This is a genomic window from Pseudomonas sp. GW101-3H06, assembly GCF_059424605.1.
The window spans coordinates 1-226,286 of sequence record NZ_JBWKZO010000002.1 but is presented as its reverse complement, the minus strand read 5'-3'; the positions used below and the strand labels follow the sequence as shown (position 1 = coordinate 226,286).

The 226,286-nt window shown below is 52.6% G+C and carries 223 protein-coding genes and 19 pseudogenes (1 of these 242 running past the window's edge); 115 read left to right on the top strand and 127 right to left on the bottom strand.

Annotation, left to right across the window (positions count from 1 at the left end; genetic code table 11):
* Positions 1-218 carry the final stretch of a conjugal transfer protein TraG N-terminal domain-containing protein gene (locus tag AC07ZE_RS30230; RefSeq protein WP_057978516.1) on the top strand. 2,815 nt of this gene lie to the left of the window's left edge, so the window shows 218 of its 3,033 coding nt (coding positions 2,816-3,033); the start codon falls outside the window, past its left edge; it ends in the stop codon at positions 216-218.
* 44 nt (positions 219-262) lie between these two features.
* Here AC07ZE_RS30230 and AC07ZE_RS30225 read toward each other — a convergent pair whose 3' ends face one another.
* Both AC07ZE_RS30225 and AC07ZE_RS30220 read right to left on the bottom strand, forming a co-directional pair.
* Positions 263-994 (bottom strand): hypothetical protein, encoded by a 732-nt coding sequence (locus AC07ZE_RS30225; RefSeq protein ID WP_057978514.1) that lies wholly within the window; start codon positions 992-994, stop codon positions 263-265.
* Between the two features lie 54 nt (positions 995-1,048).
* Complete coding sequence (locus AC07ZE_RS30220) at positions 1,049-2,020, bottom strand: DNA replication terminus site-binding protein (protein WP_057978511.1); 972 nt, start codon at positions 2,018-2,020, stop codon at positions 1,049-1,051.
* A 1,336-nt stretch (positions 2,021-3,356) separates the two neighbouring features.
* On the opposite strand from AC07ZE_RS30220, the gene AC07ZE_RS30215 reads away from it, so the two are divergent.
* On the top strand, positions 3,357-3,830 hold the full coding sequence (locus AC07ZE_RS30215) for a hypothetical protein (protein WP_082631625.1): 474 nt from the start codon (positions 3,357-3,359) through the stop codon (positions 3,828-3,830).
* Positions 3,831-4,601: 771 nt separating this feature from the next.
* Here AC07ZE_RS30215 and trfA read toward each other — a convergent pair.
* The 8 genes from trfA to AC07ZE_RS30175 form a co-directional block, all read right to left on the bottom strand.
* Complete coding sequence (trfA, locus tag AC07ZE_RS30210) at positions 4,602-5,549, bottom strand: plasmid replication initiator TrfA (protein WP_158004324.1); 948 nt, start codon at positions 5,547-5,549, stop codon at positions 4,602-4,604.
* Positions 5,550-5,560: 11 nt separating this feature from the next.
* Positions 5,561-6,556 carry a ParB/RepB/Spo0J family partition protein gene (locus tag AC07ZE_RS30205; protein WP_238347438.1) on the bottom strand — a complete coding sequence of 332 codons (996 nt, stop codon included), beginning with the start codon at positions 6,554-6,556 and terminating at the stop codon, positions 5,561-5,563.
* Complete coding sequence (locus AC07ZE_RS30200; protein WP_057978506.1) at positions 6,553-7,383, bottom strand: ParA family protein; 831 nt, start codon at positions 7,381-7,383, stop codon at positions 6,553-6,555. Before AC07ZE_RS30200 ends, AC07ZE_RS30205 begins: the two co-directional genes overlap by 4 nt.
* A gap of 2,257 nt (positions 7,384-9,640) precedes the next feature.
* Positions 9,641-11,071: a 3'-5' exonuclease gene (locus AC07ZE_RS30195; protein ID WP_057978504.1), complete on the bottom strand. Its 1,431-nt coding sequence runs from the start codon at positions 11,069-11,071 to the stop codon at positions 9,641-9,643.
* A 4-nt stretch (positions 11,072-11,075) separates the two neighbouring features.
* Complete coding sequence (locus AC07ZE_RS30190; RefSeq protein WP_057978502.1) at positions 11,076-11,849, bottom strand: FlhC family transcriptional regulator; 774 nt, start codon at positions 11,847-11,849, stop codon at positions 11,076-11,078.
* A gap of 1 nt (position 11,850) precedes the next feature.
* Entirely contained in the window at positions 11,851-12,288 is a 438-nt protein-coding gene (locus tag AC07ZE_RS30185; RefSeq protein WP_057978500.1) for a hypothetical protein, read from the bottom strand.
* The gene (locus AC07ZE_RS30180; protein WP_057978498.1) at positions 12,281-12,787 is read right to left on the bottom strand and encodes a hypothetical protein; all 507 of its coding nucleotides are present in this window, start codon (positions 12,785-12,787) and stop codon (positions 12,281-12,283) included. The genes AC07ZE_RS30185 and AC07ZE_RS30180 overlap by 8 nt, the downstream gene beginning before the upstream one ends.
* Positions 12,784-13,344 (bottom strand): transglycosylase SLT domain-containing protein, encoded by a 561-nt coding sequence (locus AC07ZE_RS30175; RefSeq protein ID WP_057978496.1) that lies wholly within the window; start codon positions 13,342-13,344, stop codon positions 12,784-12,786. Before AC07ZE_RS30175 ends, AC07ZE_RS30180 begins: the two co-directional genes overlap by 4 nt.
* Positions 13,345-13,798: 454 nt before the next feature.
* Between AC07ZE_RS30175 and AC07ZE_RS30170 the strand changes: the two genes are divergently transcribed.
* Positions 13,799-14,494, top strand: a complete 696-nt coding sequence (locus tag AC07ZE_RS30170; protein ID WP_125919911.1) for a LexA family transcriptional regulator — start codon at positions 13,799-13,801, stop codon at positions 14,492-14,494.
* A gap of 56 nt (positions 14,495-14,550) precedes the next feature.
* On the opposite strand, the gene AC07ZE_RS30165 is transcribed toward AC07ZE_RS30170, so the two are convergent.
* Both AC07ZE_RS30165 and AC07ZE_RS30160 read right to left on the bottom strand, forming a co-directional pair.
* Positions 14,551-15,078 carry a hypothetical protein gene (locus tag AC07ZE_RS30165; protein ID WP_057978494.1) on the bottom strand — a complete coding sequence of 176 codons (528 nt, stop codon included), beginning with the start codon at positions 15,076-15,078 and terminating at the stop codon, positions 14,551-14,553.
* A gap of 10 nt (positions 15,079-15,088) precedes the next feature.
* Complete coding sequence (locus AC07ZE_RS30160) at positions 15,089-16,108, bottom strand: ParM/StbA family protein (protein ID WP_057978492.1); 1,020 nt, start codon at positions 16,106-16,108, stop codon at positions 15,089-15,091.
* A gap of 508 nt (positions 16,109-16,616) precedes the next feature.
* Between AC07ZE_RS30160 and mobI the strand changes: the two genes are divergently transcribed.
* Both mobI and AC07ZE_RS30150 read left to right on the top strand, forming a co-directional pair.
* A complete protein-coding gene (mobI, locus tag AC07ZE_RS30155; protein WP_057978490.1) occupies positions 16,617-17,081 on the top strand; it encodes a conjugative transfer protein MobI(A/C) in 465 nt (154 codons plus the stop codon).
* Between the two features lie 58 nt (positions 17,082-17,139).
* Positions 17,140-17,445: a hypothetical protein gene (locus AC07ZE_RS30150; protein ID WP_057978488.1), complete on the top strand. Its 306-nt coding sequence runs from the start codon at positions 17,140-17,142 to the stop codon at positions 17,443-17,445.
* Positions 17,446-17,515: 70 nt separating this feature from the next.
* On the opposite strand, the gene AC07ZE_RS30145 is transcribed toward AC07ZE_RS30150, so the two are convergent.
* The 3 genes and pseudogenes from AC07ZE_RS30145 to AC07ZE_RS30135 all read right to left on the bottom strand — a co-directional run bounded on the left by AC07ZE_RS30145 (position 17,516) and on the right by AC07ZE_RS30135 (position 19,217).
* Entirely contained in the window at positions 17,516-18,046 is a 531-nt protein-coding gene (locus tag AC07ZE_RS30145) for a DinB/UmuC family translesion DNA polymerase (RefSeq protein ID WP_238347419.1), read from the bottom strand.
* Between the two features lie 291 nt (positions 18,047-18,337).
* Positions 18,338-18,780, bottom strand: a pseudogene (locus tag AC07ZE_RS30140) (Y-family DNA polymerase); the annotation flags it as partial.
* Positions 18,777-19,217 carry a LexA family protein gene (locus AC07ZE_RS30135; protein WP_057978020.1) on the bottom strand — a complete coding sequence of 147 codons (441 nt, stop codon included), beginning with the start codon at positions 19,215-19,217 and terminating at the stop codon, positions 18,777-18,779. The pseudogene AC07ZE_RS30140 and the gene AC07ZE_RS30135, both read right to left, overlap by 4 nt.
* Positions 19,218-19,656: 439 nt before the next feature.
* On the opposite strand from AC07ZE_RS30135, the gene AC07ZE_RS30130 reads away from it, so the two are divergent.
* The 3 genes and pseudogenes from AC07ZE_RS30130 to AC07ZE_RS30120 all read left to right on the top strand — a co-directional run bounded on the left by AC07ZE_RS30130 (position 19,657) and on the right by AC07ZE_RS30120 (position 23,217).
* Positions 19,657-20,694, top strand: coding sequence for a hypothetical protein (locus tag AC07ZE_RS30130; protein WP_125919905.1), 1,038 nt, complete (start codon positions 19,657-19,659; stop codon positions 20,692-20,694).
* A 1,099-nt stretch (positions 20,695-21,793) separates the two neighbouring features.
* Positions 21,794-22,426 (top strand): hypothetical protein, encoded by a 633-nt coding sequence (locus tag AC07ZE_RS30125; RefSeq protein WP_057978015.1) that lies wholly within the window; start codon positions 21,794-21,796, stop codon positions 22,424-22,426.
* 133 nt (positions 22,427-22,559) lie between these two features.
* Positions 22,560-23,217 (top strand): annotated as a pseudogene (locus AC07ZE_RS30120) (SOS response-associated peptidase).
* A 384-nt stretch (positions 23,218-23,601) separates the two neighbouring features.
* Here AC07ZE_RS30120 and AC07ZE_RS30115 read toward each other — a convergent pair.
* The 5 genes and pseudogenes from AC07ZE_RS30115 to AC07ZE_RS30095 form a co-directional block, all read right to left on the bottom strand.
* Positions 23,602-24,873, bottom strand: a complete 1,272-nt coding sequence (locus AC07ZE_RS30115) for a hypothetical protein (RefSeq protein WP_057978013.1) — start codon at positions 24,871-24,873, stop codon at positions 23,602-23,604.
* 192 nt (positions 24,874-25,065) lie between these two features.
* Positions 25,066-25,308, bottom strand: a pseudogene (locus AC07ZE_RS30110) (antirestriction protein ArdR); the annotation flags it as partial.
* 81 nt (positions 25,309-25,389) lie between these two features.
* A complete protein-coding gene (locus AC07ZE_RS30105) occupies positions 25,390-25,686 on the bottom strand; it encodes a hypothetical protein (protein WP_057978010.1) in 297 nt (98 codons plus the stop codon).
* Between the two features lie 248 nt (positions 25,687-25,934).
* A complete protein-coding gene (gene ligD, locus AC07ZE_RS30100) occupies positions 25,935-26,903 on the bottom strand; it encodes a non-homologous end-joining DNA ligase (protein ID WP_057978009.1) in 969 nt (322 codons plus the stop codon).
* Positions 26,904-27,002: 99 nt separating this feature from the next.
* Positions 27,003-27,296 carry a hypothetical protein gene (locus AC07ZE_RS30095; protein WP_057978006.1) on the bottom strand — a complete coding sequence of 98 codons (294 nt, stop codon included), beginning with the start codon at positions 27,294-27,296 and terminating at the stop codon, positions 27,003-27,005.
* 197 nt (positions 27,297-27,493) lie between these two features.
* Here AC07ZE_RS30095 and AC07ZE_RS30090 point away from each other — a divergent pair, with 197 nt between their 5' ends.
* From AC07ZE_RS30090 to AC07ZE_RS30065, 6 genes are all read left to right on the top strand, one after another.
* Positions 27,494-28,426 carry a restriction endonuclease gene (locus AC07ZE_RS30090; RefSeq protein WP_057978005.1) on the top strand — a complete coding sequence of 311 codons (933 nt, stop codon included), beginning with the start codon at positions 27,494-27,496 and terminating at the stop codon, positions 28,424-28,426.
* 1,160 nt (positions 28,427-29,586) lie between these two features.
* Positions 29,587-29,730, top strand: coding sequence for a hypothetical protein (locus AC07ZE_RS30085; RefSeq protein WP_238347420.1), 144 nt, complete (start codon positions 29,587-29,589; stop codon positions 29,728-29,730).
* A gap of 15 nt (positions 29,731-29,745) precedes the next feature.
* Positions 29,746-30,336, top strand: a complete 591-nt coding sequence (locus AC07ZE_RS30080) for a GIY-YIG nuclease family protein (RefSeq protein ID WP_238347421.1) — start codon at positions 29,746-29,748, stop codon at positions 30,334-30,336.
* Positions 30,337-30,352: 16 nt separating this feature from the next.
* Positions 30,353-30,859, top strand: coding sequence for a hypothetical protein (locus tag AC07ZE_RS30075; protein WP_057978001.1), 507 nt, complete (start codon positions 30,353-30,355; stop codon positions 30,857-30,859).
* A gap of 97 nt (positions 30,860-30,956) precedes the next feature.
* Complete coding sequence (locus AC07ZE_RS30070) at positions 30,957-31,235, top strand: hypothetical protein (protein WP_057977999.1); 279 nt, start codon at positions 30,957-30,959, stop codon at positions 31,233-31,235.
* 103 nt (positions 31,236-31,338) lie between these two features.
* Positions 31,339-31,974, top strand: coding sequence for a hypothetical protein (locus AC07ZE_RS30065; RefSeq protein WP_238547548.1), 636 nt, complete (start codon positions 31,339-31,341; stop codon positions 31,972-31,974).
* Positions 31,975-32,030: 56 nt separating this feature from the next.
* On the opposite strand, the gene AC07ZE_RS30060 is transcribed toward AC07ZE_RS30065, so the two are convergent.
* From AC07ZE_RS30060 to AC07ZE_RS30050, 3 genes are all read right to left on the bottom strand, one after another.
* Positions 32,031-32,570, bottom strand: a complete 540-nt coding sequence (locus AC07ZE_RS30060; protein WP_125919904.1) for a GIY-YIG nuclease family protein — start codon at positions 32,568-32,570, stop codon at positions 32,031-32,033.
* A 592-nt stretch (positions 32,571-33,162) separates the two neighbouring features.
* Entirely contained in the window at positions 33,163-33,330 is a 168-nt protein-coding gene (locus AC07ZE_RS30055) for a hypothetical protein (protein ID WP_158004322.1), read from the bottom strand.
* Between the two features lie 44 nt (positions 33,331-33,374).
* Positions 33,375-33,644, bottom strand: a complete 270-nt coding sequence (locus tag AC07ZE_RS30050; RefSeq protein WP_057977995.1) for a hypothetical protein — start codon at positions 33,642-33,644, stop codon at positions 33,375-33,377.
* A gap of 395 nt (positions 33,645-34,039) precedes the next feature.
* Here AC07ZE_RS30050 and AC07ZE_RS30045 point away from each other — a divergent pair, with 395 nt between their 5' ends.
* The 9 genes from AC07ZE_RS30045 (at position 34,040) to AC07ZE_RS30005 (ending at position 38,565) form a co-directional block, all read left to right on the top strand.
* A complete protein-coding gene (locus AC07ZE_RS30045) occupies positions 34,040-34,504 on the top strand; it encodes a hypothetical protein (protein ID WP_057977994.1) in 465 nt (154 codons plus the stop codon).
* 24 nt (positions 34,505-34,528) lie between these two features.
* Positions 34,529-35,323 carry a winged helix-turn-helix domain-containing protein gene (locus AC07ZE_RS30040; protein WP_206542460.1) on the top strand — a complete coding sequence of 265 codons (795 nt, stop codon included), beginning with the start codon at positions 34,529-34,531 and terminating at the stop codon, positions 35,321-35,323.
* Complete coding sequence (locus AC07ZE_RS30035; RefSeq protein WP_305955749.1) at positions 35,233-35,820, top strand: DNA methyltransferase; 588 nt, start codon at positions 35,233-35,235, stop codon at positions 35,818-35,820. Before AC07ZE_RS30040 ends, AC07ZE_RS30035 begins: the two co-directional genes overlap by 91 nt.
* A 110-nt stretch (positions 35,821-35,930) precedes the next feature.
* Positions 35,931-36,200, top strand: a complete 270-nt coding sequence (locus AC07ZE_RS30030) for a hypothetical protein (RefSeq protein WP_057977992.1) — start codon at positions 35,931-35,933, stop codon at positions 36,198-36,200.
* 1 nt (position 36,201) lies between these two features.
* A complete protein-coding gene (locus tag AC07ZE_RS30025) occupies positions 36,202-36,471 on the top strand; it encodes a hypothetical protein (protein ID WP_057977990.1) in 270 nt (89 codons plus the stop codon).
* A gap of 117 nt (positions 36,472-36,588) precedes the next feature.
* On the top strand, positions 36,589-36,981 hold the full coding sequence (locus AC07ZE_RS30020) for a hypothetical protein (protein WP_010466293.1): 393 nt from the start codon (positions 36,589-36,591) through the stop codon (positions 36,979-36,981).
* Between the two features lie 41 nt (positions 36,982-37,022).
* Positions 37,023-37,451 carry a hypothetical protein gene (locus tag AC07ZE_RS30015; protein WP_010466291.1) on the top strand — a complete coding sequence of 143 codons (429 nt, stop codon included), beginning with the start codon at positions 37,023-37,025 and terminating at the stop codon, positions 37,449-37,451.
* Between the two features lie 102 nt (positions 37,452-37,553).
* Positions 37,554-37,970: a hypothetical protein gene (locus AC07ZE_RS30010; protein WP_010466289.1), complete on the top strand. Its 417-nt coding sequence runs from the start codon at positions 37,554-37,556 to the stop codon at positions 37,968-37,970.
* 94 nt (positions 37,971-38,064) lie between these two features.
* Positions 38,065-38,565: a hypothetical protein gene (locus AC07ZE_RS30005; protein ID WP_057977988.1), complete on the top strand. Its 501-nt coding sequence runs from the start codon at positions 38,065-38,067 to the stop codon at positions 38,563-38,565.
* A 500-nt stretch (positions 38,566-39,065) separates the two neighbouring features.
* On the opposite strand, the gene AC07ZE_RS30000 is transcribed toward AC07ZE_RS30005, so the two are convergent.
* A complete protein-coding gene (locus tag AC07ZE_RS30000) occupies positions 39,066-39,866 on the bottom strand; it encodes a phosphoadenosine phosphosulfate reductase domain-containing protein (protein WP_082631590.1) in 801 nt (266 codons plus the stop codon).
* 418 nt (positions 39,867-40,284) lie between these two features.
* Here AC07ZE_RS30000 and AC07ZE_RS29995 point away from each other — a divergent pair, with 418 nt between their 5' ends.
* The 6 genes from AC07ZE_RS29995 (at position 40,285) to AC07ZE_RS29970 (ending at position 44,161) form a co-directional block, all read left to right on the top strand.
* The gene (locus AC07ZE_RS29995) at positions 40,285-40,578 is read left to right on the top strand and encodes a hypothetical protein (protein WP_125919903.1); all 294 of its coding nucleotides are present in this window, start codon (positions 40,285-40,287) and stop codon (positions 40,576-40,578) included.
* 3 nt (positions 40,579-40,581) lie between these two features.
* Positions 40,582-40,818 carry a hypothetical protein gene (locus tag AC07ZE_RS29990; protein ID WP_057977979.1) on the top strand — a complete coding sequence of 79 codons (237 nt, stop codon included), beginning with the start codon at positions 40,582-40,584 and terminating at the stop codon, positions 40,816-40,818.
* A gap of 15 nt (positions 40,819-40,833) precedes the next feature.
* On the top strand, positions 40,834-41,355 hold the full coding sequence (locus tag AC07ZE_RS29985) for a hypothetical protein (protein WP_125919902.1): 522 nt from the start codon (positions 40,834-40,836) through the stop codon (positions 41,353-41,355).
* A gap of 192 nt (positions 41,356-41,547) precedes the next feature.
* Positions 41,548-42,213, top strand: a complete 666-nt coding sequence (locus AC07ZE_RS29980; RefSeq protein WP_057977975.1) for a competence protein CoiA — start codon at positions 41,548-41,550, stop codon at positions 42,211-42,213.
* Between the two features lie 225 nt (positions 42,214-42,438).
* Positions 42,439-42,843 carry a helix-turn-helix transcriptional regulator gene (locus AC07ZE_RS29975; protein WP_010466280.1) on the top strand — a complete coding sequence of 135 codons (405 nt, stop codon included), beginning with the start codon at positions 42,439-42,441 and terminating at the stop codon, positions 42,841-42,843.
* Complete coding sequence (locus AC07ZE_RS29970; protein ID WP_082631589.1) at positions 42,836-44,161, top strand: type II toxin-antitoxin system HipA family toxin; 1,326 nt, start codon at positions 42,836-42,838, stop codon at positions 44,159-44,161. The genes AC07ZE_RS29975 and AC07ZE_RS29970 overlap by 8 nt, the downstream gene beginning before the upstream one ends.
* Positions 44,162-44,265: 104 nt before the next feature.
* On the opposite strand, the gene AC07ZE_RS29965 is transcribed toward AC07ZE_RS29970, so the two are convergent.
* A complete protein-coding gene (locus AC07ZE_RS29965; protein ID WP_057977973.1) occupies positions 44,266-47,079 on the bottom strand; it encodes an SEC-C metal-binding domain-containing protein in 2,814 nt (937 codons plus the stop codon).
* 26 nt (positions 47,080-47,105) lie between these two features.
* Positions 47,106-47,357 carry a hypothetical protein gene (locus tag AC07ZE_RS29960; protein WP_057977971.1) on the bottom strand — a complete coding sequence of 84 codons (252 nt, stop codon included), beginning with the start codon at positions 47,355-47,357 and terminating at the stop codon, positions 47,106-47,108.
* Positions 47,358-47,653: 296 nt separating this feature from the next.
* Between AC07ZE_RS29960 and AC07ZE_RS29955 the strand changes: the two genes are divergently transcribed.
* From AC07ZE_RS29955 to AC07ZE_RS29925, 7 genes are all read left to right on the top strand, one after another.
* Positions 47,654-48,193: a hypothetical protein gene (locus AC07ZE_RS29955; RefSeq protein WP_057977969.1), complete on the top strand. Its 540-nt coding sequence runs from the start codon at positions 47,654-47,656 to the stop codon at positions 48,191-48,193.
* 94 nt (positions 48,194-48,287) lie between these two features.
* The gene (locus AC07ZE_RS29950) at positions 48,288-48,830 is read left to right on the top strand and encodes a hypothetical protein (protein ID WP_137807263.1); all 543 of its coding nucleotides are present in this window, start codon (positions 48,288-48,290) and stop codon (positions 48,828-48,830) included.
* A gap of 57 nt (positions 48,831-48,887) precedes the next feature.
* Entirely contained in the window at positions 48,888-49,109 is a 222-nt protein-coding gene (locus tag AC07ZE_RS29945) for a hypothetical protein (RefSeq protein WP_010466270.1), read from the top strand.
* A 266-nt stretch (positions 49,110-49,375) separates the two neighbouring features.
* Positions 49,376-49,624 carry a hypothetical protein gene (locus AC07ZE_RS29940; protein ID WP_052959533.1) on the top strand — a complete coding sequence of 83 codons (249 nt, stop codon included), beginning with the start codon at positions 49,376-49,378 and terminating at the stop codon, positions 49,622-49,624.
* A 277-nt stretch (positions 49,625-49,901) separates the two neighbouring features.
* On the top strand, positions 49,902-50,054 hold the full coding sequence (locus AC07ZE_RS29935; protein WP_158004321.1) for a hypothetical protein: 153 nt from the start codon (positions 49,902-49,904) through the stop codon (positions 50,052-50,054).
* Between the two features lie 49 nt (positions 50,055-50,103).
* Entirely contained in the window at positions 50,104-50,481 is a 378-nt protein-coding gene (locus tag AC07ZE_RS29930; RefSeq protein WP_057977965.1) for a hypothetical protein, read from the top strand.
* A 218-nt stretch (positions 50,482-50,699) separates the two neighbouring features.
* Positions 50,700-51,122 carry a hypothetical protein gene (locus AC07ZE_RS29925; RefSeq protein WP_057977963.1) on the top strand — a complete coding sequence of 141 codons (423 nt, stop codon included), beginning with the start codon at positions 50,700-50,702 and terminating at the stop codon, positions 51,120-51,122.
* Positions 51,123-51,719: 597 nt separating this feature from the next.
* On the opposite strand, the gene AC07ZE_RS29920 is transcribed toward AC07ZE_RS29925, so the two are convergent.
* The 4 genes from AC07ZE_RS29920 to AC07ZE_RS29905 form a co-directional block, all read right to left on the bottom strand.
* Positions 51,720-52,106, bottom strand: coding sequence for a hypothetical protein (locus AC07ZE_RS29920; RefSeq protein WP_057977961.1), 387 nt, complete (start codon positions 52,104-52,106; stop codon positions 51,720-51,722).
* 307 nt (positions 52,107-52,413) lie between these two features.
* Positions 52,414-52,644 carry a hypothetical protein gene (locus AC07ZE_RS29915; protein ID WP_082631588.1) on the bottom strand — a complete coding sequence of 77 codons (231 nt, stop codon included), beginning with the start codon at positions 52,642-52,644 and terminating at the stop codon, positions 52,414-52,416.
* An 8-nt stretch (positions 52,645-52,652) separates the two neighbouring features.
* The gene (locus AC07ZE_RS29910; protein WP_047338295.1) at positions 52,653-52,886 is read right to left on the bottom strand and encodes a hypothetical protein; all 234 of its coding nucleotides are present in this window, start codon (positions 52,884-52,886) and stop codon (positions 52,653-52,655) included.
* A 20-nt stretch (positions 52,887-52,906) separates the two neighbouring features.
* Complete coding sequence (locus tag AC07ZE_RS29905; RefSeq protein WP_233081548.1) at positions 52,907-53,557, bottom strand: phage head-tail adapter protein; 651 nt, start codon at positions 53,555-53,557, stop codon at positions 52,907-52,909.
* Positions 53,558-54,579: 1,022 nt separating this feature from the next.
* On the opposite strand from AC07ZE_RS29905, the gene AC07ZE_RS29900 reads away from it, so the two are divergent.
* Genes AC07ZE_RS29900 through AC07ZE_RS29885 form a run of 4 tightly spaced genes read left to right on the top strand, consistent with a single transcriptional unit; the run spans position 54,580 to position 60,430 of the window.
* Entirely contained in the window at positions 54,580-56,304 is a 1,725-nt protein-coding gene (locus AC07ZE_RS29900) for a hypothetical protein (RefSeq protein ID WP_125919901.1), read from the top strand.
* 1 nt (position 56,305) lies between these two features.
* The gene (locus AC07ZE_RS29895; protein ID WP_125919900.1) at positions 56,306-58,507 is read left to right on the top strand and encodes a hypothetical protein; all 2,202 of its coding nucleotides are present in this window, start codon (positions 56,306-56,308) and stop codon (positions 58,505-58,507) included.
* Positions 58,491-59,033, top strand: a complete 543-nt coding sequence (locus tag AC07ZE_RS29890; protein ID WP_125919899.1) for a hypothetical protein — start codon at positions 58,491-58,493, stop codon at positions 59,031-59,033. The genes AC07ZE_RS29895 and AC07ZE_RS29890 overlap by 17 nt, the downstream gene beginning before the upstream one ends.
* Complete coding sequence (locus AC07ZE_RS29885) at positions 59,030-60,430, top strand: hypothetical protein (RefSeq protein WP_125919898.1); 1,401 nt, start codon at positions 59,030-59,032, stop codon at positions 60,428-60,430. Before AC07ZE_RS29890 ends, AC07ZE_RS29885 begins: the two co-directional genes overlap by 4 nt.
* 164 nt (positions 60,431-60,594) lie before the next feature.
* On the opposite strand, the gene AC07ZE_RS29880 is transcribed toward AC07ZE_RS29885, so the two are convergent.
* Positions 60,595-61,995, bottom strand: a complete 1,401-nt coding sequence (locus tag AC07ZE_RS29880; RefSeq protein ID WP_057977956.1) for a DEAD/DEAH box helicase — start codon at positions 61,993-61,995, stop codon at positions 60,595-60,597.
* Positions 61,992-62,201, bottom strand: a pseudogene (locus tag AC07ZE_RS29875) (VspR family transcription factor); the annotation flags it as partial. The gene AC07ZE_RS29880 and the pseudogene AC07ZE_RS29875, both read right to left, overlap by 4 nt.
* A gap of 357 nt (positions 62,202-62,558) precedes the next feature.
* On the opposite strand from AC07ZE_RS29875, the gene AC07ZE_RS29870 reads away from it, so the two are divergent.
* On the top strand, positions 62,559-62,792 hold the full coding sequence (locus AC07ZE_RS29870; protein WP_125919897.1) for a hypothetical protein: 234 nt from the start codon (positions 62,559-62,561) through the stop codon (positions 62,790-62,792).
* 31 nt (positions 62,793-62,823) lie between these two features.
* On the opposite strand, the pseudogene AC07ZE_RS29865 reads toward AC07ZE_RS29870, so the two are convergent.
* Positions 62,824-63,541, bottom strand: a pseudogene (locus tag AC07ZE_RS29865) (inositol monophosphatase family protein).
* A gap of 252 nt (positions 63,542-63,793) precedes the next feature.
* Positions 63,794-64,279, bottom strand: a pseudogene (locus AC07ZE_RS29860) (ATP-binding protein); the annotation flags it as partial.
* Between the two features lie 298 nt (positions 64,280-64,577).
* Here AC07ZE_RS29860 and AC07ZE_RS29855 point away from each other — a divergent pair.
* Positions 64,578-64,703, top strand: a complete 126-nt coding sequence (locus tag AC07ZE_RS29855) for a hypothetical protein (RefSeq protein WP_256660518.1) — start codon at positions 64,578-64,580, stop codon at positions 64,701-64,703.
* A 221-nt stretch (positions 64,704-64,924) separates the two neighbouring features.
* Here the strand turns inward: AC07ZE_RS29855 and AC07ZE_RS29850 are convergent, their stop codons facing one another.
* The 11 genes from AC07ZE_RS29850 to merT form a co-directional block, all read right to left on the bottom strand.
* Entirely contained in the window at positions 64,925-65,767 is an 843-nt protein-coding gene (locus AC07ZE_RS29850) for a patatin-like phospholipase family protein (RefSeq protein ID WP_082631587.1), read from the bottom strand.
* On the bottom strand, positions 65,764-65,931 hold the full coding sequence (locus tag AC07ZE_RS29845) for a hypothetical protein (protein WP_431306695.1): 168 nt from the start codon (positions 65,929-65,931) through the stop codon (positions 65,764-65,766). Before AC07ZE_RS29845 ends, AC07ZE_RS29850 begins: the two co-directional genes overlap by 4 nt.
* 58 nt (positions 65,932-65,989) lie before the next feature.
* Positions 65,990-66,349: a mercuric resistance transcriptional repressor MerD gene (gene merD / locus AC07ZE_RS29840; RefSeq protein WP_057977950.1), complete on the bottom strand. Its 360-nt coding sequence runs from the start codon at positions 66,347-66,349 to the stop codon at positions 65,990-65,992.
* Complete coding sequence (merB, locus tag AC07ZE_RS29835) at positions 66,346-66,987, bottom strand: organomercurial lyase MerB (protein ID WP_057977948.1); 642 nt, start codon at positions 66,985-66,987, stop codon at positions 66,346-66,348. Before merB ends, merD (AC07ZE_RS29840) begins: the two co-directional genes overlap by 4 nt.
* 288 nt (positions 66,988-67,275) lie before the next feature.
* Complete coding sequence (locus AC07ZE_RS29830) at positions 67,276-67,488, bottom strand: DUF3330 domain-containing protein (protein WP_057977946.1); 213 nt, start codon at positions 67,486-67,488, stop codon at positions 67,276-67,278.
* A 160-nt stretch (positions 67,489-67,648) separates the two neighbouring features.
* Complete coding sequence (gene merE, locus AC07ZE_RS29825) at positions 67,649-67,885, bottom strand: broad-spectrum mercury transporter MerE (RefSeq protein WP_057977945.1); 237 nt, start codon at positions 67,883-67,885, stop codon at positions 67,649-67,651.
* On the bottom strand, positions 67,878-68,240 hold the full coding sequence (gene merD / locus AC07ZE_RS29820) for a mercuric resistance transcriptional repressor MerD (protein WP_057977943.1): 363 nt from the start codon (positions 68,238-68,240) through the stop codon (positions 67,878-67,880). The genes merE and merD (AC07ZE_RS29820) overlap by 8 nt, the downstream gene beginning before the upstream one ends.
* A 226-nt stretch (positions 68,241-68,466) precedes the next feature.
* Entirely contained in the window at positions 68,467-70,149 is a 1,683-nt protein-coding gene (gene merA, locus AC07ZE_RS29815; RefSeq protein ID WP_057977941.1) for a mercury(II) reductase, read from the bottom strand.
* A 34-nt stretch (positions 70,150-70,183) separates the two neighbouring features.
* Entirely contained in the window at positions 70,184-70,618 is a 435-nt protein-coding gene (merC, locus tag AC07ZE_RS29810) for an organomercurial transporter MerC (RefSeq protein ID WP_057977939.1), read from the bottom strand.
* A gap of 12 nt (positions 70,619-70,630) precedes the next feature.
* A complete protein-coding gene (merP, locus tag AC07ZE_RS29805) occupies positions 70,631-70,909 on the bottom strand; it encodes a mercury resistance system periplasmic binding protein MerP (protein ID WP_029380721.1) in 279 nt (92 codons plus the stop codon).
* A gap of 13 nt (positions 70,910-70,922) precedes the next feature.
* The gene (gene merT / locus AC07ZE_RS29800) at positions 70,923-71,273 is read right to left on the bottom strand and encodes a mercuric ion transporter MerT (protein ID WP_057977937.1); all 351 of its coding nucleotides are present in this window, start codon (positions 71,271-71,273) and stop codon (positions 70,923-70,925) included.
* 71 nt (positions 71,274-71,344) lie between these two features.
* On the opposite strand from merT, the gene merR reads away from it, so the two are divergent.
* Entirely contained in the window at positions 71,345-71,764 is a 420-nt protein-coding gene (gene merR / locus AC07ZE_RS29795) for a mercury resistance transcriptional regulator MerR (protein ID WP_003160532.1), read from the top strand.
* A gap of 201 nt (positions 71,765-71,965) precedes the next feature.
* Here merR and AC07ZE_RS29790 read toward each other — a convergent pair whose 3' ends face one another.
* Positions 71,966-72,166 (bottom strand): co-regulatory protein PtrA N-terminal domain-containing protein, encoded by a 201-nt coding sequence (locus tag AC07ZE_RS29790; protein WP_137807262.1) that lies wholly within the window; start codon positions 72,164-72,166, stop codon positions 71,966-71,968.
* A 177-nt stretch (positions 72,167-72,343) separates the two neighbouring features.
* Between AC07ZE_RS29790 and AC07ZE_RS29785 the strand changes: the two genes are divergently transcribed.
* Positions 72,344-72,490, top strand: a complete 147-nt coding sequence (locus tag AC07ZE_RS29785) for a hypothetical protein (RefSeq protein ID WP_171017118.1) — start codon at positions 72,344-72,346, stop codon at positions 72,488-72,490.
* Positions 72,491-72,682: 192 nt separating this feature from the next.
* Here the strand turns inward: AC07ZE_RS29785 and AC07ZE_RS29780 are convergent, their stop codons facing one another.
* The gene (locus tag AC07ZE_RS29780; RefSeq protein WP_138739364.1) at positions 72,683-73,063 is read right to left on the bottom strand and encodes a VspR family transcription factor; all 381 of its coding nucleotides are present in this window, start codon (positions 73,061-73,063) and stop codon (positions 72,683-72,685) included.
* 101 nt (positions 73,064-73,164) lie between these two features.
* Between AC07ZE_RS29780 and AC07ZE_RS29775 the strand changes: the two genes are divergently transcribed.
* A complete protein-coding gene (locus AC07ZE_RS29775) occupies positions 73,165-73,389 on the top strand; it encodes a helix-turn-helix domain-containing protein (protein WP_137807261.1) in 225 nt (74 codons plus the stop codon).
* Positions 73,390-73,530: 141 nt separating this feature from the next.
* On the opposite strand, the gene AC07ZE_RS29770 is transcribed toward AC07ZE_RS29775, so the two are convergent.
* From AC07ZE_RS29770 to AC07ZE_RS29750, 5 genes are all read right to left on the bottom strand, one after another.
* Positions 73,531-73,830, bottom strand: coding sequence for a hypothetical protein (locus tag AC07ZE_RS29770; RefSeq protein WP_232620239.1), 300 nt, complete (start codon positions 73,828-73,830; stop codon positions 73,531-73,533).
* Between the two features lie 251 nt (positions 73,831-74,081).
* Positions 74,082-77,213: a type I restriction endonuclease subunit R gene (locus AC07ZE_RS29765; protein ID WP_137807259.1), complete on the bottom strand. Its 3,132-nt coding sequence runs from the start codon at positions 77,211-77,213 to the stop codon at positions 74,082-74,084.
* 86 nt (positions 77,214-77,299) lie between these two features.
* Positions 77,300-78,238: a COG2958 family protein gene (locus tag AC07ZE_RS29760; RefSeq protein WP_137807258.1), complete on the bottom strand. Its 939-nt coding sequence runs from the start codon at positions 78,236-78,238 to the stop codon at positions 77,300-77,302.
* A 1-nt stretch (position 78,239) separates the two neighbouring features.
* Positions 78,240-79,490 carry a restriction endonuclease subunit S gene (locus AC07ZE_RS29755; protein WP_238347423.1) on the bottom strand — a complete coding sequence of 417 codons (1,251 nt, stop codon included), beginning with the start codon at positions 79,488-79,490 and terminating at the stop codon, positions 78,240-78,242.
* On the bottom strand, positions 79,480-81,213 hold the full coding sequence (locus AC07ZE_RS29750; protein WP_137807257.1) for a class I SAM-dependent DNA methyltransferase: 1,734 nt from the start codon (positions 81,211-81,213) through the stop codon (positions 79,480-79,482). Before AC07ZE_RS29750 ends, AC07ZE_RS29755 begins: the two co-directional genes overlap by 11 nt.
* A gap of 602 nt (positions 81,214-81,815) precedes the next feature.
* Between AC07ZE_RS29750 and AC07ZE_RS29745 the strand changes: the two are divergent.
* The 4 genes and pseudogenes from AC07ZE_RS29745 to AC07ZE_RS29730 form a co-directional block, all read left to right on the top strand.
* Positions 81,816-81,982 (top strand): annotated as a pseudogene (locus AC07ZE_RS29745) (transposase domain-containing protein); the annotation flags it as partial.
* A 219-nt stretch (positions 81,983-82,201) separates the two neighbouring features.
* Entirely contained in the window at positions 82,202-85,102 is a 2,901-nt protein-coding gene (locus tag AC07ZE_RS29740; protein WP_137807256.1) for an ATP-binding protein, read from the top strand.
* Positions 85,103-85,766: 664 nt separating this feature from the next.
* Entirely contained in the window at positions 85,767-86,357 is a 591-nt protein-coding gene (locus AC07ZE_RS29735) for a hypothetical protein (RefSeq protein ID WP_137807255.1), read from the top strand.
* 65 nt (positions 86,358-86,422) lie between these two features.
* Positions 86,423-86,695 carry a hypothetical protein gene (locus AC07ZE_RS29730; protein WP_137807254.1) on the top strand — a complete coding sequence of 91 codons (273 nt, stop codon included), beginning with the start codon at positions 86,423-86,425 and terminating at the stop codon, positions 86,693-86,695.
* A 344-nt stretch (positions 86,696-87,039) separates the two neighbouring features.
* Here the strand turns inward: AC07ZE_RS29730 and AC07ZE_RS29725 are convergent, their stop codons facing one another.
* The 9 genes from AC07ZE_RS29725 to AC07ZE_RS29685 all read right to left on the bottom strand — a co-directional run bounded on the left by AC07ZE_RS29725 (position 87,040) and on the right by AC07ZE_RS29685 (position 95,482).
* Positions 87,040-87,366: an HNH endonuclease gene (locus AC07ZE_RS29725; protein WP_137807268.1), complete on the bottom strand. Its 327-nt coding sequence runs from the start codon at positions 87,364-87,366 to the stop codon at positions 87,040-87,042.
* A gap of 141 nt (positions 87,367-87,507) precedes the next feature.
* Positions 87,508-88,422: a hypothetical protein gene (locus AC07ZE_RS29720; protein WP_137807253.1), complete on the bottom strand. Its 915-nt coding sequence runs from the start codon at positions 88,420-88,422 to the stop codon at positions 87,508-87,510.
* 122 nt (positions 88,423-88,544) lie between these two features.
* Complete coding sequence (locus AC07ZE_RS29715) at positions 88,545-89,228, bottom strand: hypothetical protein (RefSeq protein ID WP_137807252.1); 684 nt, start codon at positions 89,226-89,228, stop codon at positions 88,545-88,547.
* A 908-nt stretch (positions 89,229-90,136) separates the two neighbouring features.
* A complete protein-coding gene (locus AC07ZE_RS29710; protein WP_137807251.1) occupies positions 90,137-90,469 on the bottom strand; it encodes a hypothetical protein in 333 nt (110 codons plus the stop codon).
* A gap of 346 nt (positions 90,470-90,815) precedes the next feature.
* A complete protein-coding gene (locus AC07ZE_RS29705; protein WP_372242181.1) occupies positions 90,816-91,013 on the bottom strand; it encodes a BPSL0761 family protein in 198 nt (65 codons plus the stop codon).
* A gap of 46 nt (positions 91,014-91,059) precedes the next feature.
* A complete protein-coding gene (locus AC07ZE_RS29700; protein ID WP_137807250.1) occupies positions 91,060-92,406 on the bottom strand; it encodes a nucleotide-binding domain-containing protein in 1,347 nt (448 codons plus the stop codon).
* Positions 92,403-93,056: a Pycsar system effector family protein gene (locus tag AC07ZE_RS29695; protein WP_137807249.1), complete on the bottom strand. Its 654-nt coding sequence runs from the start codon at positions 93,054-93,056 to the stop codon at positions 92,403-92,405. Before AC07ZE_RS29695 ends, AC07ZE_RS29700 begins: the two co-directional genes overlap by 4 nt.
* Positions 93,016-93,849, bottom strand: a complete 834-nt coding sequence (locus tag AC07ZE_RS29690) for a thymidylate synthase (protein ID WP_137807248.1) — start codon at positions 93,847-93,849, stop codon at positions 93,016-93,018. The genes AC07ZE_RS29695 and AC07ZE_RS29690 overlap by 41 nt, the downstream gene beginning before the upstream one ends.
* An 85-nt stretch (positions 93,850-93,934) precedes the next feature.
* Positions 93,935-95,482 (bottom strand): phosphoadenosine phosphosulfate reductase domain-containing protein, encoded by a 1,548-nt coding sequence (locus AC07ZE_RS29685; RefSeq protein WP_137807247.1) that lies wholly within the window; start codon positions 95,480-95,482, stop codon positions 93,935-93,937.
* 230 nt (positions 95,483-95,712) lie between these two features.
* On the opposite strand from AC07ZE_RS29685, the gene AC07ZE_RS29680 reads away from it, so the two are divergent.
* A complete protein-coding gene (locus tag AC07ZE_RS29680; RefSeq protein WP_137807246.1) occupies positions 95,713-96,378 on the top strand; it encodes a hypothetical protein in 666 nt (221 codons plus the stop codon).
* A gap of 197 nt (positions 96,379-96,575) precedes the next feature.
* Here AC07ZE_RS29680 and AC07ZE_RS29675 read toward each other — a convergent pair whose 3' ends face one another.
* The 4 genes from AC07ZE_RS29675 to AC07ZE_RS29660 all read right to left on the bottom strand — a co-directional run bounded on the left by AC07ZE_RS29675 (position 96,576) and on the right by AC07ZE_RS29660 (position 97,940).
* Positions 96,576-96,989 (bottom strand): hypothetical protein, encoded by a 414-nt coding sequence (locus tag AC07ZE_RS29675; RefSeq protein ID WP_137807245.1) that lies wholly within the window; start codon positions 96,987-96,989, stop codon positions 96,576-96,578.
* A 13-nt stretch (positions 96,990-97,002) separates the two neighbouring features.
* Positions 97,003-97,317: a hypothetical protein gene (locus tag AC07ZE_RS29670; RefSeq protein WP_238347424.1), complete on the bottom strand. Its 315-nt coding sequence runs from the start codon at positions 97,315-97,317 to the stop codon at positions 97,003-97,005.
* Positions 97,318-97,411: 94 nt separating this feature from the next.
* Positions 97,412-97,630: a hypothetical protein gene (locus AC07ZE_RS29665; protein WP_137807244.1), complete on the bottom strand. Its 219-nt coding sequence runs from the start codon at positions 97,628-97,630 to the stop codon at positions 97,412-97,414.
* Positions 97,631-97,703: 73 nt separating this feature from the next.
* Positions 97,704-97,940 (bottom strand): hypothetical protein, encoded by a 237-nt coding sequence (locus AC07ZE_RS29660; RefSeq protein WP_137807243.1) that lies wholly within the window; start codon positions 97,938-97,940, stop codon positions 97,704-97,706.
* A 773-nt stretch (positions 97,941-98,713) separates the two neighbouring features.
* Between AC07ZE_RS29660 and AC07ZE_RS29655 the strand changes: the two genes are divergently transcribed.
* Entirely contained in the window at positions 98,714-99,124 is a 411-nt protein-coding gene (locus AC07ZE_RS29655) for a hypothetical protein (RefSeq protein WP_137807242.1), read from the top strand.
* 117 nt (positions 99,125-99,241) lie between these two features.
* Here AC07ZE_RS29655 and AC07ZE_RS29650 read toward each other — a convergent pair whose 3' ends face one another.
* From AC07ZE_RS29650 to AC07ZE_RS29640, 3 genes are all read right to left on the bottom strand, one after another.
* Positions 99,242-99,856 carry a hypothetical protein gene (locus AC07ZE_RS29650; RefSeq protein WP_137807241.1) on the bottom strand — a complete coding sequence of 205 codons (615 nt, stop codon included), beginning with the start codon at positions 99,854-99,856 and terminating at the stop codon, positions 99,242-99,244.
* Positions 99,857-100,387: 531 nt separating this feature from the next.
* Positions 100,388-101,290: an ATP-binding protein gene (locus AC07ZE_RS29645; RefSeq protein ID WP_137807240.1), complete on the bottom strand. Its 903-nt coding sequence runs from the start codon at positions 101,288-101,290 to the stop codon at positions 100,388-100,390.
* Between the two features lie 1,683 nt (positions 101,291-102,973).
* Complete coding sequence (locus AC07ZE_RS29640; RefSeq protein WP_137807239.1) at positions 102,974-103,291, bottom strand: hypothetical protein; 318 nt, start codon at positions 103,289-103,291, stop codon at positions 102,974-102,976.
* Between the two features lie 206 nt (positions 103,292-103,497).
* Here AC07ZE_RS29640 and AC07ZE_RS29635 point away from each other — a divergent pair, with 206 nt between their 5' ends.
* Both AC07ZE_RS29635 and AC07ZE_RS29630 read left to right on the top strand, forming a co-directional pair.
* Positions 103,498-104,145 carry a hypothetical protein gene (locus AC07ZE_RS29635; RefSeq protein WP_202879040.1) on the top strand — a complete coding sequence of 216 codons (648 nt, stop codon included), beginning with the start codon at positions 103,498-103,500 and terminating at the stop codon, positions 104,143-104,145.
* A 471-nt stretch (positions 104,146-104,616) separates the two neighbouring features.
* A complete protein-coding gene (locus tag AC07ZE_RS29630) occupies positions 104,617-104,844 on the top strand; it encodes a hypothetical protein (RefSeq protein WP_137807238.1) in 228 nt (75 codons plus the stop codon).
* 375 nt (positions 104,845-105,219) lie between these two features.
* Here the strand turns inward: AC07ZE_RS29630 and AC07ZE_RS29625 are convergent, their stop codons facing one another.
* The 4 genes from AC07ZE_RS29625 to AC07ZE_RS29610 all read right to left on the bottom strand — a co-directional run bounded on the left by AC07ZE_RS29625 (position 105,220) and on the right by AC07ZE_RS29610 (position 109,145).
* Positions 105,220-105,897 carry a serine/threonine protein phosphatase gene (locus tag AC07ZE_RS29625; RefSeq protein ID WP_137807237.1) on the bottom strand — a complete coding sequence of 226 codons (678 nt, stop codon included), beginning with the start codon at positions 105,895-105,897 and terminating at the stop codon, positions 105,220-105,222.
* A complete protein-coding gene (locus tag AC07ZE_RS29620) occupies positions 105,894-106,598 on the bottom strand; it encodes a hypothetical protein (RefSeq protein WP_137807236.1) in 705 nt (234 codons plus the stop codon). Before AC07ZE_RS29620 ends, AC07ZE_RS29625 begins: the two co-directional genes overlap by 4 nt.
* Positions 106,595-107,314 (bottom strand): MarR family transcriptional regulator, encoded by a 720-nt coding sequence (locus tag AC07ZE_RS29615; protein ID WP_171017119.1) that lies wholly within the window; start codon positions 107,312-107,314, stop codon positions 106,595-106,597. Before AC07ZE_RS29615 ends, AC07ZE_RS29620 begins: the two co-directional genes overlap by 4 nt.
* A gap of 169 nt (positions 107,315-107,483) precedes the next feature.
* Entirely contained in the window at positions 107,484-109,145 is a 1,662-nt protein-coding gene (locus tag AC07ZE_RS29610) for a DUF4942 domain-containing protein (protein WP_137807234.1), read from the bottom strand.
* Between the two features lie 501 nt (positions 109,146-109,646).
* On the opposite strand from AC07ZE_RS29610, the gene AC07ZE_RS29605 reads away from it, so the two are divergent.
* Complete coding sequence (locus tag AC07ZE_RS29605; RefSeq protein ID WP_137808223.1) at positions 109,647-110,084, top strand: hypothetical protein; 438 nt, start codon at positions 109,647-109,649, stop codon at positions 110,082-110,084.
* Positions 110,085-110,270: 186 nt separating this feature from the next.
* On the opposite strand, the gene AC07ZE_RS29600 is transcribed toward AC07ZE_RS29605, so the two are convergent.
* On the bottom strand, positions 110,271-110,534 hold the full coding sequence (locus AC07ZE_RS29600) for a tyrosine-type recombinase/integrase (RefSeq protein WP_404940910.1): 264 nt from the start codon (positions 110,532-110,534) through the stop codon (positions 110,271-110,273).
* A gap of 208 nt (positions 110,535-110,742) precedes the next feature.
* Positions 110,743-111,336: a site-specific integrase gene (locus AC07ZE_RS29595; protein WP_238347426.1), complete on the bottom strand. Its 594-nt coding sequence runs from the start codon at positions 111,334-111,336 to the stop codon at positions 110,743-110,745.
* A gap of 22 nt (positions 111,337-111,358) precedes the next feature.
* On the opposite strand from AC07ZE_RS29595, the gene AC07ZE_RS29590 reads away from it, so the two are divergent.
* Positions 111,359-111,925 (top strand): PstA family ABC transporter permease, encoded by a 567-nt coding sequence (locus tag AC07ZE_RS29590; RefSeq protein ID WP_259332063.1) that lies wholly within the window; start codon positions 111,359-111,361, stop codon positions 111,923-111,925.
* Between the two features lie 4 nt (positions 111,926-111,929).
* Positions 111,930-112,703: a phosphate ABC transporter ATP-binding protein gene (locus AC07ZE_RS29585; protein WP_137808221.1), complete on the top strand. Its 774-nt coding sequence runs from the start codon at positions 111,930-111,932 to the stop codon at positions 112,701-112,703.
* A gap of 85 nt (positions 112,704-112,788) precedes the next feature.
* On the opposite strand, the gene AC07ZE_RS29580 is transcribed toward AC07ZE_RS29585, so the two are convergent.
* The 4 genes from AC07ZE_RS29580 to AC07ZE_RS29565 all read right to left on the bottom strand — a co-directional run bounded on the left by AC07ZE_RS29580 (position 112,789) and on the right by AC07ZE_RS29565 (position 115,378).
* Positions 112,789-113,244 carry a DoxX family protein gene (locus tag AC07ZE_RS29580; protein ID WP_202879038.1) on the bottom strand — a complete coding sequence of 152 codons (456 nt, stop codon included), beginning with the start codon at positions 113,242-113,244 and terminating at the stop codon, positions 112,789-112,791.
* A gap of 49 nt (positions 113,245-113,293) precedes the next feature.
* The gene (locus AC07ZE_RS29575; protein ID WP_137808219.1) at positions 113,294-114,082 is read right to left on the bottom strand and encodes an HvfC/BufC N-terminal domain-containing protein; all 789 of its coding nucleotides are present in this window, start codon (positions 114,080-114,082) and stop codon (positions 113,294-113,296) included.
* On the bottom strand, positions 114,063-114,959 hold the full coding sequence (gene bufB / locus AC07ZE_RS29570) for an MNIO family bufferin maturase (protein WP_137808218.1): 897 nt from the start codon (positions 114,957-114,959) through the stop codon (positions 114,063-114,065). Before bufB (AC07ZE_RS29570) ends, AC07ZE_RS29575 begins: the two co-directional genes overlap by 20 nt.
* A 71-nt stretch (positions 114,960-115,030) precedes the next feature.
* Positions 115,031-115,378 (bottom strand): BufA1 family periplasmic bufferin-type metallophore, encoded by a 348-nt coding sequence (locus AC07ZE_RS29565; RefSeq protein WP_137808217.1) that lies wholly within the window; start codon positions 115,376-115,378, stop codon positions 115,031-115,033.
* 545 nt (positions 115,379-115,923) lie between these two features.
* Between AC07ZE_RS29565 and AC07ZE_RS29560 the strand changes: the two are divergent.
* Positions 115,924-118,218: pseudogene (locus AC07ZE_RS29560) on the top strand (Ig-like domain-containing protein); the annotation flags it as partial.
* 379 nt (positions 118,219-118,597) lie between these two features.
* Here AC07ZE_RS29560 and nhaA read toward each other — a convergent pair.
* Positions 118,598-119,935, bottom strand: coding sequence for a Na+/H+ antiporter NhaA (gene nhaA, locus AC07ZE_RS29555; RefSeq protein ID WP_137808216.1), 1,338 nt, complete (start codon positions 119,933-119,935; stop codon positions 118,598-118,600).
* A gap of 240 nt (positions 119,936-120,175) precedes the next feature.
* On the opposite strand from nhaA, the pseudogene AC07ZE_RS29550 reads away from it, so the two are divergent.
* Positions 120,176-121,453 (top strand): annotated as a pseudogene (locus tag AC07ZE_RS29550) (DUF2254 domain-containing protein).
* Position 121,454: 1 nt separating this feature from the next.
* On the opposite strand, the gene AC07ZE_RS29545 reads toward AC07ZE_RS29550, so the two are convergent.
* Positions 121,455-122,774 (bottom strand): chloride channel protein, encoded by a 1,320-nt coding sequence (locus AC07ZE_RS29545; RefSeq protein ID WP_137808215.1) that lies wholly within the window; start codon positions 122,772-122,774, stop codon positions 121,455-121,457.
* 273 nt (positions 122,775-123,047) lie between these two features.
* Here AC07ZE_RS29545 and AC07ZE_RS29540 point away from each other — a divergent pair, with 273 nt between their 5' ends.
* Positions 123,048-123,413: a DUF6388 family protein gene (locus AC07ZE_RS29540; protein WP_372242193.1), complete on the top strand. Its 366-nt coding sequence runs from the start codon at positions 123,048-123,050 to the stop codon at positions 123,411-123,413.
* Positions 123,414-123,608: 195 nt separating this feature from the next.
* Here the strand turns inward: AC07ZE_RS29540 and AC07ZE_RS29535 are convergent, their stop codons facing one another.
* The 3 genes and pseudogenes from AC07ZE_RS29535 to AC07ZE_RS29525 form a co-directional block, all read right to left on the bottom strand.
* Positions 123,609-124,592 (bottom strand): tetratricopeptide repeat protein, encoded by a 984-nt coding sequence (locus AC07ZE_RS29535; protein WP_238347427.1) that lies wholly within the window; start codon positions 124,590-124,592, stop codon positions 123,609-123,611.
* Between the two features lie 370 nt (positions 124,593-124,962).
* Positions 124,963-125,328, bottom strand: coding sequence for a histone-like nucleoid-structuring protein, MvaT/MvaU family (locus AC07ZE_RS29530; RefSeq protein ID WP_137808214.1), 366 nt, complete (start codon positions 125,326-125,328; stop codon positions 124,963-124,965).
* Between the two features lie 140 nt (positions 125,329-125,468).
* Positions 125,469-126,916, bottom strand: a pseudogene (locus AC07ZE_RS29525) (TrkH family potassium uptake protein).
* 559 nt (positions 126,917-127,475) lie between these two features.
* Here AC07ZE_RS29525 and AC07ZE_RS29520 point away from each other — a divergent pair.
* The 3 genes from AC07ZE_RS29520 to AC07ZE_RS29510 all read left to right on the top strand — a co-directional run bounded on the left by AC07ZE_RS29520 (position 127,476) and on the right by AC07ZE_RS29510 (position 128,878).
* On the top strand, positions 127,476-127,676 hold the full coding sequence (locus tag AC07ZE_RS29520; RefSeq protein ID WP_137808213.1) for a hypothetical protein: 201 nt from the start codon (positions 127,476-127,478) through the stop codon (positions 127,674-127,676).
* Between the two features lie 630 nt (positions 127,677-128,306).
* On the top strand, positions 128,307-128,762 hold the full coding sequence (locus AC07ZE_RS29515) for an NAD(P)H-hydrate dehydratase (RefSeq protein WP_137808224.1): 456 nt from the start codon (positions 128,307-128,309) through the stop codon (positions 128,760-128,762).
* Positions 128,687-128,878 (top strand): hypothetical protein, encoded by a 192-nt coding sequence (locus tag AC07ZE_RS29510; RefSeq protein WP_171017158.1) that lies wholly within the window; start codon positions 128,687-128,689, stop codon positions 128,876-128,878. The genes AC07ZE_RS29515 and AC07ZE_RS29510 overlap by 76 nt, the downstream gene beginning before the upstream one ends.
* Before the next feature lie 231 nt (positions 128,879-129,109).
* Here AC07ZE_RS29510 and AC07ZE_RS29505 read toward each other — a convergent pair whose 3' ends face one another.
* Entirely contained in the window at positions 129,110-129,253 is a 144-nt protein-coding gene (locus tag AC07ZE_RS29505) for a hypothetical protein (RefSeq protein ID WP_171017159.1), read from the bottom strand.
* A gap of 122 nt (positions 129,254-129,375) precedes the next feature.
* Between AC07ZE_RS29505 and AC07ZE_RS29500 the strand changes: the two are divergent.
* Positions 129,376-132,084 (top strand): annotated as a pseudogene (locus AC07ZE_RS29500) (Tn3 family transposase); the annotation flags it as partial.
* A complete protein-coding gene (gene tnpC / locus AC07ZE_RS29495; RefSeq protein ID WP_137808211.1) occupies positions 132,084-132,446 on the top strand; it encodes a Tn3 family transposase post-transcriptional regulator TnpC in 363 nt (120 codons plus the stop codon). The pseudogene AC07ZE_RS29500 and the gene tnpC (AC07ZE_RS29495), both read left to right, overlap by 1 nt.
* Before the next feature lie 472 nt (positions 132,447-132,918).
* On the opposite strand, the pseudogene AC07ZE_RS29490 reads toward tnpC (AC07ZE_RS29495), so the two are convergent.
* A pseudogene (locus AC07ZE_RS29490) lies at positions 132,919-133,287 on the bottom strand (Tn3 family transposase); the annotation flags it as partial.
* Between the two features lie 3 nt (positions 133,288-133,290).
* On the opposite strand from AC07ZE_RS29490, the pseudogene AC07ZE_RS29485 reads away from it, so the two are divergent.
* Positions 133,291-133,509, top strand: a pseudogene (locus tag AC07ZE_RS29485) (IS630 family transposase); the annotation flags it as partial.
* Between the two features lie 55 nt (positions 133,510-133,564).
* On the opposite strand, the gene AC07ZE_RS29480 reads toward AC07ZE_RS29485, so the two are convergent.
* The 9 genes and pseudogenes from AC07ZE_RS29480 to AC07ZE_RS29440 form a co-directional block, all read right to left on the bottom strand.
* A complete protein-coding gene (locus AC07ZE_RS29480; RefSeq protein WP_494990435.1) occupies positions 133,565-135,670 on the bottom strand; it encodes a putative bifunctional diguanylate cyclase/phosphodiesterase in 2,106 nt (701 codons plus the stop codon).
* Positions 135,671-135,712: 42 nt separating this feature from the next.
* Entirely contained in the window at positions 135,713-136,576 is an 864-nt protein-coding gene (locus AC07ZE_RS29475) for a methyl-accepting chemotaxis protein (RefSeq protein ID WP_372242194.1), read from the bottom strand.
* Positions 136,568-137,323, bottom strand: a pseudogene (locus tag AC07ZE_RS29470) (MCP four helix bundle domain-containing protein); the annotation flags it as partial. The gene AC07ZE_RS29475 and the pseudogene AC07ZE_RS29470, both read right to left, overlap by 9 nt.
* 62 nt (positions 137,324-137,385) lie before the next feature.
* Entirely contained in the window at positions 137,386-137,877 is a 492-nt protein-coding gene (locus AC07ZE_RS29465; RefSeq protein WP_057978301.1) for a DoxX family protein, read from the bottom strand.
* A gap of 12 nt (positions 137,878-137,889) precedes the next feature.
* Positions 137,890-138,645: an HvfC/BufC N-terminal domain-containing protein gene (locus AC07ZE_RS29460; RefSeq protein WP_057978304.1), complete on the bottom strand. Its 756-nt coding sequence runs from the start codon at positions 138,643-138,645 to the stop codon at positions 137,890-137,892.
* On the bottom strand, positions 138,642-139,571 hold the full coding sequence (bufB, locus tag AC07ZE_RS29455) for an MNIO family bufferin maturase (protein ID WP_082631606.1): 930 nt from the start codon (positions 139,569-139,571) through the stop codon (positions 138,642-138,644). The genes AC07ZE_RS29460 and bufB (AC07ZE_RS29455) overlap by 4 nt, the downstream gene beginning before the upstream one ends.
* A gap of 30 nt (positions 139,572-139,601) precedes the next feature.
* A complete protein-coding gene (locus AC07ZE_RS29450) occupies positions 139,602-139,898 on the bottom strand; it encodes a BufA1 family periplasmic bufferin-type metallophore (protein WP_057978306.1) in 297 nt (98 codons plus the stop codon).
* A gap of 659 nt (positions 139,899-140,557) precedes the next feature.
* Positions 140,558-140,863 (bottom strand): hypothetical protein, encoded by a 306-nt coding sequence (locus tag AC07ZE_RS29445; RefSeq protein WP_202879051.1) that lies wholly within the window; start codon positions 140,861-140,863, stop codon positions 140,558-140,560.
* A gap of 411 nt (positions 140,864-141,274) precedes the next feature.
* Entirely contained in the window at positions 141,275-141,679 is a 405-nt protein-coding gene (locus AC07ZE_RS29440) for a phage infection protein (protein ID WP_138739451.1), read from the bottom strand.
* Between the two features lie 197 nt (positions 141,680-141,876).
* Between AC07ZE_RS29440 and AC07ZE_RS29435 the strand changes: the two genes are divergently transcribed.
* The 6 genes from AC07ZE_RS29435 to AC07ZE_RS29410 all read left to right on the top strand — a co-directional run bounded on the left by AC07ZE_RS29435 (position 141,877) and on the right by AC07ZE_RS29410 (position 146,517).
* Positions 141,877-142,482, top strand: coding sequence for an RNA polymerase sigma factor (locus AC07ZE_RS29435; protein WP_057978313.1), 606 nt, complete (start codon positions 141,877-141,879; stop codon positions 142,480-142,482).
* Positions 142,476-142,703 (top strand): zf-HC2 domain-containing protein, encoded by a 228-nt coding sequence (locus AC07ZE_RS29430; protein WP_404940907.1) that lies wholly within the window; start codon positions 142,476-142,478, stop codon positions 142,701-142,703. The genes AC07ZE_RS29435 and AC07ZE_RS29430 overlap by 7 nt, the downstream gene beginning before the upstream one ends.
* A gap of 709 nt (positions 142,704-143,412) precedes the next feature.
* Entirely contained in the window at positions 143,413-144,111 is a 699-nt protein-coding gene (locus tag AC07ZE_RS29425; protein WP_207267916.1) for a TIGR04282 family arsenosugar biosynthesis glycosyltransferase, read from the top strand.
* On the top strand, positions 144,104-144,805 hold the full coding sequence (locus AC07ZE_RS29420; protein ID WP_207267915.1) for a glycosyltransferase: 702 nt from the start codon (positions 144,104-144,106) through the stop codon (positions 144,803-144,805). Before AC07ZE_RS29425 ends, AC07ZE_RS29420 begins: the two co-directional genes overlap by 8 nt.
* 25 nt (positions 144,806-144,830) lie before the next feature.
* Positions 144,831-145,622 (top strand): DUF547 domain-containing protein, encoded by a 792-nt coding sequence (locus tag AC07ZE_RS29415; RefSeq protein WP_137808381.1) that lies wholly within the window; start codon positions 144,831-144,833, stop codon positions 145,620-145,622.
* Between the two features lie 19 nt (positions 145,623-145,641).
* On the top strand, positions 145,642-146,517 hold the full coding sequence (locus AC07ZE_RS29410) for a patatin-like phospholipase family protein (RefSeq protein WP_138739452.1): 876 nt from the start codon (positions 145,642-145,644) through the stop codon (positions 146,515-146,517).
* Between the two features lie 128 nt (positions 146,518-146,645).
* On the opposite strand, the gene AC07ZE_RS29405 is transcribed toward AC07ZE_RS29410, so the two are convergent.
* From AC07ZE_RS29405 to AC07ZE_RS29385, 5 genes are all read right to left on the bottom strand, one after another.
* Positions 146,646-148,172 carry an IS66-like element ISPpu19 family transposase gene (locus tag AC07ZE_RS29405; RefSeq protein ID WP_138739459.1) on the bottom strand — a complete coding sequence of 509 codons (1,527 nt, stop codon included), beginning with the start codon at positions 148,170-148,172 and terminating at the stop codon, positions 146,646-146,648.
* Positions 148,173-148,233: 61 nt separating this feature from the next.
* A complete protein-coding gene (gene tnpB / locus AC07ZE_RS29400) occupies positions 148,234-148,569 on the bottom strand; it encodes an IS66 family insertion sequence element accessory protein TnpB (RefSeq protein ID WP_011600736.1) in 336 nt (111 codons plus the stop codon).
* Entirely contained in the window at positions 148,566-148,889 is a 324-nt protein-coding gene (gene tnpA / locus AC07ZE_RS29395; protein ID WP_011600737.1) for an IS66-like element accessory protein TnpA, read from the bottom strand. The genes tnpB (AC07ZE_RS29400) and tnpA (AC07ZE_RS29395) overlap by 4 nt, the downstream gene beginning before the upstream one ends.
* A 399-nt stretch (positions 148,890-149,288) precedes the next feature.
* Entirely contained in the window at positions 149,289-151,646 is a 2,358-nt protein-coding gene (locus tag AC07ZE_RS29390) for a heavy metal translocating P-type ATPase (RefSeq protein WP_137808353.1), read from the bottom strand.
* Complete coding sequence (locus AC07ZE_RS29385) at positions 151,588-151,803, bottom strand: DUF2933 domain-containing protein (protein ID WP_305955759.1); 216 nt, start codon at positions 151,801-151,803, stop codon at positions 151,588-151,590. The genes AC07ZE_RS29390 and AC07ZE_RS29385 overlap by 59 nt, the downstream gene beginning before the upstream one ends.
* A gap of 224 nt (positions 151,804-152,027) precedes the next feature.
* On the opposite strand from AC07ZE_RS29385, the pseudogene AC07ZE_RS29380 reads away from it, so the two are divergent.
* The 11 genes and pseudogenes from AC07ZE_RS29380 to AC07ZE_RS29330 form a co-directional block, all read left to right on the top strand.
* Positions 152,028-152,668: pseudogene (locus tag AC07ZE_RS29380) on the top strand (Na+/H+ antiporter NhaA); the annotation flags it as partial.
* Positions 152,669-153,016: 348 nt separating this feature from the next.
* Positions 153,017-153,334, top strand: a complete 318-nt coding sequence (gene tnpA, locus AC07ZE_RS29375) for an IS66-like element accessory protein TnpA (RefSeq protein WP_137808351.1) — start codon at positions 153,017-153,019, stop codon at positions 153,332-153,334.
* Entirely contained in the window at positions 153,331-153,666 is a 336-nt protein-coding gene (tnpB, locus tag AC07ZE_RS29370) for an IS66 family insertion sequence element accessory protein TnpB (protein ID WP_137808350.1), read from the top strand. Before tnpA (AC07ZE_RS29375) ends, tnpB (AC07ZE_RS29370) begins: the two co-directional genes overlap by 4 nt.
* A gap of 61 nt (positions 153,667-153,727) precedes the next feature.
* Positions 153,728-154,681, top strand: a pseudogene (gene tnpC / locus AC07ZE_RS29365) (IS66 family transposase); the annotation flags it as partial.
* A gap of 109 nt (positions 154,682-154,790) precedes the next feature.
* Positions 154,791-156,014 (top strand): tyrosine-type recombinase/integrase, encoded by a 1,224-nt coding sequence (locus AC07ZE_RS29360; protein WP_137808349.1) that lies wholly within the window; start codon positions 154,791-154,793, stop codon positions 156,012-156,014.
* Positions 156,011-156,955 carry a tyrosine-type recombinase/integrase gene (locus AC07ZE_RS29355; RefSeq protein WP_137808348.1) on the top strand — a complete coding sequence of 315 codons (945 nt, stop codon included), beginning with the start codon at positions 156,011-156,013 and terminating at the stop codon, positions 156,953-156,955. The genes AC07ZE_RS29360 and AC07ZE_RS29355 overlap by 4 nt, the downstream gene beginning before the upstream one ends.
* Positions 156,948-157,946 (top strand): annotated as a pseudogene (locus AC07ZE_RS29350) (tyrosine-type recombinase/integrase). Before AC07ZE_RS29355 ends, AC07ZE_RS29350 begins: the two are co-directional and overlap by 8 nt.
* Before the next feature lie 118 nt (positions 157,947-158,064).
* Positions 158,065-158,433, top strand: a pseudogene (locus AC07ZE_RS29345) (IS66 family transposase); the annotation flags it as partial.
* A 576-nt stretch (positions 158,434-159,009) separates the two neighbouring features.
* Positions 159,010-160,113 carry a reverse transcriptase domain-containing protein gene (locus AC07ZE_RS29340; RefSeq protein WP_238347454.1) on the top strand — a complete coding sequence of 368 codons (1,104 nt, stop codon included), beginning with the start codon at positions 159,010-159,012 and terminating at the stop codon, positions 160,111-160,113.
* On the top strand, positions 160,035-160,226 hold the full coding sequence (locus AC07ZE_RS29335; RefSeq protein WP_137808354.1) for a group II intron maturase-specific domain-containing protein: 192 nt from the start codon (positions 160,035-160,037) through the stop codon (positions 160,224-160,226). The genes AC07ZE_RS29340 and AC07ZE_RS29335 overlap by 79 nt, the downstream gene beginning before the upstream one ends.
* Positions 160,223-161,126, top strand: a pseudogene (locus tag AC07ZE_RS29330) (IS5 family transposase). The gene AC07ZE_RS29335 and the pseudogene AC07ZE_RS29330 overlap by 4 nt, the downstream one beginning before the upstream one ends.
* Positions 161,127-161,341: 215 nt before the next feature.
* Here the strand turns inward: AC07ZE_RS29330 and nrtS are convergent.
* On the bottom strand, positions 161,342-161,572 hold the full coding sequence (nrtS, locus tag AC07ZE_RS29325) for a nitrate/nitrite transporter NrtS (protein WP_087149572.1): 231 nt from the start codon (positions 161,570-161,572) through the stop codon (positions 161,342-161,344).
* An 877-nt stretch (positions 161,573-162,449) separates the two neighbouring features.
* Here nrtS and AC07ZE_RS29320 point away from each other — a divergent pair.
* Complete coding sequence (locus AC07ZE_RS29320; RefSeq protein WP_372242182.1) at positions 162,450-162,638, top strand: hypothetical protein; 189 nt, start codon at positions 162,450-162,452, stop codon at positions 162,636-162,638.
* 463 nt (positions 162,639-163,101) lie between these two features.
* Here the strand turns inward: AC07ZE_RS29320 and AC07ZE_RS29315 are convergent, their stop codons facing one another.
* The gene (locus AC07ZE_RS29315) at positions 163,102-164,160 is read right to left on the bottom strand and encodes a DNA-binding protein (protein ID WP_137807265.1); all 1,059 of its coding nucleotides are present in this window, start codon (positions 164,158-164,160) and stop codon (positions 163,102-163,104) included.
* Positions 164,161-164,346: 186 nt separating this feature from the next.
* Here AC07ZE_RS29315 and AC07ZE_RS29310 point away from each other — a divergent pair, with 186 nt between their 5' ends.
* Positions 164,347-165,357, top strand: coding sequence for a site-specific integrase (locus AC07ZE_RS29310; protein WP_082631584.1), 1,011 nt, complete (start codon positions 164,347-164,349; stop codon positions 165,355-165,357).
* 70 nt (positions 165,358-165,427) lie between these two features.
* On the opposite strand, the gene AC07ZE_RS29305 is transcribed toward AC07ZE_RS29310, so the two are convergent.
* The 3 genes from AC07ZE_RS29305 to AC07ZE_RS29295 form a co-directional block, all read right to left on the bottom strand.
* On the bottom strand, positions 165,428-166,537 hold the full coding sequence (locus AC07ZE_RS29305) for a DUF1173 family protein (protein ID WP_057977935.1): 1,110 nt from the start codon (positions 166,535-166,537) through the stop codon (positions 165,428-165,430).
* Positions 166,538-166,666: 129 nt separating this feature from the next.
* The gene (locus tag AC07ZE_RS29300; RefSeq protein WP_057977933.1) at positions 166,667-166,909 is read right to left on the bottom strand and encodes a hypothetical protein; all 243 of its coding nucleotides are present in this window, start codon (positions 166,907-166,909) and stop codon (positions 166,667-166,669) included.
* Between the two features lie 310 nt (positions 166,910-167,219).
* Entirely contained in the window at positions 167,220-167,885 is a 666-nt protein-coding gene (locus tag AC07ZE_RS29295; protein ID WP_057977931.1) for a hypothetical protein, read from the bottom strand.
* A 352-nt stretch (positions 167,886-168,237) separates the two neighbouring features.
* On the opposite strand from AC07ZE_RS29295, the gene AC07ZE_RS29290 reads away from it, so the two are divergent.
* The 3 genes from AC07ZE_RS29290 to AC07ZE_RS29280 all read left to right on the top strand — a co-directional run bounded on the left by AC07ZE_RS29290 (position 168,238) and on the right by AC07ZE_RS29280 (position 170,497).
* Positions 168,238-169,254: a ParB/RepB/Spo0J family partition protein gene (locus AC07ZE_RS29290; RefSeq protein WP_057977929.1), complete on the top strand. Its 1,017-nt coding sequence runs from the start codon at positions 168,238-168,240 to the stop codon at positions 169,252-169,254.
* Positions 169,251-169,520, top strand: coding sequence for a hypothetical protein (locus tag AC07ZE_RS29285; protein ID WP_125919894.1), 270 nt, complete (start codon positions 169,251-169,253; stop codon positions 169,518-169,520). The genes AC07ZE_RS29290 and AC07ZE_RS29285 overlap by 4 nt, the downstream gene beginning before the upstream one ends.
* 269 nt (positions 169,521-169,789) lie before the next feature.
* A complete protein-coding gene (locus AC07ZE_RS29280) occupies positions 169,790-170,497 on the top strand; it encodes a hypothetical protein (RefSeq protein ID WP_057977926.1) in 708 nt (235 codons plus the stop codon).
* 685 nt (positions 170,498-171,182) lie between these two features.
* Here the strand turns inward: AC07ZE_RS29280 and AC07ZE_RS29275 are convergent.
* From AC07ZE_RS29275 to AC07ZE_RS29235, 9 genes are all read right to left on the bottom strand, one after another.
* Positions 171,183-172,883 carry a DNA cytosine methyltransferase gene (locus tag AC07ZE_RS29275; RefSeq protein WP_082631583.1) on the bottom strand — a complete coding sequence of 567 codons (1,701 nt, stop codon included), beginning with the start codon at positions 172,881-172,883 and terminating at the stop codon, positions 171,183-171,185.
* A 202-nt stretch (positions 172,884-173,085) separates the two neighbouring features.
* Positions 173,086-174,042, bottom strand: a complete 957-nt coding sequence (gene sppA, locus AC07ZE_RS29270) for a signal peptide peptidase SppA (protein ID WP_057977919.1) — start codon at positions 174,040-174,042, stop codon at positions 173,086-173,088.
* A gap of 169 nt (positions 174,043-174,211) precedes the next feature.
* Complete coding sequence (locus tag AC07ZE_RS29265) at positions 174,212-174,490, bottom strand: hypothetical protein (protein WP_057977917.1); 279 nt, start codon at positions 174,488-174,490, stop codon at positions 174,212-174,214.
* An 81-nt stretch (positions 174,491-174,571) separates the two neighbouring features.
* Positions 174,572-174,841, bottom strand: coding sequence for a hypothetical protein (locus AC07ZE_RS29260; protein WP_057977915.1), 270 nt, complete (start codon positions 174,839-174,841; stop codon positions 174,572-174,574).
* 80 nt (positions 174,842-174,921) lie between these two features.
* Positions 174,922-178,290, bottom strand: a complete 3,369-nt coding sequence (locus AC07ZE_RS29255; RefSeq protein WP_057977913.1) for a hypothetical protein — start codon at positions 178,288-178,290, stop codon at positions 174,922-174,924.
* Between the two features lie 150 nt (positions 178,291-178,440).
* Positions 178,441-179,418 (bottom strand): tandem-95 repeat protein, encoded by a 978-nt coding sequence (locus AC07ZE_RS29250; RefSeq protein ID WP_372242189.1) that lies wholly within the window; start codon positions 179,416-179,418, stop codon positions 178,441-178,443.
* 404 nt (positions 179,419-179,822) lie between these two features.
* Positions 179,823-180,830 (bottom strand): nucleoid-associated protein YejK, encoded by a 1,008-nt coding sequence (gene yejK / locus AC07ZE_RS29245; protein WP_057977911.1) that lies wholly within the window; start codon positions 180,828-180,830, stop codon positions 179,823-179,825.
* Between the two features lie 90 nt (positions 180,831-180,920).
* On the bottom strand, positions 180,921-181,250 hold the full coding sequence (locus tag AC07ZE_RS29240; protein WP_125919893.1) for a hypothetical protein: 330 nt from the start codon (positions 181,248-181,250) through the stop codon (positions 180,921-180,923).
* Positions 181,251-182,201: 951 nt separating this feature from the next.
* Complete coding sequence (locus AC07ZE_RS29235; protein WP_057977905.1) at positions 182,202-182,453, bottom strand: hypothetical protein; 252 nt, start codon at positions 182,451-182,453, stop codon at positions 182,202-182,204.
* A gap of 338 nt (positions 182,454-182,791) precedes the next feature.
* On the opposite strand from AC07ZE_RS29235, the gene AC07ZE_RS29230 reads away from it, so the two are divergent.
* The 8 genes from AC07ZE_RS29230 to AC07ZE_RS29195 all read left to right on the top strand — a co-directional run bounded on the left by AC07ZE_RS29230 (position 182,792) and on the right by AC07ZE_RS29195 (position 188,485).
* Positions 182,792-183,406 (top strand): hypothetical protein, encoded by a 615-nt coding sequence (locus AC07ZE_RS29230; protein ID WP_125919891.1) that lies wholly within the window; start codon positions 182,792-182,794, stop codon positions 183,404-183,406.
* A 144-nt stretch (positions 183,407-183,550) separates the two neighbouring features.
* Positions 183,551-183,958 (top strand): hypothetical protein, encoded by a 408-nt coding sequence (locus AC07ZE_RS29225; protein WP_057977901.1) that lies wholly within the window; start codon positions 183,551-183,553, stop codon positions 183,956-183,958.
* A 219-nt stretch (positions 183,959-184,177) separates the two neighbouring features.
* Positions 184,178-185,659, top strand: coding sequence for an AAA family ATPase (locus AC07ZE_RS29220; RefSeq protein ID WP_137807680.1), 1,482 nt, complete (start codon positions 184,178-184,180; stop codon positions 185,657-185,659).
* Positions 185,660-185,674: 15 nt separating this feature from the next.
* The gene (locus AC07ZE_RS29215; protein WP_171017137.1) at positions 185,675-186,067 is read left to right on the top strand and encodes a hypothetical protein; all 393 of its coding nucleotides are present in this window, start codon (positions 185,675-185,677) and stop codon (positions 186,065-186,067) included.
* Positions 186,064-186,252 (top strand): hypothetical protein, encoded by a 189-nt coding sequence (locus tag AC07ZE_RS29210; protein WP_057978950.1) that lies wholly within the window; start codon positions 186,064-186,066, stop codon positions 186,250-186,252. The genes AC07ZE_RS29215 and AC07ZE_RS29210 overlap by 4 nt, the downstream gene beginning before the upstream one ends.
* Positions 186,253-186,714: 462 nt before the next feature.
* Positions 186,715-187,524: a hypothetical protein gene (locus AC07ZE_RS29205; RefSeq protein ID WP_057978946.1), complete on the top strand. Its 810-nt coding sequence runs from the start codon at positions 186,715-186,717 to the stop codon at positions 187,522-187,524.
* Positions 187,525-187,645: 121 nt separating this feature from the next.
* Positions 187,646-188,077, top strand: a complete 432-nt coding sequence (locus AC07ZE_RS29200; RefSeq protein ID WP_057978944.1) for a hypothetical protein — start codon at positions 187,646-187,648, stop codon at positions 188,075-188,077.
* A gap of 51 nt (positions 188,078-188,128) precedes the next feature.
* Positions 188,129-188,485, top strand: a complete 357-nt coding sequence (locus tag AC07ZE_RS29195; protein WP_125919935.1) for a hypothetical protein — start codon at positions 188,129-188,131, stop codon at positions 188,483-188,485.
* 32 nt (positions 188,486-188,517) lie between these two features.
* Here the strand turns inward: AC07ZE_RS29195 and AC07ZE_RS29190 are convergent, their stop codons facing one another.
* Positions 188,518-189,327, bottom strand: coding sequence for a hypothetical protein (locus AC07ZE_RS29190; RefSeq protein WP_057978952.1), 810 nt, complete (start codon positions 189,325-189,327; stop codon positions 188,518-188,520).
* Positions 189,328-189,475: 148 nt separating this feature from the next.
* Here AC07ZE_RS29190 and AC07ZE_RS29185 point away from each other — a divergent pair, with 148 nt between their 5' ends.
* The 5 genes from AC07ZE_RS29185 to AC07ZE_RS29165 all read left to right on the top strand — a co-directional run bounded on the left by AC07ZE_RS29185 (position 189,476) and on the right by AC07ZE_RS29165 (position 194,371).
* The gene (locus tag AC07ZE_RS29185) at positions 189,476-190,177 is read left to right on the top strand and encodes a hypothetical protein (RefSeq protein ID WP_125919934.1); all 702 of its coding nucleotides are present in this window, start codon (positions 189,476-189,478) and stop codon (positions 190,175-190,177) included.
* Between the two features lie 160 nt (positions 190,178-190,337).
* A complete protein-coding gene (locus AC07ZE_RS29180) occupies positions 190,338-191,402 on the top strand; it encodes a helix-turn-helix domain-containing protein (protein ID WP_057978938.1) in 1,065 nt (354 codons plus the stop codon).
* A 76-nt stretch (positions 191,403-191,478) separates the two neighbouring features.
* Positions 191,479-191,955, top strand: a complete 477-nt coding sequence (locus AC07ZE_RS29175) for a hypothetical protein (RefSeq protein WP_057978788.1) — start codon at positions 191,479-191,481, stop codon at positions 191,953-191,955.
* A gap of 119 nt (positions 191,956-192,074) precedes the next feature.
* Positions 192,075-193,559 carry a DUF5710 domain-containing protein gene (locus tag AC07ZE_RS29170; RefSeq protein WP_057978786.1) on the top strand — a complete coding sequence of 495 codons (1,485 nt, stop codon included), beginning with the start codon at positions 192,075-192,077 and terminating at the stop codon, positions 193,557-193,559.
* Between the two features lie 416 nt (positions 193,560-193,975).
* Entirely contained in the window at positions 193,976-194,371 is a 396-nt protein-coding gene (locus tag AC07ZE_RS29165; RefSeq protein WP_057978782.1) for a hypothetical protein, read from the top strand.
* A gap of 428 nt (positions 194,372-194,799) precedes the next feature.
* On the opposite strand, the gene AC07ZE_RS29160 is transcribed toward AC07ZE_RS29165, so the two are convergent.
* Positions 194,800-195,318 carry a hypothetical protein gene (locus AC07ZE_RS29160; RefSeq protein ID WP_057978779.1) on the bottom strand — a complete coding sequence of 173 codons (519 nt, stop codon included), beginning with the start codon at positions 195,316-195,318 and terminating at the stop codon, positions 194,800-194,802.
* 196 nt (positions 195,319-195,514) lie between these two features.
* Between AC07ZE_RS29160 and AC07ZE_RS29155 the strand changes: the two genes are divergently transcribed.
* Complete coding sequence (locus AC07ZE_RS29155) at positions 195,515-196,342, top strand: hypothetical protein (protein WP_125919927.1); 828 nt, start codon at positions 195,515-195,517, stop codon at positions 196,340-196,342.
* A gap of 69 nt (positions 196,343-196,411) precedes the next feature.
* Here the strand turns inward: AC07ZE_RS29155 and AC07ZE_RS29150 are convergent, their stop codons facing one another.
* Positions 196,412-197,896 carry a hypothetical protein gene (locus AC07ZE_RS29150; protein ID WP_125919926.1) on the bottom strand — a complete coding sequence of 495 codons (1,485 nt, stop codon included), beginning with the start codon at positions 197,894-197,896 and terminating at the stop codon, positions 196,412-196,414.
* Positions 197,897-198,544: 648 nt separating this feature from the next.
* Positions 198,545-198,904, bottom strand: a complete 360-nt coding sequence (locus AC07ZE_RS29145) for a histone-like nucleoid-structuring protein, MvaT/MvaU family (RefSeq protein ID WP_057978773.1) — start codon at positions 198,902-198,904, stop codon at positions 198,545-198,547.
* 222 nt (positions 198,905-199,126) lie between these two features.
* On the opposite strand from AC07ZE_RS29145, the gene AC07ZE_RS29140 reads away from it, so the two are divergent.
* Entirely contained in the window at positions 199,127-199,666 is a 540-nt protein-coding gene (locus tag AC07ZE_RS29140) for a hypothetical protein (protein WP_057978771.1), read from the top strand.
* A complete protein-coding gene (locus tag AC07ZE_RS29135; protein WP_057978769.1) occupies positions 199,656-200,165 on the top strand; it encodes a hypothetical protein in 510 nt (169 codons plus the stop codon). The genes AC07ZE_RS29140 and AC07ZE_RS29135 overlap by 11 nt, the downstream gene beginning before the upstream one ends.
* A 411-nt stretch (positions 200,166-200,576) precedes the next feature.
* On the opposite strand, the gene AC07ZE_RS29130 is transcribed toward AC07ZE_RS29135, so the two are convergent.
* Positions 200,577-200,960 (bottom strand): DUF4870 family protein, encoded by a 384-nt coding sequence (locus AC07ZE_RS29130; RefSeq protein ID WP_125919925.1) that lies wholly within the window; start codon positions 200,958-200,960, stop codon positions 200,577-200,579.
* A gap of 157 nt (positions 200,961-201,117) precedes the next feature.
* Here AC07ZE_RS29130 and AC07ZE_RS29125 point away from each other — a divergent pair, with 157 nt between their 5' ends.
* The 6 genes from AC07ZE_RS29125 (at position 201,118) to AC07ZE_RS29100 (ending at position 205,104) form a co-directional block, all read left to right on the top strand.
* Complete coding sequence (locus AC07ZE_RS29125) at positions 201,118-202,017, top strand: hypothetical protein (RefSeq protein WP_057978764.1); 900 nt, start codon at positions 201,118-201,120, stop codon at positions 202,015-202,017.
* Positions 202,018-202,217: 200 nt separating this feature from the next.
* Entirely contained in the window at positions 202,218-202,376 is a 159-nt protein-coding gene (locus AC07ZE_RS29120) for a hypothetical protein (RefSeq protein ID WP_158004329.1), read from the top strand.
* A gap of 97 nt (positions 202,377-202,473) precedes the next feature.
* Positions 202,474-202,719, top strand: a complete 246-nt coding sequence (locus AC07ZE_RS29115; protein WP_057978762.1) for a hypothetical protein — start codon at positions 202,474-202,476, stop codon at positions 202,717-202,719.
* A 275-nt stretch (positions 202,720-202,994) separates the two neighbouring features.
* Positions 202,995-203,408 carry a TraR/DksA family transcriptional regulator gene (locus tag AC07ZE_RS29110; RefSeq protein ID WP_010466510.1) on the top strand — a complete coding sequence of 138 codons (414 nt, stop codon included), beginning with the start codon at positions 202,995-202,997 and terminating at the stop codon, positions 203,406-203,408.
* A 102-nt stretch (positions 203,409-203,510) separates the two neighbouring features.
* Positions 203,511-204,080: a hypothetical protein gene (locus tag AC07ZE_RS29105; protein WP_057978761.1), complete on the top strand. Its 570-nt coding sequence runs from the start codon at positions 203,511-203,513 to the stop codon at positions 204,078-204,080.
* Positions 204,081-204,168: 88 nt separating this feature from the next.
* On the top strand, positions 204,169-205,104 hold the full coding sequence (locus AC07ZE_RS29100; protein WP_057978759.1) for a DsbA family protein: 936 nt from the start codon (positions 204,169-204,171) through the stop codon (positions 205,102-205,104).
* Between the two features lie 625 nt (positions 205,105-205,729).
* Here AC07ZE_RS29100 and AC07ZE_RS29095 read toward each other — a convergent pair.
* The gene (locus tag AC07ZE_RS29095; protein ID WP_057978755.1) at positions 205,730-207,199 is read right to left on the bottom strand and encodes a 3'-5' exonuclease; all 1,470 of its coding nucleotides are present in this window, start codon (positions 207,197-207,199) and stop codon (positions 205,730-205,732) included.
* A gap of 1,166 nt (positions 207,200-208,365) precedes the next feature.
* On the opposite strand from AC07ZE_RS29095, the gene AC07ZE_RS29090 reads away from it, so the two are divergent.
* A complete protein-coding gene (locus tag AC07ZE_RS29090) occupies positions 208,366-208,914 on the top strand; it encodes an SEL1-like repeat protein (protein WP_125919924.1) in 549 nt (182 codons plus the stop codon).
* 1,099 nt (positions 208,915-210,013) lie between these two features.
* Positions 210,014-215,020, top strand: coding sequence for a hypothetical protein (locus tag AC07ZE_RS29085; protein ID WP_137807677.1), 5,007 nt, complete (start codon positions 210,014-210,016; stop codon positions 215,018-215,020).
* Here the strand turns inward: AC07ZE_RS29085 and AC07ZE_RS29080 are convergent.
* The 6 genes from AC07ZE_RS29080 to AC07ZE_RS29055 all read right to left on the bottom strand — a co-directional run bounded on the left by AC07ZE_RS29080 (position 215,006) and on the right by AC07ZE_RS29055 (position 219,724).
* On the bottom strand, positions 215,006-215,701 hold the full coding sequence (locus tag AC07ZE_RS29080) for a GNAT family N-acetyltransferase (protein WP_057978582.1): 696 nt from the start codon (positions 215,699-215,701) through the stop codon (positions 215,006-215,008). The genes AC07ZE_RS29085 and AC07ZE_RS29080 overlap by 15 nt on opposite strands.
* A gap of 98 nt (positions 215,702-215,799) precedes the next feature.
* Positions 215,800-216,123, bottom strand: a complete 324-nt coding sequence (locus AC07ZE_RS29075) for a hypothetical protein (protein WP_057978584.1) — start codon at positions 216,121-216,123, stop codon at positions 215,800-215,802.
* 150 nt (positions 216,124-216,273) lie between these two features.
* A complete protein-coding gene (gene csrA / locus AC07ZE_RS29070) occupies positions 216,274-216,465 on the bottom strand; it encodes a carbon storage regulator CsrA (RefSeq protein ID WP_010466533.1) in 192 nt (63 codons plus the stop codon).
* Positions 216,466-216,749: 284 nt separating this feature from the next.
* Positions 216,750-217,214: a hypothetical protein gene (locus AC07ZE_RS29065; RefSeq protein ID WP_010466537.1), complete on the bottom strand. Its 465-nt coding sequence runs from the start codon at positions 217,212-217,214 to the stop codon at positions 216,750-216,752.
* A gap of 95 nt (positions 217,215-217,309) precedes the next feature.
* On the bottom strand, positions 217,310-219,424 hold the full coding sequence (topA, locus tag AC07ZE_RS29060) for a type I DNA topoisomerase (protein WP_057978585.1): 2,115 nt from the start codon (positions 219,422-219,424) through the stop codon (positions 217,310-217,312).
* A 78-nt stretch (positions 219,425-219,502) separates the two neighbouring features.
* The gene (locus tag AC07ZE_RS29055) at positions 219,503-219,724 is read right to left on the bottom strand and encodes a hypothetical protein (protein WP_125919913.1); all 222 of its coding nucleotides are present in this window, start codon (positions 219,722-219,724) and stop codon (positions 219,503-219,505) included.
* 141 nt (positions 219,725-219,865) lie between these two features.
* On the opposite strand from AC07ZE_RS29055, the gene AC07ZE_RS29050 reads away from it, so the two are divergent.
* The 3 genes from AC07ZE_RS29050 to dnaB (AC07ZE_RS29040) all read left to right on the top strand — a co-directional run bounded on the left by AC07ZE_RS29050 (position 219,866) and on the right by dnaB (AC07ZE_RS29040) (position 223,480).
* A complete protein-coding gene (locus AC07ZE_RS29050; RefSeq protein ID WP_137807676.1) occupies positions 219,866-220,354 on the top strand; it encodes a hypothetical protein in 489 nt (162 codons plus the stop codon).
* A gap of 140 nt (positions 220,355-220,494) precedes the next feature.
* A complete protein-coding gene (gene dnaB, locus AC07ZE_RS29045; protein WP_010466541.1) occupies positions 220,495-222,018 on the top strand; it encodes a replicative DNA helicase in 1,524 nt (507 codons plus the stop codon).
* A 64-nt stretch (positions 222,019-222,082) separates the two neighbouring features.
* The gene (gene dnaB, locus AC07ZE_RS29040) at positions 222,083-223,480 is read left to right on the top strand and encodes a replicative DNA helicase (RefSeq protein WP_010466543.1); all 1,398 of its coding nucleotides are present in this window, start codon (positions 222,083-222,085) and stop codon (positions 223,478-223,480) included.
* A 71-nt stretch (positions 223,481-223,551) separates the two neighbouring features.
* Here dnaB (AC07ZE_RS29040) and AC07ZE_RS29035 read toward each other — a convergent pair whose 3' ends face one another.
* A complete protein-coding gene (locus AC07ZE_RS29035) occupies positions 223,552-224,685 on the bottom strand; it encodes a ParB/RepB/Spo0J family partition protein (RefSeq protein ID WP_057978587.1) in 1,134 nt (377 codons plus the stop codon).
* Positions 224,686-224,969: 284 nt separating this feature from the next.
* Here AC07ZE_RS29035 and AC07ZE_RS29030 point away from each other — a divergent pair, with 284 nt between their 5' ends.
* Positions 224,970-225,329 carry a hypothetical protein gene (locus AC07ZE_RS29030; protein ID WP_171017136.1) on the top strand — a complete coding sequence of 120 codons (360 nt, stop codon included), beginning with the start codon at positions 224,970-224,972 and terminating at the stop codon, positions 225,327-225,329.
* A 153-nt stretch (positions 225,330-225,482) separates the two neighbouring features.
* Here AC07ZE_RS29030 and istB read toward each other — a convergent pair.
* On the bottom strand, positions 225,483-226,286 hold an 804-nt coding region (gene istB / locus AC07ZE_RS29025), incomplete at its 5' end, for an IS21-like element helper ATPase IstB (RefSeq protein ID WP_086944292.1).

Below are 226,286 nucleotides of genomic sequence, written 5' to 3'. Positions count from 1 at the left end.
TTGGTGGCTTCGGTGACAACTCCAAAGATCACTGGGATGCTTACGCGGAGTCGGTTGGTATGGACCATGACTTGCGTGATGGCATGTACCAGCAGCTGATTCAAGCTGGCTTGCACGATAACGGATCAGGAGCACAGCTCGCGGATATTCGTACGTTAAACGATCGCGATTCGGTAACAGATCGCATGAGTTTAAATATCCCGCGCTCGGGTCAGTAAAGGCTCACATCGCAGCAAAAAAAACCGGCCAATGGCCGGTTTTTTTATTTGAGCTGTCTCATGGGCTCCGACATTTCGTTTCCCTCAGTGATTACATAAGGGTTGTAATCTACCTGCTGAGGCATTTGTGGTTCGTAAGTACTCGATTTGTTTGTCGCTCCACTCATGAGGCCAATCAGGCTCGACAGCATGAAAATTACCGAGACGGCTAGCAACGCAAGAAATCCTACAGCTGCGCTGAATTTAGCGGTCAGAAGGCAGAAACCAATCAAACTACCAACGACAAACAGTGGCACCTTTACCTCTGGGTCTCTTCCATGGGTCAGATGCAGGGCTCCCGACCCAACAGCGAAAATCAGTGCAAGGTATGCATAGGCCTGTGCATTCACCGACATATCCTGGCTGGCGCCGGCGATGAGGCCACCAAATGAAAGCGCTACTGCAAGCAGATGCCGGAGAGTCCAACCCATACCTGACTCACGCACCAGATGTTCAACTTTCCAAAGTGGTTCGATTGCAGGAGACATCTTAGGGCGCTGCGCATACTCGGACATCAAATCAACTACGTTGATGGCAAAGGCCGCATCACGCTGGCTTGGGGCAGCTTTTTCGGAGATCAGCTGTATTGCTTCGACTGCCTTAACGAATTCCTTCGGGGCCTGTTTGAGCATGGCGGCATTGAAGGTGGCCAAGTCCACAGTTTCCGGTGGAAGACCCATGAACCCTTCGATCAGTGATTCTGCTCGTTTCGTTTCGGCAGCGATGATTGCTTTCATGAAATTCTCCTTTCGACTTACTTAGATCCTACCCTAGCCCGCCTAACTGCAACCTTATTGTCGCTGGTAAATCACGCCGCTTAACCGATACGTTGAGGGCACCTGGTCGTCGACCTCATGCTTCTCCTGGACAGGGGGTTGGCCACCCGCTGTTGGCATGTAGATATCCCGCTGCGGCCATACCTCGTCTCTCGTTTTGACGTCGCGTCGCTTCTCGCCTCTTGCTGCCTTGTTGAATGATTTCAACTGGCTGAGCTTCATTTCAATTTCGCCGGCGAGAACGAATACTGGCAGATTCGCTTTAATGGTCGCATCCCACCGCTCGCCTTTTTCACCAAACCAGATAGTGCACCTAGGATGCGGAGCTACGTTTTTATGCTTGATCAGCACCTCGGTATCTGCAAGGTGATTTATCGCCCGCAGGTCGAGGTACTCTGGCGTTTCATGGACAGGAATTTCTTCACTCGCTGCTCGTGCTTCTGATTCGTTGATTAGCTGAAGCCGAATCTTTGCCACCGAAATCTTTTCGTTTCCGGTGGTGTGGCCAGCCCACGTGAATGATATCCGCCGCGGAGCTCCGTCAAATGCATGGAGTGTTCTCTGCAATTGCTTTGTGCTGAAACCAGGACCGAGCGCCCTACGCATAATTCGCGGTCGCATCTCGGGTGTTAGGTTTTGCGCGACTCGTACTGCCTCGATCGCGTCGAGCACTTTTTTCTTGGCAACGTTGATTTCCAGTGCGAACGGCAAAACCGATTCGCTCAGTTGGAAATAGCCTGGCAGTCGCATCACTGTTCCTGGTGCTTGGCCAAGATCACGTTCGAACGTGCCGATTGCTTCCAGTGTGACCTCGATGATTTCTTCATCAGCAACCTCCGACACGTCAATGATGTCGGGGGTTCGTTGCTCCTGCAGCACAGGTAGGCGCCATACCTTGCCTCGGACAACGAGAGATGGCCATGTCGCGTTGAAGCGTGTGACAGCTCTCACTAGCTGCTGGTAAGCCCGTTCGACGTCTTCGTACATACGGTTGCCTCCATGGTGTTTGCACAATTATACCACCCCTGCATAGCGGTGTGCCTTTTTCACCCCCTACTTTCCCTGTACACCCGCACTCCCCCACTGGGGCTGCCGGCTTTACCTTCCTTTCTTCATCCTTTTGACATTCCGTCTACCTTCCATCGCGCGCTACGCGGGCCGATCAGGCACGGGGGTAGGGTTACCCCGCGCATGCCTGCACTAACGTTGGTCTATGGGGCTCAGAGGAAGGGCTTGGCGGTCTTTCAGGGTTCGTAGGAGGGGAGGATGGGTATTTCTAGCGTTTTTATAGTGCAGGGGTGGTATAGATTAGAGGCATCCGGACGACTTTCGTCTTCTGAATGCGCTGATTTTCGATTGTCGACCGATTGTCGATTCTGAGGAGAACCTTGGGCTGGGCTGCTGCAACTGCATTTGCATTTGCATTTGCATTTGCAGCACCAAGGTTGGCGAGGTTCGAGGTTTGATCGCGTTTTTGCTTGCGTTCGTTACCTAGATGCAATTCGCCATAGCGGCGAAAGATAACGCCCGACGTCCAACTTCACACTGGAGTCGTCTTAACTTCAGGCGGATCTGCAGGTAGATCCAATTGAGATTGTGCTACCTGGTGAAATCATACATTTCTCTGTCCACGTTATTGCCCTTAATCGGTGCCCTACCAGGTATCTGTAGCAGCTTGCCCTAAATTCCTGGCCTTCATCATTGCTTCTCTTCCTAAGTTTTTTACCGGCATCGGTCGGCTTAATATGAGTTTTGAGACTGCTCTGCGATTGACTGCCCAGCGATCTTGCCGGCCGACCTGGTCTTTTTGTGCGGCCTAAGATTGGGTCCATGATTATTGCTGCCTGTCCCTTGTTGATCGGGTGTGCCAAATATATTTAAGCCAACGTTCCCATTGAGAACGGCTGCGTCGCTTTAACTGCGGTATTCAGAATTGTTGACGCATGAAAACTCCTTTGGTGTCTTTTGTCAGTACGTCCTGACATTGACCGACTGCGCATATGTAAACAAATGCTGCTTGTGGGCTTTCGCTCTTGCTTGTTCACGCTGTCATGTAAATTCGTTCATTAGGCACTGATGTCTCTGGTGACCATGTTGCACAGCTCTGCTTTCATCAGGTGCTGGTGCCGTAATGCTTCCTGGTTCATTGCTTGAGTGAGCCTTTGCTTCAAATCCTAGTGTCTGATGATCCGAGACACATGACGCTGTGGTCTTTTCAGATTTGGGCTAGGTCCAGCGCCTGACAGCAGGAAAGAATCTTTCAGTGTCTGCTGCGGCCCGTACCTGCCCTACCCTGCTTGCGTAAGAAATGTTGAGGTGTTCAGTGACTGAGAAACTTGTTGATGGCTTTCATGTTTATGGTGCTTCGGCGTCGGCAAAATTTGAGATCGTGGCCAACCGTGGTGGCGTCTTCGTTCTTGCCGTTGATATTGCTGGTCGTGTCCCCTCGAGGGATACGTTTGATTGGGAGAGTAAAATTTCTATCCAGGTGACTGACCGCGAGATGCCTCAGTTCATGTGCGCGGTGCTTGGTATCACTCCTACGTTTGATTTCAGAAATCATGGTTCGAAAAAAAACAAATCTCTCTCCCTGGCTAATCAGCCGGAGAAAGGAATCTTGTACCTTCGCGTGACTGAGGGTCAGGTTGGTCACAGCATTCCAATTTCTGCAGACAAAGTTTTTCACTTAGGAGTGATTGGGATGAAGGTCCTTTCTCGCCAGACGGGTGCTGACACTCAGACGTGTCTTCTGCTTCTACGTGGTACAACAGGTCGGCTGCTTCACGGTCTTCAATAGCTTTTGTTTTCAAAGCTTTATAAACAGAAAAACCACCTTTGGGGTTAAAAGCGGTTATAGAGCGGTTAAGAGCGGTTATAGGGCATAAGAATGTGGCTGAAGCCCTTGATTTATAAGGCTTTCAACAGTTTACCTCTTACCTCACTATGAGGTTTTGATACCTGATCATGAGGTATTCATACCTCACTATGAGGTAAATGTACCTGATCATGAGGTAAGCCTGCATTTCAGCCTTTTTATTACTTTAGATATGTCTCCTAAACCGTTGATTTATAAGGGAAAAAGCTAATACAGGTCTGTTTCTGATTATGGGGTAAGGCTAGCTGACTTAGAGGTATGGTTTCTGACTATGGAGTAATGGTTGTCAAGTTGTTGATTTATAAGGGTTTTATCCTAGCCTTTGTTGACGCGCGTATCAGCGGATCTTCAGGCTTTTCTACCCTGATTTTGGGGTAAAAAGTCCAAGATCATACTGATCCTCCCCTCCCCTATTATCCCTATCTGCACCCTCCTGTGGGCCGCGTAAAACGTGGCTTGCGTTCATTTTTGTGTGATTTTCAAACCTATGCCCTCCCCTGCCGTACCGTGTGTGGTGGCGTTTGCTTCTTTACCCCTTAATCAGTTTAATCGCCATGGCCTTCGTTTTTGTCACCGTTACCCCATAATTCGGTGTCTACGCTGTGGAATAGCGTCGTGCATCTCGTGTTTTCCTGAAGTCCGTCTTACGCCTTAATCAGTCATTTTCCATTTTGAGAGCAAAAAAAACCCCGCTTATGCGGGGTCTGATGTTGTGTTCTTTCGTCGCTTCACCACGACCTTATCCTTTGCGTCGATCGATCCTTCCAGAAGAAATCCTGATCTTTTGAGCTCATCGAGAGCTTCGCGAATCATTTGGCGTGCCTTACCGATCGATGAGACTCTCGAACCGGCACTCTTTATGAGCGTTTCTACCTTGAGATCGTATGGTTCTGAATGTGAGGCATAAAATCCGTGCATCCATTTGGCGAGGTTACCTTTTAGGGAAAGCCGTTGCTCCCATTCAATCCTGGTACTGTAAAAGCCACCGCCAAAAAGCTTTGCAATTTCAGGTTCAAGTTCGATCACCCAGCTTAGGTCCCTGCCGGTGTTGTCTTCTTCCAGGTCATCGCTGTATTCGAATTTCCTAATTAGAGAAAGAACCACCCCGCGCCCCAGTCGCTCAGAATGAATTGCAACCGCGGTTGCTTTGAGCCTGGTCAGGATATTTTTAAGCCGTTCGGTGTGTTTTTTACCGTATGGCATTTTCAGATCTTTTTTCATGGCCAGTGGGCTAAAGCAGATCGGGTGGCCGAGCTCTGCTTCCCTGGCCAAGTGAACTACTTGGAACCAAACGTCTAAATCATCTTGCCTAAGCTCTTCGCCGCTGTAGATCAGCCTTGAGTTGCCGTAGGACACGACCTCAATATTTTTCATCTGCTCTCGAGGAGTATTACGGTTCCTTGCCGTGAATAGCGCACTTCGTAAAGCCTCGTTAGGTGCTTCTCTGACCTCCTCTCCCCAGGCCTTCAGACGGATTTCTGCTGTTTTTTGAGCTTCTTTTTGAACTGCAGCAGCTCTTTCTTTTGCTGCACGAAGACCATCCCCAGGCTTTCTTTTGGAAGAAGCATTTTTTCCTTCGCTTGTTTCTTCGCTTTTGAAGAGATCAGGAGTTCTGGGCTCGTCTGGTTTCTCAGTGCTCACATTGGGACCTATTAGGCAGTTTTCAGATTTTTGACGAATTCTTCGATCTGCTTCAGTTGCTCTTCAGTAAAAGAGGTACGTTTTAATTTCAGTTCGAAGTGTGTCTTAGTGGTCTTAACCTGCCCCATAGTTACGCCGTTCGATTCAATTGCTTGTGGCGTGATTTTCAAAGCGCTTTGGTTAAATTTAGCTTCAAGTGTGCTTGCTAGGTTTTTTAGCGGAGTATTACTCGTGATTGCTTTTTGTACGATAGAGATCAGCGCTTTATGTATCTGATCAGCTTCAATACCTTCTTCAACACGCTTCTTTATTACCTTTACGGTGTTCTCAGCTGTCAACCCAGAAATCAGCTCTGGTTTTTTCTCCAGAAGTGTATTAACAGCTTCTGGCAAGTTTTCAAAAGCCATTAACCGATAATAGACAGTTTTAGTTAGGCCGAACTCAGCGTGTGTGCCAACACTACTGCCAAACTTACTCTTGTGTTTCAACAACGATCGAGCAAGCTCAAAGTCTGTTAAATCCTCTCGACCAAGGTTCTCTGCTAGCGCCAGAGCCGACATTTCTTCTTCTGTGATGTTCTTCACATGAGCAAGAATAACTGTCTTTCCAAGGTGCCTGTGGGCGCGTACACGGCGCTCCCCAGATACGATCTGATATCTATTGCCGTATGGACGAACGGTGATTGGCTGCTGAAGCCCCTGCTCATCAATCAGCTGCGCTAGCTCTTCAATTCCTATGAAGCGTATCCGTGGCTGGTATGGATTTGGGTCAATGCTCGTTAGATCAATTGGTCGGGCGGTCCATACCATTGTTTGGCTGTCCCCAGCTTCTTCAATTGCTGCTTGATGCTCTTGCATGCCTGCAACAAGTGATCCAGCCAACGTTGCACCGAGCCCTTGCCGTCTCCGAGGCGTTGTCGACTCAGTTTTGCCAGCGACTTTAGAGGCTGGTTTTGCTGGTGGTTTTGCAGCTGGTTTCGATGTGGGATTTTTTTGTGTCTGGCTCATGCTTTAAGCCCCTTCCCTTTTGTTTCTTTAGCAACATAAACGGCTAGCTCGGCATATTGCTTAGCTACCTTGTTGTTTTTGTCGAAATCACCAACCGTTTGTTTTCTTGCAATTGATTGGTTAACTCTTGTAGTTGGCGATATATAAACAGGTACTACGCTTCCAAATAGAATAACTGCATCATTTTCAGTCTCTTGGCAGAGAGTCATCCGCTTGTCGTGTTTAGCAAGAAGAGCTCCTAGAAAAGTCAAATCAGGGTTGATCTGTTTAACCTTTGTGATTCTGGACTGGAGGTCTGCAAGACCATACAAACCGTAACTCGCGCCGGACTCTACTGGAATAATGTAGTGAGTTGCCGCGGCCAGGGCGTTCATAGTTAGCAGCCCTAAATTAGGCGGGCAATCGAGAATGATGTAATTAGCTTTGCCAATCAGCGGTTTAATTCTTTCCTTCAAAACTTCATTTGGTCGTGCGGCTTCGTGTCGGATGATGTCTGGAACGTTTTCCAGACTCATCGATCCGTAGATGAGACTTACGCCCTCTACGTGAGTTTCATCAAAGATGAACGCTGCAATGTTTGCCGTTGGATTAAGCATTAACTCGGCCAAGTTATGTTGGACTTTTGCCGGGTGTGCAACGCCAATGTGTTGCGATGCGTTAGCCTGAGGATCCATATCAATAAGCACTACTGTGCAATTCTCGTCGAGCTTTGCCAGGTTATCGGCCAAATTGATTGCAGTCGTCGTTTTCGTTACCCCGCCTTTGTGGTTGGCGATTGCAATAATGACTGTTTCGATTTCTGCAGTTTTGGCTTTTGGTGCGGCCATGAGAGCTCCTAATAGGTCGATGTAGTACTCGGTATGTCTTACATCTTGTGTTGGATTATGCAACATCTCTAATTTTTTTACCGCCCTTTCGTCTGTTTTTGACCCCCATTATTTTTTCTAGTCGCAGCATCCTTTCTTCATTCCACGACCGGAAATCCTCACAAAATTCCCATAATGGGAATTTTTTAAATCAAGACGCCTGTGATTTAACTCTCATACGTCTGATGCTCGGGACAGGTTTCGTTCAAAGGAAAGTCCCATAGTGGGAATTAGGGGCTTGGCTATAGCGGTGTTGACCCCTGCTCACCCGTCTTTTGGGTTGGACGGAGAGTCAGACTCTGTGATTTCAGTTCTCTTAATGAAGGCATTGGTGTTGTCCGATCCGTCCAGATTAATAAGGCAAATCCTTTTAAGTCGAGAAAAGTCCCATAGTGGGAATGTGGGTGTAGGCCTGACTAGCCGGCATTACACGCGGCATTGTGTAACTTTTGGATTAGTGGAAAGGTGGTCTGGGATGTCTGCCCTGCTCTTTCTGTGCTGGTGTTGTGCCCAGACCAGAGCGCCGATTGGCCTCCTAGGGAGAAAATTCTCATGGTGGGAATGTGTGCCTATACGTGAGTCATTGGATCCCGCCGGGTTCGGTGCCACGTACTGGGCGCATGGTCTCACTCCAACTGAGACGGTCTTAGGTCCAGTCGGCAAATCTGGTGAGGTTCAATACTCGGGAAAAGTCCTATAGTGGGAATGTGTGCCTATGCGTGAGTCCTTGGATTCCGCCGGGGTTCGGTGCCACGTACTGGACGCAAGATCTCGCTCCAACTGAGGCGGTCCTAAGGTCCGGTCAGCGGGGAAAGTCCCATAGTGGAAATGTGTGCCTATGCGTGAGTCCTTGGATTCCGCCGGGGTTCGGTGCCACGTACTGGACGCAAGATCTCGCTCCAACTGAGGCGGTCCTAAGGTCCGGTCAGCGGGGAAAGTCCCATAGTGGGAATGTGTGCCTATGCGTGAGTCCTTGGATTCCGCCGGGGTTCGGTGCCACGTACTGGACGCAAGATCTCGCTCCAACTGAGGCGGTCCTAAGGTCCGGTCAGCGGGGAAAGTCCCATAGTGGGAATGTGTGCCTATGCGTGGGTGTTTGGATCCCGACGGGTGCGGTGCCACGAACTGGACGCATGGTCGCGCTCCAAATGAGGCGGTCCTAAGGTCCGGTAAGCGGGAAAAGTCCCATAGTGGGAATGTGTGCCTATGCGTGGGTGTTTGGATCCCGACGGGTGCGGTGCCACGAACTGGACGCATGGTCGCGCTCCAAATGAGACGGCATCAAGATCCGGCCGGACCGTCTGTTAAGTTCCTATCAGGAAAAGTCCCATAACGAAATACGCATCTAGAGCTGGCTGGGAAGCCGTGTCGCGGTTGAATGTTCCTGGTGGATCGATTGAGAATCCCAATTAGGAAATATCATAACTGACACTGACTGATGTAGGCCTGGTCGGGTCATCTCGTAATGCGAAAAGAGGCTAAGCCTAAGAGTGTGGAATCGAATCTCGAATGTGTATATACGATCACCAGTTCTGATTGCATCCAAGCGACCAGGAGCTAAATGTTGGGGGTTACCCGATGGTTGATGTGAAGCATTTAATGTAATCAGCAGGTGGGGGTGCAACGCATGGAAGACTGAAATTCTGCCGTTTGATTCTCGGCTGCGCGATCCGTTTGATTTGACTGTTCGCAATTTGATAGCAGCTTCAGATTCCGCATTAGAGATCCAACGGTGGTAGCTTACAACGCTCGATGGTCCTGGTACGTTTTGATGTGGCTTAACCAGTCATTATTCCCATAGTGGGAATTGTTAGTAGTCGCTCATTAAATGATAGGGTGAAGGTCGAGCGGGACGCTACTAAAGAACATCCACTCTAATACTGTAGCTGACTTTGGGGTAAGGCAGGGGCTGTCGCTAACACGCAGTCATCCGCTTACGTTGAAGGTTCGGCGCGATTATCAGGAATTAAGTCGGATCCGATTTAATTTGCTGATGTAGTTGGGAGGGCACAAGCGGACGACAAACGATCGACTATCGGTCGGCAATCGTGATGACGGATTTCATGCTCATGAAGCTCCGAAACAAAGGAGCTACTTTAGGTCGACAATCAGACTACAAATGTCCAACTCTAAAATTCCCATAGTGGGAATTACGAAAGAGCGCACTCTTGTATGCCCGCCAAAAAAAAGCCCCGGAGGGCTTTCTGTAAGATTCTGGTTAAAGCTCGGGCTGCAGCTCAACGCAGTACCTTGCTCGTGTGACAGCGACGTAGAGTAGATTAAGTTCATCATCCAGATGTGTGGGGGAGGGTGGTCTGAAAGCGCTGGCCGATCGTGTTCGGAAATCATCTCTGACGATGACGTTGTTGAACTCTCGCCCCTTTGCCCTTATGCAGGTCATTAACTGAATTCGAGGATTACTCGGGGGGTGCCGATTCGAAAGTATCTTGTCCAGGTCGCGCTCCCTTTCCGAGTAATCTCTAGCTAGATCATAAATCAGACCAATCTCAGATAGTGGGTTGCTCGCGGCCCACTGCGCTAGATCGTCATGTGTTTTGAAGAAGGCATAAGCAGGATGCCTTGCGTCCTTTGACGAGTTCCTCATCAGGGCATACGTCGAATTGATTTTCTCCCGTATGTCACTTGTGTCTCCCGTAATAGCGTAGGACTCGCTCATATCCCCAAGAGCCAGGGCGTCACGGATAACACCCGTATTAGTGCGAAACAACCGGGTATGTGGTTCCTTTGCGGGCACCGGTCCTACGCGGCCTGCTTTACCGGCCATTCCACGTAGCGTGATTGGGGGAGGGGTGGACTTTTTCGAGAGAATTTCATTTGCGAGATTCGCTATTTGTGGGCCGAACCTGAATGAGAGGGTTAGTGGGTATTGCCGACCTGGAACCTTGAGCATTGCATCTTTTGATCCTCGAAACGAAAAGATTTGTTGCCCTGCGTCACCCACATAGCAGGCACGGCGTGCGAATGCGAGACAGGAAAGCATGACGTCTGTGGCGTCGTTTGCTTCGTCCATGTAGACCTGATCGAATGCAGATAGCCCATTACATCCGTCGAGTTGCCAGGCTTTAACATACACGTCATGGGGGAGGTTTAAACGGGTTTTGGCGCCAGGCCTCAAGGCATTGAAAAGAACCTGAGCATATTTTGCGGCAAGCTCAACCACGACAGGATCCTGAACCCAGGAAGGGATGTGATGACGGCTGATCTCGCGGTTGCTGCTGTAACAGTAATTTGAAAGCACACCAATGATCACCTTTGCAAAGTGAACGTGATCAATTGGTAGCTTTTTACTTTTTAAATCAAAGGCTTCAATGACATGCGCAGGGTAAATCTGACCGACGTTACGCCCATTGATGCTATTGCGTGCCCATTCAAATGCCAGGCTATTGAATGTTCGCACCGACGCAACGTCACCGAATGTAGCCTGTAGGTCTGTGACCAGGTTTTTACTGAATGCCAAAACAAGAAGCCGGCTTGCGCCGGCTTTACGGCAGTCTAAAGCTGCCCCTTTTAATGCGGTGGTTTTTCCACAACCTGCGCCAGCGGTTGATTTGATAACACCTCGCGGAGCGTCTAGGAGCTCCACTGCGGCCTTCCTAAATGCTGCCTGCTCCTCAGTTGGCGCATGCATGGATTTACAGCACCTTAGAAGGCACAGGCCGCGAACGGGAGTCTTTCAATAGTGCCTTAACAAGAGAGTCACCGCTTGTGTACTTGTCGAGCACACCTTGAAGCTGCGGATCGGTTAAGCCTTGGAGTTTTAGGCAAGCATCAAATTCCTTTTGCGTGATTCCCAATTCCTTCTGAATTTCTGAAGGGGAGTACCCCCAATTTCCCCACTGGGTAACTTTCCGGGATAGCTCGATCAACTCCGCAACAGACCGCTTAGAGACAGCTCGATCAGCGTGATCGCAATGGAAGCGGTCACGTACCTGGACACCATCGCATAGGGGGCAGCAATGTTTAGGACGATTAATGCTGACCACAAATTCAATGTGGCAGGTGCTGCAAGACCGCATGGTTACTTCTTTGGAGCGATAGTCACGGGCAATAACCCACGCGTCATCGATCTCAAGAACGTTTTCTAAGTCGAGTTGGCCATTACGGAGTGCCGCATGGCAGTCGTAGTACTGTGAGTGAGCAGCCATAACAGCTTCGACGTCGATCGTTGTTCTCGGCGATTTGGCTGTGATCAAGTAGGCCAGCATGAAAAGGCTTGCCTCTAGTGTTGCCTCCTTTTTGGCGAGGAGACTCTCTGCATTAGGAAGGGGGCCGGATTCGGAGGGACCAACAATGCCTTCACGCTTACGTAGGCTTGTGACCTGCTTACGAGTCATGCCAGTGTTGATTCGGATGATTGCGGAACGGAACCCTACGTGAACGAGGGTTTTGGCAAGTGATTCGTCCATTTCAATGCCCTTTCATAATGCTGCAGATTAATTTGTTATGTAGAGATACTTCGCTGGTGGACCTGAGCTCTCGAGTGAGAATCCACGCCTCATCAAGTGAAAGAGGGGAGGGGGCGTTAGCCCCAACACTGGCCATGTACTCGCGAAGATAAGCCTCATGCGCGTTAACCAGGGCATCAATGTCGATCTGTATTTGCCAGTCGACAGCCTTCGATGTGTAGAGCAGGAGCAAGGCTGCGCCATCTGCAGCCTTAGTTGCATCGCTCAGGATCTCTTCAAGGTTAGGAAGCGATCCAGCTGTGCTTACATCTCGGATAGAGCGTATTTTTTGCGTAACAGGCATCAGAACCTGGTCAGGAGTGAGACCCGTTTGAATACTTACCAACACTGAACTCATGCCGGCTTTGAGAAGGCGTATCGCTAGGTGTTGTTTATTCACTTCGGCGGCCTCCTGACAAAATCCGCATGACATTGGCAATCCGCACATTGCTATCCGGAAAACCGACCTGAATTTTGCTGAATGGGGTTCGCGCCGAGAAGGTTACGCGCCCTTGATCTGCAAGCAGCATCCTGTCCTTCATGGTGCTTTTCGTCAGCCAGTCGGCTTTATCCTCGCTGTTGATCCCCCAATTGATTCGAGCCACTCGGCCCCGCGTCTTTAGATCATCCGCGATGGCACCTAGGATTTGGCTGATCGCTGTTACAGCAGGGGAGGGAGTGCGGAATACCGGGGCTTGAGCGCCTAAATCGCCGACGTTTACAAACAAGATCGAAGTGGGTATCGCTGATATTTCAGAAAGGTCTGAATCGGTGGCATTGACGATCCACAAGCGGTCGACCGGAGATAGATCGAAGTAACGGCTAAACGCTGGGTCGTTGGTGACAGCCCATTCCTTGGCAAGACGTAGGGTGAGGTCAAGAGCAAATGCGTCCATCATTTGGCACCTTCTTGTTCCAGGACTATCAGGTTGCGCCACACAGCAATTACGCTGCGGCCATAGTCACGGGCGACGGTTTCCAAGTCTTTATTAGGTGTGTGGTACCGACCCAGTACGAGTGGCAGATCACCGTGGGCATCTTTCAGAAATTCGCAGAGAATTTCGGTGCCGACACGAACGTTAGTGCGCAGATCTAGAAGCTCACTCGGATCTGCCACACGATGACCATTCCATCGAAGACTGACCTGCATCGCACCGACGGCAACGGATCGAGTCTTAGTCAAAGCATTTGTCAGAAGCGTTGCAGCTTCAGTTTTGGATGCTGGATGGTAGGGTTTTTCAGAAATGTTCAGGGCGTAAGGGTTCGGAGTGACCATGTCCTTGGCGTATTTCTTTGATTCAACGATTGCAAACGCATAGAGGAGCTTAGGGTCAACCTTGCATTGACGGTTGGCCTCCTGCTCCCAAACGGTCCCTTTCAGACTGAAAGCCGCGGCGTGCTGACAAACAATCCCGGTAAGGACAGCTGTTATCAGCTTTTTGTTGAACCATTCCATCGCAATCTGACCCCGTCCGCTGTGTAAATGTGACGCTGTTCATGCGGCGCATTCTACTCGTGGTTCAGGATGTTTCAAGATGGTTCATCACGATCTGACCCTGATTTAGTGTAAATGACGTCAATTTTTCGGACGGACGGTAGGAAAAACCTTATATTTCAGGGGAACTACTAAGGTTTTCCCTAAAAAAGGTACGGTTTTTGGATCCATAGCCCTTAAAGGCCACTATTGTGACGTCAAAATGATATTACTTAATCTGACACTGACATCAGGTAAATCTACCCCGGCTGAGATGAGAATTTCTGTTTTGATCTGAACCTATGAATAGGTGTAAATTGACCCGCCTATAAATGATAAATTTCCCTTTTGCGTACGCTGATCTACACCTAATCCTACGAAGTCTTACATCGTCGGAAGTGACACCAGGGTCGCAATAGTCGAGGACCGCTCACAAATGCAGTATTCACCTGAAGCCGTAACTCATGAGGCTTTCGTTAGTCGAGTGCAGGAGCTGATGAAGAGGAAGGATCTTTCAGCGACGAAGCTGGCTCATTTTATTGAGGAGGCGGAATCGACGGTGAAAAATATGCTCTATAAGGGAACATCTTGCCCTAGAGAACGATTGATCGTTCTTGCCCGAGCATTAGAAACAACAGTCGAGTATCTCAGCACTGGATCCGACGTACCTGAAACCGGAGATGCTGTATCTTTATTGGTACAAACCCCGGAAAACTTAGCTTATACGTTGAATTTCATACCACATGCTCCCGCTGAAGGTGGTGTGGATCCGGTGATGAAGACGCTGCCTATTCCACTTCGATTATTGTCTGAGTACGGTCTGACACCTGACAGAACGAGAGCGGTATCGGTAAATACTGACGCCATGGCAGGAGTAGTTGGCAGGAATGATATTGTGCTTGTAGACATAACAAGAAATTCACTTGACGAAGGTGTTTTTCTTATTGCAATGCGTAATTCAGTACTTATTCGTCAGGTTTCTCCTGTAATCACAGGTTTTGCACTTACCTCTACCAATCCAAATATCATGGGCACAACAGTATCGGTTACGCCGGAAACAGGCGACCTTAAGAGTCCCGATACAATTGTTATTGGGAAACTGGTTTGTAAAGTTTCGTTAAGCGCACTTTAATTCACAAATATTTCACATTTATAAAAAAAGGCCCGCAATAACTTGCGGGCCTTTTTTTATGTTGTTTTGGTCAAGTCGGCCGACCATCCGGGCGCTCGCCTTTTCCGAACAGCTCCCAGCGTTTCTGGCACGCTGGGCTGGGAAGGCTCTGCGTCAACGCTTACGACCCTTTCGGCAGGGAGGGCAGGGGCGTCAGGTCCGGCTGCGGTTTTACTGGATGCAGGTTGCAGATCGCTCTCTTGAGTCTGTGCTTCCACCAGCTTTTCTGGTGGGTTTGCGACAAGGTTGGGGACTCCTTCGTTAGAAATCATCCCCTTGTCGAGTGATGTAATGCCTGTATTAGCCGCGACCTTTTCAGGGGTTGTTACTGAAGGGCCAGCCTGAACCGAAGAACCTTGCCCTATGGGCGAATGCCCAGCCTCCATGCTTTTTTCAGCCATCAAGCCCATCTGAGCGAGATAGATGAGGCGTCGGGCCCTTCGCATTTTAGGTGTGGTCTGAAGGTCCTGGTACAGAAGCTTTGACTCCGCAGTGAGCTTCACAAGCGTTTTGAGGGTCGACTCGTCATCATCCATCTCACTCATCACCTACCCCTTACTGATGTTGCAGGAAGTAGCCATAGGCAACAGAGGCCACTGGGGCAACTGGCGCAGGAGGTGATAACACCTTAGAGCGTGGAAATACGTCCTTTGCAGCGTCAAGGTAGTACTCGCCGCCGCCCCCGCCGGACAGCACATAGTCAATTGCCTCGCCTTCGAGAAAGCGCATTTGCTGCTTCATGTTGAGAAGCGCTTTCGGTGCGACGACTGCGGATGCTCGCTGGATGTAGGGGGCAAGCTCAACGGCGTCACCATACAAGTAAACGTATTGCTTGCCGCTCTGCAGGGCGATTTCGATTTTGTCTCGCCCTGGACCGTTACCTCCGAAGTCTTTGGCAATTTCGGCGTTAACGGCATCAAGGAGTGCACTCATCGCATCCATAGAGGAGTCCGATGAATCCCGCACAATGTCCCCGCGGCGGAAAACTACCCAATCTACAGAGAAGAAGCCCGGATCGAGGACGAGAACGACAGACTCATCCAAAATTTCGGCGTCAGGATGGTATGCATAAATGTGGTTGAGAATGCCCACCGGTTGAGGCAGCACGGTGACTTTGTGCACGGTGATTTCGCGTTTAGGTGCGACCACGTGAGTTCCCGTGAGCTGCTTGGTCAGCCGCTCAACCAGGTCTGGGTTGCGTGATTGATTTACAGGTAGGCCAGTGATGAGGTGATCGATTTCAGTCCGGCCATCCTTGCAGGCGTCGCTGATGGATGCGTTAAACAGTGCTCTGTACAAGTCTGTCGCAGGGTAATCAGCATGAAGCTCTCGTTTTACCCCTGCCCGACCAGGGCTAACAAATCCAACCCATGGCACGTTATTGACGTGCACGAAGTGCTCACCTTCCTTAAGCGTCGAATTGCCATTGAGGCTGCTCATGGGGGCCGCTTGTGCTGGACGAACGACGACTTCGGGATCGTTATCGTCGGCATAGCCAGAAACGCGCTTGACGTTCGAGTATCCGATATCCAATCCCACGACAAATGGTTGGGTGCCTTTCTGTTTAGTGGCCATGGTGCTCCTTAGCGCCTTGCTTGGGTTAAATACTCTGAAAAGTCGTTATGGCAATCGGTCGACAATCGGTCGACGATCGACATCTCTCGATGGGTTTCAAAAAACGTTTACGCAATGACGTCGGCAATCCGGCAAACAACAAACGGTCTACAAACGTCCTACGTTCAAATCCTGCCATCGATTCCAGATATGCAACCCCCCAATTCGCCCCCATGGCTGGGAAGTCAAAAAATCGTTCGAAATGCACCGCCGACTTCTGAAAACCGGGTGGTTTGACCTTGGCCGCTTGGAATTCACGCACTGATCTGTATTTCCCTTATAAAAGAAATGACGATACGATTTGCTTACATTTTTATTTTATTCATTTGAATTTCCTTTATAAGGGAAATGTGATGAAGGAAATCGTAATAGTGCATGTACCTCCTTTCCCTTGTTGCTCGGCGCTGTTTGATGTCGACCCTAATAAGGGAAATGTGGGGAGCTGGATTTCTCTTATAAGGGTAGTGAAATGATCGAACCTATCACTGGCGCTGCTATTCGCGGTGAGCTGAGTGCCCGTTACCTGCCGATGATTAAGGAGTGCGATGCAATCCATGACCAGCTCAGAACCGAAGCGCTCCGGTTGAAAGATGCATTCATCCAGGACGCCAAGGACGAGGGCAAGCTTCTCTATCGGAGCGTTCAGGTGAAGACAAACAGGGAAGGCTCGGTGTCTATCGTATGGACGCGAATTATTTTTTCCGACAAGCCTGGAGGTGGTAAGAGGCAGCGGCAGGAGGTGATCAGAAAAGGGGATGGCTACACATACAATCCGAACGCGGTTATCAGAAAAGCGGACTATTGGCTTCAGCAGTTGTTTCACCAATACGAGCCAAAATTCGCAATGCTTCGGGAGGCTTTGGTCATGAACATGAAGGCGCGTAAGCAGCTGCTCGAGTTGCAGCGTAGGGTCAATGCCAACCCTCCTATCTAGGGTTGCATTTCGCTGACCTGTTGTAGGCTTTGGCCATCTCAAACCATAAGGAAACCATATGTCCAACGAAGGCGATGCTGGCACCCAAATCACCATAGGTCGTAACGAGTTAAACCTATGGGCAGACATTTACTGTGAAGCCAGGGTAAGCCGGATAACGAGCGTCCCTTTCGCGACGTTCATAGAAGAGCCGTACCGCTATCTGGAGGAGGCAGGTCAAGGCACCGCGCTAGAATGTCTGGAACACGGTCACCAGCCATTAATGCCGGCACAAGTCCACGCGAAGAAACGTATCGAGGAGGCGTGGGGTAAGACTGCACCTCAGCGGAACCACCTTGCTCTTGTGTTCAGCAAGAAGGACTGAGGTCGCAGCCCGAAGGGAAATGGACAGGGACAAGCAGCTTGCTGCTTGCAGTAGTGCGCAGCAGTTCCTGTCAGTAAACCAATTTCAAATCTGATATCCGGCACGAGAAAGCGGGGCTGATGTTTTTGCCGCGGCTTTCTGCTTCGGCCGACAGAATCGAACGTCCAAGCTTTACGGTACCTCGACCGTATTTGGCATTTATCAGATCCATTGCCCCCATTACTCTCTCCTCCGCGCCAGCGTCATATCCGAACATGTCCTGCTGGTGCATTTCCGTTGCTGACTGCAGCCCCATGAGCAGAATCCCCACCTTAGAAAAACGAACGCCAGGCCTGTAAATTGATCGTGCGGCTTGTCCGGCGCTGCGAGCGAAAACCCGAGCATCAGCCACCGGCTGAGAGAAAGGAACGGTCACCGTTTTAGCGTATGGTGCTTGCTTACTGTCAAAGGGGCTTGTTCGCGCATAGACCCGCATGGCGGATGCCACCGAACCTTGTTTCCTCAGTTTCGCCGAAGCCCGAGCGGCAAAATCCACCGTCGCAGCAACCAGCTCTTCCTCCGACTCAATTCTCGCAGTGAAGCTGCGGGAGACGTTGATCATGTCACGTACTCCGTCGTTTCCAGTCAGAGGGACGGCACAGATGCCATTGAGCTCTAGCTGGGTCCTCAGGACAGTGACAGGAAACTCTCGTTCAACAACGTGACGCGGGAGCTGAGCGAATTGCGCCGCGGTGTTTATCCCCATCAGACGGAGCTTCTCAGTTACGGATGGTCCAATTCCCCAAACCTCAGAGACGGGCGCAAGGTGGAGCATCATGAGCCGGTCTTCGGGTTGCATTAGGTTGACCAGCCCGGTTTTCGTCACACGCTTGGCAGCGTAGGAGGCGAGCTTTGCCAGGGTGGGAGTAGGACCAATTCCAGCGCCAGTACCAAGCCCGCACCATGCCAAGACCCTTGCGCGGATCTGCACAGCCACCTGGTGTAACTGGTCATCACTCATCCCATCGCATAAACAAAAAGCCTCGTCGAGTAGACGGTCAAGGCTGGCACAAGGGTCGCGATAGTGCGCATCATCCTTGAGGACAAGTCACCATAGAGGGGAAAGTTTGCGGAACAGATAACAAGTCCAGAGCGCCAATGTTCTTCCCGGACTAGATGTACTGGGGCGGACATCTTGATTCCGAGAGATTTGGCCTCAGGGCTACGAGCAATAACACAACCATCACCACTTCCAGCGACGACCACTGGTTTATTCCAGAGTTCTGGCCGCCAAACTCTTTCACAGGAGCAGTAAAAATTGTCGGCATCAATAAGTATGAACGCCTTCCGGTTCATATCGTGGATAGCTTATGCAGATTGAAAGTACAGACACCCCAGACCACTAAGCTTTCGATGTCTTTAATGACAATTGGAGAATAATTATTATTTTCAGGGCATAGGAGAACGCTACCGGCGCTAAAAATTAATCTCTTACAGATGAACTCACCCTCAAAGACAGCAACGATGATCGATCGGTTGACAGCCTTTTTGGATCTGTCGACGACAATGACGTCTCCCTCATAGATGCCCGCATCAATCATGGAGTCGCCGGCGCATCGCACCAGGTAGGTTGCCGGTGGGTTCGAGATGGCGAGTCCGTCTAGCGAGCTCATTTCCTCGATCAGATCCTCTGCAGGAGAGGGAAAGCCGCAACTCAGCGTCGACGTGAAGTAGGGGATTGTCGCGTCGGGAATTTCGAGGCGGACGCGCCCGAGGATGGCGATATCGTTCATATGGTGCCTGTATGAATGTACAGTATATAGGCGCAGCATACACTGAAGGGCACTCGCCACAAATTCCACGCGCCGAAAGGCGCTAGCGCAGGGAAAAAATGGCAAGGGAAACGACCCGCGAAGCGGTGCGAAGCCGATCGCTGAAAATCGGGATATCAACCTGATTAAGGGGTAAGTTACGTATGGTGATAGGTCGGACGACTATTGCCAGGCGCTAACCGTATTATTCGAACAGTGAACCTATAGCCTGCGGCAGCGTCACGAACAGACGCCAACGATCCCGAATCCGCGAGTCAAATTCGGACTACCAATCAAGGAGCCAAGGTGACAATCCGTTACGGACGCGGGACCAGTCCTGAAAGCGTTTTTCCTTCGACCCACCGAAAGGACTGCGTGCCCCGAGCTCGAAAGTCGGCATGGTATGTGAGGCGGCATGTGCGTGAAGAATGATGAACCGCTGAACTTGTTGCAATCGACGGTACCGGACGCCCTTGAGCGGGAAGTCCGAAATTTGTGTGATCTGAAAATCACGTTAGACAGGCTCTCCAAAGGTGGACCGAGCCAGGCTCTTCAGGATGACTGGATGGCCTCGGCACGCGGTAATACGTGTGCATATTGGCCAAGCGACTTTATGCGGCTGATTTTGCCTTTCTTGAATTGGGAGCAGGACCTGCAACAGCGGGCCTTGCGTGCTTACGTGGATCCTCGCTACGTCGTCGGCTCCAACATTGGGGGATTTCCTGAGGACGTCAGTGACAATGAGGTCTGGAAAAGGATCACCAAATACAAGAGTGACTTCTGCACACCGGATGATGTGCTGTATATCTGGTATCCCGCACTGGGGATTTTCTTTGCGCACGAAGGCAAGCACCGTGTCGCGTTGATGCGAAGGCACGAGCAGCCATCAATTGCTGCCTGGGTCAGTGAAGCAAAATACCCCGCCGCGGAGCGGATGATGATCGTCGCGCCCAGTGATGAAAGGGATGAGTGGGTCGTTGTGCTTGATCAGCGATATCTTCAAATACTAAAACGACCGCATGTCTCTACTCGATTTCTCAGCGCTTATGGCGTCAAAACATGCCAATGGAATTCCGTACCAGGACTGCCTAATGAGTTGATAGTCCGGAATGCAGTTTACGAGCGGCGCTTACACCGAGAGCAGAATACGACAGCGGAAGACGAGCGGACGCTAGACCTGATTGAGCTCAACGAGTCGATCAGACAACAGACCGCAGCCGGTGCGGAGGAAGTCGAGCGAGGAGTTGACGAGCTCACTCCTCTTCGGTTGAAGACCAAGCCGTTCTTCAGGTCTGTTGGTTGTGCTGCATTTGCAGGCGGGTTGGGTCTGCTCGCGGACAGCCCCGCAATCGCTCCTGGCGCTTGGCTGCTGCTCGGCAGTGCGGTTGGAATGCTTGCGAGTTTGGTGGTGATGCGTTTTGTGGGGCCGCGCAATTTGCGGGACGAAACCAAAGGTTGAAAGCCAACCGGCGCATCAGGTCGCCGGCGCCGATGCCTGGTGTGTTGTGGGTGCGTTCCAGTCAAGTCGCGAGGGTTGTAGCGCTCTGATACAGACATCTGTTCTTACCCCATAGTCAGTTAAGAGCGATAAGCGATCATAAACTGACTATGGGGTAAGCATGTCGTCCCGTTTGGACAAACATGGATCAACCGTGTGTGGCCGATTGTGGAAATGAGAGGCGGGTGCCAACGGCCAGCTTTGCAGCCTGTCCAATTACAGCTGATACACGGCCAAAATTTGAGCAGGCCTAGCTGGTGTACCGCGGGACTATGCAGACGTGTTTAGAAAGTTTTTATCGAACGCATCAACTGGTACCGCCAGTCCCCACCACTCAAGGGCCTTAGCACGAAACAGTTCCCAATCTTCTATTCTGGGCTGTCCGTGGGTGCAAAGGCGGCACTCGGAGGCGCCAGCCATCTGTTCGGTCACGGTGTTGTGAAGGTCGATGCCCATCCTCCCAAAGCGGCCAACCGTCGAACCATCGCTGGCATGTATCCACACGGCATTTCGAGAGGCGCTTAGCTGCAGTTCGTATTGGAGTTTCAAGTGCATGTCCAGGTTGAGCGTGGAAATTCCATTTGGTATCACGCGCGCATATTCGCAAGTCCCGCAGTGAACCGAAAGGTACAGTGCGTTTAGGCAATGGAGTCCTCGTGCTTACTCACCTGTGAGAGAGCTGGTTTGTCGCCCCCATTGCATATCCCAAATAGGGTGAGAGGATATTCTCAAGTTTGGTGAGCCCAGCTGACCGCCTACCCTGCGTTTCATGTAACCATTTGAAGGGGCGGTGCCAGCAAGCTGTAAAGGGAACCAAATTGTATCGGCGGCATTTGAGGCTGCCCTGGTGCGATAGGTACCGATTCCTCCAGCGTGAATGCGCAGGCAGAGGAGCTGCAGAACGTCGACGGCGAATACGCTGATCGGTTGCCGGTGCCTTAACACGTGCTTGTCCGAGATACCTAAGCTGCCACACCTCCCCAAGTTGTTTATGATCGTCCCCGTTACGCCTGGTCTATGAGTCGGGCATTCACATAGAGTGAGTCGGGGACGATTTTTCATGTTCAAGAAAAACCAAGGCCTTGGGCCCCTAATGAAGCTGATGCATTTGAGCTTCAATACAGACGTGCTCGACGAGTTCCGCGATCATTTCTACCGTTCCATTTCCGCCCAAGAGCAATCCCTCAGGGATTCCTATGGAGGTGTGTCCGCTAGTGATTTCGAGCACGAGCAGGATTTTGAGGGCTTTGTGTCATCTCTCGAGGATGACTACCACCAGGCTCAGGAGGTTAGAAGCCTCGGAGAGGAGCTTTCAATCGTCGGCCTTCACCGTTTGGTAGAAATCCAGATCAGCAAGGTTCTGAGGGGAACATTTCCAGGTCTAGCTCCCGCAAAAAAGCAGGACCTGATTGCAGGCAAGTCTGGGGTGATCGATTGCCCGAGTTTGGCTGGTTATGACGCAGCCAATGAGCTGCGGATGATTAACAACTGCGTCAAACACAACAGTTCAGTTGTCGATAAAAAATTGGCCACGGCCTTTCCTGCCTGGATCGAGCGCGAACCTCTTGAGGATCTCGGTACGCACTACTCACGACTCAAACCGCGGGTTATTGAGTACATCACGGCATTTGTGAACGAAGCTCATGCGAAAACGACTGCGTTCACCTCTGCGCCTGCAGCTGCATCTCCCTGAGGTGCCTAAGCGGGAGGGTAGGGCAGGAGGGGCGTGTCGTCCCGCGGGCAGAACCAATGTCCGGAAATGGATTCCAACACATGAAGGCGTCCCCAGTCGGTTATGGACGCCCAATTGAGAATGGGGGTTAGACATGTGCAGCCACTTTCACGCACCAGAACCACGGCAGTTGGCGATCGCATTCGGTGCGCAGCCTGAGGGCGACTACGTCACGGATCTCTGGCCTGGCTACACCAGGCGCGTTTGTACGACGTCACCCTCATGCCGACGCCCAGGATGACGCAGTGCCTCGCTACGAAGTATCGGCAGGCACTTTCGGTCTACTTCCTTTTTGGGCGAAGTCCGCATCGCTGGCTCGGTCCACGTATAACGCGCGCAGTGAGACCGCCGCGGAGAAACCATCGTTTAGAAACGCTTGGAAAAAAGGTCAGCGATGCATCATTCCAGCACAATGCATTTTCGAGACTGACTGGCGTACCGGAAAGGCTATCTCGACGCGGATCGCCCGCGCAGACGGCGAACTCATGGGGATTGCTGGACTCTGGGAGTGGAGGCGTCCGGAGGATCCAATGAAAGGAGAAGGCTGGAGTTGCTGGAGTTTCACGATGCTGACTGTGAACGCCTCCGGGCACCGGCTCATGGAAAATTTCCACAAACCAGGCGACGAAAAGCGGATGGTGACAATCCTTTCCCCCGCACAGTTTGACGAGTGGTTGGATGCGTCAGTCAGCAGCACGATGGGTTTTCTGAGTCAGTATCCGGCCGATCGATTGGTAGCAACCGCCGGCTAGGACACTCCTAATTGCGAACTTTGGGTGGAATGAACGGCTTGCCTGTTACTCGGGCTCGTTGGTGGTTAACTCTACGCCACCGTCCCACTCTGCCCGCACTTCGGCCCCGCAAGCGGAGCACGCTGTAGTCACCTCTGGCGAAGATTCAGGCAGGTGCAACTCCCCTGCATGGCCACATGCGGTGCAGCGGTACACGTACAGAACTAACGGGGTGTTGGAGGTCGGCATAATCGGAATGTCCTGCTTACTGCATCATGGTCAAAGATGTGCCCAGATTAATGGCGCAGCGGCCTTCCCTCAACGTGGGCGCGAAAACCGTCCCCCCAGATGTGACATAGCCCCGACTGGCGGGGCTAGTGCTGCAGTTGAATTTCGCCGGTGAGATCAGAGTGGCAGCTTTTGCTCTGCAACCATCACCGTGGCATTGAATTTCCTGCCGATCCGGAATGCGTCCCCCATTGTCGTGATGGCGTGCCCACGAAGATCAGTTGCCTTCTTGTCCTCAGCCAGGAATCGCATGGCTGAGGCTACGCGGTGCGCAAGCTTGCCAATTGCTTGGTTATACCGAGTGGCATCACGACCGAACCCCAGAGCCGCGTCCAGGGTGTCTCCGTGCAACAAGGCATCAGCAACCCATTCCCCGACGTCTTTCGCTGACTCGTGATCGTTCTCGCGATCCACTACCTTACCAAGCAGATAAAACAGAAAGTCATTGTCACGGTTTGCCGACCACCCATTGATGAACCGACACTCCATCTGGAATACATCGAATAATGAGTAGAGAGAGCCGTCCGACAGCATGGACAGCTCGGGGTAGTACGATCGCAGCTCTGCGAAGTCTTCCAGGCCGTACTCCGGAACCTCATCAGATGGGTCGTTCAGCGTTCCGATGCGCAGATCTGCCGTTTGAGTCCACATATCGTCAACTCGGTTTTGAGCGTGTGTAGCTGCACGGGCGATATCGTCACGCCAGTCCGTTTCCAATTCCTTCACACGATTGAACATCACCTCCGAGACCGGCTCAAATCCGGGCTCGTAGGTGATGCTACCCAACTCGGTGTAGAACCAGCTCGCCGGCTCCAAACCTTCACGGGTTACTGGTCGCGCCGGCAGCAGCGTCAGATCGAGGGGCTCACACAGCGTCATTGGCTGTCCACGATAGGTGAAATCACCGCTGCCAGGCTGAATGCCACCTACCAGAATATTGGCGAACGCAGCTTGCACGTCTTTTTCGTTCTGGTAAGACCCCGGCAGGTGGGCATTGAAAGGCCGATGACGGACCAGGAGACTATTCGCTGGCGCCCCCATCGGGGCAATGTCTCTACCAGCGACGGTTTTCATTTCGTAAGGAACTGGTACTACGCCCCAGGCCTCGACAGCCTCTTTGGCCGAAACGGTAGCCTCGTCGACCAAATTGCAGGCCAACTCGGCCACGGGCGTATCTGACTGATCGCTCTGGCGCTCTTTCACCAGCTGTACCAGTTTGTCGAATACGAAAACCAACCCATCTCTGACCAGGTATTTAGCGTTGGGTACGCCATCAATCACGCGCAGGGCTTCCTTCAGGTGATCGTTTTGGCCCCCAAAGTAGCTGCCCATCTCGTCGACGAACAATACCCGCGGTTGTTCAATTTTCGTGTTTTTGCCATCAGACATGATTTTTCCTTGTTACTTCAGGGCTTCGCCGGTGAGGTTGAAGTACTGGCTCGATAGCACCGCCATTTGTGTCCGCAACTCGGCAACTTCATCGTCGCTCAGATCGTTTCTGTATTCCGCCGCGACAGCCTGGTCACGGAGCGTTTCGAATTGTCCAGCGATGCGGTCGGCTTCGGTTTGTTGCTGATCGTTGTCCGGATCAGTTACGACCCAGCATTTAGCGCCGTTGTAGTCGTCGCCGCCTTCCGCAACAAAGACGTGGCCAGCGTCGTCAATGGCATACGCGCCAGGTCGTTCGTGACTCGCGTCACGCAATGAATTCTTCCAGCCGTAAACTGAACCTTGCCATACCAGTACTACGCCGCCATGGTGTTCTAGGTTGCCTGCTCGCCACCGGGTGGCTGTAGCGCGAAGCGCTTCGATAAGTTCGCTCATTGATCGTTTCCTGCTCGGTCCAGGGGAGCCCAAAGCACCCATCTTTAACGGGCTTAGCCCGCATTTGGTCCATTTCCTTGATTAATTGCGCGACTTGTCCTGGTCGGTGCGGCGACTCCAATTGGGGACAATGCCAGCGAGACGCCGAACAACGGTAAACGACGAATCAGAGTAACGCCGGCCGAGCTCAACAATTATGGCGGCCACGCCAACTTGAAGGATGCACAAGCCGGCCAGAAAGCTAATTGCACTTGCCGCGATGGTTTCAGCAAGAGAATCACCCTCATAGCCCAGCAGCCAATACAACACTAAGCCGGAGCCCAATGCCCCGCAGAATCCATACGACCAGAGAAACTCCTTGTGAGTCGGGCGCTTCATTGGAGATATGCTCCTTCTAACCTCTATGCCTGATCCTAGAGCTGACTCGGGTCTGTGAGGTCACCTCAAGCCGCTCGGTAGATGTAATCATCTCATGACGAGAAATGTTGCAAACCCGCAGTCTGTCCCCCCAAAAGGAGCAATTGGCAGTTCAAGAACAGTCCAGTTCTACAGCGTGCACAGGCATCTCGACTAGTAAAGGCGACTTCGTACACAGTGACCTCCTGATACGCACCGACTCACTGTATTCACGGCGAGTCGTGAGCATCCGTTTCAAGATTGATTTCAGACGCCGGTTTGTCCTCGCGCAACCCTAAAAAAACAGCGTGTCGAACCTTTCCCGCAGGGGTGATTTCGGTGTACTTCACCTCACAAACGAGCTGGGGTTGTACCCAAGCGACGGTAATTCCCTTGGCCAGTTTTGGCGGTACGGGTAGTGATGCGTCAGCTTGTTCAAGCGGCGTCAACGCTGTGCGCAGGTGTTTGAGCGTGCGGCTGTCAAAACCGGAGCGCACGCGACCGGCATAGACCAATTGCCCCCTGTCATTGTGCAGGCCGATCAGCAATGAGCCGATGCCACCCGCCGCACGGGTATAGCCAAGGATGATGAATTCCTGGCGTGGCGAACATTTTACTTTGACCCAATTTCCGTCGCGTTCGGAAGTGTAGGGACTACCCGCTCTTTTGCAGACGATACCCTCCATCTGCAAAGCACAAATGTTGTGCATCAGGTCGCGGGGGTCGACGTCCAAGGTGTGGGACAACCGCACACGTTCCAGGTCAACCCGGTTGAGTAATTTGCTCAGGCGCGACCGACGTTGCTCGATGGGCAATGAACGCAAGTCGCGGCCATTTTCAAACATCAGGTCAAAGGCAAACAGGCACAGCGAATCGGTTTTGCCGCTGCTGAACGCTGATTGCAAAGACGCAAACAGCGGTCGACCGTCTTCATCCTGAACGATGACTTCGCCATCGATCCACGCCGAGCGGACGGGCAACGCCAGCAGCTCCCTGGCAAGCAACGGCATACGTTCGGTCCAGTCAAAGCCATTTTTAGTGAACAGGGTGACGTGACCCTCATTGATACGCACCATCAGCCGGTAGCCATAAAATTTTATTTCATACAACCAGTCATCCCCAGATGGGGGACGGCTGGACATGGTTAGCAATTGCGGCTTGATACGCTCAGGGCAAGGCAAGACTTTGGATGAAGCCATCGCACTGACTCATTCGCGGGGGGGTATTAGTCTGTGGATTCCTAAGGTCGCCAAAAGGTCACGGAAATTTCAGCGGACGCTGAAAGGAGATCCCCTTTGCTACGGATGCGGCTTGGCCAGCTCCATGTCATCCCGTAGCGCTGTGTAGAGACATTCCAAGATCACCAACAGCTCCGGCTCCCTGCCGACCAACTCGCTGTTGAGTACCCGCACCCGAGCGGCCTCGTCTCCGGTCGGGCCGCGGTTTTCGGACAAGGTTTTCAAACAAATGTCGGATCGCTCACTGCGGAGTCGACCCACTTCCGCCCGAAGACTTTCCACCATGGCGATGTAGTGCAGCGTCGATACCCCAAGCGTGACCTGAAGGGATGGGTAGGTGTATGCGTCACTCATGATCCACTCCCGCGAATACGGTGTGGATCAAGTTTAGTACTGCCGAAGAGCACACGCAGAATTACAAGGCCGAAGGTCACGGAAATGCCAGTCGCAGCTAGACGATAAGTTTTATATGGGTACCTGGGCAGGGACCAATCGGCATTTCGGGCTCTCAGCGTTCCCCCAAAATGGAATTTTCAATCGCGGAGCACTATATGGCACGTCGGCGCAGGACCTCGACACTCGATGATCTTCTGAAGATAGCGATGAAGATCCCTCTTTGGGCGAATTTATTGATCGCTGGCGGCTCATTCGCAACGCTGCGTTACTACGGCGGATCTGAATTGCCGACCATGGGAGTCGTGCCAGTAGGCCATCTCGCTGAAGCAGTCGGCTTTTACATTCTTCGGCTAGCCGCATTTATAGGACAGTTTGTTATTCCGCCAATTTTTCTATTGGGCGGGATTTTGGGATGGATTCAAAGAACGATCCGCGCGCGAAAATTTAGAAGCATCTCCCGGTCCTCCCAACCTGGCGTTCTAATCCGCGATCTGACTTGGGATCAATTCGAGCGGATGGTAGGTGAAGCTCTCCGCAGGCAGGGATATTCGGTCAACGAAACGGCGAAGGGAGCTGATGGTGGTATCGATATTGAGTTGCGCCGCGGAGGCGAGTTGTTCCTGGTCCAATGCAAGCAATGGCGCGCAGAAAAGGTGAGCGTCCAGGTCGTGCGCGAACTCTATGGCGTTATGTCCGCTCGAGGGGCGGCAGGGGGGTACGTTGTTACCTCCGGTGTATTCACCAAGGATGCTTGGAAATTCGCAAAGGGAACAAGCGTTCGCCTAATCGACGGAAACCGCCTTATTGAGTGGTTCGGGCAAGTGCCTGCAGGTGAGCAGAACCCGCCAACCATTAGCGGTACGTCGGCTGCTGTATTAGGTGATGTCACTGCTGTACAAGGGGGAAATCAAGAGCTGGATGGGGATCAATCCATGCTAATGGAAAAGACCAAACAACTATGCCCACGCTGTGGCGGTGGAATGACGCCTCGTTTCTCTCGATCAAACAATCAGGGCATTTCTAACAATGTTTTCTTGGGCTGTCTTAACTTTCCTGCATGCCGTGGAACCCGGACGTTGGTCGATTGAACTTGCTCGTCGTGCCAATCCTCGGTGATCTTTTTTGCCCCCATTCATAGTGGGTGTGGGGCTTGCGCTTTGCGGTGATCTGAGAGACTTCCTGTATCGAGTTGGGATTCGGTGTCCGCCATTTCCCAAACCATAAGTCAGCGGAGCTACACCATCATGAGCGCATATTTCGTCCCCTTAATCTCACTAGAAGTGGTCATTGATGGTCCGGGGGAATATCTCACCCGCGGCGGAGAGCGCGTAGGTGTCGATCGTGCATCGACACGGAACGATTTTGAATGTGTTGGCTATTACGTGAGCTCCGGAACGACTGAGAGCTGGCACAGAAGCGGTCGAACTCACGCCACTTCTGAGACTTGCAACGATATCGTTAAACGCGCGTGATCGATGCCAGTATTCGCATCGGTTCTCCCTGTCCGTTTGCCCCTACTTGGGTGTTGATTGAAGGGTTGCGCTTTAGGGTAGGGTGAGAAAATTGGGCATCGTCCAGAGATTGATGCCTAAGAGAGCTCTCCAATGCCCCCTAGAACAACACCCAGTAAACTCAAACAGGCGCTGAGCCTTCTCAAGTGGCTGATCGTTATCCTCGGGTCAGCATGCGCCGTCTACATCATAGTGACCCCCAAGCCCCTGCCGCCTCGGCAACTCCCGACAGCATATGCAGACAGCAGACACAGCGTCAGCTGGACCTGTGTGAAGGGTGTTCGATATTTTTTCGAAATTTCATCGGTACCGACGTCAGCCGTAGTCGACCAATACGGCCTGGCGATGAGTTGCGATCAAGAAAACGATGATCTCGACAAGTTCGGCAGGCGGTACCGAATAGTTTGCTCGGACAACATTCAATTGGTTCGCTTCATCGAGCTACGCCATGAAGCGCTTTTCACCCTGTACGACAAGGACACTCGTCGACCTAAAACGTGCACGCGGCCGGTGAGGAGGGTGACCGACCATGAGACCGCGAAAGATTCATTTTTTCTGTCCTGATGCAGAGCGGGGTATGCCCGTTGATATCTCGCGAAATCACTACAGCCGTGGCGAGCGGGGGACCCTTTGCGGCTACATGCGGTTGGTGACGTTCAACAAGGCAGAGGTGACTTGCTACTACTGCTTGCGAAAGCTTGGTACCCATCATCAAAGCGCCATCGGAGGAACGTCGCATGCCTGATTATTACTACCAGATCAAAGCACGTAAGACGTCCGAATACGACGGTGAGTCGGAATGGGCATTTCCACCGGCCTTCAGCGGCCTTGTCACCGCCGCAGACAGGAAAAAGGCAAAGGAAATTATTGAGGAGGAGTAAGGCCGCCAGTTCCCGGTGCGGGTCCTGAAAAAAGACCTCGATGAGCATCACTATCTTTTACGGATATCGGAGATTGATCCTAGTGATGAATACATCCTCAGGCGGTTCCGGGAAACGCAGTGCAAAGAGTGCGGGGCTAAATTTCGACCGATCGACAAATACAACGATCCCTACTCAGACAACAGTGGTGCTGACTACTGCTCAGCAAGATGCGCCACCGCTGGAAAGGCGCGTGATATTCGTGACCTCAAGCTTGTCGTGGAGGGGAAAGTGCCGGCGGTCATCTACCAGGTGCGGCAAATTTCAACCGGGAGGGTGTACGTAGGTCAGACCACGCAACCGTTTACGCTGCGTTGGTGGCAGCACGTGACGTACCCTGGAGAAAGTAAATTTCACGAAATTATCAAGTCCACCCCGATCACTGACTTTGATTTTTCCGTGATTGAAGTAATCGATTTTCCAGAGAACTGCACGGACGCTGTCAGGTTTATCACCGAACGTGAGCGATTTTGGATTGAGGAAAAAAACGCTGTGACCTTGGGCTTTGACACGGTCCGACCGACCGGAGTAAGTCCCCAGCAAACACTCTCCCTAGACACAATCTGATCGACAGGAATAACCGATGTCCACCCTTACGCTGGCCCTAAAGGGCGAATATTTTGACGCGATCATGGCAGGCGAGAAACAGGAGGAGTACCGCCTCGTTACGCCTTACTGGCGTAAGCGCCTGGAAGGGCGTAGCTATGACGCCGTTGTGCTGACTAAGGGGTATCCCAAGCGTGAGGATCTTGCGCGGCGCCTATCGTTACCCTGGCAAGGGTATAGAGAGACCACCATTACCCATGCGCATTTTGGAGAAGAGCCTGTTGCGGTATTTGCGATTAGTGTTCAGCTTCCTTCAAAGCCGGTCGCGGATTGGTCTACTGCCCCTGAGGATGCATCACATGTGCTTTTGACTCCGGGAAGCCGCGTGTGTTGGCTTAAACTGGGTGCTCCTCGAGAAGTAGCCTATTGGCGTTGGCCCGAGCGTAAAGTCTGGCGGCGTGGTGTGGACGACAGCTATAAATGGCTTGGACATATGCATGTCGAGGCTCGGCCAACTGAACGCACTGTCATGGCTGGACGCTAAAGCGAAATGTCCGACGCGCTCGCCAGACATTTCTGATAGCGCTAAAACAATCTTTTTGGTGATCATGCGAACCCCCCATCCTCATAAGGAAGCTAGGATGACTCGACTAGAACACGCGATAATTCAAGAAACCCGCGTCCATTTGGCCACGTTGCAAAATTTGCTAGCTACTCCACCAGAGGAGCGAGTGACGGAGTGCGGTTGTGATTTGGAGTTCCTCAATGCTGATGCCAGGCTGTCTGCGCTTTTAAACTTGGGACACCTTCCGGAAAGTGGCATGAGCGAAGCCGGTGCACGTGCGTTGCTGGATATCGAGAGTGAAAGAGCGTTGCTGCTGACCCCCGAGCAAGCGAACGATGACGCTTCTGTTCCATAGTCGACAGGATGCTGATGAAAGGTACAATTTTCACGAACTGGACCCGGTCATAGACCGGGTTTTTTTTGCTGGAAATGCACCCCAGTTGGAATGAAATTGCTGATTGAGTCCGATATTTTGTTTTAGAGCGCTGGACATTCAGGGCAGCGCAGTAAATTTTTACGGGGTTTTCTCTATGCATGCAGTTGTTCGATGCGCGTCTTTGCTTGCTTTTGTAGTGGTTGCTGGTTGTGCCGGTGGAAAGTCCATCGAGAAGGAGTCAGCCGTTGTGACTGTGTCCGCGTACGGGCCTGACCTGTTCGGTCAGCAGTCGCGCGGTACAGGGGGTAGCTGGGATGTCCGAGAGACATCCAGAGGGGCAACCCCTCTCAGTTTTCCAGCCATGGAAGTGCGTGCTTGTAACCAATCGCGCACTGCCTGCTCATTGGGTTTTGGAGTCGTCGACGGCTCAGCTGAAATCATTTCTTCGAGTCCAACTGCAGCAACAGTGGCAATCAACCTGAACTACCAGGTTGGCCGCACCTACACGCACGTCGTAAACGGTCAGGAAATTAAGCAGGAGGTACCTGCTGACATACAGGCATTGCAGGTCAGCCAGCAGGTTACGAAGAGGATCGAGGTAGCTTTTGGTGACGTCGCACATATACAGCTTCCATACGGAGTGGATGTTGCTGTATGTGCCCAGAAGCAGAATATCGGTGAGATCGTGCCCGATCGTAGTGTATGCCAGGCGTTCTGACAGCTTGACCTCCGAGTTCGTTGGATAAGATTCCCTTCTTCACGGTGCATGATTGATTAGCCAGGGTCCCGAGTGGGCCCTGGCACACGACCCTCATTGGTCCATTTACCCGATGCGATGACAACCTCTGACTCATTGAAGGCATCGCGGCTATTCTCGAAGCGCGTTAGCTCGCTCTTGAGTCCGCGAAGATCTCCGGGCATCAGCTGCAGGTACTCTTGGTATCGTCCTATTGCTAGTAGCGAAGCGCGGTATTTCCAGAGGGTGTATTTCTCAATGTGGCCGGCGCCTTCAATCGCCTTGAGGATCTTTCCTTGGATGGGGACGTGGAGCATCAGCTTCATATCTCGACTCACCTCAGCCAATCTTTGCTCAACGTTTCTCAGTGTCCGGCCGATTTTATAAAACGTGGCTCCGTCTGCGGAGACCAGCTCGAATAGATAAAGGGTGGCAGATAGGATTTGCTCCTGCCTGGATGCTTCCACCTGATAATGCGCGGGATGGAGTTGCCCCGCAGCTACCAGCCCGCGTTTCTCGCAAAGTCGCTCCTGAAGGCGCTTGCGTAGCCACGGATCAAACTTACTCAGCGACAACATCCCTGTTACCACTTGAGCAGTATCAGTCAGCTGCCAGTGTCCCCTATACCCATGCTCGATCAGTCCATATCGCTCCATTCGCCCAAGCATGAGTGAAGGTTTTCGATCTAAGTAGGAGGGGAAATACGACTTGCTGGTTTGGTAAAACAATTCGTCAACGACGCTAGCCGGAAGCGAAAGGTTGAAATGATCCCATCCGGGTATCAAAGATAGGGGACGCTTGGATTCTCTGCAGGTACTGCCGTCATGCCGGAAATGGTGGATCCTCACTTGGCCGCGCACGGCGACCAGTGCCCTCGAACAGAAAGGGCAAACGAGGTCGCATAAACCACTGTTCTGAGTGTCGATGCTGACGAGCTCGCCGTCTCGAGCTTTCCCTACAGTCAAAAAAGGCTCTATGGCCATTCGTTTGTAAGTCCCACGTGAGAGTGGAAATAGTATAGATGGCGTGCCGTCGGTGGTGCGCGTGTGTGTCTTCGCGGCCCCCCCTTTTCAGTGATCGATATCCAATCTGTTCCCTTATGGACCCCATTCAGACGACGCTGAAGGCACTGAAACGGTGGTGCGGTTGCATCCCCTCCGCGGAAGGCATCTATTCATTGATGGGTGAAACCAGATCGGTCGGCCCGGTCCATTCAACGCCGTCTTCGTCGAGAACCTTAACTTCATCAGTGGTTGGATAAACGGCAATGACCCGACCGACGCCATAGGAAGTGAGATCGGTTTGAAACTCTACCTCTTCAAAAAAACGCAGTTGCATTCGTGGTTCTCCCTACGGACGCGGGCTTGTAGGTGCAGTGTCATTTACTGTGGCTGGCTGTCGCTCTCGGCCAGAAGCGCATAGTAAAAATGCGAAGCGTGAAATGCTTTAGACAAAAGCAGTGTGAGCACCAGTGCGATACCTACTGCCGGCCAAATGGTATCGCCGTAGACGAATCGGTAGGCTGATTTCCATTCAGTAAACAGGTTCAAGAGAAACAAACCTGTGTTGGTGATGTGAAGCGTCTGAGTAACACGAAAGGCCATGAGCCAGTTTTTGTAGCGTTTCTCTAGCTTTTCTGACAGTAACTGCATTGGTGATTCCTGGAGCAAATCGTTGTCGGTCGAGTGCTAGCTTCAACAGCTAGTCCTGGTTGAGTTTCGGCTGATAAGCGGACAAATAATCTCATCCCTAGCCTCAACCCATACCCAAGACTGCCCCCTGCAAGGGATCAGATATGCGTTCGGAGCTACTGACGTCGGAGCCTCATTGGTTGAGCCGTACGTGTGCGATGAACTGCCGTAATGCGCTGCTAGATGCGCTCCATCGCATCTTCTGCTGCAGTCTGTTTATTACCCCATAATCAGCTCTCGCCTTCAGGGCAAATGATCCCGGAATGAGTGGCCAATAGCCCACTTGCACTTCTTTAAACGCAGGTAGCCTGAGTCGTAACCGGTCGGTTGCGGCCAACTCCAGCCAGGATCGAAATATGTTCACCCAAATCCATACTCTTGCGGTTTCAGCGTTCCTTGTTTTCACTCTGGGCAGTGGATGGGCGTCGGCTGAACCTGCATCGAAAAATCAGTCAGTCGCCGTCGGTGCCCGCGTCGAGGTATCCGAGTTGTACGAGCACACCCATAGAGCGAGTGCTGAATTCGCGCAGAATGAAAATACAAAGATCGAAAATGAGACGGCGAGCAGGCCACAAGACATTTCGCGTATTGAGCTGGAACCTGGCATTTATCATCTGGAAACCAAACACTCAAATGATCTCCGCGGCGAGCAGGATTTGGTGCTCGTTGTTGGCGCCGGCGCCGGCGCCGTAAAGGTTTATGAGATCAGGTCGATTTCCCCGATCGTTGTAGCCCGCGAGGTCGAGGCGGTCCCGGCGAATGTCGAACGCCGGCTGCAGGTGAATACCAAGCAAGCCCAGCAGCCTACGTACCGATTCTGAGTGAGACGTTGAGAGATTTTTTCGATGAAACCAACTCGAGCAAAACGTCAGTTGTCACCTGGCCAGGGCGATCTGTTCGGTCTTGACCAGATCTTCAGCATTTACCAGACAACCCCGGATGCCGCTATCAGTAATGCCGAGCTTTACAAGCGTGTTTCGCAGAAAACCGGTGTGCCTCTTTCTGTGATTGATGAGCGCGTGCCAGTTGGCAAGAGTGGTGAAAAACATAGCGTTGCCCGACGGGCAATTCGGTTCAGGCAACAGGATCTTAAGCAACAAGGGATTCTGGAAAGGGTCAAGGGTGAACGTGGTGTATGGCGGCTGACTCAGGCGGCGAAGCGCGACCTCCATGCTGCAAAATCAGGGGTAAAGCTTCTGGGATTTCGTACCGATTTGGGCATAGCGGTATGGGGGCCATCAGGCGATATTTTCAAGAAATTACACGTGCCGGTAACGCTCGTGTATTCGTCTCCTCCGTATGCTTTGCGTCGGCCGCGGGCCTATGGAAACCCTGACGAAAGGGAAATTGTTGACTTCATTTGCGACACGCTGGAGCCTGTCATCGAAGCGATGGCAGAGGACGCGTCCCTAGTTCTGAACGTGAGCAACGACGTATTTCATGCAAACTCTCCTGCGCGCTCGACCTACGTTGAGCGATTGACACTGGAGATCTGCGATCGCTTCAATCCAATGTGGCTGATGGATCGTTATGGGAAAACCCATCAAAGATGCCTGGCCCCATGCAATGGTGCAGTCGTACGCGCCAGCAGCTTCAGGTCTCTTGGGAGCCGTTGCTGTGGTTCGCGCGAAATCCATTGAAGGTGAAATCCGATAACCGTCGCGTTCTCGAACCTCACTCGGAGCGCCATTTGAAGTTAATGCAGGCTGGCGGTGAGAACCGGGAAACCAATTACGGAGATGGCGCCTACCGCCTCAAGGTCGGCAGCTTTGGTACGCCGACACCTGGCCGTATTCCAAACAACATCATCACCAGGGGCCACCGTTGTGCTCATGGCTCCCGGTACCGCAAAGCAGCAATCGAGCTTGGGTTACCAACTCATGGTGCAGGTCAGCCGTACAGCGTGCCGGAGTTTCTGATCAAGTTTCTGACAGAGGAGGGAGATTTGGTCGTCGATCCGTTTTCTGGTCGGGGAATGACGTCGCTGGCTGCGGAGCTTAATAACCGTGCGTGGATGTCGGGGGAGATCAATCTTGAGTACATTCGCTCCGGCGCGGAGCTTTTTCGAGGCCGGCCGGGGTTCTGGCTCAACCCCCAGATCGAGCGTGCATTTAGAGCCGGCCGGGAAGAGTGTTGAAGATCGCCACTCTCTTGCATCTGGTCGAGTTATGCAAAAATGAATCTCCAGTTCGGGTAACAGGCCAGGCATGCAGTGAATGGCCAGACTGATTTCTGAGGAGCGTTAAAATGGATGTTTTGAATCAGATCAAGGACGCGGGTTTGGAGTTGCTGAATGGCCATAGCCGTGCAGTTGCTGCGTTGACTGTTGGTCACTCAGTGACGGCCATAGATACCGAGGGCCGAACTCTCGAAATCACCATGAAGGATGGTCGCGTCGTTGCAAACGCTGTTGCACCCTCTGATTGTGGCCAGCGGTCGGGGATTCTGGTTAGGAAAATACCAGCAACCGTTTTAACTAAAAATCCAGCAAACCCGCGCGCCTCGGCAGATCGCTAAAATGAATGACGCCACGGTGTGCCCGCAAGCCATTGCTCTATCGCCTGGTGAGCAGGGTTTATTTAACTCGATCATCGAGCATATTTATCCTGAGCCCAAAGCGGGTACCTCACTTCCCATTGAGCGAGGCGAGTCACGCGCCGCTAAGGGGCTGGAGCGTAAAGGCCTGGTCGTGATTAATCACGATGCCTCCGGCTCCCAGCTTATGACATTTACCGCCTTAGGCGGGGCGACGTATGACCAGTATCGGCGACTGCACTCACCGAATTGATCCATTGGTCCAATTCCCGACATTCAAAGTTCCCCGGCTACGCAAGTACGACAAGGCCGCTTTGATGGCTCGCGAACTTTGTTCCTCCACTTTCTATCCGTTATCGATGAGCTCCCAATGCGCAACACAGTAAAAGTTTTGTCTCTCATGATCTGCGGCTTTGCCGCGGGCTGCAGCTCTGAACCATCGACTAACCCTCTGGACTCGCCGGCGTACGTCGCGGCACTTGAAAAACAGAAGCACGCTGTTGAAACGGTCAAGGTTTACCAGGTTGTACCACCGAACTCCCTTGCCGTGAGAGCGGTAATGAGCGCCACATGCGGCAGCGATAGTGTGCTCACCGGCGCCGATGAAAATTACGTCCTCACAGGACTGAAGGTTAAGGCTTTCAGCAGCGGTGCCGATGGAATAGCAGAGGTGGTTATCAAGCAGCTTCCGGATCCGGGGCGGCACTGTGACGGGAATGTTGCTTTAGGCGGCACCGCAAAGGCATTCACCGTACAGCGCTAAGCGTTCAAATTTCCGCCGTTGCGTAAAATCAGGAAATTCAAATGTTCAATTTCATAATCTCCATCACTTGGCAGGTGCTTGTTTTTTGGGTCGCCACAAAGATTGGTTTTTCGATGCAGGTTATCGATAGCGCGACTGTGTTTGTGAAACAAACAGAGATTTGCCAGTACCTCCAAATTCCTGTGCAGGAGGGCCACTGTCGTGTTGTGGGTCGAGTTGAGGGAAATTTAGGTGGCACCTGGACCGTTACACCAAGGCCAGAGCTGCCAGTGACCTTTGAGCTACCTCCTGGTGAATGGCCCCTGATGTACAACTCAGATGATTGGCACATGGTTGGAGGAACCCCAGCTGTAGCAGGGTTGACCGTTGTGGCCATCTTCTTCGCCGGCATTGGTGTCTGGGGGAGCTTTTGGGTGAAACGTCGACAGCTTCGACGAAGTAATACGGATGTGCAGCAGGAAGGGGCATAGGGGCGCCAAGATTCGTCTCGGCAGATCTCTGATATCAAATCAAAAACTGGTCAATTTCTTAGCCTCACGGACCTGAGAATAACCACAAATCAAGGAATTTAAATGACATCGTCATCGGTTGCTTCTGATAAAAAACGTCCTGCGGATGCTAAACAGCTTTTTGTATGGTTCGCTGCGTTTATTGTCCTCATTCTCGTGTCAGTGTGGGGGTTGTGTATCGGAGTGCAGTGGAACTGGACGATCGCGGCGGTGCTGGCTTGCACCTGCGCGGGGCTACTGGTTATTGCACTCCCGATTGAAGATTGGCAGAAGTCAGTTATCGGCGTAGTTCTGGCAGGTATTGGCTATTTTGTGGGTCTTCCCGGAATGCTCAATCCTGTTGATGATGTTCAGATCACACCCTTTGCAGTTGGCGTTGGTGGCAAGGAAATTACTGTCTCGGTAGGAAAGGGCGATTGCCGATTTCAACCGAAGGGAAACATCCTCACTTGTAACGCCCAGGTCCGTCCTGCCGAGTAAGCGCCACCCTTCTCCAGGCGCACCACGCCAAGTTCGTTAAAGCCCAAGAACAGTTAGGGCGCGGCACTCGCGCCCTCGCCAAAAGGAACGTCAAATGCCTCTCAAAGCATTGCAGGCCATGTGGCCTATTGAATTGCCTCGTCTGAGTGATCGCGTCCAGACTAGCTGGTTCAGCCAGCTTAATCACATTCATGGAGAAAAAACCGAAGGCGGCGTGCGTGACGCAGTCCTTCTGGCCCAAGGCTTTGTTGTTGCGTTGCTCGAGGCGGAGCTTATCGAGGAGCCGGGTGCGCATTTGCTGGGAACCACGCTGCTTCGCGTTCAGAACGATGCTATTGCCCGCTTGCATGCGGCCAACATTGTTGGACAGACCGCTACTGAGGTGTTTTTAAACAAGGCGCAACCATCGCTTTCCGACCAGTTCACCATTATCCGCGGTGGGCTTGAAGGCAATCGTAAAGCGACATTGCAAGAGGTCCACGATTTTCTAGACGCATGTGGCCTAAGCCCGGAGTCTGCCCAATGGGAAGGCGCCATGGCCGGTGTACCAATTGAAGTTGATGGAACTACCATCCGATTTGTCCGGATGACGTAGGGTGAGCCATACGCCCGTTTGGCGCCGTCCGGTATTTCAGGTGGATATGGCCCTTAGAAAACCACTCAAAGGCAACCGGCATGGTTAGGGGCGCTGTAAAGCAAGTCGGTAAGGGGCTGGGCAGCATAGTCTTGGCAGTGGGGAGTGCAGTATTTGCAGCATACGCCCAGAAGCATTTCCCAGGCTGGGCCTTCGCCCTTGCTCTTCTCATAATAGTCAGTGCTTCGATACCCATGGTGCTCTTCTTCAACCTTTTCACGGGCAGAAGTGAGTCTGGGTTTAGCTACAAATTTCAGAAGCATGATGACGAGTGGGACGATCTGTTCAGTCCGTGGCATCGAAATGATGACGACTCCCGGCATGATTGAGACGGCTACAAGCTAGGTTTCCAAGCCCACCCACCCCTCTTTCGAACGAGTGATACGGTATGTCGAAATACGCGGCCAGCAACAGCGTATGAAACCGGCATTTGGTGGGCGGGAGCTTGGTAGTGGGGTGGGTTAAGCGGTTAGCTCAACAAGCGGTATGCGATTCATGTGCATGGTGTAACCCGTGCGGTGTTCCAGGTCCACGTACTGTTTAAACAGGTCAGGACGCTCAACGCGACCATTTCGTAAATCTGCCTTGGAAGCCATTATGCAAAACACGCAGCTCAGCCGGTCATTTCCTAAGGCATACGCGTAGTGCGGCTCCTGGCCAGCTTCCGCAATGGCATCAAAAACCTCGGTCGCTTTCATGTCGTGTATCGGCAGCCATTCAAACCACGTATGCACGGAATTGCTTATACCCATGCGGCTGAACGCTGCGCGTTTGGCCCGGCCAGGCGACTCCTGAGCACGCAGCCCTAGGCAGTTCACGATGGTCTTGAATCCGTTAGCTTTGGCGTAGCGCCGTACTTCACGCTGGATTGGGCCTCGCTTCAAGTCACTGGTGCATTGGCGGGTTGCGGCTGATGGCCAACTTGGAACTTCGGGGCGACTCTCAAACCGGCGCTCAACCATTTCAAGTAGCGTCTTGGCAGCCTTGGCCACGATAAAAGGCAGCTCAGCGCCGGCGGCTTGATCACGCGCCAACTCCATGGCTCCAGGCCACTCCATTGCACCAAGCGAAGCGTGAACTACGAGCAGCTGTGGCGCTGGAACGCGCTCCAGTAGGCGGATCAGTTGAACCTGTGAATCCTTGCCGCCTGAGTGGTTCGCCACAAACAGTGCACCGGCCTCAATCAGCTGGTCGACTTCATCTTCCCAGAAAGCTCGAGTACCCACTTCCTCGCCGAACAACATAGGTAATTGAACACTCATGGATTTTACTTCCTGGTTGCGAAGCGGCGGTTGAAGCGCTCAATCACTCGGTCTGCATAGCGACGATCGCGGTAGAAACGAACTGGCCCGTCTGGTTCAATCAATGCTGTCTGGGGAGCCATAGCGCTGATTTGACATTCGGTGAATTGAACGCTCACCGCGTACCCACGCTTAACGTTGTGACCCTCTAGATACAGCTTCATGACGAGTTCCTAGATTGAGAAGTGATGCCTGCAATCACTAGTGCAGTGGGAGTCGCCAATTGAATCGCGACGTTCAAAACGATCTTCTCATCAGTCAAGAAAACGCAAGGTCGGAGACAGACCCTTGATGGTGCTTGCATTCTGAATCGCTATGAAAAAATCCCCGTGGACATGGCAGCTCGCCGGTCCTGAAATTAGGCGACTACGGGGAAAACATGCGCCAGACAATGACTTTCAAGGAAGTGCTGGAGAAATATCGCCAGTTGCTCCAAGCCAATCCCGGCAAGGCCCTGATAATCGCTGATGGGAACGCCGCGGTCATGGAGGGAGGGGAGGTGTACGGCGCCCCGCTTAAGCTCGACGGTACTCTTGAATTCGATTCGCTCTACGACTTTGATGGCAATGCCTTCCTCGCCGACGAAGGGCGATGGGATGGTGAGTCATTTGAGCAGCTGCAGGCGCGGATTCTCTTCCCTACGTTCATTTCCATCGAATCGATCACGGAGTAGACCTTGGGCACATTCACCGGCACCATCATCATGACCTTAAGGCCTGCTCGGCGTCCTGGCGATCAACTCGGCGACTGCGAGGAGTGCGGTGGCGCAATGAAAGAGACTTTTATCGCGCAGTCCAGGCGCGTGTATAAGCGCGATAACGGTGAGTTGTATACCGGCGCTTACCTCGGTGGCGTATACGGTCATGAAAGCTGCTTGGAGCGCTTCGGGCCGTTCTCAAAAATACCCTCATGATTGAAGGATCTAACCTTGAAGAGAAGAGAAGTTGAGCGGCGCGTGCAGGAATCCATCCAGGAGCTTCTGGATGACGAGCTGAGCGTCAATCACACATTCCGATACACGCCGTCTTATGCAGATGATCGGCATCGCATGAAGCTGGAGCTCAATGCGCGGGAGAAGGATGTCGAGGAGGGGCGCAGGCCCCAGTCAATTTTGGTGTTGAGAATAGTGTTCCTCCACGACCTCAGGGAAATTCAAATACCGAATATCTTCATGCCTGACTGCATGAAACGTTCGCGGTTGGGGAAGCGGACTATCAAAGCGATCCACGACGTTGGTGCATCGTTCGATTACGAGCTTTTTATCACTGACCTCACACAGTCATTCTTTGATCGCTTGCTGAAGCGAGGTGCAGTTCAGATGAATGAGTCGTGCGTTCAGATCACAGCCGCAACCGACTTAACCAGCGATGTGGGTAGTCCCATACATGTTTTCGACGAAAGTCAGGAAATAACCACCGTTTCGATCTTTGACTTTTTGAAGGACAAGTAACCCATCGCGATACGGCGTTTCCCATCGCTGTTACCTGGTACCGCAAGGATGCCGAACAGGGATTTGCCACTGCCCATTCCAACCTTGGACTGTGCTACGAAACTGGCGCGGGACTACGCCGTGGAAAGCTGATATTTAGGGTTAAGTAGAGGGGCTGGCATTTCGGCTCCGCATTTACGAAGGATTGAGCTGATGCGATACGCAAACGTTCATGGCGTTAGGGCCGAGGCGCAGCCTAAGGTTCGCGGCGTCTGCCGTTCGTGTGGGGGGGAAGTAATCTCAAAATGTGGAGCACACGTGGTCTGGCACTGGTCTCACCGGTCTCTTACAAACTGTGATCACTGGTGGGAAGCCGAAACGGAATGGCACCGGCGTTGGAAGGATCGTTTTCACGAAAGCTGGCAAGAAGTGATCCTAAGAGATGAGCTTTCGGGCGAGAAGCACATAGCCGACGTTCGTACTGGTCACGGAGTAGTAGTTGAGTTTCAGCGATCGACTATTGAGCCCGCGGAGGTCGCCGCTCGCGAGCGGTTTTATCAGCGGATGGTGTGGGTTATCGACGGCTCGAAAAATGAATTCGACTGTGTGAATTTTTCGAACTCTCGAAGCGGGGTGAATGAGAATGCCATGGCGCGGTTCAGATGGTCCGGTAGGAGCAAGCTGTTTCAAAGATGGCATTCGACGAAGCCAGTATTTATCGATTTTGGTGAGGATCATGGGTTCTGGAGAATCTGCAGATTCGACCCAAAATCAAAAGAGGGGGTTGCACTGCTGGTAGACCGCGACATGTTCGCGGCAGCTTTGATCGGCGCCGAAACGGATTTCAGTAGTGGTGGTGGGCCGGCCTCCACTTTTTGAGTTAAGGGGGGGCATTACATCTGAAAGGACCTCTCGTCTCTTAAATTTGTGAGAGGATACCTAAGGAAAAGAAATTTTTGTCTAGTCTCCAGATTCACCGGGGTCATACAAAAAAATGTTTGCTTAGCGTGCGTATTGAGATTTTGCTGATATGGTTTCCGTTAAGAAAACAATTCTTTCTCTTCCAGCAGTTGGGAGAGGGTAAAGCAAAGAAAGGTTTACCTTATGCGAATTCAACGATTAAGCGACGAAGCGATTGCCGATCAGCTGGGTAATGCTATTCGAGAGCGTCGCCTGCGTAAGGATATCAAGCAGGACGATTTGGCCGAGGCTGTTGGTGTAAGTACCCCCACCATACAGAAGCTTGAGAAAGGGAAGGGGACTATCCAGGTCCTCATCGCCGTCCTTCGAGAGCTGAACTGCTTGGAGCTTCTGATGAACCTACTAGCGGCCCCACGAGTAAGCCCGCTGGCGGTTGCCAAAACCGGGAAAACAACGAGAGTTCGAGCGGTCGGCGCGTCGCAAGTCAAATCAAGAACCATCGCGACCAAAGTCAACGGTGGCGTAACGACAGGTAAGTTGGAAGGACAGACCCCTAACTTACTGATACCAAGGAGAAGCCGTGGCTAAGGTTGCTGAAGTTTGGATGTGGGAAACCCGCGTTGGCGTAGTGCTCTGGGACGAAAACCAAATCCCTGCCACAGGCACATTCGAGTTCGATCCCGAGTTTTGTGAAATCGGGTTGGAGATTGCCCCGCTGACGATGCGGGCTGAGCCTGATGAAGTCTATGCTTACCCAGGCCTCAACCCTGTAGCATTCAAGGGACTTCCCCCATGTCTGTCCGATTCTCTTCCCGATGCTTTCGGTAACGCTGTCATTGACGCGTGGCTAGCACAAAAGGGCCGCGATCCTCGTTCATTTTCACCTGTAGAACGTCTGTTGTATGTGGGGCAACGGGGAATGGGGGCACTGGAGTTTCGGCCGGCGCTGGACCGGGCAATCGACAAGGTCGAACAGCTGCAATTGGAGTCGCTTGTCGACCTCGCCGGGCGGATCCTTGAAGAGCGCCAAACGCAGTTCGATGATCTTCATTTGGAAATTAAATCTGAAGAAGAGGATCAAGCCCTCAAGCATTTGTTTCAGGTAGGTTCTTCCGCTGGTGGGCAGCGTCCGAAAGCAATCATAGCGATCAATGAAGAAACTGGAGCCATATGCTCTGGGCAAATTGAAGCGCCCGAGGGGTACACCTACTGGCTGTTCAAATTCGACGTCTCCAACGGGGCAAGCACGTTAGGGGATCCTGCAGGATTCGGACGTGTTGAATACGCCTACCACCTGATGACGCTGGCAGCCGGCGTAAAGATGACTGAGTGTCGTCTCCACATAGAAGGCCCTCGCGCCCATTTCATGACGAAACGGTTTGATCGTCTAGATGACGGAGACAAGGTTCATATTCAGACGCTATGTGCGATGGACAGTGCTGATTACACGCTGCCTGGTGCATACAGCTACGAGCAAGCTTTACAGGTCTGCAGAGATTTGGGTCTACCCCGAGAAGATCAAGTAGAGCTGTTCCGGCGTGCAGTTTTTAACATCGTGGCACGCAACCAGGACGATCACACAAAAAACATTGGGTTTCAGCTTTGGAGAGATGGTGTGTGGAGGCTCACTCCGGCATATGACATGTGCTGGTCCTACAGGCCCGACTCTCCTTGGGTATCGCAACATCAAATGTCTCTGAACGGGAAGCGAGACAACTTTGAGCTTAAGGATCTACTCGCCGTCGCGAAGCTGATTACAAACCTGGATGGCCGAAAGGTGGTTAAGGAGGTTGTTGAGGCAGTCCGTCGCTGGCGCGAATTCGCCGATGTCGCCGGTATGACGGATGACAATCTGATCGAACAGATAGAATCGACTCACCGTCTTTACCTTGGCGAAGGACTATAGAAGTCACACAGACCCGGTACGCCGGGTTATTCACCCACTCCTGCTCCGACACTCTTCCGTGGCAGAGGAAATGTGCCGCTCTCCTGGATCGTAAACAAATGCGGTCAAGAGAGGGCGCCATGACACTCCGAAAAGGTTTTTCCGGAGCCGCAAGGACAATCCGCCGATCCATCCTCCACAATGGTCGGAAGTACTCCCTCAAGTCGACATACGTATCGCACCTTGCAGTTATGGATGATCTTCAGTTGCTCCTGAATTTCCTCGCGTTGTCTTCTGGTGAATCCGGCCGAATAGGGCATTAGCCTGGCCATCTCCGCATCAGCGGCATCAAACTCTTCGCAATATGCCAAGAACACGGCGTATTGGCTCCTGACGCCGATAGCTTGATCTACCATGCCGTGCTCAGCCAGTAAGGGTAGGAGTAGTCTCTCGATCACTTGCTTTGCTTCATCGAAACGGCCTCGTGCCGACATGTCGTCAGCTAAGTCTTGGCCCACTCGAATCTGTGAGTCGATAGCGCCAACCATTTCATACAAATTCAAGGCGCTAAACCTGTAAATCAATTGATCCGGTTCCAGATCGGTACAGAGCTTTGCGCGCAGCTCTAACGCATCAGCGAGGCGTTTGATGTTGTCGCCAGCATGGCGGTGCCCGGAGGTTCGCTCCCAGATCTGCTCTGGAGGGAGGGCGGCAATATCCGGGAGGTTGAAGCCCAACACTGCGAAATATTCCTCAATGACTGGCTCCAGCATTTGAAGCGAGTCCTCGAGGTTGCCCAGCTGACAAAATGAGGTTGCGGCGTTGTACTGAAGGACTCGCCGTTGAATTGGCTTGTCAGGGAGCAGATCTCTCACCTGGGAAAGGGCTTCATGGGCCAAGTCAGCACGACCAAACTGAGCATGATGCAGCATCAGCTTCATGTAGTAAGTCGCTTGGATTTCACTATCTAGAGCGTAATCTTCGATTAGTCGGCGCATCTGATCGAAGCGCTCAGTCAGCTTATCGTGTCGTCCGTTTTTTACATCGGAGAAAATCAAGCCATCTAGTGCCCAAAATCGCTGGGTAGGTTCTACCTGAGGTGAGATCGCGATTTGGTCCAGGTACGACATAAACTCCATGCTGGGCCCCATCTCGTGAAATAACTCTTCTCCAGCAAAGCCTATGATGGCTTCCACATCCTCCAACTGAAGCAAGACTGAAATTAGGGTAGCTAAACGCGATGGATTGCGTCGAACAGCCAGGTACCTAAACAACATGGTCCTGAGATGTTGCAAAGCATCCTGTGTGACTGCTCGGGCAAGCGTATGCAAATGTCTACGGCCTAAGAGTCTCAGTGAGTCATGTATCTTCAGCTGATCGGCATCAATAGCTTGGACGATCCCCTGAGCACGCAACAATCTAAGCAGTACCAACGATTGCTGGTTGGTCATGCCGACGCTTGCTTGCAGCAGATTGCAGACCTCACCTTTGGTCATCCCCACGTCTACCAGACTCCAAACAGATAGCGCGTTGCGTGAAGGATCTGAAAGTGAGTTGAATACCTTCGAGAGGATGATCTCTTGAGCTGTCTCGGCGACGTTGCTTTGTTCTGACACCTCTAAGCAAAGCTTCGCAAGGTCACCTCTGTAATGCGTCTTGGAGAGCCTGAGGGCGCTTTGTACATAGAGGGGTAAACCAGCCGTCAGCGCGTTGAGGTTTTTGAACGTGCCGGCGCTACCCTGAACGCCAAGGTGCTGAGCCTCTGCAGCGATCGAATCAACATCCCACCCCAAGAGGGTTTCTTGAGTTAACCCAAGTAAAGCGGCTATCTCATGCATGGTTGGGCCGGGATGGGAGAGCAGGACTAGTTTCAAATTCCTGGTACTTTCTATCAAAGTGCGAAGACTTTCCGAAGGCACACGGTGAGCGTTATCCAACACCACCAAAGCCGGTATGTTGTGACGACCAATGTACTCATCTAGCACCTGTAGGGATTCGTTTCCTGTACTGCCTAAGGCAAGCACCTTTCTGATTTCAGGACTCTCAGCATCTAGCACAAGTGGCGCAAGCTCTCGGACGAGTGAAGAGGCAATTGCAGGTCCGGGCAGATCCCCTACATCGTAGTAGGCACAAGTGCTTGTGGAGTGCATGGCCGACTCTGAAGCCCAAGATGTTTTCCCGGAGCCCGAAAAGGCACAGATGATTCTGACCCTTTCAGGTTGGTCTAATGACGGCTCATTTCGTTGCGGGCGATACACTGCTGGTGGGGCAGGAAACGCCTGCATTTTAACTATCAGCTGCTCGAACAAAGCCTTCAGATCATCGCTTTTGAAGGTATGGTTCAAATAGGGTGTTGAGCCGCTGGACGCCAGTTGCACGCAACCTGCCAGCTTCCACACAAGTGATTCGGGCGAGATTAAGGAGTAGGGTAATTTTGCTGCGAGTTGGGCGCACCACTCAGCTGCTTGATCAATGCCGCTCCATGCTGGAGGTAATGCCGGCATTACGTGAGCATCAAAGCCAGGCCAAATGAAATTCACATCCTCAGACATTTGGCCGGAGTTGATAGCTTGAAGCAGCACGGGGCCAGGGGGTTGGTTCATCACAACGAAAAACTGGGCTTTACCACGCCTAAGGCCGCATTCATGGTCTGTGCGCAACGTATCGAAGCGCTCAAGTGCTCCAACAATGTCACTTGGTATGATCGGTTTGATCCGCGTCTTAACCTGGATGTACGTCCGCCCCGCATGCTGAAGCTCGATATCTTCGTCGCGCTCCACAGAAACAGAGGTGACCTCGTACTTTTCTGCAAGCAGAAGGCAGCCAACGGCGTATAGGTGCTGATAGAGGAAGCCCCGATGGACAGCCTCAATTCGCGTAGTCTGCCTCGGGTCAAGGGCAGCAGGCTGGTCATCGATCAAATCCGTTTGAGGTGACATGGCATTTTCCTAGATGGCGGCAGACATTAAGAACGAGCCGCACTCAACTCGGCCAGCGCTTCACCCAGTGAGCCCAATCCCGCTGCGGGCAACGTTTTGAGCAAAGCTTGGGTTACCGCCACAGCAGCCTGGGCTCCCTGGCCTGCGAGCTTACGGCCCTCATGTTCATGTAAGGCTGATTGAGGCAATCCCATGTACGCCGCTTGGGTTCGTACAAAGGCTTCCAGGCTGTCGAGGAGCATCGGGTCGAGAGTGACGGTAAGGGGGGGATTGCTCATGTTCAGACTCCTTTGCAGGTGGGCGATTTGCCAAGACCGAAACAACACTTGTGGCGGTTCAATGTCTGAACATGATTCTGGCTGGATCGGGCTGGGGTTGCCAGTTTCCATCACCAGGATATACTCCGGCCATCGCCCTATGGCACCACTCAAAAGTTTCTTTCAGATCGGATGTTCCGGCCTGTTTGAATGGCAGTAATTCTGCCACCAAAGCTGCTCCAGCAGCACCTCACTAACCCTTGCGGGATGCCATTCCGCTTGGGGTAGCTCCGCAGGTTTCACACAGGAGCTACACCATGCTTACTCCAGACCAAAAATTCACCGCAATGCGTGGCGACGTGGAACTGACTGCCGAAGTCAGCCCATGCTGTTTTATGTACGGCAGTGGTTTACAAATCACGGTTTACTTGCCTGATCGCGGTAGAACGTACGTCCTGAAAAAAGAGATTCCGATCAAAGATGCTACAGAAGAGGATTGCCATGCTCTTCTGGAAACGGTCGGAGTTGTGCCGTGCAAAAATTGCCAAAAACCTGCGTTTGATCCGGCTACATGCGGTACCACTCGTGATGGTGAATGCGAAACGTGCTTTCTCGACAAGGCCATGGCCAAGTTCAACAAGTCGGAAAAGGATTTTCAGGAAAAGCTGGTCAAGGATGATGCTAAGCACAAAGCAAAGGGTTTCACTCATCGCGTAATGGCCTGGGTACACCCTGCTAGCGGCGATGATTACCAGATGATCATTTGGATGGTGAATCCGTCTGATGCGGACATCGTCGCTCAGTTGAAGAAGAAGAAAAGCACGGTTACAAACGACTACAAGTTGATTGTTCTCTAAACCGTACTGACCCCAACCCAAAGCAATTCACTTAACCCACGCGGGTGCTATCCCGCTTGGGGGTAGCTCCGCGAATTTACACAGGAGCTACACCATGCTTACTCCAGCCCATAAATTCACCGCAATGCGTGGCGACGTAGAGCTGACTGCCGAAGTCAGTCCGTGCTGCTTCATGTACGGTAGTCCTTTGCAGATAACGGTGCGTTTGCCGAACGGTGGTGGTGACACCATCGTCCAGAACAAGGATATAGCGATCAAGGACGCTACAGAGGATGACTGCAAGTCCCTTCTGGAGACCGTCCAGGTAATGCCTTGTAAAACCTGTCAGAAGCCGGCGTTTGACCCGTCATCCTGCCGCACGAATCGCGACGGTGAGTGCGAGCATTGCTTCATGAAAAAACTGAATGAAGAGTTCGACGGTTTTGAGAAGAAATATCAGGCAAAACTGAAGAAGGATGATGCGAAGTACAAGGCTAAGGGGTGCACTCATCGCGTTACGACTTGGGTACACCCTACCAGGGGAGATGACTATCAACTCATTATGTGGATGACAAATCCTACGGCTGAGGAAATCGTCGCTCAGTTGAAGAAGAAAAGGGGAGCGGATACAACCGGTTACCAGCTGGTTGCGCTCTAAACGCCCTATTCAAGCGACCTCCTTTTAGGCGGTCGCTCTTCATCTGAGGTGCTTCTGATGTCTTTATTGCTAAACCTGTCCGCGGCCACAATCGGCAAGGGCGCAAAACTGTTCCACGTCAGCTTGTTGGCCAATGGTTGGGATTCCGCCACCCTCTGGACAGTCGCTGCGGATGATCTGGACGCAGCATATGATTTTGCTATGTCCGAATACCCCGACCTGGATCGGTCCGATTTCGATGAAGGCCGTGACGGCTACGAGATCGGCACGTTCGTCTAATGGTCACACTCTAGCTTGGCGTCTGCGGGGCTAGATTCACGTTCATTTGATTGAGGGCGGCCAGCGGTCGCCCTTTTTCATTTGTGACGTCCACTCCAAGCTCAAGATCGGATGAGATCGGTACCCCTAACTGGGCCAGAAGCGATCCTTCAAGATCGCCCAGGCAGGTGATCATGTTTTCAAGCTTTGGCCGAGCGATACACCAAAGCGTCAACAGAGAACAACCACAGCGATCGTCAGCTGTCCGACGGCAGAAAGGTCACCAAATGAAAAAAATCACCATCATCGGGTTGGCTGGCATGGCCCTGCTGATTTTGGTTTTACTCAAAAACCAAATCGCCACCGATTGGGGAGCCGCAACCGTTCCCGAAATTCAGTCTGTAACTGCTGAGTCCAGTTGCGCGAAAAAGATTCTTTTGGATGCGAATCGCGAAGGGCGAGAAATAACGCGTCGGGATCTGAATAAGGTGAAGGGGCAATGCGTTTCCATTGACCAACAAGCCAAAGCATTTTGACTTCAGTTCGCAGAAATCGGAAAAACTTTGCACCTAACTGGAAAAACTTTACCGAATAGCCGGATCACGTCAATGGCTGAAGGTCAGGGAGAAGTGGGACCATGAAGCAAAACCAGCACGTCTTGTCCTGGTTGGAGGCGCTACGAGATGAGGCTGTCTCCGATTCTTGTAGCATGCTGCGGATGATCGAGATCATGGCCATCCTTGCAAAGTATTCGAGTGGGCCAGCCTCCATTTAAGGCTGGTGTACAACCTCGATTTCCTTTGAGAGAAGATCATGCTGATCGTTAAAATTGTCGCGATAGTCGAGATCACAGCCGGCGTTTATCTGGGTGATGGCGTGATGGGTGGACTTGGAGCGATCGGATTGGTCTTTGCTGTCCTTGGTACCGTTGCCAATCGCGAGATTGAAAAAAAATTCTATGCATAACGCTAGGGGCCCGATAGGCGCCTGGCACGATCATGGGAACATGTGAAACATGAAATCATTCTTCAGCTACCCGTTGTGTATTCTGTCGCTGCTTGCCACGCAAGCTTTCGCCCAGGACCAGGCAGCAAACGTGCAGGTGCGACAACTCTCGGCATCCCTGATAGCAGGGACCTGTGATGCCTTGTATCGGGTGAGTCAGTTGCCGACCGGAAATGATCATGACGCGGCGAATACTGACGCGAGCAATTTGGATCTTCACCGCTGTCAGTACATTCGTGAGTCGGTTGATTGCATTGGCGACAACTCTTGCCCGAGTTATGAGCAGTGGACGCAAGATAACGTCGAAATTTCGCCAGAACTCCCCCGCGATGCATTTCTTATCGCCCTGAAAAAGCGTGAAAGGACACTGAATAGCGAGGGCAAATGAGAAGCGAATCAACTGAATCTCATCCTGAACGAATAGGGTGAGGTTTGTTTGTGCATTGACCCTCAGTCATATCGGTTTGCTAGTTTCGATTTCTAGGCTGTATCGGTAGAGCGCTCGTCGCCCAAGCGAGTCGATGACAGGGGACAGTCGGTGAGCGCTCTACCAATGCAGTTTAGAGAATGCCTAGCCCCAGAGTAGGCACCACAAGGAATTGCGGAATGTCCACCTACCACCGGTTCTACACCAAGACACAGTCGCCGCGCAGAGTAGAACAGCAGATCATCAATACGCTCGGTGGGGACGGCTGGCTTGATCCCTATGGTGATGGGTACCTGCGTCCAATCGAGGTCTCTCTAGTCCCTGAAGCAGCCTATCTCGTGCTTCCCAAGCGTGATGGCTATGGTTCACCGATCACCTCTGAAAGCGAAACTGGCTGGTTCTGGTTGGCAGCGCAGCTATCGGTTTTTAGCCCCGAGGCGTCGGCATTGGCAATAGCGTTGCTGCCAGATAGGCAACATCGTTATCCCCTAATCGAGGAGCTTGCGGTCGACTCTGAAGCCAGCGAGGCGGGTGATTTCGCCCGCATAATTGACAATGAACACTACCTCATCAATCCAGAACCAACGGAATATGAAACTTGAAGCGTTGCTCTGCAGGTGAGCCAGAGCCTCAACACGGCATTCGGAGATTTCCTGCTTAGGGTTGCAACCTGGGACATTCATGGAGAATACAAATCAAAGAGACGCCGCAGAAGCTAAAGCTAGCCTGGCGTCGACATGATCCTAGACGACCAAATAGTGGCCACTACTCAGTGTGGCGACGTAGAGATACGTCCGCGGCGATAAGCGTCACCGCCGTGGGGGTCCGCAGAAGGTGCCCCGAACTCCAGGGATGAGAGAGTTCGCAAAACGTCTGCAGGTTAGATGGACTTGGGGTTTTCTCCACTGAGTACTGGCGCTATGCGTTGGGAACGGCACGGGCTAACCACCTCCACCCTCATTGAGGGTCCGCTGCGGGAACGTAGCGTCTCGGAAACGGGAGAGTCCAGGCAAGCCCGACCGCCCCTCGAGTCAATGGGGCAATGTTTATAAAAAAGGCCCGGTCGATCATCGCCGGGCCTTTTTCATGACTGCTCACCAAACTCCGTTCAATTTCGTGCTAACTGAGGAAGAGTGCTGCGCGCGATAGCCGCCGGCATCAGGCCATGCGAATCGAGCTCGTCAGGATCTTTTAGTGAGTCAGTTGGGCAACATGCTTGAGAGGTAGAGTGACGTCCAGGATAGGAGCGTCACGCTCGGCTGCTCAATTGCTGCACGAACCATTTCCTCTGCATCTTGGCCGGTGCAGTTATGGACTGCGTGTCCGAGCCGCAACAGCTCAACAGGCACACCCGCTTTGCGAGCCTTCGTCGCAAATTCGAATGCTTTAGCCTGTCCGTAGACAGTGGAAGCGTTGAAGCGGGAACGAAGCATCTCAATTGCCTGTTCCTCGAACTCCGGCAACAGGATGGTTTCCCCATCACAAAAGACCTGGCGGACGCCGTGCAGAGCCTCAATGGCATCCATGTAGCGCGAAGGCTCTACGGTCGCGGCAACAGATGGATATTCTGGATAGTCGTATTTCATGGTGATCTCCTTGTAAGCTTCGCAAGATAGCCAGGGCGAGTGAAGTAGAACGCGGTTATGGACGCCCCCATGAAGACGCAAAGGGCTCTGCTTCCCGCCGCCTTCCATAACATTGCCGATTGAATCTCCAGCAACAGAAACCCGATGAACCCGCCTAAGCTGACCAGGATGCAAAACAGCCAAATTTTCAGTGTCATACACTTTCTTACTCGATTCTGTGGGCCGAAAGTGGCCATCTCCTACGGCGACGGCCTCGCGTTTTGAAGGTGAGGCGTGGGGGCCCGCTGAGCGACGATTCCGGTCTATTTCACCGGCGATACCAGTTGAGCTGATAACACCTGGCATCCGTTGGGATCTGTTCCGGCGGCCAACGAAGGCAGTCGAGATACAGTCGTTGAGGCTTGCTTGGGCTGATCCGTGTTGCCTGCACCAGATAGGCCGATCCACCGGACGTAACGATGTAGTCGCCAGCGCTCAGGCCGTCAGCGCCGTCGATGTATAACTTGCATGGGGTGAAGGGTTGGCGGCGGCGAGCCATCTTTCCTCCTAACGCTGATTAAACATGTCAGCTTGCTTGTTCTTTGGGTCGGCCTTCGGAGCATTCAGCGGATGACCCAGCTGACGGCGAATCTCGCTTAGCCAGGCCTTGTAAGGAGTGCGTTCTCTCTCCCCCCAAGGGTAGGCATCGACCAATGCCTTACGCAGAGCCTTCATGTCACTCCGGCCTACGTTACGAATCACTTCCGCGACGACCGGCGCCGCTGCGTCTGCCCAGGACATGTCGAACTCCTACGAGTTATCTAGCGGCTGTGGGCGGTGTATCCGTAATTTTGGGCCGCTCGCTCGAGGTGGATATTGAAGTCGCCGGCGTCCGACTCATCGCCATGGGTTGGCCATGGCCGGCCTACCAATTTCCTAGCCAAGGCATCAGCCAACATTTCGCGGATCTGCGTCTCTGCTTCATCGAATTCAGCCAGTGTTTTGTCGATGCCATTTTCACTCATGAGTTCTAAGAGCTGTGGCTGATTGAGCCGAATACCGGATATCGACTCGAGCTGTTCCTTCGCTTGGTGTACGAGCTCACGGCTCAGTACGGCCCCATTCGTGGTTCTGACCAGATGCTTGCTCCGCCGGCTAGGTGCATCGGTATATGCGACAGGCGAGGAAATCGTGTAGCGCTTCTTTCGAAGAGCTCTTGGAAGAAGGCCTGCAAGCCCCTCAGAGTGGCGCCTGGCAATCTCGTACTCGTATGGCCCTAATCCCGAGCCCTTCTCATCGCGATATGCCTTCACGTCGACGAATAAGCGGCCGGCAGCGCGAGCCTCCCGTTTTGCCCGCTCCGTAAAGATCGATTTTCCTTTTCCAGAGGTACCGGTGATGAGGGTGTGACCTGCTTGATTCAGGTCAAGGGTAATAGTCTCGCCGGCGGAGGTTATGAAGGTATTGAGCATGTTCGTCCTGGTGGCAGTTTAAATAGCTGTTGGTACCCGAATGCACTGGTAACTGGTCTGAGCCGATCTGAGAACTCTCTCACGAGGGCGTTATTGATTGCCTTCAGTCTGAACCTCCAGTAGGGGCAAACCGGTCGGTCGTAAAGCTGAGTTAAAAACTGAACTGCAACTGTCCATGATCCTTCAGGGGGGATAAGCGAGAGGTGCTAACCCCCAGGCTGTTTTGTGAGCGCGGATCATGGGATTGGTGGAGCAGTTTTTCGATCAGTGCATCCGGATCGTTGAGAATATTTCGAAGCCCTAAACGATGAAGCTGGTTACCAATTCTCAGCATTCTGTCCCACTCAGAGTGCCCGCCTTTTTTGATGGACACGACACCAAACCGAAGAAGGTAGTGCACGGCCTGGGAGGGGTAAACGTCCGTGTGGGGACCGTAGTATTCAAGCGCCCGATCGAGCTCGAATTCATAGAATAAATGGCACTTTTCCGGACAGTATCAAATGTGGCAAAAAAATCCTGAATGAATACTGAAGGTTATATTCAAAACCTATTTTTTTGATACCTGTTTTATTGACACCGACCTTGCGGCTCCGTGGTCAATGGTCTATCCCTAACATTTCTATGCCATAAAACGGTTGACCTCTCGAACCAGCGCCGTATGCGAGGTTGCTCAAATGGACCACTCCCCTAAAAATTCGTACCAGCGAAGCGAAACGGATGTTTCGATTATTTTCTCGGATCCATACATGCGAACTGGGAGCACGACGTTAAAAATAGGATTCTCCAACCTCATCTCTAACAATGACCTGCAAATATTAGTATCCGCATGGTTACGAACTATCGCTGGGCAACCGATCTCAACCATTCGTACAAGCTCAATTGGGTTGAAAGCCGCAATATGATTTGTTGAAAAAAAATCACTAACTCTACAATCATGCCAAAACTGGCAGACTTGGGTCTGCGACTTCTTTGAGTTCTTTCTAACGGATATGTCTTATAGCGAAGCCTCATTGAAAACGCGCATGAACTCTTGGTCAAATTGTAGCTCACTATTATTAACGCTAAAACTTGATGGAATAATTCCGAACTCAGTGATAATACCGAGAGCGAAAATTAATAGCGGCATCTACTCAGCAACAAGTGAGTCTAAAAACTATGTGGTTGGCGAAAGCATAACAGATCCAAGCGAGTTCGAATCTCGGGATAGCCCCGCGTATTGCGTCGACATCACCTATGCGCTAGATAGCCACGATTTTTTCGAAAAGTTGGAGTCCACCATAATCGCTAGGATTAAAGTAATTCAGGACGGCGCCAGAGCATATTGGAAAAACATCAAAAGTTACCACGAACTTGGAAAAACAATAGCTTCTGAGGTATCTGATGATGAGTTTCTGGCTCAGATAAAAATTGGCCACTACCTTTACAAAACTGAAACCGGTGAAACTAAGCACTTGATCAACACAGACAGAGGAATGGCATGGTTGCTCAAATATCTCACGCACATTCTGACCGGTCCCAACCCTTTAAGCTTAAACATAAGCTTTCGCGACATTGCCCGAAGCTCCTTCTTTGCAAATATTAATGTATCAGAAAACCGCATCTACCAGATTCTAGAGCAAAAGATCGATGAGGTTCGCCCTCAGGATGTACTTCTTGATATCTCTCGACAAGAATTTCTTGCAAAGTTACTTGGCCTATTACACGCGAGGGACTGCGCATGCATAGCAACTCTCCTGATATCCGAACATCCCGGACTGACACCCATGTCAATTGTAAATGCAGACATCACCAGTAGCCGAGGAAAATATTTTCTATACAGCGCGAACAAAAACAAACGTCAAATTCTCAGTTCGAGTAAACCCCGTGCAGGGAAACGTGTCAATGCTACATTAACGGAAAATTCGTTATCGTTAATCCAAGATGTATTGGAAGCAACAAAAGAAATACGTATTGGTTTAAAAAGTTTGGGACTCGCTCACCGCCGTTTATTTTTAACCGCAACCCAGAACGGATTTGGTGCAGCTACAAACGTGATTGGCTTAATGAACTCTCCGTTGCAGCTTTCACTCTATGAAATCATTAGTAGGTACGTTGAGGTTTCATTTTCCAAGGACACTATCAGTCTAGGTAAGATCAGGAATTCTCTGGGACTCATTGCCTGGCTAAAAAAAGGATCCGTAGAGGCTATGGCAAATTGCCTCTGCAACACTCCGGCTGTTGTCTTGCGTAGCTATCTTCCTGCATGGTTGATACGAAAATGGAATGAACGAACAATTCGCAGATATCAACAGGTCCTTATTTTACTAGCTGCATATAAATCGCCTTGGCTATTGGAGGCTTCAGACTTCAAAGATGAAAAACAGTTACTACAGTTTGTCCGATCAGTTGTAAATGAGTCAAAAACGGGAGATCCTTTAGGAGATTTGATAGAAAGTCGGTTGGGACCAATAATTGGCACGACGCCACGAGAGATATCGCAGGGGATGCTGCTCAAGCTTTCTGCAAATTCTCTTTATGCCATTTACTCATTCACGGAAGACAATACCAATCTAAAAAAGTCTTCTGTACCTGAGCACGCAATTTGTTCCCTTGCTTATCTTATAAGAGATGTTTTTGACCATACTGATCTGTCGACAGTCGATTCCGCCATTCGGACTAAGATCCAAGGAGATAGTTTTACTGACTTCAAAACAATGCACTTTGAAGCGCTAGCATTGCTTCAGAATAAAACTAGAATTAACTATTGACATGCCTAGCAAAAGCAAGATTCTTTCAAGCGCATCTGATGAAGCTATATTAGAGGCTCTTATATCTAGAGCCGATGCGCTAAGGCCATCGGTATCTCAGCAAATGAAAGCTGACTGGCTTCTCGAGGGCGAGCAGGGAAGTCCTATTTGGATCACGAAAAACGGAGGAAAAGAACGATTCAGCAACGGCCAATGGAGAAATACCATGGACGTTAACTTTGATCTGTTTCTTCCGGATGGGACAAATCTCCTCTCACCAGTCAACGAACGTTTACTAAATCTGATTCAGGCTTGGTCTTTCGCTCTACGACAAGGTGTGTTACAGACAATACAAGGTCCTCAAACTTGGAAATCAAGCACCACTTGGGCTATGCGCTTCATGTGGTGGATAAAAAACAACGATGAAGAGCTTTTTTTCGATGATAGAGGATTCGAAAACCTAAACGAGGACATTATTAGCTATTTTTTTGAACAGCTCTCACGTGATAGTTGGGCAGAGATATTTGATGCAACGGGCCAAATTGCTGGTCATCTCTTCCGATTAGCGAATATTTCTGACAAAGCGGTTAAGAATATAGCTCTGAACAATTTACCTGTCTCCATTATCGAAAACATCACAGCTGCGATCCGCACTAATGATGGATACAGAACTTTTTATGGTGCTGAAAAAACCGAACTAGTTTCTCGCTCCTGGCTAGCGTCGATCACACATATTCCTGAGTCAGTGCTTAATAGATCGTATAGATTTAGCACCTTTCTTAGGCAGTTCGAGCCAACTCTTATTCATCCAACTTTGCTGCTGACTTTCCAAAGGCACACTCTGTTTCCTAGCCAAAACTGCCCATTACTCTCCGAATGCCTCACAAATCACGCATCACATCATACATATATATCTCACATGCAACGCTTAACATTTCTACTAGCTAATATATCAAAAGTACAAGCTTCTATAGGAGCCCCTTCGACACTTGACATACAAAAGCTCGCACAGCCATTCGTTAGCAGTACAAAAGCACGGTCTCATCATAACTTGATGCCAATTGGCACTGGCTTATACTTACTCGATAAAGCGATGAAATGGATACTTCAGTACGGAGACTATATCGTAAACGTATGTATTTCTTTCACCGAGCGCTCAGAGCGATACAGGAACTCGAACAGTTACAAGGAAGACTCGTTTTATTATCGTTCCAATAAGCTTAACGCAGCGCTAGACGCAGCATGCGCTGAGTTCAGTGATGATCATTACCAAGCATACAAAGAGTTACCTATCACCCACCGAAATACAAAAAACGGCCACAGGAATGTACCAACCTCACTGAAACGATTATTGCACGCGCTCTTGGGCGCTGCGGCATACCTGCTCGCATTCTTGAAGCCATCTCGCTATCAGGAGGTCAGAGAACTTCCCAGAAAATGCATTTTTACCGCCACATTGTTTGATTCAACAGAAGTTAGCTATTGGCTACGGCATTCTCTGGGGAAATCTGGAAAATTAGGGCACAACCAGCAGGCAGAATCTCCTATTCCAGAAGTAGCGGCGAGAACAGTACGTTTATTACAAAAACTAGGCAATGAGACTGGCCGGATTTTCGGCATTACACCAAGTAGCAGCGATAAACTTTTTTATCTACCCATAGGGTTGCAGTGGGGATTACCTGAGAAAGATGCAAACACCAATTCAGTCAACATTTACCTGGATATCTTTTGCGACGTTGTGGAATCCCCAATTGACGAGCATGGTCGTCGCTGGTACGCCCGCACACATGAACTTCGCAAGCTATTTATTATCACATTATATTGGCATGGCAGCCTGAGCAGCCTTGAAGCCGCACGATTCATAGCCGGTCATTCCTCTACTCTACACACTGCAGAGTATATAGTGACTGATATCATGGGAGATGAAATCTCACAAATTGAGGCAGAATATATTGATGACCGACTAATAAAATTGGAATCGGGACTTATTAACGAAAAAGAAAACCCCGGACTCAGCGCGCTTTATAGAAAAGTTTGTGAAAACTTTAATGTAGACCATATTGAAAGTGTTCCAGAAAGAGAATATTTCCGCTACCTGACCGATTTAAAGTCGTCTGGCGCTTTTAGTATAAAGCCGGTTTTAGTCTCATCTCATTCGGGCGATACAATAGATCAGTATGAGATAGCGGTGATCTTTGGAGAGCACCATGACCAAATTAACTAATCAAAATATTATAAATCGAAAATCCTGGCTAGAACGAATAACCTCAGGAAAAATATGCGATACAAAGTTTATGCCACACCTATCAAACATGAGAAATTTTTGCAAATTTTCCTTAGAGGGTGAGTTTACATCTATTTCTTTAAACAGTTTGAAAAATAACTGCCATAGGATAATCACTCCCACTCTTGAGAAGAATGGCTGGCTAGTCTTCATTGAACTGACGAAATCAGCACATGCCAAGCTGAATGCACTCAATAACGAACCCCACAACCCTTTTGACTTATCAGCACACACCCTCTTGCAACAACTGAAAATAGCACATCTCATGGCAAATGAATGTTACTTACATTTTTCTTGGCTATTAAAACAGCTCGAAATTTTCCGCAAACAGTCGAATTTAACCGACACGATCGACGAACAAAAATTAGTCCGATTAATAGCAAAAGCAAACTGTCAATTGGAAAGGCTCAGATCCCACGAATTGTCCAAGCCAGAGCTCAAAATTGTAAGAGCGCAAAAATCATGAAAATTTTTATAAACTATAACCATGTCGAGACGCATCGAAACTACTCGAGCGGACCAGTAATTAAGTCGATTACAATGAAATTAAAACATTATTCGTTGGTGTTTTGGCCCAATGGCAAGCCGTGTTTTTTGGTGAACGAATGGCTATCTCATATCGCTAAGACCACTACGGGCAATACGGTAGGGACTTATGCTTCTCAAATTTCATTTTTAGTTAGATATTGTCACGACAACAAACTAAATTTCTTGGACCTTACCAATGATAGCATGTTCGAATTAACAGACAGGCTTTTAACCCGAGATCAAACTGGCAAACGAAACCGTAATAACAATACGGTCAGAGGTATTTTACAGAGGTGCTTTATGTTTCTCAATTGGGTGCAAACCAATACCACCCTACCTGATGGCTTCATGCTAATTGGTGAGGCTAGTAGTAGTGCAGCAATAAACATCAAAATAGCTAACGATCATAAAACGAGACGTTCCCATATCGAACATGAATGCATGCCGCCGAAATCCGTACCTGAAAGTGAAAAGTTCCCTATTTCTGATTCTACTATTTCTATTCTTGAGAATCATATCGGATCTTGCCATAGACAAGAGTCTCCTGAGCAGAATATTTTTTCAGAGTATCTGTACGAGCGCCGTACTTTCAGCATTTGGATGCTCAAGCGATTCGGGTTACGACCAAGTGAGCTTGTCGAGTGTTCCGTTGCAGATAATACCGACCCTCTCAAAACAAGAAAGGTACAGCTACCTACGATGAAACGTCGCAGAGATAAACCTGTCATTCGGACACTGCCTCTTACGACTACTGATGCTCTTCGTTTTTCCAGATATCTTCGCGCGAGATGTTCGTATATTAATCTTCTGAATAATAAAGGGATTATCAAGAATCTTGATGCGTTGCTGTTGACCGCGGATCTTTCTCCTTTGAAGGTCACGTCTCTAACAAAGGAATTTTATCGCCTGAAAACGGTATCAGGGCTCAACGAGCATCGCGTTTGCATGTCCATGTTCAGACACCGGTTTATCACACGTGAAGTGATAGTTGCACTCAGGGAGTTCATGTCGACTTCGGGTGCGACCCGTGACATGCTGACCGAAAGCGCAATTTTTGCACTCTTGAAACGTATATCACTGAAAACTGGTCACGCAGATCCAAACTCGCTTTGGCCGTATGTTGCGATAGCATGGGCATCGATGGATATGTGGGAAAGCATCGACAATGCCATAGATGCACTGCAGGCTGCGGATGCGGTATTACAGGAGCTCAATGAACTACCACATCTTTTAAAATCAAAAAAATATAAAGACCTACCCGACGCTGCAACATTCGTCAAGACAATACTACAAGAGTTTTTAGATCGTGGATTGATTGATTATAAAAACCAGTAATACAAACTGCGTTCTTTACGTCACCGCCACCCCGAATAACTGTAAATATTTAGGCGCTTATTTTTCGTGAAAGTGTCCATTCGTGTACAGGGCGCTATAGGTACTGTTGGAAACCTCGGGAAAGTTAGTTACCAGCTCATCCCCCCTTGCTTGCTCCGAATTATTCAGTAAACGCTAAGCAGTTGCTTTCGATAATTCTCAGAAAAGCTGAGATGATAGGCAGGCGTAATTTTCGACTCAGCATCAGCAATATTAATGCCAACACCTATATCAATAACAGGATCTATTCTTGACAGAAAATCCCCAGGCGCATCAATAGCCCAGTCGTTATCAGTACATGGCACCCCAGTCAGAACTTGGTCATTAGCCGATGTCTGAACATGTCGCAAGACTGAATAGTCGTCCGGAAGATCATCGGCAACTCTTTCAGAGAATCGTTGAAGCGCCGGCTCTGCTAGCACGAAAAGCCATGCTTGATTATCGTCGTTTCCAGTGCGTCTAAGAATGCGCCCAAGAACCTGCCGATAGTGAAGCTCTGTACGGATACGACTTAGATGACAGCACACTTGAAGTCTAGGAATATCAGTTCCTTCGCTAATCATCCCAACTGCTACGATCCATCTTTCATCACTTTTTCTGAAATCGTTAATTACCTGCTGAGCATCAGGAGTTTTGTTTGTGACAACCGTGCAAGTCTGGCCCATGACCTCGAGTGTCTTAGCGATCTGTGCGGCATGTGTAATGCTCGTGGCTACGATTAACCCTGCCGCATCCGGCTTCATAACCCGAATCTCGTCCAGCTTTTCACAACCAAGTCCAATTAACTGGTGTAAAATATCATTATGGCGAAGCAGATCCTCGTAAGTAACCGGAGACTCTCCCAGCAGTTGCGCTATGTTAGAAAACAGCGTGACCGTATTTTCACTATCCAACGCCTCTGTGAGCCTAACCATCTGGTTATCCAGAACGGTGATACGGGGCGAGCGGCAGACACTATCAGAGATCGCTTCCCTCAGCCCATATCGATAGTCGCATATGAGATTTCCTTCCGGCGTGGAGTAACGTGCCAAGGCTATGGCTTTATGATCAGAGCGCCATGGCGTGCCTGAAAGTGCGAGCGTGAAAGCGGCGCGGTCCTGTATGCGCTGAAGAATTTGTTGGCCCCACGCATTGCTCAACAGAACATCGTGGCCTGCACAATGATGGATCTCATCGAAGACAACGAAGACGCGATAGTCATCAAAAAGCCTCCAAAATGATTCACTTTGGTACTCCATAGCTTGATAGGTGCATGCCGATCCGATTGCGCCTATCAACCCGTCCATTCGCCGACCTAAAACGCTAGAGAAGGTTACTTCAAAACCATCTACGACCTGGCATGACGGAGCAAAGCAAAGGATCAAATCTATCAGCCCCTTGCCTAACAATTGTTTTGCAAGCTCGGCTGCCATTCTGGTTTTTCCCGCGCCGGGAGTCGCTTGGCAAAAAAAATGGGGCGATTGATTGTAATGCTCTAAGGCCAAGGAAATGCACTGGGACTGCCAGGTTCTCAAGAAAGCTCTCATGCTGAGGCAAACGTCTCTAGCGTTCGTTCGACTGCACGTAGGTGACCTAAGAGGCGTGAGCTGCGGTCCCGAGCTTCAACATAGTTTTTCTGCATTCGACTTCTTAATTCTGGCATTTCATCGAATAGTTGTTTGTAACGCTCTACTTCTCCTACTGATGAGAGGAAATCGAGGCGGATTTCCTTTAGCAGCTTCTCGAGATGATCTTGAGGGTTTCGGATGACTTCTGTGTAATTGCATCGACTTGACCACCCATTTGCATTCCATTTGACCAGGCGTTTGCATCCGACCTGACCACGAGTAGCTGAACTGATCTGCCAACCGTGGATGAGCGGGCTGGCACAGGAATTTGTCTCGGCGTAATCTGAGGTCAGTGGGCACATTTGAGGATCGCGCAATGACCGATGGGGATTCGAGCTCGTTCGGTGGGGAGTTATGAAAGCAGTTGGAGCAAGTAGGGGTTTGTATTCGGCGCCCTTACGTGGGCTGAAGAGCACACTCTGCCGGGGTTGGCGTCAACTGAAAAAGCCAACACAGAATCCTTCAAATCGATCTTCCTGACCATGGCCGATGAAGGATCATTTATCGTGGGCATCGACCAGACGAAGAGATTGATCAGCACTCGTAGCGAAGAAAACGCCAATCGATTGCTGAGGGCGGGATGGACCTTGTTGCTTGTGGCGGATCGCCGCGAGGGAGAATACCAATGGCTGATCTACCAACTGGCATGGCAACGCGATGGTGAACCATTGGAGATTACGTTCACAGGTGTGGAGCCGGGGCCTGATCCATTCTGATAATTCCTGCTCGGGTTTGCGACCTGGAATATTAGAGGTCGGTGATGATTCGATCCCAGTCATGGGTCAGCAATTCGCGGCACGCTGAAGGTGATCCACCGAAGCAGCGTTGCGAAACAGTCCTCATTTCCGCGTCTGTCACGTAGCGTATATCTGCTCCGTTTTCATCTAAAAAAACACCTCCTGCACCTCTCAATAGAGCATGTCCGGCCACAACTTCATGAGCCGAAACTGCGTAAAGAGAAATGCCGCAAATCCCATCTCCCGCAGCGACTCTTGCCAACCTGTAAGCAATGGAGGGCATTGGATGGAAGTCTCCTGGAGCACACAGCTCTCGATTGAGCTCCGCCTTGTCCACAGCTGCGGCGCTGACCATTACCGTGCTCTCGCTCGATAGCTCTTCATCTGCGACATACGAGTACGCAGCACGACCATTGCGAATCAGATAGGGCATGCCCTCTGCCCAATCAACGGAATCAGGAATGCCTTCGGGAGTCACTTGCGCATACAACCCAGCACCAAGCATGTCCTGTTAGGGCATACCCCGTCTCTTCACTCCAGAAATCACAGGCGAACAAACTGAGTAGTTCGTGCCGTAAAATGCGTTCGATTTCGGCATCAACGTCTGCTTTGTCCCCGTGACCATGCGGCCCACCTGGACGACTCCACTCTGCCGAGAGTAGAAGTCCTCCGCGCTCTACGAGATCAGTAACTTGAACGAGCAGCTCGGAAAGAACAGGGTTAGGCATAGCGACACTCGGCGCTGGTAGATGTCGCCTCCGGACGGTCTCCAGGAGGGCGGTAACGCACTATTAAGGCCAAAACTCAGGATGTCAATCCTGGTGGGTGCTGCCTCAATAAGCGCAATTAATTTAGGTAAAACAACCGGTTGCATAGCATCTGACCAGGCGTTTGCACTCGACTTGACCAGTTGCATTGCGTTTGACCACCCAGCCACTCGATGTCGTGTCTCATATCTAGCCGTCACCGTATCAGGAACATCACCGCTTACGACTTTTGACCTTACGCATCGACTCGCCCTTAAGTTGAATGACGTGAGATTTGTGGACGATACGGTCAAGAATCGCGTCCGCTATCGTTGGGTCAGCGAACAAGTCGTACCACTTCTCTTTTGGGTACTGGCTGGTAATGAGCAAGGAGCCGTTTTGTGACTGCTGATCAATGACATCGAGGAGAAAGGGGCCAAGCTGTGCATCGATCCCGCCGATTCCAAGGTCATCAATGATCAAGAGTTCTGCCCGGATCAGTTGCCGGCGAAGTTTCGGGAGCGAGTGGTCCGCGTACGACAGGGATATTTCCTCGAACAGCTTCGTCGCCGTACGGTAAACCGTGTGTGACCCAAGCCGGCAGGCTTGGTTTCCAAAGGCACATGCTAGCCAGGTCTTCCCGGTACCGGTCGCACCAGTAATAATGATGTTCTGTCGCCGCCTCAACCACTCGCATTCACCTAACGTCATGACCGTATTGGCGCAGCAGTTTCAACGGCTGTCGTAGCCTCGGCAAGGCTTATCTGTAAGCTTTGTGCGCGTTGGCTCTGCGTCGAAACGGTTTTGTGTAGCTCGGCGCTCTCCGACTGCAAAGCGTCGAGGCGCTCCCCTGTAGGGTGTTCCTGGCTGTTTGTGATTGGGCCCGCTGACGTTTCAGCACTGCAAGCTCGCCAGTCTGTCGCTCCAACCGATCTTGCTGAGTCGCCTGTCCCTTCAGCAGTAGTCGGGCTTCAGTGAGCAGGCGCTCGTTATCTCGGTTGAACTGGGTGATGTCATCTTGTTTGACGATCAACGTCTGCTGCAGCTGCCGCGCCTCCATTTGCAGCTGCTGAACCTGCGCTTCGTGCCGGCGCTGCTCCTGCTCACGCTGATCCTTGCTTGTGCGCCGGAAGTGCTCGAGTGAATCACGAGCATGCTGGTGTTTTTCCTCCAGTGAGCGGATCTGCTCGTCACGATCCGCTAGGCGAGTGTCCAGATCCTGCTTGGCCTGTAGCAGTCGTGCATTCTCAACTTGAGCCTGTTATAGCTGTTGCTGGGCCTGCTGAGATGCCTGGTGCTCCTCTTTCAGTTGGCCCTCAAGGGTCTCCGAGTGCTTTTCCAGCTGTTGGATACGCACGGTACTCTTTAAGGGAGTGGCGATGCGGGAGGCACACGGTTCGAGCGTAGATTGCGGAATGCCGCAAGTGTTTCTCTGTATCCCACTTCGATCAATGCATCGGTTTGATTAAAGTCGAGCAACCCGACTGGTTGCTGAAAGTGCGGGCGTACAAGCTGTATGCCGATTCCTCGCGTCCTGTGCTGTTGCAAACTGCACAGGTATTTGGTGTCTAGGGCAATCATGAAGCTGCGTAGCAGTATCTTCAGCGGCGAAACCAGCGCAGTCGAATCCCGTGGACAACAGGTGCATGAGATCATCAGTATCTCGTGAGCACCGCGATCCAGTGCCTTATCGAACGGCACGTTATCGGCTACACCGCCATCCACATGCTGATTCCCCGCGATCCAAATCGGCGGGAAAGCACCGGGCAAGCTCATACTGGCAATTATCGGTTCGATCAGGTCACCGTGCCCTTCGTGATAGCAAGGCTGACCGGTCTGCAGATTGGTGGTCGTGATGACCAGCGGATGCTTGAGCTCCTCAAAGCACCTGATGAGCAGCACCTCATGGAGAAGGCGTCGTAGCGGGGCGAATGTATAAAAACCACCTGTTTCGCCTAGTAATCCCCGCCAGTTCCAGGAAACGACATCAGGTTTTCGCAGGCCTCGCCATAGCTGCGCCAGCTCAGCCGGCGGCATGCCGGCTGCGATCAGGGTGCCGTTCAAAGCCCCTACCGAACTCCCTACCACCAGATCGAACGACAATCCCAGTTCGATGATTGCTTGATAGAAGCCAACTTGCATCGCACCTCGTGCGCCACCCCCACACAAGACCAGTGCGGTATGCGCCGAAGAAGCCTCGACGTTCATGAGTCCTCTGGACGTACAGCACGCCAGGTCAACACAACAGAAACGCTGAATACGGTGATCAGCGCCACTGCGACGATGCCCCAATGTGCGCAGAGGAAAGCGCCGGCGGTCGTGCCAGCCAACACAATGAAGAGCACCGGCAGATGACAAGGACAGGTGAGCACGGCCAGCACTCCTTAGGCGTAAGCCCGCCAGCGGTGTGCTGGGCGCGAACTGGCAGGGCTACGCATGGCGGCTTTCCTGTTCAGCGTGAGGAAGCCCGGCCGCCAGTTGCCGGTCCAGTGCCACCAGGGTTTCGCGTCGCGCCGCGATCAACGAACGCAGATGCGCCCGACACTCATCGATGTCGCCGCCCCCACCGTCTAGCGCCTGACACCACCGCGCCAACTCCCTCAGATCGATGCCAGCCTCAAAGGCCGTGCGCACGAAGCGCAGCCGAGCCAGCGACTGTGCATCGAAAATACCGTAACCGCTTTCCGTGCGCTGCGCGGGATGCAGCAAGCCACGCAGCACATAATCGCGGACTATGTGGACGCTGACACGCGCGTCCTCGGCCAATCTGCATATGGTGTAGACATTCACGATGGGGCTGGTCCGGCAGGACCTAACAATTTGCAACCGATCGCGTGCCCCAGACGAAATGCTTCCTCAACACTCACAACAATCACCGTCTCGCCGTGTTGCGACATCCACTTGTCGGCCACAGCGGCAGAAGCGAAAAAATGCACATGGCAGCAAAAGGAGCAGCGGATGTCGGACGATTCATCCGGCAGCAGCAGCGATACCACTGCTTCCGCAGGCTCAATATGGCTGACTTGATCCGGTGTCACGATGAGCGACACTGGCGCCCCTGTCGCGGGGCAGCGCGAAAGCACGAGCGCCTCCTTGCCAATTACCGCGGGGAACATCAAGGAGTCCAGCGCACACCAGGTGTAGAGGCGTCGGCCATCGATTTCGAAGGCATGAGGCGTCTTGCGCAGCGTCAAGCCATAGCCGACGATGTTCCCCTCCTCGTCGTTCTCAGCGCCGGGTATCTGGTCAAGTGCCGCCGCGACTCTTTCGGTAGACCAACCGAGCGCGGCTCCAAGTGTCTCTCGTGAAACTGGCCTTCCCAAGGCAATCTGGCGAAGAAGAGCAACGAAGAGGTCCGCGAAATCATCTGTGCTATTGGCAGACGAGAGGCTTTCAACGATTTTGGTGATGTACAGCGTGGTTTCCATGGTTCCTGTCCTATTTCATTGCTGTTTATCCGGCGCAGCAGGATAGCTGTGTCACATCCTTGGTGAAGGTTTGCGCGGCGAGCTTCAGGCCCTCGACCATCGTCAGATTGGTGTAACGGCTCGCGTTTGAAATCGGCCGGGTTCGCAATCGATACCATTTCCAGCTCAGATTAACCGCGACTGACGAAGCCCCCGGGCTCACATTAGCTACGAGCGAGCTTGCATTTAATTTCAATGGGCTCACGCTTTCTGCAATTAACCAGAGCCACTTTCCAGAGGCAACGCGAATTAGTTGTCGTGACGGGTACTTACCTTTGGTGTGCCGGGGGGATCAGCCTCGGATGCCGCTCTCTTATCCGCGCGAGACATGAAACGCTGATAGCACTCCAGGCCACAGAAGTGCACGACGTACTCGGTACCTTCCGGCGTAAGCGCGGCGTCAAGGGAAATTTCCTTGCAACATTCGCAGCAGCTGATGGTGGGGGTGTCGTTTGCGTTCATGATGGGGTTCCTCCATCGTCCAAGAAAACCTAGTAACGCTTGCGCACCTGTGATCGAACCTGTGCGCAGATCGACCTGCGGTTGGTGGTGCAGCAAAAATTCCCAACGCTCCCAAGCCTGCCGCAACTCGGCAGCGAAGACTGCGCAGTGTCTGAGATGGTCACTGCCGCACTCGAAAGGCCCGTAATGCCGCTCTCAGGAAAAGGATGAAGAGAACCGCCAGCACGAGCGCAGCGAGGCTCCAATGTTCGCTGACGAAGGCCCCGGCCGCAGTCCCCGAAAGCAGCAATGCCAGCACCGGCAAATGGCAGGGGCAAGTGAGCGCGGCAAGCACACCCCACGTGTAGGCGCGCCAGCGGGGTATCTTGATTGATTCGGATTGGTTGGTATTACGCATGGGCGTGACCTTCGACGGCGCGATGGGTCAGCCCGACCAACTCCGTTTTCACTGCGGCTAAAGCTGCCAACCGTGTCGCGATTTGCCCTAGCAAGCGGTCTATACACCCGATCACATCGGTACTATCGTCTGCATCGAGCGCTCGACAGAGCCGCGCCAATTCGTCGAGCCCGATACCGGACTCGAAGGCGGCACGCACAAAGCACAGCCGCGCCAGGGACTGCTCATCAAAAATGCCGTAACCGCTTTCCGTGCGTCGCGCGGGATGCAGCAAGCCGCGCAGCACATAATCGCGGACTATATGGACGCTGACGCCCGCCTCCTTGGCCAATCTGGATATGCTGTAGACATTCATTACCGACACTCCCGGTCTTCACCGCAAACTGGGGCGCTCAGATATTTCCTTCCAGCCAGGCGCTCAGGTAGCCAGATGAGTAACGGTGTTGCACCCAGAGCCAGTAGCAGCCTGGACACGACGGCAGGCAGTCCCCAGAAGCTGATCATCTGCCATGTCTTGCGTAGGCTGTCGCACCTACCGAGATCGTCTGCCGTGTTGCTCATGTTTCAACCTCGCTCTCTCATTACCCTGCGCAGCAGGACAATTGTTTGACGTCCTTGTTAAAGGTCTGTGCGGCGAGTTTCAGACCCTCGACCATCGTCAGGTAGGGGAACAACTGGTCAGCCAGTTCCTGCACTGTCATACGGTTGCGGATGGCGAGCACCGCCGTCTGGATCAGTTCGCCCGCTTCCGGGGCCACAGCCTGCACGCCCAGTAGTCGGCCGGAGCCCACTTCGGCGACCAACTTGATGAAACCCCGCGTATCGAAGTTGGCCAGCGCGCGTGGCACGTTGTCCAGGGTCAAGGTGCGGCTGTCGGTTTCGAGGCCGGCGCGGCGCGCTTCGGCTTCGCTGTAACCTACGGTGGCCACTTGCGGATCGGTGAACACCACGGCCGGCATGACGTCGAGATTGAGCGTTGCCTCGCCGCCGGTCATGTTGATTGCCGCACGGGTGCCAGCCGCCGCCGCCACATAGACGAACTGTGGCTGGTCGGTGCAGTCACCGGCCGCATAGATATCCGCTGCGCTGGTGCGCATGCCCTGATCGATCTGGATTCCACCGCGCTCGTCCAGCTTCACGCCGGCGCCGTCCAGATTCATGCCCTGGGTGTTCGGCAAGCGCCCGGTGGCAATGAGCAGTTGGTCAGCACGTAACTCACCATGGTTGGTGGTCAGTACGAACTCGCCGTTGGTGTGGGACACCTGGCTGGCTTGCGTTTGCTCCAGCACTTCGATGCCCTCCATACGGAAGGCCTCCGTCACCGCCACGCCGATGGCCGGGTCTTCGTGGAAGAACATCGCACTGCGTGCCAGGATCGTGACCTCGCTACCCAGCCGGGCGAAAGCCTGCGCCAGTTCCACCGCCACTACGGAGGCGCCGATCACGGCGAGCCGCTTAGGGATTGTGTCGCTCGCCAGTGCCTGGTCTGAGGTCCAGTACGGCGTGTCTTTCAGCCCTGGAATCGGCGGAACGGCCGCGCTTGCGCCGGTGGCAACCAGGCAGCGGTCGAAGGCTACGATGCGCTCGCCACCCTCGGCCAGTTCCACGCTGAGCGTGTGGCCGTCCTGGAAACGCGCGGTGCCACGCAGCACGCTGATGGCTGGGGTGCTCTCCAGAATGCCTTCGTATTTGGCGTGGCGCAGTTCGTTGACACGGTCTTGTTGCTGCGCGAGCAGCCGTTCGCGCAGGACCGTCGGCGTCGTGGCGGACAATCCGCCATCGAACGGACTCTCGCGGCGCAGATGGGCCACATGCGCGGCGCGAATCATGATCTTGGAGGGCACGCAGCCCACGTTGACGCAGGTGCCGCCGATGATGCCGCGCTCGATCAGGGTGACGCGCGCACCGCCTTCCACCGCCTTGAGCGCGGCCGCCATGGCGGCGCCACCGCTGCCGATGACCGCGACGTGGAGCCTGTCACCCTCTTTCCCGGCGTCAGTGCTACCGCTCAGCCAGCCCCGTGCCTTGTCGAGCAGGACGGGACGGACTGGTGCCGTGGCATCTTCGAACGCCGCTCGATACCCCAGGGCCTCGACGGCGGCCTGCATTTGTTCACGGCTTACGCTCTCGTCGACCTTCAGCTCGGCCTTCCCGCTGGCGTAGGAAACATCCGCCCGATGCACGCCGGGGATCTTCTCCAAGGCCTCTTTCACATGCTCGACACAGGATGCGCAGGTCATGCCAACGATTTGCAATTCAGTCATAGCGTTACTCCTTCAAATGGATCACTTTTCGGTATCACTGTTTCTGCGGAGTCGGACAGGAATCAGGCCCGCAACGGCGCTGAGCGGGCGACACCAGATCCCATATCGACACCCCAAACATGACGGCTAGGCCGATATAGAGCAGCCAGCCGCTCCGCCAGCCGTACGCTCGCATAAAAAATACCGCTGCCAGCACCAGGGCAGGACCGATCAGGCCGAGCGCAGTCCGTCGCCACTGCCGATGATTGAGCCAGCCAAGGGCATTAACGAGCAGAGCCAGTCCAGCAAACAGGGGCAGCAGCGTGGTGATGAACAGGCCTTCCCACTGGCTCAAAAAGCCCAGTCCGATCGCGGCCCCCAGGCTAGCAAGGGCGGGAAAACACATGGCGCAGCCCATTGCAGAAATCAGCACGCCGACGGATCCGGCTTTGTCACCGAGACGAGTGAACAGATTGAGAGGATTTGCCATCAGAACTCCCTCCTATTGCTTGACGCTGGACGGATAGCCGGCGTCCTCGGTCGCCTTGGTCAGCGCCGGGGCATTAGTCTTGGTATCGTCGAAGGTGACGACGGCTTCGCGGTTCTCGAAATTCACTTCAGCCTTGGTCACGCCATCGACCTTGGTCAGCGCCTTCTTCACCGTAATCGGGCAGGCAGCACAGGTCATGCCGGGCACCGACAGGGTAACGGTCTGGATGGCCGCCCAAACAGGTGTGGCGACGAGAGTGGCGAGGGCTAAGGATGCAAGCAGTTTTCTCATGGTGAACTCCTGATCAGTAGAACAAGGGAAGGATGTAAGGGAAGCTGAGCGCGATCAGCGTCAATGCCGCAACCACCCAGAAGAGCAGCTTGTAGGTGGTGCGTACCTGGGGCACGGCGCAGGCTTCGCCCGGCTTACAAGCTTGTGGTGGTCGAAAAATGCGCCGGTAGGCAAAAAACAGCGCGATCAACGCCCCGCCGATAAAGACCGGTCGGTAAGGTTCCAGCACGGTCAGGTTGCCGATCCAGGCCCCGCTGAATCCCACGGCGATCAGTACCAAGGGCCCAAGACAGCAAGTCGAGGCGAGAATCGCTGCAAGCACCCCAGCGACAAGAGGGGCGCGCCCGTTTGATGGTTCAGACATGCATTTCTCCTTTCGAGCATTTGATCGATGGTTTAAGGTTAATCCCGTAGTCATGTACGGAGTCAAGCGGTATGAAAAACAATTTGGAAAGCCTGACCATCGGCGCTTTCGCCAAAGCGGCCGGGGTCAACGTGGAAACCATCCGGTTCTATCAACGCAAGGCGCTGTTGCCCGAACCGGACAAGCCCTACGGCAGCATTCGCCGCTACGGCGAGGCGGATGTCTCACGGGTGAAATTCGTAAAATCCGCGCAACGGCTGGGCTTTAGCCTCGAAGAAGTGGCCGGGCTGTTGAGGTTGGATGACGGCGCTCACTGTGATGAAGCGCGCGTGCTCGCCGAGCAGAAGCTCGAGGACGTGCGTGGCAAGCTCGCGGATCTGCGACGGATCGAGTCAGTTTTGGAGCAACTGGTTCACGACTGTTGTGCGAGCCACGGGACTGTTTCCTGTCCGCTGATCGTTTCGCTGCATAGGAACAAAGAGCCGCGCTGACCTACGATCAGCAGTTCCGTAAGGCGCCCCTGTTTGTCGGCTGGAGCTTAAAAAAAAGCGGCGCTCAATGAGCGCCGCTGAATGGCCAAAGGAGCACTTGCAGAGGCCACAGATGGGTAATCTGACATTTACGCTCGCGCCTTATCAGGACAGACTCACGCTGAGTCTGGTCGAGCGGAGCGTGCAGCGGTCGCTCATGTCCTACCTTGCAGGTGAACAGGCGGGCTGCTCTTCGACACGGCTAGCCGCCGTGGCCCCTCGTTGCTCAATCTTCACCACCAAGGCCGCCTTGTCGTGCATAGAAGCGGCCCGCTCAATCGCACGATCGCTCCCGCCCTCGGCCCATAGGATGGATGACAGCAGAGTCGAACCAACTATCAGCAGTAGTCTTAGGTATTTCATAACAGCCTCCTCTCGGGTTTTCTACCCACGAGTCGACTCTATCTCCGTAGTTAAGTACGGAATCAAGGAGGAAGTTGAAGTGAGCCTAGATTATGGTGCTGAGAGAAGATGGTAGGGCTTACGTGCGCTTTCTGTTCCGTTGCTCCCCAAACCCCAGCGAGCAAAGGAGCAAGCCAGATGACCCCTATACGCAAGTGGTTATCGAAACTCGCCCTGGTGACGACCTCGGTCATGGCGATCTTTGCAATTGCCGGGGCAGCCGAAAAATCCAACATTCTCGTGATCTTCGGTGATGACATCGGCCAGACCAACATCAACGCCTAGCCAAGCGGAATCAGTGCAGTCTTTGTCGAGTCTGTTTGGTGCATCTTCTTTTAGCTGCTGCCGCGTCGGTGGCAACCGGCGCAATTCAGCAAGGTGGGAAGGGGCACGGATAGATTTCATTGGTCACAACCAATGCAATTATGTGGTCAGGTCGGATGCAAACGCCTGGTCAAATGGAATGCAAATGGGTGGTCAAGTGGGGTGCAATTTCGCAACTTCCAACGGATCAGTGGAAGAGGTAGCGATAGAGAGCCGTTGCTCATCCGTGGCAGCGGAATCGTATATAGCCTCAAACCCGTCCTCTACAAGGTGGAGATTGAGATGGTCGGGGAACGCAAGTAAGTGGTAGACCTGGTCGCGCGGGCGACGCTCCGCATCCTTCACAGCCCAATGTACCCGAACCATCTTTCGAATGTGCTCGTAAACATACCTCCTCAGATCACTGAGACTGAAGGTGCCGGGAACGAGTATTTGAGCATAGGCATCGCGAAGCTCACGGGTTGTGAATTGCAGTTTGGAGTGGCGAAGCAGGTCAAATAGATGCCTGTCGAAAGTGAATAAATCCGGTTTCATGCAGGCCCCACAGAAATGCTAGAACAAAATACGGATTATAGTCCGTGGCCGACTAGTCCGCAAACCAAGGATAGTTTCGCCTCGTAGGGTACGAGGCAGTTATGAGAGATCTGGCAAAAGAGTTGGGTCTAAAAATACGAGCGCAAAGGAAAGCCAAGGGGCTATCCCAAGACGTCTTCGCCTTGGTCTGCAGGATTGATCGCAGCTACGTTGGTCGCATCGAGCGTGGTGAGGTGAATATCACCGTAGAAAAGCTATTTCAGATAGCTGAAAGCTTGGAGTGTGATCCAGCGTCACTTCTACCGCCAGGCCCTGAGTATCGCTGAATTGATCGCAGACTCTTTCGTGCGGCTCTACCGATTGTGGAATCGATGGTTTCCCATCGTTGACCCGTACCAAGCAGCTCTATAATCGTCGCAGCGATGGAATCGGCCTGGATAGGTGGAACCAAATTCGGAGGGAGTCAGTTATTCAGGAGCCGTGCTCAAATGGAGATCTCTGATTAGAGCTTTGCGATACCGCAACGGTGTTCCATTGAGCTCGATAAATAACAATCGATTTGCTGCGCTCACCAGCATGGGCATTTGATGGCTGGGAATACACACATAGCCCGTCAACTGTTTGTCATTGATGTGTAGCGAGCCGATGGCCGCTGGTTGCTCTACCAAGGTATCCAGCCATGGATCGGCGACCAAACGCAAACGTGCTTCTGGATATTTGAATTCCTCTGGATCAGTAACACGCCCCTCCAAGGTCAAGGTGGCCATCTCCTTAAAGTGGCTCTTCCCTTGCCACCGGTCCGTAGGCCTGGATAGGTAGAACGACCAGCTAAAATCCCAGCTTATGATCTGTATTTCATACCGAGCGAACAGCGTCTCTAACCGAGGCCGGCCACGTTTTTTTTTTAGATTACTCGGAGAATTTTTTGCCATAGCCTTTCCGTTTATGCGACAGGCCAAGATCTCTGTATTCATTGGCTATGGTCCGTAAATCTGTCTCGCTGACAGGCTCGCGGAGCTTAAGCCGCATATAGCCACGCCTCACAAAGCGTCTCTGCTTGATTGAGTATCAGCTGGGCCGCTTCCTCTGCTTGATCCGGCGGATACTTGTACTTGCGCAGAATTCGCCGCACCAAGATGCGCAGCTTGGCCCGCACGCTTTCACGGCTGCTCCAATCGACACTCACGTTGGCTCGCAGGCTAGCGGTCAGTTCATGGGCAATTTTGGCCAGGATCTCGTCGCCTAGCTCCCGCACCGAAGCCTCGTTGTTGGCCAAGGCATCGTAAAATGCCAGCTCGTCATCATTGAGCCCTAGAGCATCGCCACGTTGGCTGGCAGCGGCGAATTTCTTGGCCATTTCGATCAGCTCTTCGATGACCTGGGCGGTTTCGATGGAGCGGTTTTGATAGCGTTTGATCACATTGGCCAGTAACTCGGAGAATTTCTTTTCCTGGGCCAGGTTAGTGCTGTAACGGCTCTTGATTTCGCCTTCGAGCAAACGCTCCAACAGCTCGACCGCCAAGTTCTTTTCTGGAAGATTGCGTACCTCGGCGAGAAATGTGTCGTCGAGCAGGCCGATATTGGGCTTTTCCAGGCCCACCGCCTCGAAGATGTCCACCACGTCGCCAGAGACCACGGCATTGCCGATGATTTGGCGAATGACCAACTCGCGTTCTTCATCGGTTTTTTTCTGCTGGCTGACTTCACGTTTGATCAATATCACCTTGATCGCCTGGAAAAATGCCACTTCCTCGCGGACGGCTTTGGCTTCATCCAAGGTACAGCACAGGGTGAAGGCCTTGCTCATGGCCAGCGCGGTGTCCGCAAAGCGCTTCTTACCATCTTCCAAGCCCAATACATGGTTGGCGGCCCCGGCTAGCAGCTTGTGCCCGCCAGTGAGAAAATCGTTGTAGTCGAAGCCATGCAGCAGGCTGCGCAAAACGTCGAGTTTCTCCTCCAACACTGAGTAGACTTCATGAGCATCCACGGTCGGTCGGCCTTTGCCCTTGCTGCCGGTGTACTCCTTGAGCGCGGCTTTCAGCTCATTGGCGATACCAATGTAGTCCACTACCAGGCCGCCCTGCTTGTCCTTGAACACGCGGTTGACTCGAGCAATGGCCTGCATCAGGTTATGGCCCTTCATGGGCTTGTCCACGTACAGGGTATGGACGCAGGGCGCATCGAAGCCGGTCAGCCACATGTCACGGACGATCACCAGCTTGAGCGGATCGAGCGGATCCTTGAAGCGTTTTTCTAGGCGCTTTTTAAGCTGGCCAGAATAGATGTGCTGTCGCAACAAAGCCTTGTCCGAAGCGCTGCCGGTCATGATGACTTTGATCGCGCCTTTCTCCGGATCTTCGTCGTGCCACTCCGGGCGCAGGGCAATGATCTCGTTGTACAGGTGCACACAGATCTCCCGGCTCATGGCCACCACCATGGCCTTGCCGGGCATCTGCCCCATGCTTACCAGCCCCTGATTACGCTCCTCAAAGTGTGTGACCAGGTCGGCCGCCACGCTTTGAATCCGCGGCTCGGCCCCGACCACCTTTTCCAGTGCGGCCCAACGGCTTTTCAGCCGCGACTGGTGGTCGTCCTCTTCATCTTCGGCCAGTTCATCGACCTGATCGTCGATCGTGGATAGCTCGCTGTCTTTCAAGGACAACTTGGCCAGCCGTGATTCGTAATAGATGGCGACGGTCGCACCGTCTTCGGTGGCCTGCTGCATGTCATAGACGTGAATGTATTCACCAAACACCGAACGGGTATCGCGGTCTTCGCTGGACACCGGAGTGCCGGTAAAAGCCACAAAAGTGGCGTTCGGCAGTGCATCGCGCAGGTGCTGGGCATAGCCCACCTGGTAACGGGTTTGGCTCTCGCCGGACTGTGTACCCTCCGAGGTTTTCAGCTCCGCGCCAAAGCCATACTGGGTACGGTGCGCTTCATCGGCGATGACCACGATGTTCGCGCGCTCGGACAGCACCGGAAAGGTGTCTTCATCCACCCCCGGCATGAACTTCTGGATTGTGGCGAAGACGATGCCGCCACTCGGCCGGTTCGCCAGTTTGCTGCGCAAGTCACCCCGTGACTCCACCTGGACGGGTTGTTCGCGCAACAGATCCTGGGATAGCGAGAAGACCCCGAACAACTGGCCATCCAGGTCGTTGCGATCTGTGATCACGACGATGGTCGGATTCTCCATCGCCACTTCCTGCATCACACGGGCAGCGAAACAGGTCATGGTTATGCTCTTGCCCGACCCCTGGGTGTGCCAGACAACCCCTCCCTTATGCGTCCCACCGGGACGCGAAGCGCTAACCACCTGTTGAATGGCGGCGCGCACGGCGTGGAACTGGTGATAGCCGGCAATCTTCTTTACCAAGCGACCGTCATCCTCGAACAACACGAAGTAGCGCAGGTAATCTAGCAGCATCTTCGGCGCCAAAGCACCGCGCACTAGGGTCTCCAGTTCGTTGAATTGACCCAACGGATCGAGATCCTCGCCGTCGATGGTGCGCCAGTTCATGAAGCGTTCGGCATCAGCCGACAACGAGCCCATGCGGGCTTCGCTGCCATCGGAAATCACCAGGATTTCGTTGTATTGGAACAGATCCGGGATCTGTTCTTTATAGGTCTGGATTTGGTCGAAGGCTTTCCCTAGGTCGGCCTTCACATCGGCCGGGTTCTTCAGCTCCAGCAACACCAGCGGCAGGCCGTTGACGAATAGGACAATGTCCGGACGTCGGGTGTGTTTCGGCCCCAAGATGCTGAACTGATTGATGGCCATCCAATCGTTAGCTTTCACCTCGACCCAATCGATCAAGCGAACGAAGTCTCCCCGCGTTTCGCCGTCTTTTTGGTACAGCACCGGAACACCGCTGACCAATAGACGATGGAACAGGCGGTTGGCCGATAGCTGTACGGGCAGGCCCAGCTCGAGTACCTGCTTAAGCGCATCTTCGCGCGCGGCCAGTGGTACCTTGGGATTGAGCTTGGCTATGGCGCTACGCAGGCGCTCAACCAAGACCACTCGACGATAATGATCGCGCTCAGGACATTCTCCATCATGAGCGATATCCGGCCCATACAGGTGGGTATAGCCCACCTCCGTCAGCCAGCCGAGGGTTTCCTTTTCTAATTGGTCTTCGGTCATTCCGCTTCACTTCCTGTGTTCAACTCACCAGCCAGTTTTGGGCTCAGGACCGCCTGCCAATCCATCATGCATTAACTTGAGTGTCATCATTCGCTGGCCACCCACTCTCTGGCCGACACTTCGCCGGTCTGGTGGAAGCGACGTATTCTGCCGATGAACTCGGTGAAGTCGCCATTCTCTTCAGTCAGTCGGTTACACATATCCCAATCGATTTCGCTGCGTTCGCGAGCTGGGATCAGAATCTGGCTTTCCGTGGGGCTCTGTACGTCGAGCTGAATCACACCAATACCATGAGCTGCTGCCAGCATGCGTAACTCTTTGAGCGTACCGTCGCCCTCCACCGTGGCTGCCACCAGGTAGCCGAAATGTGCCCAGGAGGAGTTGGACACGGCCTGGAAAAAACTCTTGCGTGCATTGGAGCGATTGAGCAGCAGCTTGACCTCGAACGACCACAGTCGAGCTCGACGCTCGCCCGACACGCGGACGCAGTCACGCAAGTCTAGCGTCCAGTCGGTAGTCAGGTCTTCTAGGCCTACCAGGTCCGGATGCAACCATTCGTTGCCACCGCTGCCAGCACGGTTGGATGAACGTTTTTCGTTGATCCGCATGGCGTACACCCGCTGCTCATCAGTCAGCAGGTATTCCGCCAGAATCGGATAGAGCGCATGCTCACGCAACGGCGAGGGTTCAGGCAGGTCTGACGGTACGAGTGTTACTCCTTCGGCTGCCGCCACCTCATCGTTGGCATCCATGTCCGACCAGTAATAGTGACGTGGCCTTCCTTCCGTCGTTTTCAGTTGAGGGTGCATCTGCTGCCAGCGCGGGCGTGAACCAGAAATTTCCGCCACCAGTTGCTGTACCAAGTCATTGTCAGTCTGGATGTAACTGGCACTGCCCGCTTTCTTGACCGCACATTCGGCAGGAAACTGCTCGAATATCCATTGTGCCATTTCGCGAGCGGTCTGCTGGGTATCTGGCAGGTTCTGCAGGCGCTCGATGAAACGTTGACGCAGGTTCAGAGCCATATCAGACAGCCTCCGACAACATATTTTCGATGGAGGCTTTCGATTCCGGCAGGCGCAGCTGGCCGGAGATCAGCCGCGGTAGCAGAGTGTCACGGAGCTGAGCGAGGGTTTGGGCTTGTTGTTCATTACCAAAAATCATCTGATGAATAGTTTCGGCAAAATTATTGAACTGCTCAATCACCGATGCCGGTGGATTAACAACATGGAGTCGTTTCAGGTCGGCCACGGTTACATGACCAAGCCCTGTTGTCTGTTTGTTCCGCGCGAGTTCAGCAAATACTGGCTTTAGGTTCCTGAGCGTTTGGAGAACAAATGAGCGCTCACTGGGAATATGTGGCAAAACACGAAAAATGTGCTGATTGAGCAATGCCGGATCATGCCCCCAGACGAAAGTGTCAATGGATGTATCTGGATTACCAGACCACGAGAAAAGTATGTCCCCTGTTTTAATTACGTACTTATCCGGCATGACAATGTCTGAAAAAGCCGTTTGCGAGGTAACTCCAGCCTTCAGCTCCGCAATCTTGATGATTGGAAGACCGCGACGCTCCGCATTGGGCTCAAATGCTTTGTAAGCTGCTCCATTGATGTAAGAAGCCATATCGTAGATAGGTCGTGTAGCCCAGCCCTTCGGCACCAACCCTAGCTCGGACTCTTCTAAACTGTCGGGAAACAGCGCGGCGGTGGCCGCGTCCATGCCTTCTGGTTCGAGCCCTTCCGCTTTGGCACGCACCGGGTCGAAATTGACGAACCAGGACTTGAACAACACCTGGGCGATGGCTTCCAGGGTGGCGTTGGTTTCGCGAAGCAGGGTGATGCGATCGTCAAGGGCACCGAGCATCTCAGCCATCGCCCTTTGCTCGCTCGGCAAAGGTACACGAATAGCTACTGGGTACAGGTTATTTCTATTTAGAGATGGTTGGGCGCTACCAGAGTTAAACCCCGAAAAATCGAATGCCTTCATAAAGTAGAAGACAAACTTCGGATGGTTTCCCTTAAAGTCGGTGACGTACAGCGCAGTATTCAACGGCCAGTAATCCTGATCCGAGTATGCCGCCACGCCAAACGATGCGCCACTTCGACCAATTGTCACGCCGGGGCCCTTGGCTTTGACAGTATCGTGATAGCCCGTGATGCCGAATGAGCCGAGAATAGGGACTGAACCTGACTTTCGATCTTGATCTGGTAGATCATGGCCACGTTGGATAGCAACGAAATCGCCAAACGTCATTTTTCGCCACTCAGAACTCATAGCCCAGCTCCCCCAGTTTCTGCCGGATCAACTGGTCGAGCTCTGCGCCCTTGGCCAACTGCTCCCCTAACAGAGCCGTGAGGTTCTGCATCTTGTCGGCAAAGGCTTCATCATCATCCTCGATCGCTTCGGCACCAACATAACGCCCCGGAGTCAACACATGGCCGTGCTCGGCTATTTCTGCGAGGAGTACGCTGCGGCAGAAGCCAGGGACGTCAGAGTATTCGGCAATCTCACCGCCGACATCCAGCGGAACCCCGCGCCAGTTGGCGACGGTTTGCGCAATTCGATCGATGTCGCTGTCGAGCAGCTCGATCTGCACGCGACTGACATTCGTACCCAGTTTACGGGCGTCGATAAACAGCACTTCGCATGGGCGGGCGGCTTTCTGTTTCGTCAAAAACCACAAGCAGGCCGGGATCTGCGTGTTGAAGAATAACTGGCCGGGCAACGCGACCATCACTTCCACCACATCCGCTTCGACCATGGCGCGGCGAATATCGCCTTCAGTGTTCTGGCTGGAGCTCATAGAACCGTTGGCCAGGACGATGCCGGCGCGGCCGCTGGACTTGAGGTGAAACAGCATGTGCTGCAGCCAGGCGTAGTTGGCATTGCCTTGCGGCGGTGTGCCGTAGACCCAGCGCGGGTCGCCTTCGAGGCTGCCGTGCCACCAGTCGCTGATATTGAACGGCGGGTTGGCTAGGACGAAATCGGCGCGCAGATCGCTGTGTTGGTTACGGATAAAGGTGTCAGCCGGTTCACGGCCGAGGTTGAAGTCGATACCACGAATCGCCAGGTTCATCGCGGCCAAGCGCCAGGTGGTCGGGTTGGACTCCTGGCCGTAGATCGACACATCGCCGAGCTTACCGCCATGGGCTTCGATGAATTTTTCCGACTGCACAAACATTCCGCCGGAGCCACAGCAGGGATCGTAGACCTGGCCATGGTGCGGGTTGAGCACCGCGACCAGGGTCTTGACGATGCTGGCTGGGGTGTAGAACTGCCCGCCTTTCTTGCCTTCGGCGCTGGCGAACTGGCCGAGGAAGTATTCATAGACCTGGCCGAGCAGGTCGCGGGCCTGGTTAGCATCGCCACCAAAGCCAATGACGGAAATCAGATCGACCAGTTCGCCGAGCTTGCCGTCGGGTAGCTGAGCACGGGCGTAGCGCTTGTCGAGGATGTTTTTCAGGCGCGGGTTTTCCACTTCGATGGCGGCCAAGGCCTCGTCGATGCGTTTGCCGATGTCGACCTGTTTGGCGGCGGCGCGCAGCGACTCCCAGCGCGCCACTTCCGGTACCCAGAACACATTCACTTCTTTGTAGTAGTCGCGCTCTTCCAGCTCGCTGGCCAGCAGTTCGGCGTCCTCACTGCCCAGGTAGTAGTCATCGCCGGCATCGGCAAAACGACGTTCCAGCTCGGCGCGGCGGCCGGCGAAGCTGTCGGAAATATACTTGAGGAAGATCAGGCCGAGGACGATGTGCTTATACTCGGCGGCGTCCATGTTGGCGCGCAGCTTGTCAGCGGTGGCCCAGAGGGTTTTCTGCATATCCTGCAGGGTGCTGCTGGTTGGGTTGACGACGGCTTTACGTCCCGACTTTTTCTTCAGAGGCACAGGTTCTGCGCTGGCGGATGCCTCGTTTGGCACATAACGGGCACGGGCCTGGTGGAGCGCCTGTTCAGCGAGACTGCCGGCGGTCTGTTTGGCACCCTTTTGATCCGTCATGGACTATTCCCTAAATTCGACGCAGATAAATTGCGCAGTAAAAAATGAAAAATCGGCCATATAGGTCCGGGCGAAGATGGGCTGCATGATAACGGCTATAGAGTATTTCGTCTGACTTCCTCGGTGGGGGTAGATGTTTGAAAGACTCGAATCCTTCGCCGCACAGTTCCTTCAAAACAGTCGCGATGGGAATGCAGCTGTACGATCCGAGCGGCTGTCGTGCGGGTCTGTTCGTCTCATCTCTCCCGATATCAAAATGACTTTTTTGGCCGGTTGCGGCACCTGGGTCCGCTTTTCGCCGAAAGATACCTCGGGGCAATCTCTGCCTCCGGCCCATAGTGGGCTTTGTCACCACTGCCTGTTTTCGACACGATGAAGACATTCGATACAGAGCTGTTTCACCTAATTTTTTTTCTGCGAAATTGGCAAGAAACGGCCGGTCAGCACATACAACAGCAACCATCCTTAAACGCACGTTGATCACTTCCTGCGTTCATATGAAGATCATTCAGTTATGGCCTGCCCGTGCCGGCAACCACCAACAGCCTTGAGCGCAATGGCCACCGACAGACTGCAAAGTCCGATACCCAAGGCCATCCATAGCTCTGGGGCGTAAGAGTTGGCTCTTCGCCGGATCGCTGCGCAGCGGTAAACAGGCAGCGGCGATCATGGGTTTGATCCAGTCTGCGACTGAATGGGCATGATCCATATGCTTATTTGAAGGACGTGTTCACGCGCCTGCCGACAGCGGGCGAGTGAGATCGATTAGTTGCTATCGCATAAGTGGCAACCTGTTTAATCACGCAAGGCGTGATGCCCGGAAGCATACGCCTTGGCGGCAAGACACACGGAGGTGAATCAGGCAAAACAACTGCTTCAGGCGAGACGCGCAGTGGCAAGGTAACTGGGCGTCCTTGGCACTAAGCTCCCGATGATGGCTTTCTGGTTTCAGTCCGGCTACGCTGGCTCGCATCATGGAGGAGGCCCGATGAGTCAGTACCTTTTGAGTTTCGCCAGACAGAATCTTGAAGGGCGCTCGGACGCCTATCTCGTGCTGCTCTGGTGTATGTACAAGGCCTATCAGGGTAAGGGGCGCTACTCTGACCACATCAAAAACCATATCTCGACAGCGGCTGACGCATTGCTAGGCCGTGATTACCAGCGTGCAGCTGCGCGCTTCAAAAAAGTGCTCGACAACAGGCCGGAACTGGATGCGGTCGCGCCCTCTGCCCTAAGTCCAATCGACTATCTGCGGGTAAAAAATTTCCGGGGATTCGGCGAGTTTGGCGCTGATGATAAAGGAACTACGCTTCGCTTCAGCAAGCTCAAGAATATCTTCTTCGCCCCAAATGGCGGGGGTAAGTCATCTTTATGCGAGGCGCTGGAAATTGGCGCAACCGGAACGATCAAAGAGGCGCTCCGACGTAAGACCAAGATCAAGCAGTACATCGCGCGCGGTTCCAACCGGCCCGTGCTAACGCTCATGGGTACGAATAAAGCCAAAGTCACACAAAGTCTGACATGGTCTAGCTGCTTCATCGACCGCAACCGGCTTCAGGAATTTTCGCTGCTGGGCTCCAAGGACACGGGCAGTGCCGAGGGCGATGTCGTGGCCACGTTGTTCGGTTTAGAGGAGCTACAAGAGGTCATCTCGCGCTTTGTTCGCCCTGAAAGTTTTGTGCTCAAGGACTACAGGCGTGCTGATCGAGCAGATGAACTCGCAGACTTGGAGCACAACCGATCAAAATTCGCCTTTCAGCGGCGAACGCACGGTGCTGATCTCAAGTCATGTGTAGCGAAGGTGTGCCAGCTGTTGGGGTTGCGGACTGATCAAGATTACGACGTGCCATTCAGGACGCGCAGACTGTCGAAGCTGACTGAGTCCAGGATACGAAAAGCGGAGCGGCTGCGTGTCGCTCAAGCGCCGGTAGTTTTTACCCTCCGGCAAGCTACGCGTATCCGAGCCATCGCCGAGCGCCTGCTGTCCCGGAAAGCCTCAATCGAAGCCGAATTCATTAAGCGGGCCAGCGACGTCAATTACCAGGCAATTTATCTCGCCCTGCAAGCGATTGAGCCTGATAGCTCAGGTGATACCTGTCCGGCCTGTCTGACTCCGCTGGATCGAGTTGCTGAGAATCCATTTGAGCGTGCACGGCATGAACTTCAAGAGCTGAGCACCTTGGAGCAACTCAGACAATCAAAACGCCGAAACGAAACCCGCATAGCGCGCCTAGCGGCGGCAGTCGCCACAGCCGTAGCCACCGTAAAATCAAACTCGCAAGCAGGCGTGCCGTGCGATGTGCCTATGGATGCGCTGAGCACTGAACTCGGCAATTTTCATTCGGCAACTGACCGGGCCGAGGTCGGTGCGAGCGTCCTTGGGCTGTTCGTCACGGTGCATATGAGTCAGTCCTCGGCTATAGAGGCTTATCTTCATGCTTGCCATATCAAGCATGAGGAAGTGACTCAGGCAGAAGCACAAGCCACGCGTCTTGAAAGCGAAGCTGCCGGATTGAAGCAGGTACGCGAAACGCTCGAACAGCTCTTCAATCAAAAAAGGGCGCTTGAAAACAGCTTCGAGGTCGTCAACGATAAAATGGAGGATCTCTCAAGGAAAAGAGAGGCGCTGCTGAACGATGCCACTGATAACAGTCACTTCAACCACCTGCTGCACCATCTAGAGGCTGAGTACGCCAATCTTTATCGTGATCTGCAGGACTTTAAGTTAGGACTGGAAAAGTCACGAATTACAGGCATCGAAGCTAAAGCTGCTGAATACTACAGGTCGATCAATAATCATGATGAGGAGCATGAGCAGATCCAGTCGCTAAACTTCGAGAAAGATGGCAACGCCTACAGAATCAAAATAACTGATGTCAATGGTTCCACTCTCGACGCCTTTGCAGTGCTAAGCGAGGGGCACCTGAGAGCTCTGGGGCTGTCGTTATTGCTCGCGATGGCTCAAAAAAATAATTATCCACTGATTGTGTTCGATGACGTGGTCAATGCCATTGACAGTGATCACCGGTCGAACATCATTGATCTTTTTTTTGATGACCCTTATCTGAGTCGAGTCCAAATGGTGGTGACGACTCATGATCGCCTCTTCTGGGAGCGATTTTGCATCATTGCCGATCGCCATACCCAAGCCGATAACATTGCCAGCAATGTCTTGACCTACACAAATAAAGGCATTGTGGTCATTGATTATTCAGCGGGCTTTCAGAAGAAAGTCCATATGGCACTATCAGTTTACGACGTGCGCCAGGCGTTGGTGTATTGCCGTATCTGGTTCGAGTCTATGGTGCTTGAGTTTTGTATCGAGAAGGGCCTTTCTATAACTGCTCAGTTTGGAAAGCTGAGCGTGAAGAACAATATGTTCCTTCAGATCAGTCTTGAGAAGACGTTTACCCTCATCGAGCCTCACATCAACTATGACCTGACACACTTTGATTTTATCAAGAATGACCTTGTGAACTGGCGAGGGCAAAACCAGGAACATCATGCCTTCGACGAGGGAAGCCTGAATTTCGTCCACTCAAAGACCAGCAAGGAAATTGTCAGGATCTATGATGCAATTCGTCTGCTGGAGTGCCAGCTGTTTACGGCGAGAAAGAAGAAGTCCGGGCAGAAATTCCTAGCGGAACTCAACGCCAAGATTGAGTGGAACCGAAAGAAAATGCCAAGTTTTGCCAAGGCACCGCCGACGGTGCAGCAGGAGCGGCAGGCCGCATTGGAGGCGTTGGAAAAACGTGCCGCCGAACTGGATGAGGAACTCCACTTCATAGAGCGCTGCCTTGCAAGTATCGCTTTGCGAGATCAGGACGAAGGGCTGCCTGGTGAACCTCCGCCTGAAGGGGATGAAGAAGCGTTGGCCGCTGGTGGCTAATAAAAGCTTGGGGCGCCAGGGGCGCAGGGTGTGTTGGGTGAGATGTTCGTCGGAGCTCAAACTGATATAGCGTTGGGTACATGGGCATGAGAAAGCAGAAACCACAACAGCGCGAAGGGCGGACGCTTACTGTTATCCACCGGAAGCGGTCTATCGCGAATGACCGCTCATGGCCGAGGCTGTGTAAAAACGTTTTTCAGCGCGACAGGTACTCAAAACCGGACTGAAAATCGCGCTTCTACGCAAAATCCACATCTGCTGACATGCCGACAAATTTCAGATTTAACGTAGACGCGCACACTTCAATTTTGGCGAAGTGTTTTTACACACTCTGGGCCGTTTTCTGCCCGTTGCGAGAGGCAGAAAACGGCCAAAAGCCGACGGTCGTACCCAGCCAGCGTCTGCTGGCTCTTCCGCCTAAAACTCAGACTCCGCTTCGACGACCTTAGCGCGGTGACGCAGCCGACAGCGTGTGACCGGCTGGTGTCTGTGCTGGATGGAGATCAATGGCCAGATGGAAGGGGACAATACGTGCCGGTAGTTTCCCCCGCACCCCGATTCGGGGATACGGCGGGAGAGTGGGGGCGCTTACCTAGGTGATGGCGCATTGCCCACGCGCCCGCGCCGTGAGATTCTGAGCAATCTTATGATCAGGGCTGCGTACATGGAAGAAGATTACGAAGGCTGGCTCGCGAGCCGCCCAAGCCTCACAGAAGACAGAAGCCACCCTAATCACTGGCGAAACCGCGCAGCTGACTTGAAGGCGTCTGCCGGCGTTTTGTGGCACTCCATGGGGTCGCAAGACGCGGCCATCGCAGAGGAATTGGGCTACGCACCTGGCTACCGCATGGGGGTAGCATGCTGGTCCGTCTATCACATGCTTTGCGGGCTTTCTCTCGAAGTCATTATCAAAGCCGTTCTTGTCAGACGAGGCACACTACCGCAAAAGGTCGAGACACATTCCTTCGTGAAACTGCATGAAGTTCTGGGCGTTGAAATGGATGACGAGCGTAAGCGCCTTATGGCTTTCTACGAGGCAGCTCTTGTGTGGTCTGGCCGCTATCCCACTCCTAGAAATGCAACTGATGACAAGCTTCTGAACTACTTCGACCTTGCTAACGATATTCTCATGAAGCCCCTATCGATGGGAGAAAAAACCAGCATTCAATTGAAGGTTTCGAGCGGGGCCACCGACTGGCAGTGCTATTCAGCGCTCTGGCAGTCATACGCAGATCTGTTTGAAAATTATAGATGAACCAGTGGTTACACCAGATGTGTCGTCTACTTAAAGTTAGGCCATTAAATTTTTGAGGGAGAAATATGCGAATCGTTATCTCTACAGTTGTTCTGCTCGCGTTGTCCGGCTGCGCGACGAACTCTGGAATCGTTGACCTTGGCGGAGGCAACTACGTTTATGAAAAGGAGGATGCGATGGCCTATAACGGTAGCTCAGTGAAGGTAGAGATACTAAAAGAGGCTGCTGCGTTTTGTAAAAAACAAGGTAAGGTGCTTTCTGTACAAAGCTCCGCTGCGAAACCATATAACCCCTACTCTTCGTATGCTGGTGCCGAAGTTCAATTCAGTTGTAAATAAACTGTTTGCCTTGCCTAACAAACGCTTCGAGTGGGACTGTCCAAAAGCTGGCTTCGCCAGCTTCCGGCCAGCCTCTCAATCACAACGTTAGTCAGCGTCCGCAATGGGTCCAGGCTGTGTGAAAACGCATGTATCGTTTTGAAGTCTGCGTTGCTACATAAAATCTGGCAGCGTTTGGTTAGTCAGTAGACCTGAAATTTGCGTAGGCGCGCGATTTTCGTTGCGGTTCTGACTGCCAAACTCGCTCTAAAACGTTTTCACACAGCCTGGGTCGATTTCTGCCTGTCGCGACTGACCGAAATTGACCCTTTGCAGACATTCATAACGTCCTCTCGATTGAAGGGTTAGGCGCTCGCATCGATTTCGGGACTTGATAGTGCATTTCGCACAAGCTGAGTAACAGATTCTTCGTGTATGCCTTTACGCCTGCAGTACTTTGACTGAAGCCACACCTTTAGCTCCTTGGCTCCTTTGCTCGCATTGCAGGACATGCAGCACCTGGCGATGTTTTCGCGGGTAACGATTCTGGCGTCGTTGATGATGTGTTCCCAAGAGGGCGTGGTGCCGCGAGTTTGGGCCGGAAGCAAAAAAACCACGCCGCAGTAAACACAGGCAGTATCTCGCGCCAACACCTCTTGTTCGAGCCAGTCCGGGATGTTCCATCTGTTCACAGTGAGCCTCCTTGCGGCATCTGTTACGAGGCGCCTAACGATTAGGCTAACCGGCGAGCAAAAGCGCAGCTTTTGCGAGTCCAACGAACGAAGTGAGCGTGGTTGAGCGGCTTGTTATGTGATGTTGCAGTGTGCGCGCTGCTAACCAATTACTTTCGTTGTTGATTCGATCTTTACCGTAATTTTTAAGTCACCAAATGGTTTGATGTTGTCCTGAGCTCCGGTTACTAGATTAGTTGAAGCGGCTTTGAACATATCTCCCATGAGCTTTAATCTTGCCTCCTTCATTTGCTTAATCTGTGGCAATGTAAAATGCGGCTGCAGTGGTGTATAGAGCTGATCTGATAGTTGAATTGGCCTTGGAAAGCAGTTCGGGCTGTAATATTCATCGATAATACCCCAGACTCTGCTAACAAAATTAATAGTGCTTACGAAATCTGACCATTGCATGCCTGTATTATTTTCATTGTGTGCAACTGACTTATTGCGAAAATCCAAGAAGCGTTTTATTGCTTGGTTTCTGGTAGATTCATTTCGAGCAAATTGTTCAGTTATATAATCAATTTCATCTTCGCTTGCTATTTTGGCTTTTTTGATTTCATCGACGTCATGATTCCAAATATTATTCAATGAAAAGTCGCCTGACTTGTTATTGAATAGCTTCGCTAGTTCACAGCTAACCATAAATGTAATGCTCACATTTATTAGGTTATGGATGTAGTTATCTTGAGTTAGAAAAAATTCTGCATCAACTTCATTTATGGAATGCCAAAATGTATAGCTTTCCATAATCTGAAGAATTATTTTTTCAATTCCCCGAGGCAAGCTTCCGTTTTGATAGTTCGGGTCAGCTTTAAGCCTCTTTAAATAATCAAGCTGATCCTGAATTTGGTTGGTTGTAACATACCCGCCGTCAACCATTTCTTGGTTACGCTGAATCTCCTGATCGATTCTGTCTTTTTCGATGGTTCCGTACATGAGAAAAGTGAAGTTCTCTTTTGTCTTCTCCATATTGTTGAAGTTGATGGTGGTGCAGTTTTGCTTAAGGCTGATCATGGAATTCCTTTTCTGGGAGTAATCTAATTTCTTGGATACTCACATAACGATTAAGCTAAGGGGCCGGCTTTAGCCGGTCCCAGTGAGCGAAGCGAACGGTTTGAGCGCATTGTTAGTCGCCGCTACCACGGTATACTTCGGGCAGTAACCCCTAAAACATTGAAAGCGCTCGTTAGGAGCGCGAACAAGAAAAGAACCCATGGTATTAAATAGTCGGGAGTTTCTTCTTTCCCTATTAGAAATTCAATTATTTTCCAGGCCTTAAACCATAGCCAGTGAAACCATCTGTATTTTATTGTGTAGCCTCTGAAGTCATTTCCTGGCAAGCGCGGCTCCCTGTAGTAAGCTTGATAGCTCAAGCATAATTGCCCGTATTCGTACTTCAACTCTTGTGGGACGGTGGCAAAGTCAATGTTGTTGTATGTGTTTATGCCTTTTTCTAGCGCATAATCATCTCGTTCTTTCTGAAATCTGTCTTTTTGGTTATTTACATAGTCTTGTCTAGCGCGTTTCTCTAGTAGTTTGTAGAGCAAGGACTCTTGCTTTCCGCCTAGGCTGGTGTTAATTGTTTTAATAACACCATGCTTGATCATATTTCTTGAGCTCAGATAAAAGCGCCAAGCGAAGTATAAAAGGATAGTGTGGGCAATCCAGGTGAGTGCGGCTGGATTTGTGATTTCGTAATTAATAAATATCAGTCGAATAGAATCACCGGCGGGCGCGAGCCCTAATGCCCAATACACGATGAACATCATTGAGATGAACTTAAGGTTTCGAGAGTGTAAGTTAGGTTCGGTAAAGGCCATTTTGTTACTTTCCCTTAAAGATTCTTATTAAGGTCCCGGGCAATGTAGGCTGTTGGGGTGGCTAACTACTATTAGGCGACATGCCCTGTCGCGTTTCTTATCGCGATGGCGTGTCGGATAAGCTCTAGAGGTGGTCGCGGCAAACGCGACATCGCCCAGAGAGAAACACGACACGGGTGACGGCAAGCCCTGCTGCCCTCAAGATTCGAAGGCAGCATCGATGACGCTACCCATTTGTCATCACTGTGTCCACCGTCCGCTCCTGGCCGTTCTCTGCCGATCACGACCGTCTGCTGTTAACCGACTGCTGCCCGCCATGAAGGGCAATGAAATAGGCCAAACAAGCTGCTGTAGCCAGAGCATTGGTTGAATACGTGAAGCAATAGCAAAAAGGCGAATACCAGAATAGTTTAACGGCTAGGTCTTTTAGATTAATTTTGCCATTCACGCCTCGTAATTAGCAGAAAAATCTAGATCGTTGGTTTTATGCGCAATTATGCAAAAATTCATAATTTGCTTGAAGGCAGGGTTCGGCGACGAAAAAAAAGTGTGCTGGAGGCTGGGTAAAAAGGGTGGATAAAACCGTCTCTCAATATCCTAGGCCTTTGGGGCGTTTCTGCCGGTGAGAATACGAGGCGCGTTGGTCAAAGCTGAACGGTGACGGTTCATGGTCGCACGTGCGATTGTTGTCCCGCGCTTCATCTTTGTCCAAAAATGCCAGCAGTAAGGAAAAGAAATGTTTCCTTTAAGTGCTAAATATAGCCATAAAGACAATATTTCTTTACTTACGGCTATCGGCCATTTACCGCCAGTGACTTCAGGCCGGGGCCTGTCCAGAAATGCCGTTCGGGTTAGCCACCAAATGAATTCATTTGAACACCTAGCCCGCCAGCCTCGTGAAAATCCACCTACATCGACTTGATCGAAACCACTTCCACAAACCGGAATTTTTTCCTAGCCACCCTAGTCGCTTGCTGCTCAGCTAGGAGGGTACTCAACGTATCAGCCTCATGGAACATCTCGTGCGTTTTGCCTTCAAATTCATTCCCCACTCGAAGCATGACTCTCAGCCTAGGTGTATATGCTTTCGCGACCTTCTTTTTCTTTGCCACCTTTGCCGACTGCGTGATCACGGTATCCGGAAGAGGCTTTTGCACTGGAGACGCACTGCCCTGCGCAACCTGCTCGCCAGCACCGAAAAGCGCCCGGCGCATCTCTTCTTCAGTTAGTTCTGGATTCATGCCAATTCTCAGGGGGATGTTATGAGTAGCTAGTACGATTCTATCAGCATGACGAATTTCTCCAGTAGCGAGTCCCCTCTGATTAGCTCTAGGGCGATGGAATGGGTCGCTATCTATTCGTCATGGACGAACTAGCTCGTTTTCAGCTATGCGGCTGAATTGGGTGCGATCAAGAGATCCTTTTAACCACCCTGAGTAAATTCTATCGTGAGTTTACACTAGCGTGAACTACGCACTAATGCGATACCCTTTCGCAAGCGAAAGCGACGCCATTTCTTTCTACTACCGTTAGCAAAAATCGGTAAGAAGGGTCAGCAACCTGCCGAATGCCTCACCTGCGACAGACTCAGCGCTCGACCGGGGTCGAAGCTTTGCCGTCGTAAAACTTTTCGGCTATCAAAATTTCACTTGGAGTGGGATATTGCCTTAATAACTGAAAAGCGCTAAGACGCACGGATTCCGGAACTAAATTATTACCTGATAGGTCAATTAAAAAATCTCGAGTCTGTATCAGCGATCGCACACGTGCATTTGGCCTCGTCATTTTATCTCTCCATCAGGCAGGGTAGTCGCTTCAAAGCTAAAAACTTTCAACAAATGTATACGCCGATAGTATCTCGAAAGACTACGACCCCTAACGAATCCTTCACCTCGACTTCCATGCAATGCAATCCTCTATATTTGGTGGATTCTGGTAGATCGAAACGCTCTCCGGCATAGAAGGAATTTAGACCAGGCTGACTCTTCATCAGAAAATTGTACGTGCCCTTTGGATAAATTCCTGCAGATGTTTCAGTTGCAGCCTCATGCCCATGGTTATACTTGGTAAATGAAGCTACCAAGGGAAAGCGTAGCGCGGCTTCAGCACCCCGCTGGATTACCAGCCGAAACTGAAGACTGGAAAACTTAGGGAGAAATCGAGAGACCGAGCGATATTCCTCAAGCTGACCGTTTAAATCTACATAGCACTTGTAAGAAATATGAGGCTGACCTACTGCTCGAGAACCATCAAAAGTCGCCTTTTCTGAAGGATCAAAAGGCAAGAGATCACGATACTTTCGATTGTTCAGCTCTCTCACTTTATAGAATTTTTTATTGCCATCTCTATCGGTATAAATCTTATCCAGGTAATTTACTTCGACCGACTCACCATTCTCCATCCTAACTTTTTTGTCGACAAAGGCAGTCGGAAAATCAATTTTCGAAAGTAAGTTATCACCTAACATCGCGCAATTTTTTCGAGCCATTGCTTGGAGCTTAGCGGCCACGTCCACATAGAATGACGTCGGCGTTACCTCGCAGACTTCGCTGTAGCCGTAGGAGGCCCACAAAACCTCCTGATTTGAACCATAATCTAACCCGATCCGGAACCCGAGATCTCTGGCTTCATACCCCTCCTCGACGAGGACAGGAATAATAGTCCCCACCATTAGCGACTCTAGCACCGCAGCGCAATTTAAAGCGTTAGCGATCGTGTCATCCTCTGTGTCGGTATGGTTCCCGAAGAAGGCGAGGACTGCATCCCCCATGAATCGATGGACATATCCATCAAGGCTACGAACAACCTCCGACGCGGCCTTGAGTATGGAATTTTTGATCCATGACACCTCCTCCAGCGTGTAAATGAAGGACAACCGCGTGGAGTTCTTAATATCCAAGAACAAAGAGCAGACGTGATGGTATTCAACATCAGCCGTCCCCTCCAGATGCTTAAAATCCGGATGACAACCAATTACAGTCCGGTTGATATCCCCCTTACCAAACTGCGGTCGGATACGAGTCTGCAAAGCGTGCTCATGCACCTCTCCAACCCTGGGTAGGCTCCGACTCTCATTCATCACGATGCCGTCCATGACGACGTGACTAGACTTCATCATTGGCTTCGAACGAGCTTTATTGATGATGCTGCGGAAGGCATCTTTTGACGCAGTACTCACAATGCGCACCTCTGAACGAGCGAATTCATTAGCAGTCCAATCATGAGCACGGCAATCGAAATAAAATTCCCGTACAACAAAACAAGCGTGAGTCTTTTCAGAATCCCAAATTTAATATTTGCTATCTTTGCCAGCGTGAATACCTGCTGTGACAAATCTTGCAGGAAGGTATCGGAAGCCAAGGACGTCACCTTGTTTTCGTAACCTCCGGCCCCCTTCTGGGTCGAGGCTATATCACCATAAAAAATCACTGACTCACCAACATCCTTTTCGACCGAGCTCGTGGTGATTGGCAAAATGACCTTTACAGCCATCCAAAGACAAATGATGGACGAGCCGATCACACCAACAATTCCGATAGTTATCAAGATTAGCAACGGTGGTGACTGGGCGTCTGAGACAAGTTTATTGAGATTTACCGAAACCCAAGCAATTACTGCCGCCGCGTAAGAAATTATGATTGCACACTTGGCATTCGTGGACATGACATAGCCATCAATCCTTTTTAGGACTTCAAGCAAATACTTCGTCTTGTCCTCTACCTTCAGCTCATCCATCGCCACATTCCCTTGCAATTTCATAAAATATAAACCGCTCAGTATTTTGCCATCAAATTGCCACAGGGGCCTTAATGCTCGGATACGGCTCATACCCGACCACCTCAAAGTCCTCGAACTTATAGTCGTAGATAGACTCAGGACGCTTCAGGATTTTAAGCTGGGGAAGTTTCTTTGGTGTCCTGCTCAACTGCTCCTGGATCTGCTCCATATGGTTGGAGTAAGCATGAGTGTCACCAGTCGTCACGATAATCTCATGAGGGATCAGATCGCACTGTTGGGCGAGCATATGCGTCAGTAGCGCCAGCGCAGCCGTGTTGTAGGGCAAACCAAGGAACACGTCGGAACTGCGGATGTAGAGCTGCATGGACAGGTGCCGCTCATGCACAAAGGCCTGGTAGAGGAGATGACAGGGCGGAAGAGCCTGTAGCCCATTGCGCGCGTTTTCCTGCGGGCTTTGGCGCTCATCAGGAAGGTACTCGACATTCCACCCATGGAAGAGGATTCGTCGGCTATTCGGATTTGTCTTGAGGGTTTCAACCATATAGTCAATCTGGTTGATGGTACGGCCATCCTTCGTTGGCCAAGCAGTCCACTGCTTACCGTATACCGGGCCCAGATCACCATCCTCCGTCGCCCACTCATCCCAGATGCTGACGCCGTTTTCTTTGAGCCATTTCACATTGGTACTGCCACTGAGCATCCAAATCAACTCGTTGGCAATGCTTTTGAAATGGAGCTTTTTGGTCGTGAGCAATGGGAAGCCGTCGGCAAGATTGTGGCGGAACTGTCGAGCGAAGACCGCCTTCGTGCCCGTACCAGTTCGATCACCTTTGACCACACCATTGGTGATCACGTCGGTTAGGAGATCCAGATATGCTTTCATGATGGCCTCTGATCTGTCGCCGAGGTAAATGCGACTCTTAAAAAAAAATAGGATGATGCTGAAAACAAAAGACGAGCAGTGTTGGTCAGGCGAGCAGCGAAAATGACACTAGATTAGCGTTGTCCACAAAATGCACTGATTCATCATCGAGCTCGAACTCATTTGTTTCGTTGACGTTGGTGTAGTAAACACCTTTTTTAGAAATGACGGACTGGCAAGAAAGCTCATCGTCAACAGAGCGAAGGCCTTCAAATATTCCGTGGAATTCAGAGTCAACGAAAGGCAGCTCGACGGAACGGGAGATGTCCAGATCGGAACGCAGAAACTCTGTGTACTCCTCTGGGATGCTGTAGCGCTTCCCATTTTCGAAGATGGCCTTGTACTCAGCTAGGGCTGTGAATGGGCGCTGGTAGCTATGACGAGCCCACAGAAGATCAATCGCGAGAACCTCTTTCATACCAAGCAAGTTGAACCGGGGCGACGTTTGATTTTGCATCGCCCATTCAATCTCGTTGGCATCAATGGTCAGGGCATAGCGTAGAAGCTCGAGGCAGAAATCTGGGGCATACGCGTTCGCCGCAATTTTGATTGTGCCGTCATCAGCGTTGACGGAACGTGCAAGCCAGTTTCTAGCACTTGGGTCGTAGTGCCGTGCCTTGAGATAATTTCGAAAGGAGGAAAGGGGCGCCATCCAAGAGTATTTTCCGTCCTCCTGAGCAAGCATGTTTTCCATGCTTTTGTCAGAGCTCACCCGCAAGCACATCCAACACCCATGCCTTGCACCGCACGACGTTTTACGTTCTGCCGCGCCGTCTCGCATGAAAATGTTGACCATACAGTCGCCTGAAGAGTCGCGATACACCTGAGTCAGCTGGCAGAAATCCGAGTAAGTTTCGATTCGGCCGTTCGTAACCCGCCCAAGAAATGTGAAGACATCCATGGTGGTGAAGTCAGCGATCGGGCTCAAAATCCAGCTGGCCTTTTCCCCCTCTTTTGCTGTGTTCACGGGGACTATTGCGCTCTCGCCGCGGGAGGCCATGTTGCGACCGCGAACCGCCGATTCGTCACGGCGGGTACCGATCAAGGTTACGATCGAGTCATCTGAAAAAGCAGACCCCAACTCTTGCTTGATGATCGATTTTATTTGCCGTTTGGTGCGATCCATCGGTGACTTTTTCATTTGAATAGTGCACTTGGCCGAGTTGCCAGGCATCGATGCAACAGTTCGGCCGCCGATCAGTGAAATTAACCAGTTTTCACTGAGGTTGGGACTACACACCCACATGCGCACAGGAAGGCCTTTTCTCTCGGCGTAGGCCTTCAGGGATCGAATTTCCTGCTTGCTGAATGCATGAACCACCGGGTTTTCGATGAGCGTGTCAGAATTCAAAACGTGAAGCTCAGGTACTTCTACACCTTCAGCTTTGAGCTCTTCCATTGCTCTAAGGGTGAGGGCCAAAACCACAGAACTATCTTTTCCAAAGGATGTAGCCGCAACGACCCGCTTGCCTGCGCGGATCAGGCTCTTAATCACCTCCACAGCGTTGACCACTTTTTCGTCAAATGAAGGCTCCTTCACTGGGGTGGTCACCGGTGTCGCGTCCTGGAAGAGGGAAGTGGCGATTAGTTGCATCATGATGGCCTAGGAGTTGATTGATTCCCTCCACGGTATCTGGACGAAAAAAAATGCAAGCCATTGCACGAAGCTGAGCTGGGCGTAGGACAAGCTTCATGGTGCTGGCGCGTTCTCTCATTTCGACAAGTTGTCATCCGATAGCTTGTGAAACGTCGCTTACGGTTACTATCGTTAAGGGGCAATCGTCAGCAACGATCTGCGGACAGTACGATTAGGGGAGAGTCTTGATGAGCGAACACAGTGAAATGGTGATGGCCGCCGTGCTCGGTGTGATCAAGGACATGGAAGGCTGTGATACCACCGCTGAGGCAGATCAGCATCTAAGTGAGCTCAAGGGCTACATCCGAGCGATTACGGACCTGGGATTTGTACTGCCTGATACCCGATCTGATCTGGTCAGCAAAGCTGAAACCGCCCGCCGGCAGTGGTTTTCGACCAAAAAATGTATCGACCGATCTGATGATTTCAGATTGCTTGAAAACTTTATGAGTGCGTTATCTGCAGCTGCGACCGAGGAGGACATGTACGAATGCATCCTTGGCGCAGGGCTGTTGGCGGGATCTCTTCATGAGGACGGTGCAGTATCAATTGCAGAAGAGGAAGTCCTTCGAACACGAATCTCTACCGCGGCTCAGAATGCAGGAAAGCGCTTTGGCATCGAGAATCCCTTACAGACACTAAATGAGCAGGAGCCACGCTGTACGGTCGTTACAGCTCGTGAAATGATCGGAATTCTGTCCACGTTACCTGGTGAGCATCTCGACTTGCCGTTGGCCCATGAAAATGGACTCAATTACTTCGATTGCTCGCGCGTACCGGAGCTTACGACACGTGATAGTCGGACCCACCAATGGAGTGAGCAGAAGGATCCTGAGCAGGTGATAGTGATTTAAAAGGGCGGCTTGCAACACCTGGTGGCGATTGAGTCTTCGCCGCGCTTCTCACCATCCTCTGAGAGTGAACGTGCGAAGTTCCAACGCGCACTGGGTAGGGCAGGTGTCGGCTGCCGAAATAAATGCGAAATTTCGGAAATAGCTGCGACAAAAAAAGCCCGCGATTTGGGCGGGCTGGATGTTCAGCGACTTTTCCCTTATTTGTCCGTATGGATGACTACTTGGGCACCCTTACCGGTGACGATTGGACTGTTCGCACCTTGCGTTGAGAGATTCGTAGTCAGACACGATTGTTTGCTTACCAACCAGCCATAGGGTGTTTCTTTTGTGCGCTGCATTGTCAGCACGCACTTTTGGTTCAAGATCACTGCGTTGACGGTTGCTGTTTCACCGTCGATGACCGGCTCATCAACCAAGGTGAACATCTGCAACAGGAATTTAGGTGCCAGTTCTTTTGCTGCTGCCGCTGTACCTGGCTCGGTGCCTGTTTCGGTGTGCACTGGCTTGCTGCAACCGGCGAGCATAGCGAGCATCAGGGGCAGCAATAGCAGGGGGTGTTGGGTTGGCAGCATCACTGGGGGCGGCGACAAATGTCGTTTCATGGTGTTCATTACCTCTACCATCTCAGTCGTCTTGCGGATCTGCGGCAATGATTGCGTCTTGGACTACTTCGTCGTTGTCGAACCAGCCGTTTTCTGCAAGATCCAAATGATCATCGAGCATCACGCAGATGGCCAAAGCAGCTTTCGCAGGTTCACCACTGAACTCGCGAATCAGCTTCTCGACATCCTTGCGAAGCAGGTTGCCGGTTTCCAATTGACCGGTGCCGGGTTCGCGCTCGGGATCATCTAGAGTCAAAGGCTCCACGAGTTCTGCTGTTGGATTCAGCGTGACGCTCGCGCCGTCCAACGTCCGAAACTTCATTTCATTACTGTTCATCGTCGTATTCCGGATTCGAGGGAACGAAGTGTTCCTCTCCTACGACCTCAGCCCGCACGATGCGGGCTTGAGGGTGCAGCTGAGCGTTTTCTGCTTACTCGTCGTCAAATTCTTCAAGCTGGCCGAAAAGCGCGATTTCGCCCAAGTGGGTTTGATCGGTCTTTACGTGCTGAAGCTCGCGCAGAATCTTTTGAGCCAGCTCAAGAGCTTGATCCTTTGGGATCACCAGACGAATCAGGTCGGGATAGTGGGACTTCTCGGCCCAGACCGTATGGCCCTTACCTACTGTGAATTCAAAATCCTTGGTTGCCATTTCGATTTCCGTTGTTCGTGGAGCTGGTGGTGGACAGGGTGACTTGGGTGTACCTGGTGCGTTTTCCTCGGACTCAGTACGGATAGCGATGACGTGCTTTGGCGCGGTTGTTCGCTTCCTGGATAATGTACGGTGTAGCCATCCAGACCAGCCCCGTGAAGATCAACGCGACCAGCCCTGTGGTGCCGAACCACTTTGAATCATTAGAAAACAGGTACAGTGCGGCTATCGCGCTAACGCACATGCCTAGCGTCTGAATCGGAGCAACCTTGAGAGCGGAAATCGCCTCATCCATTGGGTTTCGTTTCACCTATTATTCCTTTGGTTCGTTGCAGCATTGGTAGAGCAGCCTGACGTTTGATTTCCATCTGGCGGCATGGCCATCGCAGGCAATCGGTACTCCAGACCAATCTCCAATTCATCCCTGTTGGGCTGTTCGGTATTTCCTCTCACACCTGGTATTCGGCCTACTGCTCGGCGGCGACAACTGGTTTGCCGTCGTGGGGAAAAGAGCCAAGGCGGTTATTCACCAGTGCGTTCAACGCACCGAACTTCATCGACTAACCTTCGCAATCTTCTCATGAGAAGAATAAAAGCAAGCCTAAAGACTGCCCCTTTCAAAGGAGCAATTAGTCGTTCAAAAACTGATGAAATCGATCTTGCAGGTATGCATTGACCTGCGAGAGTTGAGCGCAACATGGTAGGGCTTCCGTCGGCTTCACTGTCAGGGTTGCATTGAAATTATGCTTGATCCTGAGTGCGCAGAGGGTGAGATGTGTGAGAGCTCTAACCACCGGCCCGCCCTGGTCTTCACGGACAGTTCCACATGAGTCGCAGCTATTACCGACAGGAGTTAGGCCAGTCGCAAGAATTGCCATCAGCAGTCGCAGGTCTTTCGAAAATGTGTAGCCGCCAATTGAGGCTTTCGACAGTCAGATGTCGCAACTATTTCGGAAACGTCAGCTGGTACTGCAATCGGAAATTATTATCTCCAAACCACTGGATATATCTCCAGGTCGCCCCCATCTTATGAGTTAACGCGCTTTCACATCCCGTCGTCAGCGCACTCACCAGGAAATACCAATGAAGCAGATGCATTTCGTACTCGGGTCTTTGTCCCTCTCGCTCGCCCTCTTGGCCAACGCAAGCGAAGCCAGTGATCACCGTCGTGTTGAATTCCCCTCCACGCAAGGCAACTACGTTCAGATCTATGATCAGGACGGGCAGAAGACTTTTGAGATGGCCAGTGTGGACGTCAATGGCAAGGCCCAGATCGCCAAAGGCGCACTCACTCCCTCGAGTAGGCCGATGAGCTACGATCGGCCTCTGGAAGACATCACTGTCGATTTCGGGCCATGCGGTCTGGGCAAGTTTTACCAAACGAATCCTTCCCTGGGAATTGTTAAGTTTCCGGGGTTTCAAGGCGAGACAGGAAACTGTGCAATCCAGAACCCAGCGTCAGATTGGATTCGTCTTTCCACTGAAGTTAAGTGAGCGCGTATGAGCCAAGCTTAGCTGGCTTGGGGTCCTGCTAACTGAATCGCCCCCAGCGTCCAACGGCTGCGTGATGAACAAATCGCGAGTACTGCCGAAACCTGGTGGGCGCTTCAGTTAACAGCGAGCGCTCTGATGCTCAAGCGTATCTATACGCCGGACAACCCGTCGCAGTGTCGATGCAACCGCAGTCGATCGTTCCGATGCCCTCTCTACAGCCGAGAAGTAGGAGTGGACATCTGGTGAAGCTGACTCGAGCTCACCCGCAAGGGCGATGACAAAATTTACAAACACAAAACCTTCATCAATTTTTTTCCCGCTGCCAATTATCGGCCCGTCTTCGAGTTCGAGCACAAATCCAGAGCCGCAGGATGCTGATTCGCGCAAAAGCTTTATTCGTCTGCCAAATTGCTCTCTAAGTCGCCTCGTGAGTGTGCCGTGGTGGTATGTTCCTGCACCCTCAAAGAAGTCAGCCAACTGCTGTGTCAACGCGTAGACAGACCTCCAATGCAAAACGCTGGCTTGTTCGTTCCGCGCTTCCCTAGCAGCAACGCGATCGTCAAAGTCAGTCATTGAAATACGACCTTCCTTTACATCGCGCAGCCACTGCTGATCTTCCTTCCAAAGAAACTTACCACGCAGGGCGTAGATGTATTTGTCGAGGTAATGCATCTGGCCATGTTTGCGCAGGCGAGCAACCTGACACTCTATTTTCGAATTGCGATTGAACATGTCTGGCGCGTCCAGTGCGTCCATCAGATCGTTTAGTTGGGCGGCCGCTGAAATTGCATCTTGGAGGCAGTGAAGAAGATTCACTGCCTGGAACGTTCCCGCTCTGAATTCGCGAGGTCGCCGCGGGCCTCCGTAGGGAATGGAGGTCGCTCGTTGGACGATGTCGGGAAAAGTGTTGGGCAGTCCGAAGAAAAAGCTAAAGCGCTCTCCGAGTTCCACTCGTTTTGCCGCACACCACGTGCGGGATCTTTGCTGTACTTGGACAACCTCAGGTAGTGATTGGACGAGAGTTGATATCCGGGAAAACTGCCTGTGGGTGTAGCACCGATTTCTGCCTTTAGGTAACTCGAACCACCCATCATCAACCGCAGAGAGCAGTTCGCCTACGACATCACCACTTGGATGGAGAGGAGGTAGGGGCAACCTATTTCTCGTTGCCGCCGCGGTGATGACAGTGTCAGTAGTATGAGATTCGCAAAGGTGCATCGCAGTGATCCGGATGGGGTTACATGCGAGGCATTCTCCCAGGACTTACGTTTTTGCAAGAACGCTGGGTTTGGACACTGTGATGGTGAATTTTCCAGTCCAGGATGTACGGTCTGGTTGCCCAGAAGCCTTGGCTTGTTCGAATCCAGTCGCCGTGAAAGTGGCATGTTCGCCATGGCGAATGAACCCTCCTTTACCTTCGACTATCAGTGGAATGCCACGATCCGGATAGTGAGATTTCGTGAGCTCAAACTCCATATCTGATGGTCCGCCTTGCTTGCAGACGAAAAGGCCAACTTTCCATAATCTAGCCTGCTCAATTAGACGTTGAAGGCTTTGATTTCGCGCCCCTTGGTAGCGCTCATCAAGTATTACGATGTCGCCGGCCGTGGGGTTAATTTGAGCTAGATCGAAATTATGGACATCACCGACTTCAAGGCACCGACCAGGGAAATCCCGGTAAAGGGAATCCCAAACTGCAGGTGGCCAGCCAACGGGTTTTGATGTGAGGAAAAACAATCTGGCATTGGTCGTGGCCATGGCCTGGCCGGCGAGAACAAGGGCCGTCGTCGATTTACCGCAACCGACCCACCCACAAACAATTACGAGAGGTTGTTCGGAGGTCAAGTTGACGGTCTTGGTTTCACCATTATCAAGAGGCAGCGTGAAGCTGGCGATAGCAGATCTACTCTGGCCGGCCAGCCACTCGTTTACTCGGTTCCAAGGCAGGGCAAGGCCATGCTTAAGCGCTGCTGCATCCTGAGCTTGGTGGAGTGGAATACCTTGAGCCTTGGCGAGCTTTTTGGCGTCCTTCTTGACTTGATCAATAGTTGCGCCGGATGGGAATCGGGTTTCGTTGGACAAAGCAATCTCCTGCTCGGCTTTAGCGCCACGCCCACAAGGCGCATTACCGATAGGCAATGCTTCGAAGGAAGTTTTTGAAGCCATGGCCTGATCCGGCCTTCGCCCAGGTGGGCGTGCAAGCGTTGGCGTACGCTCACGGCAATCATGCCTGAGGCATAAAATTAAGCAACTGGGAGCATGACTGGCTAAGGCAACTAAGCCTTGAGCCAGCTGAAGTTGGTACTTCTACCTACCCGCGATACCTGGTGAGGGTCAGCGATACCCTCTATAGGGGCGGAATGGCTTCTTGCACGATTTAATTCAGGTTGAACATGGCATTCATGGCGTTCGTTGGCATGCGCACGCAGTCGAATTGCGACAGTAGCTACAGAGGAGGGATTTCTTATGAATGCGTGGTTCTCGAAGCATGTGCCAAAAATGTGGGGACGCTGGTGGGCAGCAAGACTCTTGGCCACCACTGCGTGTTCGGCTTGGCTCAATGAAAAAAATCAAGATTTCACGCGGTGGCAAAGGGTGAAACGTAACGGTACCGCTTTGGCGCTTTTTCTTTGGCCAGCCAGGCTGCCAGTCAGTATCAATATCAGGCAAAGTGCATGCCGGGAGGGGGAACTGTGAGAGGTCGTCGATGGCGCGAATACCATATGAGCAGGAGAAGGTCCTGAGCGATGCTTTAAGTAGTGCAGTGGCGGAATTTGTTGCTTCGAAGGATCGGTTTGATGTCGAGGGTAGAGCCTATATTCCTGGTGGATGGTTCGATCGGATTAAACGTAGGGTGCAGGGATGGACAGTACCCGAGCGTGGGTGGACAGCTACATTCCCCAGCAAATTTGTAGAGCTGACGATTCCATTTTCTGACGTCCTGTTTAGTGGCAGCAAGGCACGGCCAATGACAATCGACTGTCGGTTGATTGTCTCGGGAACATTCAATTACTACACAGACGATGAGCGTTCTGATATGGCCGTCCAACAGACAATGGACCGGTCTGATGAATATGCATGCCGCGAAATGCTGGGGAACCTATTTGCACCGCGTTCATGCCAGATAGGCTCATTGCCGCTGATCGTAGCAACGGAAGGGAAGAATCGCGTAGCGCTGTTTAAGGCGCATAGACGGCCGATGCAGACCATGGTTGCAGCCACACCCTATCCGGATGCCTCAGATCTGATGATTCATCGTTCCTGGCCATGTAGGATTTATAGTCTACGTTATGGGCAATGTCGGCGTGTGCTCCCGCTACCTGATGCCGTTCTCCCAATCCTCAAAGCCTATGGTGTGAGGTCGTCGCAATCGCCGATGTTTTCCATTCAGGATTATTTAGACTTGCGGCGTGCGAGAGCCGATATATGCAACTGTCAGATGAGGGAGTGATTGCCTCGCCCCGCGTGTGCCGAGCGGCTTAGACGCGCCTGAATGCCTGGCGCACAATCGCTTTTATAGTCTCGATACATTGCTGCGAATGCCGCGACGGCTTCCTGATGGTTCGGCGGGCTTTTCTACGGCCGGTCACGGTCTCCATACGATGGATCTGCTGGGAGTGACTGGACCCAAATGCATAACTTCATTAAGCCAATAGCTAGAAAAAAAGATACGACAACACATGCATGTTTGAATTGCAGACTTTGCGATTCAAAACCCGACGCGCCTAACCACCAATTGATTTGATAGGCCAGCCAATAAACTCCCTGGTAGATCAATAATGTGAGCAGAGCCGCAATTATTAGGAACACTCCAAACATGCCCTCAGAATTGTTCATATCCGTTCCCCCTTACACCCGAGAAGTGTCGTAGGCCCAATGCGTGTGGTTGTAATCCAGCCGACCAAAAGCAGCGTTACAATCGTGAATCATCACCATGAAACGCGCCCTGAACTGGCCTCGTTCGTTGTACTGTTCCATGTCGAACTCTTCGTTCAGTAAGGCGCCTATATCGCCGTCAATCCGTGAAGCGGCTTCAACATCGCTACGTTCACGGGCCGCAATGTAGTGGGCCGCAAGTGTGCAAGCTGATTTCAGAATCGACGGAGGAAAGATTGATTCTTGCTCTGCCAGCTCAGGCAGGGTGAATGGGTTGCTTGGCTTGAACATTGTTCTCTCCATTTACGTTATGACCCGAAAATTTCTTCGTTGCGGACTACTGAAGCCCGCATCGACGGGCTATTTAGTGTGCAACGGACTTTAATCGAAAAACATTTCTGATCCTTCTAAATCATGCCCCTATTCGGGGGCTAATACCCACCTGGCAGGAGGGCGGTAGGGGATAGCCTCATTCTTCCACCCGAAGAGGTTTCCCTATGCCTACCAGTGACTCCATACCGGCCGTCTCTCCAGCCAGCGACTCCGATTTGCCCTCCTACAAGGATTTGCTTGCGGAGACCATTCAGCTTCGGACACTTCTTGGCCAACAGATGGTGAGTGCCTGCCAGATGGTTGAGTTTGTTCGAACCTACGGGAGTCCGATTACGAAGGTGGCAGGCGGAGCCGCGCACCTTCTTTCAGAACTGCTCGGGCAGCAGTTGTATGAGAGTGATCCTGAGAATTACATTCAGCTCAGCTTTGATAGTGCAATGTATCCGGTTGGTGGCGACATCGTGGTCACCCTGCAGCGTACGTCTGGCCTGACGCCTCATGAACTCCGACTTCTGGCCGAGGAGGAGAGCGAGCAGCAGAAACAGCGCTGCATTCTCTTGAAAGACGCTTTGGACAATCAACTCCGGCAGGTAGAAGGGAAGGTTGAAGGTCCTGTCTTTGTCGAGTCAGCCTTAGCTAAATTGATTGAATCGCCGGCGGTAAGTGAATGGCTGAAAAGCGCCCTCAAGTCCGCGCTGGATCGTGACTGTGTGGATGCGGCGAATGATGCTGAAATCCTTGCCGATTTGCTGGGTCGTCGATGCAACTCGCTTTTGATGGGAGCGACGCAGCATCTGCTCGGTCAGGGTTAGGTGATGAGGTTCTATTCCTCGTACCAAAAGAATCTTTTCAAGCCAGCTCACCAGCCTTGTGGGCTCGTGCTGAATGAGGTCCAAAGGAGGGATAAATGCGTTATGTGATTAGCGCTCTGTCACATTATCTAAGTGGGAAAATCACGACTCGTCATTTTGTCTATGCCCTTCATAAGAGACCGCCGGCCGTTATTAGTAAGGGTCGCACGTGGGTGATAGATCCTGACTTAATTTTATAGTGTTCAGGCATGAACTGGTGGACCGTCTTATGTGGGGGATCTTTAGAAGCATTATTAAGAAATATCAGTGTCCGTTTAGAACATTGAAAAAGTTGTGCTTTTTTGAAAAAAAACGATTTGTATGGCGTTGCATGTCGGCGCTTAGGGGTTAATTTAGTTTCGTAAGCAAAGCAAATGTGACTTTGCAGAACTAAGTAATTATTTGGCCGTAGTGCCGCAAGGAGATTTAACGATGGGTATCAAAAAAACTGTATTAGGTTTCGCAATCGTCGCTCTGTTCGCTGCAACCGGCGCCAATGCAGGTAATGGCGGCAATGGCAGCGGTAATCCAAAGAACGACGCCGGCCACCCTACCAAGGAAGCTGTGGCTCGCTATGTTTGGAAAGATGGCAAACTTGTGCCTAATCCAAAACGTGCTGAAGATCGTCACGATGGTATTCAGGCCGTCGTTTCCAAGTAGGGTACTAACGCGTTACCAATAATACTGAGCCCCCGTATTTTTAGTGCGGGGGCTTTTCTGTGTGCGGAAATAACCTTTAGACTATTAGAAGTTTGCATGGGCAGTTGCGCTATTTAGATTCAACCTCAGCGAACAGCACCTTGACGATGTCACCCCGAGGGTCGTCTGTCTCCTGAATGAACTCAAGCGCCCCTTCCGTAAAAGTGAATTCGAAATCTCCATCAAGATATCGCCAGTTCTCGATGATGCTGGCGGTGTAAGTTCGATTCCCATTGGTTATTGTTACAATCTCACTGGCCAAGTATTTGGCGTATTGAAGCAATGTTTCCGTCGATACGGAGCCGTTCGCTGTCCCTCGCAACGTTCTCGGATATTTCATATTTGCACCACTATCCAGGTGACGTCGTCATCGACATGGGTGGGATCGGGAGCATCGAGCCCAAGCAGTTGAATTTGCGCTGCATCGCTCAAATCAGCCCAGAAACCGTCAGTTGCAAACACCAGCGTTTCACCCGCGATGGCCGCTCTTGTGACGAATTCTGGATCTGGCTTCTTCCGTGCTTTGAAACTGCGGCTGATTTGGTGCCGACCTTTGTCTGTTGCCAGCTGTCTATGACTGCGATCACGCCTCCAGTTGGCGAGGCAGTGTGGTGCAGTGATCCAAGCGATGGGGTCAGTGTGGGACGTTACGCCTGCGCTACAGTCACCTTCATATGCAACGGTAAGCAGTTCACCGGAAACCACTGCGACGAGATAACTTGCCGATCCTGTGACTCCGCCCGAGAAGAGTGAGGAGTGTGCGTCCTGGAGCACATCCTTTAGCAGTGTCTCGACCTGGTCATGACCCGAGTCAGAAACACCATTTTCGATTCGTGCCTGATACCCTGTGAAAATCTGATCGACCAATGCCTGGGCCAATTGCCCGCTGCCGGGCTTGGAGGTGCCATCGACGACGACAAAAATACCTCGAACGCCATCAAATGCCGCCCCGACGCGATCCCGATTTTCGTCGCGATCCTGACCCTTAACGGTCCTTGTTGAGTACCGGATCATTTGACGTTGCTCAACTGTTTTAGACGCTGAAAAATAATCTGGCCTCGACCAGGATTTGCGCTGACTGAATGCGAACTTTCAATCACGTATTGAAGAGAGTTGAGCGCCAGCAGTCCGGCAATACCGGCCGCGATATACGTTCGCAACTCCTGATCAGCCTGTGTAACCTCCTCAAGCAGGCTCTCTCGACCGTCCACCACCAGAACGATATCTTCGACATCTTTATGGTAGGCATCGCCTTCGCCGCGACCTTTGAATGCTTCGAGCTTTGTCGCGACAAAATACGTTGGTTTGAAAATTTTGATCGCAATCCCGCTGGGAAGCGTAATGGTTTCTGCGTTCGCTAAACCATCCACAAACCATCTGTTTTCGTACCCAAGGATCTCCTTTACTGATGGCATCACATCGACAATGACGTCGTTGAACTTGAACCTGCACGTCACATCACTGTGCTCAGCGGTAATCTTGAAACCCTGTGCCGCCAAGCGCTCTGTAAGTCTTTGCCAGTCAGCTATGCCACCAAGCTCGATCACAAGGTCAACGTCATCAGTGCTGCGGATGTCGTCCAGCACAATGTCGTCAGTGCAAAGAAGCCAGGTTGTGGAGCCGCCTACGAAGGCGACCTCATTCAAAAGCTCGTCGCCTAATCCTTCAGCGACGGCGCTCAACATTTCGTAGTTGTGATCTGAGGCGATGCTCAAAGGCCCATACCTTTCTTTAGGAGTTGAATTGCAACGCTGGTTTCGCGTGGCCCGCCCAGCCTGATGGAGTCTACTAGGGCTAAGTAGTGGTACAGGGTGCGATCGTTCTTTACAGCTTCTGGAACGGTCTTGTAGATAGGCTCGATTGCTTGGCCTCGCTCCTTTCCTTGAGGGTCGGGCCAGACATGGATAATTTCTCCTGCGCTTTTGAGGTGCCTAGTGAGCACAGGAGATGCGAAGCCAGTTGGAATCCCCCTTACTAGGGCGCCAGGCTTTACTGGGAAGAAGTACTTCAGGGCGTGCTCAGTGATCTTCAAAAGAGCAGGGCGATTCACCTTGGGCAGGGAGGTTTCATAGTCGTTCGTTACAAGCCCTGCCTCTCGACACCGAACGATTGAGTTTGAGATTTCACTTTTGCTCAGGCCTAAGGATTCAGCGAGTGCCCTTAGGGTGTAGCGATCTTTCCATTCCGCCACAGTCTTTGTCTGGCCAATATCATCATCGTCCCAACCCTGCCATTTGAACGAATCCGCATCGATGATTCGCGCGACGGCAGCTCCTATGTCGACATTGGCTTCGTCAGACGGAGGGGAAGTGATGAATGTTGGTTCGGGGCTATAATCATCCGGCAGTAGGTCAATGAAGGAAATGCCACCCCAGGCCACGGTTTGGCGACCTGTTGGCGACACTTCTTCCTGCGCGTGAAGGCTCGCCATTTTGTACAGCAGTAAAATGTCTTGACCTTTCAAAATAACCCGCCCTCTACGTGTCCACGTTCCATAAAACGTGGACAAATGTCGCACGCTGTTTTTGTAGGTGTCAAATTTATTTCCAGCCGCAAGGGGGGCTCCAGCCGAGCTCAGTGCTGTTGTCTCGGCGGACGGATTAGTGGACGCTTCGGATGGCTTTAACCATAACAACTGACACTCCAGTGCCATCAAACTCGTTTGAGTAAACCTTCGACCACTCAAGCGTCCAACCAGGCAGCACGTTCTTATTTTTCAGGCTTGCGGGAAGAATGGCGACCAATCGACCGCTGGCGATTAAAAGTTCTGAGGCGGCCTGTAGATGGGCGAGGGCGCGGCCATCCGAAAACGGTGGGTTCATGATCACGCAGCTAAAGCGCCTTGTCGTACTTGCTGCCCACTTGAGGAAATCACCCTCTACGGTATTGAACCCTTTCGCTCGCAGTATCTGACAATGCAATGACGATATTTCGACGCATGTAGTCTGAGACTTTGGAAGTTTGCACGCGATTCCGCCTTGCCCGGCAGATGGCTCGAGAATTTCATCGTCATCCTGAATGTCGGCCATTTCAACGGCTTCATCGGACATAGTGTCTGGAGTCGGGTAAAACTGATGCGATTTTTGATCCGGAACGCAGCCACTGATGATGATCCGATCCAGAGCCGATCTAGGGTCGTAATCGAACTCATACCAGATGAAGGCGTTGATATTCATTCGAACCCCGCCCAGCATGTGGAGAACGTTCTCAGCGCCTTTTTTGGCCTCGTTTTTATCGAAGTTTTTAAACCTTAAGGCGTATGGGTTCGCTGTAATTTCATCCCTGCCAACTCGACCTGGATGGACCATATCGGCAAGAAGGTGGATTACTTCAAAGGGCAACGGTTTGCCGATCAGCTGAAATTCTTTGTGCGGGTTCTTAGGCCTAGTGCGAAATTTTGGAGGAATAGCAGTTGGGTACAGAGTAGCCAGTAGGCTGTTAAGCGACCACGCAAGATCCGGGTTTACTTCGCAGTGAACCGTACCGCGTTTGTAGAGGCGCATACGCAAAGCCCCACCATCAACGATGTGCCAGGTTCCGTAATCCCGCTGCATCGCTTCTAGGAGAGGCCCGGACGTGCCATATCGTGGGGCGGATCGCCCCATGAACTTCGCGATAACACAGCGAAGGTCATGGATGTATCCTGCATTCTCATAATTGATACCGCCATCTTTATAGAGCATGTGGTTAATAATGAATATTTTTGTAAAGCCCTCAGGCTTGTTGGTGACGTGATCACCGCTCAACGCTCTAAAAATTCCATCGACTTGTTCGGCAAAAAACTTTGTTCGATCAGACAGCAGCGCATTTAGAGTGGAACGGACAGTCGTCTCTTCAAAATCAGGTGCCTGACGACTCTTGATCTGATTGTCCCATTCATCCCTTCTTGCTTTGGGCATCGCCTCATATACGTCAGTAAGTGCAAGTGCTTTGGTCCAGTAGGTGCTGTTCAGGTATGCCACAGCGCCTTCCAGGCTGAAAAGCCCACCTGACGATACAGACGCGCTTTGACCAGGTTCTAACGAATTCCCCTCAATGAAATAGTGAAGTGTGGATCGGAAGTCTTGTCCACTCATGAAGTCCACAACGCTATTCATGTTGTTGAGAGTTGCTGTGTACTCACCAAGGAGCCTGTCGACAAGGTCGGCCTGCACCGGTGCGAAGAATCTCTCGGACGGGTCAACAAGATCGCCCTCGATGGGGTGGAAGACCTCATGCGAAACGGCGTGCAGGGACTTCTGGTCTCCGTGTTGGTGAGTCATGTCGGCTCCTGGGGCAAACAATAATGTGTGTCCCTACCGTCTCACTATCTTCAAAATTGCAACCATCAAATGTGATTCGGATACTTGTTTGATGTCTTGAATCCCATGATGCGAAGAGCTACTTTATCGTCCATTCAGAACAGCAATTGATTGTCGTTCTGTGGGAGCTGACCCTGGTCAGCACTTCAAGTACGCGGCCTTACCTTCAAGGTGAGTGACTGCGATCAGATACCAGCCATGAGCTGGATTAAAGCCTACCGGGCGCTCTCTCCCGGTGGGGTGGGGGTGCCTCGGTGAACTGGAGGTACAACCTATGTCGAATAAACCATGCTTTTGTGGGTTCTTGTCTCTTGAAGATGCTCTACATCACCGAACCTCATCTGGTGGGTGGGTTTTTGAGGGGGAGGGGGGCCAAGTGATGTGGTTTGCGCACACATTTCGCCCTACAAGCATCTTCACGCACTACGCCCTCACAGGTATTTCCGGCCGGCTGGTGTGATTATGAAAATCTTAACCGTGGTTCGGCTGCCATCAGAGGACAGTGGGCTTCAAAACTCCATTGTTCGACTACACAACCGCAACATCGACTCGAAACGAAAAGATCGAAGCAGATTTTTCCGTCGTGAGCCGGTGGTGATATGCAACAGAGCAAATGGTGCCAGCGTCTTAAGGTATGTGATGGGCACTCCTGGTGGAATATCCATTACTAAAAATGCTGTAGCACTCGATTACGATGCGATCGACGTCCTGGGCGTCCGCTTTAATGATCAAGTCGAGCTGGAGTTGAAGCGGGCATCCTCCGCGGAAATCTATAAGTGGTTTTGGTTTCACCCTGACCTGAACGTTCGTATCTCCATTCGTTTAGGGATTACGGGCGGGGTACTTGGGATCCTGGGATTCTGCGTTGGTCTGCTGCCCTTCATACATTTAACTTTGTAACGTAGACAAAAAACCCGGTCTTAGGACCGGGTTTCTTTTTTGGGCTAGCTGCAGATTTTCACCGGTCGGTACCTGTCACCGTCGGCGATAAGGGGGTCATGCCGAGATAAGGGAAAATTAGGACATTAGACCTGTAACATTATGTTTTTAACTGTTTTTTTCGAAATTCGGATTCAGAACTTGGGGCTAGGTCGATGGTTTACGTCGTAATAACGAGCCAGCGGCGTTTTCTTCGAAGGCTCTAGCCTCCTCGATATAGGCGTGTACGGTGCCATCGTGCCGCCAGCCACCCTGGCGTTTGATCTCGAGGAAATCCGCCCCAGCTCGGTGGGCGCTGGTGGCCAGCCCTCGGCGCAGGCTGTGGCTGCTCATTTTGGGTGCGTACAGCACCCCCGCCTCTTGAGCACGGGCTGTCAGGATAGCGTTGACACTCCTCTCGTGCAGCGCCACATCGCCGACGCTGCCCCAGCGGCTGATACGCCGGAACAGCGGTCCCTGTTCGATCTGAGCGACATCCAGCCAGCACCGCAATGCCTTCGCTGGACAGCAGAGGCCGTCGCCGTAGGGGATCGCCTTGTTCAGCCCCTCGCCCTCTTGATCGGTTTTGGAGCGCGGCAGCGTGATCTGGAGACCTTCCCGCTTGTGTCTTGCGGTGGAATTAGACTGAGGACGAGAGCGGTGAGTGGCAAGCTGAATGCCCGGAGTAGCCCACCTGGAGCAATGCGCTGTCACGCAATGCTGATAGCCCTTCGAGCGTATTCAAGTACGCCACAATGAGTTCGAGATCCTCCAACAGTAAGGCTTTGGCCTTTTGCTGCGGCCGCCCGTGCACCCGCTCAATGCCACGCAAGGTTTTGCGTACGGTGGCGCTGGCTGCCAGGTCAGGAAACCCCTGATAACAGTGCCATTGCGACAGCGACAGCGCCATCAGGCGTAGGGCCACGGTGCGCGAATTCAGCTTTTGCGCGAAGGACAGCAGGTAGCGAATCACCACCGCCTCATCGCACGGCAGCGCGCCACCCCAGACCTGAAAGTGGCGGATGGCTGAGCGGTAGGTACGCCGGGTATTGTCGGCGGTCGCGGCCGCAAGAAAGCGCTGATGTTGCTCTGCCAACTGTGCGGGGGTGGTGAGCGTACCGGGGGTACGTATCAGCGCAATCGGGCGCAGCGGCGGCATCGGACCAATCATCTTCTCCACCGCGTGGGTGCTGTTCATCTGCCTGGGGCTGGTGGTGCCGCTGGGTCTGGGCACAGCCCTGTTCCTGGTGGAGCAAATGCGTCCCGACAGCCGTCTCAACCTGACGCTGCAATGGGCGTTGGATGGACTTGGCGCTGTACCGTCGGTGGTGTTCGGTCTGTTCGGCCACCGCTTGTTCGTGGTTGAACTCGGATGGGGTTATTCATTACTGGCCGGTGGCAGCACTCTTGCTTTTATGGTGCTGCCATTATTTATCCGCGGCTGCGAGCAGGCCTTGCGCGATTGTCCGCACAGCTACCGTCAGGCAGCCGCAGCGCTGGCGATCTCAAGGGTCGGTTACATACACCGTATCCTGTTGCCTTTCGCTGCGCCTGGAATTTCCGCTGCGCTTGTGCTGAGTGCCGGTCGCGCCCTTGCGAAAACTGCCGTGCTGCTGTTTACCGCCGGCTACGTGATGCGTTGGCCGGAAAGTTTGTTCGACTCTGGTCGCACCCTAGCCGTGCATATCTACGATCTGGCCATGAACGTCTCGGGCGGCAGCCCAGCTTCGGCAGCCACGGCCCTGGTACTGCTTGGGTTCGGTCTGATTATCCAACTGTCTGCCTGGTGGATCGGCAGGCGGCCCTTAACCTTCGCGAGATAAGCCCATGAGTCAGCCTCCTGCACTTAGTATCCAGGACCTCAGCGTGCACTATGGCGAGCATGGTGCACTGCTTAACGCCTCCCTTGAGGTGGCGCCCGGCGAGCTGATGGCCGTGGTCGGCCCCAGTGGCTGTGGCAAGAGTAGCCTGCTTTCGGCTGTCAACCGCATGAGCGACCTGGTGCCTGGAGCCCGACTCAGCGGCCGTGTGCTGATTGACGGTCAGGATGTGCTGGGTGGCAAGGTGGATGTCCAGCGGCTGCGCCGACAGGTCGGTATGGTGTTCCAGCAGCCCAATCCGTTCCCCCTGAGCATTGCCGAGAACATTCTGTTTGCCCTGCGCGAACACGGGGTGCGTGAAAAGGTTGAATTGCACAGGCGGATGGAACAGGCACTACAGTCCACTGGGCTGTGGAGCGAGGTGCGTGGCCGACTGGACAAGCCCGCCTTGGGGTTGTCTGGGGGACAGCAGCAGCGTCTGTGCTTTGCCCGGGCTCTGGCATTGGAGCCGCGCGTACTGCTGTTGGACGAGCCGTGCAGTGCTCTGGACCATATTGCCAGCGCGACGGTTGAAGGACTTATTGAGGACCTGAAAGGTCGTTACACCTTCCTGATGGTGACCCACAACCTGGCTCAGGCGCGACGACTAGCCGATCACGTCGCAGTGTGCTGGGTGCGCGACGGATGCGGCTGTGTGCTGGACAGTGGTCCGGCCTGTGAACTCTTCACTAGGGCCAGCGATCCTCTCGCTCACCAATACCTGAATGGCATGCTGTGTTGAGGTCATGAGGTGATCCAGCCGTAAAGGGGAACATTGTTGTGCTTCTGAGGTGTCTAATTTTCTTCCGTCATGGAGTATCGGTTTTCTACTTCGAGGATGGATGAGAGATGCCGAGAAATTCACCGAGGAAATGATCGAGTGAAAGACGCCCTGGTCCGATGGCGATCAGGGCAACAGCCATGGTCGCCCACGGCAGATGGAAGTTCGCCCACCCGTCCGGCACAATGAGTTGGATCACTGCCGTCATGCCGAGAAGCCCCAGGGCACTGAATCGCGTAGCAAGGCCGAGGACTAACAGGATGGGGAAAACAATCTCAGCAGTGCCGCTTGCGAAGGCGAGCGAGTCCGGGGCGGGAAGGTCATAAATCTGTCCGAAGACATGGAGCTTGAATTCTTCCTGGAACAGGAAACCCGCCGTCGGGGACAGTGACAGGAAACCATCCCATTTGGTCAGCCCGGACTTGAAGAAAGGTAGCGCCAGCGCAACCCTAAGCAAGAGTGGTGCGACAATGAATGCTGCCTTTGACAGCCACTGGAGCACGGAATTAACCACCTTTGGAACGCAATCCCATCGCGGTACCCTTCGCGTATCACTCATCATTACCCTCCTCACCGCTCAGATCGAAGCCGACAAAGGCACCCATCTGGATCAATTCCTGCAAGTTTTCGGACAGATCGAAATGGGCGTCCGCGGTGAAAGCATTCGCCATGGCTTGCGATAACGTCAGGCCACTCTCGAGCGCGACCAAGAACTCATAACTCCCAGGGGACATGCTGCGAACGTCCACCTCTGCATCGGAGCGCAGAACCAGCGTGTCCTGACTCTCCGAAAGGTCAACCGGCCCTGGTGTTCCACCCGCAGTATTCATTCGCCAGATCGTGAACGCCGGAAACTCTGAGCGCATTATCCGAAGCGAGGGATGAAGTCTGAGCCGCAAAGATGGCGACTTGTTGTGTGGTACGGCCGCCAGCGCGGCGGGAGCCAAGGGGATTTCGTCGCGGGCGTGGTAGGCCTCGGTCGCAGCGCGCTCGATGCGCGCGACATCGGCGAGATAGGGCACGGATGCAGCGGGATTGAAAGACTCAACAAAACTCGGAAACTCGGCCCCGTAGTGGAGCAGAATCGGCGAGGTAGGAGGCTTTATGGCCACAAAGATGCGTGCCATCGCTGCAAAAAACTCGTCGCCCACAAGCCTTGCAACACAGGGAAAACTTGCCCGCAGCGCTTCGCTCAGCCCCACGACGACATTGTTCCTGTAAACGGAGAAGCGTCTGGCGCTCGGCTTTCCGTCGGGGCCAACCAGACCATCGGGCACTGCACGAGCGGGATCTAGCAGCGCCGAGCCGAAGTCATCGAGCCTAGCAGACAGCGATGGCATGGTGCTCCTCCTGCAAATAAACGTCGTACATGATCGTCTCGGCTCGCTCGGCCTCGGCGCGGAGCTGAGGCCAGTCGGGCACGTTTGCATCCCATTCGATCAGCGTTGGCACCGGCGCCAGGCGATCAATTGCGTGCCGGTACAGGCCCCAGACGATCGCGTCCACACTACGGTCGTGGGTATCGATCAGCAGGGGCCGCCCCTTCTCGTCAACCTCCTGTGCATGACCAGCAAGGTGGATTTCCTGAACGTGAGCGAGGGGGTAGGACTCGATGTACGCGAGCGGGTCCCACTGTTGATTGGTCGCCGCGACATGAACATTGTTGACGTCGAGGAGGAGACCGCAGCCCGTGCGGCGCACCACCTCACCGATAAAATCGACCTCCGACCAGGTGCTTTCAGCGAAGGCGAGATAGGTCGAGGGATTCTCCAGTAGCATTTGCCGACCAAGCGACGTTTGCACGTCATCTATGTGTTCGCAAACACGGGTCAGCGCTTCATTTGTGTAAGGCACCGGCAGGAGATCGCCGAGGTAGCTGGTTCCATGCGTGGACCATGCGAGATGTTCAGAAAAAAGGCCGGGGTCGTACCGTCCGATAAGCGCTTTGAGGCGTTTCAGATGCTCCCGGTCGAGTGGTCTGTCCGCCCCGATCGACAGCCCCACCCCATGCAACGACAGCGGGTAGTGTTCGCGGATCGCCGTCAGATAGCGATGAGGTGGACCACCGGCCCCCATGTAGTTTTCCGCATGGACTTCAAAGAAGCCAATATTGGGCCGAGTCTCAATGATGACGCGATAGTGATCGGCTTTGAGGCCGACGCCCGCACGTGCTGGGATTCCTCGCCCGGTGGCATCTGCAGAATGGTGAACACTCATGTTTGATCCTCTCTCGCGCGGGCAGATGGGTGGGGCGAGATGGCCACCACCCACCAACTCGGAAGCCGGTGTCAGGAAGTCTTGGCCGTGAGGCTGCCGTTGCCTGCAGGCGTTGAGATCGTCGTGCAGGTGCCCTTGGCGACGAGCTTCCAGGCATTACCCTGGTAATCGACGTTGCTGGTGCCTGCGCAGCTCGTTCCGGCACCGGCGAAGCAATCATTGTGACCCTTTTGGGCGACTCCGTAACACTTCTCGTACTTACCAGTCTTCATCATTGCCATGCTCTTGGCCTGGTTCTCCTGCATCATCTTTTCCATGTCAGCTTTGCTCATGTCGGCAGCAAAACCTGGGGTGGCGAAGGCGCCAATAGCGGCGACGAAAGCCGTGGCTACAGCGGCAGACAACATACGATTCGACATTTCATTTCTCCGGATATAAGGGAGCAGCCGGGTGGCTGCCGACATTGAGCCAGCATCCGCTAGCTTCAGTTACTAGGAGGGGGCGACTAGGCAAAACGGTTCGCCAAGTACAAAAAAAGTTCATGCTGGAAATCCGCGATTATCCAAAAACACTCACAGGGACATATCAAGGCAACCATCTTGGTCTACATCCCCTGTTAGGTATCAGGTCGAGTATAGTTACTTAAGGGTTTTCCGCTAACACCAGACGGAGAAGCGACTCGCAATCTCAAGGACGGGACAACAACCTCGTTAGGAATGGTCCGTTAGTTTGCGCCAGACCTCATTACGGCTATGGCCAACCCTGCATTTTCACTTGAATAAATGGCCTTGCAGCGCATAGTCCACACGACATGGACGCAGACACCGTCCGTCGTCGTGAGCCCAGAACTGGTGCAACCGTTCATCGCATTCTCCTTCGCGCTAACCCGCGCGGCATGACAGTTGTTTCACGTCCTTGCGGAAGGTCTGCACGGCGAGCTTCAGACTCTCGACCATCGTCAGATACCAACGGCAAGCCCAGCCCGTTGTTCGGCGCCCAGCCTTACACTCAGCAATTGCTGCTTTTCGAGGAGTTCGGTACGGAAAAACTCGATCCGACCCTGCCTGCACCACCACTGACATACCCAGTACCCACCGTCGGCCCATTGCCGCAGCAAGACCCGGACAATATCGCCCGCAGCGGCCCTTCGAGTTCGGCATTGGAAGCCTTCATGCGCCAGCCCGGGCTGTCCCCGTTTCCGTCTCAGTTCTCCAATGTGCTTGACCGCAACCCGTGGAAGGCGCAAATCGAAACCTTCCTCAACCGCCATCCGGTGGGTTCGCCCGCCGAGGGCCGGCCACTGGGAAAAGGCTGGTCGCATCAACGATGGAACGAGTTCTATCCACAGGTCGCCTTCAAAACCGTGCAAGCAGGCGCCAAGCTCAACGGCGGCATGCGCGATCGTTGGCAACTGCACAACTACGCCGTCGGTGAGTTCGGCCCCGGCGGCCTCTACTACCAGACCTCGGACATCCCGACCACGACGGGCACGACCAAAGGCATCGACACCCGATTCCATCCCAGTATGCCGGTTCAGAATCACAATGCACTGTGGATCTTCGACGGCACCTTTCCGCCAAAACTGCTGATGGTGCGGTATGGCCAGCCGGTGTTGATGCGGCACTACAACGCCTTGCCGATCGATCCGTCGGCCAACATGGGTTTCGGCCTGCACACCATCAGCACCCACGAACACAATGGCCACTCCCCGGCCGAAAGCGACGGCTACACCAATGCGTTTTTCTTTCCGGGGCAGTACTACGACTATCGCTGGCCGCTGCAACTGGCCGGCTATGACACCATCAACACTACGGCCCAGGACCCGCGCGCGGCGTTCCCTTGCGCACCGGGCGAGAAACTATTCGTCAACGACGCCAGCCCCGGCCTCAAGACTTGCGACAACGGCACGATCAAGATTCGTGGCGACTGGCGCGAAACTATGAGCACTCACTGGTTCCACGACCACATGCTCGATTTCACCGCGCAGAACGTCTACAAGGGCAACGCGGTGATGATGAACTACTACAGCGCCCTGGATCGCGGTAACGAAGCGATCGAAGAGGGCGTCAACCTGCGCCTGCCCAGCGGCTCGGCGTTGCCGTGGGGCAACCGCGACTACGACGTCAACCTGGTGGTCGCCGACAAGGCCTGGGACGCCAACGGCCAATTGTGGTTCAACCCGTTCAACTCCGACGGTTTTCTCGGCGACCAGATCTTGGTCAACTGGCAGTTCCAGCCACGTCTAAAAGTACGCGCGCGCAGTTACCGTTTCCGCATTCTCAACGGCTCGGTGTCGCGCTACTTCAGGATTGCCCTCGTGCGTGAAATTGCAGGCAACGGTGGCGAGTTTCCCGGGCCGTCGGGGTCCGGCGTTTCCTACAACCGCGTGCCATTTCACATGATCGGCAACGATGGCAACCTCATGGAACACGCCGTGCCGTTCGACGGCAGCATGGACCTGGACGGTGATGGCGATAAGCAGAACCACAACGCGATCCTGCCCACCCAGGGCATCGCCGAACGCTTCGACATCATCGTCAACTTCGCGAAAAACGGGATCAAGACCGGCGACAAGCTGTATTTCGTCAATCTGATGGAACACAAGACCGGCAAGGGGCCGGAGAAGAACGCCTTGAGCCTGGCGGACGTGCTGTCCGAGAAGTACAAGGCGGTGATCAAACAGGGCAGTAAAGGGCCGGAATGGGACAAAGGCGACCCAGTGGTGGGCAAGTTTATGCAAATGATCGTGCAGCCTTACACCTCCTTGCTGTTGCGTTGGGATATCGAGCATCCGGGGCAGTTCCAGTTGATGCCAACGCCTCTACCCGGTTGGGACGGTGTCACCTACGTCAACTCCGCCGCACTGCCGACCTTCCGTAATGGCGATGGCAACGGTAATGATGACGACGATGACGACAACAAAGGCCAGAACAAGAAACCGATTGCCAACGCCGACAGTGCCACCAGCAGCAATGGCCAACCGGTGAGCATCAACGTTCTGGCCAACGACACCGACCCGGACGGCAACGTGCCGCTCAAAGTGGTGGGCCTGGCCCAGCCTGACTCCGGTCAGGGCACAGCCAGCACTGACGGAGTACGCGTGATCTACACGCCACCGGCCTCTGTAACGGCGCCGTTCACCGCGACCTTCACCTATCAGGCGAGCGACGCCAAGAACGCGATCTCGGAACCGGCAACGGTCTCCGTGGCGGTCACAGGGGCGGCGGTCAACGAAGACCTGGTGGTAACCAGTGCGACCGTGACGGCGCGCTGCAACAATCGCTACACCTGGGACCTGGCGGGGACCACGTCACGCGGCACCGGCAACACACTGACGGTCACCGCAACCACCACTGCCGGCCCGCTCAACCTCGGCAACGCGATCCTCACACCGACCGGCACCGGGGCGCGTTGGCGAGTATCGGTGACTACCACTGGCAGCGGCCCATCGTCCAATCCGACGGTGACCATTAGCTCGGCATTCGGGAAGAGCATCACCGTCCAGATTAGTAGCCGGTAAACTCTACCGGGAAATGAGTAGGAATTTGAGCGAACTGTAAATCGACACGGCGCCCTGGCTATTAAGCCAAGGCGCCGTCGAAATTCACACCATCGGACGTTGATCCGAGAGCCTATCGTCAGAACTTCATTTTCCCCCAGATCAATCCGGTGATTGCAGCCACTGCTGAAGCCGCAAGAACACTGAGTTTTGCCGAAGAAAGTAACGCAGGATCAGAAAACGCCAACGATGAGATAAAGATGGACATCGTAAATCCGATACCGGCCAACAAACCCACCAGTCCGATACCACTCCATGTCACACCTTCAGGCAGCTTGCAGACGTTGAGCTTGACGAGGGCGACGCTCGCAAGAACGATTCCGAGCGGCTTGCCGAGCACAAGCGCTGATACCACACCCATGAAGACATTCCGAGAGACATCATCGTCCAGATTGATGCCTTCAAGGCCGACACCCGCATTGGCCAAAGCGAAGAGCGGCATGACACCAAACGCTACCCATGGGTGCAGTCCTACCTGAACCCGCTGCACCGGAGGCAATATTTCTCTCTGTGCTTGCTGAAGTTGCTTCAGCGGCTTGGCGACCTCCTGCGGACTGTTGGAGGAATGGGAGAAACGATCCATCAGCTCATGGAAACTTCGCCCAATTGTATCCAGTGGTCGTTCCGTTGCGGGCTTGGAGTTTACCGGTGTCATCAGGCCGAGAATTACGCCCGCCAGTGTGGGATGAACACCGGTTTTCAGGAGACCAAACCATACAATGGCGCCAGGCAGTATGTACGCATAGGCCTTGCCAATGCCCATTCTCTGAAAAAGCAACACCAGAGCCAATCCGCTCATCGCCACCACTAACCCCAGGTAATCCAAGCTCGCGGTATAGAAAACGGCAATGATCAAGATGGCGACAATGTCGTCGATGATGGCGAGGGCCAGCAGCAGCACGCGAATACCACCCGGAATCGACTTTCCTAACAGTGCGAGAACCCCGACAGCAAACGCAATGTCGGTGGCGGTTGGCACAGCCCACCCTGTACTGGCTTCGGTACCCTGGTTGAACGCCATGTAAATAATCGCCGGCATCATGACGCCACCTAACGCCGCGCCAAGGGGTAACGTCGCCAACTTCAGATTCGCAAGCGCACCGTCATTGATTTCCTGGCGTATCTCAGCTCCGACCACGAGAAAGAAAATAGCCATCAGCCCATCATTGACCAAAAAATGCAGCGAACACGAGACCGTAAACTCGCCTAAACCTAAGGTGAGTTGGGTGTTCCAAAAGTGATCATAAGAATCAGCAAGCGGGCTGTTGGCCCAGATGAGCGCAACCATAGCAGCGAGCAGCAAGACGATGCCGCTAACCGCTTCGATATGTGAAAACCGTTCTATTGCGGCCAGTGCGCGAGTGGTCAAAACCTGAGGACGGGGAATAGAGGAGGGCGCCGAGTTTTTATCAGACACATTAACTCTCCGCTGGCGGCCCGACCAACGTTTGAGCTTTAACCTGCGCTGTGCCGTATGCAGCAACGCACCCAGCCGGATGATAAGGAGCTAACAAGCAGGATGTAAATGACCAAGCCAAACTACTGAAATGAACCTTCGTCTGCCAAGAATACTCCACCAAGGGTAATTACCTCTCCTCCTTTGTTGACGCAAATCCGAAACTACTGACCGATCACGTCACTATCAAGGATATTAAAAATGATCGCTCGCTGGCGCTGGGTGCTACACCAATTGACCAAACGGCTGTGGTTCAGAGCGAGTCTGTTTTCTTTGCTGGGAATAGCAACTGCGTTACTCGCCGTTGCCTTCAAGGACTACATTCCCGAATCATTACCCACCCGCATCGGAGCCGATGCCGTCGACAAAATCTTGGGCATCATCGCTTCGAGCATGCTAGCAGTGACGACTTTTTCGCTAAGCACAATGGTGACCGCCTACGGTGCAGCCAGCAGTGGCGTAACGCCTCGTGCCACTACGCAGGTGATGGAGGACACCACGACTCAAAACGCACTCGCCACCTTCATCGGATCATTTCTGTTCAGCCTGGTAGGTATTATCGCTTTGAGCACCGGGGCTTACGGCACGCAAGGAAGGGTTCTTCTATTTGCGGTGACCATTGCCGTCGTGATTCTGATTGTTTACACGCTTTTACGCTGGATCGATCACCTGTCCAAGCTCGGCCGGGTGGGCGAAACCATTGATCGTGTCGAACAGGCAACCATAAATGCCATAGAAAACAGAATCCAATGGCCTCATTTGGGCGGTGCTGCTTACCCATCCTAGTGGATGATTCCACCCACGGCGCAAATAATCTCAAGTCATCAAACCGGGTATGTCCAGCATATTGATGTACACGCATTAGGCGCCATCGCCAAAGCCTGCGAAATAAAGATCTTCCTGGACGTCCTTCCGGGAACCTTTGTCCATCTGGGCATGCCGATCGCTCGACCCGTGAGTTTGAACAAGGAGTACGCAGACGCTTTGCACTCCAGCAGCGAAAAGATCCTGGCAGCCCTGACCATCGGCGTGCGTCGAACGTTTGAGCACGATCCACGGTTCGGGCTGTCGGTGCTGTCCGAAATTGCTTCACGCGCGCTATCGCCAGCAGTCAACGACCCTGGAACGGCAATTGACGTCATTGGCCGTGGGGTTAGAAGCCTAACCTGTTGGGGCGTGCCACAAAGTCATACGGCAAAAATCGATGAAGATTGCGAGCAGGTTTACCTGCGCAGTCTGATGGTAGATGACCTATTCGATGACTTTTTCGCGCCCATAGCTCGAGACGGCGCGGGCTTGCTCGAAGTGGACCTCCGTTTGATGAAGGCCCTTGTCAGTCTCTCGCACATACACCCTGATATGTTTGGCGGTGCCTGTACCAGGCATGCAGATCTACTAGTCAAGCGCGCGAACCTTGCACTGACATTGGAGGAGGACAAACTGACGCTATGCGCAATGGCTCGACAACTGATGCGGTAGATCAGTCTGATTTTCGCGAAGTTGTACTACTTTCCGAGGCCTGCAAAAAACCGCGAGCCAACTGCTGATATAACTCGGGTCCCATCCTTGCACTGACCGCTTTGGCAATGAGCGCGACAGCCATGAGACTGATCACCATCCCGTGGCTGTCGATCATCTCCATCACGATGATTGCGGACGTGATGGGCGACTGTGTGACTGCAGCGAGGAACCCGGCCATGCACAAGGCAATGACCGGCTGAGCAGCTAGACCGAAAAGTTCGGCGGCATTTGCCCCAACAGCAGCGCCTACCGCCAGAGATGGGGCAAAAATGCCACCGGGGATCCCGGAAAAGTAAGTCACTACGGTCGCCAGAAAACGCGTGATCGGCGCATGCCATGGCAGGCTGACATCGGACACGATGACCTGGGAGGTGATGCCGTAACCGCTGCCAAATGACATCCCTGCGCTGAGCCAACCGAGAATGGCCACAATCAATCCGCAAGCGCCAGCGAACCAGACAGGGTGCATACGTCGCCATTGCCAGACAACAAATCGATGATGTCGCTGGGGCCACAGCAACATCCGGCTGAACAACCCACCTAGGAGCCCGCAGCCAATACCGGTGACAAGCACCGGGGCAATGATATCGAGGTGAATGTCTTGAACATCAAAATGACCGAAATAGTTGTAGTTACCCTGCAAAGCAATCGCGACCATCCCTGACAATATGATCGTACTGAGCAAGACCCCACTGGTACGGGTTTCCAACTTGCGGCCCAATTCTTCGACCGCAAATGCAACGCCGGCCAGCGGAGTGTTGAACGCTGCGGCAATGCCCGCAGCGCCGCCAGCGAGAATGAGGTCTTCGCTGCGGATGATTCGGGCATTAGGTAAATAGCGGTGAAAGAAATGCATGATCGAGGCGGCGACTTGCACTGAAGGGCCTTCGCGCCCAGCTGAAAATCCGCCGGTCAGCGCCAGGGTGCCAAGACCTATCTTTGCGAAGGCGATTCGCAGCGATACCAGTTTTTCGACGGGCTTCCCTTGGTGAGCCAAGCGCGTGGCGGCGATCACTTGAGGGATCCCACTGCCCTGTGAGCCCACAAAAAAACGAGTGGTCATCCACACCACCAGCATGCCAATCAGAGGTGTGTAAACAAAGGGCAACCATGGCCGCTCAGCAGTCTGTTGGGCAAATTGCGTCAGCGCTAGGTCGGCCAGTCGGGCGAACATCACCACAAGAAGGCCTGCGACCGTTGCGGCTGCCCAGAGTGTCACTCGTGTACGCCAACGGATCGAGGCAAAACGACGGCGTAACAGCAATAGCGGTTTTATCACCCGAGTGGTTCCAGTTGTAGTTCGTCACTGTGGTGCGTGCAAGACTAACCGGATAAGTCATTTACTCCAACCGGAGCCCGCCAATTTCTGTGGGCACCATCATCGGAAGACTGGATCTGTACGATTACGGTCAAGAAGCTCGGAAGTCGGCCATTGATTGCGCTACAGGAGGGTGAGCCTGGCAGTTGGTGAAAGCGTTGGTGGGATACAGATGCATCTGTTTTTTACTAAAATGAACCTCGGCAGTCTTGACGAGACCGAAATTGCCGAACCATGGCCGATACCCTGTTACACCGAGGCAAAAATACCCAGAAGGATGTGCTGGAGAAGCTGATGAACTCAGATGATATACGAACAGAGCTAGCGCTCGCGAAATTCCTCAACGGCAACTCATCACTCAATGATGCGGTCCAGAGGCTGAGTCTGAACGAAAGAAAATTGTGCATCGAGTCAGCGTTTGAGCAAGAGGCAACACGTTTGGGGATCGAGGTGTGGGAGCTAACGCTTACACTGATTTCGGAGTCTCCTGAAGAACTCAAAAGTCTGACCCTAGAGTTTCATCGAGAAGTGGCAGAAATGGTAGAAATGGTAGAAATGGACTGGGAGGAGTATTGCGAATTGAACGGGATTGACGAGTGACTGCGTAATTGCATTGCTACTGACTAGCATGCTCCTTAGTGACGATCTGTCAAAAGCGATCAATCACATGTGTCTACGAATCCAAGATCAATTCAGTACTTATAAGTCACCACACTGCCCATACGCTGTAACCGAAAGATCCAGTACAGCGAGTCATCAAGGCGTGATCGCGTCTGATCGGAGTGTGAGACCTGTTTAACCCACCATTTTCTTAAGCGCATCTAGTTTACGCTTCACCCCTATTTTTGGATTCAGGGTGATAGCTTCTTCATATACTTGAATAGCTTCAAGGTGCTGGCCCAGTATTTCGTGCGCTAGACCTTGAGCCTTCAATGCCATTGGCTTCCACGAAGGGTTGGCATCGGCGCCTATGGACCTGGCACGAGTTATGGCTTTCAGAACCGTGCGAACACCTGCTTCCGAGAGGCCAGGCTCTCCCAGGATCCTGTCAGCAGCGAGAATGATCCGGTCGTACTGTGATGAGCATAGGTTCGCTCCATCTAGCTTATCGGCATCGAGAAAAACACCGTTCTTGTCGTACCTGTATTTACCCACCCCCATAACATCGACAATCAGGAGTGTCCCTTCCTCATCGAAACTATAGCTATCCGTGCCAGCCGTTCGTGGCGTGATGGAGAACAGCTCTGTGCCAGTTCCCAGATCGAACAGGAAGAGCTTATTGGCGTGATCTGTCGGGCTGTTGGCCGTTATGCAGAACGCGAGTTTGCCATTTCTTGAAATACCGCTATCAAGAATATTGGCCGTCAACTCTTTGGTTACGACAGGGACGCCATTGCTATCGAAGACTCTGAAGGTTCCTGAAAGTGCGCTTCCGAAATGCCAATCTTCCAGACTGAACGAGCCATTATCAGCAATAGAACCGTTGTTGGGACGAGGCATTTTTCCATGCGCGGATACAATATCACGTGAAACGTCGACTAAAACGTACTCTCCAAGCCCACTGTCGCGTTGCCCCCCCTTGCTAGAGATTGGGTCCCAATCTCTCCATGAGAGAGCCCAGCTTTTCGACTTGGAAAAATGGTAGAGGCCGCGATAGTTGAGTGAATTGACAGTCATCAAAATCCTGCCCAGGTCAATCGTCTGAGCCTTGGCTGCGGGCGCACCTACGCGGGACTGGTATTCAGTTTTATTTTTGAACAGCCAGTCAAAAAATCTCATACCTACCCCACTTCATAACCCTTGTGAAATACAAAAGGTCAAAGACCTAAAATTCAAATCAAAAATGCCCCTTGACCGAGAGATTGATAGGTTCACAACCATATGTCCTAGCCAAAAGGACTTATCACTGTAGTTGAGAGCTGAAAAACAGTGGACGGCTGCATGTCCAGTCTGCTTCAACCACGACCAGTCCAGCTACTTCTAGCCGAGAATGTGATGTCCCGTCGCGCTCACGTCACACGAGCGGCAAGTTACCAAATAGGTACCTTCTCTAGACTGCATAGCGACAGAAGCTCCCATAGGGCTCGCCGAGCCATGGTTCCCTAGGCCAAAAAAAGGGCCCATGCAGGGCCCTTTGTATAAAACGATCTTACTGAGTACGCCACGACTCAACAACGGTTGCACCGAACTCTGTTTTCCATTCTTTCAGTTCCCGGTGATTACCGCCCTTGGTTTCGATCAGTTCACCAGTATTCGGGTTCTTGTAAATCTTCACGTTGCGCGCTTTACGGAATACTTTCGGTGCGGCAGTGACTGGGGACCGATGACTTGCCTGAGGATCAAGCAGGTTGATGACGTTCCGAAGACTAAAGCCATACTCACCCAGCAGTGCGCGGAGCTTGCTTTCAAACTCCATTTCTTGCTTCAAGCCTGAATCGCTTTTCATTGACTCGAGCTCTGCGAGCTGTTCGGCGAGTTGTTGTTCAAGCTTGCGAAATTCAGCCAAACGAGACATGGATAGCGTCCTTAAGGTGTGAGATTGCGCGAAATGCACTTTCCGAATGCTAAGTGATATTTCAATCTTAGTCATCCATACCCTTTTGAAAGTGGCCTTAGCCAGTCAGCACTGTGTAAACAGCCCAATAGTAAGAACGGTCAATATCTCCAAAAAACTGGAGTTACGAGCACCAACACAGTAAGGATTTCCAGCCGTCCCAGTAGCATGCCAATGGTCAGTAACCATTTCGCGGAGTCAGGTAACGATGAGAAATTACCGGCCGGCCCAATGATCGTACCCAGGCCCGGCCCGACATTGCAAACCGCAGTAGCGGCGCCACTCAAAGCCGTCGTCCAATCCAGCCCGATCAGCGCCAGCCCCAAGGCGATTATGGCAATGGTGATGGTGAAGAAAAATGAGAAGGTCAAAAGTGAGCGCAAGATCTCTTCGTCAATGGGATGACCATTGTATTTCTTCTGGATCACCGCTCGAGGATGGATCAGTTGCTTCAAACTACTCACGAGTAGGGTGGCAGCCACTTGGAAGCGGAAGATTTTAAGGCCACCAGCCGTCGAGCCTGAGCATCCACCGACGAAGGTCAGGTAGAAAAAGAGCAAGACAGCGAAGCTGCCCCATAAGGTGTAATCGCCAACCGCGACTCCGATGGTCGTGACAACCGAGGTTACATTGACTGCCACGATACGAAACGCATCCCACCATCCGTAGTCGCTGTGAAAGTATAGCCATGTACCCACAGCCAGCCAGGTGACAATCAAGAATCCAAGAAATCCGCGTACCTGCTGATCCTTCAGTACCGCACGCCGATGACCGCGTAATGTTGTGACGTACAAAGTAAAGGGCAAGCTACCCAGAATCATGATGGCCACAGCTACCCAGTGAATCGCTGGCCGTGTCCAATGCCCAAGTGAAGCGTCCGATGTTGAGAATCCCCCAGTAGAGATCAACGACATTGCGTGATTGACCGCTTCAAACGGCGTCATCCCGGCGACCCAGAGTGCCAGTGCTCCGGCACCGGTGAGCCCTAGATAGAGAAAGAGGATGTACTTGGCTGCCACATGGGAACGTGGCGTCACTTTCTCCGACCAGTCTGAGGACTCTGTCTGGAAAAGACGCATGCCACCCACTCGCAACAGTGGAAGGATCGCTACAGCCATGCCAATGAAGCCGATCCCGCCCAGCCAGTGAAGCATCGAGCGCCAGATCAGTAATCCCGGTGAAGCTGTATCCAAACCACTCAGAACAGTTGATCCCGTGGTTGTGATACCAGACATCGTTTCAAAGAAAGCGTCGGTGTAGCTGATGTGACTGATGAACACCATTGACAACGCAGCGAAGGAACACACCACTACCCAACTGCCAGTAGGTACATATCCCTTGGACGAAGCTGGGCAGTATCTGGGCGTCCCCGTAGGATCAACAGGAGGCCACAGATGAAGGTAATTAAACTCGACCAGAGAAAAGCTGACAGGTCGTCGCTGCGCTCATAGGCCACGAGCGTGATCATGGGAATAACCATGCTCACAGCCAGCGTGATCAGAAAAATGCCTAAGATGAAGCCGATAAGCTGCATTGCTGCGAGGGACATAAAAGTAACCTGCCAAATTAGCGGCGCGCAGTATCGAATGCTCAACCTCAATAACCCGTAAATTTTGCGTAAAATTTTTACGAGCAGCTACCCAGATTGAATACGCCGTGTCGTATTGGATCCGATACTCATTGGCGCAGTGTAGGTTGCAGCGTTGACCAATTAAATCGGAGCAAGCCAGCGTAACTAGCACAGAGCTCTGTGCTTCTTAGGAGTGCATATTCAATCGATCGATGCAACAGATCCGCTAAATCTTTCGACTAGCGTTTACAGTTAGTTTTCCGGGAACGTCCCAGCACCACTGCTGATTTGATCAAGGATGACCCCGCGACTAGATCGGGCTGGCGTAGGTGATGGGCGCCGCTAAAAATCGGTTAATGTCAGTCCTTTTAGAGGTCGCGGTAGGGATGGCAGTTACCTGCTTGAACCCCTACCGCTACCCTTTTAGAGTCACCAACTGTCCTCTCAACGCACAAAGTCAATAGCTTGGTGCCACACTGACACGTAGGACATAGCGACTCGTAGTGTCGGGTCTATCCTATCTTGGAGCGATTACTTCATGATCAATATCGATGATTTTCGATTCAAGTCTCACCATCTTTTGGTAGGGCTCGATGCTGCTACAAACCAAGAGATGATGCTGGTATCAGCAGGGAGAGTTACTGGCGACCCTTGGAGCGAAGCTGTTAAACGACAAAAGCAGGCATTTGAGGCATGGACTGCATTTCTTTATGAATCTGAAACGGAAGCTATTCCTTGATGGTCGAGTGGTAGGATACCGAGCACGAGCTACCAAGAGATGTTCGATCTGTACTCATACAATGGAAGGGTTTGAAGGGGGAGTCATAACCCATGAATGAAAAGCCCGCATGGGCGGGCTGTTTTTTCACACACAGGGGGCTGATCCTTCAGCTGACGTCAGTGTAGAGGGAGTATTTTGAGGCGCAAGTCGGAAACGAAACGCCAGGCGGTTGGCTATCGCGAAGAGCAGTAGCTACTTTTCCCATAAGGTCATTCAGCGAGGCAGTCTCGCTTTACACCAGCTATCCAGCTGTACGGTGGTGACAAATGAACACACACCAACGCCGCCGACGCATAATATTTTGGCGGGGGTCATTCCCCGTGATACTTGGATTTATAGTGCTGGTCCTAGCCTTAGCGCTCGCCGACCGGATCGCCCCCGTAAGCCCGCGAGAGATCGACGACGAAAATCTGAACCAGGAGGTGGAGCACTTATCAGAATTGAAGAGTCAGGAAGCTGCCCCCATTGCGATACCGTCTCAACGTGATAAATAAGCCCGTTCGTCGGGCGGGTCTAATCCGATTGACACAGTTTCGAACCCCGAACTCGTTGTTGAGTTTCGCTTTCAGACTGCTGGGGTGGGTCAAAATGGCGTCGGCATCCGAGTCAAAATGCATTGGGAGTAATACCACTCGGATCAACGCCAACGCGCCTTCAACACTGGCCACCGCCGGCTCGGGTGACGTCTTGGGTGGAATTATTCTGGGCCTGTTTGTCCAAGCAGTGACCGCCTTTTCCAGCGCCGCTGCGGGTGGCCGGTTGCACGGCGCGGCGGCCGCCGAATTTGGTCCCGTTTTGTTGGCGGAGGACCTACTGCCGGCAGTGGTCCGTCGGCTGTTTAGCCGACAGCCTTCCGTTAAGGAGAAAACTCTGCGCCATCCTCAGGTTGACGGGACACCATCACATAGCAGCCAATCTCCGCCGTTTACCAATACATCGTCAGGGAGCTCGCACCCACCGAACACGCGTTGGACGAAGCACCGGTCTCCATTGTTTGTGAGCCGGTCAAAGTGCCAGGCAGCCCAAGTACACATGGCAGAATAACCATGCATCTTGAGGCGGGCACAACTCTTGAAGAAGAGCAGGCCATCGCGAAAACGCTCCAGACCAAGGTCAAGGGGCTGTTTCATCTGAAAGCTTCGGAGGATGAGTCCATTTAGTTTGAGTTCGGCGACCTGGCCAGCGTGAGCGAAGCCTGGACGGGCGCACCGAGAGCGGGATTTTCCTTAGTGTCTTTGCCGCTGCACCTGCGTTACCAGACATGCGTGTGGCGGGCGTAGTGTCAGCATGAAGAGGCTCGAAAATTTCAGGCACCTTGAGCAATATCATTCGGCTATTATGATAAAAAAGCGTGTTCAGCCCTCTAGACCACCTTGGTTGATCCAGCTGATTCAGAAATAAGGATATTTCGATGCCCGCCCCAGCTTCGTTGCTGCCGACAGTTCTCTTTCTATCGCAATCTGCACAAGTGCATGCTGCTCGTCCGAGCGGCGGTTTTGGCGTGGATGCTCGAAAAACGCCAGAGAGTTTTTCATGAATTACTTTACCGACACTGCCGTTAACATTTTAGGCAACAGTAAGCTGCGGACGCCTCAAATCGAGGCCTACATCAAGGCCCAAGAGCATTTTGCGAGCGATCCTGAACAGGATGCACTGATACGGGGTACGCATAGTTCCTCGCTATGCGAACCTCCGAACCCTGTATCGTCATCAGACAGCTATCCGTCAATATCTACAGATCACCCCGTTTTATGGGAGCGATGCCCTAAAAATCGCAGAGGAAACTGCCCACGAAGCGGTAGTGGTCCTTGATTAACGTGTTGACGTCGTCAATGTCCTGATTGGCGTGCTGCTTGAGCGAGGCTACGAACTGCCTACCTATTCGACGCTCAATGAGGCGGCTGAAGATGCGCAAGTTGCTCTCCAGGAAAAAATTTTCAATTGTGTCGTCGATAGAGCCCCGATTGATGTGATCTACCGTCTAAGAGAGCTTCTTGACACCGATTTCGGTCGTCGCCAAAGCGACTTCAACGCCTTGAAGCAAACGCCAAAGAAACCGTCCCGCAAGCATCTGGAGGTGCTGATCGACCACCTGACCTGGCTCGAAGCATTCGGCGAATTGGACGTCATCTTCGATGGCATCGTGGATTCCAAGATCCGTCATTTTGCCGCCCAGGCCGCAGCGTAGGACGTCGCGGAGCTGAAAGGTTGCTCCCTGCCGAAGCGCTACACCTTGGTGCTGGCCCTGATCTACCGCATGCAGGTTCGTACCCGAGATCACTTGGCAGAGATGTTCGTTCGGCGGCTTTCCACCATATACAAGCGTGCCAAGGAAGAACCGGAACAGATCCAGCTCAGGCAGGAGGAAACTTGAACAGTTCGTGGCCACGCTGGATGGCGTACTGGAGATTCTGGCTCAGGAGCCGGACAATCAGGAGGCCGGCAGTCTGATCCGGGAATACCTCTCACCCGACGGCAATCATGATCGCCTGCGAGAAACCTGTGCCGAGGTGCAGGCTACCGGCGGTAACAACGACCTTCCGCTGATCTGGCAGCACTTCAAATCCCACCGTTCGCTCCTGTTCCGGCTCAGCCATATCCTCCAACTGGAACCCACCACGCAGGATCGCTCGCTGATCCAGGCTCTGGAGCTCGTTCAGGACAACGAGAATCTGCCCCGTGAGTGGATTGATGACCATGTCGACTTGTCGTTCGCGTCCGATCGCTGGGCGAAGGTCGTGCGTCGCTCGGCCAGTGAGGGGCCTGCTACCAACCGGCGCTACCTGGAGGTCGGTGTCTTCTCTCACCTGGCCAGTGAGCTGCGATCAGGTGACCTGTGTGTCATTGGCTCGGAGTCTTTCGCGGACTACCGAAAGCAACTACTGCCCTGGGAGGAATGTCTCGCTCGTCTACCGGCGTACTGCGAAAAGGTTGGTCTGCCGAGTAGCGCCAAGGACTTTGTTGCCACGTTCAAGGCCCAACTGGAAGAGACCGCGCAGCAGTTGGATGACAAGTTCCCGTCCCGCCGCGGTGATGTCTCGATCAACGACGGCGGCGAGCCGGTGCTGCGACGGGTGATGGCACGCGATATCCCGCCCTCGGCCATTTCACTGCAGACCGCCATTACCCAACGCATGCCGGCCAGGCATGTGCTCGACATCATGGCCAACATTGAGCACTGGATTCAGTTCACCCGGCATTTCGGGCCCATGACCGGCAATGAGCCGAAGCTCAAGGAACCGGCCGGACGCTACCTGATGACGATTTTCGCCCTGGGCTGCACTTGGGCCCCAACCAAGCAGCTCGCCACCTAGCCCGCAATGTCACGCCGCACATGCTGTCGTACACCAACCGCCGTCACCTGTCACTGGAGAAGCAGGACAAGGCGGTGGCCGCGGATGGCGCCCAGTTCGACTTCTACGACGACAACCTGCTGGCCGGCTACCATTTCCGCTATCGAAAAATGGGCGCCGTGGCGTACCGGCACGTCGCCAACAACTACATCGCGTTATTCCAGCACTTCATTCCGCCGGGCATCTGGGAAGCTATATATGTCATTGAGGGGCTGCTGAAGGCGGATCATAGTGTTGAGGTCGATACAGTCTACTCCGACACCCAGGGCCAGTCGGCCACGGTGTTCGCCTTCACCCACCTGTTGGGCATCAACCTGATGCCGCGCATCCGTAACTGGCGCGACCTGGTGATGTGCCGGCCGGATCGAGGTGTCTCATACAAGCACATCAACCGCCTATTCACCGACACCGCCGACTGGCACCTGACCGAAACCCACTGGCAGGACCTGATGCAGGTGGCGCTGTCCATCCAGGCCGGCAAGATTTCCTCGCCAATGTTGCTACGCAAACTCGGCTCCTACAGCCGGCGCAACAAGCTCTACCACGCCGCGCAGGCACTGGGCAGCGTGATCCGCACGATCTTCCTGATCAACTGGATCGGCAGCCGTGAGTTGCGCCAGGAGGTGACCGCCAACACCAACAAAATCGAGTCCTACAACGGCTTCTCGAAGTGGCGGTCCTTCGGCGGCGATGTCATCGCCGAGAACGATCCGAATGAGCAGCAGAAGCGCCTGCGCTACAACGATATGGTCGCCTCCTCGGTGATTCTGCAAAACACCGTCGACATGATGCGCATCCTGCAGAAGCTCGCCCGTGATGGCTGGCAGTTTACCGATGAGGACGTATCCTTCCTGAGTCCCTACCTGACCAGCAACGTCAAACGCTTTGGTGAGTTCAACCTGAAACTCAAGCGCCCGCCGGAACCCTGGATCAAGGACTCCATTTCCCAGCAGGCGGCGGGTTCAGTTCGTGGGCAGCAGATACCCACTAGCACTGTTGAGGAGACGAACTGATGCACATCCCGCCCGCTTCGTTTCGAGTGACACCCTATGGGGAAGTTGATTCCCAGGCACTAGATTCCCTGCGCGAGAGCTATGAGCCCTCTCAATTGCTTGACGTGGTGGACCGGCTGGATGCCTGCCTGGCCGAAATAGGAGGGGTCGGCAGCATTCGGGACAACCTCTTGCGTCTGTATGCCATGGCCATGACCGTAACGGAGGGCTTGCCTCTTACCGTAGCTACCAGCGATATCGACAGCATCTGGGACGAGGCGATGGCCCTTCAAGAGGATATTTCTGCTTTATGTTCTTGCTTGCAAGCGGGCTCTAAACATGTGATTCCATCGGCGGCACTTGCCCCTTACTATCAGGACTAGGCTATCAACGGTGGGAACGGCCGTGCGGAAGGTTGCCGGCAGCTCTGGCTCACCACGGCCGCAGCGCCTCCACGATCCGTTGGTAGTGGCCGAAGGCACCATAGCTCCCCCGCTGGAATAAAAGCGCTCCGGCCCGGTGATAGTCAGTGGGCCCGCACGGGTCAAGGCGTTGCGCTGGCTCGATGAGGTGCACAGCATCGGTATTGCCCTAACGCAGACGGCGCACATCCTGCTCTGCCGCATCGCTGTCGCCAACACGACCAGGGTCCCAGCGATCAACAGATGCCAACATCGCGCTAAATGGGGACGCTGGTGGCGTACGCGCTGTACCTGGAGGTTACTGCGCATACCGTCCATCCTCGGGGGGCTGGAGACGTTGCTACGCGGACTGTGCAGCGGCATCGTACGCGCATGCCGAGGCGATGTTCTGTCAGCCCGGGTCGGCAGCGCGGAGCGCTTTCTCCTGCTGTAGGGCCTGGGCCGTCGGGTAGGTTTCGTCACGGATGCGCCAGGCTTGCAACCAGGACAGCTTGGCGTAGGTTATGCTCGGACTCGACTCGGCCACCTTGATCGGGCCGAGGTTGCTGGCATCGCTCGGGATCGCCGTTAGCAGTAGCGTCCGGTCTTTCGCCTGTGCGCCATCCTTCAGGTGCGAGAAGTGACGGGTGAAGCCCGTCAATTCATCCAAGTTCATCAGCAGTTCGGTGATCTTGATGCGCGGCAGTAGCCGGCTGATCTGGTCAATCAGCGCCTGTGCGATATTGGGCTCAGCGCAATCCAGCGGGATGATTTTCAGCCTGGTCCCGGTGAGGATAGTGTCGGGAAGTTCGTTGTGCTTTGCCGGTTGTGTGAACGCTTCTTCCGAGATATCACCGTTTTCTTGCGTGACGGTAGCTTCAGTTCGATACGTGAACTAGCCAGCTCCGTTACTACGTTCTTAGCGTTACAAAATGCTCTGCCGAGCCGATACGGCTGGAGTGCAAAAGGGGAAGAGATATTGAGCAAGATCCAGCGTGCACGAGAGGCGATGGCATCACAGCGTAAAGAGAACGTTTTTTCTTAGACAGAACACTAGAATGTCTTGCTGTCGCTCTCTACCTGTATCTCCGACCTGCCAGCTACCGTTCCTGAGACCCCGCGTGGGTAATTTCCAGCCAGCCATATAGCTCGTGCACCGGCATCGGGCGGCAGATGCCAAACCCTTGTACCAGATCACAGTGATTGATCTTCAGCCAATCCAGTTCGCTGGCTGTTTCGACGCCTTCGGCGACAACCGATAAGCCGAGCTCACGGCACAGCACGATGGTCGAACGCACGATAGCGGCACTTTTTCGTTGTTGGTCAACCTGGGTGATGAAGGATCGATCGATCTTCAGTTCATGGACCGGCAGCGTTCTTACATAGGACAGTGAGGCATTGCCGGCACCATAGTCGTCAATCGAAAGCTTGACGCCCAGCCGAGCGAGGGCGAGCAGGTGCGTGTGTGCCAGTTCGGGGTCGTCCATCAGGGCGCTTTCAGTGATTTCGAGACAGAGCATTTCAGCTGGTAAGGACGTCTGGATTAGCAGCTGTTGTACCTTATTGATGAGTGCTGGGTTAAGCAGGTCGAGTGCTGATATGTTGACCGAGGCCACGATCTCTAATCCGTCGCGCCGCCACTGCGTGGCGTGGCCAACCACCTCACGAATCAGCCAGGGCGTGATCTCGCGAATGAAGCCGGTTTGCTCTGCAAACGGGATAAACAGATCAGGTGTAATCAGCCCCCTGATCGGATGTTGCCAGCGTAACAGTGCTTCAACCCCGCTGATGCGAGCGTTGGCAAGATTCAATTTTGGCTGGTAATAAATGACGAATTCATTTCGCATCAGGGCATCGCGCATCTCGCCGAGTAACGTGAGTTGCTCATGCTGCACCACGTCTTCGAATTCCGCGGCAAATGCATAACTGTCGTGCCGGCGTTTGGCCGCCTTGATTGCCAGGTCGGCGCGCCTGAGCAAGGCGGTGGGGTCATTACCATCGTCTGGATAAAACACTACGCCCAGGCTTACGTCGATATCCAGTCGCTGGCCATCGAGCCGCATCGGCCTGCGTAGCGCGTCCAGAATCATCTGTATGTACCCGGAAATGGCGGATTTATCGCTGCCTTCGTACAGAATGACGAACTCATCACCGCCAAGTCGAGCAACCAGGTGGGACGCGGCAACGCAGGCGAGCAGGCGGGCGGCTATTTCACTAAGCATACGGTCGCCCACTGCATGACCTAGGGCATTGTTAATTGGTGCGAAGCGATCGATATTGAGGATTATCAGGGCGCCATGTTCACCTGCGCTGGCCGTGGCAAGCGCCTCCATGAAATGTGCCCTGTTGGGTAGGTCGGTCAAGCTATCAACATAGGCCAGGCGGGTTATCCGTTCCTCGTGGATCACGATGTTTTTGCGCATCAACGCCAGCGCTCGCAGCAATACCTGCATTTCCGGGCCTCTACCGCGAGGAATGTTCTCGTTGTAATTGCCCGCGGCGATTGTTTCTGCCACGGCGACCGCTTCACCTATGGGTATGACGATGGAGCGCGAGATCAACAAGGCCAGCAGAGCGCCGAGTACCAGCGCGCTGGCCGTAATCGCGACTATTTGCAGGCGTGTGGCAGTGGCGGACTGCTCAAAATGCTCAACCTCCAGGTTCATCAGTGTTTGTTGACGCTCCGTCAGGCGCAATGTGACATCCAGTAGCGCATTCAGTGCAGGGGCTGTGTACAGTTCAAAGTGCGCTTGAGCCTGAGTCAGGCCTTGGATTTCGATAAGCTCGACCGTCTCCTGAAACAAGACACCATAGCGTTGACGCAACTCGGTAGCCTGGGCGATTTGAGATTGCGAGTAGGCCCGACTGTCCGCATGCGCAAGGCTGGCAATTGCAGCATCCGATGCCGTCATGGCCGCGTCCATCTGCGCATAAAGAGGGATTCGTTGATCCCGGTCGGGGGTTTGCAAAAGGCGCAGAAGCTGGATGGCGGCGTATTGCGAGTGCTGGTTCGCGCGCTCGGCGAGTAGGACGAGTCGGGCGGGCTGATCGACGAACTCGTGCATGCTGGCGCCCAGTGTCTCGAGGCGATGTGAGGTCATCACCGAGAGGGCCAGCAAAAGCCCGAGCAGTGCGGAGAACGCCAGGATCAAGCGGTTGCGGATTGAGGCGAACTGGGCGAATCGCTTCAGGGTGAAGCCGATCATGCTGGTGTGCCTCCTTACTAAGCAGGGCTTCCTTGCGCCCGACTACAGGCGAAAGGCGGCAACCGAGGACTGTAATTTTGCGGCTGTTTGCAAGAGTTCGTCGGTGACCGTTGCAAGCTGATCGGTAGCCTGTTTGTTGGTCCTGGCCATCTCGACGATGGTGCGCACGTTGCCAGCAATCGCCTCGCTTTCCCGGGACTGGTCAGCCGCCAGTTCAGTCAGTTGTTCAAGGTTGTCGAGGGAATCCTGGGCATCGATCTGTAACGCCTCCAGCGGGACGGCAATGCTCTGTATCAAGTCCATGCCGTGCTCCATACCGCGCTTGCCCGCGTCGATATCACGGGCCGCATTCTGGGTCTGTTGATTGATCAATGTCATCACTCGGTCAATCTCTCCGGTGACATCCGCGGTGCGATTGGCCAGAGTACGCACTTCATCGGCGACGACCGCGAAGCCTCGACCACTCTCGCCGGCCCTTGCTGCTTCGATAGAGGCATTCAGCGCCAGGAGGTTAGTTTGATCGGCGATTTGGCGGATCAGGCTGACCGCTCCTGCGACTTCTTTGGCGCTCAGACCGAGCCTGGCGACCGATTGGGCCGAGCCGTCGACGGCCGTGGCGATCTGGGCGATTTCCGCGGCAACCACGGTGATGGCTTGAGCACCTTCCTGCGCCAGATCACGGGCCTTGAGGGCTTGGTTGCGGGCGGTCAAAACGTTGCCCGCCATCGTGCCGATACCTTGGGATAACTGGCCGATGGAGCGATCGATAGACCCCGCCAGTTCGCTCTGCAGTGCCGAGTCCACTTTGACCTTGGCTGCTGGGACCTGCAGTTGCTCGGCCGCCGAGTCTACATTTGCTGCGCTGCTCAGGATCGAGCCGATCAACGTGCGCAGGCGCCCGCTCATGCTGCGCATGCCTGCCAACAGTTTGCCGATTTCATCGTTGCCGGCATTGTCGATCGTGTGTCTGAGGTCGCCAACGGCAATCCGGTCTGCCACCATTCGCGCGCGATCCAAAGGTTGAGTGATACTGCGGGTCATATAAATGGCCATCAGCAGACCTGCGATCAACGCGCTGAAGCCCAGGGCGAGCACCAACTGGATTGAGCGTTCGGATGCCTGCATTGCCAATGTCTGGCGTGCGTGCATGGACAGTTGTTGCTGCTCCGCCATTGCCGTCGTTTGCGTCAACAGTGCATTGAGTGCGCTGCGGGTCGGCCCCGTCATAAGCTGCACGGCCGAGGCTCGCTCGCCCACTTCCAGCTCCTCTACAGTGGCACTGAAGTGCATTTCGTAGTCCTTGCGCAGGCTTTCCAGGCGGGCGAGCATAGCCTGCGACTCAGGTTCGGTCATCAATGCGCGAAATCCCCGCAGCGCTTGATCGATCTCGGTGTTCTGCGCGTCGATCTCCTGATAGATGGCGGTACGCTGTTCGCGGTCTTCAAGGACGAAGAGCAAAAGTAAGCGACTAGCAGCCGTTTCAGCGTGCAGGTTGATGGCTGAGGCCTGCTCGGCACGCGCGGCATCCCCTTCGACCACGTCGTGCATGCTCTGAGCCTGCAGGTCGAAACGTTGCAGACTGATGAGGACGATGGCCAAAAGAAATATGAGGACGATGGCATAGCTGATCGTCAGGCGTTGTCGAATGCTCATCGCAGTGTTTCTTTATGCATGTCGTTGTCGCTCCATGAGGCTGGTGCACTTCCTTGCGGCATTTATCGGCTGAATTTCCGTGCAATGAAGTGATCCAGAGCAACAGCACCAGGACCTTTCGCCAGCAACAGCAACAGCACCGTGGCCCATACACCATGGGTAGGGTACGCATCCGGATAGACCAACAGCTGGATAGTCAGCGTCATGATCAACAAGGCCAGAGCGGAAAAACGCGTGGCTAAGCCAATTAAGATCATTAATGGGAAGAAATGCTCCGCAAAAGCCGCCATGATGGCCGCCGATTCGGGAGCAATCAACGGTAGTCGATACTCTTCTTTAAACAAAAGCACCGCCGACTCAGCCAATCTTGGCAGCCCGAATTGAAACTCTCCAGATACTATGTCGAGAGCTAGGCCTTGCACTTTGGTCTCTCCAGATTTCCAGAAAATGGCCGCAATAGAAAAGCGTCCTAGCAAGGCGATCAACCAATAAGGCGTACGCTCAAATTGCTCAATAAACCATTTGATCAGTTTCACTACGCGGGCTTCATGCATTGAGAACTATTCCTAAATATTGTAACGAATGATGGCACCGTAGCGGAGCATCAGCGCCAATGTCGTCTCAAGGTTAAAAGGGACGTCCGTAGAAACCGCATCAGCGAAGACAGCACCGCGGTGCAAATTTTCGATGAACTCCGCAGCACCGTGTTCTATGCGGACAACTACTACATCTAAATCTTGACGAATTAGCATGGCTGCTTCAGAAACATCCGGGTGTATGCTCCCTAAGGTGTTCTCCGGCGACAGATCTTGATGGGCCGCCCAGAGAGAAACCACGGCATATCGCGAACGCACTACATTGATAGATGGATGCAGAGTGAAACGCACCTGTGACAGGGTCATTTCATTGCTTAACAACTTAGACAGTTCTGATATCGCTAAAGACCCCTCCTCAGCTGCGTGGTAGGTCTGTACATAGCCTACTTCTAGGCGTGCAAGATCTCCCAGATAAGGCAGCGCGGAAGCTGGTGCAAAGTCACACACGTAGCTAGGGAACAAGTCACCGTACAAGGTTAGTACTGGTGAGCGGGGAGGATGGGCGCGCACGAACTGACCAGCCATAGCGCGGAAAAACGCCTCTCCGACGAGTGCTTGGGTGACGGGGAAGGTATCGGCCAAAGCATCGATTAGGGAAACAATGACGTTATTTCTGTAAACCGCAAAACGCTGGGACGGGTCAGAGCCGTTCCAGGTAGTTAAGCCTGACGGGCAAACGGCCGCTTCCTGCATTAAGCTTTCAGCAAAATCATCGTGAGCGCTCATACAGATGCCTTCTTTGGCTCTGTAGGGGATGGCAGGGCCGGAAATAGCCGCCGAGTGATTGCGTCGGCTTGTTGAGCTTCGCTCAGTAACACCCTTAATTCAGGGATATCATTGTCGCGTTCGATCAAGGTCGGTTTCGGGCCAGTCAACCCCAAGGTAAATGCATAGAGTTCCCACACAACTTTCGCAATCGGCGCGCCATGATTGTCAATTAGCAGCGGCGCTCCTTTCGTGTCTACCTCCTCAGCAAACCCTGCCAAGTGAATTTCACCCACTGCGTCGAGAGGCAAACCTAAGATGTACTCTCGTGCATCACCTCCGTGATTGACGCTGGATACATGTACATTGTTGACATCGAGCAAGAGCCCGCAGCCAGTACGACGTATGACTTGGTTTATAAACTCACTTTCGGTCATGGTCGAGGCTGTGTACTGAACGTAAGTGGCCGGGTTTTCGAGCAACATAGGCCGCCCCAAGCGCTCTTGCACACGGTCTATCTGCTCACACACGTGCGAGAGACTGAGCGCTGTGTAGGGTAGTGGTAGCAGGTCGTTGAGGTACGTGCCGCCATGACTGGACCAAGCGAGATGTTCGGAGAATGCTTCTGGCTGGTAGCGATTTAGCAGTATGGCCAACCGAGAGAGGTGTTCTTCATCAAGTGGGGCTTGCCCACCAATGGATAGACCTACGCCGTGGATAGACAGTGGATAGCGCGATCGAATTATTTCCAGGTAATGGTGAAATGGCCCGCCTGCGACCATGTAATTTTCGGCATGGATCTCAAAGAAACCTAAGTCTGGTTGCTCTGAAATTACCTCGCGAAAGTGTTCAGGCTTCAAGCCGATACCGGCACGGCATGGCAGCCTGGTGGAAGCTGTATGGGCAGCATCCACCAGGCACAGTCTATCGCTAGGAGATTGAATCATAGGAACGCTCCGCGACCGTTTAATTACTAATCAGGCTTTCTTTTCCTTGAACTCCTGATATTGACCAAAGCCAGTTGGAGAAGTGGGCGATGCCGTTTGTTCGCAAGTCCCCTTGGGTACCATGGACCAAGAATTACCCTGATAGTTGATTTTCGAGGTTCCCGCACAGGACGTGCCCGCGCCAGCCTTGCAATCATTCTTTCCTTTAAGGGCTACACCGAAACACTTTTCACCGTCAGCGGCGTGGGCGATGGTCGGCATTGCAGCAGCGGCTAAAGCGGCGCTCAACGCCAAGGCCAAGGTAGCGGAGGTCATTGTCTTATTCATGAGTCAGTTCCTTTAGGTCAGGATTGGGTTACGGTGATTTGCTTATACTATTTGCCCTATGCGCTTTAGAGATCTCAAGCTGCGGTTTGTTACAAGCAGAAATTCTTAATTGTGGCATGAGTATCATCAGGGTAAGTCATTAGCCACCGCTGGCAAGACGACGGCCGACCGATCGCGGCTGAGTTTAGCTGCGACGGATCAAACGTTGCTTAGCGTCCTAGTCGGGTGAGCGACCCTGGCGAGGCTTTTGAGTCGAATTCCTGAATCGTCGGTTATAAGGAATGATCAAGTAGGTTTCGCGAGCTGATCTTTTTGGTGCAAAATGCTCAATTAGCTCGGTAGCTTACTAAATAGGTCTCAAGTTCAGACGAGACCTGGCCATTGTCGCACTGTCGGGCAGGGTGATCTTAAGACAGAAAAAATTCGGCTTTATGCTGAAGGTGTCTAGTTGAGTACTCGGAGATAATTTCCATTTTTTCGAGCCAATAAAATACTCTACTAAAAGCTTATAACAGAAAATATTGACGCCAAGTCATATCGTACATGGCCCGTATTCGAATACGGGCCATGTCGGTGTGACAAGTTGTATTGCACGTCAAATGCTCGAATGCTTCTTTGACGCGGAGCAGGAATGCCCTTATTGAACCTCTATCTCGAAGTTATTTTTTCTTCGCTGCACAAGGAGCCTTAGCGGCGCAAGGATTGGCTGCGCACGGATTTTTTGCCGCGCATGGGTTCTTACCAGCACAAGGGTTTTTAGTGGTTTTCATGCTTGCAGCACACGGTTTTTTTGCAGCACAAGGATTTGCCATGGCTGCCGCGGGAGCTTTTGCCGCGCAAGGATTACAAGGGGTAGCAGCCATCACTGGACCAGCGAGGGATGCGGCAAGCACTGCCGCAGATACCATTGCAGCCAAAGGCTTGGCGATTTTCAGAGATACCGTGGATTCTTGAAATTTTTTCATTGTGTTTCTCCTGACGGGCAAAAATCTAATTAGGTGCAATGACATTCGTTGCCACTCACAGCTAGTCAGATGATTCTGCTGGTTTGTTGTTACAAAAAAAACGAGAAATAAATTACAGCCCCTAACGGGCCATGCCTGGTTCAATAAAAATTTGCTAGCATAGGTGCAAGAATTTCTGACTGCCGTCGCGACAGGGAAGACAAAACACCACCAAATAGTCCGTTAATTCCGACTAAGAAAATCCCCCGATGAGTAATTAATTCGGATTAAATTAATATTCTTCGCATGTCCTGTGTCTTTTTATCAAAACAAACGCCTTGTTGTATGGCCACTGCGTGTTAGATTACAGCTGGAATGAGGGGCTGACATGCCTATCACTGCAGTGGCTATTGGTTAAGCGCTGGAAGCTACTCACCCCACTAAAGTCTGCGGGTTTGCGGAGCTCGCCAGTTCTGTTGGTGGCCGTTCGAATAGTTGTTGGCGTCGCTCTAACAGACGATCGCTGCCGCCCTCGGCGATCTTCGCGCGCTGCTCAAGCAATCGGTCACTACCACCCTCAGCGACTTTCTCACGCCGTTCAAGCAATCGGTCACTACCGCCCTCAGCGACTTTCTCACGCCGTTCAAGCAGCCGATCACTACCGCCCTCGGCGACCTTTGTGCGCTGCTCAAGCAATCGATCGCTACCTCCCTCTGCAAGACTGTGTTGAGCGGCGACTTGGCGTTGATGTTCGCTCAGGGTTTGAAGGGCCATAGCACCTGTCGCGATGATCAACCCGATGGTTAGAAGTCTCAGGGAGCCTGTATACGTTTTCATGACGTCATCCTCCTTCGGATGTGACTGTCATGAATAGGATGACGCGCCGAGCTCGTCGTTACAGCTAATGCCGTTATTTCTATAACCTTAGAAATGACCTGTAACAAACCCTGCCTCGGAACACTCAATTGATGAGGGCATTGTCCTGTAGCTCATTTGGCCACTATGCTTGGCACCGCCATGACTAGGAGAGTGAGATGGACGACGAACAGGAAATGATCCAACGCTTAAAGCGTGGAGACCCAGCGGCGTGTGAGACGGCAATCAAAGCTCATCATCGTTTTTTGATTGCCATGACGGTCCCTTTGGTCGGTCGTGATCTGGCTGATGACGTGGCTCAGGAGACATGGATCAAAGCTTTTGCAGCTGTTGAAAAATTTGAAGGTAGATCGGCGTTTCGTACGTGGCTAGCGAGAATTGCGCTCAATGAGGCTAGAGCGATGCGTCGCAAGTACAGTCGTGAGGTTTCTCTAGACAGTTGGGGAGTAGATCCTGGTTCCCCTATAACTCAACGCTTCACTGAAGACGGGGCCTGGAGCACGCCTCCATCGCAATGGCACCATGAGACGCCAGAGGAGATCCTTACGGAAGCTGAGTTGCAAGAATGTATTCGTAAGCACTTGCACAAGCTTCCAAGTGATCAGCAATCGGTAGTCATGATGCGAGAGCTTGCAGGACTTGAGTTTAATGAAATTGCTCATTCATTGGGTCTTGCAGAGGGTAATATTCGTGTGTTGTTACACCGTGGACGACAACGAATGCATACAATGCTTGAGCACTTTGAGGAGGAAGGGACATGTTGACGTGTCGCGAAATGTCAGAACTTGGCTCAGATATTATTGATCATCGACTAACCTTTAAAACGCGTCTCGGGGTACTTATGCATTTAAGTATGTGTGCACGCTGCCGCATTTATATAAAACAGCTAGAGTTAACCTCAAACACACTTAAAAAAATCTCTATCGATGACGAATATGTCGATACAGACTCCATACTGAAGTCTGTCCGCAAGCCTGACGACTGAGTTTGGAGGCTTCAAGCAATGACATTGATGCGGAAAATAAGTGTGTATAATCTAAACCTCCTGCGTGGTGATGCCGCAATAGTGCGTCTGCGTGGGTGGCCACCTACGTGGACCCGCAAGCAGTATACAGATTTCGCTTGTTGTGCATTATTTTTTAGAGTTACTGAGACTAACTCTCTTTCGACTTTTAGTAGTGTTGGGGTTTGAATTAATCATGTTTCTAGATTGCACTTCCGAACTGTCCATTCTTTAGGGTCTCAATACAGCGTTCGCGTGATGGGTAAATTAATGGTTATAGTTTTTCGCTAATTAATCATCAACATATTCATTCTGCTATGACAGGTGCTGCGCGTTATTGCTTTACTGGTGTATTAGCACGATTTCAGGTTGATATTTAGGCTGATCTCCTTGCGTGCAGCAATGCGGCAACCTGTTAATCACTTACAATGTTAGTGCAGCCGAAATTGCGAGATGAATCTGCTGCCAGTCTTTAGCTCTTGTCCTTCTGAATCGGACATTATCATTTTCACAAGATGCAGGACCGTAAGCCGCCCTTAGAGCATACTGAGCTGCGCGAGGGAGGGGAGAGAGCGGAAATTTTTACTGTGGCCGTAACATTTTCAAACCTTTTCTATCTGATGTAGATAGCCGCGCTCCATACTGGGTTGAATGGAGGCTTTTTTGTTCAACGTAAACGACGGAGATCTGTATGACCCATAGCTTTTTCGAGCAGGCTCCTACACCGACGCCAACGCTGGTGCTGGTTTGTAAGCGACCCTCCCTAGGTTTCGGTAAGCAACGGCTTGCAGCCCAGATAGGCATAGAGCGTGCGTACGTGGTCGCTGAGTGCTTGCTCGACTGTGGTGTTGAAGATCTGTATCAATGGCCTGGTAATACCATAATTGCACCTGATCATGCCGATCATCTCGGCTGGGCAAAATCGAGGGCACCTTTTGCTCAATGCATACCCCAAGCTCAAGGAAATCTCGGTGAACGATTAAATACCCTTGACCAGACACTTCGAACTCAAAGCCATGAGTGTTTAATTTTCATTGGTAGTGATTCGCCGGCAATCACGCTGACAGACTATCAAAATGTGCTCAACGCGCTCTGTGAGCACGATACAGTGTTAATCAACGCTCGTGATGGAGGTGTTGTGCTTATGGCCTCATCCAAACCGTGGCCAAGCCTAGTAAATCTACCGTGGAGTACTGCGAGTTTAGGAGGTGCACTTCGAAGCACCTGTCTAGATAACGGTCACTCTGTTGTGTGTATCGGTGAATGCTTCGACATTGATGAAGCAATAGACTTCGATATATTACGCTCAAGTTTAAAGTTTGATTTGCGTCCCGCAAGATTGCGATTGATTGAAGCGATTTCTGACCTTAAAGGAGCACTTTGTGACTAACCACAATCGCCTCAGTGTGGTGATCCCTTGCTTGCATGATGAACTGGAGCTTCCAAGACTGCTCACCGAACTAGCTGAGTGCTCTTTCACAAGTCTCACTGAGTTGCAGGTGATAGTCGTCGATTCTGGAAATAGTGAGCTCTGTCGAGAAATCTGCCGGAACCACAATGCAACATGGGTTTCATCTCAACCTAATCGTGGGCTTCAACTGCGTTTCGGTGCAAGTTTGGCGGAATCTGAATTGCTGTGGTTCTTGCATGCTGATGCTAAGCTCACTGGTGATCCTATCGGCAATATAAGAATCGCTCTACAGAATGGTGCAATGGGGGGCTATTTTGCTTTTCGCTTTGCAGGCAAGCCTGAGTGGCAAGGACGTCTGCTTGAGTATCTAATCAACTTGCGAAATACGTTCGGAGTTCCCTATGGTGACCAAGGTATTTTCGTTCGACGATCAGCTTACTTGGCGGCGGGACAACATGCCTCCTGGCCATTGTTCGAAGAGGTCCCTCTCATCAAAGGACTTCGAGGTTTAGGTAGAGTCGATAAAGTCAGTCAAGGTTTATTAGTCAATCCTCGTCGCTGGCAGCGCGACGGTTGGTGGCGTCGATCACTAAAAAACCGAGTGCTCGCTCTCGGTTTTGCATTAGGTATTCCTGCAGTTCGTCTAGCCAAATTCTATGCTAAAAAAAGTTAGCGTCAACTTCCTCAAAGGTAAAATAATGCGCTATCTAATGATTGGGTTTTTGCTTTGTGTTAGCGGTCTGACACATGCACAAACAACATACGACCACCGAAATTTAAGATGGAACACATTGCTTCAGAATAACGTCCACTGGGTTCGTGGCGGACTTGCCAGCGAGGTCGATTACTCTGGCTTCAAGCGAGATGAAAAAGACCTCACAGATTTCTTAGATGAACTGTCAACGGTCAGCCGGCAAGAATTTGATGCCTGGAGTAAATATCAACAGTTAGCTTTCCTTCTTAATGCGTACAACGCTTTCACCGTTAAATTGGTTCTCGAACACTACCCAGTCAAATCGATCAAGGATGTTGGTAGTATCTTCCAGAGCCCATGGAGTCAGGCGTTTATTCCCCTTCTGGGGCAAACCATAAGTCTCGACTATCTTGAACATTCTTTGATCCGACGACCTGGTGTGTATAACGATCCTCGTATTCATTTCGCGGTAAATTGCGCTTCCATAGGCTGCCCTGCGCTTCGTAATGAGGCATTTAATGCAAATCAACTGGACACACAACTTGCGGACGGACAGAGACGGTTTCTCAGCGACCGGACCCGAAACAGATTCAATCCCAAGACCGGCAGATTGGAGCTTTCCAAAATATTTGATTGGTATGGTCAAGACTTCGCGGGTAAGTGGGGGTCTCTAGAAAAATTTCTGAGTCTCAATGACCAATTGTTGACTGATGAACCTTCGGTTCGGGAGCGAATAGAGCAAGGCATTCAACTAGACTTTCTTGAATACGATTGGTCGTTAAATCAATCGAGTTGAAATGACATGGAGTATCCGCATGAAAAACAATAAAACTGCACTCGTTCTCGCCGGAGGCGGCAGCTTAGGGGCTGTTCAGGTAGGTATGCTCCGGGCGCTAGTAGAAGCAAAAATATCGTTCGACATGGTTGTAGGTGCCTCAGTTGGCGCTATCAATGGCGCATATTTTGCTTCTAAACCAACTGAAGAAGGTATAGCCGAGCTCGCCGATATCTGGCGCGGTTTGCGAAGAACAGATATATTTCCACTTTCAATGCTGGACACCCTAACTGCGCTGATCACTCATCGAGGCTATCTGATTGAGCCTTCAGCATTGAAGCGATTGGTAGCTCGGGCACTACCCGTAAAACTCATAGAAAATACCCAGCTACCACTGCATATAGTAACCACCGATTTGCTCAGTGGCGCTGAAGTCCTTTTGTCCAGTGGTGATGTCGAATTTGCGTTACTTGCCAGCGCTGCGATTCCATTGGTATTTCCTTATGTACAGATCGCAGATAAGCTATTGATAGACGGTGGAGTGGCAAGTAACACACCCATCGCAAGTGCTATAGGGCTGGGTGCGACTCGGGTCATTGTAGTGCCAACAGGCTTTGGTTGTGCGTGTATCAAACCACCAATTGGCCTGGTTGCGTTAGCTTTACACAGCATAAACCTGATGAGCATGCGACAGTTGGTACGTGATATAGAACTTTTCTCTTCACGTGCCAATATTCATGTAGTGGCTCCACTGTGCCCACTAGGTGTTTCTGTATTTGACTTCAATCAAACAGAGCTTCTGCTTCAGAGGGCTTACGCACAGACTATAAGCTGGCTAGAGGCCGGAGGTTTAGAGTCATCTGGTGTGCCGGATTCACTTCAGGCGCATACTCACGCTGAGATGCATTTGTTCTGATTACTTTAACTAATGGTACGCGAGCGGCGAAGCTACTCTGCGTTATTACGTCGGCTGCCTCTTATGTGGCAACAACTCGTCTACTCGACTGATTTTTTGTATGCGTCCGGGCATCACGTCTTGCGTGATTAAACCGGCTGCCACTTATGCGGAAGCAACTGCTCAATTTCACTCGCCCGCTGCGTCGGCAGGCGCGTGAGAACATCCTTTAGATAGGCGTACGGATCATGGCCATTCAGCCGTGCTGACTGGATCAAACTCATGATCGCCGCAGCCCGTTTTCCGCTGCGTAGTGACCCGGCGAAGAGCCAGTTCTTGCGTCCAAGAGCCCATGGCCGGATCTGGTTCTCCGCCCAATTATTATCAATGGGAACCGCCCCGTCATCGAGGTAGCGCGACAGCGCTGCCCAGCGTTTGAGGCTGTAATCGAGTGCTCTGCTTATAGCCGACCCTTCGGGCACAACATCACGCTGCGCGATCATCCAGGCATGCAACCTATCCATCACCGGTACGGCTTTTTCTTGCCGTATTCGGCGCCTTAAATTCGGCTCCAGGTCGCGCACTTCGCTCTCGACTTCGTACAACAGCTGGATGTAGCGCAGGGCCTGCTCGGCGATCTGGCTCTTGTTGGTTGCGTGCAACTCGAAGAACTTGCGCCGGGCATGGGCCATGCAGCCGATCTCGGTCACGCCGAGTTCGAAGCTGGCCTTGTAACCGCCAAAATCATCGCAGACCAACTTGCCTTTCCAGCCTTGCAGGAAGTTACGAGCATGCTCGCCGGCGCGGCTGGGGCTGAAGTCGTAGACAACAGCGGCTGTCTCGCAGAACTGGCTGGTGGCGTACGCCCAAACATAAGATCGGTGAGTTTTTTTCGAGCCTGGAGCAAGCATTTGCACGGGTGTTTCATCCGCGTGCATGACCTGTTGCCCGATCACTACGTCCCGCAAGGCATCGACCAAGGGCTGCAACTGCACGCCTGTCATGCCAACCCACTGAGCCAGCGTGGAGCGTGGAATCGCCAAGCCGGCACGACCAAAAATCGATTCCTGACGGTAAAGCGGAAGATGGTCAGCGAACTTCGCAATCATGACGTGAGCAAGTAACCCGGCCGTCGGGATGCCCTTGTCGATGACCTGCGCCGGCACCGGCGCCTGGATCAGCGTTTCGCAGTCATCGCAAACCCACTTGCCACGAACATGGCGCTCAACGGTAAACACACCCGGCGTGTAGTCCAGCTTTTCACTGACATCTTCACCGATGCGCTTCAGTGCGCAGCCGCATGGGCAGTGAGTGTTGTCCGGCTCGTGATGGATCAACGTGCGTGGGAACTCTGCCGGGAATGCCGTGCGCTTGGGCTTTTGCTTTTCCTCGGTCGCTGCTGGTGCTATTTGCAACGCCTGAAGCTCGGCCTCAATCGCCGCGATATCAGTATCGATTAGGTCATCAAGCAGGCTGGCCTGATCAGGACTCATCTGCTCGCTGCGCTTGGCAAACTTCAAACGCTTGAGCTGTGCGATCTCGTGGGTCAGCTTCTCGATCACCGTTTGATCGCGGTTGATCTTCTTGCCCATGGTCTCGACTTGCGACAGCAATTGCGCAGCGAATGCACGCAGTTGGTCGGGAGTCATTTGATCGAGATTAGGCGAGGAAGTCATGCCTTGGATTTTACCAAAGCAGACCGTCTGCGACAGCAAACCAAGATGCTAATTACAGTTTCTAAAGCACCGTGATTGCACCGCCAGCGCCAACCCGTTGCCAAGGCAGGCCAAGCAACAGGGCCTGAAGTTGCTCTGTATCCAACTGCAATTCACTGCCTTGCCGAACACCTGGCCAATGGAATTTACCTTGGTTCAAGCGACGTGCCGCCAGCCAGACGCCAATCCCATCGTGTACCAGCACTTTGACCCGAGTCGCACGGCGATTGGTAAACAGATAGGCGCAGTGCGGCTTCGCCGCACCGAACACCGCGATCACTCTGGCCAGCGCCGTTTCAGTTCCGGCGCGCATGTCCATGGGCTCGGTGGCAAGCCAGATGGCGTCGATGCGGATCATCGCAAAAGGTCTCGAAGGAATGCGGCACAGGCAGCAGCATTATCGGTTGGCCAGTTCACTTTGACGGTGCCGCGCGGGTGCAGAATCTCAATGCTGATATTCGCTGAGGATCCGTGGGCTGTTTCGTGTATAGGCAACGGGATGAATGCAGGTTGGAGCGCCGTGCTTTTCTGCGCTTGCACCCGAATCCATTTGTGGACGAGGTTCGCGTTGAGGCTATGGCTAAGGGCAACGCTGGCAATCGAAGCGCCGGGTTGGACACACTCTTGAATGACCCGGGCCTTGAAGGATTTGGAATACGAACGGCGTGTCGGCTGCATGAAATACCCGCTTAAAAGGCTAGAACTGGTGTCCACTTAAATTTAAGTGCACACCATGTCCTGGCTTTGCGGGGCCGGGTAGATGACTTGGCCGGACGCATACGATTTTTTGCGTTTGCAGCAACGTGAGGATGCCTTCAGATAGGCTTACGGATCATGTCCGTTGAAACTACCGACGGGATCAGCATCATCAGGGCCGCCATTAACACAGTATAATTGCAGACCGTACATAGTGACGTCCAATTGCCAGTGACCGGATATGATTGTCGAGTAGTCGGACACGGTCACGTCTGCCCGCCATCCTCTTTCGGATCAGTGCTTGATTGGCTTAAACAATTAACGCTTACACAACAGCAAGGTTAAGAGTTATCTATTTTTGGCTACGAGCATCGATGAAGCTCAATCTATTCGGGTATTCCTCAGTCTCAATGCATTGAAAACTACAGATGCAGAACTGATGCTCATGGCTATGGCGGCGATCATTGGCGACAGGAGATGTCCCGTCAGTGGGTAGAGCAGACCTGCGGCGAGGGGAATACCCATCGAGTTGTAAAGAAAGGCGAAACCCAAGTTTTGCCGCATGTTTTTTACTGTTGCAACTGAAAGTGCCCGTGCTCGTAGAATTCCCATCAGGTCGCCTTTTACCAGCGTGAGTTGCGCGCTATTCATCGCAACGTCAGTCCCTGTCCCCATGGCGATGCCCACATCTGCTCGCGCCAGGGCCGGTGCGTCGTTGATTCCGTCGCCAGCCATGGCAACCTTCCGGCCGTATTGCTGGAGGTCAGCGACCAAGCGTTCCTTGTCCTGAGGTTTTACTTCACCATGAACCTCTTCAATACCCATTACCCTGGCGACAGCTCGAGCGGTGGTGAGCCCATCTCCAGTAGCCATGATGATTTTAATGTCATCAGCCTTGAGCTTGGTGACTGCTTCTTTGGAGGTCGGTTTTATCGGGTCTGACACCGCCAGTAACCCTGCCAATACCCCGTCAACAGCGAGATAGATAATGCTGATGCCTTCAAGGCGTAACAACTCTGCACGGTCTTGTAAGGCCTTGGTACTCACGCCGGCGGCTCCCATCAACGCGGTATTGCCTAGCTGAATCTTCTTGCCATCAACCAGGCCACTGACCCCAATACCTGAACCAGAGTCAAAGGATTCAGGCTTGGTGAGCGCAATGTTCTCGGTTCGGGCGTGATCGACGATGGCATGAGCCAGGGGATGTTCGCTGCCTTGATCAAGGCTGGCTGCTAGTTGAAGAACATCGCTGGGGTTGAAATTAGGTGTGGCCTCCACGCTGTGAAACACCGGCCGCCCCTCTGTAAGGGTGCCTGTCTTATCGACAATCAATGTGTCGATCTTGCAAAGGTTTTCGATGGCGCTGGCATCCCTGAATAGCACCCCCATGCTGGCTGCTTTACCCGTCGAAACCATGATTGACATGGGCGTCGCAAGACCCAATGCACAGGGGCAAGCGATGATCAGCACGGCGACAGCATTAATTAGACCAAAGACCCAGCTGGGTTCCGGGCCGAAGAGCCCCCAGCCTATGAGTGTCAGTATCGCAATCGTGATAACACCCATCACAAAGTAGCCGGCAATCGAGTCGGCCATTCGTTGCATTGGTGCTTTGGAGCGTTGAGCCCGAGCGACCATTTGTACGATCTGTGAAAGTATGGTCTCGGCGCCGACCTTCTGCGCCTCCATTACCAAGCTGCCATGGGTATTGAGCGTGGCGCCGATCAAGCTATTTCCAGCTCTTTTCATTACCGGCACAGGCTCGCCAGTGAGCATGGATTCATCCACTGCACTTTCACCCTCCAGTACTGAGCCATCAACTGGCACCTTTTCACCTGGTCTGACCCGCAAATGGTCACCCAAGTGAACATGGGTGAGAGGAATGTCTTCCTCCTGGCCATCGGCGTTGATCCTGCGTGCTGTCTTGGGAGATAGGCCGAGGAGGGACTTAATGGCGGCGGAGGTTTGCGATCGGGCTTTGAGCTCAAGAATCTGCCCAAGCAAAGTAAGCGAGATGATGACCGCCGCAGCTTCGAAGTAGACGCCGATGCGTCCATTTTGCATGAAGGTGGTGGGGAAACTTTGAGGAAATAACGTTGCCACGACGCTGTAAAGATAGGCTGCGGCGGTACCCAAACCAATAAGAGTCCACATGTTTGGACTGCGATTTCCAACAGATGCTATGCCCCTTACAAAAAAAGGCCAACCTGCCCATAAGGTCACCGGTGTCGCCAACGCTAGCTCGATCCAGTTCTGGATCGAACCATGGAAGAGTTGTAACGAGTGTCCCGCCATAGCGAGCACGGTCACTATCACGGTTAGTGGCATCGACCACCAAAAACGGCGGGTGAACTCCCGGAGCTCGGGGTTTTCATCTTCATCGAGTGCGGGCATGACCGGTTCTAATGTCATGCCACATTTAGGGCAATTACCGGGACCGGGCTGGCGTATTTCCGGGTGCATAGGACAGGTGAACTCAGTGGCCGCTTGTACCGCAGGCTCTGGAGCGGTGACGTTCGGTTCTGCTATCGGATGAGTACCACTGTAGCGCTCAGGATCTGCTCTAAACTTATCTTGGCATTTCAGGCTACAAAATTGATAAGTCTGTCCGTTATAGAGCTCGCCATACTTGAATGGGGGTGTAACAGCCATGCCGCACACCGGGTCACGCAGATCACCGTCATTGGGTGAGGTAGCATGGGCGTGACGGTGGTCGTGGTTGCTCGGTGTGGCTGGCATGGCTATTCCCCTTTTTCGTCCTTGTTGGTTGCTGCCTGATCGCCATGACCAAAAAATGCTTTAATGGACAGATAAGCAGAATCAGACAGGGCAAATACGGACAAACGTGGTTGAAGTGCTCTCGAATCACGTATAAGACACCGATCACAATGAGCATAATCGGTACAACGTCTGCTTTACTGCTCCAAAATTGGGGGAGCGGCCTCCAGCCGGATGCTGAGGGTTATTAATAGTCTAAACACCCACGGTGTAAGCGAGCAGCAATGATCTCTGCGACAGAGAGTAGCCAACTCTTGCGTCGGCGTGGTGTTAGCGATCAGCTCAGGCTTACTTCAGGTCAAACTGACCAACCAGCTCTGTTTGGTAATGACCTGATACTACATGCCGATGTTGCTGGCCTCGCTCGCGACCCTGGTCATTCTGATCGCACTGAATCGACTGGGTGTAAGACGGCTGTTCCCCTATCTCCTGGTCGGGGGCGTGTTGTCGTTCTTCTTTCTACATCGGGCGTGCATGCAACGCTGGCAGGTGTCACCGTGGCGCTGTGCATCCCCATGGGCAGGCCAGAAGAAGCGCGGTCTCCGCTGCTGTTACTCAAAGAAAAGCTGCACATGTGGGTAGCGTTCGCAGTGGTTCCGATTTTTGGCTTCGCCAACGCGGGCGCTTCATTGACCGGTATTTCCATGGAGAACCTGGTCGATCCGGTTCCACTGGGCGTAGCTCTGGAGCTGTTGGTGGGCAAGCAGGTCGGTATTTTCCTACTGGCTGCTCTGGCCATTCGTCTGGGGCTGGCCAAGTTGGCGGAAGGGAGCACCTGGACGCAGCTCTATGTCGCAGCGTTGTTGGGCGGCATTGGTTTCACCATGAACCTGTTCATTGGCAACCAGGCATTCGCCGGATCAGCTCATTTGATTGATGAAGTCAAAGTCGGGGTATTGATCGGTTCGATCCTGGCTGCGATTGGTGGTGTTATAGTTCTACGCCGCAGCAGCACCCTCGTAGGGGCCGTCGTAGTCAGGTAATATCTCTTGGATTGACCATCGTATTTCTTAAATCGGAGAGATACGGTGGTTTGAGAAAGGGGCTGTCAAAATGAATGCATACCAGCGCCAGCGCCACCGACGCATCGTCTTCTGGTGTGGCTCATTCCCCGTATTAGTAGGTTTTACTATTCTAATGCTTGCCTTGATTCTGGCTGACCAAGTAGCCCCGCTAAATCTTCAAGACTTCGATGGCGTTGAGTTGAGTCAGCAAGTGAGACACGCCCCAAAATTGTAAGGGGCCGGTGAACACACCTTCCGAGCCCGGCCGATAAGGGCGATTGTGTCCGCATATTAAGCGACGCAATTACCCTTAACGTCAGGATCGCCATGCGCCAACGTAAGTCCTACCCGAAAGCCTTCAAAACCCAAGTCGTCCAAGAGTGCGAACAGCCCGGTGTCTCCGTGGCGGCTATTGCGATGAGGCACGGCATCAACGCCAATGTCGTTCGCCGGTGGATACCGCTTTATCGTGACCAGCAGGCAGTCGCGCTGCCAGCTTTCATTCCTCTGAAAGTAGAACCAAAACGAAAGACCGAAGCGTTGGCGATCATTGAATTACTGCTCGGCCAGCAAACGCTCACGGTGACGTGGCCAACTTCCGATCCCGAAGGGTGCGCCCGATTCATCCGTGGACTCGCCCAATGATCCGCATCGACTCCATCTGGCTCGCCACCGAGCCGATGGACATGCGCGCAGGCACCGAGACCGCGTTAGCCAGAGTGATCGCGGTGTTCGGTGCGGCGAAGCCGCACTGTGCTTATCTGTTCGCCAACCGCCGAGCCACGCGCATGAAAGTTCTGGTGCATGACGGCTTCGGGGTCTGGTTGGCGGCTCGCCGATTGAATCAAGGTAAATTTCACTGGCCAGGCATTCGACAAGGCTCTGAACTCGAGTTGGATGCCGAGCAACTTCAGGCCCTGGTGCTGGGCCTGCCATGGCAACGCGCGGGCTCCGGCGGCGCGATCACACTGCTTTAACGGCTGCCATTAGCCTATCGGTCTATCGCCGCGAACTGCCTGCTCTGGCAAAATTCGGGGCATGACTCCTTCGCCCAATCTTGACCAAATGTCCCCTGACCAACTGCGTGTCCTGGCAGCGCAGTTGCTGTCGCAAGTCGACACCATGGGTAAGAAGATCCACCGCGACCAAACGGTGATCGAGAAACTGAGCCACGAGATTGCACAGCTCAAGCGTTTGAAGTTTGCCAAGTGTAGCGAGCAGTTGAATCCGGCCCAGGCCAGCTTGCTCGATGACCTGATCGATACCGATATCGCGGCGATTGAGGCTGAGCTTCAGGCATTGCAAACAGCTCCACCTGCGACCGAGAAAAAGCAAAAGCCTAAGCGCACGGCGTTGCCGCCGGAGTTCCCACGCACGCTGATCCATCACGAACCGGACAACACTCATTGCCCATGTGGCTGTGCACTCAAGCGTATCGGTGAAGACGTCAGCGAAAAACTGGACTACACGCTTGGCGTTTTTACGGTCGAGCGCCATGTCCGAGGTAAATGGGTCTGTGATGACTGCGAAACACTGATCCAGGCGCCGGTTCCGGCGCAGGTCATCGATAAGGGCATCCCGACTGCCGGGCTACTTGCCCACGTCATGATCGCCAAGTTTGCCGACCATCTGCCGCTTTACCGCCAAGAGTCGATTTTTGGTCGAGCTGGCTTGGCAATTCCACGTTCCACCTTGGCCCAATGGGTTGGCGCGACTGGCGTTCAGTTGCAGCCTCTGGTCGATGCGCTGCGCGACGTGGTACTCGGGCAGCAGGTCATCCACGCCGACGAAACACCGGTACAAATGCTCGCTCCGGGCTCGAAGAAAACTCACCGTTCTTATGTCTGGGCCTACGCCACCAGCCAGTTCTGCGAAACAGCCACTGTCGTTTACGACTTCAGCCCCAGCCGCGCCGGTGAGCATGCTCGCAACTTCCTGCAAGACTGGAAGGGCAAGCTGGTCTGTGATGATTTCGCTGGTTATGTTGCGGCCTGAGTTATGTGATCCCGACCGGGCGAATAGGCAGTTTCTCTGTTGTCGATAGGCGATTGACGCAACATAAATTGCAGCGCCTTGGTAGACCTCACCTGGAGTGTCAGCCATGTTCGAGAATATCTATTCTTCAAACGCTGCCTGTAAACGCCATCGTGCCGGATCGCTGGCCGCTGAACGCGAGCGATACCTACAACACTGTGCTGAGCAGGGCTGTACGCATGCCTCCCTTTACTTGAAGGCGTGCTGCTTGCTTTGGATTGCCGAGCGGGTGCAGCCAAGCGACATCAATGCAATCAATTCGTCACGGCTGCACCAGATCATTCACGAAGGGCCATTGCCGGCCAATTCTCCTGCAACTGCTACGACGTTGATAAACACCGCAAGACCTTGGTTTAAGTTCCTGGGCTGGTGGCAAGAGCCAACGGAGACGATTCCATTCGAGGAGAATCTTGAGCTTTTCGTCTCGTGGATGCGGGATGAACGCGGCTTGACACCATGTACCATTAGTCAATGGCGCAGTCGAGCGGCAACCTTTTTGCGCTGGTGCTTCAACACAGGCCGCAGATTTTCGACGCTTAGGCCCGAGGATATTGATGCCTACTTCATCACCTACGGTGCGCAACGGTGGTCGCGAATTTCGGCAGGGCACGTCGCAACAATGTTGCGGGTATTCCTGCGCTACGCGGCAACGCAGGGAGCATGCAGCAGTGCATTGGCCGACTCGATCCACGCCCCGCGACATTACGCCCTAGAGTCACTTCCCTATGCACTGAGCTGGGAGGATGTTCAGCGAGTACTCGCAACTACAAATTCAAGCTCTGAACGCGATGTGCGCGATCGAGCCATCCTGATGCTTTTTGCCGTCTACGGTTTACGCCGGGGAGAAGTTGCCGCACTCCGGTTGGATCAGATCGACTGGGCTGCTGGCCAATTGCGTATTTGGCGATTGAAGCGCCGTCAGCCACAGGTTTACCCATTGGCGTTCACAGTGGCTGAGGCATTAGCGCAATATGTCGACACAGTGCGTCCGAAGGTACTGCACCCTGAGATATTCATCCGAACTCGGGCGCCGCGAATCCCCATCTCCGCTGCTGGTTTATACAACATCGTCAGCGGCAGATTGCGTCTGCTCAACATACAAGCTGCACATTTGGGGCCGCGTGCGCTTCGACATGCATGCGCGGCCAGGCTGCTCGCCAATGGGCTGAGCCTCAAGGAGATTGGCGACCACCTTGGCCACCGCAGTACATCGGCGACAATGACGTACACCAAGGTTGATCTGGTCTCGTTACGTGAAGTCGGTGACTTCGACCTGGGAGACCTGCTATGAGAACCTTGGACGTAGTCAATGCCTACGTGGCTGTCCGTCGTGCCCAAGGCGTGGGCCTGAATAGCAGTGTCAGAGTGCTGCGTCAGTTTGCACGTGAGACTGGAAACCTGCCGCTCCCCGAAGTTACTCCAGAGGCAGTAGCCGTATTTCTGCACGGGCACGGTGAGCTGAGCGCTACGTGGAAGACGAAGCGAGGATTACTTGTTAGTTTTTATCGCTTCGCAATCGCACGTGGCCACACAACGATCTCGCCCCTGCCGGAACGACCACCACAACTTCCACCGGCACAGACTCCCTATGTCTATGCCACCACAGAAATACAGCACCTGTTAGATGCCACCGTCATACTGAGTACCTCGCTCAGTCGCCTTCAAGCTGCGACATACAGAACCCTCTTGCTGATCCTTTACGGTGCCGGGTTGCGCGTCGGAGAGGCAATCAGACTAAACCTCTGTGACGTCGACCTCGAGCAGCGAATCATCACCGTTCGTGACACAAAGTTTTATAAGACAAGACTGGTGCCGATTGGGCCCAGACTGGCATCGAAACTGCGAGTCTATCTACGACAACGTTGCGCGCTAGCACTTCCACTAGGCCAAGACTCTACCCTGCTGTGCACTCGTACTGGCCATCGTCTGAACTACCAATACGTCATAACTCTGTTCCAACGCGTTCGTTTGGCTGCCGGTATTGCTCGCCCGACTGGCGAACTACGGCCTCCGCGCCTCCATGATCTGCGGCATACAGCCGCCGTTCATCGTGTACTGGGATGGTATCGCGCCGGTAAGGACGTACAGCGGCTATTGCCGCAATTGGCAACGTATCTGGGGCATGTCGACATAAGGTCGACCCAGCGCTATCTGCGTATGACTCCCGAACTGTTGCACGAAGCGAGTCGCCGATTTGCCATTTATTCAGGCCAGGAGATTGATCATGAATGACCGAAATCTCCTCGGGGCATGGGTACGTCGCTTCTTGTTGGAGTATCTGGTCGCCGAGCGTAACCTTTCCCACAACACTCAGATCAGTTACCGCGACACGCTGACGCTCCTGCTTCCATTTGTCAGTCGAAGAGCCTCGGTGGCAATCGACCATTTGTCGGTGCTCGACATATCGTCCGCCATCGTGCGTGCATTCCTTGTACACGTCGAACACGAGCGCGGTTGTGGCATCGTCACGCGCAACCAGCGGCTCTGCGCGATTCATTCATTAGGGCGTTTCATTGCTATGCGATCGCCAGAGCATTTGGCGTGGTGCACAGAGATCCGTTCTATCCCGTTCAAAAAAACTACCCAGGCAGTCATCAACTACCTCGACAAACCAGAAGTAGAAGCTCTGCTCCGGGCACCTAATCGGGCTACGAGCCAGGGTGCACGGGACTATGCGATTTTGCTTTTCCTATATAACACCGGCGCCCGCGCTGACGAAGCTGCCTGCCTCAGCGTTGGTAATTTGCAACTTGGGACTTCACCCTCCGTGCGCATTCTGGGTAAGTGAAACAAATGGCGCGTATGCCCCCTGTGGCCAGTAACAGCTACCGCGCTGCGGGCACTCATCGTCGAACGCAGAACAGAGGATCGCGTATTCATAGGTCGTGCCGGGAATCCTATGACTCGATTCGGCATACATCGCGTTGTGTCGGTGTATGGACGAGCAGCCGGCAAGCGGGTTGATTCCATGCAAGGCAAGCGCATCAGCCCGCACACTATTCGACACACGACTGCCGTTCACCTGTTAAGAGCCGGGGTCGATATCAATACAATTCGGGCTTGGCTCGGGCATGTCTCCCTAGACACGACCCACATCTACGCGGAAGTCGATCTCGAAATGAAGGCCAAGGCTCTTGCATGTTTGGACGTCACAAATGTGCCTGAGGCTGTGCGCCTGCGACCGAATTCAGCGTCTCTCATGGCGTTCATGCGAGGGTTGTAGCATGAATTTATGTGCCACTTTTTGCGCCGACCTCCCGATTGGAGGCGGCGCCTTTTACCATCACAACATAACTCCCGCCGCAACATAACCCGCGTTATGAGTTGCAAAACATAATGGCGGCTACAAGGCCAGCTTTGAACTCGGCGTCACCGAGATCGGCTGCATGGCCCATGCGCGGCGCAAGTTCTTCGAACTACACGCCACCAACAAGAGCACGCTCGCCGAGCAAGCCCTGCGCTACATTCAGTTGCTGTACGAAGTCGAGAGTGAAGTCCGCGGCCTGGAACCGGAGTTACGCCGTCGAATACGGCAAGAAAAAGCCGTGCCGGTGATGGATATGCTGCATACCTGGATGATCGCCCAGCGCGATCTAGTGCCCGAAGGTTCGGCTATCAGTAGAGCGCTGGATTACAGCCTGAAACGCTGGGCAGCGCTGTCGCGCTACCTTGATGACGGGGCCGTACCCATTGATAACAACTGGTGCGAGGTGCGACACGAAGTCGCTTAATGAAGTTGTTCCCCTCTGCGGGAACCACCCGTGTCACCGGGTGAATCTAGAAGGCTGAATCAAGAGCGCCTTCGACAACGGAACGAGGCACCGCAAGGTGCGGGGTATCAATCGTGAGAGGCGTACCCTTCTGGCAGCCATAGCCGGACAAGGGCTAGATAGTCGGTATGGTGAACGCATGTGAATCTGCGCAACGATCGTTAAGTTGAGCGAGCGGAAATGGCTTACACGCTCGAACCAAAACGGTAATGGAGGTGGGAATTGCGTCTTTCGACTGCGCACTCGTGACCCACATGCCTCCCGGTCGATAGCAGGCACCTAACCCGACGCACTTCAGTAGGCGGAACGTGGAAATCCCGTATCGCTCCCGTCAGGGAAAGCCGTTTGTAAAAACTCTCATGGCGGTGCGGGCGAAGGAACGAGGAAAAAGCGAACGCCATCCTGTAATGGGTTGGATAGAAGTTGAAACATCACTTCACGCGAAAGCGGGCAGACGTCCTCATGGTCTCTCCTCACAAGAGAGTATGTAGAACCCTTTCAACGGAAGGAGAGCAAATGAACGCAGCAGCATTGGCGTGTGCACCATCCGGCACGTCGTGGGACGGCATCGATTGGATCGCCGCACAACGTCGTGTCAGAGGGCTGCAAGCGCGTATTGTGAAGGCTGTACAAGACGGCAGGCATAACAAAGCGAGAGCCTTGCAATGGCAGCTGACTCACTCGTTTAGCGGCAAAGCTTTAGCCGTGAAACGAGTGTCTGAAAACAAAGGCAAAAATACCCCCGGTGTGGACAAGGTCACTTGGAATACACCGAGAGCCAAGCTCGGTGCGATAGCGTCATTGAAGCGACGAGGCTACTCGCCGCTTCCGCTTCGGAGAGTCCTCATTCCGAAGAAAAATGGCAAGACTAGACCTCTCGGAATTCCCGCGATGAAATGCCGAGCCATGCAGGCGCTTCATTTGCTGGCTCTGGAACCAATAGCGGAAACCACCGCCGATCCGAACTCTTATGGATTCAGGCCGGAACGTTCAACTGCGGATGCCGCCGCACAGTGCTTTGGTGTGCTGTCACGAAAAGCAAACGCGGAGTGGGTGTTAGAGGGCGACATTCAAGGCTGTTTCGACAATATCAGCCATGACTGGTTGATCGCCAACATCCCCATGGATAAGGCGATTTTGCAGAAATGGCTCCGGGCTGGTTATGTCTACCAAAAGCAGCTATTCCCCAGCCATGCCAGAACCCCGCAGGGAGGCATCCTCTTGCCGTTGCTGTCGAACATCCTGTTCAACGAACTCGACTGCGAGCTGGAGCGTCGGGGCCATCGCTTTGTGCGTTATTCCAATGATGTGATCATTTATGTGCACAGTCATCGTGCTGGAGAGCGCGTGATGGCAGGCGTCGAGCGGTTCCTGAGGCAGCGATTGAAACTGACGCTGAACCGGGAAAAGAGCCGCGTGGCACGACCTTGGGTCTGCGGCTATCTGGGTTATGGGATGAGCTGGCATCAACAGCCGAGTCTGAGAGTGGCGACTATGAGTCTGGGTCGCTTTCGTGACCGGCTCAGAGACCTGCTGCGTCGATTACGGGGCTGCAAGATGGCGACTGTCATCGAGCGAATAAACCTGTACTGCGTGGTTGGGCAGGCTATTTCAAGCTAAGTCAGAGCAAGCGGCCACTTGGGGAGCTGGACGGCTGGGTGCGTCACAAACTTCGCTGTGTCAAGCCTAATGCGCGGGCAAACGTAAGCAGGCGCGCCGCTAGCGTTTCCTGATTGAAATGGATCAGATCGTGCCCTGGAAAGGCCTGATTGCGTTGATCGAACCGCATTATCTGAAGGGTGAAGGCGGTCGTCCGGCGTATCCGTTGATGCTCATGTTGCAGGCATCATCTGATGCAAAGCTGGTTCGGCTACAGCGACCCGGCGAGGGAAGAGGCCCTCTATGAAACCGCGATTCTGCGCCAGTTTGCCCAGCTTCATTTGGATCGGATTCCGGATGAAACCGAGATCTTCAACTTCCGCCGATTGTTGGAAAAGCATGAACTGGCCAACATGATTTTGCAGGTCATCAACGGCTCTTTGGGCGACCGCGGTTTGCTGCTACGCCAAAGTACTGTAGTCGATGCGACGATCATTCATGCGCCAAGTTCGACCAAGAACAAGGACGGCAAACGCGTCCCCTAAATGCATCAGACGAATGAAAAATGTATTTCTTCGGGTTGAAAGTGCACATCGGTGTCGAGGCCGAATCCGACTTGGTACATAACCTGGTGGGTACGGCGGCGAATGTGGCGCACGTTACACAGGTCAATCAGTTGTAGCACGGCGAGGAAACTTACGTCTCTGGCGATGCCAGTTACACCGGCGTAGAGAGGCGTGTGGAGCATCAACATCGCTAGATGAACTGGTCGATTGCAGCGCGGCCCAGCAGCTATAAGACGCGTGAAAAAGGAACCTAACAGGTCGTATGCGACGCAAAATCGAATACGCGAAAGCTCAAGTCCAGGCCAAGGTGCGCATCCATTCCTGGTGATCAAGCGCCAGTTTTGTTATACGAAAGTCCGCTTCCGAGGCTTGGTTAAAAATACCCCGCAGCAGACCACACTGCTTTCCTTGTCGAGCCTGTGGATGATGCGAAAACGGCTGTTGAATGCAGGCGAGGCGTGCCTGTGACGCGGACAATGAGCCCTGAAAAGGCGCTACTCCGCAAAAAACAGCGCATTGAGAGGAGGAAAGGTCTGACTTTCGATTAAGTCGGCATTTTTAAATCTCAAACAGCGAGGCCGTTAAAAACTGCTGTTTACTTCAGGCCGATAGTCCCCGTCCATTTGCTCAATGCTATCTACATAGAACGGAGCATGTGTGTAACCTTAAAATTCTACTATGAATTATAGACGGCTTTTTGATCGTGCTTTTTGTTCGTGTCGAGCCGCACTGTAACTCGATACTGTAAAGGGTACAGCGTAATTTAGCAGAAAATTCCACCAGGAAATATTTTGGTTGTTCCAAATTGCATCGCTTTGGTTAATAAGATTGAGCACTGTACCGACAGCCAGTGCGACCCAAGCTGCCCCACTTAAAATAGCTGGTTTGCACCATATGCTAAAAAAAACGGCCATTCACTATCTTCCTATATGTAGTACAAGTTATTGGGTTTGGCTTAAGCGCACGCTACAAAATTGGTTGGCACGTCCCTGTGCCTAGGGCGGAGATGCCTGCGTTGTCGGAACCTCCTCTCACTCTTGAATTTATACAATCAATTAGCATTACCGCATTTCTGTTATTTAGAGACATTCAAGGCTGGTTTGTTACAAAAAAAGATATGTATTTGTGCGGGTAAATGTCAGGTCGAATACTTATCTGTTGCAACAGTAACATAGAACATATCGTAAACTGGGGAAAATTGGTGGAGTAGACATGCTAGCTACTTTTCCATTGCCGCTTATCAACATGAACTCATGAAATTAATAACTGCACAGTACTTTCAAGTGAACGCCATGGCATATATTTGGTAACGGCGACTACACAAACACGCTGAGTTAGTGTGACCGCTCTTGAAAGGGGGGGCCGCGTTATGGGAAATTGTGCGGAGGTTGAGTCAAGTCATCAGGGGGTTATGCCGAGATAAGGGGGAAATTAACTCACTTCACTCGCAACCATTTGTTATTAATAATTTTTTATAATTCACGGCGACATCCTTGCGCGTGAACTATTTTTTCTGGTTCCCCCCTGAAAGGAAACAGCACGTCGAGGGCCACTGCCGTCAGTCGGTTGGCGCTATGGGGCCAGGCTGTATATAAACAAAGGCACCGCTTTGAAGTCCGCGCCTCTACGTTAAATCGGTCAACATTCGGTTAACCACGAATGCAATTGTATAGAGCGTAATTCAACATGCTTTTTAGCCTGGAAATATTGAATGTCTGACCTCAATGATCCTAGAGTTTTTTTGCTGCCGAAAGAACATTGCTGGCCTGGAATCGAACCAGTCTTTCACTCATGGCATTTGGCTTTGTGATTGAACGATCGGGGCTGCTGCTGCATTTGTTGCAGCCCGGTACCTCGGGAAGGCCCAGAGACGCGCTTTTCTTTTTGGATCGGGTTAGGTTTTCTATTGCTAGGGTCATGGGTTGCATGCTGGTCATCTTGGCAATATCGAAAGGTGATCAAGACGCTCAAACCTGTTGAAATTCCGCAGGGCTACAGCGTCAACTCGGGGCCGAGCATCAATGTCATCACCGCAATTCTGGGAGCTTTGCTCTTGGTCTATCTGGCCATTATGTGAGCGAAGCCTGGACTTTCCCTTACTCGGACGGCAGATTTTCCGTTGCTTCACCGGACGCAAGGCATTCATTCGTTGAGTGAGAGCAGTGGGCTCCCGCAGCGTTGCTATCGAACTCATGTCCTGAGGCTCGCGACGATGCGGCGCGGTTCTAACAACAGGTCGAGGGCCACCTGGATGCTTTGCACGACCATATCTGCCTTGGTCAGTGTGCTCATTGCAGCGCCTTCCCCGCCAATGACCGCGATCGCCAGAGCCGCTCTGTCTAGCATGTGACAATCATTGTTGCCGTTGCCAATAGCAACGACTCCGGCTGCGCCAAGGCTGAGTAAATAGTCTTCCTTGGCGATGCCCTGGTCGTCCAGAACCTCAAAATCCCCTAGGTGGGCTCAGCGTCAGCGTCCTGAACTCCGCGAGTTGACTGGATAACACCGCTTTGTCTTGCTGGAGGAGCTGTTTTTCTGTGGTCAACTCGGTCAATTGGGTTTCAGTTTGAGTTAAGCGCTCCGCCAGCAGGCTTCGCTCTCGCTCGATCACGGCCAGGTTCGTCTGCGCCTCAGCCAAAGACTGCGTGCCATGACCATGGTGCTGTTCCAGTGCCTGATGCATCTGCTTCAACTCAGTGAGTTGAAGTGCCACATGCTCATGCGCGCTGCGGCTTTGGGTGAGCGCTTCCTGGGCCGTGAGCAGGGTGCTCTGTAAGTGTTCGATGTCTTGCGACTGATGCTGCTCCTGTGCCTGCAGTTCACCCAGCTGGGTTTGCTGAACGAGCAGATGTTGCCGGAGTTCAGCCAGTTCGTGTTCCAGACGCTGGTGGCGCTGTTCAGCGCTCTGGCGCTCATCGGCGCATTGCTGAGCAACCGATACCTGGTAATGCTCAAACTGCACCCGTGCTTGCTGCAGTTGTTGGGTCGGTGAGGCCACCTCGCAGGCGCGGTCAGTCAAGCGCTGTTCGAGGCCGAGCTTTTCACTGCCCAGGCTGGCCAAGACCACCTCCTGACGCTGCACGGTTTCAGCCAGCCCTTGGCTGCGCGTAATGGCGACTGCCAGCACTTGGGCCTGCTGCTCCTGAGCGGTGAGTAACGCGTCGTGCTCCACGAACGCTTGCTGCAACTGCTCCTGCAACGCGGCGGCGGCTGCCTGATGCAGCTGCTCCGCCTGCTCGACTTGCAGGGCCGCCTCCGCCTGAACTTTTTCGTACACACCTTTCACCGCCAGGACCAGTTCGGCCGGAAGTCCGAGTTCGGCCTGTGCCACCGTGCCTGGGTGCGCGGCTTTCCAGCGTTTTAACAAGGGGGCAATCGTGCTTTTGCTACCGGTCCCGCCCAAATCCGCGCGGATACCGTCGATCGTCGGGATGTGGCCCTCGGCCACGAGCCGGGCCGCCGCATGGGCGACATGCACATAAAGGACGCCGGAACGGGCCATGCACACCTCGGATTTTTTCGTACCGTATTATGGACAACGTAATACCTCGATTTAAGTACAGAATAGTTAAGCCCGGCGAGACTGCCAACTCACCCACGATAAGCTCAGTTATCGCGAGTTACGTCGTCACGGTCGACGTTCGCTCCTATACTCCGCAGTACACACGGCCTCAACAGGCGCTTCGCGATGACGGCCAGCAATCACGACAAAGCAGCCCCCTCGGTACTGCTCGACGAAGCGGCGGCGTCGGCGCGTACCCCCGGTACGCTCACCACCCCCGAGCAGTTGACCCAGCAACATCAACGCTTTCTCGCGGCTGCGACCACCGACAACACCCGGCGCACCTACCGCTCGGCCGTCCGCCACTTTCAGGCCTGGGGCGGCGTGCTGCCGTGTGATCAAGTGGCGCTGATTCGCTACCTGCTGGCCTTCGCGGACGTGCTGAATCCACGCACTTTGGCGCTGCGCCTCACCGCACTGTCGCAATGGCACCGCTATCAGGGCTTTCCCGACCCAGCAGCCAGCGCCACGGTGCGCAAGACCTTGCGCGGGATTGAGCGAGTCCACGGGCGGCCTCGACAAAAAGCCAAGGCCTTGCTGCTGGAGGATCTTGAACGCATCGTGGCGCACCTGGACACCCTCGAAGGGCTCGCCGCCCGGCGTGACAGCGCGCTGCTACAGGTGGGGTACTTCGGCGCGTTCCGGCGCAGCGAACTGGTCACGCTGGAGGTGGAAAATCTTCAGTGGGAGCGGGAGGGACTGCAGATCACGCTGCCGCGCTCCAAAACCGATCAGGGTGGAGAAGGACTGGATAAGGCAATCCCGTACGGCGACAGCGTCTGCTGCCCAGCGAGGGCCCTACGGTGCTGGTTGGATGCTGCTCAGATCGAGCAGGGGCCACTGTTCCGGCGCATCAGTCGCTGGGGAGTACTCGGCGAGGTGGCGCTGCACGAGGGTAGCGTGAATACCATCTTGGCGACCCGGGCCGAAGCAGCAGGGCTGTCGTATGTGCCCGAGATGAGCAGCCACAGTCTGCGCCGTGGACTGGCCACCAGCGCCCATCGGGCTGGGGCGGATTTTCTGGAAATTAAACGGCAGGGTGGCTGGCGGCACGACGGCACCGTCCACGGCTATATCGAAGAGGCGAGAGCCTTCGAGGAGAACGCGGCGGGCTCGTTACTGCGGCGCAAGCCATAGCTAGATACGGAATGACAGCTCTTTGGGCATTGGCTTAAGCAGAAAATCTAATCAATAAAAAATACAGAAATTACAATGGCTTACAGAACGAATGTCCTAAATTTCCTTTATCTCGGCACAACCCCATAAGGAAATCCGGTATTTCTAGGTCGATAGGGGCGTCGTATCGTAGAGGTTTGATAAAACTCACGCGCTCAGCTCTGAGAGCTGACTCGTTTGCCAGATCGGAACGTGAGGTGATAGGTATCCACGCTTCGCTTACAGCCATCAACGCCAGATCTCGAACCTGCGCGATATTAAAAGTCCCGTTGTTTTTCGTTGCAAGGCGCGCGAGCGCAATTACAGTGTGCCCCTCTTTCCAAAGTTTAACTTCGTTTGGATACTCTTTCACGAAGTGCTCCCAGTGCTGTGTACCAATAAAAATCGCCGAGAAACCGAAATTTCCAACTACTGGAAGTTTTGATACATTTGAATCATATTTTTTCGAGTTGTATGGCCTTAGTGGCGCAATCAGTAAAGTCTTGCTGTTGATTGCTAGTGACGAGTTGATTACGTCGTTGTTGAGTTGCTCCTGTTGGCTTCCTATTGGAGCGTGTAAAAGTAAATTTCTGTCAAGAGGGGTGTCTTGGCTGATAATTCGAGCCGCAACCTGCCTGATCGCTAAATTGACCATCCCAAGGCGTCGTTGGCATTTAACATTGTCGAACCATAAGTTGAGCCGCGACTCTGACCAAATGAGGTGGAGGATCCCCTTTAAACCGAAAGCTCTTAATTTTGACTGCTCTGCATCATCAAACAACTGATGAGTCGCATCAGGAGATTGTTTTAGTTTTTTTCTGAGGTTGATGCAAATAGTTCCCTCCAGCGTTTCTTTCATTGCATTTGAGTTGTAACTATTAAGGCCGTTGAGGTTTTGATGCGGAGAATGAAAGACGCAACTTGGGGCATGAAGATTACCGGTGCCTGGGGCACGAATGTACGCATAGCCTGAGCGCTCTGGCCGTCGCCTGATCATTATGCTTGGCGCCAGGTGGCTGTCTTCAAGGCATAGGCAACGAGCTTCCACAAAGCCCAAGGCTTCGCTCAGCTCTTCCACGTGAGGTGCGAACGCTTCTTGCCATTGATCTTGTGGGGAATATTTTTGCCCTTCAATCAACAGCGGGTAGCGCTTATTCTGCATTGGTTACTCCTTATCAACCTATCGCACAGCCCAATGGCAACTAATTAAAACACTGGCGACTAACGCGCAATAATCCTTATTCAGTGATGTGAAAAAAGCAGCCGAAGCTGCTTTATTCATTTGAAGTATTTAAGGTTTCTCTACATCAATGCTTGCCGATTGTTGTTCGACAGGCTTAGCCGTGTTTTCCGAGCGCTCTGGGTTTGGTACGAGCTTGCCTTCTTTCCAAATGTAATGGGCGATAGGTTCCTTGGTAGGATGGCCTGCGTCGTTCTTTGGGTTGCCGCTGCCGTTGCCTCCGGTTCCTGCGGAAGCACCGCATGCTGCAACACTGATGAGAAGTGCCAGGGCGATCGTTACTTTGTTTTTCATCCATGTAGCTCCTTTAAGGTGATTCTTAGCTTCGCAGCTTGTTAGGCGCTGCTTACGAAACTAATTTAAATCCCGTCTTACAATATGCAACCCCGCTCAAGTCGGGATTACATTTAAATATATGCCTTTATTTTTTTGATGCTTAGTAGAAGGCATTTACTGTTATCGGCCGTCATCGAGCAATCTTTAAGTGGCCCTCTGATGTCCGTTCCGGAGATTATGGTAGCTATATAAGCGGAAGATGACCGGTTCGGACCGTAAGAAATCCCAGCGGTGAGCTGGGACATTGAGAGTTGACGCTGGTGGAGTTCTATTGGTCAGGCACAGTCGCTTGGGATTTGATATCTCGAATGGCATCGCCGAGTTGCTGGCTGCTCCCCTCGGTGTAGTCCGGCCAGGGCACAAATGGTTGAGAGGAATGACGGTTAACAATCATGATCGTTGGGCACCGATACTCCATTGCTCCGGTATCGCTGTTTCGTACCAGGACGATCGAAGCATCGCAGTTTGCCATGTCTGAAATCGGCGAAATCTCCTTGATGAGCTCGAGGTTTGCCCAACCATCTGAGCTACTGCGATAGAACGATAAATGTTCAACTGCCGACATCAAGCAGACGCCGCCAGCAGTCATCAGCAAAATGATGTGCCCGGCACTCCAGAAGCCAGCACTCTGAACCTTGAAGGCTAAATAGAGCTTCCAAACACCCCAGCCGACTGCCGAGGCGCCGCCCATTGCCAAAAGATGCACTGAGAGTCGTCCGTAACTTGCATCCAAAGTCATCGTTTGGTCGGAGAGAATTGTCAGCGCTATCGGTGCACTCGTCGCGAAAAGCATCAAGCCCAGGATAAGAGTCGTCAGAGGGGAGGGGCGTGAGGTCCCATTATTTTGGGCGTGCTCAATCAGCCGGTTCATATGGCTGAACAGTCCGAAAAGGCAGGACAAGGAAATTACCAAGCAGGAAAGCATGTAGAGCATGGGAGGGGGGGCTCTGTGGCGTCAAAAATGAGGAGCTGATTCTCTCAAAATGCGCGGCATGCAAATAGTTGGTCCGTACCTGCAAATGGGACGATCCCCACTCAAAAGAATCTTTTGGCTGGCTTACCCCATAGTCAGCTCTTATAACGATGCACCTTCGGCGACCTTTCGGTAATTGACCCGGTGTGTCTGATGCCGCCAGCCCACAATGGGCTGTCTGCACTGAACTGTGTTGGATTGAGCCCAAACTGCGGCTCAATGCAGGGGTTGCATTATCACGAGCTTCCTTACTATGGGTCACATGAGAGGCGATGACGCCCACATCCATAATCTTAGGAATGAGAGACCAGCCATGACTCAGACTCAAATGCCGGAGCAATCTTTCGAGCTCACCCAGGCCGATATCCCACCAAGCGAACTGCGCGTCGACTTTCTTTTCGGCTCTATCAAGGGCGCGATGGAGAAAGGCATGGGGGCCAAGTCGCGTGATTTGTGGATGCCGGCGGTATCCGAGCTCAGCAAGCTGCGTGTAATGGAGGGGCTCAACGTTCGAGTCAGAGACGCTGGTCTGGACCAGCACATCCGGGAGCTCGCCGACAGCATGAAGCAAATCGGCTTCAAGTCGAGCAAGCCGATTGAGGTCTTCATCGTTGAGGAAGAGGGAGGGTCTGTTGCTTACGTCAGCGACGGTCACTGCCGTATCGAGGCTCTAAAGCTCGCATTGAGCGAAGGGGCGCCGATTACTAACTTTCCGGTTGTGACCCTTCCGACAAAGGGGATCGGCCTTGAGGACATTGTTGCTGGTCTGGTGGCCAACAACGAAGGCCGTCGTCTAAGTACCTTCGAAACAGCCTTGGTAGCAAAGCGTCTTCTCAGTTATGGGTGGTCGGCAGAGCGAATTGGCGAGCGGCTTCATTTTGGCCCGGTCTATGTCGAACAACTACTCGAAGTGGTTGCCGCGCCTCTCTCCATTATTGAAATGCTTCAGAAGGGCGAAGTCTCTGTCGGGTTGGCGCTGGAAGTGATGCGCAAACATCGCGGTGATGCTGTGAAGATTTTGCAGGAAGGCCTGGCGACCTCAGTCAAGAAAGGCAAGAAAAAGGTCACCAAGGCAGACATTCCAGGTGGCCGACTGGACAAGGTCGTGAAAAGCCAGTCAAAGCCCTTGTACGAAGCTGCCAAGAACATTTCGAAGGATCCGGCGTTCGAGCAATTGAGTGAGAAAAATCGGTTGCTTCTGCAGGGCCTGCTCGACGAAATCGAGAGAAAAGAAAAGGCAGCTGAGGAGAAGGCCAAGAAAGCGGAGGAGAAGGCCTCTCAAAATGCTAGTAAGAATGCTGCAGAGACAGAAGAGGCTCAGGTCGCATGAAATATGTGATGTTCATCCGTGATGACGAAGGGGGCTTTTCGGTCGCTTATCCGGTGTTGTTCCCCAATAACCTGGTTCACGAAGAGGTGGCGAGCGCTCTCATGGCCGGTCCGCTGGAAGGCTTTAAAGTGCGCAGCGCTGGTGAACTCACCTCGATGGGGAAGGGGGCAGGGGTCGGCGGTAGGTCAATGACTTTAGATGTCGAATCACATCCAGATGATGAAAGCATTATCAACATGCAGGACTACGGCGGGTGCTTCATTTGAATAGGACACCTAATTGAGCATCATTGGAAAAGTTTGTTGATTCTCCGATTTGATCCACTGCAGCAGCGGCCAGGCCTGCGGGCTTGATTTTCTGTGAAGAACTGGCTCCTTTACTCCAAGTCCAAGACGGCTCGTTAAGGTGCATGGTCGCGCCCATCGGACAACCCGAGGCGGTAAGTAATCCACACCTAATCACGGGTCCAACTTGGCATTCCTTTAAGGCACATGGGCAGAAAATGAACGCTCCTTCCCACCAATAGGAGCAGCCCATGAGCTCAAATATTATTTCGCCCAACACAGCTGTTGCTTCCAAGACACCGCCGACGGAATCAAAGGTGGGGATGGCTGTTGCCGGCCTACTGTTCCTCACCATTCTGTACCTTGTTGCGTGTGTAATTTCTGGAGTCTGGTTAGCACTTGAGATACCCGTATCAGAAACTGAAATGTGGGATGTTTCGTTCCTGTCACCACGTGTTGGTGCCCAATGGCACGGGATGATGGTCGGGGGACTGATGTTGGTATTCGCGCTGTTGCAACTGGTCAATCGGAATTTGGCGATGAGTGCTTTATGCGTGCTGTTTGGTTGTTGCGTCATCCTAGGAACCTCCGAGGTTGCTGCGCTACGACAAGGGCTTCTGACCGGAGATGTTCGACTGGGGTGCTACGTTTACGAGTCGCTGGAGTGCCACAAGATGGTGGACGTTGCCGTAGGTGATTCGAAGTCGATCTACCGCGAGCAAGGCAAGAGTGGTTTGAATGGTGAGAACTATGCAGCTTGGTATGCGCCTAAACGCGCCCGCTTCGTGGCTGCGTTGACCTCGAGGCTGCCCAGTACGATGCCAGGGGTAGCACTGCTCAAGAGTCCGTTTACGCTTTTGCAAATTGACGAGGTGAAAGCGCGACTGTCGACGCAGCGCCAGGAGCTCGCGAGGTTTCGGGCTGCGGCTCAGCAAGTCATCGCCAATGAACACAAATAGGAAGAAAACCTTGGTACCGCGATCGTTCAATATGGCTTACCGTTCCCCTGCGATTCTGGGGAGTGCAAGTCGGTATAGCCAATAGACTTCGGCATTTGTGGTTCTGATGCGCTGCAAGGGGTGCATCAGTTGACTCCAGTAGGCACGGCTAACGTTGAGCTGTAATGCCCCATGTGCCGAGCTACTGAATGATCGTCAACATGAATCGCCCAGCGCCCCAGCGCAAAATTTCTAATTATTTAGGAGGGTGCAGACTCTTTCATAAACCCTGTCAGCATCCAGGTCGTAGCCCATTTCGTATGACGCTGGGCCAACCAAAGGCTCATCGATTTCCCACTGGTCAAACCAGGAGTCTGGCACGTCAGCGTAGACAGCTGGCCTGCCAGTGAACTGATCACCTGTCACGTCGATCACGATATTTCTACATCGTAGCCAACCGTGACTTCCGTTTCCCTCGCAATGATTGGCGCATACGTAAAGTACTCGGTCGTCAAACTGGTCATTGAGGATTTGTCCTAGCATCCACGAAAGTTGACCGCAGCAGCCATTCGGAAAACGATCAAGGTTGCTGGGGACTCGAGGTAGTTCACTCAGGACTTTCTCGACTGCCTCTCGAAACCGCACGGAAAGGGCAAAGAGTTCATCTCTGCTCAGCTCTACCACCTCGTTCATTTGAGTCTCCTGTCTATGCAGCGAGCATCGCCTGCTGACGTGATTTCCACGGGTCGTTAAATTCTGCGATCCTTGCCAACTGCAATGGCGATACGCTATTGCCGACCATCTTACACATCTGAGTTTTGTTCAGCTTCCGACCATCGTGGCCGCGGTCGATGATGTAGTTTTCAGGGAAGCCCTGCGCTCGGTATAGCTCGCGAGCATCGAGCATGCGTAGGCATACATCAACGATTAGGTACCGGACGCCGTCAACGAATACCGTAACCAGATCGAGCCTCTCCTCAACGGTAAGAACTGTTGATTCAGGTCCGCGTGTACCATGCTCAAGCATGAAGTCAGCGACGCGCAGCGCAGCGTTGATCTGGTCATTGTTGAACTGCTGGTTTTGGAAGTCATGGCTGTCCAGCTTTGCCGTTACCAACTGCTGTTGGCTGCCGGAGCCGGTGATGGTGCTGAATGGCGCGAAAACGGGGTGAGCAGGGGTGGTGTTTTTGCCGCCATTTGCCTGCACCAGGATAGGGGCCACGACAGAGAAGTGCCCCCCTTTGACTTGGGCACAGATCGTCCGAAGGGGTTCTTCTGCCGACATGTTTCTTTGCTGAGATGCGTTGGCATGCTCTGTGAGAAATGGGGCAATGATCGGAGTACCAACCATCAATTCCCCGCGGTTTGCGCCAGTGACAGTCCGCATAGGTTCGTCAACATCGTGAAGGCGCACGCTCCCCTGATGGGTAGCAGGGAGAATGAAAGGCCGTCCATTTACAACGAAGCGTTCGATGCCGGTGGCGATCCGGACATTGGTGGACTTCACCAGAGGGCGCTTACGTCCCCAGATGCTTTGGCCTAGATTGCTCCAATCGATGCATTCTGCGGCGGTGCGATAGGGCAACTGTCCTTTTTTCGGATGCTTTGCGTGAGATGCCTCGGGCCATTCAATAGGATGACCATCACATCGTGCGATTAGGAACATGCGCTCGCGAATGGTAGGGGCCCCATCATCACAGGCACGAGAAACCCGCCAATCAACGTTGTAACCCAGCGCTTTCAGGCTTCGAATAAAGTGATTCCAGGTGCGATTAACCGGGGACCCGTGACGGCGATATTTGCGGCTTTGCTTACGCCGATGTAGGGCGTTACCAGTGGGTTTACCACTATCGGGAATCAGGTACTGCTCTTTCCGAGGAACCACTTCTCCCGGTGCTGCAATTGAACCATCAAGTTTAACAACACGGCCTGTTTGAGCGCAGCGCTTGGCAACCAGATTGGTCCAACCCAAAATCTGTTTCACGTTTTCTGCGCTGATGACCAACGGCCTCACTTTGCCTGCCCACTTCACGACTACCCATGGCAAATCGCGTATCTCCTTGGATCTAGGTTGGCCACCTGCAGCTTGAGAGAAATGAGTACAGTCAGGCGAAGCGTGGAGCCAGCCAGTAGTCCTTCCTCCGCAGGCCATTACTGGGTCAACACCCCATACATCGGTTTGGTAGTGAGTGGCGTATGGATGGTTGGCAGTGTGGAGCGAGATGGCCGCCTCGTCATGGTTGACGCAGATATCTACCCGGCGCCCCAAACCCATTTCCAGACCGGTAGAACCGCCGCCTCCACCGCAGAAGAGATCTACGATCAGCCAGTAATCTGACTCATTAAGGCCAAGCTGGTACTGGGTCTTGTAATCAATGGTGGGAAAGGTTTTGTTGAAAGCGCTCATGGTCTCTACCGGTGATCTGATGAGGGAAGGCGAATGGACATACCGCCGATCATCCGGAGATTCTCAAAAGCGCAACCCGTCGCTTGTTCATCGGCGAGAGCTTGGGAGGGAAAAGCAGAACTTTTTCAGCAAGGTGACTATGGGGTAGGGGCGTAAACGAAAAAGCCGGCGTAAGCGCCGGCTCTTGTTCGACCAGGAGTTTTTACCGAAGGTTGGGACCGCTGAATCCCATGGTCATCGAAACGTGCTCAGCTACTGAAGCGCCGATTTTTTTTGCGAAACGATCGAACGGATTTTCTTTGGCAGTGAAATCGACAACATGGCTTGCTCCAACCACTTCACGAGCAACGTAATCCACGTCAGCTAAGCGATCGACGAGACCAAGCTGCAGAGCTTGTTCGCCCGACCAGATGAGGCCAGAGAAGAGCTCAGGGTGCTCGCTGCTCTTGAGCTTTGGTCCGCGGCCGTCCACTACCGCCTTGATGAATTGTGCATGCGTGGTCTTCAGCACGTTCGACCAGAATGCGGCCTCTTCTTGATTTTGAGGTTGGAACGGATCGAGGAAGGCCTTATGTTCGCCAGACGTGTAAGCACGGCGCTCCACCCCCAGTGTACGCATTAGATCAACGTAGCCGAACGAAGCCGCAGTCACACCAATCGAGCCGACCAAACTGGATTTGTTGGCGTAGATCTCATCTGCAGCGCTTGCGATGTAGTAGGCGCCAGAGGCCCCCAGATCACTGATGACAGCGTAGATCTTCGTGTCCTTGTGTAGCTCGCGTTGACGCTTAATTTCGTCGTAAACCTCCCCTGCCTGCACTGGACTGCCACCTGGCGAGTTGATTCGCAGGACAACCGCCTTCGTGCGTTTATCCTCAAGCGCTTGGCGTAGGCCTTTCTTGATCACCTCAGCACTTGCTTGCCCTCCTTCAGAAATTTCACCGTAAACGTTAACTGCGGCAGTGATTTCTTTGTCTTTTGAATCATCGCCGCCGAATTGTCCGGTGGCGGAGGAGAACACTGCGATATCCAGGGCAACAGCGATGACGGCAAATAGTCCGTATTTGATGTAGCGCATACGGCGGGTTGCTCTTCGCTCTTTGATCAGGTCGGCAACCAATTCGCCAAGCACCTGGTGTTCCGTTTCTTTGGTAGACATCGCAGACCTCAATGTTTAGTAGATGGTCCAATGATGCTTTCCAAAAAGAATCCTAGGCGCCACATTGGGCCCGCTGGAGGGCATAGATTTCCCTGTCGTACAGCACGAAGTTGAGGTGCGCGACCAACAGGAGGGGGAGTGGTCAACGTATAGGCAATGAGGTAGCAGACTATTCGAACATGCTGATAGTGGGCAGAGTGTGAGCGCGGAACGGTGAGATGAGCGCGGGATGCGTGGTGCTTTCAGATGCATTCCCCTCCCAGAAGACAATGGGCCAAACGATGGGAGCTTTCTTTTTATCCTCGAAGACTGCGAATCCAGTTATCACCCCGAGTTGGGTCTTTGCTTGTCCACAACGGTCTTGAAGAAAGTGCGCACTGCGCCGAACCAAGGTCCCGGTTCGGGCAGTGCGGAAATCGAGTATTTTCAGTTCGTTCAGGTTTTCCATTGGAAGCTCTTGCCTTTGGTAATCACTGATCACGATACCGGTGATACCAAAAGCGCAAGGGGCTGTCGGCCCCACGCACTGTTACCATTCGAGCTCAGATGCAGGTGCGTGCTGCGGGGCATCCAGGCGGCGGTAAACCCTTTCGATGTGGCCTTCGAACGAAAAGGTCAGCTTTGCGGGCACGACCTGAAGTTCACGATATGCCCTGGCCATACCTTTTGCCTGCTGCAGCTTGGCATGCCTCTCATCTTGAATTTCTGAATTGGCGATCTCCTGGACAATTTTGCCTAGTAATGTCACCGAGAGCTCCCTCAGCGTTTGTTCATTTGTATCGGCGTTCGCAACGTTCATGCAGCAGTCTCCTATTTCACCGTGGTTTGACTGACCGGATCGTACTTCTAGAGTGTTTCGACGACACCCCAAAAGTAGGTCTAGTTTTTCCCATCTACTGTGAACCACCGTTCGACCCCATCTGGTGACGGTAGAACGTCTTTGACTTCAGCCTCAGGAATGGCCTTCCGGCCAAGAGTGCGAGCTCTAGCGCGAATGTGTTCGTGGGCTTCCGCTGGTGAGGCGAACTGCATGCGCTTATACGAAAATTGTGATGCCTTAATAGGGCTGGCATCACGCATTTGCAGTGAAATTTTGACTGGGGCAACGTCGAACCAATGGCCGTTCTTTACTGGTTTGCCGTTATCCTCTGCCGTGACCTCGACAAGGTTCACCGGATCAAAATTTTCTGGAAGTGACAATCCAAGACAATCATCAAGAGACTCACGAGCACCTGGAAATACTGCGTTGCCCGCAATCCAGTATTTTGACTCTTTGCCATCGCCTTCGGCCCAGGAACTGAAGTGATAGGTGAGCAAATTGTTAACGGATATAGAAGGTGAAAAGTCTCCTTTGTACAGACGGCCAGTCAAGATTGATTCGTTTCGCTTTGGCGTTACATCCCGGTAGCCGAGGTACCACGATGGATCCTCGTTTATGGCATCGCGATAGCATGACAGTGCCTGATGAGCGTGTTTGTACGTGCTGAGGAATTTGGCTTTCATTCTGTCTTTCACGTGCTCGTTGGGGGCGAGGCGGTGAAGGAGGGCATAAGCAGCCGACGTGGTCACACAGAAAAAACTCACATTTTGGTCACGCTGATACTTCAGGCCAAAGGGGACCGAAATGCTTGGATCTACGACCTGGCTAGTTGAGAGTTTCTCCCTCACATCAATCCATTGCTCGAAGAGGTCCCAGTGCTGATCAGCACTGATTGCTTGTTTACCCTGCAGCATCGCCAGAACGCTTGAGTAATCCTCGCAGACTGTCATCAGTCGTTGTTTCGCCTCAAATGATTCGAATACAGATTTTGCCAGCCAATTTTTAACGCTGTCGGACTGGTAGAGCTCAGTCTCCGAGGCGTCCTGGGAGCGTAAGGCTTCCCAGCTGCGATCCCTCTCAACGAGTTTTTCGTGATCCTGCTCCAACACGATACGATGGACCCACGCGTGCCGCTCCAAGCGATTGTCCTGTTCTTGCGGTTTCGGACTCAGGTAAACATGGCATTTGCTGGTGCCTGTGACTGTAATTCGTAGAACCTCATATTCGAGTGCCTCATAGTGGCTTCGAACAGAGCTGGCCAATTCTTGGCCGGCGCCGGCGAGAAGGTACATCTGATCGAGAAGGGTTTTCCAAACAGGGCCCAGTTTGGCTCCCTCGAAAGTCGGCAGTTCCTTTCCTCGATTAACGGATCTCCATGCCACCACAGCTTGGTCAACGATGACTGAGGCTTCTGTCGCGGTCGCCAATCCTCCTTCCAGCAACGCCATGCGCATTTTTTCGCGGGTAGCTGCCTCCCGTGCTCTCTCGGCTTCTAGGTGCTTCAGTGCATGCTTGAAGAATCGGACATATTCGACATGATCTTCGCGGCTATCTCGATCATGAATGTACCAATGAAGCTCCTCGGGAGTAACGGCGTCCAGTACGAGGAAGGGCAGTTCTGCATGACTCCAATATCCAGGTCGGAATGCACTGAGCGTGACCTTGGTGCTGAATTCACGCTCCTTTCTTCGACCATAACCCTGCACGTTTACAAACACGTGCAGAGAGTCTCCCCCGCGGGCGGCAAAGCGTAGGCCTATCCGCTCGGTAGGCTGAAACCTGAATGAGAAACCACTATGGCGGTGATCCTCTTTCCTACATGCGCCCGGTGCAGTATGGGGATTCATCACTGTATGCCAGTTGCATAACACGCGGGAGCCGGATTTAAGATATGCGTTTTTCTCGCTGATCCACGTATGCAAGGGCTTACGTTTCTGCGTTGGAAGCATGCCCGCGCCATCGTCGTCGTGGATGAACTTGAGCCACCGGTCTTGAAAGGGTTGCGTCATGAACTCGAGAGACTGCTCTCCGTCATAGAACTTACCAAACAGACCTAGACGATGATCCAGGCCACAGATCATTAGCAGGAAACGTTTGTAGTGCAGGGCGAAGTTTTCATGAGCCTTGAGGTGCGATGTGTATGCCACGTCCTGGAATTTGATATCGGACCCGTCAACACCCTTGAAAATGTTGTTCTGGTCGTCCTTGGATGGGAAGAGCCGGCTGGCGCCCAGATGGGACTCAATGGGTGACCAGATCCTATGGAGGTTCTCGCCATCACGCACCAGGAGGAACACTTTTCGGTTTTCCAGGTTGCGACTGAGGTTCGTCGCCGCGTTTCCATAATCGATGGCTCGCCGACTGGTGGCCATCACCAGAATGCAGCGTTCGGTAGGAAAAACCTGCTTCACCAACGCTTCGTGTTCGGTTAGCGCCTTAAAGAAGAGATCTTCGTTGCTGAAATCAAACCATTCGTCCAGATCGACATAGATGGCCAGCTCCTCGTCTATCATCAACTTTCGTTGAACGATGCTCAGGGGAATGTGACTGTCAGCGGACCTACCAGTACAAATGGTCTGCACAGAAACGCCTTTTCCTGTGTAGAGGTCCAATGACTCGATCCCTTCTATCAGGCTGGCCACGTAGGCGCGCACATCTTCTGTTTGGGCAAGCGCTGCGGCGGCTGTTTCTTGAAAGTAGGGTGTCATCGCCTTAACGGTGGCAGCAATCTCGGTGGTCTTGGCCTGAATCCAATCTGATTTTATGGTCGCTACCTTGTGCTCACGAGCGGCCACCGATTTCAAGGCTTGGATTTTTTCTGGGGTAATTCCACTGCCGATCGCGGCAGCGACGCTACCGGTAGCTACACCGGCCAGCGACCGCTCCTCGCTGGCCGAAATCACCATGGTTTGTTCGCTGGCGGTCTCGCTTGAGGTTTCTTTGGCGCGATCTGCTGCCATGCGCTCATCGACGATAGCATTGAGTATCTGTGGATCCGCCTGAGCTTCCATTAGGTCGTTCTGAAGCTCTGTTACTCGGCCCTGAATTCGCTTGATCTCATCAGCTCTGACTTGCTGGTGGTCGGGCTCGAATTCGAATTTTGCGAGGAATTCTGCGAGCAGGAACGGATGCTCTTTGCAGGTGATGTAGCGACTGGTGATGTTTCCTTCAGCGTTGGGGATTTCGACTCGAACCTGGGTGTCGTATTTGGATGGGTGGGCTCGAATGATGATCGTGTGGGGAGAGTTATCGACCCAACGAATCGATTGAAGAAGGTGAACATCCCGCTCCTTGATTGCCATTTCAGGGATGGCGTCTTTCGCTCGCCAGAATTGGCCGGCTTGTAGCGACTGGAATCGTTCGATGCGTTCAATGGTAGGTTCAACCGCGGCCACTGCTGTGGTCGGGGAGGAGGAGTTATCAGACATGTCTCTTTCCCAGTGCTGTTTGGGAAGATCGTTTCATGAATTGTCGAAGTGCAAGGGCTGGAACGGTACCTGCCCACAGGAGGTAACGCCATGTGGGCAGGAGGTTTTCTTGAAAGGTTCTTCTATCAGCGAAGCAATTAGCGCTCGTCTTTAATGCGAAACTGTCGTGCGAACGGTAATTGGAGTCGACTCCTTGGTTCTAATAGTCAGCGTCGTGCTGGTCAGCGTGGGCACATCGTTTACTGGATTAACGGTGATTGTGACGGTCACCGGTGCTGACCATGCACCAGCGCTATCCTGCGCCCGATAAGTCAGTGTGGTGGTCCCGTTCCAGTTTAGGTTCGGGCTAAAGGAGAGGGTCGATCCTGTGATAATTGCAGTGCCATTTGGTGAGGGAGTAACGACTTGAAAAACCGTAGGTACTGGTGAGTCAATATCTGTTGCGGTAAGCGTTACGGTGCCTGTCGTGTCCTCGTCTGTGACCAGGGTTTTCGCATAGGCCACTGGAGCATCGTTGACTGGACGAACGACTATCGTCGCTGTACCTGCACCGGACCAGGCGCCGGCGCCGTCCATGACACGATATGTAAGCGAGGTCGTACCGTTCCAATTTGGGTTAGGGACGAATATCAGCGTGTTCCCACTTACGCTAGCGGTGCCGTTGGCGGGAGCCGAGAGGATCTGAAAAGTATATGGTCCTGGGCCATCGTCCGAAATAGCAAAGGCCGCGGAACCTGTGACATCCTCGTCAGTTGTGAGAGTAAAATTGCCAGCAGTTGGTGTGATGTTGTAGCAGCTGTTGTGCACAGTGAAGCCAGAGTAATTACGGGCGCTGCCGTCAGACCACAGTTCATAAGTTCGGGTTTGATTGATGCTACCGCTTGGAGTGCTTGCGGGGCAGGTTAGCCACTGGGTTTCGGTCTGTGTCGACACGTAATACGCTGCAGCCACACATGAGCTGGATTCGACGGACCAATATTGACCCCAGTAAGGATCGTAGGGCGATCTAAGACCATACTTACTGTTGCATGCCTCACCTGGATAAGGCCCGCCTTGCTTACATATCCAGTTGACAGACCCGACCTGACCGGCTGGGCATGCCGTCGTTTGGCGATAGGTGTACGTCATGTTACCCCCACTATCCGCTAAAGCGACGGGCGAAGATAAGCTAAGGATCGTGATCCATCCCAGAGCAATCATTTGAACTGCCTTCAACAATGATCGATAGGATCGGAATCCAAATAACGTCCTTACAAGTTCATGATATCTATCCATTTATTGCCCCGGTGCAATACAGAGTAATTTGATTTGACCCGAAATTACCAAGTGCCGCATGGCTTGTGCGGGCAATTCGCCCCTAGAAATGGGCTCTGATTTCTGTCAGCTATCGCGCAAGGAGGGCGTCAGCAAGCCAAAGGATTGAGAGCAATCGCAACTGTGAGGGCACGAAAATCTTGAGAGCTTGATATGGCCGTGTGATAAGCGGGCATTTCGAAATGCGGCCGTAGAGACCGCATATGGGGGGGCTCGGATTACATCGACTGGCGTTTTATTTGATCCTTGAGTTGAGTTGGCAGGCCAGTAATCGTCAGTTGACCGCTGGTCTCGTCATAAACCACTTTGTTGCCCAGCAAATGCGCTTCAAAGCTGATGGACAGACCCTCGGCGCGGCCCGTGAAACGACGGAATTGATTGAGCGTTTTTTTGTCGGCAGGAATTTCTGGCGACAGGCCGTAGTCTTTATTTCGTATGTGATCGTAAAAAGCCTTTGGATGTTCTGAGTCAATCAACTCGGACAATTCTTCCAGGCCAATGGGTTCCCCCAGTTTTGACTGGCTCGCAGCGTAGTCGACTAGGGTGTTTGTCATAAATCTGGTCGTTTCCTCCGGTAGGTCCTCGCTCTCCACGAAGTCGCTGAAAGCTTTGAGTAGGGTCCGGGTTTCGCCTGGCCCGTCGACACCCTCCTGGCAACCAATAAAATCGCGGAAGTAGTCAGACAGTTTCTTGCCGTTCTTCCCTTTGATGAACGAAATGTATTGTTTTGAGTTTTTGTTGTTTTGCCATTCCGAAAGATTGATCCGCGCTGCCAGGTGTAGCTGGCTAAGATCAAGATGCCGAGACGGGATGACTTCAAGGCTTTCACTGACCGCCACGCCTTCGCTATGGTGAACAAGCGCGATCGTCAGATACTCAGTCAACCCTTGTTGATAGTGTGCGAATACGACATGCCCACCGGAAGTGAGGTTGCTTTCCTCCATGAGCTGCTGCAGATGCTCAACAGCAATCAGGCTGAGCTCTGTGAAGGTCTTGCCCTCGCCGAGGTAATCTTTGAGCCAACCACTAAGAGGGTGGGCTCCAGACTCTGGATGGAAAAATCCCCAAGCCTTCCCCTGTTTGGTGTTGTAGCTTTCGTTCAGGCCCGACATCAACTGGTCAAGAGCACTTGATTCGGTCAACTCAGTGCTTGATGAGTGCAGGATTGCCGGGGAACCGTCTGGTTTCTTTTCGATCAGGTGAACTATCGCGTGTCGTACGGGCATAAAGTTAATGCTCATTAAAAAAATGGGGTGGGTACTGAGCCGTTCAGAAAGTGCCTTTCATCTGGCTCAACATTCGAGAATTTGTCTCCCCTAGCCATGGAGGATGGATTCGACATTGTCCGCCTGGTCATCACCGGAGGAATGTCGATTGGATACCCTGCAGAGGTTTGAATCCTCAGACTTAACTAAACGTGATGCCGCAAGTCGTTGCGAAATGGGAGTGGTGAGCGGATCAATGGATTGAGCTCGCCCATTACTGATGATTAGCAAGGCCGTCCATTTGATACCTCGGTTTGTGGCGTCAGGTTCGGGGTTGCGGCGTATCTCAATACGCGCACTTTGGTATGCCTGATGCCACTGCTCTTTGTTGATGTCGGCCGCTTCTTTGGCCGGAAGTGTGGAGGAGGTTTGCAAGCTCATGTTCTCGAACCTTTTCGTTATGGATGCAAACGAATCCTGCACGAAGACGTGAATATGCAAGTCTCCCCAACTCGCCCGAAAATTGGGCCGGATTGCGAACATCCAAATGGTGCTAGGCCACATGATTCTCTTACCAACCTAGGGGGAGAGCCCAAATGCCTACAGTTCGATTCATGGGGCGAAGAGATGTAGAAACGCATTGTCCGATGGCGCCGACGCATCTGGTTTCGATTTCAGACGGTGAGGACGATCAGGCCCAAATCGTCCAATCGCGGTGGGCTAGCGTAGCTTTCGAGTATTTCGTTGATGGAGAGTACGACGAGACGCGGATCCTCATGTTTGGCGCAAAGTTTCCTGTTTCATTTCAGGACTACCTTTTGCCGCCTCAGGCTGACTCAGTAAGGTCATTGGTGGATCGATTAGCTTCGACCGGGCTCGATATCGTCGTGAACTGTCAGGCAGGTCGCTCTCGCAGCGCTGCAGTGGCCAGGTACATTTCCGAGCGGCATGGATACGACCTCAAGCAAGAAACACCCGATGCTAATCAGACAGTGCTCAGGTTGCTTCGGCGGGATTCGTCGCTTTGTTCTACATTCCGTGATGTTACCTCTCCTAGTTCAAGTGACCAGAAGGCTGACGGCGCCGTTCGCGCGCTTCTCAAGCTATTGGGGCTTTGGACGCCGTCAAGGCAGTAGCAATAGGGATGGCGCCGGCTTTTGAAATAAATGCGAGAGTATGGAAATAGCCGCAAAAAAAGCCCGCATGAGCGGGCTTATGGGGGCGACTGCTCTGCAAGCGGGTCACGACTGGAGACGGCGCCGCACGTAGTACGAAATTACATTTCCATGCGTTGTTTTCTTGCTCGATCAAATGTCGAAAGTGGCTTGCTTCTACGTAGCTCGGCTCCAGCTGTTGGGGGCAGGGGCTTTAGGGGAATCTGGTGAACGATCACTAAGCGTCATCGCCTTCCACAAACTGACTCACAAAGGCGCCAACCTTGGCAGTCAATTCACGGTGTTCACTTTCCACTTCGGCGAGTCGTGTTTGGTAGTAGGAAATGCACTCTACGAAGGCATCCTGTGTTGTCTTGGCGCGCATACTTAGATTCATGCCGCGAGTCTTGTCATATAGCCAGAATCCGTCGCTGCACTCCGAGAGCGTTAGAGTCTCTGTGAGTTTGGTGCTGTTAATGTGTTTGCCCATCTTGGGTTTCCTCGGTATTCGTTATGAGGCCAGCGTCTCACTGGTCGCCTTAAACGCAAGGCCATAATCAACCCCAATTGCTCGTGCCATTTCCCACGCTCGAGCAATGAGCAATTCCTAATCCCGTCCCGCAACAGAGCGAAACCAACGGCAATGCAAGCTCGAATGCCCAACTGATGTTGTTCTTATGGCTTGTTCTGATCCAGATGCTGGTAGCCAGCTTGGCCAAGCACGCGAGCGCCCGTACTGTGAGTTAGCAGGATTGAAAAGATTCTTTCAGGGCTTGCACTTTCAAGATCGTGAGGATGATGGGGTCATTAATTGTCGAGGACGATTCAATGGCAAAGAACCATCACCATTCCCCTGCTCAGAGAATCTGTGGGCATGTGGGTATGCACGTTTTTCACTATTCGGGTCGCAAAGGGCAGGCCGAGGAAAATCGATACGCAGCTAACTCGCTCTGCCCAGAGTGCGCTGGTGTGATTCGAGTGTGGTTTGAACAATCTGAGCCCGGTTTTTATAAGGTCGATCTCCCCAAGCTGGTTTCCCACTCTCCAAGTCTCATATCGTGGGGCAACAGGGTTCGTATCGCTCAATTGCGTAAGTTGGGCCCAGTGATGAAGCGAATGGCCTCAGAATCCGAAAGCGACCCGCTGGCGGCACTCACTCTTCAGGTGCTGACGATGATGTTTAAAATCGACTCCGCTAACTTTTGGGTCGACGTTGATAAACATACCTATGGCACCTACTCACTTGGTTGGGATCTCGAAGCACTCATTCGGGGGCGCGAAACAGCAACCAATCCGCTGGGCAAGGCATCAGTGTTTGGGTATTGGTTGGCTCGAAATGAGCGTGTTGCGAATGACGCGATCGAAGCTGCGGCGTTGCTCAAACCCATCCTGAAGGATTACAAGCGAGGTGCAGTCGTAGCTGAGGAAGCCGCATCCACTTAGAAAACTACTTGTCACTGTAGCCGTCCTTGGGGCGGCTTTTTTGTGGCGTATTACCAGAGATTGGCCCCGTTTTGGGGAGCAGATCCGGATCTGAAGTGCGCTTGGTCTGGGGAGAATTGCATCATCCCCACCAGGAGAAAATCAATGAATCAAATGCGCAATGTATCCCTTCATACGCTGCTAACGCTAAGCGGCCTGAGCTTGCTCATCCTGCCTCAGTTCTCTCATGCGGCCGGCAGCTTGAACAGCGCAGCTGACAACCTAGATAGTATGATGGATCAGATGTTCAAGATAATGCCTTACACCTTCGGGCTAGTGATCCTCATGGTAATTCTTCAGATTGTGAGAGCGATGAATCCTGGAAGCTCGTCCGGGCAGATCAACGATGCAGCACCGAGAGCTCCAGTCATAGCGCCGCCTGTACTGCAGGCTCCAATAGCAGGTGCGGAAGATCACCGCTCTGTCCTTGCCTCCACGACCGTGGAGCAGCCGACATCGGTGCCTGGTTCCGAAAGCGGCGAAGCTGGCAGCCGAAAACTACACCTTGATTGACAGGTCATTTTCCTGATCAACCTTGCATTTTCGCAAATCCCCGGAAGATAGATTGTGGAAGCTCCTCCTGGCCGGCATCTGATACCGGCCACGCTTTCACTCGAATGCAGCGATTGTTGAGCCTATTTGCCCCAGTTCGTGGCGCCAATAGGGCAAGGCCGGCGCGCTCCTTCGTGAAACACTAATTCCATGAATTTGTCGAAATCGTAAGGGATTGCCATGTCCAAGAATGAAGCCTTGAACGACCGTATAAATACGCCACTGAAGCTGGCATTTCCGGTCGTTGCAATCGAAACCTTTGAGTTGGCCAGGGCCGCTCAAGTCATCTCTGCAGCAGCAACTGAGCTGAAAAAGCATTTCTTAGCAATGCCTTTCAAACAGGTGCCAGACCCAGGTTATATCGCCAAGGTCGCAGGAGAAGCACCCAAAGATAGCCGTGGCGCCGTTATTTTTGACCAGTATTTTTTTGACCGACAGCGTCTAAATGCCGAAACCCTTCCCAGCTTGAAAGCGTCCCTGGCCGCTCTTGAGCAACACGGCATTACCTACGTTATTGCCGGTCGCGACTCCTTGGCCGAGGAGTTCGTTTATCACATCGATCTGCCAGCCATGGATCAGGCCGAAATAATTGAAGTTCTGATGAGCGCCGAACGAGACGTCGAGCGATCGATTGGCAAATCTTCCCAAGTGCCGACCATTTTTGATGAGCGCGAGCGGGTTGTGATTGCTAACCACGCCATGGGCTTGAGCCACACACAAATGCGAAATGTGTTCATTCTTTCGGCTTATCGCAAACACAAGGCGCTTGACTACCTGTCAGAGATTCGGCGTGAGAAGGGCCATATTCTGCGTGATGTGGGTCTAGATGTTTTGGAGCCGATCAACATTGAAACTGTTGGTGGGCTTGAGCCACTGAAGTCATTCCTCAATATCCGAAAGGCAGGTTGGGATAAGGACTTGCCTTTAAAAGGGGTGCTGCTGGCGGGTGTTCCAGGTGGTGGTAAAACGCTAATGGCTAAGGCCGCTGCGGGTGTGTTCGGAACAACACTTGTTCGTCTCGACATGAGCCGTTTCTACTCGAAGTACCTGGGTGAGACTGAGGGCAAATTCATTCGTGCGCTTCAGACAATCGACCAGATTGCGCCCGTTACCGTTCTCATGGACGAAATCGACAAAGCCTTTTCACAAGGTGAAGGAGACCACGAGGTATCGCGTCGTTTGCTCGGTGCTTTCCTGTATTGGCTTCAGGAGCGAAAGGGCAAAGTCTTTATTGTCGCGTCGGCCAACAGAATCAGCGCCTTACCCCCTGAGCTTATGCGCGCTGGGCGCTGGGATCGCTGTTTTTTTATAGATCTGCCCAGCAAGGATGAACGCGTAGCAATCTTCCAGATTCACTTGAAGAAAGCAGGTGTCGATGTTCACCACTTCAAGATGGACGATCTGTTGATTGCGAGTACTGGCTATACCGGTGCTGAAATCGAGCAGGCCGTGGTCGATGCTCAATATCTCGCGTTGTCGATGGATACTCAGTTAAACCAAGAGAATCTCCTTGATGCTTTGGGAGATATCAGTCCTGCCAGCGAGACAAGAAAGGCTGATATCGACTCAATTCGTAAATTGGGCGATCAGGGCTTCTACAGAGCCAATACCCAAGATCGAAGCGAGCCGCTACACAACGTTCGCCAACTGACCGTCGATTGATATTAGGAGATTGCAGTGAGTCATATTGTCAGAGCAAAAGTCGCAGTGTCCTACACGGACATCGACGTTCTTATGAAGGCCTTATCAGGCCTGGGTAACCTCTACCAAAACGAGCAGCTATACCGAATTGGCGTAGGGCTCACTTCCGAGCGGTACCAGTTGGTATTAGTTGATCCATCAAACTCCAAGCATCGCCTTGGGTTCAACCTTGAAAACGGCGTTTTCAATCAGTTTGTCGAGAACTACGGTTCGTCCGGTGACTGGACTAAATCCGTGAGTACGCAAATTGTGGACCGCTACTTGGCCTATCACTACGCCAAGCAATTGGAAGCGGAAAATTACAACGTGTCGATCGTGGCTCAGACCGATGGATCTCTTGAGGTTGTGGCCGAGGAGGTGGTGTGGTGAAGCGTGTAGTCGTGAGCATCAAAGGCGGAAATGTGAGTGCTGATTTTCAGGGCTTTCAAGGTCGCGCGTGTGAAGATCTTGAAAAGCGTATTCGGCCGGATGGCAGTGAGGTGAATGAGGTACAAACAAAGCCGGAGTACGACTTTGCCACGTCCGAGTCACAAACCCAGGCAGTGACTTACTGACGTCCACTTGGCGGCGGTCAGGCAGTTCGAGGTAACTCCGCTGCCTGGCTGCGGCGCCCTTCAGATCGGTTACTAAGATTCTTTCAACAGAGATCACCTCTTGAATAAATCTCTCCCCCATAAGCGCAGGATTGTAATCCGTGATGGCGTGGTCGTCGGATTCGCTGACGAGGTAAGCCTAGTCGGACTGCAGGTCGACTCATTCCTTAAGGAGCGTGTGTCACATGTTGTTCCGAGAGCGTTGCTCCTGCAGAAGGTATTCACGGTGCTGAGAAGATTTTTCTCTGACACCTCTATGGTTGCCGTCTGGACCAGGCGATGGAAGTGTCAATGGAATGTGCGCATTGACAGCGTGACATTTGGCCCTTTCGATTGCCGGGAGCAGGCAATAAAGTTCGAAAAAGAGAAAATTTACAGCATGGGACGTTTCACTCAATCGCACCAAAAGGGCGGGGTGGCACCGTGAAGTTCTCTAGCCGATTTTCTCTTGTAATCCTCCTATTCCTTGGCTTGGGAGGGCAGGCGTACGCCCTATCTTCCAGCGACCAAAACGAAGGCGCACTTATTACTGAGGGCGCTGAAAGCAGTGGATTCAATGGGTCACTTGGGATTAAAGAATCAATTTTGCTTAGCCGCGATCAGTGGCGAAAGGTCATTGTGGATGGTAAGACCCAAATAGAAATTTGCCCTGGTCGGTACCGCGGTGCCAGTTGGTGTCGGGTGCCTGATACCGAGGGTCTCAACTCGTTTATGGGTGGAATGGTTACCGGTGAGGCCTATCCAGCTGAAAAAGCTATTCATTTGCTTGCAGGAAAGGATGCACGAATCCTGGAAATGCGTGAGAAGGGTGGAACCTTAGAGATTCTCTATGGCGCACGCTTTAATGGGGATACGGTTCGACGATCCGGTATCGAAAGCATTGCGGTAGCGCGACCCACTGAAGAAGACAAAGCCGGCGTAGCAAGTGCCTCGATCATCTTAAATACCGGGGTAGGGTTTTTGATATTGGTTTGTCTTGGGGTTGTTCTCGTTGGTGTCTTCGAGGAGCGCGCATCGCGTAGACGGCGTATCGATGGGCCAACAATGCAGGAGTCTCTCGTGGCGAGGTTGCGTGAAGAGCAGCGCTTGCTAAATCCCCCTGACAGGGAGATTCGCCAACCTGCACCTCTGCAGACTCTTTCTGAGTCGTCTAAGTCGAGAACTGAAAGTCCCCCGATTGATACCGGAGCCCACACCGTCGCCAGCAAAGGGCGAAGGCTGTTCATTGATTGAAACGCTTACTCCATAATCAGTTCGCTTCATGCCTGTCCGGGCTCACTTCTGGGCCCGATTAAACTCCCTTCTTACTTGCGCAAGCCGATCATTGAGCCTCTCAACGGTACTCGAGGAAGCTATGCGGCTCATCACACTTACCACTGGGGCATCGCTGAATGCCGGATTGTTATTTGTCTCCTTACCAGGTGGTCATCGGCCTCTTCTCATCGATGCGGTCGCGATTGTTCTGGCTGTTATTTCCAGCATCGCGATTTATCGATGGTCTCCGCGCTTAATCAAACTGGTCCTTTTGATTTGCTATCTGTCCTGGCTCGCTGTCGCAACGACGCTGGGCTTTAGCTCAACACTGAGCATCGGGTCGCTGCAGACGTCGCTTGGATCATTCGTGAGCGTTTCAATCGTCTTTGAGTTGCTGGCGGCCGGGTTAGCTATGTGCGCGGCTGCAGGCTACTTGGCAATCGTCGAGATGCGTAGACAGGACGCCCGTGAACGCAATGAATCCGCCAGCTCAAAAAGTCCCACCCTCAAGGAGTGTGCAGGAACGTTGTGATTTGGTCCTTACATTCACGTTTCAGCGGCTATAGCAGGGAGCTCAGGAGTCATGAGGAATTTTTTAACGGTATTGGTGGGTGTTTGTGTCTCATTGAGCCAGTGCACAATTCAAGGCGTCACAAGTTTTTTTGGAGCGAATCCAGCGCTTGAACGATTGAAGGATGCTGATGACGGGGGTGAGCATCTATCATTATTGATTGAGCCGTCTAAGCCGATCAGGGCATTTACCGATGCGGAGCAGCGTCTTGCAGGCCTGGACGGGGCCTATAAGGCAACCGGCATGACACACAGGCTTCATGCAGGCGAATCTGTTATTTGGATGCGATATCCAACTCCAGCTGGAATTGCACGAGCATTGGAATATAAAGGACTGGCAGGGGAGCCAGTCCAACTCGTTGAAATATAGACAGATGCTGGGTGTGGGTCCCATGATGGGAATTAGCAGACTGCCTGATTAAGGGGTAAGGTATGCCTTGTTTGCGGGTACCCCTCAGTCGTTAGGAGAGCTTGAACTGCACGCATTCTTCGGCTTTCAAAGTCGCCAGTGAATGCAGGTAAATGTGCTCGGATCCTGCAGATTTTTGCAGTTCTAGCCCTAAGCCAGTTTGCATCAGAGGTTAGGTTGGCTCCCGGATTCGAAGCGAGAATGGCGGATACTTTTAGTCGTAGCTCATCTGTCATTCGCACTCGACCGAGGATGTGAAAATCACTATTTCGTATTGTCGAGCAATCTGCATGACTCATGGCCGCGGCGTTGGACGGAATGCCGCAGGCGAGTTTTCGCGTACCCAGAATCGCGCAAGCTTCTTCAAAAAGATCACCGCCGCTCATCTCACCAACCTGAAGCGGAATAATGACTCGAACGCCCATATCAACCCATTTCCGTATTGAGTCTGCGTAAAGCACCCAGAGCCTTCTCGTTTCCACCTGGTCACCAATTACGTCCGGCGCTACGACGCTTAGATTGGCCGGCTGAATGGTGTTTGTCGCAATCGTCTCGTAGGCGCTAATGACTTTGCCCCAGTCCATCTCCTGCTTCTTCTGGAAGGCGGTGAAGGCGCCGCTGTCGACAAAGGCCATTCCCCCCTGGTCTAGATGCTTTGGAATGGCGAGGTGTAGTTGCGCCAGCGTCAAAAGGGTCGCTACCACGCCTACTGGCATACCTAGTTGAGCTATTGCTCGAAAGTCAGAAAAACTCGTCATTCCTGAGTGAAAGGCGGTGGTCCACGGGTGGTCTGGTACGTTCATAGTCTGACTCGAGTTTTGATTTGCAACGATTTTCATCGAAATAGCAAAACTGCAAGTCTGACCAGATCTGCTCCATTCTCAGTGCCAGATCACCAGCATTGTGAGCCCCGGAGTTGAGATGCTAGCGGGAAACCATGGAGCGAAAACTGTGCACATAGAATCACTGTTCAACGATCTTAGCGTTCTAGGTCTCAAAGCCATTTATCCAAGTGGTAATGCCAATCCCAGCCATCAGTCGAATCATGAGGTGCTTGGAGGCTTTGTGGCGCCTGGCCGATCTGGTGGGTACCTTGTTCGGTACTGCAGCGTCGACCAAGAGGAACTGGTTGAAGTACTTCGGCGACACGACGTAAAAGACCCAGAAGGAATCAGCGCTGACATCATAATGAATTCGATTTCAGTGGATGATGAGCGCGCATTTCTGCAGGAGGAGGCTTTGCAGATCCTTCATGAGGGCCTTGCGTTTATTCGGTCGCAGCCGGTTCGCCGTCAGCGCCAAATAAGCCATATCGCAGATGCCTTGTATCTAATTCCGCTGTCCGTAACGGGCATGGATGACAGAAGCCTGGAGAACCTAAGAGAGCAGGTTGGAGCAGCTCGCTCGCAACTGGTCGGCGCCGGTGCCCGATTCAGGAATTTGAGAACCTCAAGTGGTCGGTACACACCTAGCATGGGCATTATCGCGATCCTGATTTGTGTGTCTGGGGTCGACGCTGGCCAGGCATTTTTTAATCAACGATTGATGTACGCCGGTGTAGCAGGATTCATTTCTCTTTGCCTTGTCGGTGTTTGGGTGATGAGTTTTTGGCGCGCAAAGCGAGAACGAGTCGAGGGTAAATCAGCGTCCTAGACTTGCTTTCAACGACTCTAAACGTCCTGTATCTTTTCCGGGCTAGGAATTCCCCGTTAAAAGCAGGAGGCTTAAAGAGACGGTAACTTGTCTGTTGGTGGCTGCCTTGCATGTTCGAGAAACCATGAGAGCGTCAATCCAAACCCCAAAGGTGTTTGGTATGACGACCGAAAAATATCCTGAAATTCCCCTCGCATTCAGGTGGCATGCAATTAAGGTGGCGCTGAAAAAACAGGGGCATTCGCTGACCTCTCTTTCCAAGAAAAGTGGCGTTACGGGGATAGCCTCAGCCGGCAAAAAACATTACCCCGCTGCTCAAGCGGAAATTGGCAAAGCCCTTGGCGTCTCAGAGAAGATTCTTTTCCCTGAGCGATACGACGTGTCTTGGTCTCAAGAAATGCAGGCACAAGTTGAAGAGCTCATGCCTGGCTTGTTTGCGCTTCCTGAGACAGAGGAGCCAAAGCCACTCTTCATCACCATGGTGGAAGAAAAATCTTTGATGGCGGTCGATATTACGTCGATCCCTGCAGAGGAGCCTTCCAGGCTCACATGGGTAAAATCCGAACTTCGAAACCGCGGGTTTGTCTTGGGTACTCTCGCTTCACATATCGGCGTTCCTCGATCAGCTTTGGATAACTTGGGAAGTGCTCGGTCACCTTCGCTTCAAGCGTTGGTGGCGACATGCCTAGGTATTACCCCCCAAGCAATCTGGCCGGAAAGATATGATGACCAAGGTGTGGCTATACCTTCGCGTCGCAAAGTCGAGCGTCGGTGGACTGATCGAAAAATGGAGTACCAACTCGATCTTTCTGAAGGACTCTGGTTGCCCATGCGAGATCTGACAGGGCTGCCAGGCATGGGCAACGACGTCACCTTCATCATCATGCACGGTGAGAATCAAGGTTGGAAAATTCGTGAGCGGTTCGGTGTTTATGAGGTCGCATTCGATTCATTACCGACAGAAACCCGGTCCTTTCTCCTGCTCCCTACAGCCAATCGAAGCGTTACCGCTGCTCAGGATTCCTTTCATGGGGTTCGGATCGTTTCGCATAGCGTGACCCAAACTAAAGGTGTTGTTGATGTCGCTCATGTGGATGGCGAGATTGCTCTCAAGGTAACTGATGGCAACTCATGCGTTGAGGTAATGCTTGATCGTCGTGACGTTGCGACACTCGCGCCAGCTCTGCTGGACGCAGCAAAAGCAGCTGCTGACTCAGGTGGTTAGTTGGCGGTGAAATTGGCGGCAAAACGTTGCATTTAAGACATGGGATGTAGTGTTGATAGGTGCAAAGGAGAGACGAATGCCACTACTGAACGTTAGCCCGTACCTTGAACTAATCGCGACCTCTATCTCGATGGAGATTATCTCTGTCTCGCAACACGAGGTTGAGGAATGTCTCATCGCGGCCTTGAGTCGCGCAGGGAACCATGCCCTATGGAATACCGCCGGCGAAAGCTTGCTGGTGCATCCGTTCGCAGTAATGTCACTTATGGACGACTGGCAGGAAGTCTTAGCAATCAAACTCTGTCTTGATGTCGAATGGAGCGATCAGGTGTTGCTTGATCCACAGTTTGAGCTGACCACTGCCGCGTTTCGCGATTTGATTCAAGCCTCCGCGACAGCGGTGCTGAGAACACCATCCCCAACCATGGAACGGTCTTCAAACGATCTGCGTGAATCAATTTCGTTGTCGTCCTCGAGCGGCGAACCCTTGAAGCAGGCGCTGATCCGGATTGCGAGGCAGAAACAAGGGCTGAGGTTGGTTTCCGCGGCGTAGGATTGTATTTGGGCCCGTTCCAAGGGGCAGACACACCCCAAACGATGGCGAGAGCTGAATAGAGTTGCCTCATACAGGCCTGCTTGACCAGGTCGCGGGATTTATAAGGCACTCATCAGATGCAGATACGGTTCGGCCTCAATGCCCTTGAGCTAAAAAAGCATAATCAAGTCCAGGTCATTTGGGACTCGGAGAAACTGGTTAACGGCCATACGCTCCTGGTAGGAATGAGTGGTGCAGGTAAGACTTTTCTACTCCGGAAAATGATCTCGCACATGCTCCAAACGTCTGGCTCATCAGTCCCGCGCATTCACGTGTTTGATATTCACGGGGACCTTGAAATACCAGGCGCCTCAGAGGTTCGCTTTAGTGAGCGTTCGAACTGGGGGTTAAATCCATTACGAGTAAATCCCGATCCTCACTTCGGTGGTATTCGCAAGCGCGTGCAAGCTTTCATTTCGACAATAGAGCGAAGCATGAGGGCTATGGGAACGAAGCAGGAGGCTTGTCTACGTAACCTTCTGCTCGACGTATATGCCCAGTATGGATTCAAACAGGATGATCCTTCGACCTGGGTGGTCGAGGAGGAGACTGCGGTCATCATGACCGACGGCCACGAAGATAGGTTGTTCATTGATGTCCCGAAAGGGGAGAAGGATGAGGCAAAGGCCCTCGGGGCTCGCTGGAGCGGTGGACCGCTGTATTCGTGGTACGTTGCGCAAGATCAGTACCAAGGCGCTATCACGAGATGGCCACCTAAGCTCATGGCGCGGACACATCCCTGCATCAAGGATGTGCTGCGGATGGCTCAGAACATTCATCAGCAGTCGTTTTTAGGAACAAGTGCTGAAGCAGTTAGCTACCTGGAGGTTGCGAACCGATCTGCAGCGGCCTATCGGAAAAAGGCCATTCAGGCGCTACGCAAAGGTGAAGCCAATTTCGAAGATGAAGCAGCGAAGGTCGACCTGGATAAGGCCAAGGCGAAGGCTATCGATTCATTCACGACGTATGTTGAGGCTATTACTACCGGCAGAGAGTTGACATCGCTGATGAAGTACGACAGTACAGACGTACTGAAGTCAGTGGTCGATCGGCTTCAGAATCTGGATGCCATCGGTATTTTCAAATCCGTACAACCTCCATTCCACGAATCAAATCCTGTCTGGCGCTACCACCTTCAGGCGCTCTCGATGACGGAAAGAAAATTATTTGTTCTGTTTCGTTTGGAGGAGATCTTCCTGGCGGCCGTTGAGCGCGGGCCACAGGATCGGATTCGAGACGTGATCATCCTGGACGAGGCGCATGTGTTCGCGGATGAAAGTGAAGACAACATCATCAACACGATCGCAAAAGAGGCGCGTAAGTTCGGTCTCATGCTCGTCGCAGCCTCGCAGAGCCCGACTCACTTCCCACAGGATTTCGTTGCATCGGTTGCGACAAAAGTTGTGTTGGGCATCGACGAAATTTTTTGGAAGCCCAGCGCGACAAAGTTGCGCCTTAGGGAAGACGCGTTGGCGTGGGTCACACCTACCAAAACGATGCTTGTTCAACTGAAAATGAAAGGGGAGACCCAGAATGACTGGCACTGGTGCAGCATTGCGTAGCGCAGTTCAAAAGTTTCTTTTGCTTGCTGTGTGTGGGTTGCCACTGGCGAGCTATGCGAGCGAAGTAGATATCAAATCGCAACAGATGCTGGAGCGGCTAGAGAGTATTTCTATGCCAATCGGCCGTGGGGCTATCTTGCAGGATCGCCTTGGGTGCCTCTGGAGCGTCATGGAAGGGGAAAAGGCACCTCGCCTGGTACGACTGTCAGATGATGAGGGAAAGCCTCTGTGTAGCGTTGTGGCGGACGCCACGGCGGATAAGACTATTCCCCCTGAGGAGAAGTAGTGATTTAATCGTGTTTCTGTCCTGGCGTATGTTCGCTGGGCTTTGAAGCTGCTCCTTGCAGCACCTTTTCTAACCCTTGGGGGATCTCTTCCCCTTTGGGGATGGGTCCTCCTTTTTTTGGAGTGAACCCATGAGAAAACTACCCGACCAAACCGAACAATCCTCGCAATTCGTTCGTGAGCATCAAGATGAAGTCGACCACCTGATGACCGCCTGTGTTGAGGCCGGTCGCCAGTTTGTCGGTCGGCACGGCACGATGTTGCAAGCAGGAACAAACGCTGTTCTAACTCGCTTCCTGGATTCAAAAAATCCGGTGGCCTTCATGCTTAAGTTGCGAGAGTTTGCGTCTGTTTTTGCAGGTACTGCGGTTTCATTAAGCTACTGGGGATTGGTTGACGCGATTGGTGCGTTGGCTGATGCCGTCGGTACTCAATGGATGTTTATGTCCGAGGAAACTCGGCTTACCAGGCTGCAACACTCAAAGGAGCACCTGGGTGAATCTCAATTATTGGTGATTGCCTCCTAAAGGAGCCGACCCGCGCGCAAAAAAAAGCCCGTCCCTTTTTCAGGGGCGGGCTTTTTTTTATAGCGTGTTATGTCTGGGTGATGCTTCATTGCAGTACGCGCCGGCGTTCGCGTCGTGAATCAGAGTTCTGTCAGGCGGATGAATCTCTGCGAGCGACATCTGAGAAACTGATTCCAGATTTGCGTCGCATCCATTCTTTTGCCCTGATAGTCCGATCAGTTCCGTAGGAATTGCGGCGGCCAGGAGACCGTTGCTGACCGCTGCACTGAAGCCGATGAGTAAAAGCGATCCAATCCCCAAGCCGGTAGCTATTGTTTGCCTTGTCAGCACGATAGTGACCTCAAGCGATTTGACATGCTTGAGGCTACGCCGACCAACCTACCTGGGTTCCTTGATTGGTACCAAGGAAGGGTAATCGAGTTTCTACTTCAGTCGACCAAATTACGGATTGCCTCTTCGTCAGGATGGCGCTGGGCAGCTGTTTTAAGTGTGGCTATTTCGTCATCTGTTAGGCTGCGGTAACCATCAGGTTGGGTGGTGTCGATAATAAAATTGACCTGCCCCTTCAATGCGTCCTTTAGGCCATAGTATTGGTTGTACTGGATCAGCTTGTTGGATTCATCCTCGCGTTCGTCTGCAACAACCATTAGCTGACCTATGGCTATCAGGTTTGCAGCAATCGACGCACCCTCGAGGGTGATTGATTCTTCAGTCATGCCGAAGGATGCGCTGACCTGATCGAGCGTTGGGAGAACCAGCGCCATAGAGCCGTTTGGATACTTACGAAGCTCGTAAGCGCCGTCTGTGTACTGATCCTGTAGGAGGTGTCGCATAGCGGTCAGAACAGTCTGCTCGAATGTGTGGCAGTAGGTACCATAGATGTCAAAAAGAGCCTGTGGTGTGAGCTCCAGTACGGTGTAGGGTTGAGGCGTAATGTTGGATTGCATGATTGAATTCCTAACGATCAGAATTCTCAAAATGCCTCAATATCCAATAATGCAAGGTCCGCAATAACTTGCGAAATCACCTTGCAGATTAAAGAGTCCGTTGTAGCCTCCGATAGTTATGCCATGCCTAGGATCAAGACCTGGGGGTCTGAGTAACGCACCGGCAGTCGCTGGGCTTCGTGAAGGAAACCGATTTTTGGCAACCATTGATCAATCTCAATTGGCTGGACCAGCGCTAAATTTTGGCAGATGGCCAGGCTGGATCGCTGAAGCAATTCCAGCTGCGGTTAGGGTGCTTCCCTATTTCTTTGCACTGACGTTTTTTGCAGCTGTAGTGGCGATCACTTTGCTTCTGGTGGTCGGCAAGGCAGCATTCCATCTGTTTAGTTTGGCTAGTCCGCTTGTATTTGTCCTAGTAGCGTTATGTGCTTGGAAGTGCGGAATGCTACCTGGCGGTGCCGTTGTCCGAAGCAGCATTGGCCCAGGATCTCCATGGCGAAGATTTTTCAGAATCGCAACGCCCTTGGCCCTCGTTATCGGGGGTGTTTTAAACCTCATCGCGCTCGTGGCGATGATTGGTGCTGATGCGATGGCTTGGAAGACCGGTGTCTTGCCCAGAACCGCTTTCCCTATGGAGCTGCTCGATCCTGAGAAGCGTACGCTGCTCGTCATTTTGTACACCACAGCGGTTGAGCAGCAGTTAGGGCTGATGCCCCTCTTCGTGGTCATGGGGGGACGCTTGGAGCCCTTCCTAATTGCTGCGGTGATTTCGCGCCGGTTAACGTGGAATGAGGCCTCCAAAATTCAGTCATCGCTGACTAAAAGCGAAAAGTTTTGCCTGGGCCCGATGCGTTTGCTAGTTCTTGGGGGCGTCTGCCTGCAGGCTTCAGCACGTATGCTTGATGCCACGTCGAGTTGGTTGGGGGTCGCCTTGTTACTGATGAGCATCTGTGGCTGGCTGTTCTATTGCAGTTTGATTACTGTGGCGTCGAAAGATTTAGTTCGAGTAAATAATCAAGAATAATTTATGCGACGGCGGACTCAGGTCCGCCAGTAATTCAATGTGCGGCATAAAACCGTGTATATAGTCCCTTTAGTAGAGATCAAATCTTGTTTGTTTTGGTATTCTTCTGAATCCCAAGGAAAAACCATTAATATAAGTTCTGAAAACCAAGCATAACTCCCATGTGTCTGTTTCGACGCACGTGGTCGATCGAAATTTTGATGGTAGTGCGTCGCCTTCCGAAGCATCATTGAGCTCTTCAAAAGCAGCATCGATCATGTCGTCGGTTAAGTTTTCGTCGTAGAATGCATCAGATACGTCTATAAAGCGGCCAAATTTATCAAGTATGTTCAGTGGGTAGATAGTTCTTAGAGCGTTTCTATGCATCTTCTTTAAAATGTCAAGATTTGGGATTTGATCAATTTCAAAGTAAGAGCTTTGAAATGTTTCACGACTGAAATTTAAGCTGTGAAGCCCGAAGAATCCAACTGGTTTCCACCCCATAACCAGTTTCTCAAGAAGGGCTTCAGCCTGTCTTGCATCGCGTATTGACGAGTCGGAATAAGTCGTTAGGTTCGCATACTCTTTGTTTCGTCTAAATGATGAGGCGTTTTCGCCTTTTACGCCAAACACTAAATTCCAATTAAAGGCAACCGGAGAGGCCCCTCTCATCCATGCAAACACATGGTAGCGAGGCGAGCCTTCAAGGTCGCCGGCTTGAATTACGTTTATTAGCATTCTTCCTGAGACTGGTACTCGCTCAGCGGCAATAGTTCCGGTAACAGGATTTTTCGCTGAAATGACGGCATGAAGATCTTCAATTGTTATAGATATGTTTTTATCAGTAATGAGTTCTTCTTCTCGTGACCAGCTTTTGATTAGCTCTGCTATGGTTGAATCTGATGCTTTTTTGGTCGTCTCAACGTTGACGGTTGACGGCGTTTTAGCGTCCTCGCTGGCAAAGATGCTTAGTGATGTCTGCTTAAATCTTGGTGGCGGTGACGGGGCCTGGGTATACGAGGTGAGAGAGTCTAGTGATAGTTGTCTTCCTGCTTCGGCCATAACTTCGCGCTCGATGTCTTTAATCGAGTTAGTTAGCTCTGAGGAATATTTCCAAACAATTTTTTCGTATGTGCGTGGAGGTACCAGCTTTAAGACACTACGTATGTCAGCGGAAGTCATGCTAAATGTATGGGCGAAGGTGCGTACTTCTTTGCATAGCATCAAATACTCTGCAGAGTAGGCCTTTTCATGTTGATCTATTAACGTCCCATGGGTGTGGCATACCCAAATCCCGTTTTTGATGTCGCTTAGTTCGTCTGGTGTTTTGCTCGAAGGTCTAGGGCATCCAGTTTGAGTGGCACCATATATGTGAGCTGCGACTCCGATTCCCCCAGACCTAAGCTGGTCAGTAGGCGTGCCATCTTTTTTTTTCTTGGTAACGGCCATTGTTGTGGGTTCTAGGCATAGTTCGTAGCTACAGGTATGCCCAGCACCAGCTGCTAAAGCTATTCTTGTTTCAGGAGAAAATTCTGCCCTGCATGTAGATGAGCCAGTCTTTTGATTTTCTGCCACGATGATTTTTCACGTCGGTTGTGTGGTTGAAGGATGTGTCAAATGCGATTCGCATGGCAACCTTTTACAGGGCGTGTGGACGGAAGGGATTTCCCAAAAAAAAACCCGACCTCAAGAGGTCGGGTTTTTTCTCCGTCACCGAAGTGAGGATTTGTCTTAGCCTGATATGCCAGTTTCCTGGAAAAACCCTGCAGTGCAGGGTGGAGGCGAATCGGTCCTTTGGTGGGCTTTCGCTTTCCATGTAACCGACTCTCATACCATCATGCGACTGCAGTTGTTTTTTGGATAGGATCATCCGAGGCACCGACTGCTGACCTCGCCGTCCAGAAGAAGAATCTTCTGAACAGGATTCACACAAAAGTGTGAACCCCAGCTTTATGGACAGTGGCAGCCTTCTGGACGTCTAAAATCAAGTGGCGTCTGATCTCGCAGGTGAACTGGAGATTGGACAAAATTCTGGAAGGGTGAAGCATTAAGAATTGCTGCAAGCAGCTAGGCTTACGCCGTACTGGTGAACAGGCACCAGAAGAAGAGGCTGAATAATGCCATCCCAAATGCGGATTAGCAACATGTGACCCTTTCTACCCGTGAAGTCTGACACTAGGGCAAAATTAAGGCCCGAAGTGGGCCTCAATGCAGGTCCGTGCTTTAGGCTTGAAGCCATTTGTCGACTTCGCCGGCGCCGTGCTTTTCCTTCCAGCTTTTGAGAATTTTGTGGTTGCCGCCTTTGGTCTGAACAGTTTCGCCTGTGTGTGGGTTTTTGTAGACCTTCACGACACGCTGCCGCCGCTGAGCGACAGGCTTGGCGCCAGGGCGCTTTAAAGCCTGTGGGTCAAGCAGCAGAATTATGTCACGTAGACTTTTATTGTACTGTCCCATCAGATCCCTAAGTTTTCTTTCGAATTCGAGCTCCGCTTTCAGTCGTTCATCGCTGGAAAGTTCGTCCAGGCGGCGTTGCAACTCCTTAATGTTTTCTTCTGTGCTGCGGTATTCATTGATTAGGGACATGAGAGGTCTCCAGTGGTTGATATGGGTTGTGCGCCGGCGACGGACAATCAGCCATGAGAGCGCTGTGCGGTTGACCAGAAAAGGGGGCAAACACTCCCCGGAGCACGTTCATCAAATGTCAGACTAGCTCCTCCAGTTCTAATGATCGTGACCCGGAATGTCATGTTTTCTTGCATCTTCAAATTCTCCTGTTCAATGGACGTACGTACAAGGAGATCCACCATGAATCAGAGTCACATTGCGCTTCGCGAAATGATGAGAACGGTGCCTACCCTGAACTTGGTTGTTGGAGAACTGAGTGGTGGAGCACCAGCGTTATTTGCAGGTACTGAGCCTATAATGCGATGCCGCAACACGGTGCTCGGTGCTGCTTATGCAGAGCTCATCGTTGCCGCTTTGCAGAGCCTGGAGGCCCTAACCAGCCCCGACATCGATCCAAGTCTAGCCGGCGAATCAAATGAGGGTAATGGTGCTGGCGACCTTGACCAGGTAACCCATTTGATTCGAAGCGTCCTTACTTTGCAGCCTGAACTCGCACCGAAAAGTGACCTATACACCAAGCTTGTAAGGGCTGCGGTTGAACCTTTTTTGAGGTCGACTTCCATAGCTCCTATGTTGCCCCAGCACTCTTCTAATTCGGGGGCCACACAGATTCCAGAGTTTTTAACATGGCTCAGTCAAAACCGCGGGGAAACTGAGCCTCTTTCCCTTGTGGAGCTAACTGGTCTTGCCACCTCTTGGATGAGAATGAATGTTCAGTAGTAATCACGGTTATGAGGCTAGTTGGCCAGAGTTCGCTGATTCGGCAATGGATTTGCTCAATCCAATTCGGTTGTTTTTTAAGGCTGCTCATCAGCATCATCAGGCTCATAGCACGAAATCCTTTAGCGTCGGTGAGGGGAGTAATACGCGGTATCTGTCATGCGAGGTTCGACGATCCGATCTGACCATTCAGACTGACAGCGCGGATACGAATCGGGTTGATCTTCGATTCTTTATTGGCAACGGGGTGTATGGCACCACCCAAACGGCCGCTGCGGTGGCAGGTCTAAAAGCTGAGCTCCAGGACATGGTCGAGGGTTCAATCTCCCACCGCCGGATCCGCAATGCTGACGGAGCTTTCAAAGCCGTTTTCTGCGATGGTTCGGTGACGTTGAAGGCGGAGGGGAATACCCAAGGGTGGATCATTCAGGTGTGCCTGATGATTCGTGCGAGCGCTATGACTAGAGGTTTAGCGTTGAGCCATTCGGCTCAGAACTGAGTTTTTGATTTGTTTGGCGAGCATGTGCTCGTTATTCAATGGCCATCAGGCCGAACCAGCTGCGGTGCAGCATCTCGAAACCCTTGCGGGCTCATACCCCGCTTTGGGGAGGAGCTCGTTAACTTTTGGAGCTCCTCATGAAAATAACGTTGTTATTGCTTTTGTCTCTTGCACTTGGCGGCTGCGCCGGCAATTCACGAGTGGAAGATCCGGACGCAAAGCTTTATACCGCTCCAGCGCGAATCGTTCCGGTATGTCAGCAGTTCAGCAGTGGGTACCAGTGCATGTGGATTGAGCTTGGTCATCCAGCTGGAAAACGCAGTGGGGGTTCTTCGCGTGGAGTCGTAAGAGAGCAAACAATCTAAACGTGTTCTGATGCGCGAGAAAAAACCCCGAGTGATCGGGGTTTTTTTATGCCGGTAGGTTTTTCCTGAGGTTGTTCAGGCCAGAACCAATCTGGAAGCAGACCCACGCGAACCAGGCCAGCAAGACTAGGTAACCAACTCCAAATTTGATTGTTATACCCCCCAGCAAAAGCCAGACAATGCTCCACCAACAAACCTGCACCTGGCGGCGGAAATGAGTTCGCCAAACCTCATCCTGGCAGCGAAGGTTCATGTGGGCGATGACAGCACCTACGACGGCAGTAATCCCGACAATAAAGCCAGCGGCGTACAACCCGTAAACCAACAATGCAAGCCGATCTGGGCTGAGCAATTTTGACAAGCGATCGGTTCGAATGACCTTCATTTCCATTCCCTTTGTGACGTTGCATGTTACTGAATGTGCTTCCATTGAGCATGCCTCCATCAATGCACATAAAGGGCGCTATTCGAGATGCAAAACGGTGCCAATTACCATCTAAAAGGATGCCGATGTAACCTTGCAGTTAGAACGCACTATGGAATGATTTGAGCATCATTCGGATTGAAACCTAGAGGAGAGGGGATTGATGAATTACCTTGGAATGGCGCTTGCGGTGGCTATCGCATCAACGGCGGGTTGCGCTATGCACGACCGTGTAAGCAAGGCCCAGTCTGAAGGTGTGGGTTCCGCGCCTGTGGCTGGTGTTGAATATGAGTTTCGTGACTCTGAGGTGGTAACACTCAAGCACGCAAATGCCACGCCTTTGCAATTCCGCGCTGATGCTACTCCGGTGGATAAGGTGTTCAGTGTGTTGGGAATGCCCTCGCTTAAAGTTGCACCAGCTGGGTCATACACAGCAAACCAGCTCCACACGGCGACGGCCGAACAAACGAAAAAATACATCTCATCGGTCGCCACACCAGCTGGTCGAACTGGTAAGGACATCGAGGCAATTGGCTTGAATGCCATTGGCGGGAATATGGGGGCCGCTGGCATGGCCCTCAGTTTGGTAGCCGGTTCTCCAAAGTATGATCCTCGCGTAAACCTCGGATTTCTTGTGTGCTTCGAGCATGCAGATCAAACGGATAGTGTTACGGACGCCGTCTCAAATTGTTCGAAGAAAATGAATGCGATGTTTGCGTCTGCAGTCACCAACGTAACGAAAACCATCAATGTCCAAAATGGTCAGTTCCGCACGGGATCAATAGAGACCGAAGCTGGTGTCAAGACAGCCAAGGTTTTCTTGGGGCGTCGTGGGGTACTTGCTTCTGATGGGTATGCGCCGGCCGACCGGGGAGGATACGCGGCTCGCATTGTTGCCATTCCAATCAACAGTGAAACGACCTCAGTCATGGACAAGGTCCTGTTCTTGGATAACGGCAATGTATCGGCCGCTGAAGTAGCCTCGGCTCTTTCGAGAAATCTCCCAGAGGGTACTGCTTTTTACCTTCCCGATCAGAAAAGCGGGCCAGTTGGCGCCTACTGATTGCAGAGCTATTTCTGGAGTGGGGCCGGTATTGGATTGGCCCCAGCCATTGTGTACCATCATCTCTCACTCGGCCTTTGGCTGATCCCTTCGGGGCAGGTACAGCTTGACCTGAGCTCTGCTAATTCAAGCAATCTTTCAACCCACCAGGGGACCTCATTCCCCTTCTGGGGCATGGGTCTCCAACGCTTGGAGTCCTTATGGAAATTTTGCTCTACATCATCGCCATGTTCGGTGGCTCATACCAATACGATCCGCAGTTTTTCTGGTCGCTGATGGCCTTCCTCGTACTTGCCGCTTTGGCGATCCTCTGGGGCATTGCTCGAGTAGGTAAGGGCCTGGATCGCAGTAAAAACTGAACCCTCGGATTTTGCCGAGCAATCTCGTAAACCTTAAATGACCCGAGCGGGGCTACTCCCGTTTGGGTGTGGTCTCGCTCCTGATTATGGAGTAACCATGAAACCTCTAATTGCATGCCGCCAAGTACTCGGTGTGGACACATACCGCGCAACAAACGAACAGGCTCAGCTTGTGACCCTGGCCATGCGTAGCTACGGCCATTTACTAAAGGACGGCACACCAACCGTTCACCGCTTCAGTTTCGATCAGTTCGCTGACGCCATTGAGGCTAATTACTCTGTGACGGCACCTCAGACAGCCGCGATCGTATCAACGCTGAGGGATGTGCATAGTCTTCAGTAAATGCCCAACAGAAAAGCCGGCTTTGTCGCCGGCTTTTTTTTGCCTTCAGAAATGCATTCAGGCCTTTGGGTTTACGACCTCAGAAAAGAAACGGATAGACCACTGACGTGAGGTGGGGGGCATTTCTTCCCATATGGTGTGAAACAGACTCAAAAGAAACTTTCGGTGAGCGCCATCAGTGAGTGAGAGGGAGGCCGAAAGGCAAGGTGAGAAGGGTACTTGCAGTTCTGGCTCTGCATGGATGATGGAGATTCAAATAACTGCTGGAGGCAAATGTGACTAAGAGTGAATTGCTGGCGATGCCGGCGTCGAGTTACATGAACAAAGACCAACGTATTTTCTTTGCGTCACTTGTTGGGCAATTGGTAGAGGCGATTCGAGCCCGAATTGAGGCGAAGAAGCCAGAGCTCGAGCGTGTCGAGTCGTTTTCCGATCCTACCGACACTGCAACGCTTGAAGAGCTTCGGCAACGTGTAGCTGTAGAGATTCAGCGCGACACCCAGCGTATTAAAGCCCTTCAGGAAGCTGCACGGCGAATTTCCCAGGACGACTTGTTCGGGTTCTGTGAGATTTCAGGAGCTGAGATTGGTTTAGCCCGAATGCTACTCCTACCGGAAGCTCGTTTATCGGTAGAGGAACAAGAGCGCCAGGAGCGTCTTGCTCGCCATCAGTCACAACGAATTGCCTAAACCACCAATCGCGCATGGCCGGACTGCACCTATGGCTGGGGCTGATTAACGAAGCCATAGGTCGTCCAGGTGCTAGGTTTGACCCACCCAAAGGAAAATGAGATGCAGCCCTTGAAAACCTATAAATCACTTCGCAGCTTGTTTTTCTTGAAACGGAAGGAAGCTCGATCCGTACTTTCGCGTTTTGGTCGCGAGGAAAGCCGTCTTCGTGAATGTGAACGCAACCTCGGGATCCTGGATGCTAAAGGCGGCGGAAGAGGGCTGAGCCGAAATGACATTTTCCTTTACCGCTCCTATCAGGACCAAGCCACCTACTACCGAGTGAGGATGGGGGCTCTGGCATCGACCCTCAGTAGCTATGGAACCGCCTTTTATGAGTTGCTGGAGCAACTGGATCACTACACAACGTTTGAGGATCGTCTGACGCTGCTTAGCGCTCGCTATCAGGAACTCCCCGGTAACAAGTGGAACGATGCGTCTCTGCATGAATTAGTGGCCCGCTACAAGGCTGAGGGCGCATCTCTTGACGGTGGAAGAGGACCAGTCCTCGCATGTTTATTGGCAATGAATGGCCAGCTAATTACAGAGCCAAGCCACGCTCGACAGGCTATTCAATTCCATGCGCCAATCCTCCACATAGCTCCTGCTTTGCGGCTTATCTCCAGCCGGTGATTGCGCCCATTATGAGGGGCTGATTGGCCCCTTCCTGCTAGACAATCCTCTTAATGTTTCCTGCAGTGCTACCACTTCAGGAATCGCCATGACTCTTCGCCTCAAAACGTTTATTCCAACTGTTCTAACCGCTGTTGCTCTCAGCCAGGCTGTCAGCTACGCAGCACTCAACGTCTGGGGGGAACAATACCTGACCAGCAAAATGGAAACCGCGGCCTCCATGCGTGAAAAGGCGGAGATCGAGGAGTATTCGAAAGCGCAATTCGCGAAGTTCTCAGCTGCCGCGGACGAGGTGCCGAATGACGCGCGCGTATACGGTGAGTTGAAAGCACGATTCACCCTGGCCGAGTTTTCCGACATGGAGTGTCCTTTCTGCAAGAAACTTCACCCCAACCTCAAGGAGATCGTTGATCGCTCCAATGGCGCCGTCAATTGGCAGTGGCGTCATCTACCGTTGAGCTTTCACAACCCAGCTGCCACTGACGATGCCAAAGCAGCTGAATGTTTCGCCGAACAGAAAGGTAACCGTGGCTTCTGGGTTTTCCTCGACCAGATCTTCGATAAATCTGCAGGCAATGGTGGTGGTGTGAAGGACATGCCTGACATCGTCAAATGGCTTGGCGGCGACAAAGTCAAATTTGCCCAGTGCATGAGCAGCGACAATTACAAAGACCGCATCGCCGAGCACATGCGTATGGGAGAGAAAATTGGCGCGACAGGCACGCCGGCCACCGTCATCATCGACAATCTCACCGGCGAGAAAGAGTTCGTTTCAGGGGCGCAGCCAATCAGTGCATTCATTTCGATCATGAAGAAAATGATGGTCGGGGAGAAAGCGGAAGCTCAGGCCCAGGCTCAGAAAGAACAAGGTCAGCCGGTTGATGGCGGTGATGTCGTCTCGCAGAAAATTCTTGGATATGGCTCCCGCGCTGATGCTGCTCCCTCGGTAGATGCCAAACTTCCCACCGTCCCCACTGCACCAGGTTCACAGCCGTCGAACGGCGCCAGTCCTGTCTCCAAGTAAGCCTTTGGTACAGCCCCTGTGGAGGGGGCTGTGCCTTAATCCGTAACAGGAGACCTGGTTTGTCGTCCTCTTCGATTTTATCTTCTCCAAGCGTTGTAGGTGGCGTATTTTTCCCTATCGCTCTTGGAGCCGCGTCTTTTCAGATCCTGGTGCGATACGCCTCAGTGCGCATGTCCGGTGATGCAGCGAATGTTACAGAATGGATTGGTTATGGGCTTTTGGGGTGCTGTGCGCTATTCGCTATCCATGGACTGTACGAAATAATAGCTGCAGTTTCACGTCAATCGCCGGTCAGGATCCTCCCACAGAACCTGATGATGAGTATCGACCCGCGAGAGGATCTGAGTGTCATCCCGCCACTCGATGGGGAGTTGACTGATGAGGCAAAAGCCGGCGTTATTGAGTTGATTGCTCAATCGACTAGCTGGGAGGATTTACAGGAGCTTCTCGCTATCCATGGTTATCGCTTGGTCGCGCACGGCCGTGGATTGTGCCTAGCGAAGCTTGATGCACAAATTGAGGTCCTCTGCACCGTTAAGAGTCTTGGTAGGGGATGTGACTTGCACAGTCTGCGATCTCGACTGGGATCTGTCCCCGCCAATCTAAAGTCCCACGATAGCTGATTTCAGTTCCCGGCCATTTGAATATTGATTTTCCGTCGCCTCTCATAATCCCGCATCATGCCTATGATGATGGAGTTGACGGCTAAACAGATCTTCGCCCGAGTAGCAGCAACATAAAGCAAGTTGATTTCATCGTCGCGTGAGCTTTCGGACATCTCCGGGTCAAGGGGGTCGGGGAAGTCCTCCTCCAGGCTGACATAGTCGAACTCCAAACCTTTGGACCTGTGGGCCGTAGAAAGTATTACATCAGCAGATCGTTCGTCTTTTACTGTGAGCTTCCGAATTTGCGCTAAAGCTTCGTCCAGGCGATCATAAGAAGTGACAATCTTTATTGCTCGCGCCATATCACGGTCCTTACTGGCCTCCGCAACTGACACGTAGTCGTCCCAGTTCTTAAACTCTTTCAATAATCTCTTGGACTTGATTTTGCTCGTATTACCTTCGCTTAACCAGTAAAGATCCTCGATGTCTGAGATTTTGTAAGAGTCTATTTTCCCAACCCAAAAAATCTTTTTGTTTTTTGATGTTAATTCAAGCGCTGACATTATGACGCCCATCACTGTTCGGTGCAGGAGAGCTGGACGCACAGCATCGCTATCTAGGACTGCTTTGACCTTGGTCGGATATCCTGCACCAACCACCTTATTGGTCTCGCCCTTGTAGCTCAGAAGGATGTTAGCGATCGTTGCAACGGCTGGGCCAAAGCGAAATGATTTCGTCAGATATAAATCGACTGCTGTGTCTAGGTCAGGATCCGAGAGGGCATTGTCGCTACCTCTGAACGAATACAGTTGTTGGTGCGTGTCACCAACAAGAATTACCTGGCATGACTGAGATTTTGCCAACCCAAGAGTAATACCATTGAGATCTTGGGCTTCGTCAGCAAGAACACCATCGTACTTGAGGCTCAAGTCAGGTTTGCTGAGGAAATAGAGCTTTAAATATCCGTCGTGGAGCATCGGTATTTCTAAATCATCAGGATCTAACATTCGATTCCATAGCTCTTGCGAGCATTGAAATACAGCGTCGACAAAAGATGGACTCATTTGAGAGACGGGGCGGCCGTTCAGTTGTGGCAAGTGGTCTTCGTGAATAACCTCGATAGTACTGTTGAGGAAGTTGGTGACTGTTCCAATTGCAGCGCGGACTAGGTTCCAGTCATCAAGATTCAGGACACGTTTTACGTCGGATGGCCTTAAATTCTCACCAAGTTTGTGTTTGTATTTCGCCGCCACCGCCTTGTATGCCACTTGGTGCGTTGAAAAACAGTCTACATTCCTCGGGAATTTCCCCGTTGCCTCATCAGCAATGCTTCGATTGTAAGATAGGTACAGAAAACGACGCCTTGAGTGCCTTTTGGTGTACTCAACCAAAGAGGTGGTTTTCGAAGCGCCGGCGAACGCACGGACGCGCAAACGGATTTCCTTGCAGGCGAAAATTGCCTCTTGCTCGTCTGTCCAACTGAATGCCATGGCTACGTGATTCCCTCGGGTAATTGACCCCAATTTACCAAGCGGCAAAACGCTGCATGCGGTAGACCGACCCTCTTAGCGGGACTGAAAGAGCAATCGCCCTCCAAAACTCAGCCTAGGATCTTGAAAAATTGACATCATGGGTGACTTGGATTGGCTGAACAGCAAAGTTTGATCTGGCTTGGGGTGCAGTTCCTACTGCTTCACCTAATTCCTGCAGGGGTGATTTGCCTTCAGCGAGTTTCCACCAAGGTGCTGGTAAAGAGGTCATTTCATCTGCATGCACTGACAGGGGTGATCGGTACCCCTTTGCATGAGCTATCCCATTTCATTGCCTGTGTTGTCTTCGGGATGAGAGTACTGAAGGTGAAACTGTATTCGCCTAACCCTCATACGGGGCTCCTGGGGTACGTCCAGTTCGCCTACAATCCAAACTCATTGGTTCACATGTTTGGGTTGCTCGTACAGGGCATTGCTCCCGTAGTGATGGGGTATTCAATAATTTCCTTTCTGTTACCTACGACATCCTCTGAAATTGATGTGCCTTTTACGAACGCATCGACCCCATATGAATTGGGTATCAATGCGGCCTGGAGTGCCACACTAGGCGCGCTCGTAAGTGGGGAGTGGGTTGGATGCGGAACGGGGCTCTTGGCGCTTGCAATCGGCTTGCACGCGGTACCGTCGGTTTCCGACCTTAAATTGGCTTTTAGGGGTGGAGTCTGCGTCCTGTCGGTGCTCACAACATTTGGGCTGATTTCACAGATTGAGGTACCAGCGTCGGTGCCTGCGGCGCCGATATTCAGTGTGGTCCAAGCAAAAATATTTGCCTGGGTGTGCACAGGGCTTGATATGGCAACTGAAGCTGTGACGATGATTTGTTGCATTGCATCGCTAAGTACTCTGCTGCTGCAGATTCTGCCCAGTGCCTTGGTCGGAATGCCGGGCCTTATAAGAAGATTGAGCGAACCGGCCGGCGCCAATAACCGTGGTTCAGTATCCATCTCAACCACATTCGAACCAGGGAAGTCTCCTCAGCCACCTGTGACAATTGATTGCGAAACGGGCCGGGTTGATCGAGGTTAGTTTGTCCAATTTTTGGGGGCGGATCCGCCACAGAATCTTTTCCTCATCCCTTAGATTTATGCAGTCTGAGAAAAGTTGGGATGCCGATGAGGTCTGTAATTATCTTGCTGGCGCTGTTCGCCAATTTTGCCGCTGCTGAATCAACCTCATCTTCTGCGATGGAGTTGGAGGCGCACATCGCTTCTTCACTTTCACAAGGAGATGAAGACGGTGCAGGGGTGTCATTGGCAGAGCTTAAAGCGCTAGCTTGCTCGGGTGATCCGATAGCGGCTAGCAGGGTGGGACGGATGTATCTCTTTGGCAACGGAATGCTGGCAAGGGATTTGGATCGTGCTCGTTCCTTTCTATCCGCGGCTGCAATGCGTGGCGTCCCCAAATCAGCTGCCGACCTTGTGGTCACCATCATTTCCAGCTCAAGGGCACTTGATGATTTAAGAGAAGCTGCCAAATGGATCAAAGTTGCTCAGTTTATCGACGGTCCTGAGGCTACTGAAACAACGACAGAGCTTCTTCGGCTCGCTGCCGGAAGCATGGACCTAACAGTGGGCTACCAGGCCGGTGCTCGTTGGATTCAAAACTACCGGAACAAAGGAGGCGTAAATGAAGATAGCCCTTGTACGTCTAGCTAACCATCTACTCCCCGGCGGGCTGCTGCTTGTCGGATCTGGTGTCACCTTTAGCTTGCTGCGGAGCTTAAGCACTGGCACCAACCTACTGGAGATGGTCGTAGGGTTCTCATTCCTCGCTGGACTTCTGGCCCTAGTGTTTGGGTTCGCGATCTGGGCTGCTTCATACTCTGATACGGCTCTTAAGAGGGACATGTTCAGGCGTCGACTTGCTGAGTTGTGGGGAAGGCAAGTCATCCCTTTCGACAACAGGTCGAACTCAATTTTTCGTGCACTCAGACATCGGCAATTCCCTGACCAGATGAACGGAACGTGCTGGTCATTTTGTATTGATACGACCGCATTTCCTGGATACGAATCTCAGGGTTATATCCTGGTGAACGGTACCGTTTTACATATGGCGATGGTTTGCGGAGTCCGAGGCAGATGGCACGTTGACTGCTACGTTCAGGCAGCGTGTGAAAGGGAAGGGGCCGTGTTCACTGTCCAATCCGTCTGCGGACCACTCAAAAGTTGGGTTGCTCAAGGTTCTCAAATCGGTATCGATTTGGAAGAGGGGAACGAAGGCCTGGCAGTTGATTCCATTGGACTCGTCCGCATTTTCCAGACTGGGGTACCGAAAGTGCTGGCCCGCTTCGCACCAAGCACCTAATAAAACTGGGCGGTTCCTAGGAGGGCTAACGAGACGGGGGAAGGGGCTGTTAAACGTCGCGGGTATACACTTTCACCCGAGGCGAGATAATCTCCATTTTTACCCTGTCGCGTGCCATATGGAGCTGTCACCAGGCGCTAGGCGACTGAACCGCGACAGGCGAACATACCAATGTCTGAAAGCCCCCCCTCCGGCCCTTCGTCAAAACAGTCAAAGCAACCCGCCAAGACAGCTAGTTCACCAAAAGGTGGAAACTCACGTAAGCCACGTCGGGCTGCAGATAAGGATACGGTCGTAAGCCCAGCTGCAGCGGGACCCTCAGGAGCTGTCCTCGAGGCCCATGTAGGTGCGCAGTATCTTCTCCCGCTGCTTTCAGGCGGTGAGGCCCGCGGGTTACCAGGCGTCGTAGTTACCCGTGTTGCCTTCCAGCGTGCCGCTCTAGGCCATCCGATGGATGACGTCATCATCACGGGGCTCGACCGCCAAGGCAACGTAGCGACCCTCGAGCTGCAGGCTAAACGCACGCTCGTTTTCACTGCAGGCGACAAGACCTTTGCAGACGTTGTGGCTCTGGCCTGTCGGTCTGCGATCAAGCCCTCGTTCAAATCCACGCGCTATGAGCTTGCCGTGGCGGTTGCGCGTACCTCAACCAAAATTGAGCAACATATCCAAGAGGTCCTTAAGTGGGCTCGAAACTATCAGAACTCAAACGATTTCTTCATCCGACTAAATCAGTCTGGTGCAGCACATCAGGCGATGAGGGATTTCGTGAGTGCGTTTCGTGGCCACATGCAGACTGCTGGCGCATCGCACGAAGATGAGGATGTTTTGTTTCTTCTTTCACGCTTTCAGGTGTTGGCCTTTGACCTAGAGCAGGCCGGTTCAATCTGTGAGTTACTAGCTCGTGATCGATGTGCGTTGCAACTTTCACCTCAAGATATTCATCGAGCTGGCGACCTTTGGGACTCCCTGAAGCAAATTGCATTGGAGGTTGACGCCGCTGGCGGGGATTTGGACTCACAGTCCCTTCGAACGCGCCTTGGAAGCGCCCTAGGGTACCGTCTTGCTGGATCACGTCAGTTGTATGTCGCCCGTGAGCGTCTATCCGAGATCGTTGAGAATGCATTAGATACCATTAGAACTGATGTTCATGGTGTGGCGATTGACCGTACTGGATCGGTCATGGAAGCGCTGTCAGCGCTTGAACGCGGTAGGTACCTAGAAATACGGGGCGCCGGTGGTGTTGGCAAATCAGGCGTACTCAAAGATCTCGCAATGCGTATCGGCGTTGAGTCCCGTGTTGTTGTTGTCGCACCGAACCGTGTACCTGGCGGTGGTTGGCCAGCCATGGCAACTACACTTGGGTGTGAGGTATCTGCACGTGAATTCCTGATCGATTTGGCTGGGGACGGCGGCGGGATGCTGTTTATCGACGGTATCGATCGTTTTGAGGATTCAGGACAAAAAGCGACTGTCGTGGATTTGATACGTGCAGCAGCACAGGTTTCGGGCGTTAAAGTTGTGGTCACCGCGCGGTCAGATTTTGATTCAGATGCGCGCGAGTGGCTGCCAGCGAAGGCGGTTGAAGAGCTTGGTGAAACTGGTCCATTGACCGTAAACGAGCTGAGCAACGATGAGGTCGAAATCCTAAGGATGGCTGATCCTGCGCTTGCCTCACTGCTTCGCCATGGCCACCCAGCTGAGAAATTAGTACGAAATCCCTATCGTTTGGATCGGCTGGCGCGAGCGGGTACAGCGGAATCCACAACGGCTTTCAGCGAAGCGAGGATGGCGTGGCAATGGTGGATCACCGGAGACTCTGCGGACTCCGCAAATCGCACAGATCGGTGTCGTCTGTTGTATTCCATGGCAGAGCATTCATTGGCAACTTCCGGCCCGATGGATTCCAGAGCCTCATCCTCTAAAGCAATAGAAACCCTTGTCGGGAGTGGCTCCCTTCGCATTGTCAGCGCGGTTCGCGTAGAGCCAACGCACGACGTTCTTCGTGATTGGGCTCTCGGATGCCTGTTACATGATGAGCCAGATCGACTCTCTGACCTGTCTCTGAATCTCCCCGTTCCTGTGCGCCTTGTTCGGGGGGTGGAGTTCGCTGCACGGCTACATGCTGAACTCGAATCCGACGATACCGCCTGGCGTGTTTTGCTTGAGCGAGTTAGCGCACCAGGCTGTCATGGTTCGTGGAAGCGTGCGGTCTTGTTATCGCTTGTTCGTTCAGAAATGTCTGATGAGATTTTGAACCGATGTGCACGTACGCTGGCTGCAGGAAATGCTGGAGCGCTTTCAGATTTGGTACGGGCGACTATCACGATCGACTCCCAATCTGCAGCGCCTCTTTTTGCTAAGGCCGGTGCTGACGTCAGCAAATTAACAGATGATTTTGTTCTTCCACGGGGGCCGGCCTGGCTGAATCTTATCGTTTGGTCGCTCGCACTTGTGGATCGATTGCCTACAGCTGCCGTTCCCCAATTTATTGACCTCTATAGTCGTTGGTGTAGTGCGTTTGCAGGATATGACGACTTGTCGCCGTTGCTCGTACACCGGCTTTACGAGTGGTTGGTCTTGGTCGAAGCAAAGCATCATTCGAGGGGGAGCCATTCAAGTGATGCCTCTCCGAAAGGAACCATCTCACTATCAATGACAACTGCTCAGGAGAACGATCTTCGGAGTAGCTTTCTCATGTGGTGCAAGCTTTGTCCTCAAGATGCGGAATCCTACTTTCGTGAGTTGAGCGATCACCCATATCGGCACGTTGTTTTCCGCCGCTTGATCCCGTTCATTGGAACTGCCGCCATAGCTGCACCTGAGGCTTTGGCTGATTTGTTCCTGAAGTTATTGACCGAAAAGGACAAGGACGATGATGACCTTCATCCGTTAAGCGAGAGAGCTTTTTCTGGATGGGATAACGAGTATTTTCCAGCGTCTCCTGCACGGGCACCGTTTTTAAGCTTGCTGCTAGCAAATAGGGAACACGGCTTAAGACTGATTCGCGGTGTGGTTTCTCACGCGATCTATCGGAAAACATACGGTCGTGATCCAGGAGAAAACCATATTGAGGTCCCCCTGCTTAAGGGGGTGCGACTATTTCCTTGGTGTCAGTCATATCTGTGGTCGCGTTCTGATGGATCCTACGTTGCCGCATCCGCCCTTATGGCGTTGGAAGCGTGGTCACACATTCGGGTTGAACGTGATGAATCGATGGACCTGGTAATCGAAGATATCTTGGGGCCTGATGGTTCACCTGCCGCGGTCACACTGGTGGCGGTCGATGTCATGCTTTCACATTGGCCAAAAAGCAGAGCAAGTCTATGGCCATTTGCTGCATCAGCTTCATTACTGGCAATGGATCGTGAGCGCTTTGCACATGACATTCTAGCCGGGGATAAGCCGGTAGATTCTTGGGTTCATCCGGAGCCTGTGGGCGAAGCTAGACTTGAAGATTTAGTCCGCCGACCTTCTCGCCGTACGACAGTCGACTCAGTGCTTGAAGACTATGGCGTTCACGGGCCAGCTGAGATTCGCGAAGCTATGCATCATTCTTTGCAAGCAGAGGTAGCTCGATTTGGACTCCCGAACTCTGACAACGCCAACGTGACGGACGCTCGATTTGCTGCGATGTGTGCACTAAATCGACTTGATATGGCGAATTACCAGGCGGGCAAGGCGGATGGATCTGGCCAAACGCTGTACGAATACATTCCGCCAGAACTCGAGGCCAGGCTTACCGCGGAGATCCAAACAAAGGCACAAATCAGTTATGACGAAGCGACGATTCGTTTCGAAATGATGAGGGCCATGCTCGGAACCCATAGCTCGCAAGTGCTTCTCGAGCGATGTGTTAGATGGGCGAGATATGAGTTTCAGCCGGCGAACGAAAGTTTAGACAGCGATGACCAAGAGTGGGATGAGAGAACTCGAGTCATCGTTGCGGCCTTGGTCATGAGGGATGGTGATCAAAAATTGAGGGACGCTCACCGAGATTGGGCGGTGAGAATTTTGATAGACGTTGCAAAGGTTGAGCCCGCAGAAACTGCGCACGTGCCTCAGTTGCAATTCAACACTTCTGCCATCGCGGCTGTTGGTTTACTCGGGGTTTGCCGTGAAAACCTAGGCAGTGAATGTTTGCAGTGGCTGCTTCAGTTGGCAGCTAAACGACAGACGGGAATGGCTTCAGTGATGCTTGCCGAGTCGGTAGCGGCACGGAGCGTGGATCCCCAACTCACGCGGTCGTTCATTCGATTAGGCCTTGCGTCTTCTGTATATGCCGTGCGTCACCATGACGACGATTTCGACCGCATCGAGGACTATCGTGAGCGCGAGCGGGAAAGGACAGCTGCTCGTAAAAGGGCTGAACGTGAAAGGTTGAAAAGTGCTGTATCGGCCGAGCATCGATGGCTAAGGGGAGAAGGCACTGAGCCAAGCTGGTCTGTTTTGCCTGATCCTAATCCTCCCAAGGAGAAGCACTCAATCTGCGTGGAGAAGGTGCCTCGTAAACGCGTTCGTTCAATTCAACCATCTCCTGAATTCGCGTTGGAGGCCGCGGAGGCGGCTCAATGGATCAATTTAGCAAATGAACTTTGGCATGAAGATTGTCCAGACATGCTCGCAGAGTTGGTACGCCATTGTTGGCCATGGACCGCTAGCGCTAACGGCGTGGGCATCGACGCGGACGAAGAACCGGGTGAGCTCGTGTATGAGTGGAATGATGCCTTTTTCTCAGCTGCGCTTGCCGTTGGGGTTTCAGATGGGGGCGCTGGAATGGAAGAGTTCGTTTATGGATACCTTGCATCTCTTCCCGAGGAGCGCTTCTTTGATGCAGCTGAAGCACAACTACATACTTTGGATCGCTTATGGCTGGATAAGGGCTTAGTAGGGAACCATACCGCAGTCTCAATTCGTGAATCTCTTTGTCGACGATTGATTGATACCGTGTCTTGGCATCACGTTGCTTCATCTCGATCAATGGGTATAGCCATGCACATTGCCGGGGTGGTTGCCTCGATGTTTATGGGGCAACAGAGACTTGGTAAAGGGCCAATTTGTTATGTTCCGGCTGCGAAGGTGGAGCAAGCGAATTTGCTTCTACCTTTGCTCACTCATCTAGTTGAGCAAGCGCCTGGTTCTACGTACGTCACTCAGGCTTTTTTAGGATTTTTAGAAGTGTCGCCTCAGGTGAGTCAAATGGCCTACCTGACAACTGCAGTTCGAGCATGGTGGCGTGAGCAGGGTGTAAATTCCGAGTTTTGGATCGGGCATGCGATTGGGCGCCGGATATGTCACTGGATTGATAAGGCCTTCCTTTTGCCTCCAGCTTCGCCTGATGCGCTAGAGAGTGCGGATCTGACAGCCGTTGTAGATATTCTCGTGCAGTGTGGTACGCCCTTAGCCAGGGCGCTTGAGGAGCGTCTAGCAGCTGCTCGAACCTTAGGCGGTCGGTGAGTTCAGCAGACGGTCTTTTACGAAAGTCTCAGCTTTTCTGAAAAGTGAATCAACGCGTTCACTTGCCTCATTGTTAGCCTTAGCAATCGCCGCATGGCCATGTTTAGCTAGTGCATCTTCGTGCGCTTGGATAACTACAGGATGTCCCTGGAGTCGGGAAAGGTCTATGACCGTCATTGTCTGGTCGCCTGGGTTCGGGTCGGTGGTCATCTGTACCTGGGTGCTACGCCCGACCTCGACTCTGAATCCAAGTCTTTCATACAGGGGCACACTTTCCACGAAGCAAGACAGAGAAGCTAACGGATATCGAGAAAGCATTTTTCGCATGAGAGCCGTGAAAATGCCACGGCCGCGGGATGCTTCACGGACAGCCCCGTAATTAACCCCACAGGAATCCACTGAGTCTGTGATTGGCATGTACAGAAGGAAACCAATAGCAGTATCTGGATGTTCATCATAGAAGGCGACAAGCAGCTCTCCGTTTCCACCGCCTGGATGGCCAATCGCACTAAGATACGCGTGAAATTCAAATCCCAGATAGATCTGGGAGATCACATAGAGCGGATGGTCAGGTGGGCAGGCATCTGTTCCCAATTCTGTTGTATACAGAACCGCCATGCGGATGATTTGCTGCGCCAAGGGCTCGGGTACTACGTCTTTGTAGAGTTCAATTTTGATCATTGGTTATGTGTGCCATAGGCAAATAAACTTCATAGACGGTGGTGAGGCCGAACGCGCCTAGGACGTCCCTCGGACGACGCAAGCGAATGGATAGTTGACTAGATGGGTTTTGTCGACACCACTTCAAAGTACTTATATTTCTTCTTTTTGGCCTCGTTCTTTGCCTCTTGCTCAGCAACGAAGGTACTGATGGTGTTCGCGTCATGGACGAACACGTCAATCTGGCCTTCATACTCTCTCGATACGTGCAGTGTGACCCTTAATTTGGGGGAGAGCGGCTTTGCGGTAGGTTTGGCTTTCTGAGCTGGCTTTGCCGGAGGAATGACAACCGGCGCCGGTTTTTCGCTCTGTGACGGTTGACTGTTCTGGCTACTGCCAAAGAGCGCTTGGCGCATCTCCTCTTCAGTCAGGTCTTTACTCATAGTAGATTTCTCGCAACAGAAAAAAGGGCGTGACGCTTGCGTGTCTCAGCGATTTTACCGCCCTTACACGGATATTGCTGCGACGAGTATTTTTGCGGTCAGCAAAAATAGAAAAGCCGGCGCATGGCCGGCTTGAGTGTTCAGTACATGTTACGCAGAAATTTTGTCCTGGTAACCCGTCCCGGACTGAATTCGTTGATAGATCTCCTCACGGTGGACTGGGGTGTCACGTTTTGCGTTGATGCCGATTCGTACCTGGTTACCGCTAACAGCCAATACGGTGACCTTGATGTCATCGCCGATGCAGATGGTTTCGCCAACGCGGCGGGAGAGTATGAGCATTGTTTCCGATCCTTTCGGTATGAGCGACGCCCCTTGTGAATTGAGGGCGTCTGTTGAGTGTTGAACTACTAATAACCTACGTTCTTACGTATGCAACTAGCTCTTCGACGTCGGCGGGAGTAGTTCAAAAGCTGACAGTAAGTCGCCGAACTCACGTCGACCCTCGCCAAGCATCTGGTAGTCATCGGGTGTGGGCTGATGCCCGTACAGAATCTTCGTCTGGGTTCGCTCAAGTGCAGCGGTTAAATCAACAAGTCTCTGCAGCTGTTCTCGTACTTCACCAGTTAGGCCGTGGCTACGAAGCATGTCTGGCTCCTTGAGCGATGTTGTTTAGCCATGAAGACCAGCATCCTGGCTTCCATCTCGACACAAGACTTGTCCTCACACGCTGGCGCAATGATGTTGAAGCTACCAAGCTCATGGAGTTGGAATTCCTTTTCTTGCTTGGCCAGCTGGAAAAGGCACTCGAGGGCCTCTTTCTCCCTTGAGTCTCTGCAACCGACGATGCCGCCGACCAGAAACTCATTTATGAGGTCACAGGCCTTTTCGGCTGAAAGGCCTACAGCATCCATTTCGATGGAGCTGAGGCCGACTGCCTCCTCGTGCTCTTCATGAAGTTCAATTTGGCCAGGAACCCGCCTGATTACGATATTGAGCGTGTTATGTCCCGTGGCGATACCAATCTCAATTGGAAGTCTGTGATTGGCAGATGAATAGCTGGCAACCGCAATCGCGGCGTCGATGCACATAACTTTTTTCCGATGATCCATTCGTGGTGCGGATTATCAAATCTTCGGCTGCCGCTGTTTCATGTATTCGCCCCTTGAAATGGGGCGAATCACGATTATTTCCCAGAACCGACAGCGGGCTTGCCGCCGTCATCGTTCGTGGAGAATTTGCACTTCGGATACCCGAGACAGCTCCAGAATGGTCCGTTGTTACTGTTTCTTAAGGCTAAATGGTTCTTTTTGCACTTTGGGCATTTCTCATCCGACTTGACCAGCTCAGCTTTGCTGGATGCTTCCGAGCCTGTGCTTTTGAGTCTAATAGAGGCCAAGTCTGGTGCAGGTGCTTTTCCTCGAGACTTTGTTTCACCACATGTAGCTGTACAGGTGGGATAGTTTGAGCAACCCCAAAACCCATTTGTGGAGGAGCCGCGCCGTCTCATTTCGCCTACTTTGCAGATAGGGCAGGTCTGTTGAGGACCGAACATCAAAAGCCGCTTTTCTTGGGCGAGGGCTGTAATCGTGGGATCGGCCTTGATTCGGGCGACCTCCTTAAGGAGCAAATCGTGCTGATAGGCAACTACCCCGATGTAGGAGGCTTGGCCTTGCGCAATTTGGTCGAGGGCACCCTCCATCATGCGAGTGAAATCAAGGGACACAAAGCTGAAGCGCCCTCGTGTAAGGCCGATGATTCCCATGCCAAGCTCGGTGGCGAATAGCTTTCTACCTTCCTTGCTTATGTAGGACCGTTTAAACAACGTGGCCATGGTGGAGGCATAAGTCGACGGTCTGCCTATCCCGTGTGATTCCAGTGCTTTTACCAGTGAGGCGTCAGTAAACCTCGGCGGCGGCTTGGTAGCAGACTGCGTAACACTGAGCTCCTTGCATTGAAGTCGCGCGTTTTCAGCGATCTCTGGGAGAGCATTCGCCTCTTCATTATCATCCTCACCAACCTCGACGGCGGCATCTTCGGGGGTTAGTGCTAACCAACCAGGCGACGTAAGTGTTCTGCCGGTGGCTAAAAATTGGAGGTGTTGGTCTGCGACTTTCACTGCGGAGAGTAAAAGAATCTTTTTGGCGTTGTATCTGGCTGGGAGCATTTGGCTGGCCATCGTTCTCTGCCAAATAAGCTTGTATAGCTTTCCCTCTGGGCTGTCGGCTGGAAATTCACCTGCTTCCAGATTTGCCACATCTGAAGGTCGAATTGCTTCGTGAGCCTCTTGAGCATCAGCTTTTGATGACCATTTATTCGGCTTGTCTGGTACTGGATATTTGTTTGAGGTCAGCCACTCCCTGATTACCGTCGTGGCCTCCTCGGAAAGGTTGACGCTGTCAGTCCTGTGGTAGGTGATCAGACCGGCTTCAAAAAGCGACTGTGCACGCTTCATGGTGTCGTCGACTTCCATTCCTAAGGAGTTACTTGCCGCTTGTTGAAGGGTCGAGGTTGTATATGGAGGAGGGGCATTTCGAAGTGCCTCTTTCGACTCAACCTTATAAACCATGAAGACGGGTAGCTTTTTGATTGCATCCTCGAGTCCGCGTACAACATCAAGCTGAGTGAAAACCTCAGTAACCGCTACTTGCGATGCCTGTTGAAACGGCTTATGTAACCATTGGGCTTTCCAGCCTTCCTCTTTCCCTGGCCAAGGGAATCCTACAGACAACTTGTAATAGTCAACTGACTTGAATGCCCGGATAGCCTCCTCCCGCTCAACCACTAAAAGGAGGGCAGAGCTTTGCACTCGGCCAGCGGAAAGGTGGGTAGGAGCTGAAGTCAGTTCTGTAAGAAGGGGAGAGACCGTGTAACCGACAATTCGATCGCTAACGCGTCTTGCCTCTTGGGCTGCGACCTTTGCCATGTCAATTTGGCCTGCGTTTTCGATCGCGGCCAGTAGTGCTTTTTTTGTGATCTCGTTAAAAACCATTCTTTTGTGATGCTTTGGCTTGAGCACCTCAAGAAGGTGCCAGGCGATCGCTTCACCTTCGCGATCAAGGTCGGTAGCGAGATAAACGGATCGGGCCTCCTGCGCTAGTTTTTTTAACCAGCCAACGGTTTTCTTCTTTTCGTCGTACACCTCATATTGGGGGCGAAAGTGAGGTGCTTCGACACCCATCTCCCGTGTCGGAAGATCACGAATATGTCCAGCTGAAGCCGCTACCTTGAAGTTCTCACCGAGGTATTTTCCAATTGTTTTCGCCTTTTTTGGCGACTCTACAACGACCAGATCAAACACTATGGCGGGTCTCCTATTGATTGAGACCACAATGCCAAGACGTTAGGTGAACGGGGCGGCTATTCGATCCCAACCCCGTTACCGATGTAGACGTTCAACCTCTGCTGCTGAACCCGCATTCAGTACTGCACGGAGATGGAAACGATCATGTTCCTGGTTGCCTTTGTGTGCTGCCTCAGCACTATCTCTGTTTCCGTCATCCTGAATATTTAACGCCACCATCAGCTCACAGTGTCCAAGCTTGGAAAGCTCTGTTGCCGAAACGGAATGCGGATGGAGCCGTCCTTTTCGTTCTGCCATCACTCACCTCATTCATTGAATCGTTTTCAAAACTACCTTCGCACAGGTCTGCAAAAATGCAATTTTCCATGTTCGTAGCTTTGGGCTTGCAAATCACCAAAGGCTGATAGTTTGGATATAAGAAGTGGGTAAGGTGACAGGATGAGCAACGGGATAGGTACTTGGAGAGAGGCGTTACCAGAGCAACTGCGTGGTGCGCAGGTAGTGCTGTCTGAACGCAATTTATCGACTGAAATCCCCGTCCCTTTGCATGGCCGTGGGGATCAAGTGTTCCTTGCCCGTGGTTGGCTGATTGCCGTCGATACAAAGCGGCGAAAAATTGCACGGGTGTACATGAAGGACGTGATTCAGTTGAGTGTCTATGCATTCATTCTGGCACGTCAGTCCACTGCACTGTTTGGTGTGAACTACCCTGTTTCCGCTACTGGATTTGTTCGCTGTGTGACTCCCCGAGGTACTGAGTACAAGCCAGTACAGCTACTGAACAGCAGTCAAATCATCAGCCTTTGGAATCGTTATTGGTTTCTGCGTTCAGAAGGGCTGAGGGCGCGTCCAACGCACCCAAATGCCGCGTCATGCATCGGCTGCGCTAAACGACTTAACTGCCCAGTGGGTAGGAAGATCCGGTAGCTCTATGGCTTCTAGGGTGCGAGTTTGCCCCCGACTGTTGGTCTGGGTTCTGGCGGGTTGTTGATCTTCTGCCGTGCTAATCTTCCGGGCCGTGCCCTGATCAACCATCCAACAAGACTCAACTTACCAAGGCCAACCGCTTGAACGACCTCCTATTCACCCCATCCGAAGCTGTCGGGTTATCCAATCAGGAGCCACCGCATTCTGTTGAGGCAGAACAGGCAGTTTTGGGCGGGCTGCTGCGTGACAATCAATCTTGGGTGAGGGTTTCAGGTTATCTGGCCGGAGATGATTTCTTTCGTGGTGATCATAGGCTGATATTCAAGGCTCTCGAGTTCCTGGCTGAGTCAGGTGCAGCGATGGACGTGGTAACACTACACGACGTTCTTGAAACGAACGGTCACCTGGAGGACGCCGGCGGTCCCAGCTACCTGAGCGATTTGTATGAAAATACTACGTCTGTTGCCAATATCGTCTCTTACGCGCGTGTAATCAGCGAACGCGCAAAACTTCGAAGCATCATTAAGGCATGTGATGACATCGAAGAGAGCGCACTCAGACCACAAGGTAAGTCTTCTGACGATCTAGTACATCAGGCGGAGCAAGCGATTTTGGCTGTGTCAGGTACGCGGCCGAAGGAGGGGGGACCGGTTCGACTGGAGCAGCTCCTCAGTAAAGCTGTAAATACAATTAACACGTTGAATCAATCTGGTGGGGAGGCTGTTGGTCTTTCCACCGGATTTGAGGATCTGGATAAGCGCCTCAATTATCTTCGGCCTGCTGATCTTGTAATCGTTGCCGGAAGACCGTCGATGGGCAAAACATCCTTTGCGATGAACATCGTGGAAAGCGCAATACAACGATCAGCGAAGGTTGTCGTGGTGTATTCGCTTGAGATGCCAGGAGACACGCTGGTTAGCCGCATGATCTCCTCCATCGGCGGCATAGAGCAGTCACGAGTCAGGTCTGGCCAGTTGCTAGATGAGGATTGGCCCAAGCTGGTCAGTGCGGCGGAAATTATTAATCAGCATGACCGTATATTTATCGACGATACGGCCAACCTTAGCCCCTCTGAGATGAGATCAAGAACGAGGCGAATCCGCCGCGTGCACGGTGAAATCGGGCTGATAATGGTTGATTACTTGCAACTCATGCGGGTGCCAGGAGCAGGTGGGTTCAATAGAACTAACGAAATCTCCGAGATCTCGCGTTCGCTGAAGGCGTTGGCTAAAGAATTCGACTGCCCAGTTGTGGCGCTATCCCAACTCAACCGTTCGTTGGAGCAGCGCCCCAACAAGCGGCCGATTAATTCTGACTTGCGTGAGTCTGGCGCGATTGAGCAGGACGCCGATGTAATCCTGTTCGTTTACAGGGATGAAGTCTACAACCCTGACTCCAGATTCAAAGGGACAGCGGAGATCATTATTGGGAAGCAGCGTGAAGGCCCCATTGGCTTCGTCAGATTGGGCTTTGATGGTCGATATACCCGATTTGAGCACCTCAAGCCTGGCTCGCACGATTTTACTGATGCAGAGATGGGCGTGCCGCAGGTTATTAGAAACCCAAGGCTTGGACGTGTAAACGCACATGTCGTTGCGACTGCTGTGAAGACAGAGAAAGAACGTCGGAGTAAGACATCAAGAGCTAGACGGCGTACTCCATAGCTCAGAACGTGAATCTCACTTACCGTCAACGAAAGCCTCCAACTCGTTAAAGTAGAAGACGCTCATGAATGAAATTACTGACTCTTCCCAGTTCGACCTTCAGACCTCATCGTTAAAGGTTCCGCCTCACTCTATTGAGGCAGAACAGTCTGTACTCGGTGGTCTGATGCTGGACAACAACGCATGGGAGCGCGTACTCGATCAAGTCTCCGATGGTGATTTCTATCGTCATGATCACCGCCTAATCTTCCGAGCGATCGCCAAGCTTGCCGATCAGAACTTGCCGATCGACGTCGTAACCCTGTCTGAACAATTGGACAAGGAAGGTCAAATTTCGCAAGTAGGAGGCTTGGCATACCTTGCTGAACTCGCTAAGAACACCCCGTCCGTTGCCAACATCAAGGCCTATGCGCAGATTGTTCGCCAGCGTGCGACTTTGCGCCAGCTGATCGGTATCAGCACCGAAATTGCAGACAGCGCTTTCAACCCCGAAGGTCGTACCGCCGAAGAAATCCTTGATGAGGCGGAACGACAGATTTTCCAGATTGCAGAGGCTCGTCCAAAAACCGGTGGTCCGGTAAATGTTAATGAGCTACTGACCAAAGCCATTGATCGTATCGACACCCTATTCAACACCGAGAGTGCTATCACAGGACTGTCGACGGGCTACACCGATCTCGACGAAAAGACCAGCGGCCTTCAGCCGTCTGACCTGATCATTGTTGCTGGTCGTCCGTCCATGGGTAAAACCACCTTTGCGATGAACCTGGTGGAAAACGCAGTGCTGCGTAGTGAGAAAGCTGTGCTGGTTTACTCGCTGGAGATGCCAGGCGAGTCACTGATCATGCGTATGCTGTCATCCCTCGGTCGCATCGACCAGACCAAGGTCCGCTCTGGCCAACTGGAGGACGACGACTGGCCGCGGCTTACGTCGGCGGTCAATCTCCTAAACAATCGCAAGCTGTTCATTGACGATACCGCGGGCATCAGCCCGTCGGAAATGCGCGCCCGCACCCGGCGTCTGGTCCGTGAACACGGAGAAGTCGGCCTGATCATGATCGACTACCTGCAGTTGATGCAGATTCCAGGTTCTAGCGGCGACAGTCGGACCAACGAAATTTCCGAGATCTCCCGATCCCTTAAAGCCCTGGCCAAGGAATTCAATTGCCCGGTAGTGGCGTTGTCCCAGCTCAACCGTTCATTGGAGCAACGACCGAACAAGCGGCCGGTGAACTCCGACTTACGAGAGTCTGGAGCAATCGAGCAGGACGCTGACGTGATCATGTTCGTGTACCGCGACGAGGTGTATCACCCGGAAACAGAGCACAAAGGGATTGCCGAAATCATCATAGGCAAACAGCGGAACGGTCCGATCGGCTTTATCCGCCTAGCCTTCATCGGTAAATACACCCGGTTCGAGAACCTGGCTCCAGGCAGTTATAACTTCGACGACGATGAGTGATACAAGGTGGCTGTCCCATGCTACCAATGAAAAACGCCCTCAAAAGGGCGTTTTTTTTTTGAATTAGCGAATCAACTCGCAAGGCTCAAGTTTTCTTGTTTCTCCTGATCGCCTGCAGAGCTTTTAGGCTCCTCTTTTCGATGCCGCGCAGCTTCATCTGAAACTAGGAGGAACTGTTCGTACAGTTCGACTGGAATGGCCACTGCAACGGTGCCGCCCTTTGGGTCAATCACAGCCGTCTTGCGCATGATTTGCGAAATCCCCGTCATAGAGGATGTCATGTTGGTAACCAGTTTTTTGCCTATTCGCCTGGTAGGTACGGCGATGTTTTTACTCGTCAGTTTGATCTGTTTTCTCGGTATCGCTGGCGCCACCTGAGCTGCATTCTGCCCATCTTGCAGTGACTCAGATTCCTCCTTGCCGGCCTTGGTTGGAGCTGCATGCCGAAAATCGCCAGCATCGGTATTGGAACTTTGATCAATGGCCAGCTGTAGTGGGACCGCACCCTCAATCTCTTCCTGGCGCTTACGATAGGAGCTCATGATGATCTCAACGCTCTCATCACCGTATTTGCGGTAGAGGTCCAACGCGAGGTGTGGCTTTATTACGTCTTGTTCGAGAAGGGTTTGAATCTGCGCCGGCAGTGAAAGAAGGCGAAGGGTCTCCCGCACATGGGTAGAGGTCCTACCTATGTGCTCGGCTATCTGATGGTCATCCCAGTTCCAACTGCGCAACCGCTGGTAGATTCTGGCCCGTTGCATAATTGTCAGTTTGAGTTGCTCATTCGAGGTCAGAATTCGAACGCTAGCGAGTTGGTTGTTTCCTTTGAGCTCGATCACGGGTATGCGTTTGATCATAGCCCCCCGGCTGATTGCCAAGCGGGCTCCTCGCAGGCGGCAATGCCCATCTCGAACGAAGCATCGGCCATCAACGACCTGTACTTCGATTGGTTTCATCTGGGCGCTTTGGGCCCATGCTTTGGCAAGCATCTCAATATGCGCGATGGTGTGCGGAAGGTTGTAGTCGCGCTCATTGAAGCCTTCCTCCTCCTCGATCAGAAGAGGCGACAGCCACGTCATCTGCGTTTCGCCGACAAGTGATTGATCCCTTTCCGCTACTGCTTCCGCGAAGCTTTGTAGATCATTCGACTTCTGAGTTCCATGGTCTGTCGTAATGCTATCGGTGAGTTTTTCGTGATCAGTCATAAGTCAGCTTCTTTGAAAGTTGTGATTGCTCGGTGAGTGCAGGAACCGTGGAGCCGGCTTGGACCAGATCAGTATCGTCATCGTCCGATAACGCTCATTTTCTGAATGTCTGGCTAGGGGCGTGAAACCAGTGCTTCGATAACCAACGGAGCTTTTGTCGCAACCTTATCGAGAAATCTCATAGTACAGATCGTGTATCGAACCCGTGATTGGTACCAAATAGGCCGCTGTTTGGGGTTGATTGTGTTTACCGTCTATGCATTCCAAATGGCCGAGGAGTAGCTATGAACGGTGTGCAGACAAGACGACGATTTATGACCATCTTTGTTCGGAAAAATGAACCTGCTCGCAGTATCAAGAGCATCGTGAAGTCCATCGATGGTCTTGCTGCGATCCTGAGCGATATCTCAAGACTGCTTGAGTCAAAGATTCAACCCGCAAATGGTGAGCTACTCGAGCACGACGAAAAACGGAGTGGGAGAGGTAGCGTAGGGGCCGATGTGGTTTCTGATCATGAAGATGCATTTAGCCTCCACCGTGGTCACGCCGTTCTTTTCGCAATCTGTATTGGCTTTGTCATTGGGCCAATCCTGGGGTATTTGTCATACGGCTCCAGCGCGTGTGAGGCTGTTGGCGCTGATTGAAAACTGACCCACCCTGCCGATTGAAAATTGACCCAGGGCGGATTGCTGATTTTTGTCCCAGCAATTGTGGATAAGCTTAGCAGTAGTGTCTTGATTGAAGACGCATCGGGCCCCACCGCATGCAGGCATGCGGAAGGGTGTTTACGGTGCAGATCAAAACGGCTCATCGTCCTCGATACCATCTTCGTCCTTGCGCTTTCGTTCACGCGATTTGATCTTTGTCTGGGCGGCCAAGGTGCTGTGTTGCAGGCGGTAGGACTCGTTGCCCGTTTCGACGATGTGGCAGTGGTGTGTCAGCCGATCCAGCAACGCTGTGGTCATCTTGGCGTCGCCAAACACACTCGACCACTCCGAGAAGCTGAGGTTGGTGGTGATGACCACGCTGGTGTGCTCGTACAGTTTTGAAAGCAGGTGAAATAACAGCGCGCCACCACTCTGACTGAAGGGCAAATACCCAAGTTCATCGAGTATCACCAGGTCTGTCCGAAGCAGTCCCTGGGCGATTCGGCCTGCCTTGCCATCGTACTTTTCACGCTCCAGCAGGTTGACCAGATCGACCGTGGAGAAGAACCGTACTCGTTTGTTATGAGTGGTGATTCCGGACACGGCCAAGGCACTGGCCAGGTGTGTTTTTCCGGTTCCAGGCCCACCGATCAACACGACATTTTGCGCAGTCTCCGTAAACTCAAGGCTGGATAATTCCTTGACCAGACGGGCATCAGCGCTGGAAGCGCTGAAGTCAAAGCCAGCTAAATCACGGTGCATGGGGAGCTTTGCCATGTTCATCTGATGATTCACAGAGCGCACGGCGCGATCTGCCTGCTCCTGTTGGAGCAGATGCTCAAGCAGCCATTTCGAGGATGCCGTCGAAGCTTCTCCCTGGGCCGCCAGTTCTTCCCAAGCCTGCGCCATGCCATGCAGACGCAGTTCTTTAAGTTCTGCCATCAAGTCACGCAT

Bases quoted from the DNA above. Each gene is read 5' to 3' on its own strand.
- AC07ZE_RS29265 (WP_057977917.1), bottom strand. From the start codon at position 174,490: ATGGAAAACCTGAACGAACTGAAAATACTCGATTTCCGCACTGCCCGA.
- AC07ZE_RS29765 (WP_137807259.1), bottom strand. From the start codon at position 77,213: ATGACCGAAGACCAATTAGAAAAGGAAACCCTCGGCTGGCTGACGGAG.
- AC07ZE_RS29200 (WP_057978944.1), top strand. From the start codon at position 187,646: ATGCGGCTCATCACACTTACCACTGGGGCATCGCTGAATGCCGGATTG.
- AC07ZE_RS30095 (WP_057978006.1), bottom strand. From the start codon at position 27,296: ATGAGTGACGCATACACCTACCCATCCCTTCAGGTCACGCTTGGGGTA.
- AC07ZE_RS29120 (WP_158004329.1), top strand. From the start codon at position 202,218: ATGGAAATTTTGCTCTACATCATCGCCATGTTCGGTGGCTCATACCAA.
- AC07ZE_RS29880 (WP_057977956.1), bottom strand. From the start codon at position 61,995: ATGAGAGCTTTCTTGAGAACCTGGCAGTCCCAGTGCATTTCCTTGGCC.
- AC07ZE_RS29610 (WP_137807234.1), bottom strand. From the start codon at position 109,145: ATGACTCACCAACACGGAGACCAGAAGTCCCTGCACGCCGTTTCGCAT.
- AC07ZE_RS29775 (WP_137807261.1), top strand. From the start codon at position 73,165: ATGAGAGATCTGGCAAAAGAGTTGGGTCTAAAAATACGAGCGCAAAGG.
- AC07ZE_RS29160 (WP_057978779.1), bottom strand. From the start codon at position 195,318: ATGCAATCCAACATTACGCCTCAACCCTACACCGTACTGGAGCTCACA.
- dnaB (WP_010466543.1), top strand. From the start codon at position 222,083: ATGAATGAAATTACTGACTCTTCCCAGTTCGACCTTCAGACCTCATCG.
- merD (WP_057977943.1), bottom strand. From the start codon at position 68,240: ATGAATGTCTACAGCATATCCAGATTGGCCAAGGAGGCGGGCGTCAGC.
- AC07ZE_RS30165 (WP_057978494.1), bottom strand. From the start codon at position 15,078: ATGAGTGAGATGGATGATGACGAGTCGACCCTCAAAACGCTTGTGAAG.
- merA (WP_057977941.1), bottom strand. From the start codon at position 70,149: ATGACTGAATTGCAAATCGTTGGCATGACCTGCGCATCCTGTGTCGAG.
- AC07ZE_RS29075 (WP_057978584.1), bottom strand. From the start codon at position 216,123: ATGAGTAAAGACCTGACTGAAGAGGAGATGCGCCAAGCGCTCTTTGGC.
- AC07ZE_RS29670 (WP_238347424.1), bottom strand. From the start codon at position 97,317: ATGAACAGTAATGAAATGAAGTTTCGGACGTTGGACGGCGCGAGCGTC.
- AC07ZE_RS29930 (WP_057977965.1), top strand. From the start codon at position 50,104: ATGAAATCATTCTTCAGCTACCCGTTGTGTATTCTGTCGCTGCTTGCC.
- bufB (WP_137808218.1), bottom strand. From the start codon at position 114,959: ATGAGTGTTCACCATTCTGCAGATGCCACCGGGCGAGGAATCCCAGCA.
- AC07ZE_RS29220 (WP_137807680.1), top strand. From the start codon at position 184,178: ATGTCCAAGAATGAAGCCTTGAACGACCGTATAAATACGCCACTGAAG.
- AC07ZE_RS29305 (WP_057977935.1), bottom strand. From the start codon at position 166,537: ATGCAGAATAAGCGCTACCCGCTGTTGATTGAAGGGCAAAAATATTCC.
- AC07ZE_RS29320 (WP_372242182.1), top strand. From the start codon at position 162,450: ATGGCATTTGGCTTTGTGATTGAACGATCGGGGCTGCTGCTGCATTTG.
- merC (WP_057977939.1), bottom strand. From the start codon at position 70,618: ATGGCAAATCCTCTCAATCTGTTCACTCGTCTCGGTGACAAAGCCGGA.
- AC07ZE_RS29695 (WP_137807249.1), bottom strand. From the start codon at position 93,056: ATGAGCCGTATCCGAGCATTAAGGCCCCTGTGGCAATTTGATGGCAAA.
- AC07ZE_RS29275 (WP_082631583.1), bottom strand. From the start codon at position 172,883: ATGAGCGCTTTCAACAAAACCTTTCCCACCATTGATTACAAGACCCAG.
- AC07ZE_RS30200 (WP_057978506.1), bottom strand. From the start codon at position 7,383: ATGGCCGCACCAAAAGCCAAAACTGCAGAAATCGAAACAGTCATTATT.
- AC07ZE_RS29415 (WP_137808381.1), top strand. From the start codon at position 144,831: ATGCGCTATCTAATGATTGGGTTTTTGCTTTGTGTTAGCGGTCTGACA.
- AC07ZE_RS30085 (WP_238347420.1), top strand. From the start codon at position 29,587: ATGCCTGATTATTACTACCAGATCAAAGCACGTAAGACGTCCGAATAC.
- AC07ZE_RS29955 (WP_057977969.1), top strand. From the start codon at position 47,654: ATGCTTACTCCAGACCAAAAATTCACCGCAATGCGTGGCGACGTGGAA.
- AC07ZE_RS29250 (WP_372242189.1), bottom strand. From the start codon at position 179,418: ATGACGTACACCTATCGCCAAACGACGGCATGCCCAGCCGGTCAGGTC.
- bufB (WP_082631606.1), bottom strand. From the start codon at position 139,571: ATGATTCAATCTCCTAGCGATAGACTGTGCCTGGTGGATGCTGCCCAT.
- AC07ZE_RS29065 (WP_010466537.1), bottom strand. From the start codon at position 217,214: ATGTGCATCGACGCCGCGATTGCGGTTGCCAGCTATTCATCTGCCAAT.
- AC07ZE_RS30150 (WP_057978488.1), top strand. From the start codon at position 17,140: ATGTCCAACGAAGGCGATGCTGGCACCCAAATCACCATAGGTCGTAAC.
- AC07ZE_RS29085 (WP_137807677.1), top strand. From the start codon at position 210,014: ATGGATGACGTCATCATCACGGGGCTCGACCGCCAAGGCAACGTAGCG.
- AC07ZE_RS29630 (WP_137807238.1), top strand. From the start codon at position 104,617: ATGGGTATCAAAAAAACTGTATTAGGTTTCGCAATCGTCGCTCTGTTC.
- AC07ZE_RS29680 (WP_137807246.1), top strand. From the start codon at position 95,713: ATGAGCGAACACAGTGAAATGGTGATGGCCGCCGTGCTCGGTGTGATC.
- AC07ZE_RS30220 (WP_057978511.1), bottom strand. From the start codon at position 2,020: ATGTACGAAGACGTCGAACGGGCTTACCAGCAGCTAGTGAGAGCTGTC.
- AC07ZE_RS29965 (WP_057977973.1), bottom strand. From the start codon at position 47,079: ATGTCACCTCAAACGGATTTGATCGATGACCAGCCTGCTGCCCTTGAC.
- AC07ZE_RS29665 (WP_137807244.1), bottom strand. From the start codon at position 97,630: ATGGCAACCAAGGATTTTGAATTCACAGTAGGTAAGGGCCATACGGTC.
- AC07ZE_RS30020 (WP_010466293.1), top strand. From the start codon at position 36,589: ATGCGCAACACAGTAAAAGTTTTGTCTCTCATGATCTGCGGCTTTGCC.
- AC07ZE_RS29140 (WP_057978771.1), top strand. From the start codon at position 199,127: ATGAATCAGAGTCACATTGCGCTTCGCGAAATGATGAGAACGGTGCCT.
- AC07ZE_RS29235 (WP_057977905.1), bottom strand. From the start codon at position 182,453: ATGGGCAAACACATTAACAGCACCAAACTCACAGAGACTCTAACGCTC.
- AC07ZE_RS29280 (WP_057977926.1), top strand. From the start codon at position 169,790: ATGAGCTCAAATATTATTTCGCCCAACACAGCTGTTGCTTCCAAGACA.
- tnpB (WP_137808350.1), top strand. From the start codon at position 153,331: ATGATCCGCATCGACTCCATCTGGCTCGCCACCGAGCCGATGGACATG.
- AC07ZE_RS29355 (WP_137808348.1), top strand. From the start codon at position 156,011: ATGAGAACCTTGGACGTAGTCAATGCCTACGTGGCTGTCCGTCGTGCC.
- AC07ZE_RS29980 (WP_057977975.1), top strand. From the start codon at position 41,548: ATGCGATACGCAAACGTTCATGGCGTTAGGGCCGAGGCGCAGCCTAAG.
- AC07ZE_RS29530 (WP_137808214.1), bottom strand. From the start codon at position 125,328: ATGTCTCGTTTGGCTGAATTTCGCAAGCTTGAACAACAACTCGCCGAA.
- AC07ZE_RS29405 (WP_138739459.1), bottom strand. From the start codon at position 148,172: ATGACTTCCTCGCCTAATCTCGATCAAATGACTCCCGACCAACTGCGT.
- AC07ZE_RS29100 (WP_057978759.1), top strand. From the start codon at position 204,169: ATGACTCTTCGCCTCAAAACGTTTATTCCAACTGTTCTAACCGCTGTT.
- AC07ZE_RS29870 (WP_125919897.1), top strand. From the start codon at position 62,559: ATGGCCGATGAAGGATCATTTATCGTGGGCATCGACCAGACGAAGAGA.
- AC07ZE_RS29770 (WP_232620239.1), bottom strand. From the start codon at position 73,830: ATGGCCACCTTGACCTTGGAGGGGCGTGTTACTGATCCAGAGGAATTC.
- AC07ZE_RS29710 (WP_137807251.1), bottom strand. From the start codon at position 90,469: ATGAATCCAGAACTAACTGAAGAAGAGATGCGCCGGGCGCTTTTCGGT.
- AC07ZE_RS29080 (WP_057978582.1), bottom strand. From the start codon at position 215,701: ATGATCAAAATTGAACTCTACAAAGACGTAGTACCCGAGCCCTTGGCG.
- AC07ZE_RS29095 (WP_057978755.1), bottom strand. From the start codon at position 207,199: ATGGCATTCAGTTGGACAGACGAGCAAGAGGCAATTTTCGCCTGCAAG.
- AC07ZE_RS29385 (WP_305955759.1), bottom strand. From the start codon at position 151,803: ATGCTCATTGTGATCGGTGTCTTATACGTGATTCGAGAGCACTTCAAC.
- AC07ZE_RS29315 (WP_137807265.1), bottom strand. From the start codon at position 164,160: ATGGCCCGTTCCGGCGTCCTTTATGTGCATGTCGCCCATGCGGCGGCC.
- AC07ZE_RS30015 (WP_010466291.1), top strand. From the start codon at position 37,023: ATGTTCAATTTCATAATCTCCATCACTTGGCAGGTGCTTGTTTTTTGG.
- AC07ZE_RS29130 (WP_125919925.1), bottom strand. From the start codon at position 200,960: ATGGAAGCACATTCAGTAACATGCAACGTCACAAAGGGAATGGAAATG.
- AC07ZE_RS29720 (WP_137807253.1), bottom strand. From the start codon at position 88,422: ATGATCAGCCTTAAGCAAAACTGCACCACCATCAACTTCAACAATATG.
- AC07ZE_RS29960 (WP_057977971.1), bottom strand. From the start codon at position 47,357: ATGAGCAATCCCCCCCTTACCGTCACTCTCGACCCGATGCTCCTCGAC.
- AC07ZE_RS29740 (WP_137807256.1), top strand. From the start codon at position 82,202: ATGAGTCAGTACCTTTTGAGTTTCGCCAGACAGAATCTTGAAGGGCGC.
- AC07ZE_RS29565 (WP_137808217.1), bottom strand. From the start codon at position 115,378: ATGTCGAATCGTATGTTGTCTGCCGCTGTAGCCACGGCTTTCGTCGCC.
- AC07ZE_RS29830 (WP_057977946.1), bottom strand. From the start codon at position 67,488: ATGAACGCAAACGACACCCCCACCATCAGCTGCTGCGAATGTTGCAAG.
- AC07ZE_RS29910 (WP_047338295.1), bottom strand. From the start codon at position 52,886: ATGTCCTGGGCAGACGCAGCGGCGCCGGTCGTCGCGGAAGTGATTCGT.
- AC07ZE_RS29780 (WP_138739364.1), bottom strand. From the start codon at position 73,063: ATGAAACCGGATTTATTCACTTTCGACAGGCATCTATTTGACCTGCTT.
- AC07ZE_RS29465 (WP_057978301.1), bottom strand. From the start codon at position 137,877: ATGCATGAAGCCCGCGTAGTGAAACTGATCAAATGGTTTATTGAGCAA.
- AC07ZE_RS29290 (WP_057977929.1), top strand. From the start codon at position 168,238: ATGACTCAGACTCAAATGCCGGAGCAATCTTTCGAGCTCACCCAGGCC.
- yejK (WP_057977911.1), bottom strand. From the start codon at position 180,830: ATGCCCGTACGACACGCGATAGTTCACCTGATCGAAAAGAAACCAGAC.
- AC07ZE_RS29760 (WP_137807258.1), bottom strand. From the start codon at position 78,238: ATGGCTCTGAACCTGCGTCAACGTTTCATCGAGCGCCTGCAGAACCTG.
- AC07ZE_RS30050 (WP_057977995.1), bottom strand. From the start codon at position 33,644: ATGCAGTTACTGTCAGAAAAGCTAGAGAAACGCTACAAAAACTGGCTC.
- AC07ZE_RS30115 (WP_057978013.1), bottom strand. From the start codon at position 24,873: ATGTCTGATGGCAAAAACACGAAAATTGAACAACCGCGGGTATTGTTC.
- AC07ZE_RS29730 (WP_137807254.1), top strand. From the start codon at position 86,423: ATGCGAATCGTTATCTCTACAGTTGTTCTGCTCGCGTTGTCCGGCTGC.
- AC07ZE_RS29890 (WP_125919899.1), top strand. From the start codon at position 58,491: ATGACCAAATTAACTAATCAAAATATTATAAATCGAAAATCCTGGCTA.
- nrtS (WP_087149572.1), bottom strand. From the start codon at position 161,572: ATGGCCGTTTTTTTTAGCATATGGTGCAAACCAGCTATTTTAAGTGGG.
- AC07ZE_RS29390 (WP_137808353.1), bottom strand. From the start codon at position 151,646: ATGCCAGCCACACCGAGCAACCACGACCACCGTCACGCCCATGCTACC.
- AC07ZE_RS29790 (WP_137807262.1), bottom strand. From the start codon at position 72,166: ATGAAATACCTAAGACTACTGCTGATAGTTGGTTCGACTCTGCTGTCA.
- AC07ZE_RS29575 (WP_137808219.1), bottom strand. From the start codon at position 114,082: ATGCCATCGCTGTCTGCTAGGCTCGATGACTTCGGCTCGGCGCTGCTA.
- AC07ZE_RS30035 (WP_305955749.1), top strand. From the start codon at position 35,233: ATGCCTGGCCCCATGCAATGGTGCAGTCGTACGCGCCAGCAGCTTCAG.
- AC07ZE_RS30025 (WP_057977990.1), top strand. From the start codon at position 36,202: ATGAATGACGCCACGGTGTGCCCGCAAGCCATTGCTCTATCGCCTGGT.
- AC07ZE_RS30195 (WP_057978504.1), bottom strand. From the start codon at position 11,071: ATGCATGCGCCAACTGAGGAGCAGGCAGCATTTAGGAAGGCCGCAGTG.
- AC07ZE_RS29915 (WP_082631588.1), bottom strand. From the start codon at position 52,644: ATGGCTCGCCGCCGCCAACCCTTCACCCCATGCAAGTTATACATCGAC.
- AC07ZE_RS29460 (WP_057978304.1), bottom strand. From the start codon at position 138,645: ATGAGCGCTCACGATGATTTTGCTGAAAGCTTAATGCAGGAAGCGGCC.
- AC07ZE_RS29645 (WP_137807240.1), bottom strand. From the start codon at position 101,290: ATGGCTTCAAAAACTTCCTTCGAAGCATTGCCTATCGGTAATGCGCCT.
- AC07ZE_RS29170 (WP_057978786.1), top strand. From the start codon at position 192,075: ATGCAGATACGGTTCGGCCTCAATGCCCTTGAGCTAAAAAAGCATAAT.
- AC07ZE_RS30145 (WP_238347419.1), bottom strand. From the start codon at position 18,046: ATGATCAACGTCTCCCGCAGCTTCACTGCGAGAATTGAGTCGGAGGAA.
- AC07ZE_RS29895 (WP_125919900.1), top strand. From the start codon at position 56,306: ATGCCTAGCAAAAGCAAGATTCTTTCAAGCGCATCTGATGAAGCTATA.
- AC07ZE_RS30055 (WP_158004322.1), bottom strand. From the start codon at position 33,330: ATGCAACTGCGTTTTTTTGAAGAGGTAGAGTTTCAAACCGATCTCACT.
- AC07ZE_RS29450 (WP_057978306.1), bottom strand. From the start codon at position 139,898: ATGAATAAGACAATGACCTCCGCTACCTTGGCCTTGGCGTTGAGCGCC.
- AC07ZE_RS29535 (WP_238347427.1), bottom strand. From the start codon at position 124,592: ATGAGATTTTTTGACTGGCTGTTCAAAAATAAAACTGAATACCAGTCC.
- tnpC (WP_137808211.1), top strand. From the start codon at position 132,084: ATGCACATCCCGCCCGCTTCGTTTCGAGTGACACCCTATGGGGAAGTT.
- AC07ZE_RS29255 (WP_057977913.1), bottom strand. From the start codon at position 178,290: ATGTCTGATAACTCCTCCTCCCCGACCACAGCAGTGGCCGCGGTTGAA.
- sppA (WP_057977919.1), bottom strand. From the start codon at position 174,042: ATGTCTACCAAAGAAACGGAACACCAGGTGCTTGGCGAATTGGTTGCC.
- AC07ZE_RS29585 (WP_137808221.1), top strand. From the start codon at position 111,930: ATGAGTCAGCCTCCTGCACTTAGTATCCAGGACCTCAGCGTGCACTAT.
- AC07ZE_RS29340 (WP_238347454.1), top strand. From the start codon at position 159,010: ATGAACGCAGCAGCATTGGCGTGTGCACCATCCGGCACGTCGTGGGAC.
- AC07ZE_RS29295 (WP_057977931.1), bottom strand. From the start codon at position 167,885: ATGCTCTACATGCTTTCCTGCTTGGTAATTTCCTTGTCCTGCCTTTTC.
- AC07ZE_RS30075 (WP_057978001.1), top strand. From the start codon at position 30,353: ATGTCCACCCTTACGCTGGCCCTAAAGGGCGAATATTTTGACGCGATC.
- AC07ZE_RS29505 (WP_171017159.1), bottom strand. From the start codon at position 129,253: ATGAAAAACTCTCTGGCGTTTTTCGAGCATCCACGCCAAAACCGCCGC.
- AC07ZE_RS29435 (WP_057978313.1), top strand. From the start codon at position 141,877: ATGGACGACGAACAGGAAATGATCCAACGCTTAAAGCGTGGAGACCCA.
- AC07ZE_RS29905 (WP_233081548.1), bottom strand. From the start codon at position 53,557: ATGCTCAATACCTTCATAACCTCCGCCGGCGAGACTATTACCCTTGAC.
- AC07ZE_RS29425 (WP_207267916.1), top strand. From the start codon at position 143,413: ATGACCCATAGCTTTTTCGAGCAGGCTCCTACACCGACGCCAACGCTG.
- AC07ZE_RS29900 (WP_125919901.1), top strand. From the start codon at position 54,580: ATGAACTCTTGGTCAAATTGTAGCTCACTATTATTAACGCTAAAACTT.
- AC07ZE_RS30045 (WP_057977994.1), top strand. From the start codon at position 34,040: ATGTTCACCCAAATCCATACTCTTGCGGTTTCAGCGTTCCTTGTTTTC.
- AC07ZE_RS29640 (WP_137807239.1), bottom strand. From the start codon at position 103,291: ATGTTCAAGCCAAGCAACCCATTCACCCTGCCTGAGCTGGCAGAGCAA.
- AC07ZE_RS30190 (WP_057978502.1), bottom strand. From the start codon at position 11,849: ATGGACGAATCACTTGCCAAAACCCTCGTTCACGTAGGGTTCCGTTCC.
- AC07ZE_RS29180 (WP_057978938.1), top strand. From the start codon at position 190,338: ATGACGACCGAAAAATATCCTGAAATTCCCCTCGCATTCAGGTGGCAT.
- AC07ZE_RS29115 (WP_057978762.1), top strand. From the start codon at position 202,474: ATGAAACCTCTAATTGCATGCCGCCAAGTACTCGGTGTGGACACATAC.
- AC07ZE_RS30030 (WP_057977992.1), top strand. From the start codon at position 35,931: ATGGATGTTTTGAATCAGATCAAGGACGCGGGTTTGGAGTTGCTGAAT.
- AC07ZE_RS29735 (WP_137807255.1), top strand. From the start codon at position 85,767: ATGGAAGAAGATTACGAAGGCTGGCTCGCGAGCCGCCCAAGCCTCACA.
- AC07ZE_RS29035 (WP_057978587.1), bottom strand. From the start codon at position 224,685: ATGACTGATCACGAAAAACTCACCGATAGCATTACGACAGACCATGGA.
- AC07ZE_RS29515 (WP_137808224.1), top strand. From the start codon at position 128,307: ATGGCGTCGGCATCCGAGTCAAAATGCATTGGGAGTAATACCACTCGG.
- AC07ZE_RS29690 (WP_137807248.1), bottom strand. From the start codon at position 93,849: ATGAAAGCATATCTGGATCTCCTAACCGACGTGATCACCAATGGTGTG.
- AC07ZE_RS29030 (WP_171017136.1), top strand. From the start codon at position 224,970: ATGAACGGTGTGCAGACAAGACGACGATTTATGACCATCTTTGTTCGG.
- AC07ZE_RS30060 (WP_125919904.1), bottom strand. From the start codon at position 32,570: ATGTTGTCGCTGAGTAAGTTTGATCCGTGGCTACGCAAGCGCCTTCAG.
- AC07ZE_RS30105 (WP_057978010.1), bottom strand. From the start codon at position 25,686: ATGAAGCGCCCGACTCACAAGGAGTTTCTCTGGTCGTATGGATTCTGC.
- AC07ZE_RS29300 (WP_057977933.1), bottom strand. From the start codon at position 166,909: ATGAAAAACAAAGTAACGATCGCCCTGGCACTTCTCATCAGTGTTGCA.
- AC07ZE_RS29885 (WP_125919898.1), top strand. From the start codon at position 59,030: ATGAAAATTTTTATAAACTATAACCATGTCGAGACGCATCGAAACTAC.
- AC07ZE_RS30070 (WP_057977999.1), top strand. From the start codon at position 30,957: ATGACTCGACTAGAACACGCGATAATTCAAGAAACCCGCGTCCATTTG.
- AC07ZE_RS29360 (WP_137808349.1), top strand. From the start codon at position 154,791: ATGTTCGAGAATATCTATTCTTCAAACGCTGCCTGTAAACGCCATCGT.
- AC07ZE_RS30000 (WP_082631590.1), bottom strand. From the start codon at position 39,866: ATGAGTGTTCAATTACCTATGTTGTTCGGCGAGGAAGTGGGTACTCGA.
- AC07ZE_RS30160 (WP_057978492.1), bottom strand. From the start codon at position 16,108: ATGGCCACTAAACAGAAAGGCACCCAACCATTTGTCGTGGGATTGGAT.
- AC07ZE_RS29975 (WP_010466280.1), top strand. From the start codon at position 42,439: ATGCGAATTCAACGATTAAGCGACGAAGCGATTGCCGATCAGCTGGGT.
- AC07ZE_RS29935 (WP_158004321.1), top strand. From the start codon at position 49,902: ATGCTGATCGTTAAAATTGTCGCGATAGTCGAGATCACAGCCGGCGTT.
- AC07ZE_RS29195 (WP_125919935.1), top strand. From the start codon at position 188,129: ATGAGGAATTTTTTAACGGTATTGGTGGGTGTTTGTGTCTCATTGAGC.
- AC07ZE_RS30205 (WP_238347438.1), bottom strand. From the start codon at position 6,556: ATGAGCCAGACACAAAAAAATCCCACATCGAAACCAGCTGCAAAACCA.
- merR (WP_003160532.1), top strand. From the start codon at position 71,345: ATGAAAAACAATTTGGAAAGCCTGACCATCGGCGCTTTCGCCAAAGCG.
- AC07ZE_RS30180 (WP_057978498.1), bottom strand. From the start codon at position 12,787: ATGATGGACGCATTTGCTCTTGACCTCACCCTACGTCTTGCCAAGGAA.
- tnpB (WP_011600736.1), bottom strand. From the start codon at position 148,569: ATGATCCGCATCGACGCCATCTGGCTTGCCACCGAGCCCATGGACATG.
- AC07ZE_RS29650 (WP_137807241.1), bottom strand. From the start codon at position 99,856: ATGTTCAATCGCAATTCGAAAATAGAGTGTCAGGTTGCTCGCCTGCGC.
- AC07ZE_RS29475 (WP_372242194.1), bottom strand. From the start codon at position 136,576: ATGAGCGGGCGCCTGCGCACGTTGATCGGCTCGATCCTGAGCAGCGCA.
- AC07ZE_RS29410 (WP_138739452.1), top strand. From the start codon at position 145,642: ATGAAAAACAATAAAACTGCACTCGTTCTCGCCGGAGGCGGCAGCTTA.
- AC07ZE_RS29675 (WP_137807245.1), bottom strand. From the start codon at position 96,989: ATGAACACCATGAAACGACATTTGTCGCCGCCCCCAGTGATGCTGCCA.
- AC07ZE_RS29850 (WP_082631587.1), bottom strand. From the start codon at position 65,767: ATGAACGTCGAGGCTTCTTCGGCGCATACCGCACTGGTCTTGTGTGGG.
- tnpA (WP_011600737.1), bottom strand. From the start codon at position 148,889: ATGCAGCCGACACGCCGTTCGTATTCCAAATCCTTCAAGGCCCGGGTC.
- AC07ZE_RS29950 (WP_137807263.1), top strand. From the start codon at position 48,288: ATGCTTACTCCAGCCCATAAATTCACCGCAATGCGTGGCGACGTAGAG.
- AC07ZE_RS29440 (WP_138739451.1), bottom strand. From the start codon at position 141,679: ATGAAAACGTATACAGGCTCCCTGAGACTTCTAACCATCGGGTTGATC.
- AC07ZE_RS29540 (WP_372242193.1), top strand. From the start codon at position 123,048: ATGGCCGATACCCTGTTACACCGAGGCAAAAATACCCAGAAGGATGTG.
- AC07ZE_RS29635 (WP_202879040.1), top strand. From the start codon at position 103,498: ATGCCTACCAGTGACTCCATACCGGCCGTCTCTCCAGCCAGCGACTCC.
- AC07ZE_RS29920 (WP_057977961.1), bottom strand. From the start codon at position 52,106: ATGAAATACGACTATCCAGAATATCCATCTGTTGCCGCGACCGTAGAG.
- AC07ZE_RS29995 (WP_125919903.1), top strand. From the start codon at position 40,285: ATGCGCCAGACAATGACTTTCAAGGAAGTGCTGGAGAAATATCGCCAG.
- AC07ZE_RS30135 (WP_057978020.1), bottom strand. From the start codon at position 19,217: ATGAACGATATCGCCATCCTCGGGCGCGTCCGCCTCGAAATTCCCGAC.
- merB (WP_057977948.1), bottom strand. From the start codon at position 66,987: ATGGAAACCACGCTGTACATCACCAAAATCGTTGAAAGCCTCTCGTCT.
- AC07ZE_RS29445 (WP_202879051.1), bottom strand. From the start codon at position 140,863: ATGAAAAAATTTCAAGAATCCACGGTATCTCTGAAAATCGCCAAGCCT.
- AC07ZE_RS29605 (WP_137808223.1), top strand. From the start codon at position 109,647: ATGAAAATCTTAACCGTGGTTCGGCTGCCATCAGAGGACAGTGGGCTT.
- AC07ZE_RS30225 (WP_057978514.1), bottom strand. From the start codon at position 994: ATGAAAGCAATCATCGCTGCCGAAACGAAACGAGCAGAATCACTGATC.
- AC07ZE_RS29520 (WP_137808213.1), top strand. From the start codon at position 127,476: ATGATCAATATCGATGATTTTCGATTCAAGTCTCACCATCTTTTGGTA.
- merP (WP_029380721.1), bottom strand. From the start codon at position 70,909: ATGAGAAAACTGCTTGCATCCTTAGCCCTCGCCACTCTCGTCGCCACA.
- mobI (WP_057978490.1), top strand. From the start codon at position 16,617: ATGATCGAACCTATCACTGGCGCTGCTATTCGCGGTGAGCTGAGTGCC.
- AC07ZE_RS29705 (WP_372242181.1), bottom strand. From the start codon at position 91,013: ATGACGAGGCCAAATGCACGTGTGCGATCGCTGATACAGACTCGAGAT.
- AC07ZE_RS29925 (WP_057977963.1), top strand. From the start codon at position 50,700: ATGTCCACCTACCACCGGTTCTACACCAAGACACAGTCGCCGCGCAGA.
- AC07ZE_RS29755 (WP_238347423.1), bottom strand. From the start codon at position 79,490: ATGAGTTCTGAGTGGCGAAAAATGACGTTTGGCGATTTCGTTGCTATC.
- AC07ZE_RS29165 (WP_057978782.1), top strand. From the start codon at position 193,976: ATGAGAAAACTACCCGACCAAACCGAACAATCCTCGCAATTCGTTCGT.
- tnpA (WP_137808351.1), top strand. From the start codon at position 153,017: ATGCGCCAACGTAAGTCCTACCCGAAAGCCTTCAAAACCCAAGTCGTC.
- AC07ZE_RS29090 (WP_125919924.1), top strand. From the start codon at position 208,366: ATGCCGATGAGGTCTGTAATTATCTTGCTGGCGCTGTTCGCCAATTTT.
- AC07ZE_RS29175 (WP_057978788.1), top strand. From the start codon at position 191,479: ATGCCACTACTGAACGTTAGCCCGTACCTTGAACTAATCGCGACCTCT.
- AC07ZE_RS29125 (WP_057978764.1), top strand. From the start codon at position 201,118: ATGAATTACCTTGGAATGGCGCTTGCGGTGGCTATCGCATCAACGGCG.
- AC07ZE_RS30175 (WP_057978496.1), bottom strand. From the start codon at position 13,344: ATGGAATGGTTCAACAAAAAGCTGATAACAGCTGTCCTTACCGGGATT.
- merE (WP_057977945.1), bottom strand. From the start codon at position 67,885: ATGCGTAATACCAACCAATCCGAATCAATCAAGATACCCCGCTGGCGC.
- AC07ZE_RS29750 (WP_137807257.1), bottom strand. From the start codon at position 81,213: ATGACGGATCAAAAGGGTGCCAAACAGACCGCCGGCAGTCTCGCTGAA.
- AC07ZE_RS29105 (WP_057978761.1), top strand. From the start codon at position 203,511: ATGCAGCCCTTGAAAACCTATAAATCACTTCGCAGCTTGTTTTTCTTG.
- AC07ZE_RS29785 (WP_171017118.1), top strand. From the start codon at position 72,344: ATGACCCCTATACGCAAGTGGTTATCGAAACTCGCCCTGGTGACGACC.
- merT (WP_057977937.1), bottom strand. From the start codon at position 71,273: ATGTCTGAACCATCAAACGGGCGCGCCCCTCTTGTCGCTGGGGTGCTT.
- AC07ZE_RS29190 (WP_057978952.1), bottom strand. From the start codon at position 189,327: ATGAACGTACCAGACCACCCGTGGACCACCGCCTTTCACTCAGGAATG.
- csrA (WP_010466533.1), bottom strand. From the start codon at position 216,465: ATGCTCATACTCTCCCGCCGCGTTGGCGAAACCATCTGCATCGGCGAT.
- AC07ZE_RS29480 (WP_494990435.1), bottom strand. From the start codon at position 135,670: ATGATCGGCTTCACCCTGAAGCGATTCGCCCAGTTCGCCTCAATCCGC.
- AC07ZE_RS29655 (WP_137807242.1), top strand. From the start codon at position 98,714: ATGAAGCAGATGCATTTCGTACTCGGGTCTTTGTCCCTCTCGCTCGCC.
- AC07ZE_RS29285 (WP_125919894.1), top strand. From the start codon at position 169,251: ATGAAATATGTGATGTTCATCCGTGATGACGAAGGGGGCTTTTCGGTC.
- AC07ZE_RS29145 (WP_057978773.1), bottom strand. From the start codon at position 198,904: ATGTCCCTAATCAATGAATACCGCAGCACAGAAGAAAACATTAAGGAG.
- AC07ZE_RS29050 (WP_137807676.1), top strand. From the start codon at position 219,866: ATGAGCAACGGGATAGGTACTTGGAGAGAGGCGTTACCAGAGCAACTG.
- AC07ZE_RS29135 (WP_057978769.1), top strand. From the start codon at position 199,656: ATGTTCAGTAGTAATCACGGTTATGAGGCTAGTTGGCCAGAGTTCGCT.
- AC07ZE_RS29230 (WP_125919891.1), top strand. From the start codon at position 182,792: ATGGCAAAGAACCATCACCATTCCCCTGCTCAGAGAATCTGTGGGCAT.
- AC07ZE_RS30005 (WP_057977988.1), top strand. From the start codon at position 38,065: ATGCCTCTCAAAGCATTGCAGGCCATGTGGCCTATTGAATTGCCTCGT.
- ligD (WP_057978009.1), bottom strand. From the start codon at position 26,903: ATGGCTTCATCCAAAGTCTTGCCTTGCCCTGAGCGTATCAAGCCGCAA.
- AC07ZE_RS29310 (WP_082631584.1), top strand. From the start codon at position 164,347: ATGACGGCCAGCAATCACGACAAAGCAGCCCCCTCGGTACTGCTCGAC.
- AC07ZE_RS30170 (WP_125919911.1), top strand. From the start codon at position 13,799: ATGCAGTATTCACCTGAAGCCGTAACTCATGAGGCTTTCGTTAGTCGA.
- AC07ZE_RS29055 (WP_125919913.1), bottom strand. From the start codon at position 219,724: ATGGCAGAACGAAAAGGACGGCTCCATCCGCATTCCGTTTCGGCAACA.
- AC07ZE_RS29260 (WP_057977915.1), bottom strand. From the start codon at position 174,841: ATGAACGTTGCGAACGCCGATACAAATGAACAAACGCTGAGGGAGCTC.
- AC07ZE_RS29945 (WP_010466270.1), top strand. From the start codon at position 48,888: ATGTCTTTATTGCTAAACCTGTCCGCGGCCACAATCGGCAAGGGCGCA.
- AC07ZE_RS29685 (WP_137807247.1), bottom strand. From the start codon at position 95,482: ATGCAACTAATCGCCACTTCCCTCTTCCAGGACGCGACACCGGTGACC.
- AC07ZE_RS29615 (WP_171017119.1), bottom strand. From the start codon at position 107,314: ATGGCGAGCCTTCACGCGCAGGAAGAAGTGTCGCCAACAGGTCGCCAA.
- AC07ZE_RS29715 (WP_137807252.1), bottom strand. From the start codon at position 89,228: ATGGCCTTTACCGAACCTAACTTACACTCTCGAAACCTTAAGTTCATC.
- AC07ZE_RS29225 (WP_057977901.1), top strand. From the start codon at position 183,551: ATGAATCAAATGCGCAATGTATCCCTTCATACGCTGCTAACGCTAAGC.
- AC07ZE_RS29940 (WP_052959533.1), top strand. From the start codon at position 49,376: ATGAAAAAAATCACCATCATCGGGTTGGCTGGCATGGCCCTGCTGATT.
- AC07ZE_RS30040 (WP_206542460.1), top strand. From the start codon at position 34,529: ATGAAACCAACTCGAGCAAAACGTCAGTTGTCACCTGGCCAGGGCGAT.
- AC07ZE_RS30090 (WP_057978005.1), top strand. From the start codon at position 27,494: ATGGCACGTCGGCGCAGGACCTCGACACTCGATGATCTTCTGAAGATA.
- AC07ZE_RS29590 (WP_259332063.1), top strand. From the start codon at position 111,359: ATGCGTCCCGACAGCCGTCTCAACCTGACGCTGCAATGGGCGTTGGAT.
- AC07ZE_RS29430 (WP_404940907.1), top strand. From the start codon at position 142,476: ATGTTGACGTGTCGCGAAATGTCAGAACTTGGCTCAGATATTATTGAT.
- AC07ZE_RS29240 (WP_125919893.1), bottom strand. From the start codon at position 181,250: ATGAGCTTGCAAACCTCCTCCACACTTCCGGCCAAAGAAGCGGCCGAC.
- AC07ZE_RS29625 (WP_137807237.1), bottom strand. From the start codon at position 105,897: ATGATCCGGTACTCAACAAGGACCGTTAAGGGTCAGGATCGCGACGAA.
- AC07ZE_RS30010 (WP_010466289.1), top strand. From the start codon at position 37,554: ATGACATCGTCATCGGTTGCTTCTGATAAAAAACGTCCTGCGGATGCT.
- AC07ZE_RS30125 (WP_057978015.1), top strand. From the start codon at position 21,794: ATGTTCAAGAAAAACCAAGGCCTTGGGCCCCTAATGAAGCTGATGCAT.